General features: G+C 62.1%; 220 protein-coding genes, 1 tRNA gene and 1 riboswitch (1 of these 222 running past the window's edge). Of the genes, 121 read left to right on the top strand and 100 right to left on the bottom strand.

Going from position 1 to position 226,819, the window contains the following annotated elements; translation table 11 throughout:
* Positions 1-2,567 precede the first annotated feature (2,567 nt).
* From trxA to LDN90_RS24110, 5 genes are all read right to left on the bottom strand, one after another.
* Positions 2,568-2,894 carry a thioredoxin gene (trxA, locus tag LDN90_RS24130; protein WP_216924410.1) on the bottom strand — a complete coding sequence of 109 codons (327 nt, stop codon included), beginning with the start codon at positions 2,892-2,894 and terminating at the stop codon, positions 2,568-2,570.
* 36 nt (positions 2,895-2,930) lie between these two features.
* On the bottom strand, positions 2,931-3,887 hold the full coding sequence (gene trxB / locus LDN90_RS24125) for a thioredoxin-disulfide reductase (RefSeq protein WP_223947435.1): 957 nt from the start codon (positions 3,885-3,887) through the stop codon (positions 2,931-2,933).
* Between the two features lie 289 nt (positions 3,888-4,176).
* Complete coding sequence (locus tag LDN90_RS24120) at positions 4,177-5,883, bottom strand: discoidin domain-containing protein (protein ID WP_216924414.1); 1,707 nt, start codon at positions 5,881-5,883, stop codon at positions 4,177-4,179.
* A 141-nt stretch (positions 5,884-6,024) separates the two neighbouring features.
* Positions 6,025-8,088: a murein biosynthesis integral membrane protein MurJ gene (gene murJ / locus LDN90_RS24115; RefSeq protein WP_223947434.1), complete on the bottom strand. Its 2,064-nt coding sequence runs from the start codon at positions 8,086-8,088 to the stop codon at positions 6,025-6,027.
* A gap of 26 nt (positions 8,089-8,114) precedes the next feature.
* The gene (locus tag LDN90_RS24110) at positions 8,115-8,618 is read right to left on the bottom strand and encodes an NUDIX hydrolase (protein ID WP_216924651.1); all 504 of its coding nucleotides are present in this window, start codon (positions 8,616-8,618) and stop codon (positions 8,115-8,117) included.
* A 196-nt stretch (positions 8,619-8,814) separates the two neighbouring features.
* Here LDN90_RS24110 and LDN90_RS24105 point away from each other — a divergent pair, with 196 nt between their 5' ends.
* From LDN90_RS24105 to LDN90_RS24085, 5 genes are all read left to right on the top strand, one after another.
* Positions 8,815-10,296, top strand: a complete 1,482-nt coding sequence (locus tag LDN90_RS24105; RefSeq protein ID WP_223947433.1) for a CCA tRNA nucleotidyltransferase — start codon at positions 8,815-8,817, stop codon at positions 10,294-10,296.
* Positions 10,293-10,874, top strand: coding sequence for a histidine phosphatase family protein (locus tag LDN90_RS24100; RefSeq protein ID WP_216924419.1), 582 nt, complete (start codon positions 10,293-10,295; stop codon positions 10,872-10,874). The genes LDN90_RS24105 and LDN90_RS24100 overlap by 4 nt, the downstream gene beginning before the upstream one ends.
* A 612-nt stretch (positions 10,875-11,486) precedes the next feature.
* Positions 11,487-11,627, top strand: a complete 141-nt coding sequence (locus LDN90_RS24095; protein ID WP_223947432.1) for a hypothetical protein — start codon at positions 11,487-11,489, stop codon at positions 11,625-11,627.
* A gap of 156 nt (positions 11,628-11,783) precedes the next feature.
* Positions 11,784-13,295 carry a glycosyltransferase 87 family protein gene (locus LDN90_RS24090; protein WP_223947431.1) on the top strand — a complete coding sequence of 504 codons (1,512 nt, stop codon included), beginning with the start codon at positions 11,784-11,786 and terminating at the stop codon, positions 13,293-13,295.
* Positions 13,288-14,736 carry an NAD(P)/FAD-dependent oxidoreductase gene (locus tag LDN90_RS24085; RefSeq protein ID WP_223947430.1) on the top strand — a complete coding sequence of 483 codons (1,449 nt, stop codon included), beginning with the start codon at positions 13,288-13,290 and terminating at the stop codon, positions 14,734-14,736. Before LDN90_RS24090 ends, LDN90_RS24085 begins: the two co-directional genes overlap by 8 nt.
* Before the next feature lie 24 nt (positions 14,737-14,760).
* On the opposite strand, the gene LDN90_RS24080 is transcribed toward LDN90_RS24085, so the two are convergent.
* A complete protein-coding gene (locus tag LDN90_RS24080) occupies positions 14,761-15,366 on the bottom strand; it encodes an NAD(P)H-binding protein (RefSeq protein WP_223947429.1) in 606 nt (201 codons plus the stop codon).
* An 83-nt stretch (positions 15,367-15,449) separates the two neighbouring features.
* Between LDN90_RS24080 and LDN90_RS24075 the strand changes: the two genes are divergently transcribed.
* A complete protein-coding gene (locus tag LDN90_RS24075; RefSeq protein WP_223947428.1) occupies positions 15,450-15,848 on the top strand; it encodes a helix-turn-helix domain-containing protein in 399 nt (132 codons plus the stop codon).
* Between the two features lie 48 nt (positions 15,849-15,896).
* Here LDN90_RS24075 and LDN90_RS24070 read toward each other — a convergent pair whose 3' ends face one another.
* Complete coding sequence (locus LDN90_RS24070) at positions 15,897-16,601, bottom strand: ABC transporter ATP-binding protein (protein ID WP_223949369.1); 705 nt, start codon at positions 16,599-16,601, stop codon at positions 15,897-15,899.
* Between the two features lie 28 nt (positions 16,602-16,629).
* On the bottom strand, positions 16,630-17,709 hold the full coding sequence (locus LDN90_RS24065) for an FtsX-like permease family protein (RefSeq protein ID WP_223947427.1): 1,080 nt from the start codon (positions 17,707-17,709) through the stop codon (positions 16,630-16,632).
* Positions 17,710-17,905: 196 nt separating this feature from the next.
* Between LDN90_RS24065 and LDN90_RS24060 the strand changes: the two genes are divergently transcribed.
* From LDN90_RS24060 to LDN90_RS24030, 7 genes are all read left to right on the top strand, one after another.
* Entirely contained in the window at positions 17,906-19,183 is a 1,278-nt protein-coding gene (locus LDN90_RS24060; protein WP_223947426.1) for a sensor histidine kinase, read from the top strand.
* On the top strand, positions 19,180-19,836 hold the full coding sequence (locus tag LDN90_RS24055) for a response regulator transcription factor (RefSeq protein ID WP_216924436.1): 657 nt from the start codon (positions 19,180-19,182) through the stop codon (positions 19,834-19,836). The genes LDN90_RS24060 and LDN90_RS24055 overlap by 4 nt, the downstream gene beginning before the upstream one ends.
* A 111-nt stretch (positions 19,837-19,947) precedes the next feature.
* Positions 19,948-21,945 carry a penicillin-binding transpeptidase domain-containing protein gene (locus tag LDN90_RS24050; RefSeq protein ID WP_223947425.1) on the top strand — a complete coding sequence of 666 codons (1,998 nt, stop codon included), beginning with the start codon at positions 19,948-19,950 and terminating at the stop codon, positions 21,943-21,945.
* A 13-nt stretch (positions 21,946-21,958) separates the two neighbouring features.
* Positions 21,959-23,221: an FAD-dependent oxidoreductase gene (locus LDN90_RS24045; RefSeq protein WP_223947424.1), complete on the top strand. Its 1,263-nt coding sequence runs from the start codon at positions 21,959-21,961 to the stop codon at positions 23,219-23,221.
* A gap of 67 nt (positions 23,222-23,288) precedes the next feature.
* Positions 23,289-24,971 carry an ATP-binding cassette domain-containing protein gene (locus LDN90_RS24040; protein WP_223947423.1) on the top strand — a complete coding sequence of 561 codons (1,683 nt, stop codon included), beginning with the start codon at positions 23,289-23,291 and terminating at the stop codon, positions 24,969-24,971.
* Between the two features lie 188 nt (positions 24,972-25,159).
* Positions 25,160-25,927: a DeoR/GlpR family DNA-binding transcription regulator gene (locus tag LDN90_RS24035; RefSeq protein ID WP_216924443.1), complete on the top strand. Its 768-nt coding sequence runs from the start codon at positions 25,160-25,162 to the stop codon at positions 25,925-25,927.
* Positions 25,924-27,117 carry an MFS transporter gene (locus LDN90_RS24030; RefSeq protein WP_223947422.1) on the top strand — a complete coding sequence of 398 codons (1,194 nt, stop codon included), beginning with the start codon at positions 25,924-25,926 and terminating at the stop codon, positions 27,115-27,117. The genes LDN90_RS24035 and LDN90_RS24030 overlap by 4 nt, the downstream gene beginning before the upstream one ends.
* On the opposite strand, the gene LDN90_RS24025 is transcribed toward LDN90_RS24030, so the two are convergent.
* Positions 27,062-27,766, bottom strand: coding sequence for a phosphatase PAP2 family protein (locus LDN90_RS24025; RefSeq protein WP_216924446.1), 705 nt, complete (start codon positions 27,764-27,766; stop codon positions 27,062-27,064). The genes LDN90_RS24030 and LDN90_RS24025 overlap by 56 nt on opposite strands.
* Before the next feature lie 81 nt (positions 27,767-27,847).
* On the opposite strand from LDN90_RS24025, the gene LDN90_RS24020 reads away from it, so the two are divergent.
* From LDN90_RS24020 to LDN90_RS23990, 7 genes are all read left to right on the top strand, one after another.
* A complete protein-coding gene (locus LDN90_RS24020; RefSeq protein WP_223947421.1) occupies positions 27,848-29,359 on the top strand; it encodes a bifunctional phosphatase PAP2/diacylglycerol kinase family protein in 1,512 nt (503 codons plus the stop codon).
* A 139-nt stretch (positions 29,360-29,498) separates the two neighbouring features.
* Positions 29,499-30,443: an ATP-binding cassette domain-containing protein gene (locus tag LDN90_RS24015; RefSeq protein WP_223947420.1), complete on the top strand. Its 945-nt coding sequence runs from the start codon at positions 29,499-29,501 to the stop codon at positions 30,441-30,443.
* A gap of 2 nt (positions 30,444-30,445) precedes the next feature.
* Positions 30,446-31,297, top strand: a complete 852-nt coding sequence (locus LDN90_RS24010; RefSeq protein WP_216924452.1) for an ABC transporter permease — start codon at positions 30,446-30,448, stop codon at positions 31,295-31,297.
* Between the two features lie 18 nt (positions 31,298-31,315).
* A complete protein-coding gene (locus LDN90_RS24005; RefSeq protein WP_223947419.1) occupies positions 31,316-32,599 on the top strand; it encodes a histidine kinase in 1,284 nt (427 codons plus the stop codon).
* Between the two features lie 56 nt (positions 32,600-32,655).
* A complete protein-coding gene (locus tag LDN90_RS24000) occupies positions 32,656-33,294 on the top strand; it encodes a response regulator transcription factor (protein WP_254186306.1) in 639 nt (212 codons plus the stop codon).
* A 164-nt stretch (positions 33,295-33,458) separates the two neighbouring features.
* Entirely contained in the window at positions 33,459-34,907 is a 1,449-nt protein-coding gene (locus tag LDN90_RS23995) for an amino acid permease (protein WP_223947417.1), read from the top strand.
* A 147-nt stretch (positions 34,908-35,054) separates the two neighbouring features.
* The gene (locus tag LDN90_RS23990) at positions 35,055-35,819 is read left to right on the top strand and encodes an IclR family transcriptional regulator C-terminal domain-containing protein (RefSeq protein ID WP_216924460.1); all 765 of its coding nucleotides are present in this window, start codon (positions 35,055-35,057) and stop codon (positions 35,817-35,819) included.
* 11 nt (positions 35,820-35,830) lie between these two features.
* Here the strand turns inward: LDN90_RS23990 and LDN90_RS23985 are convergent, their stop codons facing one another.
* The 3 genes from LDN90_RS23985 to LDN90_RS23975 all read right to left on the bottom strand — a co-directional run bounded on the left by LDN90_RS23985 (position 35,831) and on the right by LDN90_RS23975 (position 37,843).
* Positions 35,831-36,595, bottom strand: coding sequence for an IclR family transcriptional regulator (locus LDN90_RS23985; protein ID WP_223947416.1), 765 nt, complete (start codon positions 36,593-36,595; stop codon positions 35,831-35,833).
* A 61-nt stretch (positions 36,596-36,656) separates the two neighbouring features.
* Positions 36,657-37,397 (bottom strand): cyclase family protein, encoded by a 741-nt coding sequence (locus LDN90_RS23980; protein WP_223947415.1) that lies wholly within the window; start codon positions 37,395-37,397, stop codon positions 36,657-36,659.
* Complete coding sequence (locus tag LDN90_RS23975; protein ID WP_223947414.1) at positions 37,397-37,843, bottom strand: hypothetical protein; 447 nt, start codon at positions 37,841-37,843, stop codon at positions 37,397-37,399. The genes LDN90_RS23980 and LDN90_RS23975 overlap by 1 nt, the downstream gene beginning before the upstream one ends.
* A 182-nt stretch (positions 37,844-38,025) precedes the next feature.
* On the opposite strand from LDN90_RS23975, the gene LDN90_RS23970 reads away from it, so the two are divergent.
* The 3 genes from LDN90_RS23970 (at position 38,026) to LDN90_RS23960 (ending at position 41,914) form a co-directional block, all read left to right on the top strand.
* Complete coding sequence (locus tag LDN90_RS23970; RefSeq protein WP_223947413.1) at positions 38,026-38,913, top strand: intradiol ring-cleavage dioxygenase; 888 nt, start codon at positions 38,026-38,028, stop codon at positions 38,911-38,913.
* A 36-nt stretch (positions 38,914-38,949) separates the two neighbouring features.
* Positions 38,950-40,257 carry a M18 family aminopeptidase gene (locus LDN90_RS23965; RefSeq protein ID WP_223947412.1) on the top strand — a complete coding sequence of 436 codons (1,308 nt, stop codon included), beginning with the start codon at positions 38,950-38,952 and terminating at the stop codon, positions 40,255-40,257.
* A gap of 241 nt (positions 40,258-40,498) precedes the next feature.
* Positions 40,499-41,914 carry an amino acid permease gene (locus tag LDN90_RS23960; RefSeq protein WP_223947411.1) on the top strand — a complete coding sequence of 472 codons (1,416 nt, stop codon included), beginning with the start codon at positions 40,499-40,501 and terminating at the stop codon, positions 41,912-41,914.
* A 61-nt stretch (positions 41,915-41,975) separates the two neighbouring features.
* Here LDN90_RS23960 and LDN90_RS23955 read toward each other — a convergent pair whose 3' ends face one another.
* Both LDN90_RS23955 and LDN90_RS23950 read right to left on the bottom strand, forming a co-directional pair.
* Positions 41,976-42,398 (bottom strand): hypothetical protein, encoded by a 423-nt coding sequence (locus LDN90_RS23955; protein WP_223947410.1) that lies wholly within the window; start codon positions 42,396-42,398, stop codon positions 41,976-41,978.
* Between the two features lie 58 nt (positions 42,399-42,456).
* Positions 42,457-43,119, bottom strand: coding sequence for a DUF1345 domain-containing protein (locus tag LDN90_RS23950; RefSeq protein ID WP_223947409.1), 663 nt, complete (start codon positions 43,117-43,119; stop codon positions 42,457-42,459).
* Positions 43,120-43,254: 135 nt separating this feature from the next.
* Here LDN90_RS23950 and LDN90_RS23945 point away from each other — a divergent pair.
* The 5 genes from LDN90_RS23945 to rplI all read left to right on the top strand — a co-directional run bounded on the left by LDN90_RS23945 (position 43,255) and on the right by rplI (position 45,402).
* A tRNA-Leu gene (locus LDN90_RS23945) sits at positions 43,255-43,337 on the top strand.
* A gap of 280 nt (positions 43,338-43,617) precedes the next feature.
* A complete protein-coding gene (gene rpsF, locus LDN90_RS23940) occupies positions 43,618-43,923 on the top strand; it encodes a 30S ribosomal protein S6 (protein WP_021473324.1) in 306 nt (101 codons plus the stop codon).
* A gap of 50 nt (positions 43,924-43,973) precedes the next feature.
* Positions 43,974-44,564 (top strand): single-stranded DNA-binding protein, encoded by a 591-nt coding sequence (locus tag LDN90_RS23935; protein ID WP_216924481.1) that lies wholly within the window; start codon positions 43,974-43,976, stop codon positions 44,562-44,564.
* 127 nt (positions 44,565-44,691) lie between these two features.
* The gene (gene rpsR / locus LDN90_RS23930; protein WP_003800144.1) at positions 44,692-44,931 is read left to right on the top strand and encodes a 30S ribosomal protein S18; all 240 of its coding nucleotides are present in this window, start codon (positions 44,692-44,694) and stop codon (positions 44,929-44,931) included.
* Between the two features lie 18 nt (positions 44,932-44,949).
* A complete protein-coding gene (gene rplI, locus LDN90_RS23925; RefSeq protein WP_216924483.1) occupies positions 44,950-45,402 on the top strand; it encodes a 50S ribosomal protein L9 in 453 nt (150 codons plus the stop codon).
* 58 nt (positions 45,403-45,460) lie between these two features.
* Here the strand turns inward: rplI and LDN90_RS23920 are convergent, their stop codons facing one another.
* Positions 45,461-45,889 (bottom strand): DUF1801 domain-containing protein, encoded by a 429-nt coding sequence (locus LDN90_RS23920; RefSeq protein WP_223947408.1) that lies wholly within the window; start codon positions 45,887-45,889, stop codon positions 45,461-45,463.
* A 55-nt stretch (positions 45,890-45,944) separates the two neighbouring features.
* Here LDN90_RS23920 and LDN90_RS23915 point away from each other — a divergent pair, with 55 nt between their 5' ends.
* The 3 genes from LDN90_RS23915 to LDN90_RS23905 are packed head-to-tail and all read left to right on the top strand — an operon-like array spanning position 45,945 to position 48,598.
* A complete protein-coding gene (locus LDN90_RS23915) occupies positions 45,945-46,796 on the top strand; it encodes a PhzF family phenazine biosynthesis protein (RefSeq protein ID WP_223947407.1) in 852 nt (283 codons plus the stop codon).
* A 54-nt stretch (positions 46,797-46,850) separates the two neighbouring features.
* Positions 46,851-47,642: an IclR family transcriptional regulator gene (locus tag LDN90_RS23910; protein ID WP_216924489.1), complete on the top strand. Its 792-nt coding sequence runs from the start codon at positions 46,851-46,853 to the stop codon at positions 47,640-47,642.
* A gap of 56 nt (positions 47,643-47,698) precedes the next feature.
* Complete coding sequence (locus LDN90_RS23905; protein ID WP_223947406.1) at positions 47,699-48,598, top strand: diacylglycerol kinase family protein; 900 nt, start codon at positions 47,699-47,701, stop codon at positions 48,596-48,598.
* 54 nt (positions 48,599-48,652) lie between these two features.
* On the opposite strand, the gene LDN90_RS23900 is transcribed toward LDN90_RS23905, so the two are convergent.
* Entirely contained in the window at positions 48,653-49,543 is an 891-nt protein-coding gene (locus LDN90_RS23900; RefSeq protein WP_223947405.1) for a hypothetical protein, read from the bottom strand.
* A 92-nt stretch (positions 49,544-49,635) separates the two neighbouring features.
* Here LDN90_RS23900 and LDN90_RS23895 point away from each other — a divergent pair, with 92 nt between their 5' ends.
* The gene (locus LDN90_RS23895) at positions 49,636-50,085 is read left to right on the top strand and encodes an SRPBCC family protein (protein WP_223947404.1); all 450 of its coding nucleotides are present in this window, start codon (positions 49,636-49,638) and stop codon (positions 50,083-50,085) included.
* 42 nt (positions 50,086-50,127) lie between these two features.
* On the opposite strand, the gene LDN90_RS23890 is transcribed toward LDN90_RS23895, so the two are convergent.
* Genes LDN90_RS23890 through LDN90_RS24255 form a run of 4 tightly spaced genes read right to left on the bottom strand, consistent with a single transcriptional unit; the run spans position 50,128 to position 53,831 of the window.
* The gene (locus LDN90_RS23890) at positions 50,128-51,105 is read right to left on the bottom strand and encodes a hydroxymethylglutaryl-CoA lyase (RefSeq protein WP_223947403.1); all 978 of its coding nucleotides are present in this window, start codon (positions 51,103-51,105) and stop codon (positions 50,128-50,130) included.
* A complete protein-coding gene (locus tag LDN90_RS23885; RefSeq protein ID WP_223947402.1) occupies positions 51,102-52,352 on the bottom strand; it encodes a CaiB/BaiF CoA-transferase family protein in 1,251 nt (416 codons plus the stop codon). Before LDN90_RS23885 ends, LDN90_RS23890 begins: the two co-directional genes overlap by 4 nt.
* A 46-nt stretch (positions 52,353-52,398) precedes the next feature.
* On the bottom strand, positions 52,399-52,959 hold the full coding sequence (locus LDN90_RS24260) for a GntP family permease (RefSeq protein WP_263426305.1): 561 nt from the start codon (positions 52,957-52,959) through the stop codon (positions 52,399-52,401).
* Between the two features lie 47 nt (positions 52,960-53,006).
* Positions 53,007-53,831, bottom strand: coding sequence for a GntP family permease (locus tag LDN90_RS24255; RefSeq protein WP_263426276.1), 825 nt, complete (start codon positions 53,829-53,831; stop codon positions 53,007-53,009).
* A gap of 332 nt (positions 53,832-54,163) precedes the next feature.
* Here LDN90_RS24255 and LDN90_RS23875 point away from each other — a divergent pair, with 332 nt between their 5' ends.
* From LDN90_RS23875 to LDN90_RS23860, 4 genes are all read left to right on the top strand, one after another.
* Entirely contained in the window at positions 54,164-55,147 is a 984-nt protein-coding gene (locus tag LDN90_RS23875; RefSeq protein ID WP_223947401.1) for an alpha/beta hydrolase, read from the top strand.
* Positions 55,128-55,613 (top strand): DUF1801 domain-containing protein, encoded by a 486-nt coding sequence (locus LDN90_RS23870; RefSeq protein ID WP_223947400.1) that lies wholly within the window; start codon positions 55,128-55,130, stop codon positions 55,611-55,613. The genes LDN90_RS23875 and LDN90_RS23870 overlap by 20 nt, the downstream gene beginning before the upstream one ends.
* Positions 55,614-55,710: 97 nt before the next feature.
* A complete protein-coding gene (locus LDN90_RS23865) occupies positions 55,711-56,334 on the top strand; it encodes an FMN reductase (RefSeq protein WP_223949368.1) in 624 nt (207 codons plus the stop codon).
* A 133-nt stretch (positions 56,335-56,467) separates the two neighbouring features.
* Positions 56,468-56,815: a zf-TFIIB domain-containing protein gene (locus LDN90_RS23860; RefSeq protein WP_263426275.1), complete on the top strand. Its 348-nt coding sequence runs from the start codon at positions 56,468-56,470 to the stop codon at positions 56,813-56,815.
* Positions 56,816-56,821: 6 nt separating this feature from the next.
* Here the strand turns inward: LDN90_RS23860 and LDN90_RS23855 are convergent, their stop codons facing one another.
* Together LDN90_RS23855 and LDN90_RS23850 are read right to left on the bottom strand one after the other, a co-directional pair.
* Positions 56,822-57,397 (bottom strand): hypothetical protein, encoded by a 576-nt coding sequence (locus LDN90_RS23855; protein ID WP_223947398.1) that lies wholly within the window; start codon positions 57,395-57,397, stop codon positions 56,822-56,824.
* A 7-nt stretch (positions 57,398-57,404) separates the two neighbouring features.
* The gene (locus LDN90_RS23850; RefSeq protein ID WP_216924661.1) at positions 57,405-57,875 is read right to left on the bottom strand and encodes a hypothetical protein; all 471 of its coding nucleotides are present in this window, start codon (positions 57,873-57,875) and stop codon (positions 57,405-57,407) included.
* 631 nt (positions 57,876-58,506) lie between these two features.
* Between LDN90_RS23850 and dnaB the strand changes: the two genes are divergently transcribed.
* Positions 58,507-59,892, top strand: coding sequence for a replicative DNA helicase (gene dnaB / locus LDN90_RS23845; RefSeq protein ID WP_216924509.1), 1,386 nt, complete (start codon positions 58,507-58,509; stop codon positions 59,890-59,892).
* Between the two features lie 20 nt (positions 59,893-59,912).
* On the opposite strand, the gene LDN90_RS23840 is transcribed toward dnaB, so the two are convergent.
* The 6 genes from LDN90_RS23840 to LDN90_RS23815 form a co-directional block, all read right to left on the bottom strand.
* Positions 59,913-60,740, bottom strand: coding sequence for a hypothetical protein (locus tag LDN90_RS23840; protein WP_223947397.1), 828 nt, complete (start codon positions 60,738-60,740; stop codon positions 59,913-59,915).
* A gap of 73 nt (positions 60,741-60,813) precedes the next feature.
* Positions 60,814-60,996 carry a hypothetical protein gene (locus tag LDN90_RS23835; protein WP_223947396.1) on the bottom strand — a complete coding sequence of 61 codons (183 nt, stop codon included), beginning with the start codon at positions 60,994-60,996 and terminating at the stop codon, positions 60,814-60,816.
* A 115-nt stretch (positions 60,997-61,111) separates the two neighbouring features.
* Positions 61,112-62,086: an acyl-CoA thioesterase gene (locus LDN90_RS23830; RefSeq protein WP_223947395.1), complete on the bottom strand. Its 975-nt coding sequence runs from the start codon at positions 62,084-62,086 to the stop codon at positions 61,112-61,114.
* A 79-nt stretch (positions 62,087-62,165) separates the two neighbouring features.
* Complete coding sequence (locus LDN90_RS23825; RefSeq protein WP_223947394.1) at positions 62,166-62,738, bottom strand: hypothetical protein; 573 nt, start codon at positions 62,736-62,738, stop codon at positions 62,166-62,168.
* On the bottom strand, positions 62,735-63,079 hold the full coding sequence (locus tag LDN90_RS23820) for a PEP-utilizing enzyme (protein WP_216924519.1): 345 nt from the start codon (positions 63,077-63,079) through the stop codon (positions 62,735-62,737). Before LDN90_RS23820 ends, LDN90_RS23825 begins: the two co-directional genes overlap by 4 nt.
* Before the next feature lie 2 nt (positions 63,080-63,081).
* Positions 63,082-63,504 (bottom strand): hypothetical protein, encoded by a 423-nt coding sequence (locus LDN90_RS23815; protein WP_223947393.1) that lies wholly within the window; start codon positions 63,502-63,504, stop codon positions 63,082-63,084.
* Positions 63,505-63,649: 145 nt separating this feature from the next.
* Between LDN90_RS23815 and aztD the strand changes: the two genes are divergently transcribed.
* The gene (gene aztD, locus LDN90_RS23810; protein WP_223947392.1) at positions 63,650-64,963 is read left to right on the top strand and encodes a zinc metallochaperone AztD; all 1,314 of its coding nucleotides are present in this window, start codon (positions 63,650-63,652) and stop codon (positions 64,961-64,963) included.
* A gap of 143 nt (positions 64,964-65,106) precedes the next feature.
* Here the strand turns inward: aztD and LDN90_RS23805 are convergent, their stop codons facing one another.
* Both LDN90_RS23805 and LDN90_RS23800 read right to left on the bottom strand, forming a co-directional pair.
* Positions 65,107-65,541, bottom strand: a complete 435-nt coding sequence (locus LDN90_RS23805; RefSeq protein WP_216924526.1) for a DoxX family protein — start codon at positions 65,539-65,541, stop codon at positions 65,107-65,109.
* Between the two features lie 40 nt (positions 65,542-65,581).
* Positions 65,582-66,166, bottom strand: coding sequence for an antibiotic biosynthesis monooxygenase (locus LDN90_RS23800; protein ID WP_216924527.1), 585 nt, complete (start codon positions 66,164-66,166; stop codon positions 65,582-65,584).
* 42 nt (positions 66,167-66,208) lie between these two features.
* Between LDN90_RS23800 and LDN90_RS23795 the strand changes: the two genes are divergently transcribed.
* The 3 genes from LDN90_RS23795 (at position 66,209) to LDN90_RS23785 (ending at position 68,558) form a co-directional block, all read left to right on the top strand.
* On the top strand, positions 66,209-67,549 hold the full coding sequence (locus LDN90_RS23795; protein ID WP_216924530.1) for an MATE family efflux transporter: 1,341 nt from the start codon (positions 66,209-66,211) through the stop codon (positions 67,547-67,549).
* 9 nt (positions 67,550-67,558) lie between these two features.
* Positions 67,559-68,131, top strand: coding sequence for a DUF308 domain-containing protein (locus LDN90_RS23790; RefSeq protein WP_223947391.1), 573 nt, complete (start codon positions 67,559-67,561; stop codon positions 68,129-68,131).
* Between the two features lie 73 nt (positions 68,132-68,204).
* Positions 68,205-68,558 (top strand): hypothetical protein, encoded by a 354-nt coding sequence (locus LDN90_RS23785; RefSeq protein WP_223947390.1) that lies wholly within the window; start codon positions 68,205-68,207, stop codon positions 68,556-68,558.
* Between the two features lie 10 nt (positions 68,559-68,568).
* Here the strand turns inward: LDN90_RS23785 and LDN90_RS23780 are convergent, their stop codons facing one another.
* Positions 68,569-69,117 carry a CGNR zinc finger domain-containing protein gene (locus LDN90_RS23780; RefSeq protein ID WP_216924534.1) on the bottom strand — a complete coding sequence of 183 codons (549 nt, stop codon included), beginning with the start codon at positions 69,115-69,117 and terminating at the stop codon, positions 68,569-68,571.
* 71 nt (positions 69,118-69,188) lie between these two features.
* On the opposite strand from LDN90_RS23780, the gene LDN90_RS23775 reads away from it, so the two are divergent.
* Complete coding sequence (locus LDN90_RS23775; RefSeq protein WP_223947389.1) at positions 69,189-70,241, top strand: EamA family transporter; 1,053 nt, start codon at positions 69,189-69,191, stop codon at positions 70,239-70,241.
* 146 nt (positions 70,242-70,387) lie between these two features.
* Here the strand turns inward: LDN90_RS23775 and LDN90_RS23770 are convergent, their stop codons facing one another.
* Positions 70,388-70,651, bottom strand: coding sequence for a WXG100 family type VII secretion target (locus LDN90_RS23770; protein WP_216924666.1), 264 nt, complete (start codon positions 70,649-70,651; stop codon positions 70,388-70,390).
* Positions 70,652-70,809: 158 nt separating this feature from the next.
* Here LDN90_RS23770 and LDN90_RS23765 point away from each other — a divergent pair, with 158 nt between their 5' ends.
* Positions 70,810-71,082 carry a DUF2277 domain-containing protein gene (locus LDN90_RS23765; protein WP_223947388.1) on the top strand — a complete coding sequence of 91 codons (273 nt, stop codon included), beginning with the start codon at positions 70,810-70,812 and terminating at the stop codon, positions 71,080-71,082.
* A 12-nt stretch (positions 71,083-71,094) separates the two neighbouring features.
* On the opposite strand, the gene LDN90_RS23760 is transcribed toward LDN90_RS23765, so the two are convergent.
* From LDN90_RS23760 to LDN90_RS23740, 5 genes are all read right to left on the bottom strand, one after another.
* On the bottom strand, positions 71,095-73,617 hold the full coding sequence (locus tag LDN90_RS23760) for a heavy metal translocating P-type ATPase (RefSeq protein ID WP_223947387.1): 2,523 nt from the start codon (positions 73,615-73,617) through the stop codon (positions 71,095-71,097).
* An 8-nt stretch (positions 73,618-73,625) separates the two neighbouring features.
* A complete protein-coding gene (locus LDN90_RS23755; RefSeq protein ID WP_223935099.1) occupies positions 73,626-73,859 on the bottom strand; it encodes a heavy metal-associated domain-containing protein in 234 nt (77 codons plus the stop codon).
* A gap of 49 nt (positions 73,860-73,908) precedes the next feature.
* On the bottom strand, positions 73,909-74,280 hold the full coding sequence (locus LDN90_RS23750; RefSeq protein ID WP_223947386.1) for a metal-sensitive transcriptional regulator: 372 nt from the start codon (positions 74,278-74,280) through the stop codon (positions 73,909-73,911).
* Between the two features lie 67 nt (positions 74,281-74,347).
* Positions 74,348-75,166, bottom strand: coding sequence for an alpha/beta hydrolase (locus LDN90_RS23745; RefSeq protein WP_223947385.1), 819 nt, complete (start codon positions 75,164-75,166; stop codon positions 74,348-74,350).
* Between the two features lie 53 nt (positions 75,167-75,219).
* Positions 75,220-77,061, bottom strand: a complete 1,842-nt coding sequence (locus LDN90_RS23740) for an FG-GAP-like repeat-containing protein (RefSeq protein ID WP_223949367.1) — start codon at positions 77,059-77,061, stop codon at positions 75,220-75,222.
* Positions 77,062-77,358: 297 nt separating this feature from the next.
* Here LDN90_RS23740 and LDN90_RS23735 point away from each other — a divergent pair, with 297 nt between their 5' ends.
* The gene (locus LDN90_RS23735; RefSeq protein WP_223949366.1) at positions 77,359-77,703 is read left to right on the top strand and encodes a rhodanese-like domain-containing protein; all 345 of its coding nucleotides are present in this window, start codon (positions 77,359-77,361) and stop codon (positions 77,701-77,703) included.
* Between the two features lie 25 nt (positions 77,704-77,728).
* On the top strand, positions 77,729-78,394 hold the full coding sequence (locus LDN90_RS23730; RefSeq protein ID WP_223947384.1) for an alpha/beta hydrolase: 666 nt from the start codon (positions 77,729-77,731) through the stop codon (positions 78,392-78,394).
* Positions 78,395-78,404: 10 nt separating this feature from the next.
* Here the strand turns inward: LDN90_RS23730 and LDN90_RS23725 are convergent, their stop codons facing one another.
* Complete coding sequence (locus LDN90_RS23725) at positions 78,405-78,842, bottom strand: VOC family protein (protein ID WP_216924547.1); 438 nt, start codon at positions 78,840-78,842, stop codon at positions 78,405-78,407.
* Positions 78,843-78,869: 27 nt separating this feature from the next.
* On the opposite strand from LDN90_RS23725, the gene LDN90_RS23720 reads away from it, so the two are divergent.
* The 8 genes from LDN90_RS23720 (at position 78,870) to LDN90_RS23685 (ending at position 87,781) form a co-directional block, all read left to right on the top strand.
* The gene (locus tag LDN90_RS23720) at positions 78,870-79,259 is read left to right on the top strand and encodes a hypothetical protein (RefSeq protein ID WP_223947383.1); all 390 of its coding nucleotides are present in this window, start codon (positions 78,870-78,872) and stop codon (positions 79,257-79,259) included.
* Between the two features lie 211 nt (positions 79,260-79,470).
* Complete coding sequence (locus LDN90_RS23715; protein ID WP_223947382.1) at positions 79,471-80,904, top strand: MFS transporter; 1,434 nt, start codon at positions 79,471-79,473, stop codon at positions 80,902-80,904.
* Positions 80,905-80,924: 20 nt separating this feature from the next.
* Positions 80,925-82,433 carry an FGGY family carbohydrate kinase gene (locus LDN90_RS23710; RefSeq protein WP_223947381.1) on the top strand — a complete coding sequence of 503 codons (1,509 nt, stop codon included), beginning with the start codon at positions 80,925-80,927 and terminating at the stop codon, positions 82,431-82,433.
* A gap of 48 nt (positions 82,434-82,481) precedes the next feature.
* Complete coding sequence (locus tag LDN90_RS23705; protein WP_223947380.1) at positions 82,482-84,152, top strand: glycerol-3-phosphate dehydrogenase/oxidase; 1,671 nt, start codon at positions 82,482-82,484, stop codon at positions 84,150-84,152.
* 3 nt (positions 84,153-84,155) lie between these two features.
* Positions 84,156-85,679, top strand: a complete 1,524-nt coding sequence (locus tag LDN90_RS23700) for an FAD-binding oxidoreductase (protein WP_223947379.1) — start codon at positions 84,156-84,158, stop codon at positions 85,677-85,679.
* A gap of 46 nt (positions 85,680-85,725) precedes the next feature.
* The gene (locus LDN90_RS23695; RefSeq protein WP_223947378.1) at positions 85,726-86,331 is read left to right on the top strand and encodes a glycerol-3-phosphate responsive antiterminator; all 606 of its coding nucleotides are present in this window, start codon (positions 85,726-85,728) and stop codon (positions 86,329-86,331) included.
* A gap of 27 nt (positions 86,332-86,358) precedes the next feature.
* Entirely contained in the window at positions 86,359-86,664 is a 306-nt protein-coding gene (locus LDN90_RS23690) for a putative quinol monooxygenase (RefSeq protein ID WP_216924558.1), read from the top strand.
* Positions 86,657-87,781, top strand: coding sequence for an alcohol dehydrogenase catalytic domain-containing protein (locus LDN90_RS23685; RefSeq protein ID WP_223947377.1), 1,125 nt, complete (start codon positions 86,657-86,659; stop codon positions 87,779-87,781). Before LDN90_RS23690 ends, LDN90_RS23685 begins: the two co-directional genes overlap by 8 nt.
* Positions 87,782-87,846: 65 nt before the next feature.
* On the opposite strand, the gene treS is transcribed toward LDN90_RS23685, so the two are convergent.
* On the bottom strand, positions 87,847-90,123 hold the full coding sequence (treS, locus tag LDN90_RS23680; RefSeq protein ID WP_223947376.1) for a maltose alpha-D-glucosyltransferase: 2,277 nt from the start codon (positions 90,121-90,123) through the stop codon (positions 87,847-87,849).
* A gap of 196 nt (positions 90,124-90,319) precedes the next feature.
* Here treS and LDN90_RS23675 point away from each other — a divergent pair, with 196 nt between their 5' ends.
* Positions 90,320-90,661, top strand: a complete 342-nt coding sequence (locus tag LDN90_RS23675) for a cupin domain-containing protein (RefSeq protein ID WP_223947375.1) — start codon at positions 90,320-90,322, stop codon at positions 90,659-90,661.
* A 34-nt stretch (positions 90,662-90,695) separates the two neighbouring features.
* On the opposite strand, the gene LDN90_RS23670 is transcribed toward LDN90_RS23675, so the two are convergent.
* Complete coding sequence (locus LDN90_RS23670; protein WP_223947374.1) at positions 90,696-91,478, bottom strand: hypothetical protein; 783 nt, start codon at positions 91,476-91,478, stop codon at positions 90,696-90,698.
* Between the two features lie 35 nt (positions 91,479-91,513).
* Positions 91,514-92,083 carry an RNA polymerase sigma factor gene (locus LDN90_RS23665; RefSeq protein WP_223947373.1) on the bottom strand — a complete coding sequence of 190 codons (570 nt, stop codon included), beginning with the start codon at positions 92,081-92,083 and terminating at the stop codon, positions 91,514-91,516.
* 107 nt (positions 92,084-92,190) lie between these two features.
* Between LDN90_RS23665 and LDN90_RS23660 the strand changes: the two genes are divergently transcribed.
* The gene (locus tag LDN90_RS23660) at positions 92,191-93,168 is read left to right on the top strand and encodes an NAD(P)-dependent oxidoreductase (RefSeq protein WP_223947372.1); all 978 of its coding nucleotides are present in this window, start codon (positions 92,191-92,193) and stop codon (positions 93,166-93,168) included.
* Positions 93,169-93,220: 52 nt separating this feature from the next.
* On the opposite strand, the gene LDN90_RS23655 is transcribed toward LDN90_RS23660, so the two are convergent.
* From LDN90_RS23655 to LDN90_RS23645, 3 genes are read right to left on the bottom strand one after another with little or no spacing between them, the layout of a single operon-like run.
* Positions 93,221-94,579: an MFS transporter gene (locus LDN90_RS23655; protein WP_216924570.1), complete on the bottom strand. Its 1,359-nt coding sequence runs from the start codon at positions 94,577-94,579 to the stop codon at positions 93,221-93,223.
* Between the two features lie 59 nt (positions 94,580-94,638).
* Positions 94,639-96,405, bottom strand: coding sequence for a sulfatase (locus LDN90_RS23650; protein WP_223947371.1), 1,767 nt, complete (start codon positions 96,403-96,405; stop codon positions 94,639-94,641).
* On the bottom strand, positions 96,402-97,004 hold the full coding sequence (locus tag LDN90_RS23645; protein ID WP_216924574.1) for a PadR family transcriptional regulator: 603 nt from the start codon (positions 97,002-97,004) through the stop codon (positions 96,402-96,404). The genes LDN90_RS23650 and LDN90_RS23645 overlap by 4 nt, the downstream gene beginning before the upstream one ends.
* 221 nt (positions 97,005-97,225) lie before the next feature.
* Here LDN90_RS23645 and LDN90_RS23640 point away from each other — a divergent pair, with 221 nt between their 5' ends.
* On the top strand, positions 97,226-98,527 hold the full coding sequence (locus LDN90_RS23640) for an LssY C-terminal domain-containing protein (RefSeq protein WP_223947370.1): 1,302 nt from the start codon (positions 97,226-97,228) through the stop codon (positions 98,525-98,527).
* A 97-nt stretch (positions 98,528-98,624) separates the two neighbouring features.
* On the opposite strand, the gene LDN90_RS23635 is transcribed toward LDN90_RS23640, so the two are convergent.
* Positions 98,625-99,281 (bottom strand): hypothetical protein, encoded by a 657-nt coding sequence (locus LDN90_RS23635; RefSeq protein WP_223947369.1) that lies wholly within the window; start codon positions 99,279-99,281, stop codon positions 98,625-98,627.
* 232 nt (positions 99,282-99,513) lie between these two features.
* Between LDN90_RS23635 and LDN90_RS23630 the strand changes: the two genes are divergently transcribed.
* A complete protein-coding gene (locus LDN90_RS23630; protein ID WP_223947368.1) occupies positions 99,514-99,735 on the top strand; it encodes a hypothetical protein in 222 nt (73 codons plus the stop codon).
* Between the two features lie 125 nt (positions 99,736-99,860).
* Here the strand turns inward: LDN90_RS23630 and LDN90_RS23625 are convergent, their stop codons facing one another.
* Genes LDN90_RS23625 through LDN90_RS23615 form a run of 3 tightly spaced genes read right to left on the bottom strand, consistent with a single transcriptional unit; the run spans position 99,861 to position 101,999 of the window.
* The gene (locus tag LDN90_RS23625; protein ID WP_216924578.1) at positions 99,861-100,265 is read right to left on the bottom strand and encodes a Rid family detoxifying hydrolase; all 405 of its coding nucleotides are present in this window, start codon (positions 100,263-100,265) and stop codon (positions 99,861-99,863) included.
* Entirely contained in the window at positions 100,262-101,068 is an 807-nt protein-coding gene (locus LDN90_RS23620) for an IclR family transcriptional regulator (protein ID WP_216924580.1), read from the bottom strand. Before LDN90_RS23620 ends, LDN90_RS23625 begins: the two co-directional genes overlap by 4 nt.
* Positions 101,028-101,999, bottom strand: coding sequence for a sugar kinase (locus LDN90_RS23615; RefSeq protein ID WP_263426274.1), 972 nt, complete (start codon positions 101,997-101,999; stop codon positions 101,028-101,030). The genes LDN90_RS23620 and LDN90_RS23615 overlap by 41 nt, the downstream gene beginning before the upstream one ends.
* Positions 102,000-102,216: 217 nt before the next feature.
* Between LDN90_RS23615 and LDN90_RS23610 the strand changes: the two genes are divergently transcribed.
* Genes LDN90_RS23610 through LDN90_RS23595 form a run of 4 tightly spaced genes read left to right on the top strand, consistent with a single transcriptional unit; the run spans position 102,217 to position 107,246 of the window.
* On the top strand, positions 102,217-103,530 hold the full coding sequence (locus LDN90_RS23610) for an alanine racemase (RefSeq protein WP_223947365.1): 1,314 nt from the start codon (positions 102,217-102,219) through the stop codon (positions 103,528-103,530).
* 9 nt (positions 103,531-103,539) lie between these two features.
* Positions 103,540-105,198: a D-aminoacylase gene (locus tag LDN90_RS23605; RefSeq protein ID WP_223947364.1), complete on the top strand. Its 1,659-nt coding sequence runs from the start codon at positions 103,540-103,542 to the stop codon at positions 105,196-105,198.
* Positions 105,195-105,830, top strand: coding sequence for a bifunctional 4-hydroxy-2-oxoglutarate aldolase/2-dehydro-3-deoxy-phosphogluconate aldolase (locus tag LDN90_RS23600; RefSeq protein WP_223947363.1), 636 nt, complete (start codon positions 105,195-105,197; stop codon positions 105,828-105,830). The genes LDN90_RS23605 and LDN90_RS23600 overlap by 4 nt, the downstream gene beginning before the upstream one ends.
* A 24-nt stretch (positions 105,831-105,854) precedes the next feature.
* Positions 105,855-107,246, top strand: coding sequence for a gluconate:H+ symporter (locus LDN90_RS23595; protein WP_216924590.1), 1,392 nt, complete (start codon positions 105,855-105,857; stop codon positions 107,244-107,246).
* Between the two features lie 265 nt (positions 107,247-107,511).
* On the opposite strand, the gene LDN90_RS23590 is transcribed toward LDN90_RS23595, so the two are convergent.
* The 3 genes from LDN90_RS23590 to LDN90_RS23580 are packed head-to-tail and all read right to left on the bottom strand — an operon-like array spanning position 107,512 to position 110,968.
* Entirely contained in the window at positions 107,512-108,018 is a 507-nt protein-coding gene (locus LDN90_RS23590; RefSeq protein ID WP_216924592.1) for a universal stress protein, read from the bottom strand.
* Between the two features lie 50 nt (positions 108,019-108,068).
* Positions 108,069-108,410, bottom strand: coding sequence for a CU044_2847 family protein (locus LDN90_RS23585; RefSeq protein WP_216924593.1), 342 nt, complete (start codon positions 108,408-108,410; stop codon positions 108,069-108,071).
* Positions 108,407-110,968, bottom strand: coding sequence for a CHAT domain-containing protein (locus LDN90_RS23580; protein WP_223947362.1), 2,562 nt, complete (start codon positions 110,966-110,968; stop codon positions 108,407-108,409). The genes LDN90_RS23585 and LDN90_RS23580 overlap by 4 nt, the downstream gene beginning before the upstream one ends.
* A gap of 198 nt (positions 110,969-111,166) precedes the next feature.
* Here LDN90_RS23580 and LDN90_RS23575 point away from each other — a divergent pair, with 198 nt between their 5' ends.
* On the top strand, positions 111,167-111,367 hold the full coding sequence (locus LDN90_RS23575; RefSeq protein ID WP_223947361.1) for a hypothetical protein: 201 nt from the start codon (positions 111,167-111,169) through the stop codon (positions 111,365-111,367).
* A 34-nt stretch (positions 111,368-111,401) separates the two neighbouring features.
* On the opposite strand, the gene LDN90_RS23570 is transcribed toward LDN90_RS23575, so the two are convergent.
* The 13 genes from LDN90_RS23570 to LDN90_RS23510 all read right to left on the bottom strand — a co-directional run bounded on the left by LDN90_RS23570 (position 111,402) and on the right by LDN90_RS23510 (position 124,410).
* Positions 111,402-112,079, bottom strand: a complete 678-nt coding sequence (locus tag LDN90_RS23570; protein WP_223947360.1) for a GntR family transcriptional regulator — start codon at positions 112,077-112,079, stop codon at positions 111,402-111,404.
* A 36-nt stretch (positions 112,080-112,115) separates the two neighbouring features.
* On the bottom strand, positions 112,116-113,249 hold the full coding sequence (locus LDN90_RS23565) for an FAD-dependent oxidoreductase (RefSeq protein WP_223947359.1): 1,134 nt from the start codon (positions 113,247-113,249) through the stop codon (positions 112,116-112,118).
* A gap of 109 nt (positions 113,250-113,358) precedes the next feature.
* Positions 113,359-114,270 carry an ABC transporter substrate-binding protein gene (locus tag LDN90_RS23560; RefSeq protein WP_223947358.1) on the bottom strand — a complete coding sequence of 304 codons (912 nt, stop codon included), beginning with the start codon at positions 114,268-114,270 and terminating at the stop codon, positions 113,359-113,361.
* A gap of 46 nt (positions 114,271-114,316) precedes the next feature.
* The gene (locus LDN90_RS23555; protein ID WP_223947357.1) at positions 114,317-115,723 is read right to left on the bottom strand and encodes an FAD-dependent oxidoreductase; all 1,407 of its coding nucleotides are present in this window, start codon (positions 115,721-115,723) and stop codon (positions 114,317-114,319) included.
* A 52-nt stretch (positions 115,724-115,775) separates the two neighbouring features.
* Positions 115,776-116,510 carry an SDR family oxidoreductase gene (locus LDN90_RS23550; protein ID WP_223947356.1) on the bottom strand — a complete coding sequence of 245 codons (735 nt, stop codon included), beginning with the start codon at positions 116,508-116,510 and terminating at the stop codon, positions 115,776-115,778.
* Positions 116,511-116,579: 69 nt separating this feature from the next.
* Entirely contained in the window at positions 116,580-117,686 is a 1,107-nt protein-coding gene (locus LDN90_RS23545) for an alanine racemase (protein ID WP_223947355.1), read from the bottom strand.
* A gap of 40 nt (positions 117,687-117,726) precedes the next feature.
* Positions 117,727-118,197, bottom strand: a complete 471-nt coding sequence (locus LDN90_RS23540) for a RidA family protein (protein WP_216924609.1) — start codon at positions 118,195-118,197, stop codon at positions 117,727-117,729.
* A 17-nt stretch (positions 118,198-118,214) separates the two neighbouring features.
* Positions 118,215-118,904, bottom strand: a complete 690-nt coding sequence (locus LDN90_RS23535) for a haloacid dehalogenase type II (protein ID WP_216924611.1) — start codon at positions 118,902-118,904, stop codon at positions 118,215-118,217.
* 168 nt (positions 118,905-119,072) lie between these two features.
* Entirely contained in the window at positions 119,073-120,164 is a 1,092-nt protein-coding gene (locus tag LDN90_RS23530; RefSeq protein ID WP_223947354.1) for a helix-turn-helix domain-containing protein, read from the bottom strand.
* A 53-nt stretch (positions 120,165-120,217) separates the two neighbouring features.
* A complete protein-coding gene (locus tag LDN90_RS23525) occupies positions 120,218-121,144 on the bottom strand; it encodes an ABC transporter substrate-binding protein (RefSeq protein ID WP_223947353.1) in 927 nt (308 codons plus the stop codon).
* 116 nt (positions 121,145-121,260) lie between these two features.
* Positions 121,261-122,622, bottom strand: coding sequence for an aspartate aminotransferase family protein (locus LDN90_RS23520; protein WP_223947352.1), 1,362 nt, complete (start codon positions 122,620-122,622; stop codon positions 121,261-121,263).
* A gap of 28 nt (positions 122,623-122,650) precedes the next feature.
* Positions 122,651-123,700, bottom strand: a complete 1,050-nt coding sequence (locus tag LDN90_RS23515; RefSeq protein WP_223947351.1) for a phosphotransferase — start codon at positions 123,698-123,700, stop codon at positions 122,651-122,653.
* 35 nt (positions 123,701-123,735) lie between these two features.
* Positions 123,736-124,410, bottom strand: coding sequence for a haloacid dehalogenase type II (locus tag LDN90_RS23510; protein ID WP_223947350.1), 675 nt, complete (start codon positions 124,408-124,410; stop codon positions 123,736-123,738).
* A 233-nt stretch (positions 124,411-124,643) separates the two neighbouring features.
* Here LDN90_RS23510 and LDN90_RS23505 point away from each other — a divergent pair, with 233 nt between their 5' ends.
* Positions 124,644-125,216, top strand: a complete 573-nt coding sequence (locus LDN90_RS23505) for a hypothetical protein (RefSeq protein WP_223947349.1) — start codon at positions 124,644-124,646, stop codon at positions 125,214-125,216.
* Positions 125,213-128,179, top strand: coding sequence for an ATP-binding cassette domain-containing protein (locus LDN90_RS23500; protein WP_223947348.1), 2,967 nt, complete (start codon positions 125,213-125,215; stop codon positions 128,177-128,179). Before LDN90_RS23505 ends, LDN90_RS23500 begins: the two co-directional genes overlap by 4 nt.
* Here the strand turns inward: LDN90_RS23500 and metH are convergent.
* Entirely contained in the window at positions 128,169-131,834 is a 3,666-nt protein-coding gene (metH, locus tag LDN90_RS23495) for a methionine synthase (RefSeq protein ID WP_223947347.1), read from the bottom strand. The genes LDN90_RS23500 and metH overlap by 11 nt on opposite strands.
* Before the next feature lie 158 nt (positions 131,835-131,992).
* Between metH and LDN90_RS23490 the strand changes: the two genes are divergently transcribed.
* Positions 131,993-133,147, top strand: coding sequence for a sialidase family protein (locus LDN90_RS23490; RefSeq protein ID WP_223947346.1), 1,155 nt, complete (start codon positions 131,993-131,995; stop codon positions 133,145-133,147).
* Positions 133,148-133,154: 7 nt separating this feature from the next.
* Complete coding sequence (locus LDN90_RS23485; RefSeq protein ID WP_223947345.1) at positions 133,155-133,442, top strand: MoaD/ThiS family protein; 288 nt, start codon at positions 133,155-133,157, stop codon at positions 133,440-133,442.
* Positions 133,443-133,468: 26 nt separating this feature from the next.
* Here LDN90_RS23485 and LDN90_RS23480 read toward each other — a convergent pair whose 3' ends face one another.
* Positions 133,469-133,705, bottom strand: a complete 237-nt coding sequence (locus tag LDN90_RS23480) for a hypothetical protein (RefSeq protein WP_216924635.1) — start codon at positions 133,703-133,705, stop codon at positions 133,469-133,471.
* 272 nt (positions 133,706-133,977) lie between these two features.
* Between LDN90_RS23480 and LDN90_RS23475 the strand changes: the two genes are divergently transcribed.
* A complete protein-coding gene (locus tag LDN90_RS23475; protein ID WP_223947344.1) occupies positions 133,978-136,719 on the top strand; it encodes an FG-GAP-like repeat-containing protein in 2,742 nt (913 codons plus the stop codon).
* Between the two features lie 124 nt (positions 136,720-136,843).
* Here LDN90_RS23475 and LDN90_RS23470 read toward each other — a convergent pair whose 3' ends face one another.
* A complete protein-coding gene (locus tag LDN90_RS23470; RefSeq protein WP_223947343.1) occupies positions 136,844-138,166 on the bottom strand; it encodes an MFS transporter in 1,323 nt (440 codons plus the stop codon).
* Between the two features lie 202 nt (positions 138,167-138,368).
* Between LDN90_RS23470 and LDN90_RS23465 the strand changes: the two genes are divergently transcribed.
* The 12 genes from LDN90_RS23465 to LDN90_RS23410 all read left to right on the top strand — a co-directional run bounded on the left by LDN90_RS23465 (position 138,369) and on the right by LDN90_RS23410 (position 149,829).
* A complete protein-coding gene (locus tag LDN90_RS23465; RefSeq protein WP_223947342.1) occupies positions 138,369-139,139 on the top strand; it encodes an IclR family transcriptional regulator in 771 nt (256 codons plus the stop codon).
* 201 nt (positions 139,140-139,340) lie between these two features.
* A complete protein-coding gene (locus tag LDN90_RS23460; protein ID WP_223947341.1) occupies positions 139,341-140,258 on the top strand; it encodes a shikimate dehydrogenase in 918 nt (305 codons plus the stop codon).
* Positions 140,258-142,129 carry a sugar phosphate isomerase/epimerase and 4-hydroxyphenylpyruvate domain-containing protein gene (locus LDN90_RS23455; RefSeq protein ID WP_223947340.1) on the top strand — a complete coding sequence of 624 codons (1,872 nt, stop codon included), beginning with the start codon at positions 140,258-140,260 and terminating at the stop codon, positions 142,127-142,129. Before LDN90_RS23460 ends, LDN90_RS23455 begins: the two co-directional genes overlap by 1 nt.
* 39 nt (positions 142,130-142,168) lie before the next feature.
* On the top strand, positions 142,169-143,053 hold the full coding sequence (gene pcaH / locus LDN90_RS23450; protein ID WP_216927202.1) for a protocatechuate 3,4-dioxygenase subunit beta: 885 nt from the start codon (positions 142,169-142,171) through the stop codon (positions 143,051-143,053).
* A gap of 4 nt (positions 143,054-143,057) precedes the next feature.
* Positions 143,058-143,657, top strand: a complete 600-nt coding sequence (pcaG, locus tag LDN90_RS23445) for a protocatechuate 3,4-dioxygenase subunit alpha (RefSeq protein ID WP_223947339.1) — start codon at positions 143,058-143,060, stop codon at positions 143,655-143,657.
* Positions 143,654-145,084 carry an adenylosuccinate lyase family protein gene (locus tag LDN90_RS23440; protein WP_223947338.1) on the top strand — a complete coding sequence of 477 codons (1,431 nt, stop codon included), beginning with the start codon at positions 143,654-143,656 and terminating at the stop codon, positions 145,082-145,084. Before pcaG ends, LDN90_RS23440 begins: the two co-directional genes overlap by 4 nt.
* Positions 145,077-145,880, top strand: a complete 804-nt coding sequence (locus LDN90_RS23435) for an alpha/beta fold hydrolase (RefSeq protein WP_223947337.1) — start codon at positions 145,077-145,079, stop codon at positions 145,878-145,880. The genes LDN90_RS23440 and LDN90_RS23435 overlap by 8 nt, the downstream gene beginning before the upstream one ends.
* Entirely contained in the window at positions 145,877-146,314 is a 438-nt protein-coding gene (gene pcaC, locus LDN90_RS23430; protein ID WP_223947336.1) for a 4-carboxymuconolactone decarboxylase, read from the top strand. The genes LDN90_RS23435 and pcaC overlap by 4 nt, the downstream gene beginning before the upstream one ends.
* 76 nt (positions 146,315-146,390) lie before the next feature.
* A complete protein-coding gene (locus tag LDN90_RS23425; protein WP_223947335.1) occupies positions 146,391-147,605 on the top strand; it encodes a thiolase family protein in 1,215 nt (404 codons plus the stop codon).
* Positions 147,606-147,609: 4 nt separating this feature from the next.
* Positions 147,610-148,311, top strand: a complete 702-nt coding sequence (locus tag LDN90_RS23420) for a 3-oxoacid CoA-transferase subunit A (RefSeq protein WP_223947334.1) — start codon at positions 147,610-147,612, stop codon at positions 148,309-148,311.
* A 2-nt stretch (positions 148,312-148,313) separates the two neighbouring features.
* On the top strand, positions 148,314-148,979 hold the full coding sequence (locus LDN90_RS23415) for a 3-oxoacid CoA-transferase subunit B (RefSeq protein ID WP_223947333.1): 666 nt from the start codon (positions 148,314-148,316) through the stop codon (positions 148,977-148,979).
* 46 nt (positions 148,980-149,025) lie between these two features.
* On the top strand, positions 149,026-149,829 hold the full coding sequence (locus LDN90_RS23410; protein ID WP_223947332.1) for an IclR family transcriptional regulator C-terminal domain-containing protein: 804 nt from the start codon (positions 149,026-149,028) through the stop codon (positions 149,827-149,829).
* Positions 149,830-149,886: 57 nt separating this feature from the next.
* Here LDN90_RS23410 and LDN90_RS23405 read toward each other — a convergent pair whose 3' ends face one another.
* Positions 149,887-150,249, bottom strand: a complete 363-nt coding sequence (locus LDN90_RS23405; protein WP_223947331.1) for a DUF1801 domain-containing protein — start codon at positions 150,247-150,249, stop codon at positions 149,887-149,889.
* A gap of 40 nt (positions 150,250-150,289) precedes the next feature.
* Entirely contained in the window at positions 150,290-150,688 is a 399-nt protein-coding gene (locus LDN90_RS23400; RefSeq protein ID WP_216927234.1) for a RidA family protein, read from the bottom strand.
* Between the two features lie 134 nt (positions 150,689-150,822).
* On the opposite strand from LDN90_RS23400, the gene LDN90_RS23395 reads away from it, so the two are divergent.
* From LDN90_RS23395 to LDN90_RS23360, 8 genes are all read left to right on the top strand, one after another.
* Positions 150,823-151,686 (top strand): fumarylacetoacetate hydrolase family protein, encoded by an 864-nt coding sequence (locus LDN90_RS23395; protein WP_223947330.1) that lies wholly within the window; start codon positions 150,823-150,825, stop codon positions 151,684-151,686.
* A gap of 51 nt (positions 151,687-151,737) precedes the next feature.
* A complete protein-coding gene (locus tag LDN90_RS23390; RefSeq protein ID WP_223947329.1) occupies positions 151,738-152,220 on the top strand; it encodes a cupin domain-containing protein in 483 nt (160 codons plus the stop codon).
* Positions 152,221-152,225: 5 nt separating this feature from the next.
* Positions 152,226-153,092, top strand: coding sequence for an acyl-CoA thioesterase domain-containing protein (locus LDN90_RS23385; RefSeq protein WP_223947328.1), 867 nt, complete (start codon positions 152,226-152,228; stop codon positions 153,090-153,092).
* 59 nt (positions 153,093-153,151) lie between these two features.
* Entirely contained in the window at positions 153,152-154,831 is a 1,680-nt protein-coding gene (locus LDN90_RS23380) for an AMP-binding protein (protein ID WP_223947327.1), read from the top strand.
* Between the two features lie 14 nt (positions 154,832-154,845).
* Entirely contained in the window at positions 154,846-157,236 is a 2,391-nt protein-coding gene (locus LDN90_RS23375) for a bifunctional salicylyl-CoA 5-hydroxylase/oxidoreductase (RefSeq protein WP_223947326.1), read from the top strand.
* A 2-nt stretch (positions 157,237-157,238) separates the two neighbouring features.
* On the top strand, positions 157,239-158,603 hold the full coding sequence (locus LDN90_RS23370; RefSeq protein ID WP_223947325.1) for an MFS transporter: 1,365 nt from the start codon (positions 157,239-157,241) through the stop codon (positions 158,601-158,603).
* A gap of 7 nt (positions 158,604-158,610) precedes the next feature.
* The gene (locus LDN90_RS23365; RefSeq protein ID WP_223947324.1) at positions 158,611-159,072 is read left to right on the top strand and encodes a thioesterase family protein; all 462 of its coding nucleotides are present in this window, start codon (positions 158,611-158,613) and stop codon (positions 159,070-159,072) included.
* Positions 159,073-159,278: 206 nt separating this feature from the next.
* Entirely contained in the window at positions 159,279-160,163 is an 885-nt protein-coding gene (locus LDN90_RS23360; RefSeq protein ID WP_223947323.1) for a PaaX family transcriptional regulator C-terminal domain-containing protein, read from the top strand.
* A 32-nt stretch (positions 160,164-160,195) separates the two neighbouring features.
* Here LDN90_RS23360 and LDN90_RS23355 read toward each other — a convergent pair whose 3' ends face one another.
* Together LDN90_RS23355 and LDN90_RS23350 are read right to left on the bottom strand one after the other, a co-directional pair.
* Positions 160,196-160,978, bottom strand: a complete 783-nt coding sequence (locus tag LDN90_RS23355; RefSeq protein WP_223947322.1) for a VOC family protein — start codon at positions 160,976-160,978, stop codon at positions 160,196-160,198.
* Between the two features lie 260 nt (positions 160,979-161,238).
* Positions 161,239-161,904 carry an NAD(P)-binding domain-containing protein gene (locus tag LDN90_RS23350; RefSeq protein ID WP_263426304.1) on the bottom strand — a complete coding sequence of 222 codons (666 nt, stop codon included), beginning with the start codon at positions 161,902-161,904 and terminating at the stop codon, positions 161,239-161,241.
* Between the two features lie 80 nt (positions 161,905-161,984).
* Between LDN90_RS23350 and LDN90_RS23345 the strand changes: the two genes are divergently transcribed.
* Together LDN90_RS23345 and LDN90_RS23340 are read left to right on the top strand one after the other, a co-directional pair.
* Positions 161,985-162,692, top strand: coding sequence for an HAD family hydrolase (locus LDN90_RS23345; protein WP_223947320.1), 708 nt, complete (start codon positions 161,985-161,987; stop codon positions 162,690-162,692).
* Positions 162,693-162,765: 73 nt separating this feature from the next.
* Positions 162,766-162,978, top strand: coding sequence for a DUF4177 domain-containing protein (locus LDN90_RS23340; protein WP_216927343.1), 213 nt, complete (start codon positions 162,766-162,768; stop codon positions 162,976-162,978).
* 16 nt (positions 162,979-162,994) lie between these two features.
* On the opposite strand, the gene LDN90_RS23335 is transcribed toward LDN90_RS23340, so the two are convergent.
* Both LDN90_RS23335 and LDN90_RS23330 read right to left on the bottom strand, forming a co-directional pair.
* Entirely contained in the window at positions 162,995-163,396 is a 402-nt protein-coding gene (locus LDN90_RS23335; RefSeq protein WP_216927279.1) for a hypothetical protein, read from the bottom strand.
* Between the two features lie 116 nt (positions 163,397-163,512).
* On the bottom strand, positions 163,513-164,124 hold the full coding sequence (locus tag LDN90_RS23330) for an NADPH-dependent FMN reductase (RefSeq protein WP_223947319.1): 612 nt from the start codon (positions 164,122-164,124) through the stop codon (positions 163,513-163,515).
* 184 nt (positions 164,125-164,308) lie between these two features.
* On the opposite strand from LDN90_RS23330, the gene LDN90_RS23325 reads away from it, so the two are divergent.
* The 5 genes from LDN90_RS23325 (at position 164,309) to LDN90_RS23305 (ending at position 168,071) form a co-directional block, all read left to right on the top strand.
* A complete protein-coding gene (locus tag LDN90_RS23325) occupies positions 164,309-165,517 on the top strand; it encodes a Re/Si-specific NAD(P)(+) transhydrogenase subunit alpha (RefSeq protein ID WP_223947318.1) in 1,209 nt (402 codons plus the stop codon).
* A complete protein-coding gene (locus LDN90_RS23320) occupies positions 165,517-165,852 on the top strand; it encodes an NAD(P) transhydrogenase subunit alpha (RefSeq protein ID WP_216927293.1) in 336 nt (111 codons plus the stop codon). The genes LDN90_RS23325 and LDN90_RS23320 overlap by 1 nt, the downstream gene beginning before the upstream one ends.
* Complete coding sequence (locus tag LDN90_RS23315) at positions 165,849-167,222, top strand: NAD(P)(+) transhydrogenase (Re/Si-specific) subunit beta (RefSeq protein WP_223947317.1); 1,374 nt, start codon at positions 165,849-165,851, stop codon at positions 167,220-167,222. The genes LDN90_RS23320 and LDN90_RS23315 overlap by 4 nt, the downstream gene beginning before the upstream one ends.
* A gap of 126 nt (positions 167,223-167,348) precedes the next feature.
* A complete protein-coding gene (locus LDN90_RS23310) occupies positions 167,349-167,603 on the top strand; it encodes a hypothetical protein (RefSeq protein ID WP_223947316.1) in 255 nt (84 codons plus the stop codon).
* A gap of 120 nt (positions 167,604-167,723) precedes the next feature.
* The gene (locus LDN90_RS23305; protein ID WP_223947315.1) at positions 167,724-168,071 is read left to right on the top strand and encodes a hypothetical protein; all 348 of its coding nucleotides are present in this window, start codon (positions 167,724-167,726) and stop codon (positions 168,069-168,071) included.
* A gap of 108 nt (positions 168,072-168,179) precedes the next feature.
* Here LDN90_RS23305 and LDN90_RS23300 read toward each other — a convergent pair whose 3' ends face one another.
* The 15 genes from LDN90_RS23300 to speB all read right to left on the bottom strand — a co-directional run bounded on the left by LDN90_RS23300 (position 168,180) and on the right by speB (position 185,025).
* Positions 168,180-168,914, bottom strand: coding sequence for an aspartate/glutamate racemase family protein (locus tag LDN90_RS23300; protein ID WP_223947314.1), 735 nt, complete (start codon positions 168,912-168,914; stop codon positions 168,180-168,182).
* A 9-nt stretch (positions 168,915-168,923) separates the two neighbouring features.
* On the bottom strand, positions 168,924-170,363 hold the full coding sequence (locus LDN90_RS23295) for an amidohydrolase family protein (RefSeq protein WP_223947313.1): 1,440 nt from the start codon (positions 170,361-170,363) through the stop codon (positions 168,924-168,926).
* A 26-nt stretch (positions 170,364-170,389) separates the two neighbouring features.
* Positions 170,390-171,247: an aspartate/glutamate racemase family protein gene (locus tag LDN90_RS23290; protein WP_223947312.1), complete on the bottom strand. Its 858-nt coding sequence runs from the start codon at positions 171,245-171,247 to the stop codon at positions 170,390-170,392.
* On the bottom strand, positions 171,244-171,924 hold the full coding sequence (locus tag LDN90_RS23285; RefSeq protein ID WP_223947311.1) for a GntR family transcriptional regulator: 681 nt from the start codon (positions 171,922-171,924) through the stop codon (positions 171,244-171,246). Before LDN90_RS23285 ends, LDN90_RS23290 begins: the two co-directional genes overlap by 4 nt.
* A gap of 103 nt (positions 171,925-172,027) precedes the next feature.
* Positions 172,028-173,377 carry an MFS transporter gene (locus LDN90_RS23280; RefSeq protein ID WP_223947310.1) on the bottom strand — a complete coding sequence of 450 codons (1,350 nt, stop codon included), beginning with the start codon at positions 173,375-173,377 and terminating at the stop codon, positions 172,028-172,030.
* A gap of 374 nt (positions 173,378-173,751) precedes the next feature.
* Positions 173,752-174,627 (bottom strand): amino acid-binding protein, encoded by an 876-nt coding sequence (locus tag LDN90_RS23275; RefSeq protein ID WP_223947309.1) that lies wholly within the window; start codon positions 174,625-174,627, stop codon positions 173,752-173,754.
* A 209-nt stretch (positions 174,628-174,836) separates the two neighbouring features.
* A complete protein-coding gene (mscL, locus tag LDN90_RS23270) occupies positions 174,837-175,292 on the bottom strand; it encodes a large conductance mechanosensitive channel protein MscL (RefSeq protein ID WP_216927318.1) in 456 nt (151 codons plus the stop codon).
* 112 nt (positions 175,293-175,404) lie between these two features.
* The gene (locus tag LDN90_RS23265; RefSeq protein ID WP_223947308.1) at positions 175,405-176,880 is read right to left on the bottom strand and encodes an amino acid permease; all 1,476 of its coding nucleotides are present in this window, start codon (positions 176,878-176,880) and stop codon (positions 175,405-175,407) included.
* A 140-nt stretch (positions 176,881-177,020) separates the two neighbouring features.
* Entirely contained in the window at positions 177,021-177,899 is an 879-nt protein-coding gene (locus LDN90_RS23260) for a polysaccharide deacetylase (protein WP_223947307.1), read from the bottom strand.
* A 59-nt stretch (positions 177,900-177,958) separates the two neighbouring features.
* Positions 177,959-178,882 carry an NAD(P)-dependent oxidoreductase gene (locus LDN90_RS23255; RefSeq protein ID WP_223947306.1) on the bottom strand — a complete coding sequence of 308 codons (924 nt, stop codon included), beginning with the start codon at positions 178,880-178,882 and terminating at the stop codon, positions 177,959-177,961.
* A gap of 35 nt (positions 178,883-178,917) precedes the next feature.
* A complete protein-coding gene (locus LDN90_RS23250; protein WP_223947305.1) occupies positions 178,918-179,676 on the bottom strand; it encodes an SDR family NAD(P)-dependent oxidoreductase in 759 nt (252 codons plus the stop codon).
* A 78-nt stretch (positions 179,677-179,754) separates the two neighbouring features.
* Positions 179,755-181,032 carry a D-arabinono-1,4-lactone oxidase gene (locus LDN90_RS23245; RefSeq protein ID WP_223947304.1) on the bottom strand — a complete coding sequence of 426 codons (1,278 nt, stop codon included), beginning with the start codon at positions 181,030-181,032 and terminating at the stop codon, positions 179,755-179,757.
* A 28-nt stretch (positions 181,033-181,060) separates the two neighbouring features.
* Positions 181,061-182,569 carry an aldehyde dehydrogenase family protein gene (locus tag LDN90_RS23240; protein WP_223947303.1) on the bottom strand — a complete coding sequence of 503 codons (1,509 nt, stop codon included), beginning with the start codon at positions 182,567-182,569 and terminating at the stop codon, positions 181,061-181,063.
* 12 nt (positions 182,570-182,581) lie between these two features.
* Entirely contained in the window at positions 182,582-184,024 is a 1,443-nt protein-coding gene (locus LDN90_RS23235; RefSeq protein WP_223947302.1) for a cytosine permease, read from the bottom strand.
* A complete protein-coding gene (gene speB / locus LDN90_RS23230) occupies positions 184,021-185,025 on the bottom strand; it encodes an agmatinase (RefSeq protein WP_223947301.1) in 1,005 nt (334 codons plus the stop codon). The genes LDN90_RS23235 and speB overlap by 4 nt, the downstream gene beginning before the upstream one ends.
* Before the next feature lie 177 nt (positions 185,026-185,202).
* Here speB and LDN90_RS23225 point away from each other — a divergent pair, with 177 nt between their 5' ends.
* The 13 genes from LDN90_RS23225 (at position 185,203) to LDN90_RS23165 (ending at position 202,394) form a co-directional block, all read left to right on the top strand.
* Positions 185,203-186,714 (top strand): PucR family transcriptional regulator, encoded by a 1,512-nt coding sequence (locus LDN90_RS23225; protein WP_223947300.1) that lies wholly within the window; start codon positions 185,203-185,205, stop codon positions 186,712-186,714.
* A 75-nt stretch (positions 186,715-186,789) separates the two neighbouring features.
* Positions 186,790-186,888, top strand: a riboswitch (glycine riboswitch).
* 149 nt (positions 186,889-187,037) lie between these two features.
* Positions 187,038-189,884 carry an aminomethyl-transferring glycine dehydrogenase gene (gene gcvP, locus LDN90_RS23220; RefSeq protein ID WP_223947299.1) on the top strand — a complete coding sequence of 949 codons (2,847 nt, stop codon included), beginning with the start codon at positions 187,038-187,040 and terminating at the stop codon, positions 189,882-189,884.
* A gap of 9 nt (positions 189,885-189,893) precedes the next feature.
* Positions 189,894-191,030, top strand: coding sequence for a glycine cleavage system aminomethyltransferase GcvT (gene gcvT, locus LDN90_RS23215; RefSeq protein WP_223947298.1), 1,137 nt, complete (start codon positions 189,894-189,896; stop codon positions 191,028-191,030).
* Between the two features lie 263 nt (positions 191,031-191,293).
* Complete coding sequence (gene gcvH / locus LDN90_RS23210) at positions 191,294-191,677, top strand: glycine cleavage system protein GcvH (protein ID WP_216927341.1); 384 nt, start codon at positions 191,294-191,296, stop codon at positions 191,675-191,677.
* Complete coding sequence (glyA, locus tag LDN90_RS23205; RefSeq protein WP_275963644.1) at positions 191,674-192,993, top strand: serine hydroxymethyltransferase; 1,320 nt, start codon at positions 191,674-191,676, stop codon at positions 192,991-192,993. Before gcvH ends, glyA begins: the two co-directional genes overlap by 4 nt.
* Positions 192,994-193,798: 805 nt before the next feature.
* Positions 193,799-195,199, top strand: coding sequence for an L-serine ammonia-lyase (locus LDN90_RS23200; protein ID WP_223947297.1), 1,401 nt, complete (start codon positions 193,799-193,801; stop codon positions 195,197-195,199).
* Positions 195,200-195,307: 108 nt separating this feature from the next.
* Positions 195,308-196,315 carry a lipoyl synthase gene (gene lipA / locus LDN90_RS23195; RefSeq protein WP_223947296.1) on the top strand — a complete coding sequence of 336 codons (1,008 nt, stop codon included), beginning with the start codon at positions 195,308-195,310 and terminating at the stop codon, positions 196,313-196,315.
* 20 nt (positions 196,316-196,335) lie between these two features.
* The gene (locus LDN90_RS23190) at positions 196,336-197,124 is read left to right on the top strand and encodes a methylenetetrahydrofolate reductase (RefSeq protein WP_223947295.1); all 789 of its coding nucleotides are present in this window, start codon (positions 196,336-196,338) and stop codon (positions 197,122-197,124) included.
* Positions 197,125-197,309: 185 nt separating this feature from the next.
* On the top strand, positions 197,310-198,704 hold the full coding sequence (locus tag LDN90_RS23185; RefSeq protein ID WP_223947294.1) for a serine/threonine-protein kinase: 1,395 nt from the start codon (positions 197,310-197,312) through the stop codon (positions 198,702-198,704).
* 514 nt (positions 198,705-199,218) lie between these two features.
* Positions 199,219-199,671 carry a hypothetical protein gene (locus LDN90_RS23180; RefSeq protein ID WP_216927579.1) on the top strand — a complete coding sequence of 151 codons (453 nt, stop codon included), beginning with the start codon at positions 199,219-199,221 and terminating at the stop codon, positions 199,669-199,671.
* An 89-nt stretch (positions 199,672-199,760) separates the two neighbouring features.
* Entirely contained in the window at positions 199,761-200,612 is an 852-nt protein-coding gene (locus tag LDN90_RS23175; protein ID WP_216927587.1) for a hypothetical protein, read from the top strand.
* 1 nt (position 200,613) lies between these two features.
* Positions 200,614-201,120: a hypothetical protein gene (locus LDN90_RS23170; RefSeq protein ID WP_216927590.1), complete on the top strand. Its 507-nt coding sequence runs from the start codon at positions 200,614-200,616 to the stop codon at positions 201,118-201,120.
* The gene (locus LDN90_RS23165; protein ID WP_223947293.1) at positions 201,117-202,394 is read left to right on the top strand and encodes a hypothetical protein; all 1,278 of its coding nucleotides are present in this window, start codon (positions 201,117-201,119) and stop codon (positions 202,392-202,394) included. The genes LDN90_RS23170 and LDN90_RS23165 overlap by 4 nt, the downstream gene beginning before the upstream one ends.
* Before the next feature lie 52 nt (positions 202,395-202,446).
* On the opposite strand, the gene LDN90_RS24250 is transcribed toward LDN90_RS23165, so the two are convergent.
* Positions 202,447-202,581: a hypothetical protein gene (locus LDN90_RS24250; RefSeq protein ID WP_263426307.1), complete on the bottom strand. Its 135-nt coding sequence runs from the start codon at positions 202,579-202,581 to the stop codon at positions 202,447-202,449.
* Here LDN90_RS24250 and LDN90_RS23160 point away from each other — a divergent pair.
* From LDN90_RS23160 to LDN90_RS23145, 4 genes are all read left to right on the top strand, one after another.
* Positions 202,556-203,626, top strand: coding sequence for an FUSC family protein (locus LDN90_RS23160; RefSeq protein WP_223947292.1), 1,071 nt, complete (start codon positions 202,556-202,558; stop codon positions 203,624-203,626). The two genes, LDN90_RS24250 and LDN90_RS23160, sit on opposite strands and share 26 nt — an antisense overlap.
* A gap of 165 nt (positions 203,627-203,791) precedes the next feature.
* On the top strand, positions 203,792-204,085 hold the full coding sequence (locus LDN90_RS23155; protein ID WP_223947291.1) for a hypothetical protein: 294 nt from the start codon (positions 203,792-203,794) through the stop codon (positions 204,083-204,085).
* Positions 204,086-204,221: 136 nt separating this feature from the next.
* Positions 204,222-204,482 carry a GlsB/YeaQ/YmgE family stress response membrane protein gene (locus LDN90_RS23150; RefSeq protein WP_216927603.1) on the top strand — a complete coding sequence of 87 codons (261 nt, stop codon included), beginning with the start codon at positions 204,222-204,224 and terminating at the stop codon, positions 204,480-204,482.
* Between the two features lie 186 nt (positions 204,483-204,668).
* Entirely contained in the window at positions 204,669-205,934 is a 1,266-nt protein-coding gene (locus tag LDN90_RS23145) for a hypothetical protein (RefSeq protein ID WP_223947290.1), read from the top strand.
* Between the two features lie 17 nt (positions 205,935-205,951).
* Here the strand turns inward: LDN90_RS23145 and LDN90_RS23140 are convergent, their stop codons facing one another.
* Positions 205,952-206,413 carry a hypothetical protein gene (locus LDN90_RS23140; protein WP_223947289.1) on the bottom strand — a complete coding sequence of 154 codons (462 nt, stop codon included), beginning with the start codon at positions 206,411-206,413 and terminating at the stop codon, positions 205,952-205,954.
* The gene (locus tag LDN90_RS23135) at positions 206,410-208,833 is read right to left on the bottom strand and encodes a nitrate reductase (protein WP_223947288.1); all 2,424 of its coding nucleotides are present in this window, start codon (positions 208,831-208,833) and stop codon (positions 206,410-206,412) included. Before LDN90_RS23135 ends, LDN90_RS23140 begins: the two co-directional genes overlap by 4 nt.
* 252 nt (positions 208,834-209,085) lie before the next feature.
* On the opposite strand from LDN90_RS23135, the gene LDN90_RS23130 reads away from it, so the two are divergent.
* From LDN90_RS23130 to LDN90_RS23120, 3 genes are all read left to right on the top strand, one after another.
* Entirely contained in the window at positions 209,086-209,691 is a 606-nt protein-coding gene (locus LDN90_RS23130; protein WP_216922037.1) for a TasA family protein, read from the top strand.
* A gap of 177 nt (positions 209,692-209,868) precedes the next feature.
* Positions 209,869-210,639 carry a signal peptidase I gene (locus LDN90_RS23125; protein ID WP_223947287.1) on the top strand — a complete coding sequence of 257 codons (771 nt, stop codon included), beginning with the start codon at positions 209,869-209,871 and terminating at the stop codon, positions 210,637-210,639.
* The gene (locus tag LDN90_RS23120) at positions 210,632-211,054 is read left to right on the top strand and encodes an Hpt domain-containing protein (protein WP_223947286.1); all 423 of its coding nucleotides are present in this window, start codon (positions 210,632-210,634) and stop codon (positions 211,052-211,054) included. Before LDN90_RS23125 ends, LDN90_RS23120 begins: the two co-directional genes overlap by 8 nt.
* A 14-nt stretch (positions 211,055-211,068) precedes the next feature.
* Here LDN90_RS23120 and LDN90_RS23115 read toward each other — a convergent pair whose 3' ends face one another.
* Positions 211,069-212,337, bottom strand: a complete 1,269-nt coding sequence (locus LDN90_RS23115) for an aromatic acid/H+ symport family MFS transporter (protein ID WP_216927627.1) — start codon at positions 212,335-212,337, stop codon at positions 211,069-211,071.
* 163 nt (positions 212,338-212,500) lie between these two features.
* Between LDN90_RS23115 and LDN90_RS23110 the strand changes: the two genes are divergently transcribed.
* Together LDN90_RS23110 and LDN90_RS23105 are read left to right on the top strand one after the other, a co-directional pair.
* Positions 212,501-213,241 carry an IclR family transcriptional regulator gene (locus LDN90_RS23110; RefSeq protein ID WP_223947285.1) on the top strand — a complete coding sequence of 247 codons (741 nt, stop codon included), beginning with the start codon at positions 212,501-212,503 and terminating at the stop codon, positions 213,239-213,241.
* Positions 213,242-213,351: 110 nt separating this feature from the next.
* Positions 213,352-214,539 carry a 4-hydroxybenzoate 3-monooxygenase gene (locus LDN90_RS23105; protein WP_223947284.1) on the top strand — a complete coding sequence of 396 codons (1,188 nt, stop codon included), beginning with the start codon at positions 213,352-213,354 and terminating at the stop codon, positions 214,537-214,539.
* A gap of 213 nt (positions 214,540-214,752) precedes the next feature.
* On the opposite strand, the gene LDN90_RS23100 is transcribed toward LDN90_RS23105, so the two are convergent.
* The 4 genes from LDN90_RS23100 to LDN90_RS23085 all read right to left on the bottom strand — a co-directional run bounded on the left by LDN90_RS23100 (position 214,753) and on the right by LDN90_RS23085 (position 218,725).
* Positions 214,753-216,891 (bottom strand): HNH endonuclease signature motif containing protein, encoded by a 2,139-nt coding sequence (locus LDN90_RS23100; RefSeq protein WP_223947283.1) that lies wholly within the window; start codon positions 216,889-216,891, stop codon positions 214,753-214,755.
* Between the two features lie 175 nt (positions 216,892-217,066).
* Positions 217,067-217,573, bottom strand: coding sequence for a hypothetical protein (locus LDN90_RS23095; RefSeq protein WP_216926187.1), 507 nt, complete (start codon positions 217,571-217,573; stop codon positions 217,067-217,069).
* 2 nt (positions 217,574-217,575) lie between these two features.
* Positions 217,576-218,136 (bottom strand): hypothetical protein, encoded by a 561-nt coding sequence (locus tag LDN90_RS23090; RefSeq protein WP_223947282.1) that lies wholly within the window; start codon positions 218,134-218,136, stop codon positions 217,576-217,578.
* Between the two features lie 124 nt (positions 218,137-218,260).
* Positions 218,261-218,725 (bottom strand): phage tail protein, encoded by a 465-nt coding sequence (locus LDN90_RS23085; protein ID WP_223947281.1) that lies wholly within the window; start codon positions 218,723-218,725, stop codon positions 218,261-218,263.
* Positions 218,726-218,925: 200 nt separating this feature from the next.
* On the opposite strand from LDN90_RS23085, the gene LDN90_RS23080 reads away from it, so the two are divergent.
* Entirely contained in the window at positions 218,926-219,822 is an 897-nt protein-coding gene (locus LDN90_RS23080) for a helix-turn-helix transcriptional regulator (RefSeq protein WP_216926190.1), read from the top strand.
* Here the strand turns inward: LDN90_RS23080 and LDN90_RS23075 are convergent.
* Positions 219,786-221,006 carry an MFS transporter gene (locus tag LDN90_RS23075; protein ID WP_223947280.1) on the bottom strand — a complete coding sequence of 407 codons (1,221 nt, stop codon included), beginning with the start codon at positions 221,004-221,006 and terminating at the stop codon, positions 219,786-219,788. The genes LDN90_RS23080 and LDN90_RS23075 overlap by 37 nt on opposite strands.
* Positions 221,007-221,096: 90 nt before the next feature.
* The gene (locus LDN90_RS23070; protein ID WP_223947279.1) at positions 221,097-221,525 is read right to left on the bottom strand and encodes a hypothetical protein; all 429 of its coding nucleotides are present in this window, start codon (positions 221,523-221,525) and stop codon (positions 221,097-221,099) included.
* Between the two features lie 264 nt (positions 221,526-221,789).
* On the opposite strand from LDN90_RS23070, the gene LDN90_RS23065 reads away from it, so the two are divergent.
* Together LDN90_RS23065 and LDN90_RS23060 are read left to right on the top strand one after the other, a co-directional pair.
* Positions 221,790-222,620, top strand: a complete 831-nt coding sequence (locus tag LDN90_RS23065) for a PRC and DUF2382 domain-containing protein (protein ID WP_223947278.1) — start codon at positions 221,790-221,792, stop codon at positions 222,618-222,620.
* Positions 222,621-222,650: 30 nt separating this feature from the next.
* A complete protein-coding gene (locus LDN90_RS23060) occupies positions 222,651-222,983 on the top strand; it encodes a hypothetical protein (RefSeq protein WP_223947277.1) in 333 nt (110 codons plus the stop codon).
* 12 nt (positions 222,984-222,995) lie between these two features.
* Here the strand turns inward: LDN90_RS23060 and LDN90_RS23055 are convergent, their stop codons facing one another.
* Positions 222,996-224,912 (bottom strand): glycoside hydrolase family 15 protein, encoded by a 1,917-nt coding sequence (locus LDN90_RS23055; RefSeq protein WP_223947276.1) that lies wholly within the window; start codon positions 224,910-224,912, stop codon positions 222,996-222,998.
* A 235-nt stretch (positions 224,913-225,147) separates the two neighbouring features.
* Here LDN90_RS23055 and LDN90_RS23050 point away from each other — a divergent pair, with 235 nt between their 5' ends.
* Both LDN90_RS23050 and LDN90_RS23045 read left to right on the top strand, forming a co-directional pair.
* Positions 225,148-226,053 carry an SDR family oxidoreductase gene (locus tag LDN90_RS23050; RefSeq protein ID WP_223947275.1) on the top strand — a complete coding sequence of 302 codons (906 nt, stop codon included), beginning with the start codon at positions 225,148-225,150 and terminating at the stop codon, positions 226,051-226,053.
* A 145-nt stretch (positions 226,054-226,198) separates the two neighbouring features.
* Entirely contained in the window at positions 226,199-226,441 is a 243-nt protein-coding gene (locus LDN90_RS23045) for a DUF6458 family protein (RefSeq protein WP_223947274.1), read from the top strand.
* A 58-nt stretch (positions 226,442-226,499) separates the two neighbouring features.
* Here the strand turns inward: LDN90_RS23045 and LDN90_RS23040 are convergent, their stop codons facing one another.
* A protein-coding gene (locus LDN90_RS23040; RefSeq protein ID WP_223947273.1) for a glyoxalase crosses the window boundary here: on the bottom strand, positions 226,500-226,819 show its 3' portion. The gene runs 289 nt beyond the window's last position; the window shows 320 of its 609 coding nt (coding positions 290-609); its start codon lies beyond the right edge, outside the window — the gene reads right to left on this strand; it ends in the stop codon at positions 226,500-226,502.

Below are 226,819 nucleotides of genomic sequence, written 5' to 3'. Positions count from 1 at the left end.
CTTCGGCCCATGCGCGGCCAAAGGCTGTCGGATGTTAGTCCTGCTGACAGTATCTAGCAAAACAGTCAGGTTCCTGACTATGCCCCCCGACTCCGTTCGTGTTTCACGTGAAACAGCACCGCCTCTAGGTGCCTGTCGCGGCCGTGAGATGAAGTGAAAGGCCTGGTTCCCGAGAGTGAGTCCGCAGGGTCGTGGCGTACTGAACGGCGCAGGTAGCTCCCTGGTTGAGACAATGCACTAGGCAGTTCAGACTCATGTCTCTATTTGAAGGTATCGAGCCTTATCCCTTCCTGGGTTTCGTCTAAGCTGAGCGGGAGCCGTGGCTGAATCACCCAACAGTAGGCTGGCCAGCCCCTAGGCTCCGCAAGAGGTGACACGCCAATAGGGAGTCCGCCTATCGATAGGTGAGAAAACATCGAAAACATCGATGATCCCGCCTGGAGGGACCGATAAGACATCGGGGTACCTTTTCAAGGCGTCTGTTCGACCCTCGAAGAGCCCCCATGGCCCTGTGCGCGGCCCCGTTGTAGTGCAGGCCTCTACCCCCACCTGTCGTGCCTCCGTTCTTGTGGGGCGATATTAGGTCTTGGAAGCGCCGAAGGTACTGGGAGGCAAGGGCGAGAACGAACGAGGCGTAGGTGCAAAACCAGAAGCTGCCAGGCACCGGTCCTTATGTTTCACGTGAAACGGATGTCCGTGTCGGGTGATCCATTGTTCCGAACGAACTAGGACGAAGCAGTGCTGATCCACATGGACAGATTATGCAGTTGGCCTTGTCAGCGGAGTGGCATTAGGCGCGGGACAGTGCGAAGAGTCCGTAAGTCACCATCGACGGTCTGAGATCGAACGCCCATGACGGATTGAAGTTCGACGACCCTCCAACGATGGGACATGAAAGCTTAAGTATTGCCTCACTAGGGCCTCAAATATCCACGCACATCCAGGGTCTAGTCCCCAAGTAGAGGAGGGACAATTGTTGCTCGCTGAGGCTGCAAGAACGTGTAAGGCTCGAGAGTCACTGCCTCCGGAGTGGTTCACATAAGGCTCGGATTGGCCGACTGGAGTGAACGACGTGGCTGTTTGACTGTGGGACGGAGCGGATTTGAAGCGTGGCGGCCGCTCTCAGGCGTATGTCCATAACCTTCGGGCTATCTCTGGCTGGGTGGAGGGCAGTCGGCTACTCCCCCCGGGGAGGCCTATTCGCAGAGAGAACAGTAGATACGATGCTTCCCGGATGTTTGTACTACATTCGGTGGGCATTATTTCTGAGACCGTCGGGGACGGCGGTTCGTTCAGGTGTCAGTTTTCGCACTTCGATAGCCCATCAAGTAGGTGAGCGTTCGTCTGAGACGGTCAGACAAGAGGGGGGTGCGAACCAAGGCTACCTAGATCCCTGAGTCGCCCGCCGTTGCGTTCGGACAACTTGTCGTGCTGCGAAGTATCAGGGCCTATTTCTACTAGGACCGGCCCCTTCAAAGCCACTCCTATCCTGAGTTGGATCCCTAGAATTCGCAATTCCGGTCGGGGTGCATGGGTGCGTTTCACGTGAAACATAGTGGAGACCGCCTGCTTCTACGATGAACCCACCGCGCCTAACGCAGCATCTATCCTAGGTGAGGAAGGTATGGAACCCCAGGCAATACCGAACCTCGGCCGTTTCACGTGAAACATCTACACCGACGCCTCCCTGGTGACAACAGAGGCATCGACTACAGAGAGACGCCAACTCGCGTCCGGGATGCTTCTCAAAGCGCGAGCAGCATGAATTCACTGATCTTGATTTCGAAATTCTCTTGTATGGGGGCTTAGCGATGCAAACAGGAGCCGCGGAGGGAACTGAAGGACCCCCATTAGGGCACTTGAGACTCGTGGGTGTTGTTTGACATGACCGTACGTTCCCGCGAGGACGTTGAGTCCAGAGGCGAGGTTCGATGTTGCCACAATGAGGACCGTTACGGAATCGCAGATTCAAACGAACGCAGCTGATCAACGGAAGGTCTTGTCAGGGTGTCCTTGACATGTTGCTATCCGAAAGACCGTCGGTCGTGACGCAAAATCCGAAGTCCACAGGCATTGAAGCACCATGGGAAGTCGTCCAGGCACGACTGATGGATTGCATCAGTGGTAGCTTCCGCGTCGATCTAGGTGCGAGCTGAGGCTTGCCGCCCGAGTTGGAGTTAGCTCTGTCCGATTGAACATGACTCCGACAGAACGTCCAGCCGGGGATCATCACTGGACACCGACGACATTCTTCATGGCCCGTGGGGATGTGAGCGAGGATCGGCCGGGAGGGGGCGGGGATGTGAGCGAGGATCGGCCGGGAGGGATGGGGATGTGAGAGAGGATCGGCTGGGTGGGGTGGGGATGTGAGAGAAGATCCGAGTTTGCCTACCCCAGGTAAGGGCAACATGCATTGAGGAGTTCTGAAGACGCGCAAGGTGTTTGGCGCAATCCGACGCTAAAAAACAAACTGTACTGGGTTCAAATTGGCTAAATGCAAGAAGCCGGCGGCTCCCACTCCTTCAGGAGCGACAGCCGCCGGCTTTTCACTGACTAACTAAGGGAACCTAGGACAAGACGTCCGCAAATTCCTTTTCGAAGAACTGCTTCGGCTTGGCGCCGATGACCGTGCTCTTCACTTCTCCCCCGCTGAAGAGGTAGACAGCCGGGATGGACGTGATGCCGTACTCGGCGGCGATGGCCGGGTTGTCGTCGACGTTGAGTTTCACGACGTCAACCTTCTCGCCGTATTCAACGGAGATCTCGTCGAGGATCGGGCCGAGCTTGCGGCAGGGTCCGCACCACTCTGCCCAGAAGTCCACGATAACCGGCTTCTCGGAAGCCAGGACGTCCGTGCTGAAGCTTGCGTCAGTTACGTCTTTAGCGTTGCTCATAACTTTCCCTTCGTATGGTTGCTGGTCTGGTGAAGCTCAGGAATGCAGGTCTGCGAGGTAGTGCTCGACATCGAGGGCAGCCACACAACCGGAGCCCGAGGCCGTGATGGCCTGGCGGTACGTGGGGTCGATGACGTCGCCTGCGGCGAACACACCCTTGATGTTGGTACGGGAAGTCCGGCCCTCTACGGCGATGGTTCCTTCGGGGGTCAGATCAACTTTGCCCTTCACAAGTTCCGTGCGGGGATCGTTGCCGATGGCGACGAAGACGCCGGTAACGTCGAGTTCAGACTCGGTGCCGTCCACCAGGTTCTTGAGCTTGAGGCCTGTGACCTTGTCACCGCCGAGGACATCCTCTACAGCCGTGTTCCAAATGAAGTTGATCTTCTCATGCGCCTGGGCGCGGTCGCCCATAATCTTGGAAGCCTTGAGGGTGTCCCGTCGGTGGACCACAGTAACGGACTTGGCGAACTTGGTAAGGAAGAGCGCTTCTTCCATGGCGGAGTCGCCACCACCGATGACTGCGATGTCCTGATCCTTGAAGAAGAAACCGTCGCAAGTTGCGCACCAGCTAACGCCGTGACCGGACAAGCGCTTCTCGTTCTGAAGCCCAAGCTCGCGGTAGGCGGAACCGGTGGACAGGATGATGGCCTTCGCCTGGAAGGTCTCCCCCGTGCCAATGGTGACCGACTTGATGTCGCCGTCGAGGTCCAATTCGGTGACGTCCTCGAAGAGAATCTCGGTACCGAAGCGGGCCGCCTGCTTTTCGAAGTTTTCCATGAGATCTGGACCCATGATGCCTTCGGGGAAGCCTGGGTAGTTTTCAACGTCCGTGGTGTTCATCAATTCGCCACCAGCAGTGACGGAGCCGGCAATGAGCAGAGGCTTCATGTTGGCGCGGGCGGTGTAAACAGCGGCTGTGTAGCCGGCAGGGCCTGAACCTACGATGATGACGTCACGCACCTGGGATGCCTTGTTTTCTGCAATGCTCACTTGGCGTGAACCTCTTCCTTAGTCGATGCTGCGTCTTTCGGGGCAGCCATCTGACTCAACCCCTGTTGCGTTCCAAATATTCCGTTGGAATTGGGGACCCTCAAAGCCACCATCATTCAGGGTACCGTCTGGAGTGGTGGCGAATCGAAGCGGGGACGCCGGATGACTGGTGGCCACATCGGTCACAAAGCCTCGCGGACATGCAAAAGTAGGTAACAGCACATGCCGTTCTGAAGGCTCAAAACGCGCTCTACTGCGACCTAGTTGGGTAAGCGGAGCGAAAACGGAACTACTGGACCCTGACCTCGGCCAACCGCAGACCAAATCCGAACTGTGTCTTGGGGGCAGCAAGTTTAGGCAGCGTCTTGATGACCACTATGACGTACTGGGTCTGCGTGGGCGCGGCCAGCGGCATCGTCAGTTCCGGGGACGTGAAGCTGTTGGTGCCCACGAGCTTGGCGCCGTCCATTGCGGGACGATCGTTGGTGTAAACGCTGATGCTTCCACCTGATCCGCCCAACTGGTTCAGCACCACTGACTTGACCTCTGTGGGCTCCTTGAGCTTCACCACCAAGGGCATCTCACCTGAGAGTCCACCCCAGTTGGCGGAAGCGAACTCCATGTCGGACCAGTAACTGGCCGGGTTCCCATCAAATGCTTTGGGAAGGTCTTTGTCGAACGATGCAGCGAACGGGAAATCGCCGAGGCGGGTAATGCCATCGATGGCCGGAGGCGTTGCGGGAGCAGCGGTCTCGCTGGGCGTCGGTTGTTCCGATTCGGTGCCCGCTGATGGCGATGACGCTGTTGTTTTGTCTGAGGCCGCAGGAGCGCCGCTCGGCAGGAGGCTGCCCAGATTGGTGACCGCCAGGACAAGGCCCACGATCAATACGGCAGCAAGCAGACCGCCTACGAGCCAACGCATGGACCGCGGCTCGCGTTCCGGGGTTTCGTCCTCGTAGACCTCTTCATCTTCGTAATCTTCAGTGGCAGCAGCCGACGCTGGGAAGCTGGTAGGAGCCCGATCGTAACCAGGGTCCGAGCTTCCTCCAGCGGCTTGAGCCGCGCCACCGGCAGCGAGGCCGTAGTCCTCTTCAGACCAGAGGGAAACCTTTGGCTCCCCGGCAGGCTCGCGAGTCGGTGCGGGCTGCGGGTTCACAGGTTGTGAAGCGACAGGCTGCGAAGTGACGGCTTGGGTAGGCGGCTGAACCGGTGCAACGGGCGTGGTAGCAGGCGAAGCTCCGGACGACGGCGACTGTACTGCCTGCGTCGCAGGCTGGGTTCCCGTAGTAGCAGCGGCACCAGAAGCCCCAGCACCGGCAGCCCCATTAGCGGCAGCCCCGGCGTCGTGGTTCTTGGATCCGGCGTTCTTCAGCGCGGCAGCGGCGGCAACTCCTGCTGCCCCGGCGCCAGCTGCAGCAGCAGCGAGCTTCCCCGCGAGACCGCCCCTGGCCGATGACGGGCTGGAAGAAGGCATAGGCGGAAGGTTGCTGGCCTGCGTGGCCGGCGCTTCGTGGTCAGCATCCGATTCCGATTGGACCGGGTAGCCATTTTCGTCGTACTGAATGTACTCGGCTTCGTGCTCATCGTCTTCGTAGAGGCCGTCATAGGTTTCGGGCTCGTACGTGCGGGCCTGGCCGAAGATCTCGCTGCCGAGGGTTTCCGTGAAGAACGGTTCCACGTACGGCGGGTGGGTTGCGACTACCAGGTCCAGGAGGTCCGGCGCAGTGCTGTGGTTGGTAATTAGGTACGTGGTGTTGTCGCTGACTCCGAGGTCCAGGATCTGGACATGGCCAGGGCGCTCCCCCGTGGCGACTTCGCGGGCGCTCTGTGCTACCTGCTCGGCATTTCCGGGACCGGCAACGAGGATGCTGACGGGGCGGTTGAGGACCTGGTCCACGCCGTCGAGCACCAGATCTTGGTCATGCGAGGTCAATACGGTGGCCGTGACCTTATAGCGGCCGCCAAGCACTGATCCGACGTCGATCGGGTGGGACACGTGTTCCTCCTAGGCTGTCCGGGAGCTGCGGGGCCCTGCACGCGGTCCGCCCGGCGAGCCGGTTCTACCGCTTTTGCAACTACCTGTATTCATTTCTAGCCTAGCCGATTGGCGCCCGCCGCCCATGTTGGCGGCACCGGTTCACTTCTTCCGCTTCTGCCTGGCGTGCTGTCCAACGTCCCCGTCGGCGGGAAAGTAGGGATTTTGGCCAGGTTCGCCTTGGTAGGTTCGCCTGCCTGGCAACGGGACCTGCGGGTGGAACCTTCCTCCCCGTGCCGTGCCCGGTACGTCCTCATCCGGCAGATACTTCGCGTGGGGTTCTTCAGAGCGGGATGTGTCAGCAAAGTCTGGAGTTTTGGCTGGAGCCTCGACGGAGGGCTCCGGTTCGAGTGCCGGGCCGGCCCTGAAGGAGGCAGCGTCGAACTCGCCCGAGATGCGCGGAATCAAACCGGTATCGTCCGAGACCGTGGCGCGTGCCGCCGTCGTGGGTTCAGCAGCGGCCCCCGCAACGGCAGGTGCGCCGCGGCCAAAGCGGCCCATCAGCGGGCGCATCAGATCGCGCAGCTCGGTGACATGGAAAACGCGAAGCAGGAGCAGATAAGCCACCAGCATGACGGGCCCGACGACGACCACGGTCACCAAAGCCGCTGGCCGGCTGCTCCACGCGAAACCATCTGCACGGTAGCTGCCCAGAAGCCACAGCGCCAGAGCACCCGCAATCGCGGAGCCCAGGCCCGCGTAGCCCATGCGGATGTAGGAGTTAGCGATCCGGGGACCATCGAGATGGCCCAGCATGCGACGCAGGAACCACACGCTGATCACCACGGAAAGAATGTTCCCCAAGGTGTAGAGGACAGCGATCGCATAGATGATCTGGCCCACCGGCAGGAACTGGATGATAAACGCGCCAACAACATAAACGACGGCAAGCAACAGCTGCACATAGAGGGGCGTGCGCGCGTCCTCGTTGGCGTAAAACACGCGCGACATCATGAAGTTTGCGCTCATGAACGGCGTGCTCAACGCCAGGATGGTGAGCGTCTGGGCAAGCATGACGCCGTCCTGGGGCTTCCCGCCGGAGAAGAACATGCCCAGCGGGCCAGCAAGCGCGAACAGCGCCAGTGCTCCAAAAACTGTTGCCACAGCCATGGTTCGCAGCCCATGCGAGAGCGCGTCACGCAGTTCTGCCTTGTTGCCATCCTGTGACGCCCGCGTCATTCGGTTAAAGAGGACAGTGGCCAGCGACAGGGCAATGATCGAGTGCGGCAACAGGTAGAGCTGGCTCGCAACTTCAAGGACGGCGTTACCTGGGAGAGTGGAGGCCGCTGTGGTCTGGCCTGAATTGTCCAGCCGGAGCCGCTCGGCGCCGGGAATTGTGGCAATTTTCATGACGTACAGGAACGCCAACTGCCCGACGGCGGCAGTCAGCAGCGTCCACACGCTCAGCTTGGCTGCCTGGCCCAGTCCGACGCCGCGCCATCCGAAACGGGGCCGCAGACCCAGCTTCAGCCTCATGACGGGAATAAGAAGGATGGCGGTTTGGGCGATGACTCCGAAGGTGGAGAACCCGGCAATCAGGAATGTCTGGGTTGGTCCCCAATTATCGAGTGTGTGCGGATTGGTGTAGTTGGCACCCAGGATCCAGATGAACATACCCAGGCCGGCTATGGCCACCACGTTGTTCAGGATGGGGGCCCACATGGCGGGGCCAAATGCGCCGTGCGCGTTCAGGACCTGTGTCAGCAGGGCATAAAGGCCGTAGAAGAAGATCTGTGGAAGGCACCAGAATGCGAAAGTGACTGCCAGGGCCTTCTGCTGTTCCGAGTAGCCCTGGGTCGTTAGGTCGATAACGATGGGCGCGGCCAGGGTCACGAGGGCCGTCAGCGCCAGCAGCACCAGAACAGCGAGGGTCAGGAGTCGGCTGATGTAATCAGCGCCGCTGTCCGCACCCTTGCTGGCCTTGATGATCTGCGGGACCAGGACGGCGTTGAACACTCCGCCAGCCACCAACAGGAAGATCAGGTTGGGAAGGTTGTTCGCGTTGATGAACGTGTCATTGACCGTTGAACCCAGGCCGAGTGCAGCGCCGAGCATCCACGTTTTGGCGAAGCCAAGGAACCGGGAAACCAACGTTCCGGCGGCCATGATGGCGCTGGAACGTGCTTCTCCGGATTGAACGGACTGGGTAGTTTTGGCTTCAGACATCGCCTTTATCGTCCCATGTAGCCGGGTCAGAGGTGTTCGGGCAGCACTTCCCGTGCCAAGTCGGCGATGCGGCGTTCATTTGGGAAGGACAATTTGCGCGCCAATTCCTGGATGGGGACCCATGCGGCGTCCACTGCCTCCTGGTCCGGGTCGTTCTCGATGGTGAGCTCGCCGCCAGTGGCCCGGAGCAGGAAATGGTGAACGGTTTTGTGGACCCGGTGGCCGCTCACGGTGAACCAGTAGTCAATGCTGCCCAGGGGCGCCAGGATGTTGCCCTCGATGCCGGTTTCCTCGGCGATCTCGCGGACGGCGGCTTCCTCGTTGTTCTCCCGGCCTTCCGGATGGCCCTTGGGCAGGCACCATTCAAGCCGGCCACCCCTATTAAGGCGGGCGATAATCGCGACCCGGAGTTCGCCGTCGGACGTGTCTACTACGACACCGCCCGCAGACACTTCCTCCACAGTGGGAAGGGAGGCCTGGACCGGGTGCTGCGGGGCAGGCGCGACGTGCGCGCCGATTGCCGACGGCAACGGTGCGTTCGTCCTCCTGCCAGGAGCGCTCGGGATCGGATTGGCCATGAAGTCCACTCTAACGACTCTTGCCCTCGAGTGATGACCGGGACATGGCCGCAAGATGGACTGCAGGAGACACGCGTTACGGGTCCGCTGGTTTTCGGATGTAACTCTGGCCCAATGCTGCGGAAAAATCTGCCAAGCTTAAGGAACTATGGCGCACGTATTGGACAGTTCTTCAGTTAACTTCACCATCGATCCGGTGGTGCTCGATCTCGGGCAGCGCTTTGTCGACGCCGGCTTCGAGCTGTCCTTGGTTGGTGGACCTGTGCGCGACCTTTTCCTGGGGAGGACGTCCCCGGACCTGGACTTCACCACAGACGCGACGCCCGACCAGACGATCTCCGTCATCAAGAAGTGGGCGGACAACTTTTGGGAAATCGGACGCGCTTTCGGCACGATCGGGATGAAGAAGAACGGCTTCCAGATCGAAGTCACCACGTACCGCGCCGAAGCGTACGATCCTGACTCGCGTAAGCCCGTAGTCGCCTTTGGCAACTCCCTGACCGAGGACTTGCTGCGCCGCGACTTCACCATCAATGCCATGGCCTTGCGGCTGCCGAGCCTGGAGCTGGTGGACCCTTTCGGTGGCGTCCGGGACCTCCACGCCTCCGAACTCGCCACTCCCGGCGCCCCTGAGGCGTCCTTCTCGGATGACCCGCTGCGCATGATGCGGGCGGCTCGTTTCGCGTCCCAGCTTGGCGTCTCGGTTCACGACGACGTCCGGCTCGCCATGTCCCAGATGGCGGACCGCATCAAGATCATTTCCGCCGAACGGGTCCGCGATGAACTGGTCAAGCTGATCAACGGCGCGCACCCGCGCGTCGGCATCGACCTCCTGGTGGATACCGGGCTCGCTGAGTTTGTCCTTCCCGAAGTATCCGCGCTTCGCCTGGAAGCCGATGAACACCACCGCCACAAGGACGTTTATCAGCACTCCCTGCAGGTCCTTGAACAGGCCGCGGCCTTGGAAACCGGTGCGGACGGTCCCGTACCGGGCCCGGACTTTGTGCTTCGGTTCGCCGCGTTGATGCACGACGTCGGCAAGCCGGCTACGCGCCGCTTCGAACCGGGCGGCGCGGTGAGCTTCAGACATCACGACGTTGTGGGTGCCAAGCTGACGGCCAAGCGAATGAAGGCGTTGCGCTTCGACAACGAGTCGATCAAAGCCGTGTCCCGACTGGTCGAATTGCACATGCGGTTCTATGGGTACGGAGACGCTGGCTGGACGGATTCCGCCGTGCGCCGTTACGTGACCGATGCCGGTCCGCTGCTGGAACGCCTACATCGGCTCACACGATCCGACGTCACTACGCGTAACCAGCGCAAGGCCGACCGCCTGTCCTTCGCCTACGATGACCTTGAGCATCGAATCTCCGCGCTCTTGGAGCAGGAATCGTTGGCGGCTGTCCGGCCTGACCTCGATGGAGCGCAGATCATGGCGCTTCTGGCGCTAAAGCCAGGTCCTGTCGTCGGCAAGGCCTACAAGTTCCTCCTGGAAGAACGGATGGAACACGGACCGCTGTCCCCGGAGGAAGCCGAGAAGAAGCTCTTGGCGTGGTGGGAAGCGCAACCCGAGTCCGCCGTCGTCGAACTTTCAACCGAAACCGCCGCAGAAACCAAGGAGTCCTCATGAACGCCGCGATCTCCCCGCGTCCGCAACTTTGGATCCTTCGCCACGGCGAGACGGAATGGTCCAAGAGCGGCCAGTACACAGGCTTGACCGACCTTCCCTTGACCGTCGAGGGTGAGCAGCAGGCTGTCGAAGCGCGCAAAGTCCTTGAGGGCATCGACTTCGACCTCGTTCTGACCTCTCCACTGCGTCGCGCCCGCCGCACGGCTGAACTTGCAGGCTTTCCCGATGCTGTCCACGAGCCGCTGGCGGTGGAATGGAACTACGGAGACTATGAGGGCGTCAGCTCCGACCTCATCCGCAAGGACAATCCGGACTACCTCATTTGGACGGACGGCGTGCCCAACGGCGAAACGCTGGACGAAGTGGCCGCCCGCGCTGACAAGATCATTGGACGCGTCCTGGAATCGGGCATGGACAATGTCCTGGTAGTGGCACACGGGCATTTCTCCCGGATTCTCACAGCGCGTTGGCTGGAAATGGACGCCAAGGAAGGCCGCCACTTCATTCTTGGAACAGCCAAAGTATGCACGCTTGGCTGGGATAAGCGGACGCCGGCGATTGTCCGCTGGGGCCTCTAAAACGCGAATTTAGAAAAACTTTTGGCTAAATAGCGAATTGTGCTGGTCAAGACTCCTATTCATGGGGTAGCTTGTATCTTGTTCCCAGAGCGACCCGCCGGGAACAAGGCGCGCATTACCCCGGTTAATCAGCCGGACGTAATGCCACAGCGGAAAAGGAGGTTGGGAAAAATGATTACTTTGACTAGCGGATGGAATGTGACCGTCACTGCTACCCCGGCCTCTTGCGCTGATCGACGCCCTTTTTCGAAGTATTTTTCGAAGCACTGACCACTCCCTGAACCACCGGACCGGCTCCAACGCCGGCGGTCTTCATGGCCACCCGTCAAGGGTGGCATTCTGAGCGGTCAGTTGTAGGCGCAGACCCACGCAACAAGCCGCGGGTGCGCAGTTTCCCCAAAGTTCGGAACCAGCTTCTTGTTGGGGACGACTGCAGGAAGCACACGCAATTGTGCACGATCATTCGCCGCTCCCGCACAGGTCTGCCCACTCCCCCTATTAGCGTCGGGCTATTTGTGCGCTCTTTTATGCCTTGATTTCTCCTGGATTCAATTGGCTTTATTTGTTGTGCCCAATTCCGGCAATTTCCTGCAATGAAAGGAGGTGAACCACATGCCAAAACGCGCTAAGGACCTGCGCTTCTACAAGAGCAGCGATGCTCCCAAGGAACGCACGCTGTTCAACGACCAGTTGCTCAAACAAGGTCGTGAAGACGTCTTCGTCGTCCTGCACCAGATGGGACTCATCCGTTGATGCCCTTCAGCCCTTCCGAAGGAGTTTCCGGTGCCGCAGATGCATGCTGAACCGCAGGAAGCCCACGCGGCAACGCGTGGGCTTCCCCCCTTTTAACTGGTCAGTCAGAGCTGCTCCGGTGGCGTTACCCAAGCTGCCTGACTGTAAGCTCGATTTATGCAGGAGACGAAGCCGCACCGGCAGCGAAAACGTGCCCGCTTTGTGGTTCCAAGCCGCAGCGATGCCCTGCTTCGTAACTTCACGGAGGTTGTCGGTGGGCCCTTGGGCCGCCACTCAGCCCCAGGACATATCTCCCCCGCGCCGTTTACGGTTGAACGCGTCCTCGTTATCCTCACCGTGATCGCTGCCCTGCTGGCCGTGCTGGCGAAGGACTATTGCCGCGTCAACGGCTGGGAAACGCCCACGCAGTTTTATGCCACGTGCTACTCCGACTTTCCCGAGCTCTTCCGCAACCGCGGCCTGGGCGATGGCGTGTTCCCCTTCTTTACACAAGGCAGCTTGTTTGAGTACCCGGTCATCATGGGGATCATCGCAGGCTTGACGGCGCTACTCGTACCAGGACAAGGGGTGGGCCCCGAACGCATTCTGGGTTACTTCGACGTCAACGCAACGCTGATTGTTGCCGTGTGGATAATTACCGTCCTCCTGACAGCTCGAATGAACAAGCGTCGCCCCTGGGATGCCGCCATGGTGGCCTTGGCCCCGGGAATCGTCCTTGCGGGTTTCATCAACTGGGACATGTGGGCGGTGGCCCTGCTCGCGTTGGCCATGTACTTCGTCTCCCGCGACAAGTTGATCCTGGCGGGAATCTGCATCGGGTTGGGAACGGCCACCAAGCTGTACCCCGTCCTCATCCTGGGTGCCATTTTGGTGTTGGCGCTGCGCAGTGGTCGTCTGCGGACCTTCTTGGTGACTGCCGCTGCGGCTGCTGCGGCATGGCTGGCCGTCAATTTGCCCATCGCTGCAATGAACCCATCGGGCTGGCGCTACTTCTTTGAATTCACCCAGGAACGACCCGCCGGATACAGCTCGCCCTGGTTCGCGTTCAACCTCGTGGCTGATCGGCTTCAATGGACCCAACTTAACGCTGCCACTATCAACTCGCTTGCGCTGAACCTCTTTGTCATTGCTTGCGTGTTGATCGGTGCCCTGGCTTTGACGGCGCCCAGGCGCCCCCGCCTTGCCCAGCTGGCCTTCCTGATTGTGGCCGCGTTCATCCTCACAAACAAGGTGTACTCTCCCCAGTTCGTCATCTGGCTCATTCCGCTCCTTGCCCTTGCGAGGCCACGCTGGCGGGACTTCCTCGTTTGGCAGGCCGCCGAAGGCCTCCACTGGGCTGCAATATGGATGTACTTGGGCATGGCCACCAGCGGTGGGCCCGTGCAGCACAACATAGATATGTCCTACTACGTCCTGGCTGTGGCCTTGCACATGGTTGCAACGGCGTACCTGATGGCAAGGGTAGTGATGGATATCTTGGATCCATCGCAGGATCCCCTACGCGCATTGGGCGAAGACGATCCCCATGGTGGGCCTTTCGAAGGCACCAAGGATTGGCTCAGGATCGACCTTCTCCATCCGTCCATGTCAGTTCTCCCCTGGCGTTCTGGGATTGAGCCCGCCGAGCCGAAAGCTCCCCGGCAGTTGGAGGTGGGTAGCGATGGCTGATGTCGCCGTCGTCGGTTCTGGTCCCAACGGTCTGGCCGCAGCAGTGACCATGGCCCGCGCAGGGCTGGAGGTACATCTGTACGAGGCCGCCGATGCCATCGGGGGCGGGACCCGGACAAGCGAGCTGATCGAGCCGGGATACCTTTACGATGTATGCTCCGCGGTGCATCCAATGGCACTGGCGTCTCCTTTCTTCAAGGAATTCAACCTTGCGCAGCGCATTGAGCTGCGCTTGCCTGAAGTCCAGCACGGCACGCCGTTGGACGTGGGCGGAGCCGCCCTCGCTTACCAGTCCTTGGAACGGACCGCCATGGAACTGGGGGCGGACGGCCCAGCGTACCGCCACCTGATTGCGCCCCTCCTTGCGCGCGTCAACGGCGTAGTGGACTTTACGTCGAACCAGTTGCTCCGCGTGCCCAAGGATCCCCTTGCTGCTGTGCTGTTTGGCCTCGCGACCCTTGAACAAGGAACACCGTTCTGGGGACGGCGCTTCCGTGAAGAGGCTGCTCCCGCTTTGTTGACCGGCGTGATGTCCCACGCGTTGGGCTCCCAGCCATCGCTTAGTTCCACGGGTGCCGGGCTCTTGCTCGCCGTCCTGGCCCACGCAGGCGGATGGGTGGTGCCCGTGGGCGGATCCGCAGCTATCGCAGGTGCCATGGCGGAGGACCTCATTGCCCACGGCGGGACCATCCACACCGGTGTGCGCGTGGATTCTTTCGATCAGGTCAGGCCAGCAAAGGCCATCCTGTTGGATGTTGCACCTCCGACGCTTGCACGTCTGGGTGGCGCTGAGATACCCGACAATTATCGTCGGGCACTGGATGCATTCCGCTTCGGGAATGCAGCGTGCAAAGTGGACTACATTCTGTCCGAACCTGTTCCTTGGCTTGCCCCTGGCCTGAGGCAGGCGGGGACGGTTCATGTGGGTGGTTCGCGAATGGCCATGGCCGAATCCGAGAACCTCGTGGACATGGGCAAACACCCAGCGGAGCCCTACGTGCTGGTATCCCAACCGTCCCTGGTGGACTCGTCACGGGCACCGGAGGGGCGACACATCCTGTGGACGTACTGCCATGTGCCGGCTGGCTCTGATGTGGATATGGCGGAGGCTGTCACTGCACGGATTGAACGGTACGCACCAGGCTTCAGGGACGTGGTGGTTGCCTCGAAGACCACGACGGCGGCTGAACTGGCCGCTTACAACGAAAACTACGTGGGTGGCGACTTCAGTGCAGGTCTGCTGGATATGCGGGGCTTGGTACAAAGGCCGGTAGTGTCCAACGTTCCGTGGCGTACACCCGTGCCGGGCGTCTACTTGTGTTCTTCATCCACCCCGCCCGGGCCTGGTGTTACAGGGATGCCCGGGTACCATGCGGCGAAGCATGCCCTCAAGGACATATTCCAGATGCCGGTACCCGGGCTCGGCCTGAGTGTCGGTTAGCCCCGACTTAGCCCCGACTGTTAGTTAGTTTGCAGCCGTGAATCGTGCGCGGCGGTGAGCAGGGCTTTCAATTTCATCCAGCATGGCCACGGCGTAGTCCTGCGAGGAGATGCTGTTACCGGCCGGGGTATCCTTGGCCACGTTGTATTCACCGGTACGCTCGCCGGGTTGGATAACCGGGGCTGGGGCAAGAACCGTCCAGTCGACGTCCTCCGGGGTCTGCTTGACGGCTTCCAGCGCCTTCGCGGCGGTGGTGGCTTCGGCCTTGTATGCCTCGGGGAAGTCGGGGGAATCGAGGAGCCGTACGCCGTCTACCTCGAGGGTGCCGGCACCGCCAACGATCATGAGGCGGGTTCCTTCGGCGTTGCTGTAAGCAGCCGCCATGGCATCGAGCCACTCTCCATGGTCCCCGCCGGTGCGGCTGGGACCGGTAGCCAGCACAACGACGTCGTGGTCCTTTGCAATGGAGGCGAAGACCTCCGTGTCGGCCAAATCGGCTACCTGGGCGGTTGCGCCGACGACCTCGGTGCCCTTGCGGGAGATAGCCGTGACTTCATGGCCGCGGGTGAGGGATTCATTGACGATTTCACTGCCGACCATGCCTGTTGCGCCGTAGACTGCGATTTTCATGACTCTCCTTTGGGTTGCTATCCTTGCGATAACACGAAGGTATCTATTTGATACTGATAGCTTCAAAGGAACTGAGTTACCTCATGGATACTAATGGCCTGCCAGGGAACGTCCTGGATCCCAATTGCCCATCCCGCGTGATCTTCCAGAGAATCGGGGACAAGTGGGCGTCATTGGTGATCCAAGTCCTCGGTGACGGGCCCGTGCGGTTCTCGGAGCTGCGAAAGATGGTCCACGTCGTCACGCCGAAGGTCCTGACGCAGACGCTGCGCGCCTTGGAACGTGATGGGCTTATTACGCGTACCGTCCACGCACAGGTGCCGCCACGAGTGGATTACGAACTCACACCGATGGGTGAATCACTCCTGCAACCCCTCACCCTTTTACGTCAGTGGGCGGAGAGCCACGTCCCCACGATTCTCGAAGCCCGCGACACCTACGACGAAGCGCAGGATGACCTCTTGCTCGGCTCACCCAACTAAGTAGCAGTTAAGCGCGTTCTGGACGCTCAAAACGCGCTCTACTGCGACCTAGTTGGGCAGGGTGGACGGGAGTGCGGCAGGGCTGATTCGTCCGTCCCGCATGGTTGTGACGGAGTCCGTCAGGGGAAGGAACTCCGTATCATGCGTGACCATCACGGTGGCGGTGGAGAACTCGTCCGTAATCCGACGCAACAACCTGACGATCGATTCGCTGCGTTCGTGGTCCAGGGCTGCGGTAGGTTCGTCCACCAGCAATACGGTGGGGCTGCCCATGAGCGCCCGGGCGATGTTCACCCTCTGCCGCTGCCCACCCGATAGCTGGTGCGGCCTCTTGTTTGCCGATGCGGCCAAGCCCACGATCTCCAAGAGTTCATGTGCTTTGCCAAGGGCCGCACGGACAGCCTTGCCGCGCAGGTGGTCCCGAATCAGCAGCTGCTCGACGGCGGTCAGCGACGGAAGAAGGTTGGGCTGCTGGAAGATGATGCCCACCTTGTCTCGCCGCAAGGCAGTGCGCTCGGCGTCCTTGAGCGCTGAAACGTCCTGGCCGTCGATGACGACGAGTCCCGAGGTGGGCTTCACGAGCGTGGCCGCAACAGCCAAGAGCGAGGATTTGCCGGAACCGGACGGACCCACCAAGGAGAGGAACTCTCCGCGTCCGACTACAAGGTCGACGGCGTCCAAAGCTTTGAGGCTTGACTCGCCGTCGGGATACTCAAGGGAGATGTCGATGAGATTCAGTGCATGAGTCACAATGTATGCCTCTCTGGGAATGTTCAAAAACTTAGTTGCCACCGAGGGCAAACAGCGGATCTACTTTGGTGACATTGCGGACCGCGAGGACAGCGCCGCCGAGGCCCAGGACGACGACGCCGACAACCGGCACCAACGTAGTCAAAGGCGTGATGAGGAAGGGCGCTGCGCTGGCAGCGAGAAGTCCGCCCGCGAGGCCCAGCAAACCGCCACCTGCGGCTCCGGCCAGCAGCACTATCGCCGCCTGACCCAAGGCGTCACGCAGGACGTATCCCGCAGAACCGCCGAGTGCTTTGAGGACCGCGATGTCACGTGTCCGCTGCACTGTCCACACAGTAAGGAAGGCAACGATCACCAAGGCCGAGATTCCATAAAGAAATGCCTGCATGAGCATGAGAGAACCGTTCTCACTCTTGTACGAGGCGAGGGCCTGGAACGAGCCGATGGGATCCATGCTCACCGTGCCAGCCGCAGCGTTGGCGGCATCAACGCTGACGGAGGTACCGGCGTCGTACTTTATGGCCAGGACCGTGGCGGTGCCCTGGGGCGCGTGGGCGATCTTTCGCCAGGTGTCTAGCGTCGTCCAGACCACGCCAGTGTGCGAGTACCACTGGTCCTCCACAACTTCTGAAACAGTCAGCTCCGTTCCTCCGACCCGGACTCGACTGGCGGCTTGGAGCCCCAAATCCTTGGCCACGGTTTTGCCGACCACGACGGTCCCGTCCTCAACAGGGGTAGAACCCAAAGAACCGCCAAAAACTGCCACATTTGCAGTGCCGTTCGGAGTGTCACCTTCAGCCAAGGACTGGAAGCGGGTTTGGCTGATGCCCACCGCGTGTGCCGATGAAACGCCGGGTTGTTCCCGCCAGGCTTCGAGCTGCGCATTGGAAACCTCAGACTCGGTGTAGGAGGCCTTCGGCTCCCCGCCCGCCGGTGCACCGAAGACGATCTGCTGTGCAGGCATTGATTCAATGCCCGATGTCGACTGGTTTCCGAGGCCGGCAGTAAGCCCCGAAAGCATGACCAGAAGCAGGGTAATAAGGGCCACAACACTTCCCATGAGCGCGAACCGGCCCCTGGCGAAGCGGATGTCGCGGATGGCTAGAAACATCAGAATCCTTTGCTTGGATGCGGGCTTGGTCCCGACTGAATCCACTCTTCCGCCCAATGGATCTGGGCACATCGGGAGCCCGATGGATTGGCGCACATCAAGGGGTTGAACCCGCCATCATCCGATTGGTTGATTCCTGCTTCGGGACGCGGAATTCCGAGGGAGTGACGCGTCGGGCGGGGATAGGCTGGGACGCATGCAGGAGACTCCTACCGGCACCGCCACCATCCTCCGTGTGCTGCGGATAAGTCTCCATGTCGGCTTCGCGGTGCTGCTGCTCGTGGCAGTGGTGCGGCTGGTGGCAGGCACTGCGGGCAGTCCGTCGCCGGTGGCTGTTATTGCTGGACTGGCATTGTCAGCCGCCTTGGCCCTTGTGTACCTCGTGGGAACCATCCTCGAAAAACGCCACGCGGGAAATGCCTCCCGGTTCGATCCCACACCTTACTCAGGCTGGTGGCTTGGTGCCGTGATGGCCTTGTGGCTGTTGCTTCTCCTGGTCAGCGGCGATTTCGCATGGGTTGCCTTCCCACTCTTCTTCCTCCAATTGCACGTACTCTCCCGGCGGCTCGCGTTGCCGGCAATCGTGGTGAGCACCGCTTTGCTGATTGGTGCCCTCTGGTTCCACAGCAGGGGCTCGGCCGACGGCGGTCTGCAGCTCGCGATGGTCCTGGGACCCATGTTCGGGGCCGGCTTTGCTGTGGTCACCGGACTGGCGTATCGCGCCTTGTTCCTGGAGGCCGAGAATCAACGCATTGTTGCCGAAGACCTTCGACGAACACGGGCAGAATTGGCCAAAACCCAGCACGACGCCGGGGTCCTGACGGAGCGCGAACGGCTGGCCCGGGAAATTCACGACACCTTGGCACAGGGATTCTCCAGCATCGTCCTGATGGGCAGGTCTGCGGGGAAAGCTTTGGAGGAGGGAGACGTGAAGGCCGCGAATGAACGGTTGAGGATCGTACAGGAGACCGCGTCAGCCAACCTTGCAGAGGCTCGGAGTTTTGTCCGTGATCTTCGACCACCCGCTTTGGAGGAGTCCGATCTGGTGGACACCTTGCGGAGGCTTTGCGAGAAGACTGAGACCGAAGCAGCCGCCCGGGGAACCGCACTGCGCTGCCGTTTCGAGCTTGTGGGCACCCCCTTGGACTTGCCCACTACTTACCAGACCACCCTGCTCCGGGCCGCCCAGGCTTCCCTTGCGAACGTATGGGCGCATGCCCGCGCAAGTGCCGTCGTCGTGACTTTGTCCTTTCTTGGCTCGGAGGTAACCTTGGATGTTTTCGACGACGGCGTGGGTTTTGAACCGTCGACGGCGGCCGTCAATGCCCGCGGGGACGGCACCGGCGTGGGACTCCAGAGCCTGCGCGAGCGGCTGGCAGCACTCGAAGGCAGCCTGGATATCGAATCGGCGCCCGGCGAGGGAACAGTGGTTGCCCTTCGGGTGCCGCTGCCAGCCCGGGATGGTGGGGCATGAGTGATATCCGCATCCTCCTGGTGGACGACCATCCGGTTGTCCGGGCTGGCCTCCGGGCGATGCTCGCTGATTTTCCTGGTGTCAGTGTTGTGGCCGAGGCTGCGGACGGTGAAGCGGCGCTGGCCGAACTGGGCAGGTTGAACACTCTGGGTGAGCCCGTGGACCTGGTGCTGATGGACCTTCAAATGGGTAACGGTATGGACGGAGTGACGGCCACAGGCAGGATCAAAGCTGGCCAGGGTGGGACTCCCCCGCCGCCTGTCCTTATCCTCACCACCTACGACACGGACGCTGACATCCTCGCCGCTGTTGAGGCTGGTGCCAGCGGCTACATGCTGAAGGACGCCCCGCCTGAGCAGATCCAGCAAGCTGTCTTATCCGCTGCCGCTGGCCAAACCGCGCTGGCACCGGAGGTGGCGGCCCGACTCATGGGCAGGATCCGGAATCCGTCGCCTGCATTGAGCCCCAGGGAAGTCCAGTTACTGGAACTTCTGGCCACCGGAATGGGCAACCGCGCCATGGCGAAGCAGTTGTTCATTTCCGAGGCAACAGTGAAGACGCATCTTGTTCATATCTATTCCAAGCTGGGCGTGGACAACCGAACGGCGGCGATAGCAGTGGCCGCGCAGCGCAGGATCATTCGGCAGCGGTAAGTCATTTTCGATTGGCACGCCAGCAAGTCGTTCCGGAGGACCTGGCGTGGTGCGGGTCCGCGTTGTGGTCGCGACGAGAAACTGTCAGGGGAACGGGGCATAATGTCGCAAATGGGGAAAATGAAAACACGGAATCTTGTCCTTGGCTTGGTATCGCTGGTGATGGCTGGCTCGCTGACCGCCTGCGATGACGGCCGCGCCGGTGCCGAGGGTGCAGCGAAGCAGCTGGCCTCCTCACTTGCCGCGCTCGACGTCGGTTCACTTGCTGTGTCGGGCAAGGACGCTTCCGCGGCCAACGATGAACTCAACGCGGTGTTTGAGGGACTCGGTGCCAAGCCATCGGTTCAGTCAGGTGACGTGAAGCTCGACGGCGAGACCGCCACCTTCCCTTTGAACTACAGCTGGAACATCGGCTCAGCAAAATGGGAGTACAGCTCCGAGGCTACGTTGAAAAAGTCCGGGGACAAGTGGGCTGTTCAATGGAATCCACAGCTCCTTGCCCCGGAACTTTCGGATGGCCAGACGCTCTCCGTTAAGACCGTTCCTGCCCAGCGCGGACAGATCCTCGGCGCAGGGGATGCCCCCATTGTGGAAGACCGGCCTGTTTTCCGCGTTGGTATCGACAAGACCAAGCTTGCCGCTGATCAGGCGGATGCCTCCGCGCGGGCAATGGCTGCCCTGCTCGGCCTTGACGTCGAAGACTACGCCAAGCAGGTGGCAGCCTCGGGTCCGCAGGCTTTCGTGGAGGGCATCGTCCTCCGCGCCTATACCCCCGAAATTACCGAAGCAAAGATCACTGCGATTCCGGGTGGTGCGAGCATCCTGGACTCCATGGCGTTGGCACCTACACGCACTTTCGCCCGGGCGCTCCTGGGAAGTGTGGGGCAGGCCAGTGCAGAGCAGATCGAAAAGTCCAATGGTGCCCTGCGGGCCGGGGACACCACAGGAACCGGCGGCCTCCAACAGAAATACGATTCGCTGCTGCGCGGTAAGGATGGCGTGGAGGTGGTCGCCAAGCAGGCAGCGAAGTCGGAAGGCGAGACCCCTGCAACCAAAGTATTCTTCTCGTCCCTTCCTGTGCCTGGAACAACCCTCAAGACCACGCTTGACCTGAAGCTCCAGCAACTGGCCGAAGAAACCCTTGCCGGAGTAGGGCCGGCGTCCGCCATTGTGGCTCTGAAGCCTTCTACCGGAGCTGTCCTGGCAGCCGCATCCGGTCCAGGCAGCAACGGCTACAACACGGCGATGCTTGGCCAATACGCTCCGGGCTCCACGTTCAAGATCGTCGATTCCCTGGCGCTCTTCCGTGACGGCGCCACACCTGATTCAAAGGTCGAATGCACCCCGACCCTGACAGTTGACGGCAGGACCTTCAAGAACTCCGAGGGCTATCCGGAGAGCTCCTTGGGCTCCGTTACGCTGCGGGACGCTTTTGCCCACTCCTGCAACACGGCTTTCATCAATGCCCGAGACACCGTCAGCCAGGACCAGCTCGAGTCTGCCGCCATGGCATTGGGCGTGGCCGTGGAAGCGCCCAAGTTGGGGGCCGACGCCTTCCTCGGTTCAGTCCCTGGCGCCGCCGAGGGAACCGAGCATGCGGCATCCATGATCGGCCAGGGGAAGGTGCTCTTCTCCCCACTGTCAGCTGCGATCATGGCAGCCTCTGTTGGCAACGGCGCTCCGGTGTCGCCTCAACTGGTGCTCAACCCAGAAGCCCAGAACTCCAGTCCGACAGCGACGCCCACGGAAAGCGGCAGCGCGCCGCCATCGTCCTCTCCCTCTGGTGCGCCGTCCCCTTCCGCTAGCGCGCCGCCCGCTTCGCCGCCCTCAACCAAGCCGATCACGAAAGAAGAAGCCGCAGCGCTATCAGACATGATGCGGGCGGTGGTGACCTCCGGGCACGCAGGATTCCTCGCCCAGGTACCGGGAGCTCCCGTCGGCGCAAAAACGGGTACTGCTGAGTTCGGCAATGACGACCCGCCCAAGACTCACGCGTGGATCGTTGCGGTCCACGGAGACCTGGCGGTTGCCGTGTTCGTGGAAGACGGCGGGCTGGGTGCGACCACCAGCGGGCCGTTGTTGAAGTCGTTCCTCACCGCCGCCGGCTAACTCGGGAGAAGCTATGGAAAGCAGCACGCAGTGCGTTGTGGTTGGCGGAGGTCCGGCTGGGATCGTGCTGGGCCTGCTCCTTGCCCGGGCCGGAGTTGAAGTCACTGTGTTGGAGAAGCACGCCGACTTCCTGCGGGACTTCCGTGGCGATACCGTGCACGCCTCCACCGTCCGCCTCCTCGACGAGTTGGGGTTGGGTGAAGGGTTCCGGCAGCTGCCGCAGAGCAAGCTTGGTAATTTCCAGCTCCCTGCCGGGACCGGGGATTCTGTGATCCTCGCTGATTTCGGGCTCCTCAAGGAGCCGTATAACTATGTGGCCATGGTGCCCCAGTGGGACTTGCTGAACTTTCTGGTGGAGGCAGCCAAGCAGGAACCTACCTTCACGTTGCGGATGAACACTGAGGTCACAGAGCTGCTCCGCGATGGGGCCGGTGCAGTATCGGGTGTGGCGTACAGAACCCGGGACCCCCTAACCGGGGAAACCGTAGGGACGGGCGAACTGAGCGCTGCATTGACCGTGGCCTGTGACGGCCGTAGTTCGGTGCTTCGTGCACGGGCGGGTTTGGTGCCACGCGAATTTCCGGTGCCGTTCGATACGTGGTGGTTCCGGCTTCCGAGGTACTCCGATGAGAGGGATCCCGTGGCGTCGATTGCGCCCAGTTTCGGGACTTCGGACGTTCTGCTGAGTTTGACCCGCAAGGACTTTTATCAGATCGCCTACCTCGCGGCGAAGGGACTGGACCCGAAGTTGCGGGCTGAAGGCGTGGAGGCGTTTCGTGCACGCATCGCCAGGTTGCGGCCAGACCTTTCAGACCGTGTGGACAACATTCGCTCCGTGGATGATCTTCACCTGTTGGACGTGAAGCTCAACCGTTTGTCCGAGTGGCACAAGCCGGGCCTCCTGCTTATTGGTGATGCTGCCCATGCGATGTCCCCCGCCGGTGGCGTGGGGATCAACCTGGCGGTGCAGGACGCCGTCGCGGCCGCCCGGATCATTGCGTCCCCGCTGCTGAGCAACACGCTCGACGACGGTCACCTCGCCGCCGTCCAGAAGCGGCGCTGGCCACCAACCGTGATTGTGCAGACGTTTCAGCGGGTGCTGCATCGCGTGATCTTCGCGCAGGTCATGGCAGGCAAGCAGCCAAAACCGCCCAAATTGTTGCTCTTCGTGCTCCGGAACTTTCCCGGAGTCCGGAAGGTGCCTGCACGGATGATTGCCTTCGGCCCACGACCCGAGCGTGCACCGCAGTTCGCCCGGCGAAAGCCTGACGCTTAGCCCGCTTGGGCCCCCAGGCCAAGTTCCGCCGTCGAGCCTTAATACCTGGCCGTGGGAAGATTGGGCGGTGGCCCATATTGACGTTTCCGGCATCGACTACTTCCTCTCCGACGGCACCCAGCTGCTCAACGGCGTGACCTTCAAGGTGCCGGACGGCACCAAGACCGCGCTGATTGGACCCAACGGAACCGGCAAAACGACGCTGTTCAAGATCATTTCCGGCGACCTCACACCCGACGAAGGCGTCGTAGGCAAATCCGGGAACATGGGCATCATGCGCCAGTTCGTGGGGCAAGTCCGGGACGAATCAACTGTCCGGGACCTGCTGGTTTCCACGGCCCAAGCCGGGCTGGCGGCAGCTGCCAAGGCGGTAGAAGACGCCGAGCTCGCCATGATGGAACACGACGATGAACCCACCCAGATGAAGTACGCCCAGGCGATCGTGGATTGGGGAGACGCCGGCGGTTACGACGTCGAGACGGTCTGGGACGAAGTCTGCATGGCGGCTTTGGGAATTTCCTTCGACAAAGCACAGTTCCGACGTGCCTCCACGCTGTCCGGTGGCGAGCAGAAGCGACTCGTGTTGGAAGCCCTGTTTGCGGGTCCGGATGAACTTCTGCTCCTGGACGAACCGGATAACTACCTTGACGTCCCCGGTAAGCGCTGGCTGGAGTCAAAGCTCAACGAATCCAAGAAGACCGTGCTGTTCATTAGCCACGACCGCGAGCTGCTCAACAACGCCGCCGGACGAATAGTGACGCTTGAACCAGGCATCAACGGTGCCGGAGCCTGGATCCACGGAGGCGGTTTCGGCTCCTACGTGGAGGCGCGTGCCGACAGGAACGCCCGGTTCGAGGAACTCCGCAAGCGCTGGGACGAGGAGCATGTGAAGCTCAAGGAACTCGTCAACATGTACAAGAACAAGGCTGCGTTCCGGTCCGACATGGCCAACAGGTACCAGGCAGCACAGACCCGTCTTGCCAAGTTCCTGGAGGCGGGGCCGCCCGAGGCCCTGCCAATTGAGCAGAACGTGAAGATGCGCCTCAAGGGTGGGCGCACAGCCAAACGCGCCGTCGTGGCGGAGAAGCTTGAACTGACTGGGCTCATGAAGCCGTTCTCCACGGAAATCTGGTTCGGCGACCGTGTGGGCGTACTCGGTTCCAACGGCTCCGGAAAGAGCCACTTCCTGCGCTTGCTCGCAACGGGAGGAACCGACCCTGAGCGGGAGCACATGCCGGTGTCGGATGTTGTCATTGCTGAAGTGCCGCATGAAGGAACTGTGAAGTTGGGCGCGCGTATCCGCCCCGGATTCTTCGCGCAGACGCACGTTCGCCCGGATCTGCTGGGCCGGACCTTGTTGGAGATCCTGCACCGCGGCGATGAACACCGCTCCGGCCTGCCCCGCGAAGCTGCCGCAGGTGCTCTGGACTCCTACGGTTTGGCCGGACAGTCGGAGCAAAAGTATGAGTCCCTGTCCGGTGGCCAGCAGGCGCGGTTCCAGATCCTCCTGCTGCAGCTGTCCGGGGCCACCCTCTTGCTCCTGGACGAGCCCACCGACAACCTGGACTTGCACTCCGGCGAGGCCCTGGAGCGCGCTATCGATGCTTTCGAGGGAACGGTCCTGGCTGTCACCCATGACCGCTGGTTCGCCAAGTCCTTTGACCGCTTCCTGATTTTTGGCTCGGATGGAAAGGTCTACGAGTCGGAGGAACCCGTGTGGGATGAGAAACGCGTGGAGCGCGCCCGCTAATCCGCACGTTCTCTCACATCGTTGCCCTTTTCGCCCGATGCTCTCTCAGTTGATGAGAGAGCATCGGGGGTTTAAGGGGTGGATGTGAGAGAGCATCGTGGGTTTAAGGGGTGGATGTGAGAGAGCATCGGGTGATCAAATGATCAAACTGCATGATTAAGTGAGCGTCCGCCTGATACCGTTGAACTATGGGAACTCCTGACCGCCACCGACTCATAGGCGAGCTGCTGCGCAAACGCGAAGAAGTATCGGTGGACGAGCTTGTGGCGGCAACCGGTGCCTCGGGAGCCACTGTCCGCCGTGACCTCGAGATCCTTGCTGCCAATGGAGTACTGAAGCGGGTCCACGGCGGGGCCCGCAGTCTGCTGGCGCGGGGCGACAACCCCGGCTACGGGCAGCGCGAACTGGAAGACCATGAGGCCAAGCTCAAAATCGCAGCAGCCGTTGACACGCTCCTGAAGGACCGCGAGCACGTGTGGTTGGACAGCGGATCCACCGCCACGGAGATCGCGCGGCGGCTGAGTCAGCGTGACCTCACAGTGATGCCGATGTCCTTGCACGGCGTTGAGGCGCTGACCCACGCCAAGGAGGGCCGCCGGCCGCAGCTCATACTCCCCGGAGGAAGCCTCATTCCCGGCGAACGGTCTTTCCGCGGACCCATGACCGAGGCGAACATTCGCTCGTTGCGGTTCGACACCGCTGTGGTCACACCCTGCGCACTCAACCTCAAGGACGGACTGCTGGCCCATGACCTTGACGACGCCGCGGTGAAGCGCGCAGGCCTGGAATCGGCGTCGCGGGTCATCGTTGCTTCCTCCGGCAGTAAGTGGAATGCCAGCGCGGTAGCCCTGGTTGCCGCTATGGAGACTGTGGACGTCATCGTGACGGACCTGAAGCCTTCTTCCGAAGATCTTGCCCGGCTCGACAAACTCTCTGTGGAAGTTGTGATTGCATGACCACCAGCACAAGAAGCGACACCAACGTCAACGCGGCGGCGGTGGCGACGTTCCTGATCTTCGCCATGAACGGCTTGGTGTTTGCCAGCTGGGCGGCACGCATCCCCGCTGTCACCGAGGCTCTTAGCCTGACCTCCGGCCAAATGGGCACCCTGCTGCTTTGCACCGCCGTCGGCTCCTTGATGGCTTTGCCGTCCGCAGGTTGGGTGGTGGGCCGAATCGGTACGGCTGGCACGGTTCGCCTCGCCGGCATCGTGGCGGGTGCCGCAGGTGCTGCGATCGCTTTCTCCCTCATGGCTGCATCGGTCCCGGCCACAGCCATCGCGCTCTTCTTCTTCGGCATCGGCATTGGCCTGTGGGACGTAGCCCAAAACATCGAAGGGGCCGACGTCGAACATCGGCTCAAGCGGACCATCATGCCGCAGTTTCACGCAGCGTTCAGCGGCGGGGCGTTTGTAGGCGCTTTGATCGGCGCGGGGCTCTCTCAACTCGGTGTTGGCCTCCCTGAGCACCTGCTCGTGATCGCCGGACTTGCTGTCCTCCTAGCGCTGACCGTGCCGCGGTACTTCCTGCCACACGAAGCGTCAGGGGTTGAAACGCTCGACGACGGCGCGCCGGCTCCCAAGGGACCCACGGCTTGGCGGGACGGCCGGACCCTGCTCATCGGTGTGGTGGTTTTGGGTGCGACCCTCACCGAGGGGGCCGGCAACGACTGGATTGCCAAGGCAGCCGTTGATGGACTCGGTACCTCCGAAGCGACCGGGGCCCTGCTGTTTGCGCTCTTCGTTGCTGCAATGACCGGGATGCGGTTCCTCGGCGGCAAGGTCATCGACAGGTTCGGCCGCGTCGCTGTTCTCCGCGCCAGCATGGCAGCGGCCGCGCTAGGCCTTGCGTTGTTCGTCTTTGCCGGCAACGTGGTGCTGGCTGGCCTTGGTGCTGCACTTTGGGGCGTTGGTGCGGCGTTGGCCTTCCCGATGGGCATGTCCGCAGCGGCCGACGATCCCAAGCACGCAGCGGCCCGGGTTTCCGTGGTCTCCACGATTGGCTACGTCGCGTTCCTGGCTGGCCCGCCGCTTCTGGGCTACCTTGGGGACCAAACCGGGATTCACATGGCACTGCTGGCCATCGGATTGCCTATTCTTGTTGCCCTGCTTCTTGCTGGCGTTGCAAAGCCCTTGCGCGCCAAATAGTCGTCCGACCAGCGATTTCATTCTCCTGGATGCATATGTCGCAGAACGGCCACCACAACAGCAGGACCACGCCGGCGGCAAGGCAAGCACCGCCGAGGACATCACTTAACCAGTGAGCGGACAGGTAGGTTCTGCTGACCATCATCGCGAGTATGCCAAGAACGGCCACCACTTTCGCCCACTGCTGACCGATCAGCAACGCCATGACGACGAGGAAAGCGGTAGTCGCAGAAACATGCCCCGAAGGGTATGAGCCTGTATCCGAGAGGACCTTGGCGCCTTGGGGCCGATCACGCCCAACCAGCGCTTTGGCCAGTTGAGTGAGGCCCAGTGCGGACAGACCGGCGAGTGCAGAGAAGGCGGCCGCGCGGGGACGCTGCCAAATGAGTAGCGCGGCTGCCAGCACCAGGTGCGACACCAAGGCGCCTGTATACCCAGCCCAGTTGAGCACCACGTTTACTGCGTCCCAGAACGGGGCGTGCAGGGTGAAGGAATAGGCCTGCCATGTTGTATCAATTCTGTTGAAGGCGGGCTCCCCTTGGCCGGCCATAATCAGCCCTCCCGGTACCGCGAACGCGCAGAGCAATAGCAAGGCAGGCGCGACAATCTGCCAGCTGGGCCGTTGGCGCGGACGCAGGACGCGAATCATGCACTCATCGTAGTCACCGGCGGTCTGTGTAAGACCCGGAATACCGCCGTCCAGCCGAAGGACTCGCGCTACTGTGGTGGAATGCGAGGTTTCCTGGGCAAAGGCCCCAAGCACGTGGCAAGGTTCGATCATTTCCTTGTCAGGGCAGTTTCGCGCCAGCCTCACGGAGAGCATGATGATCTCTTCCGACGGCTTTCAGCAGCCGCCACCAAAGGGAAGCTCTGGTTCGGCATCGCGGGAATCATGGCCTCGGTTCCAGGAAAGCCGCGCAGAGCAGCATTGCATGGACTCCTTGCCCTGGGCGTGGCCTCCGGGGTCACCAACGTCATCTTCAAGACGGCACTCCCCAGGACACGACCCCTGCCCGAGCATTTGCCGGTCTTCAGGTTCGTGCATCCGCAGCCAGTTAGTTCCTCAATGCCGTCGGGTCACTCAGCTTCCGCCGTAGCCTTTGCCGTGGGTGCGGGGATGGTCTCTCCCGTCCTGGGTGCCGTACTCGCGCCTATCGCCGCAGGCGTTGCCTATTCCCGCGTGCACATAGGGGCCCACTGGCCGTCGGATGTGGTGTTTGGTTCAGCACTTGGTGCGGGTGCTGCCCTGCTGACGCGCACGTGGTGGCCAGCCAAGCCTCCCGAGCCCAAGCCGCGCAGGACAGCGGCTGAGGCTCCAGCGATTCCCGACGGCGAAGGGCTCAGTATTGCGGTCAACGTCCTGGGTGGTTCCTACTCCCCCGAAACCGGCGAACTACTGAAAGATGTATTCCCCAAAGCGCATATTCATGAAATCGCGGAGGGCGAGGATGTGGCCGCTGAGATTGAAGCAGCAGCTGCCCGGTCAGGCACCATAGCGCTTGGCGTTTGGGGTGGTGACGGGACGGTTGGCACCGCGGCGGCTATCGCCGTCGAGCATTCCCTGCCTCTGCTGGTATTACCGGGTGGCACCCTCAACCACTTTGCCCGTGACCTTGGGACCAGTTCGATTGACGACGCACTCGACGCAGTGACAAACGGGCACGCCGCTTATGTGGACTTCGGGCATGTTGCCGTCCATCGTGGTTTGCCTGAGAACCCTGAGACCAGTGAGATCGCCATGCTGAATACGGCCAGCGTGGGTGTTTATCCGAACCTAGTACGCCGCCGGGAGCGGCTGCAGCCTGCCATGGGCAAACCCCTGGCCAGTCTGGTGGCATCGCTGCGGACTTTCGGCGTGAACTCGCCCACGACGCTCACCGTCAACGGCGTGAAGCACAAGCTGTGGATTCTGTACCTGGGACGCGGGCGGTACTACCCCAGCGACCATGCCCCACTTCGACGCCCTGTGTTGGACGACGGTGTCTTCGATCTCCGCATGATCACCGCGGATGAACCATTTGCCCGTGCCCGACTGCTTTGGGCCGTCATTACGGGCACCGTTGCTGCTTCCAAAGTCACGCATCTGACCGAGGCGACAACCGTCACCATTGAAGCGATCGGAGAACCGTTGGTCCTTGCCGTGGATGGTGAGCCTAAGCCCGGTGTGCGCAGTGCCGTGTTCAACGTCAAGAGACGCGAGCTGCGCGTGTACTGTCCCTTGCCGGAAGATCCAGGTTCATAGCGTCATCCGGGAGGACTACCCTGACTGGACCCTGAATCATCCCTGAGACAGGCGATTTCCGTGCCCTCCGTGAGTAGCGTTGTCAGTACAGTCAACAACTCACCTGCACGTACACGTGCTCCGAGGAGGGAACGCTTCCATGATCGAAGCAAAAGGCCTGACGAAGGTCTACGGCGAGAAAACCGCCGTCGGCGGTGTCAGTTTCACGGTCCAGGCCGGACGGGTGACCGGCTTCCTGGGCCCGAACGGCGCCGGCAAGTCCACCACGATGCGCATGATCATGGGGCTGGACACTCCCACCGCGGGTTCGGTGACCGTGAACGGGGAGCCGTTCGCCAAGCATGTTGCGCCACTGCGTGAAATCGGCGCGCTGTTGGACGCCAAGGCTGTCCATACGAGTCGCACGGCGTACAACCACCTGCTGGCCATGGCCGCAACACACAGCATCCCCAAGAGCCGGGTGCGGGAGGTCATTGAGATGACCGGGCTGGGAGAAGTCGCCAAGAAAAAGGTGAAGGGTTTCTCCCTTGGAATGGGCCAGCGCCTCGGTATTGCCGCAGCGTTGCTGGGCGATCCGCAGACCATCATCCTGGACGAGCCCGTCAACGGCCTGGATCCGGAAGGCGTGGTGTGGGTCCGCAACCTCGTCAAGTACCTCGCTTCCGAGGGCCGCACCGTGTTCCTGTCCAGCCACCTTATGAGCGAGATGGCATTGACGGCAGACCATCTGATCGTGATCGGCCGCGGCAAGATCATTGCGGATGCACCCATCGCAGAGATCATCACCGGTAAGGGCCAGGCCCGCACCCGCGTCCGCACGGACCAGCCCGAGCGGCTCATGCAACTACTCGCCGGCACGGGTGTCTCCGTGGAGGTCCAGGAACGTGAACTGCTGGAAGTTTCAGGCTTGGATCCCCGCGGAATCGCCCGGACTGCCCTGGACAACCAGGTCATGGTCTACGAGCTGACCCCGCTCCAGGCAAGTCTCGAAGAGGCGTACATGGAGTTGACCAAGGACGAGGTGGAATACCACTCGCACATCACCACCGGGGCCTCTGTTCCCGTTCAGGCCGGAGGGAAATAGACATGAGCACCACCACTTTGGACCGCAAGTCCATGCGTAACTCAGTCGGTCCAGGACCGGCCTTCCATCGCGTGCTGAACTCCGAGTTCATCAAGTTCCGCACGTTGTTGTCCACGCTGATTCTCCTGGCTTCCACAGCGTTGGTCATGGTTGGCTTCGCAGCACTTTCGGCTTGGGGTACAGGGCAGTTCGCCGAACAAGCTGCGAGGGATCCCGAAGCCGCCGCAGCCATTGCCGCACAGGGCGGCGACATCGCAGTTACCATCCCCACCTCCGGCATCGCATTCGCCCAGCTGATCCTCGGTTCGTTGGGCGTCCTGCTCATGAGCTCCGAATTCACCACGGGAATGGCGCGCTCCACTTTCGCCGCGGTCCCGAAGAGGCTCTCGCCGTTCCTGGCCAAGCTTATAGTCGTGATGGTCAGTGCCTTCCTGTTGACGGCGGTGTCCACCTTCATAGCTGGCCTCGTATCACTCCCGATCGTGGACAACTACGATCTCAAGCTGGATCTCAGTAGCTCGCAGTCGGTCAAGCTTTTGCTTGTCAACAGCATCTACGTGGCAGCCGTAGCCGCGATTGGTATGGCACTGGGAACCATAGTCCGTAACTCGGCAGGAGGCATCATGAGCCTCGTGGGCTTGTTCTTTGTGGCCCCGATTGCGTTCCAGCTCATTCCCGGCGATTTCTTCGTGGAAGCCCGCAAGTACCTTCCGGGCAACACCATCAACCCGATGACCGCCGTCGAGCATGTTCCGGACACCCTGGAAGTCTGGCAGGCCGCCCTGGTTCTCGGCGCTTGGGTTGTGGTACCCGTTGCCTTGGCAATGGTCCTGTTGAAGAAGCGGGATGTCTAGGCCCCCTAGGCTCAATCCATGACTGAAGCTCCACAAGCGAAGGACGCGCCGGCTGTAACAGCTGACGCGTCCTTCGCTGAAATCGCCCACCGCCGCAGGGGCCGTATCCGTCGGTATTTTTTCGAGCGTCCCCGTGCGATGGATGCGGTGGTCGTCCTTTGCTACGTCCTTTTGGCCTTGCCCACCATCATCGCCTCGATCATCGAGGGCAAGTGGCTCGTAGTCGGGCTCTTGCTGCTGATCGCGACGGTTCTGATATTCCGGCGGCGGTACCCGCTTCAGGTGGTTGCCGCCGTCGCGGTTCTGGAAGTCTTGGCCACGGTGCTGAACCCGTGGGGCTCAAACGTTTCCGCGGGTCTGTGGTTCGCCCTCTACGCGGTAGCGACTACCCGGAAGCGGGCAATTTCACTGGTGGTGTTTGGCGCTGCCAGCCTGCCGCTTAGCCTGCTGTACCTTTTCATGTGGACAAGTCCCAGCAGTATGAACACCCTGCAGGACGTCCCCGAGAACTTCCACCTCATCAACAACATCGCCACTGCTGTGACCATCATGTTGTCCAACCTCCTGGCTACGGGCATTGGTATCTCGGTCCGCCAGCGGCGGGAGCATGAGGCCGAGATCGCCGCATGGGCAGCGCGGACAACGCAGTTGGGCAAGGTCACTGAGCGCAACAGGATTGCGCGGGAAATGCACGACGTCGTGGCTCACTCCCTGACGGTAATGATCAGTTTGTCGGACGGTGCGGCCGTCGTGGTCAAGAAGGACCCCGACCGCGCTGGCGACGTCCTGGGTGAGCTGTCCCGAACGGGCAGGGCGGCGCTTGCGGACATGCGCCGTGTGCTTGGAGTCCTGCGCGACGATTCCGGCCGTCCGGCGCCACTGACGCCGCTCGAGTCGGGGCTTAACCTGGCCAAGCTGCTGGATGGATTCCGTACGGCGGGCCTGCCACTGCACTACGCGCACACTGGGCCCGCGCTTCCGGCGGATCCTGCTTTCGAGCTCACCGTTTACCGGATTGTGCAGGAATCGTTGACCAATGTTCTCCGCTATGGGCGCTCTCTTAGCCGCGTCGACGTGCAAGTAGCCCGCGACGGCGACCTGGTCACCATTGACGTGCTCGACGACGGCCGGGGAACCCGGGAGGGTGGCGACTCAATGGACAGCCTGGGAACACGGCAAGGCATTGCGGGAATGCGTGAACGGGCGGGAATCTATGCTGGAATCGTTAGTGCCGGTCCGGGCAAAAGGGGAGGCTGGGCGGTCCACGCCGAACTGCACTGGAACGGCGACAAGGGGGAATAGTGGTAGATCACGGCGTCATCAAGGTCCTGCTGGTGGATGACCAGCCACTGCTGCGGATGGGTTTTCGGCTCATCCTTGAAGGTGAAGAGGACTTCCATGTGGTGGGCGAGGCATCAGACGGGAACGAGGCTGTCCGGCAGGTTGGGGAGCTGCAGCCGGATGTGGTGCTCATGGACGTCCGAATGCCCACCATGGATGGCGTAGAAGCTACGCGCCGCATTTCGGACGCCGGTTCCGAAGCCCGGGTCATCATCCTCACCACCTTTGACCTGGACGAATACGCTTTCTCGGGACTGCAGGCTGGTGCTTCTGCATTTCTGCTTAAGGATGTTGCCCCGGTTGAACTCGTACACGCTGTGCGGCTCGTGGCCAGTGGCGACGCTGTTGTGGCCCCCCGTGTAACGCAGAGGTTGTTGGAGACGTACGTACGCGGCGGCAGCGTGCCCGGACAATCGCCCAGCCCGCATCGCGATCCGTTATTGGACGATCTCACACCACGCGAGACTGAGATCCTCACGACCATCGCCGAGGGGCTGTCCAACGCGGAGATAGCCCATAAGTTCTTCCTGTCCGAGGCCACTGTTAAGACCCATGTCCGCCGCATCCTCAGCAAGCTGCAACTGAGGGATCGCGTGCAAGTGGTTGTGTACGCGTACGAGACCGGACTTGTTGTGCCTAGCAACCCGGACTACTAATCCCTTGGATGCGTAACGTGCAACATATGCATTAACAATTGTTTTTAATGACCACAGGCGGCGAAACTGTGTTACCTTCGTCACTACAGACGCCCTCCTTGGCACCCTCAGTCCGGATGTCCTCAGGCGTACCGTTCGCATCTGTCATTAACCGGAGACACCACATGGAACCTTCAGCACCCCTGCAATTGGACCATCTACCTGATGCTCCCGCTTCCCCCACCGCTCCTGCCGAAACCGGCCTCCGCCGAACGATGGGTCCGCGCCACCTCATCATGATCGCGATGGGAGGTGTTATCGGATCGGGCCTGTTCCTCAGTTCCGGATACACGATTTCCCAGGCAGGCCCCCTTGGCGCTGTCCTTGCGTACTTGGTAGGGGCCTTCGTGGTCTACCTTGTGATGGCTTGCCTGGGTGAACTCGCCATCGCCTATCCGGTGTCAGGCGCCTTCCACATTTACGCGGCACGATCCATCGGTCCGGCCACGGGCTTCACAACGGCCTGGCTTTATTGGCTTTGCTGGGCCGTTGCGATCGGGTCCGAATTCACGGCCTCGGGCCTGCTCATGCAGCGGTGGTTCCCTGGCGTTGAAGTGTGGGTCTGGTGCGTGGTGTTCGCAGCGATCCTCTTCGGATTCAATGCTGTTTCCTCCAGGTTCTTCGGAGAGTCCGAGTTCTGGTTCTCGATCGTTAAAGTGGGTGCGATCATCGCGTTGATCGTGCTTGGTGGAGCCGCGCTCCTCGGGTTCCAGCCGCTCTCGGAATCCGGTAACCACCCGTTCCTCTTTGAGAACTTCAACACCTCAGGCGGACTCTTTCCCAACGGTTTCTCAGGAGTCCTTGTTACTGCCCTGGCAGTCTTCTATGCCTTCTCCGGATCCGAACTCATCGGCGTCGCTGCCGGAGAAACCACCGATCCCGCACGGAATATCCCCAAAGCCATGCGCAGCACTGTAGTCCGCCTCCTGATCTTCTTCGTCGGTGCCATTGCGGTCATCGCAGCAACTGTTCCTTTCGATCAGGTGGGCTTGGACGAGAGCCCGTTCGTTACCGTGTTCTCTTCGGTGGGCATCCCCTACGCGGCCGACATCATGAACTTCGTCATCATCACGGCACTGTTGTCCGCCGGAAACAGTGGACTGTTCTCCTGTGCACGCATGCTGTACTCGCTGTCTGATGAAGGGCACGCGCCAAAGGCCCTGAAGCGACTGACGCGGCGCGGCATTCCCCTCGTTGCCCTTTCTGTCAGCATGCTTGGCGGGCTGGCATCGCTGATCAGCAGTGTGGTTGCCCCCGAAACCGTGTACCTGGCCCTTGTTTCCGTGGCAGGATTCGCGGTGGTAGGGGTATGGATGTCAATCACGGCCTCACATTTCTTCCATCGCCGGGCATTCATCCGAAATGGTGGCCAGGTGGCCGACCTTGCTTACAAGGCCCCCTTCTTCCCGCTGGTTCCCATCCTGGCATTCACGCTTTGCTTGGTCTCACTGGTAGGCATTGCCTTCGATCCCAACCAGGTTGCTGCCTTGTACTTCGGTATTCCGTTCGTGGCCGCCTGTTACATCTACTTCCACCTCAGGCACGGGCGGCGCGCCATTAAGCGGATCGCCTGATCAATCCAGCACAGGGCTCCACGGCCGGACTTCAGAGAGAGTCCGGCCGTGCAGCCTTTTCATCGTCCTGCCCATGAGGGCCTGATTCTTGCGGCTGACACGGGCGTGTGAGAATGGCGTGAGCGCTTGGCGGAAGGAGCGGGATTCTTGGAGGTGTCACCGGAGGCGTCGTCGTTGGCGCAGGGGCTTCGTCTCGTTCGGTTGGTTACTGACCGCGAAAAGCAAGGCCGTCAGCTACTGGGCGTATCCCAACTCGCGGCCGAGCTGGACATGGAGCAGAGCCGGGTTTCGCGCCTGGCCCAGGAACTGTGCGATTTGGGGTTACTCGAGCGCCTGGAGCGCGGACCTTTCCGTGCGGGACCTCGGTTCTTCAGCCTGGCAGCCTCCCTCAACGTTGGCTGGGTCCATGATTCGCGTGCAGAACTGGAAGAGTTGGTCTCGTCCTTGGGATTTAGGTCCCGACTGTCAGTGCGCGACGGTGTCAGGGTTCTATTGCTGCGTTCCTCTACTAACAACTCAGTCCTGGGCGGGTTCGCAAAGCCGGGAATGGTCACGCCTGTGTGGTGTACGGGTTCCGGGCGGGCATTGCTGTGGGACCACTCCCGGAACGAACTGGAAGCCCTGCTCAAGGACGTCAACTTCATTGGCGTCGGCGGGCCTGCTGCAGCGCATTCCCAGGCGGAAGTCCACGCCCTCATGGAGCGCGACAGGCCCCAGGGTTTTGTTTTGGCGGCTGAGGAGTTCGAACACGGTGTATGGGAACTGGCCGTACCTGTTCGGGATCCTTCGGGCGGCATCATTTCTGCCCTCAGTGTCCTGGGCACCCGTTCCGATCTTGAGAGGGCCGCACCGGAGCTTGCCCCGCTGCTGCATTCGGCAGCGCAGAGGCTCGGTTCCGCATCTGGTGCCTAAGTTCGGGGCGGCTATTGAAGCCGTCCACCAACCTTAGACTCAAGCCACTCCTGCCAAGAGTGGAGTGCGACGGTGTAGGTTTCGCGGTGGGGCTCAATGCGTGACTTCGGGCCCACTATCTGAAGGGCCGCTGCGACCTCCCCCTTGAAGTCGCGTATGGGGGCAGCCAGTGAGTAAAGTCCTGGTTCAGCTTCTTCGTCCACGATTGAGTAGCCGCGTACGCGAGCATCATTGAGGCGCGCCAGGAAGTCCTCCACAGAGGAAGGCGTATTGGGTCCATGCTTCACGAACTCAACAGACTCGAAGATCTTGCGGACTTCTTCGTCCGGAGCGTCCCACAGGAGTGCTTGGCCCGCGTCACTGCAATATGCAGGATAGGGACGTCCAAGCCACGATCCCACGAGGTTGGCGCTGGCAGGCACTTGTTCACCGATGGTGACCGTACTGTTGCCGCTGAGCACGCCAAGAAAGCATGCCTCGTTGGTTTCAGAAGCGAGACCCTCAAGGGCGGTTAGCCCGTCTGTTTTCAGCCGTTGTTCAGCGACCAGTTGGGCGTCCGTCAGGATAGTCCAGCCCAAGCTGTACTTCCTCTGATCCCTGCGGGCCAGGAAGCCCTCCTGCAAGGCGCCCTTGAGGCTCCGGGACACTTGGCTGCGGTCCTTGTCCAGGTCGGCAGCGACGTCGGCGACCGTCCCGCCGTCGTATCCTTGCGCGTGACGGGCACCGACCGCAAGGATGGCCATCATGCCGCGGCCCATGCTTGAGGTCTTTGACATGGATTGATTCTAGCTATTGGCCGCAGGCGCGGCGGACCAGGGCGGGGGACAGGCGCGGGCCTTAGTGGATTGCGAAAACCCTGGCCGGAAATCCACTGCCTTCCAGGGGTTTGGCCCAGGAAGCAACCAGGACGCCCCCGGCCTCGGGCACGTTGTCCAGATTGGCAAGAAGTTCAATCTGCCACTTGTCCCGGGCCAGGACATAAGTTTCCAGGCTGAAGTCCTGCTGGGAAGTTGCGACGCCGGGATCAGTGTCCGTTTGTTCGTGGCCCACGGCAGCCACAGCACGGTTCTCGATCAGGAATTCCAGAACCTCCCTCGACCAGCCGGGAGTGTGGCTGATGCCGGCTTGGTCCTTGTTCGCCATGGCCTGGGCATCGGGCCACCGCCTGCTCCAACCAGTGCGGAGCGCCACGAATGAACCCGCCAAAATGTGCCCGTTCCTCTCCTCCCAAGCCTGGACTTCGGCGAGTGTTGGGGTGGCATCTTCATCCTTGCTGACACGGTCACTGATATCCAGGACAACCAAGGGCAAGAGCATTTGTTCCACGGGTATCTGGTCCAGCGTTCGGCCTCCCCGCACAAAGTGCGACGGCGGATCCACGTGGGTTCCCCACTGGCCCACGATCGAGTACCGGTGGGCAGTAAAGCCGTCCCCTTTTTCCATGTCAAAGAGGGCTTCGCGGGACTCATCCGGAAAGGCCGCGAAGCGCGGCTGACCTGGATGGAAAGCATGCGTCAGATCGGTGTACGTCCTGCCTTCGAGCAGGGGCGCGAGCTGCTGCCATAGCGGGTAATTCATCAGGCCACCCGGCTTTCAGTGACAGGAGCGTGGGCACTGCTGGAGACACTCAGTGGCCCGGAGACTTCAATGACGGGAACTTCCCACGGGTGGATATCGACGATCCGCTGGACGAGCTCATGAACGGCCTGCTCAGAGAGCGAATCATCGAAGTATGTGGTGAAGACAAAGGTCGGCGAGATGGTCCTCTGCCCCACGCTTCCCAGCGTGGGATTGGCACCTTCGGCGACGGTAAAGCCCTCGAACCCTGCCGAGGACTCAAAGACGTGGTGGTAATTACCGAAGCCACCCAGCTCCGGCGTTGTAGTGAGCGTTTGCAGCAGCGAGGCGATGCCGGCGTCGGACTCCAGAGCGCCCAGATCGCCACTGGCCAGTTGGGTCATGGTGTCCAGCGGAATGGGCCAGTGGATGCGCAGCTTTCGCACGGCTTTCAATTCAATGTTCATGGGGCAATGCCTTCCGAGGTGTGCTTACTGGGAGCAATGGTGGCACAACGTGACGAGCATTACAAGCATATAGAAATGTTTATATTGCACACACAGTGCGAGAGCTCTTAGTCTGCGGCTTTCACAGCGCCACCATGGGTTCGGCATGTACAAGTCACAGCCCCCGTGGGTTTGATGGACGCATGACCTCCCCACAGCCCCATCCAGACCACGATCGCGGCCTCGAATTCGATCTCTCCACTCTCCTGAGCCGTCGGCGATCATTCGGCCTCCTGTTCGGCGCCGGGACGGCAGCAGCCCTGGCTGCCTGCACGCCGGGTTCCGGAGGTGGCGGCGCGTCGCCGTCGTCGTCCTCCGGCGCTGCCGCTACCGCAACAGAAAGCACGACGGCGGCCGTAACACCTTCCGCTACGAGTACCGTGACGCGCGCCCTCGCCGAATGCGGGGTCGAGATCCCCGAGGAAACAGTCGGCCCATATCCCGGCGACGGTTCCAACGGGCCGAATGTGCTCGAAGCATCGGGAGTGGTTCGAAAGGACATCAGTTCAAGCTTCAGTAGCTCCACCACGAAGGCCACGGGTGTCCCACTGTCTTTCACCCTGACGCTCCTGGATAACGCCAACGGTTGCTCGCCGCTGGCGGGCGCAGCTGTCTATGTATGGCACTGTGACCAGAATGGAAAGTATTCCCTGTACGACTCGGGGCTGAAGAACGAGAACTACCTCCGTGGCGTCCAGGAAACCGACAGCAACGGCCAGGTAACTTTCACCTCCATCTATCCCGGCGCCTACAGTGGCCGGTGGCCTCATATTCACTTTGAGGTATTTGAATCCATGAGCAACACTTCTGCGGCCGGGCAGGTGCTGGCAGTGTCCCAGATCGCCCTGACCGAGGCAGCGTGCAAGGACGTTTACGCGTCGGAGGGATACGAGTCGAGTGCCCGAAACTTCGCAAAGAGCACCCTGGCAGATGACAACGTCTTTGGTGACGATGGGGGCATATATCAGCTGGCCACTATGTCGGGCTCCGTCCAGGGAGGCTACACAGCCGCACTGAACGTCACGGTCTGACGCGAAGCGGTCGACGAGCGCGGCTAGACTCGGGGCATGCCTTCGAATGCCTCCGCAGCAACTGACCACATCCAGGACCTCGGCGCATATGTTTCGGCTTCGCCATCCAGCTTCCATGCAGTGCACGAGGCCGGTCGGCGGCTCAATAGCGCTGGCTTCACCTCACTGGATGAACTGCAGCCGTGGGAAGGTGGCGCGGGTAAGTTCTACGTCATCCGCGATGGCGCCCTGATCGCGTGGGTAACTCCGGAGAATGCCGGTCCAACCACGGGCTTCAATATTCTGGGCGCCCACACAGACTCCCCCTCCTTCAAACTCAAGCCGAAGCCCACCACCGGGAAGTTCGGCTGGCTGCAGGCCGGCGTCGAGGTGTACGGAGGGCCACTCCTGAACTCCTGGCTGGACCGTGAGCTGCAACTGGCCGGTCGCCTGGTGTTACGCGACGGCACGCAGCACCTGACTGCAACCGGCCCGCTCCTGCGCTTCCCGCAACTGGCCATTCACTTGGATCGTGGGGTTAACGACAACGGCCTCCTGCTTTCCAAGCAGCAGCACATGAACCCGATTTTCGGGCAGGGAGATCCAGTCAATGAAGATCTTTTGGGCCTGCTTGCCGAGCGAACCGAGGGCACCGCCGTTGATCCGGCGGACATCGGGGGTTACGACGTCGTGGTGGCGGATACGCAGGCGCCCGCGGTTTTCGGCGCTAAGGGTGAGTTCTTCGCCTCCGGCCGCTTGGACAACCTTTCTTCGATCCACGCTGGTTTGGTGGCATTGATTGGACATGCGAAGGCAGGCCCGGAAGACGGCCCCATCGCTGTCCTCGCTGCTTTTGACCATGAAGAGATCGGTTCCAACTCGCGCTCCGGGGCCTGCGGGCCCATCCTCGAGGACATCCTGACTCGAATCTCTGACGGTCTTGGCGCTTCGGTGAGCCAGCGGCGGCAGTCCTTGGCGGCGTCGTTCTGTGTCTCTGCGGATGCCGGCCACGCCGTCCACCCGAACTACGCCGAGAGGCATGATCCGGTAAACCGTCCCGTACTCAACGGTGGGCCGCTGTTGAAGATCAATGCCAACCAGCGTTACGCCACCGATGCGGCGGGGGCTGCGCTGTGGGCGCGGATGTGCGCGGAAGCAAATGTGCCGTACCAGGAATATGTCTCCAACAATGACCTTCCGTGCGGTTCCACCATCGGTCCACTGACCGCGACGCGCTTGGGCATCAGGACAGTTGATGTGGGCATCCCTCTGCTGTCCATGCATTCGGCACGGGAGTTGTGCGGCGTTGAGGACGCCTTCCGTTTGGCTTCTGTGGCTGAACTGTTCTACCGAACCGCCGTCTGAGGTCCTCCAAGGAAACCAAAAGCCTCAAGGACTCATTTCAAGAGCGTTTCCAATGTTTCGCAGGGGAAACTTTGGATGCTTATTATCATACTTTTTGTGCGTGCTTCCGTTTTGAAGAACGTCAAAATGTACATCTGCACAAGAAGATGCCCTGTCCGGATGGCTACTCTGGGAAAGCCATGTGGCCCACTGCACATCAACTGGGCCCCTTCTCCAAACAGACTAAGGACGGCGCCGACCCATGCACGCTGACCAACAGCTTTCAAAGTCCCTGAAGCCACGACACCTCTCCATGATCGCCATCGCCGGCGTGATTGGTGCTGGGCTCTTTGTGGGATCCGGCGCCGCCATCCAACAGGCTGGTCCGGGCATCCTTGTCGCCTATCTGGCCGCTGGCCTGGTGGTCATCCTCGTCATGCGGATGCTTGGCGAGATGGCTGCGGCCAACCCGGAGACAGGCTCCTTCTCCACCTACGCGGACAAGGCGTTGGGCCGCTGGGCCGGATTCAGCATTGGCTGGCTCTACGCGTGGTTCTGGATCATCGTGCTGGGCATCGAGGCCACCGCAGGTGCTGCCATCATGCATCGCTGGGTTCCAGGCGTCGACCAATGGGTTTGGGCGCTGGTACTCATGGTCCTCCTGACATTGACCAACCTGGGCTCCGTGAAGTCCTACGGCGAGTTCGAGTTCTGGTTCGCGTCGATCAAGGTGGCTGCCATCGTCATCTTCCTGCTCGCAGGCATTGCCGCCATCCTTGGCTTGATCCCGGGTGTTTCCGCGCCGGGCGTCGCCAACCTTCTGGACCAGGGCGGCTTTACGCCCAACGGTCCCGGCGCGGTCTTGGCTGGCATCCTCGTGGTGGTCTTCTCGTTCTTTGGTGCCGAGATTGCCACGATCGCCGCGGGCGAGTCCGAAAACCCAGTAGACGCGGTGAAGAAGGCCGTGAAGTCCACCGTATGGCGCATCTTGATCTTCTACATCGGCTCCATTGCCATTGTGGTCACGCTCCTGCCGTGGAACAGCGCCTCAGTTGCCAAGAGCCCGTATGTTGCCGTGATTGAGCTTTACGGAATCCCGGGTGCCGGCACCATCATGGACATCGTGGTCCTCACGTCGGTTCTCTCCTGCTTGAACTCGGGCCTGTACACGGCAAGCCGCATGCTTTTCTCGCTCTCGCAGCGTGGCGACGCTCCCAAATCCTGGATGAAGATTTCCAAGCGCGGCGTTCCTGCGGCAGCAGTGCTGGCCTCCACCGTGGTGGGGTTCATCACTGTTGGCCTGAACTACGTCGCTCCGGATACCGTGTTCCTGTTCCTCGTCAACACGTCCGGCGCTATCGCCTTGTTTGTGTGGCTGGTTATCGCCAGCTCACAGCTCATCCTCCGCCGCCGGATGGGCGCGGCCGCCAAGGACCTGAACCTCAAGATGTGGATGTTCCCGTACCTCACGTGGATCGCAATCGGAAGCATCGTTGCGCTCATCATCGGCATGGTGATCCTTGAATCCACGCGAGAATCGCTCTTCCTCTCGCTGGCCCTGGCCGCGGTTGTCGTCGCCATCGGCGTATTCCGATACCGCAAGCGTGGCACGCCGTCCGCTCCGGTGGGTGACGCGGATGCCGAACGTGTGAAGTTGGGTTCCGGTCCGGCGTCGTAAGCGTCCTTTTCGTCCGGGGCAGCCGCCGTCAGCGTTCGACGGCGGCTGCCCCGTTTGTGGTTTAAGGCACCTCAACGGGGAGGTACTGGATGGGTCCGGGGCACTGTGCGCCGGTGGTGTCCGGAGCACCAGGTATGGCAGGGATGTCGAAGACGGAGTCCCGCTGGCGTTTGCCTGCCTCCTTGACCACCACACGGACCTTGGCCACAACGCTGGGCGGGGAGGCTGATTGCCCGGCAGATAGATACGGGGGCTCCTGGGGGATGAGCCAGCGGCCATCCGTCTGCTGCTGGACGGGCCGCGGTGTGCAGCCGTCTCCGAAACATGCCTGGACGCGGCTTGGCGTTGAGGCTATCTTCAGCTCGATCGGAGCGGCGTTCCCAATTGCAGGGCACACGCGTGACTTGTCCACGGCGAACCACACCAGTCCGCCGATCGCGGCCACCAGAATAATCGCCGCAACCCAGATCAGCCGGGGCTTCATGGCAAGTAGCCTACGCCTGGGCGCGCCGCCGGGAACTGAGCGACGGGCGGTTAATGGGCTACTGGGCCAAGCCAATGACGAGGTTGATTGTGGCGGCCAGGATGACGGTGCCGAACAAGTAGGACAGCAGACTGTGTTTCAAGGCCTCAAGCCGGATCCTATGGTTGCTCAGGTTGGTGTCTGAGACCTGATACGTCATGCCCAGGCTGGTGGCCAGATAGGCGAAATCCGTATATTGCGGTGGGCGGTCCTGGTTGAAGCTGATGCCACCAACCCCACCACCGGCCTCGGCTTCAGGGCTGTAATAGAGCTCGGCGTAGCGCAGGGTGAAGAGCGTTTGGACCAGCATCCAGGACAGGGCTACGCACGCCAGGGAGAGCGCGGCGGAGTAAAAGCGCGTGTCCGTTCCTTCAGTGTGCGAGTTGACGATCACCGCCGCAGCAGCGGCGATGCTGGCCAGGTTTGCGATAAGGATCAAAACGTCGGTGACTCCACGGGACGGGTCCTCGGATGTCGCGTGTTGCCGGGTCTCGGCGGGGTCCATCCGCGCTATCACTAGCCACACCCAGACAACATAGATCAGCGCTGCCGTTGCCCAGCCCACGGCCGGCGCATCAACCCAGCTGCCTGCGGCTCCGGTGACCATGAAGGCTAGGGCTCCGGCTGCCACCATGACAACGAAACGCAAGCGGCTGCGCCTGACTCTGTTCAGTGCATCCATGCCCCCACCCTAGCCCGGGTTCTCCTTTTGATCCGGGGCATTGGGACACAGGAATCCACTAAATGGGCATCCTCGTGTTAGTGTCTTTGTCGCTGTTACGGAGAAAAACGAAACACTGTTTCTCCGAATCACCCTGCGCGGGTGGCGGAATGGCAGACGCGCTAGCTTGAGGTGCTAGTCCTCGAAAGGGGGTGGGGGTTCAAGTCCCCCTCCGCGCACAGGAAACCCCTGGAAGATCGCTGATCTTCCAGGGGTTTTGTCGTTTCCATCGCACGCCAGCTTCCTCTGGGGTCAAGGTTATCCACATACGGCGACTGGCGGGTTTCGGTCCAGGATCCCACCGAATAGCTTTGGGTGCAGGAGATGCACTAAGATATTGAAGTCTGTGTTGCGCCCTCCTTCCGAATCTTCGGCGGGGGAGCGAGCCACAGCATCGCAAATGAACCTCCTGTTACGGAAATACCGTAACCGCTTAGCCCAAAGGAGGTGGGTTCACATATGCGTCCTTACGAATTGATGGTAATCATCGACCCCGAGGTCGAAGAGCGTACCGTAGAGCCGTCGCTTCAGAAGTTCCTTAATGTCATCACCACCGATGGTGGAACCATCGAAAAGGTTGACATCTGGGGCCGTCGCCGTCTGGCATACGACATCAAGAAGAAGTCCGAAGGTATCTACGCAGTGGTGAACTTCACCGCTGAGCCGGCTACCGCCAAGGAACTTGACCGCCAGCTGTCTCTTAACGAGACGATCATGCGCACCAAGATCATCCGCCCCGAAGACCAGAAGGTCGTTGCTGAGTAATCAGCCCCTTCCAGATCTTTACACCGCAGGAACGAACAAGGAGGCAGTAGATGGCAGGCGAAACCACTATTACGGTCATCGGTAATCTCACCAATGACCCGGAGCTGCGGTTCACCCCGTCTGGCTCAGCAGTAGCGAACTTCACCATCGCTTCTACTCCCCGGACCTTTGATCGTCAGTCGAATGAGTGGAAGGACGGGGAAACCCTGTTCCTCCGCGCTTCCGTCTGGCGCGAAGCAGCCGAGAACGTGGCCGAGTCCCTTACCAAGGGCATGCGCGTCATTGTTTCCGGCCGTTTGAAGAGCCGTTCTTACGAAACCAAGGAAGGCGAGAAGCGCACCGTTATCGAGCTTGAGGTCGATGAAATCGGCCCGAGCCTGCGTTACGCAAACGCCAAAGTCAACCGTACCCAGCGCTCCGGTGGCCAGTTCGGCGCCGGAAACGGTGGCCAGGGTGGCTTCGGTGGCGGTAACGCCGGTGGCTTTGGCGGAGGTGCAGCAGCTGGTGCAAGCCAGGGCGGCAACTCCGGTGGAAACTGGGGCGGCAACCAGCCCGCGCAGCAGGATGACCCTTGGGCTACGCCCGGAGTCAGCAATGCAGGCGGCTGGGGCAACGGCCCGGATTCCGAACCTCCCTTCTAAACACCAAGAAAAAGTCCGACGCCGGAACCCGCCGGGACTGCTGCAAGGCATCCGGGCGACTACCGCCGTCGAACACCACCATCCCGTGGATCAATATCCACGGGCTCCATAGAAAAGGAGCTCCACGATGGCTAAGGCTGAACTCCGTAAGCCCAAACCAAAGTCCAACCCCTTGAAGGCCGCTGACATCACTGTCATCGACTACAAGGACGTAGCACTGCTGCGCAAGTTCATCTCCGACCGCGGAAAGATCCGCGCTCGTCGCGTTACTGGCGTTACCGTTCAGGAACAGCGCAAGATCGCCCAGGCAATCAAGAACGCCCGCGAAGTTGCTCTGCTGCCTTACTCCGGCGCTGGCCGCGGCTAAGGGAAGGGATTAACTAACATGGCAAAGCTCATTCTGACCCACGAAGTAACCGGTCTCGGTGCTGCTGGCGACGTTGTCGAGGTCAAGGACGGTTACGCACGTAACTTCCTGCTGCCCCGCGGCTTCGCTCTGACCTGGACCAAGGGTGGCGAGAAGCAGGTTGAGACCATCAAGGCTGCCCGCGCTGCTCGTGCCCACGCTTCTGTTGAAGCTGCACAGGCACAGGCCCAGGCTCTGTCCTCCAAGAAGGTCAAGCTCGAGGTGAAGGCCGGCGAGTCCGGTCGTCTCTTCGGCACCGTCAAGCCTGCTGATGTCGCTGCTGCTGTTGAGGCTGCTGGCCTCGGCGCCATCGACAAGCGCAACGTTGAACTGCCGAACCACATCAAGTCTGTCGGTTCGTACCAGGCCAACGTTCGCCTGCACGAGGATGTTTCCGCTGTTATCGACCTTGAGGTCGTTGCAGGGAAGTAGTCTCTGACTGCTAAGAAGGACCCCCGCCGCCGGTTTCCGGTGGTGGGGGTCCTTTTGCTTATGAGGACGGTGTGTGGAGCTCAGCCATGACGTGCTGGTAGCCCGTCCGAACCATCTCTGCGAGGATTTCCCGGTCCACATCGTCCAGCTTATTGATGTATAAACATGCTGCTCCGGTCTTGTGCTTGCCCAACTCCGGAAGCAGACGGTCGGCATCGGGCCCGTATGTGAGGCCATAGAGTGCCAGGTTCGTCTTGCGCGGTGAGAAACCGACGGCGGCAGAGTCACCTTCCCGCCCGCTCTCGTATTTGTAGTGGTAGCTACCGAAGCCCACGATTGTAGGCCCCCACATCACCCCTTCGTGGCCAGTAATCTCCTGCATCATCCTCCGCAGTTCCAACCCATCGGCGCGCCGGCCGGAGTGCTCCACAGATGAAAGGAATTCATCCACGGACATGCTTGTGGGCTGGGTCTTGTTCTCTGCCATGTTCGTAGTTTTCCAGACTCACGATTGGCCGGCCACCCAGTGATAACCTGCAGCGGTGACTTCAGAATCCTTGCGTATCCGCCCCTTCCACCAGGTCGACGTCTTCTCGGCCCAGCCATATCGCGGTAACCCCCTGGCAGTAGTGGTGGACGCAGAGGGACTAAGCAGCGAGGCAATGCAGCACTTCGCCAACTGGACCAACCTCTCTGAGACCACCTTCCTTCTACCTCCAACAGATCCGCGTGCCGATTACCGAGTGCGCATCTTCACGGGCAGCGAGGAGTTCCCTTTCGCTGGGCACCCAACCCTCGGTTCCGCCCACACCTGGCTGCAGGCCGGGGGAGAGCCCAAGACTGACGGTGTGCTGGTGCAGGAATGCGGCGCAGGTTTGGTCCGGGTGAAGCACGACGCCGGCCGGCTGGCCTTCGCTGCACCACCACTGACCCGCTTCGAGGCGGTGGATGCCGCCGTTCGTTCCCAGCTGGCAGCCGGTCTTAGGCTCCCAGAGGCCTCCTTACTGGACGCATCATGGCTGGTGAACGGCCCGGAATGGGTTGGCGTCCTGCTTGAGTCTGCGGAACAAGTCCTGGCAATCGAACCGGATCTGGTGGCGATGGGTGACCTCAAGGTCGGGGTGATTGGCCCCCACAAGCCTGGGTCCGACGTCGACTTTGAAGTGCGCACGTTCATACCCGGCGACGCCATGGTGGAAGATCCCGTGACCGGCAGTTTCAACGCCGGTGCAGCGCAGTGGCTGATCGGTACGGGGCGGGCGCCTGAAGAATATGTGGCGGCGCAGGGCACTGCCTTGGGCAGGGCGGGTCGCATCCATGTGAAGGCTGAGGACGGTGACATTTGGGTCGGAGGGGCATCGGCCACGTGTATCCAGGGCACTGTCCTGTTGTAGCTCCAACCGGAGCGGAATTGGCGTCCCCTCCGGCGAGCGTTTAGCGTGAGACTTATGTCAGCATCCGATGCTTCCGCCAAGGCCAACGGCAACCCTTTGCTTGTCCTTGGCAAGATCACGTCTATCCTGGACGCCTTTTCCCTATCGAAGCCGGTGCTGCAGCTAAGCGACATTCGCGAGTACACCGGGATGCCGACTTCCACAGTGCAGCGTCTCGTCACCAACCTGACGTCCCAAGGATTCCTGGACCGGGAGGGCGACGCCTACCGCATTGGCATGCGGATGGCCTATTGGGCGGCTCCGGCGACCCGTGGCATGGACGTGGTGGACATCCTAAGCCCGCTGCTGAAGACGTTGCGCGATACTACCGGTGAGACTGCGTGCTTCTTCAAAGCAGAACAGCACTACCGCGTGTGCGTCGCCATGGCCGATACCCGTCACGCGCTCCGCCGCGAGATGCATCTCGGCAAGATCATCCCGCTTCATGCGGGTTCGGCGGGCAGGGTTCTGCTGGCTTGGTCTCCTGAATTGATGGAGGCTGTCCTTCGCGATCCGTTGGAGCCCATTACCGACTACACGATCACCAGCTCAGAGGAATTGGAGGTCGCGGTCAAGAAGACGCGGGCTGATGGCTTTGCTATCACTGTAGGGGAACGGGAAGACGGTGCCTCAGGGCTCTCGGCGCCAGTGTTCGATTCAGCTGCTGCCCTTGTGGGCGCGGTCACCATCAGCGGACCTACATTGCGGATGCCACTGGAAACGTGCGAAGCGTGGGTGGAACCTTTGCTCGCGACCGCGGAACATATGACCAGACTCATTGGTGGGCGGTTCCCGGGGGAGTCGTAGGGGTATTAAGGGCTAACAGGCAGTAACCAAACGGGCGTACACCCAAGGAGCACATTATGCATTCCGCACGGAACTTTGAATCGATCGCCATTATTTTCAATCCCAACAGCACAGGCAATGCGCCCGAACTGGCTGAGCAATTACAGGTCAAGCTGAAGGACACGCTCCCCTACGCCCCAGAGATTACCCTGCAGCCCACTGAACACGCTGGACATGCCGTTGAGTTGGCCAGGACGGCGGCGGCAAGGGGAGGCGACGTCCTTGTTGTCTCCGTGAGTGGTGACGGTGGCTACAACGAGGTTGTCAACGGAGTGATGCAGGCCGGGAACCCGCAAGCAGTGTGTGCGGTCATGGCCGCGGGCAACGCCAACGATCACCGCCGAATCACGGGAACCAAGCCCCTGGAAGAAGCTATTGCTGAGGGCCACGTCCGGAAAATTGACCTCCTGAGCATTCACACGGGCCAACAGCAAGGCGAGCCTTTGGAATACGCGCATTCCTACATCGGATTTGGTCTCACACCTGTTGTGGCCACCGAACTCGAAAAGGGCAGCAAGGGAGCGCTGACTGAGATGGTCTCTGTCATCAAGACTTTTTCGAAGTTCGAGCCATTTGGCATCCGCACGTCCGATGGCAAACGCAGGAAATTCGACAGCTTGGTTTTCGCCAACATCCCCGAAATGGCCAAGTACGCAACGCTTAGTGAGGCCGAAGACCACCCCTCTGATGGGAAATTCGAGGTCATCATATTTCCGCACATGCCCAAATGGCGGGTGCTGCTGACTGCCCTCCGAGCGACAACGCAAGGCTTGGGCGATCAGCCGAGCGTGAGCAGCTATGAATTCACTACACTCAAACCCTTGCCATACCAGATGGACGGTGAAGTGAAGACGGTGGAAGCCAATGTCAAAGTCAGGGTGGAATGCGCTCCGGCGGCTCTGGCTACTGTGGGCTAAGTCCAGCCGGTCCGCGGTCAGACTAACGGCGGAGAGATTGACGAATGAAATGGCCTAATGAGCGGCTCCACCACAGGCCGCCGTCACGAAGTCGTAGATACGCCCACGCAACTCATTAGGTGCTGCAACCTTCAGTACGCCTTCCCGCGTGCCCACCGAAATCCTTAGTGGCAACAGCGTTCCCACCTTGTCCTCGGCCACCGCATGCGGGTCGCAACGCGCCGGACGGATCGTCAAGGGCAGCTCTTTCGGAGGCGTGCCGGACGATATCGCGATGTCCCGCGGCCAGGGGTCCGTGGACGATTCGGCCAGCAGCGTGGTTCCGTCGATGGACTTAATAGTGAGCTTTTGCGGTGACTCACCAGGAGTGCTCGCAGGGGTAATGACAAGACGCACGACGGCGGTTCGACCATCCGGGGCCACCTCAAGATCGGAGTTCAAGACGATGGTAGCTACGGCGGCGGCGTCCGCTGCCAAGCACAGCTCGTCGGCGTTCCGGGGCAGGACGTTGAACGGATCCTGCGCCTCAACCGAGATTTCTGCGGGTCCCTTAGCTGGCTCCGAATATTCAACCATGGCCTTGATAGGTCCATTAGGCGACTGGCTGCAATGCGGCGCAGGCAAATTGGCGGGAAGGCTCTTGGGCTGCCGGGGTGGTAGCTCCAGGACGCCGCCTGTTGGCTCCCATACGATGTCTTTCTCAAATAAAGGGGAGTTCAGCCGCGCACCGGTAACGGTAACGAGAGCATCCGCGGAGTTGGTGAGCTGTATGAGGATGGCTTGCTTGCCGTATTGGTCCCGGGATTGATTAACCTCTACGGAGATGGGTTGTGGCCCTGGGCTGGTCGGCGGTTCCTTGCTGGGGGAGCGGTCACATGCCGCCAGCGGCAAGGTGGACATCAAGGCTACGCATGCCGCCCAATAACGCCACTCCCCGTTCTCCATGCCAACAGTGTAGGCGGCCGGTAGCGGACAATTGATAAGCATGCTTAGCTTAGTCTCACCACAGATGCCGAAGGCACGCAGAAGGGAACTCCATGTCCACTGTTACTCAGCTGTTCAGGTCCTCTGCCGCGGACGTCTGGAACGTCATTGCCGACGGCTGGCTGTACTCCGGGTGGGTGGTTGGCGCCTCAAGGATCCGCGCGGTGGATGACCAGTGGCCACAAGTCGGTTCCAAACTCCATCACTCCGTGGGGGCATGGCCGCTCCTCCTCAACGACAGCACCAGCGTCACCGGCGTGGAACCTGGCCGTAGCCTGGAACTTTTAGCCCGCGGCTGGCCCGTAGGTGAAGCAAAGGTGCGCATTACCTTGGAGGAGCTGGGTGGCAACCAGTGCCGCGTCTCTATGGCTGAGGACGCGATTCGGGGCCCGGGAAAGGTGGTGCCAAAGGCACTCAGGGATCCCATGATCACCGTCCGCAACCGCGAAACCCTGCGTCGCCTGGAGTTGATGGCGGCAGGCGGGGCGGGGAAGCCAAGCTAGAGCCCTGCCACAGCGCGGCCGGCAGCCCGCATCGCCTCAGTCTCAGTTGCCCTGTGCCGTCGTTGGCGTGGCAGCCGGCATGACCCAGTCGAAGGCGTCTGCCCGGGAGCGGGCGCCTTGGGCAGCCTTCGAACGGTTGGATTCCCCGAGTTCCGCGAGTAGCTTCTCGGACAGAGCCACGAGGCCGCCGAAAGTCCCGGGCGTGAGCCACTCGGGTCGGGTGGCGAAGAGTATGTCTTCGCTGGAAGTGTTGCCGCTGGCGCCGGGGGCGAAGGGACAGCCGCCCAGGCCGCCCAAAGCGCCGTCGACCATTGCTGCGCCCGCCTGGATTGCGGCGAGCGTGTTGGCAACGCCCAAGCCCCAGGTGTCGTGACCGTGGTAGACGATCCGCCGGGCAGGGGATTCATCCCGCACACGGGTGATCAGGCGTGAAACCTGTGCGGGGACGGCTTGCCCCAGCGTGTCGCAGATGACGATGTCCGTGGTGCCCTCGGCCCGGGGGTCATTGGCGATCGCGAGGATGCGTTCCTCTGGAACGTACCCTTCAAAGGGGCAGGTGAAGGACGTCGCGATGCACAGCTGGATCAGGCCATTCACTGCGCGGGCGTATTCAACGGCCTCAGGCAACGCGGCAAGGCTCTGGTCCGTGGTGCGGCCGATATTGGCCTTGTTATGCGAATCCGAGGCCGACAGGCAGTACTGAAAATTCCGTGCTCCAGCAGCGGCGGCCTTGGCGACGTGGCCCGGTGTGGCCACCCATATCCAACATTTCTCGAGTTCCTCGGGCGTGAGGGCCTGGACCACTTCGAGTGTGTTGGCCATGGTGGGGACCAAGTCCGCGCGGGCCATGGAACCGAGCTCGATTGCTGGCACACCCAACCGCAGCAGCTCACGCACCGTTTCGATCTTCTGCTCTGTTGGCAGGAGTTTCCCGGTCAGTTGCAATCCATCCCTCAGCGTGACATCCCGCAGGATGGCGTCACCCAGGGTTGTGGCCAAAGGCCCTTCAAAGCGGTTCATGGTCGGACGGCCTCCTCGCGGCCGGACGCCGAATCGATTTGCGCAGCATCCAGGTGAAGGAGGCCGCCAAGGATTTCTTCAGTGTTTTCGCCGAGGTCCGGTCCGAGGTTGCGGATGGGCAGGGACTGCTCCCCGATCACGGGAACGATGCCCGGGAAACCTACTCCCGGGAGGATCTCCTCGCCGGTGGAAACGTCGAACTTCTGGATCATATTGCGGGCCGCGTATTGGCTGTCCGTACTGATGTCCGCAGCTGTATAGATGGGACCAGCAGGAACTCCGGCGTCCTCCAAGGCCGCCAATGCTTCAGGCGCGGTCAGCTGGCCGGTCCACTCGCCGATTGCCTGGTCCAGTTCCTCGCGGCTAGCCCAGCGCCCGGCATTTGTTTGCAGCGCCGGGTCCTCGGCCAGGTCCGGCCGGCCGATAGTCTGCATGTATCGCTGGAAAATCGAGTCGCCATTTCCGGCCACGACAATGCTGGCGCCGTCCTTGCAAACGTACGCATTCGAGGGCGCAATGCCTTCCATCCGGCCACCAACGCGCTGCCGATCCACGCCATACGCCTGATAGTCAGGGATAAGCGATTCCATCATGGAGAACATTGCTTCGTTCAGCGCGACGTCGATGATGCGTTCGGCGAGGGGAACAGCGCCGGCCGCGCTCCGGCGTCGTGCTTCACGCTGGTAAAGACTCATCATGGAGCCAAAGGCGGCGTAAAGGCCCGCGATCGAGTCTCCGATGGAAACGCCCACACGCACCGGAGCGCGGTCCGGGTCACCCACCAGGTTGCGGAACCCGCTATAGGCCTCGGCGACGGCGGCAAACCCCGGCCGCTCGGACAATGGCCCTGTCTGTCCAAAGGCAGAGATGCGGGTGACGATGAGGTCCGGATTGGCTTGGTTGAGGACTTCGGGCCCTAGACCCCACTTCTCGAGCGTGCCGGGTCGGAAGTTCTCTAGCAGGATGTCCGACTTGGCAACCAAGGCCAGGACAGCCTGCTTCCCTGCCTCGGTGCGGAGATCCAGGACCACGGACTTCTTGTTGCGGTTCAGCGTGCGGTAGAGCATGGAAGTGTTGCCCTTGTGGAGGCGCCAATTGCGGAGCTCGTCGCCGCTGCCTGGACGCTCGACCTTGATGACTTCAGCGCCGAAATCGGCTAGCAGCCTGCCAGCCGTGGGAGCGGCAATGTAATTGCCGAGTTCGAGGACTCGGACGCCGTCCAACGGGGCGATTGTTTCGTGTGTCATGGTCTTCTCTCGTGCGTGCTTTTGTGATGGGACGGTCGGCGGGCGGTCAGAACAGCAGGCTCATGGGCAGGATCAGCAGGATCGCGACCACGGAGGCTACCGAAACTCCCACCGTGACCGATTTCAATGCACCCCTCACACTCTGGCCCAAAAGAGACTGCAAGAGCCAGAACGTGTTGCTGGTGACGTGAACCATGAAGAGCGAGCCGGCGCCAGCGGCGAGGGCCAGCAGCACGGGATCAAGTCCAATAGCTGGGGCGATGGGTGCCAGCAGCCCGGCGGCCGTAATGGCGGACAGGGTGACGGAGCCGACGGCGATGTGCAGCGCTGCGGCGATGGCCCACACCACCAGCAACGGGGCCACGGTGCTCGCTGAGAAGAAGCCACCAAGGATGTCGCCGAGCCCGGCGGCTTTGACGGTGGCTGCCAGGGATCCGCCCACGCCGGTCAGGATCAGGATCTGTCCGCTTTCCTTGAAGCCCACAGCAATGGCCTCTTCAACCTTTTTCTGGCCAATCGACGCCCGGGTTACAAGGCAGGTGCCGATCAGCCCAATGAGAAGAGCGATGACGGGTTCGCCAAGCAGCTGGAGCCAGGGGAGATCGATCTTGAAAATCTGGAGGATAGCGCCCGCACCGATGAGGATCAGGGAAGTCAGGAGGGGGCAAAGAGCATGATCAGCGGTTTCTCATTGCTCTCGCGTTCGGCAACAACCACCGCGCCCTTGGTTGGCTGGGTGCTGGAGCTGGCGCCAGAGTTGCTGGCGGTCTCTGTTCCGGGGAGTGAGCCGCTGGTGGGTTCCTCGCCCTCGCTGTCTTCCTCGGCCACGAATGTGTGGTCCTCGTCCTTGGCTTCATTCCAGAAACCGCGGCGGAAGAGGAACGTCATGATGGCAATGGAAATGATGATGGTGGGAACCACCAGCAGCAGGCCGAAGAGAAGCATCTTGCCGAGTGGGACGTTGAGGAGACCGGCCAGTGCCAGGGAAGCCACACCGGGCACCGTGAATACGATGCCGCATTCCAGTGCGATAGCCATGGCGGTTGCCATGCGTGCCGTTCCCAGTTTTCCGATTTTGGGAGCCAGCTTGCGGGCAAGCGGGGCTGAGATAACCAGGAGGACATCCAGGAAGATGGACTGGAGGAGCGTGCCTATCGCCAGCCCCATGGTGTACGGCAGGCGTTTGGGGCCGAAGGTCTTGAGGAGATGCTCTACCAGGCGCCGGATAGCTCCGCTCTGATTGAGGATGGAGCCCATCAAAACGCCGAAGGCGATGAGCAGGCCTACATCGACCATGATCTCGCCGAAGCCGGACGTGATGGTCTTCACGGTCTCTTCGACCCCGAGGCCGACTGCCAGGCCCAAATACACGGAAGCGATGACCAGGGAAATGACGGGGTTGACTCTGAAGCGGACGATCAGCACAACGGCGGCCAGGACCGCTACAGCTGTGTTGATCAGAACAGCAATGTCTGACATGGGAAATCCGATCGTTGGGCCTTCCACTCTGAAGGCTGGGAACTGATGCACGCCGTGAGACAGGCCACATCACTGATCCCATATTATGAGTTTGAACTCATATTGCAAGCTTTTTCGAGAAATCGGACGAGATTTCCCTTCATGATCCAGCCCCGGAGACTTAGCATGGTCCACAGGTACACCAACTGGGGGAGTGTGTAATGGGGCCACTGGAATCGACTCAAGCCAACGTGACTGGCGCGGCAACAGCCCGGACGGATGCGGGAGGCGGTTCCCCTTTAGGTCCCGGTTCCAGGGCAGCTTCGCAGACCAAGCGACGGCGTCCTTCCCGAGTGAGGAAACTCGACCTCGCCATCATTCTGATCCTGGTCATTCTTCTGGCCCTGTCCGCGACTCCTTGGCCCTCGGCCATGTTGATTCGTAGCGTTTTTGAGCGCGGAGCGCAGTCGACTATTGATGAGATGGAGCCGTACGTCCCGGACACTCCCTTGCAGGAGCACGCCGGTGTTGTTTACAAGCCCGGTTCCGCGTTCGATGTTTTCAGCCCTTCGGGGACCACCGCTGCGCTCCCTACGATCGTCTGGATCCACGGCGGTGCGTGGATTTCCGGGGCTCAACGCGATGTGGAACCCTATCTTCGAATTCTTGCGGCTGAGGGATACACGACCATTGGTGTGAGCTACCCGATCGCGCCGGAGGCCGTCTATCCCACCGCCGTACGGGACATCAACGATGCCCTTGGCTATATCAAGGCGCACGCCACAGAACTGAACGTGGATACCACTCGGATTGTCCTGGCCGGCGATTCTGCTGGAGCGCAGTTGGCCAGCCAAATGACCACTCTCACTGTTAACCCTGAGTATGCCAACCTGATGGGGATCGAACCCGCGCTCCAGAAATCGGACCTGGCCGCGACCATCCTGCACTGCGGTGTGTATGACCTCCGGGCCATGGCCGACCTCAATGGCCTGGTTGCGTGGGGCTTCAAAACCTCGCTGTGGGCATATACGGGAACGAAGGACTGGTCCTCCACATATGCGGGCAGTACCATGTCCACCATTGATTTTGTGACCAAGGATTTCCCGCCGACCTTCCTCAGCGGCGGCAATGGTGATGGTCTGACGTGGCTTCAGTCGGTTCCCTACAGCAATCGCCTGAAGGAAGCCGGTGTTCCGGTGACAGAATTGTTTTGGGCCGCGGACCACGACCCCGAACTGCCGCATGAGTACCAATTCCACCTGAACTTCGCCGAGGCCCGCGATGCCAGGGATAAGACCTTGGACTTCCTGTCCATGCATGCCTCCAGAACGAATTGAGGGAAAGACTGTGGACCGCTCGGAAGGGCATGTCGAGGCCGGAGCATTCTCGCTGCCAGAAGCCATGACTGGCAGGGCAAGTCCCGCGAAGGCCGCAGTTGGGGACAAGCCCGTCTTCGCCTACATCGCCAGCCTTCCGCAGCCACAGCGTGGCATCGCCGAAGCCATCGATGCGCTGGCGGCCAAGACACTGCCGGGGCTTGAGCGCTCGGTGAAATGGGGCATGGCGTATTACGGCGTCGGCGACGGTTGGTGCTTCAGTTGCGGCGGCTTCGCTGGCCACGTCAAGCTCATGTTTATCAATGGCGTGACGCTTCAACCCGTGCCGCCAGTGACGCCCGTGGGAATGGGCAAATCGACGCGGGGTCTGGAGCTCGAATCCGTGGAGGACATCGACGAAGACCATATAGCGACGTGGATGAAACAGGTCACGTCCGTCCCTGGCATTAGAGGAAGGAAGCTTTGATGGATGCCCTGCGGGAATAGTTTGTGATGCTCGCTCGTTCAGTGATTTAGATGCATATGCATGTATGCTAGGAATGAACGAGCAACAGGAGAATGCCATGGAAACCCGCCGCATCACAGTCCTTTCCGCCGGACTCGGCGTCCCGTCGTCGAGCCGTCTGCTGGCGGACCAGCTGGCCGCATCCGCCGAGCGGCAGCTGCGGGCGGCAGGCTACGAAGCGAGGATCGACGTCATCGAACTTCGAGACCTGGCCGTGGACATCGCCAATAACTTCGTCACCGGTTACGCCGCTCCGCGCCTCGCAGAGGTGATTGCCGGCGTCGAGGATTCGGACGGCATCATCGCCGTCAGCCCTGTTTTCAGCGCGTCCTACAGCGGCCTCTTCAAGTCCTTTATCGACGTCCTGGACCCCAAGTCCCTCGACGGCAAAGCCGTGCTGCTTGGCGCAACCGGCGGCACCGACCGCCACCAGATGGTCCTGGACTACGCCATGCGTCCGCTGTTCAGTTACTTGCGGACCCGGGTTGCGTCCACCGGCGTCTTCGCGGGGCCCCAGGACTGGGGAAACGACGACGGCGGCTCGCCCCTCTCGGCCCGCGTAGACCGGGCAGCCGGTGAACTCGTGCAACTGCTCAGCGGTCCCCAGCCCGGGCGCAAGACCCCAGCCTTGGAGTCGCTGCCATTCGAACAACTGCTGGCCGGTATCTCAGGGGGCAGGTAAGAGACCCACCTCCATTGGCGTGAGCTTGCCGACCCGGAAATGAATCGAGCGGTTCCAGCTCTTTGAATTTCAGTTCTCCGTCAGACCGAACTTTTCCCCGGGTCCGGTCGTTGGGGCAAGCATGAAGTGTCCTGTGGATTCCATTGATCTGGTGATGAGCGAACGAAGCGGCGTGGAGATTGACTACTGCCCGCAGTGCAGGGGTGTATGGCTCGATCGCGGTGAGCTGGACAAGATTATTGACCGGGTCGCTGTCGAAACCAGGCCGGCTCCTGCCAGGCAGGCCCCGGCACCCCAGCAGCCTCCGATCGCTCCGCCGCCCATCTACAACCCCTTTGAATCGCGTCCGCAACAGCCCCGATACGACGATCGCGGCGATCGCCGTGACTATGACCGCAGGGGTGACTATGACCGACGCGACGAGTATGGCCGTAAACGGAAGAAGAAGGAAGGATTCCTGGGAGAACTGTTCGACTTTTAGTCGCGCCTAATCCTCCAGGAGTTCGATGAATTCACGCGCTTGTTTAATGGTGATGTCCGAGTGGCGTGTCAGGGCCAGGGCTGCGCCCTCCACATCACCGCTTTTTGCCAAAGTCCGGATTCGTCCGTAGATCTCATCGTTGAGCATGTTGCTGCTCACCTCGCGCGTCACGTCACCCTTGCTAACGATGGCCCGGTATCGGTACGGGAAGCGCTCGGGCTCGTCGTCGTCCTCCGACAAGAGATCCTTGGGCTGCGCCTCTGGCGTGAAGGGCTGCGGGTGGGCGGCCAGAGCGCCCACGGCGTCCCGCGACGCCCGGAGCCCCTCCCCGGTGGCTTGCAGATACAGTTTGATGGCTGCCATGCCCTGGCCCTGGGCAATAAGCGAGTAGAGCCGCCTATGTTGTTCCTCGTTCAGCTTCGCAGCCGATTCTTTGGCCAGCTGAACCGGATCTTTGGGGGAGTTGGCGGCAGCTACACCAGCCTTTGTCTCGGCCGAACGCTTGCTAAAGGAACGCATCAGCAGCAATACGCCCGCAATGACCGCGATCAAAATCACGAGCGGGACAAACAAGGAATCCATGGCGTTGTCAGAGCCGATCTACATAGTTCTTAGCGGTGAGTAAGTCTGAATGCGTGGCCTGGCGGAAGACTTTTATGGCTTCTATCTTGCGTCCGCCGCGAACAAGGTTCTGCAACTCAAAGGCGAGTTGAGGATTGAGCTGTCCATTGGGAAGCACCGCAGGCTGGTGCCCCGTTTGCGTGCCTGCCGTCCTGGCGGCTTGGGCCTGATGAGCGGCCCGGGTTTGTTCTGTCTGCTGGGTGTGCTGGGCCTCGTTCTGGCTTGGCTTGGTGGAAGCCTCGATCTTGGCCCGGGCAGCAAGTGCAGCCTGAACTTGTGAAGCTTGATGCGCTGCGGAACGGGCCGCAAGTTCGTGTTGATACCGCTCGGCATCGGAAAGGCCAGTGTCGCGCGGTTTAAAGGCCGCTGAAAGCGCCCACAGCAGGCCCAGGAGGACAATTAGCGGAAGGGCAATCATCAGCACGTCACCAAAGTTCATCCCCATGCTTAGAGCTTATGCCAGAACTTGGTTATCCACAGCACATTCCAGTCTCGGCATAGACTTCTGAGAGGACAGTGTCAAATTAAGGCCCTCTTTGTAAGATGCATCACATTTGCGGCATGTTTAGCATGGATTTTAGGCTCTAGTGACCAACTGGACCAGCTCGGTCTGTGGATGATTTTCCACCAAAACTTTCTTTGCTCCACAGGCTGTGATGAACGTTTCCGCAGGTCAGGCCATAGTTACTGCAAAAAGAATTTCTCTATCCACAGGGTAACGCACAGACTGTGCACAACGTGGGGGTGGTATTCCACAGGTTATCCACATGTGCACTTGACAGTGGACTTTGCGCCCGGACTTAGCACCGCTAACGTGGCTCGGGTACCTGTTTCAGTATGGAATTTGCCCTCTCAGTGCCCTTCAAGCAGCCGCGCGCAAACATGCTTGGGGAGACTTCTGTGGATAAGTTGTGGAAATTGGGGAAAGTCGAAAATTGTCGGCCCCCCATGGATATAACAGGAGCACTCGGCTGGTCCGGAGGCTCGGGCAATCCATCCCAGGTCCACCTGCGCTTTACGCACCACTGAGGGACTAACTCTCTGCAGCGGTACACAAATGGAGGACGGCTTTGTCAGTTACGCACTTGGACTCAATCGAGGGCACACGCGCTTCGGACTCGAGCCGGAAACCTCCCCAGGACATCCCCGCTGAGCAGTCAGTCCTGGGCGGCATGATGTTGTCCAAGGACGCCATCGCCGACGTCGTCGAGATCGTCCGTGGCCACGACTTCTACCGTCCGGCGCACGAGACGATTTACGAGTCCATCATTGACCTCTATGGCCGTGGCGAGCCCGCCGACGCCGTAACGGTCTCCGACGAACTGACCAAGCGCGGTGAGATCAACAGGATCGGCGGACCAGCCTATCTGCACGAGCTCATCCAAACTGTACCTACGGCCGCCAACGCCGGTTACTACGCCGAGATCGTGGCAGAGCGCGCAGTGCTGCGCCGCCTCGTGAACGCCGGCACCAAGATTGTCCAGATGGGCTACGGCCAGGACGGCGAAGTGGAAGACCTCGTCAACCAGGCACAGGCAGAGGTTTACGCGGTTGCTGAAAAGCGCACTGCCGAAGATTACGTGGCGTTGAAGGACGTCATGGAGTCCACCGTGGACGAGATCGAAGCTTCCGGGCATCGCGGCGAAGGCATGGTGGGCGTTCCCACCGGATTCTACGAGCTTGACGAACTGACCCACGGCCTCCACCCGGGCCAGATGATTGTTATCGCTGCCCGTCCTGCTGTCGGTAAATCCACGTTTGCGCTGGACTTCGCGCGCTCCGCCGCCATCAAGAACAATCTGGCTACGGTCATGTTCTCCCTCGAAATGGGCCGGAACGAGATCGCGATGCGTCTGCTCTCTGCCGAGGCCACCATCGGACTTCAAGATCTCCGTAAGGGCACCATCAAGGACGAGCAGTGGTCCAAGATCGCCACCACCATGGGCCGCATGAACGACGCCCCGCTGTTCATTGACGACAGCCCCAACATGTCACTCATGGAAATCCGGGCAAAGTGCCGTCGGCTGAAGCAGCAACATGACCTCAAGCTCGTTATCCTGGACTACCTCCAGCTGATGAGCTCCGGTAAAAAGGTTGAATCCCGCCAGCAGGAAGTCTCCGAGTTCTCGCGTGCCCTCAAGCTGCTCGCCAAGGAACTTCAGGTTCCCGTCATTGCGCTGTCACAGCTGAACCGTGGTTCCGAGCAGCGCCAGGACAAGCGCCCCATGGTGTCTGACCTTCGTGAATCAGGTTCTATCGAGCAGGACGCCGACATGGTCATCCTGCTCCACCGTGAAGATGTGTATGACAAAGAATCGCCGCGAGCCGGCGAGGCCGACATCCTCATCGCCAAGCACCGTAACGGCCCTACCAAGGACATTGTTGTCGCGTTCCAGGGTCACTACTCGCGCTTCGCAAACATGGCCGGCGATGCTGGTGGTGGGGGCGGCTTCTAGGTTCCCGAGCCGGAGGCTCCTTAGGCAACGGGCAGTACCAGCAGGTACCCAGTCGGCAGCGAACCGCTCCAGCGTCGCGGTTCCCGGACAACGAACTGCGTCGCCAACTGTTCAGGGGTCAGAAGGCTGTTGGGGGCAGGCGAAGGGCCCCACTGTCCGCTGCCGTAGGGGTAGAGCGGGTCCTGTACCCGTATTCCCGTGACGGAGAAGTCCGGGAACTGGGAGGGATCTCCGAGTGACTCGAATCCGCTCATCACCCAGGCATGGCGGCCACTCCACATGACCAAGCCAACGGGGCGGCCCGTAGTGGCCATGGCTCGTGCAGCAGTTCGTACGGCTTCCCCATAGTTGGCGATGCTGACGACTTCGTACGGTCCCATCCCGACGGCGGTCAGAACCGCTGCCCAGCCGAAGGGGTTTGCGCCGTTGAAGGAGTCGGAGGACCGCATTCGCGCCATTTCCCACAGCTCGGACTGCTGGGCGCGGCCGGCCCATGTGCCGCCTCCGGTATCGTCGATCAGGTTGTGCGCGATCTGGATGCTCGCTGCGACACACCAATCAAAAGTGTACTGCGGTACGAAGTCGCCTTCTTGGTACAAGTTCAGGGAGTACGCCTGAGGCACCGCCACAGGCGTTGGGACTGGGGCCGGCGTCGAAATCGGAGCAGGGGCCGTTTGAGTCGTTCCCTGAGCTGGACCGGCGACACCGCCAGCCACTGGCTGGGCCGTGGAAGATGAAGGCGGTTGATTCGGGGCGGCCTCGTCCACGCCGGTCGCGGACGAACAGGCCGACAGAAGGGTGGCAGAGGCGACGAACCAAGCCAGGAGACGGGCGCGGGCACCGGTCATGATCCAGTTTAGCGCGGGGCTGGCTAACCCCTGAAGGCCGCCTTTTCCGCAATTGGGCCGGATGCTACAAACGTTAAATGCGTCGGAGCGTGGAGTAGGGGCGACTTGGGAGGGTTCCTGCCACCCATGGTTGAACTGAGGGTTCAACCGGAATCTGCCCGCGGCCGTCGCGGATCACCAACACCACGGCCCCTATGGCGGCGGCAAGGGAAGCCAGACCCAACAGGATGAGGACAACAGCAAAAGCCAGAGACATCTCCATGCACCTCTAGGCCTAATTTTACCGGTCTTCGTGCTTCTTGGAGCTCCGTTGACGTCCTGCATCGCATTGTTGGAGCGTTGCACGACACAGAGTCCTACAAGGCGGGGAGCTAGTTGCCAGCAGCCTTAAGCAAATGATCCGGCAGTCGATTCCCGGGCGCCCGTCCTCGGATTTCCAACAATTCCCGGGCATGGGCATGCAACTTTTTGTCCTCTTCCGATACAGGAACCCATTCTGGAATCGGCACCGCCGTTCCCGATTCATCCCGGGCCACCATCACAGTGAGGCAGTACGTTGTCAGGTTCATCTCACGGGTTTTGGGATCACCGGAGCGGACGTGGACAGCGATGTGCATTCCCTTTGCACCCGTGTAAACGAGACGGGCTTCTACTTCCACCACGTGGCCGATCAACAACGGCCGATAGAAGCGGACGCCGCCTGAGAAGACTGCCACGGTGTCCTTGCCGCAGTATCGCGAGGCGCACACGTATGCGGCTTCGTCGATCCATTTCATGACAATGCCGCCGTGGACCTTGCCGCCCCAGTTCACATCAGTGGGGGCCGCCATAAACCGCAGTACGACGCGTTCGGCGGTACCGGCGTCGGTATATTCCTGGGCGTTCATCGCATTGACGATCTGTTCACGCACTTCAATGCGCGCAAGCGCGTGATCCCTTTGCTCGATTTCTTCCGGGGTGGAGGGCTCGAATTGCGGCACGGGAATCGGCTTGCCGTCAGGTCCTACGGCCACGAATATCACCATGCACTGGCTGTGCATCGTCTCCGGTCCGCCCTTGGGGTCACGGGAACTGACCACCGTGTGGATGTGCATGGAGGAGCGGCCCGTGTACACGATGGTGGAAGTTACCTCCACCATGTCGCCGCTGTTCACCGGATCGGTGAAGTGAATGTTGCCCACGTAGGCGGTGACGCAGTACGACTTCGCCCAGCCCACCGCTGCGGCATACGCGGCCTTGTCCACCCACTCAAGGACTGTGCCGGCGTCGACCGAGCCGCTGTGTCCAATGTCCATTGGAGCCGCAAGGAAGCGGAGGGTCACGGAGTTGCCGGCTGTCTCACTCATGCTGGAAGTTTACTGTCGGCATGTTTCTGTTACGTGAGTAAGTCTGGATCCGCTGTCCGAGTGGCCGGACGTCCGCTGCCTACCCGCGCTGGATTCCCAGGGTTGCGATGAGATCCTCGTGCAGTTCGAACCATGCCCGGTGGAAGGAGTCACGGTCGGTCGCGGTGAACCAGGCACTGTCCCTGCGCGCCCGCTCGAGCGCGTCCATCAGCCGCCGGGAGTAGCCCGCGAACCGTGGCAATGATCCTGCCAGGCGTTCTTCCAGCGGACTCCACGAAGCTAACACCTCCTCCAAGATCCCGGAGGCAGCCATGCCCCTTACTTGCTGGAGTTGGATGGCGCTGCAGGCACTGACAACCGTCGGATTTAGGTCCACGAACTCGTTGTGCACGCCCATCACCACGGAGCGGGCGTCTTCACGGTCCAATTCAGCTGCGAGGAGGCGCTCATTCTCGACACGACCAGCACTGGAGAGGGACCACCCGCTGCTGCCAGCAAAGGAAGTGTGGGAAACGAAACCGAGCACGCCGGCGTCGATGAGTTCGGACTCGACCAAGCTGTGATCCCGACTGAATCGATCCGCAATGGCGTGGGCGTCGGCGAACCCGAGGAGTCGGACGGCGTGAAGTGTAAGTAACAAGTCGCCAGTCATTCGGCTGATTCCGCAACGGCAGCGACGGTAACTGTGCCCAAGGATCCGTTGATCGTCACGGAAGTTCCGTCCGCGAGCAACGTCATGGCGTCCCGGACACCTACGACGGCCGGTATTCCGAATTCACGGGCGACGATGGCGGCGTGGGACAACATTCCGCCACTCTCAGTGACAACTGCCGCAGCCATCCCAAAAAGTGGCGTCCATGCGGGGTCGGTGGTGCGGCACACCAACACATCGCCAAGCTGGAACCGACCGAAGTCATCGGGCCCGTTGATGATTCGCGCGGTCCCATGGGCCGTTCCTGCGCTTGCCGCGGTTCCGTTGAGTGTGACTGCCATCGTCAGCGCCCACCGAGGTTCGGATTGGGTCGATCGGTAAGCCGATCGAGTCTTTGTTGTGCGGCCTGGGCGGAGCGGAGCCCGAGGCTCTCCGCGATCTGCGGCCACGTGAGGCCTTCTGCCCGCGCAAGAAACAGAAGCGCGGTTTCGACGGCGTCCATCTCACCACGAGCGGCGGCAACCAATGCGAGGGCGGCACGTAGATCCGCGGCCTCGACGGGGGCGGGATTTGGGTCTGTGCCCTGACCGGAACCCCTGGACCGCCAAAGTACGTGCTGGATCAGGTCCGTGGCCGAGGGGGGTTGACCAGCCGCGAGCCAGGGCCGGTGACTGAGGTCCGAACCACCCCTGTCCAAGAGTAACCGGACAGCCCTGGTTTCCCGCTCCGCTTGGTCAGCGTCCTGGGACCCTGCGTCGTTTTCCATGTGCTGCTCCTTGATTGACCATTTCTAGCGCAAGCATGGGATATCAACATTATGTTGTCAACATGCTGTTGATGGGTTCGGCGTGGAGCCCGACACATTCGCTCTGCGAGTTGATACACAAATGAGAATCAATATCATTTAACCCATGCCTCATCATTCCACCCTTATTTCCCCTGCCTCAGCCACCCCCAAACGCCGCTTCCCCGCAAAGCCGCTTGCCGCCGTCGGGCTTTCCGCCCTTCTACTCTCCGCCTGCGGAGCCCCTGGAGGCTCAGCTGGCAACGCCGCGGAGCCTGCCGCCTCCAGTAGTGGGAAGTCGAGCCCGAAAGAGGGCGGCGCCCCCAGCCCGCGTCTGGTTTACACGCACGACGCCGGTATTGGAGTCCTGGACGCCACCACCCTCAAGCCTGTGGGAGGGGCGGAATTGTCAGGTTTCAATCGGCTGAATCCCGCTGGTGACGGTCGCCATGTGTTTGTATCCACGGGAGACTCGTTCCGCCTGTTCGACGCAGGCGCCTGGACCGAGCCGCACGGCGACCATAGCCATCACTACGTTACCGAACCCAAGCTGACCGAGCTGGCGTTTGAAGCAGACAAGTCCGGTCACGTGGTTCGTCATGCGGGCAAGACAGTCCTGTTCAATGATGGATCGGGCAAGGTTGAGAGCTTCAAGTCGTCCTCCTTGGGTGCTTCCATCGAGGATGGCGCCCTGCCTGCCACCGACGTCTACACGACGCCGGAACCGCATCACGGTGTGGCAGTGGAGCTGGAAGACGGCAAGTTGCTGGTGACCCTGGGGAATGAGGAAAGCCGCTCAGGAATCGCTATCCTCTCCGCAGGCAAGGGCCAAGAGCGTAAGGAAATCGTCCGCAACGAGGACTGCCCGGGCGTCCACGGCGAGGCTGTTGCTGCCGGAGAAGCTGTGGTGGTCGGCTGCGAGAACGGCATGCTGATCTATAAGGATGGCGTGATTACCAAAGTCGCCAGCCCGGATGCCTACGGACGTCTGGGCAATCAGGCGGGTTCCGGGAAATCGCCGGTGATCCTGGGGGACTACAAAGTGGACAAGGCCGCTGAGCTGGAACGGCCAACCCGCATTTCGCTGGTGAACACTGAAACCGCAACCCTTCAACTTGTGGATATTGGAACCAGCTACTCGTTCCGTTCCCTCGGTCGCGGACCTGCCGGTGAAGCGCTGGTCCTCGGAACTGACGGTTCCCTGCGTGTCATCGACCCGATTTCAGGCTCAGTGACCTCGACGATCCCCGTAGTGGCCGCGTGGGAAGAGTCCACCACCTGGCAGGATCCGCGTCCCACGCTGTTTGTCCAGGGCGCGACGGCGTTCGTCACCGAACCTGCGACGAGCACCATTCACGCGGTGGATTTGAAGACGGGAAAAGTGAAGAAATCGGCTGAGCTGGAGCACGTCCCGAATGAGCTCACCGGGGTAGAAGGCTAAACGCTCTCTCACTTCCCGCGGGCTTTTCACCGATCTTCTTTCACTTCCAGAGGCCTAAAGCCGGATGTTCTCTCACTTTCTTGACGAAAGTGAGAGAACATCCGGCTCAAAAGGCTATTAGGTGAGAGAGGGTATGGGAGCGCTTACGCGAGGACGCGGAGTTTGGATCCCTGCCGTCCGAAGAGCGCGTTGTCGGCGGAAAGCTTGCCTGCACCAGCGAGGGCGAGAGCCAAGGCGGCGCCGGCAAAGATCAGGACAAGCTCGTAACCGCCATTGGCGACGAAGACGCCTGCCGGTGCGTGAACCAGGAACAGTGCGCCCAGCATGTCGACGGCCAGGAGGGCTGCGAACACCCGGGTCAGGAGGCCGATGATCAGTGCGATGCCGCCCACAAGTTCAAGGGTTGCAATTACCGGGGCCACGGCTGAAGCACCGGGCACGCCCATCTGCGCGAAGGAGGCCTGTGTTCCTGCAATGGTGAATTCGTTGAACTTCTGCCAACCGTGCGCGGCGAAGAGAAAACCTGCAATAACGCGCAGGACGGTCAGGGCTGTGGTGCTCAGGCTGGACTTGTTCATATATTCAACTTTTCCCGAGATAAGTTGAAGAGTCAACTAATTAAGAAGTTCCGTGACTTTTCCCACGCGGCGTTGCTTGTAGCCATGGCTGCAGAAGACGCGTCGTGATCGGCAGGAAGATGTACGTCATCAACGGCGTCAGGATGACGATGTTAAGGAGCACCTGGAACACCAGTGGCCAGCCTTGCGTCAAAGGGTGCAGCAGGAAATTAGCCAACAAACTGAGCGGAAAGAACGGCAGGAAGATGCTAATGGCTTGCTTCCAACGAGGCGGCACAACGGTTTCCGGGACGACCACAGAGGAGTCGCCAGGCTGTGAAAACCAGCCCTCGATCCCTGTGCGCCGCTCAACCCGCGTGGTCTCCATCATTTCCCGCGCGCTGTCGATCCACCAGCGACGTTCCTCGGACTGCTCCCATCCGTGCAGCGTTTCAGCATCAGCGAAGCGGTACAGCATGTGCCATTCGTTTGAACCAGCGCCATTCCGGACCCACCCCGACCCCAGGTAACCGGGCCATTCGCGTGCCAGTTCCTGGCCGGCGTGTGCCCAGGCGTTTGCTTGCCGGGTATACCCCGGAAGAATGGTGCGGGCGACGGAAACTGTAACGGGATGCTTGTGTGACACGGCCCCAAATTTACCCGCCCCCAAGCGGACTAGGCTTGTTTAGTGCCTCAAACCACAACCATCACCACACGTTCCAATGCCCGCGAGATCTTGCGCCTGGCAGTACCCGCGTTCGGCGCGCTCATAGCCGAGCCGCTGTTCCTGCTCGCCGACTCCGCCATCGTTGGCCACCTTGGCGTAGATCAGCTCGCCGGTGTTGGCCTGGCATCCACCGTTATGCATACCGCTGTGGGACTTATGGTCTTCCTGGCATATTCGACGACGCCGGCAGTCGCCCGGGCGATCGGTGACGGAAAGTTGGCGAAAGCTTTGGCAGCAGGGCGCGACGGCGTCTGGCTGGCTTTGGTGCTGGGCATCTCGCTCGCTGTGGTTGGCTTTGTCGCTGCCGAACCCCTCGTGGGCCTAATGGGCGCCACCGGCGATGTGCGTGGGTTCGCGGTGGATTATCTGCGCTGGTCGATGCCCGGCCTCGCCGCGATGCTCCTGATCTTCGCGGGTACTGGCGTGCTCCGCGGCCTTCAGGACACCCGGACGCCTCTGGTGGTTGCCACTGCAGGTTTTGCACTGAACATCGCGCTGAACTGGTTCCTCGTGTACGGCCTGCATCTCTCCGTTACTGGTTCGGCAATCGGCACCAGCATTGCCCAATGGGCCATGGCCACCGTGTATCTGGTGATGGTCGGGCGAAATGCACGGCAACACGACGTGTCCTTCAAGCCCGATTGGCACGGCATTCGGGCCATGACCAAGGTGGGCTCGTGGCTGATGCTCCGCACGCTCAGCCTCCGTCTCGCCATCCTCGCCACGGTCCTCGTGGTCACAGCCCAGGGTGCGGTGAACCTCGCGGCGCACCAGTTGGCGATGACCATTTTCTCCTTCCTCGCCTTCGCTTTGGACGCTCTCGCCATCGCAGCGCAAGCCTTGATCGGCAAGGAACTGGGTGCGCGAAATGCTGGCCGCGTCCGTGAACTCACGCGGACCATGATCCGATGGGGTCTCGGTTTTGGGGTGGTCACCGGGTTGCTGCTGGCGTTGGTTGCTCCTTGGGCCGGCTACCTCTTCACCTCTGATGCCGGTGTCCGGGAGGCACTGACGCTGGCGCTCTGGGTCCTCGCCGTCGGACAGCCATTGGCCGGCTACGTGTTTGTCCTCGATGGAGTTCTCATCGGTGCTGGCGACGCGCGTTATCTGGCGATTGCCGGCGTCGTAAATCTTGCGGTCTATGGGCCGTTGCTGGCGGCCGTCCATGTCATCAGGCCCGACGGCGCGGCGGGGCTGGTGTGGTTGTGGGTGGTCTTTGCGCTTGGCTACATGCTCGCCCGTGGAGTGACCTTAGGGTTGCGCGCGCGGACCGATAAATGGATGGTGCTGGGTTCACACTAAACTGGACGGGTGACTCTCCCAGCGAATTCTGCCCAGACACCGTCTGCCTCCGTGGCCGAGCTCTGGAAACCCGTGCTGGTCCGCGCCGCCGTTGCACTGGTGTTTGGCCTGGTTACGATCTTCTGGGGATCGCCTTCTGTGCAGGTCCTCGCGTGGGCTATCGGCCTGTACCTGCTGGGGACAGCTGCCGCTCTGTGGATGTCCCGCGTTCTGCCTAAGGTCGTTTCCGTAGTCGTCGCAGTGGGCGGTGTGGCGGCTTTGGTCACTCTGTCCGATGCCGGCGTCGCACTCTCCGCCGCCGCCGCACTGCTCGTGCTTGGCGTTTTTGAACTGATCCACGGCCTGCGGAATCGCGACTCGTTGACCCGTGATTGGCTTGTTTCCGGCGTTATCGCTGTGGGTACCGCACTGGCGTTGCCGTTCTTCACTTCGCTCGGGGCGCACGCGCTTTTGGGGGTCGCTGGCGGCGGGGCGATCCTTTCCGGAGTGTTGTGGATGCTTTCCGGACTCACCCTCCGGCATGACGCTCAGTCGGGGACCCAGGCCACTGCGCCGGGTGCTTCCCCTGAGGCCGTAAACTAGTAGCTGGACGTTCTACTCTCTGTAGAACTTTTGCAACCGGCGGGCGCCGAACAGGCCCGCCATCATTGGAGGAATGACCGTGGCAGACCAGACACCAGGAGAGCCGCGCAAGATGCGGACCTCGGTCAAGGGACCCCTCATGTTCTCCGCGTTTTTCGCTGCACTGGCATTCGTCGCCGTGCTGATCTTCGCTTCAGGCGGCAGTGCCCACACTCCGCGGTTCGATCTCGCATTCACCGGCGCAGGTATCGCGTTCATCGTGAGCCTCGTGGTGGCGGCCATGCTTTCCATGAGCCACAAGGAAAACGCCGAGCACCTGGGCAAGGGCTCCGGCGTCAATCTCAGTTCCAAGCGCCCCGGGCACGGCGGTTCCGCAGCTCCCGGTTCGGCTGCTGATGAGACAGAAACGCCCGACGCCGGCCACTAGGCTCCCAGCCTTAGTCGCCCTCGGCAGCCTTCCTCGCCCGATACGCCGCGACGTGAGCCCTGTTGGCGCAGTTGCCTGTGTCGCAATAGAGCTTTGAGCGGTTGCGGCTGAGGTCCAAAACCACGGCGTCGCAATCGTCCGCGGCGCATACACGCATGCGGTCCATCTCCTGGCTGCGGATTACGTCAACGATTGCCATGGCAGCTTCTGTGCCCATACGGTCGGCCAGGGGTGCTTCCGGAGTGGTGGCGTGGAGATGCCAGTCCCAGTGATCGTGCTTGACGAGTTGCGGGAGTGCCTGCGCGTCTATGAGCAGTTTGTTCACGGTCTTTGCGGCGGTGTCCTCATCGGCGGCCCAGAGTGATGCCAGCTCGCTACGCAGCCGCTTGACGCTGCGCAATTCTGCTTCATCGTGGGTCCTCGAACCCGAGAATTCTTCGGCCTCCAAGAACTCGTCGAGGTCCTCTACTGATGCCAGCGAATCCTCGCCGTTGGCTGCTGTGTTGATGAGATTGACGACGGTGCGAAGTGCAATCTCGGTGTCAGGCGCAAAATGCACTTTGACTCCTTACATGTTTCGGGAGTACTGTCATGACCATAAGCCCACTTTACTCCTGACAGGAGGCTGCTGTGTCAGCTACAAAGACGAAGGCTGATGCAAAAGGTTTCCTGGCCTCGGGAGTCGGCATCGCCCTGTTTTCCTCCGCAGTTTTCGGAACCTCCGGCTCATTTGCCAAGTCCATGCTGGAAACCGGCTGGTCACCCGGCGCTGCCGTTGCCGTGCGACTGACAGGTGCCGCGCTGATCCTGGCGATTCCCGGCGTCGTGGTTCTTCGCGGCCGCTGGCACCAGCTCAAGGACAACTGGCTGACTATCCTGCTGTTCGGCCTCATCGGAGTCGCTGGCTGCCAACTGTTCTACTTCAATGCAGTGGCCCGCTTGTCCGTGGGTGTCGCGCTCCTGCTCGAGTACCTCGCTCCGGTAATGATCGTGCTCTGGCTCTGGATCGCCAGCCGCCGCAGGCCTCGGGCCCTTACGGCCGCCGGCGCACTGCTTTCATTGGGTGGGTTAGTCCTTGTCTTGGACCTGACCGGTGCTGTGAAGGTGGACTTCATCGGCGTCCTCTGGGGCATGGCTGCGGCAGTGTGCCTGGTGATCTACTTCTTCATCACGGCCAAGGAAAACGACACCCTTCCCCCTCTGGTCCTCGCCTCGGGCGGGCTTCTGGTGGGCGCACTGGTCATGTGGCTGGTGGGCGCCTTGGGATTGATTCCCATGACTTTTAGCACCGCTGATACGAGCCTCGGTCCATGGACGATACCGTGGTGGGTCTCAGCCGCGGGACTCGTTATTCTCGCGACCGTCCTGGCCTACGTCTCCGGCATCATGGCCGCGCGCAGCCTGGGCTCGAAAGTGGCGTCTTTCGTTTCCCTGACGGAGGTGCTGTTCGCCGTGATCTGGGCTTGGCTGCTGCTGGGCGAACTGCCGGGTCCCATCCAGTTGGTGGGCGGACTTCTGATTGTGGGCGGTGTGGTCCTGGTCCGCGTGGACGAACTCCGGGGTGACCGGCGCGTCGCCCGCCCGGAAGCGGAAGCGGAAGCTGCCGCGGCACGGGTATTGGATCACGCGAACGACGTCGAGCCCGTCCCGTCGAGGCCGGCCGCCAAGGTGCCGCGCGACTAGACCACGAGGAAGTCCCGGGCTTGTTCGCACAACCTGCCCTTGAGCGTCAGGATCAACGAACAACCTCGGGATTCGGCTTAATTGGGTTCCGACTTAAAAGGCGAATGGCCCGGACGCTGTGTGCGTCCGGGCCATTCCCAACTGTCTTAGTTGGAAGCCTGCTGCTGCTGCTCAGCGTTCTTCTGAGCGCGGTCGCCGGCTTCGCGAAGGGCGTCGGCAACCTTCTTCAGGTTGGAAGCGTGCTGGCTGTCCCACTCGCTGCGGAACTTGTCAGCGTCCGGGCCCTTCCAGTCGGTGCCGTCGAGGGCACCCTTCAACTGTGAACGCTGCTGCTCGATGTTCTCGGCGCCAGCCTTCAGCTTGTTACCGAGCTGACGAAGCTGATCAACATCTGCACCCCAAATAGCCATGAGATTCTCCTTCATTTGTTCGGACCCGAGCTCTTCGGCATCCCCAGCGGCCTCCGGCTCATCCGGAAGATCCAATAGCTAAAACCTATCGTGGGATTCCAAAAGGCGTCGATGGGCACCCCTCCCCATGCAGCGCTGCCCATAGTTAGCATGGGGTTATGTGCCGGAATATCAGGACTCTTCATAACTTCGAACCACACGCTACGTCGGCGGAGGTGGAGGCCGCAGCGCTGCAATATGTGCGCAAGATCAGCGGTTCCACCAAACCTTCCAAGGCCAACGAGGAAGCCTTCGCTGAGGCCGTCCACGAGATCGCCCACATCACCCAGCATTTGCTGGATTCGCTGGTGAGTCATGCCCCCGCGAAGAACCGTGATGATGAAGCGGCCAAGGCAAAGGCCCGGGCCGCGGTCCGTTTCGGAACCGCTTAGCCCGGACCCTGGTTATTTACCGAACGAGCGCAGCCGCAGGGAGTTTGCAACAACAAGCACGGAGCTCGCTGCCATCGCCGCCCCCGCGATCATGGGATTCAGCAGTCCAAGAGCTGCCACTGGGATACCGATCGCGTTGTAGAAGAATGCCCAGAACAAGTTGGTCTTGATGGTGGAGAGCGTCTTGCGGGAGAGCTCAATAGCCTGGACGAGCTGACCCAGATCGCTGCCCATGACCGTAAGATCCGAGGCTTCGATCGCGACATCCGTGCCCGATCCCATGGCAATGCCCAGATCGGACTGCGCCAACGCAGCGGCGTCATTCACGCCGTCGCCCGCCATGGCCACAGTTGCGGCGGAGGCCTGGAGCTTCCGAACTGCGTCGACTTTGCCTTCGGGCAAGACCCCAGCGAACACATCGTCAGGAGAAATCCCGACGGCGGCAGCTACTTGGGCGGCCACGGCAGCGTTATCACCTGTCAGGAGCATCGGACGGATACCCAGGTCCTTCAGTCGCTGGATGGCAGCCGCCGAGCCGGGCTTGATGGTGTCGCTCAGGCTGACGATTCCGGCAGCTTGACCGTCCACAGCCACCCAGATAGCGGTGGCGCCGCCATTCTCCTGGGCTGCGAGTTCGTCCCGCTGGCTGGAGTCGAGGGCAATGCCGTTCTTCTCAAGCCAACCCGATCGGCCCACGACAACCGTTTTTCTGGTGCCATCCAAAGCCACGGTTCCCCGGACTCCGCCGCCAGGAGCGGAACTGAATCCATCCACGCCCGGAAGAGTACCGGCGTCGGGCGTTGCTTCCCTGGCCGCCGCTGCAATCGCATGGGCGATCGGGTGCTCCGATGCCGACTCAACCGCACCGGCAAGCGTGAGGACCGCGGCCGGAGAATGCCCGTTGAGGGCGACCGTATGGTCCACGGCTAGCTTGCCGCTGGTCACGGTACCTGTCTTGTCCAGCAGGATGGTGTCCACGTGGCGGGTGTCCTCGAGCACCTGCGGACCTTTGATGAGGATGCCCAACTGGGCGCCACGGCCCGTTCCTGTCAGCAGGCCTACAGGAGTAGCAAGGCCCAAGGCGCACGGGCAGGCGATCACGAGGACAGCAACGGCAGCGGTAAACGACGCGTTCAGGTCGCCCGAGAAGAACAGCCACAACAGGAACGTCACCAACGCAAGCACCAGCACGATCGGCACGAACACCGCGCTGATCCTGTCCGCCAGGCGTGCGATCGGTGCCTTTCCAGTCTGCGCCTGGCTGACCAAACGGCCCATCTGCGCCAAGGTGGTATCGGATCCAACCCGTGTGGCCCTTACCAACAAACGGCCAGAGGTATTGATGGTGGCGCCTGTCACCTGACTGCCCGGACCGACGTCGACAGGAACGGATTCGCCGGTAACCAGAGAGGCGTCGACGGCGGACGCGCCGTCAATGACCACACCGTCCGTGGCGATCTTCTCACCTGGGCGGACCACGATGACGTCATCAACCAGGAGTTCTTCCGCAGGTATTTTCTGCTCCCGGCCGTCCACCAAAATCGTGGCATCCTTGGCGCCAAGGTTCAGCAGGGCCTTCAAAGCGTCGCCGGCCTTGGCCTTCGCATTCGCTTCCAAGTACCGGCCCAAAAGCAGGAACGTGGTGACAACCGCGGCGACCTCGAAATACAGACCACCACCGGACATGCTCTCCATGCCGGGATGCTCAGTCATTCGAGGATCCGCGAACAACTGCCACGCGGAGTAGAGGTAGGCCGCGATCACCCCGATGGAAACGAGCGTGTCCATGGTGGATGCGAAATGCCGGGCGTTGATAGCGGCGGCCCTATGGAACGGCCACGCAGCCCAACTGACTACCGGCAGCGCCAGGGCACCGACAATCCAGCCCCAATTGGTGAACTGTAGGGCGGGCACCATCGAGATTGCGAAGACAGGGACGGTCAGTATCGCCGCCGTGATCAGGCGTGGGCGGAGTGTTGACGCCGCTGGGCCGTGCGACATGTGATCTGCGTGGTCGGCTGGCTCCGTGGGTGCGGAACCGTCGGTGCCGTGCTCTGCATGCTCGCTCGTGCCTCGCTTAGACGCATGCTGCCGCACGCCTCCGGCGGTTCCGCTGTGGTCGTGGCCGGTTCCGGGTTCCGCAGTGTGGGTCGACTCAGCTTGTGCCACGTGTCCTGCATGGGTGGATGTGTTTGCGTGGACACTGTGATCCGTGACGTCGGTGCTGCTCTCGGCGGGCGTGAGTCCAACGTGGTGGTGCTCGGTGTGGCGCTCGCGGGTGTGGGGGGCCGGGGGTTGGCGGACTTTGGCTTTATAGCCTGTGGCGTTGACAGTGTCCACGATTTGCTGATCCGTTACCGTGGCCGGAACCGTAACGTGGGCTGATTCCAAGGGGAGATTGACGCTGGCTTCAACGCCTTCAAGCTTGCCGAGCTTCCGCTCAACTCGATTGACGCACGAGGCGCAGGTCATGCCCTCTATGTCCAGTTCGATGACCCGGGTTTCGGGCTGATTGAAGGTCTCCTGGCTACTCAAGAGGACTCCTAGGCTTCGTTGGCTACCACCAAGTAGCCCGCTTCTGCAACGGCTTCGCCTATTTCTGACGGCGAGAGCTCGCTGGTGGAGGTGATGGTGACGGTGGACAGGCCGCCGGGGTTGAGGTCAACGGAGACGTCTTCCACGCCGTTAAGAGCTTCGAGTTCCTCGCTCACGCTTGAAACACAGTGGCCGCAGGTCATGCCGGAAACGTTGACGTTTGTCTGGATGGTCTGGCTCATGATGCGCTCCCTTGTAGTGAGTTGAATGGTGTGGTGTGTGCTGGCGGAGTTACCGCAACAGGCGCCCGATGGCATCGGTGGCCTCCTTGACTTTGGCGTCGATTTGTTCGGCCCGGGCTTCTGGATTGGGTTCGGAGGCGGCGCCCACCACGCAGTGGCCGATGTGCTCCTCAACGAGCCCAAGGCTGACGGCGTGCAGGGCTTTGGTGGCAGCAGCTACCTGCGTGAGGATGTCGATGCAGTACTTGTCCTCTTCCACCATGCGCGCGATACCGCGGACCTGCCCCTCGATGCGTTTCAGGCGGCGTAGGTATGCATCCTTGTTGCTGGTGTAACCGTGCGGCGCGGCGTGCTCCAGGTCGACTTCGATGGTGGGGAAGTCGCCGCCCGGTTGACTGATACTCAGGTCTGCATGGCTCATGCATCGAATGTATACCCCTTGGGGGTATCAAATCAAGTACCCCCTGGGGGTATCTTCTCGATGGAAGCTATACCCACGATCTGGGTGTTGCAGCCATTCTGTCTACAAAGTCCAGAACGGCGGGATGTGCTGGATTGATCAGATGGCCTCCCGATACCAGCACTGATTCTGTATAGGGGAGTGCACCGGACAACCGCGAGGTGATAAGTCGGAGCACATGCGGAGAGCCTTCGGCGGAGAGGATGAGACTTGGCCGTCGGATGTCCGCAAGATCGTCCTCATTCATCTCCAAAGGGGAATCACTGAGATCGAGTCCCCGGCCACGAATCTCGGCCAGGACTGCCGGGCTGGTGTGGGCGAGCATTTCATGGATGTCGCCAGGCAACGCATCCCAAGACTGAACGCCCAAGGCTTCGCGCATCACAACCTCCGCCACTCCGAACGGACGGTCGCACGAGGCCCCCAGCACCCGCTGCCGCAGCCCGCGAGCCCAAGTGTCGGCGTCGGGATCTATTGTGAACAAAGCCGGCTCCAGCAGGACGAGCGCTTTCACCTTGTCCGGGAAATGCCGCGCCAACCCCAGGGCTATGAGCCCGCCAGTGCCCGGGCCGATGACCACGGCGGGCCCTGCGTGGAGTGCGGCGAGGAGGGCCGCGGCGTCGTCGACGTGCTGGATAAGGTCCAAGGTGGACGGAGGCGGGACGAGTGCGCTGCGGTGGAAACCGCGGCGGTCGAAAATGATGCACCGCCCGTGATTACTCAGCGCCACAGCGGCTCCGGCCCACAGAGCTGCCGAACCAGGCGTGCCATGTAAACCAAGAATAGGCACGCCCTCGCCGTGTTCCTCGTAGTAAAGCGCGACGCCGTTAACACTCACCTTCGGCATGTTTCCAGCCTAGGGCTGCCGGTGTCCGCCGTGAAGAACGCTGGCCTGTCGCGTCAAAGGATGGCGGTCATACTGTTCCAGCCCTGCCCAATTCGTACAGTGGGCAGCCACGCTCCGCCGCTCGCACTGGGATACAGGAAGAGTGCGCCGCTGCTGTCGCGGGCCATAATGTCCGGACGCCCGTCGCCGTTGAAGTCTCCCGGGGCGACGATCGCGGTCATCGGGTTCCATCCCTGTCCCACCTGCTTGCGGTTCCCCCACCAGCCTCCCGTCCCATCGCCGCTATAGAGCCACAGGAGCCCGGAGCCGTCGCGGGCGAGGACATCGGGCGTACCGTTGCTATCGAAATCACCAGGGCCAACGATCGCGGTCAGGGCGTTCCATCCCGCCCCCAGATTGGTTCGGGGAAGCCAATCCCCGCGGCCGTCACCCGGGTACAACCAGAGGATTCCCGACGTGTCCCGGGCCAAAATGTCCGACGTGCCGTCTCCGTTGAAGTCGCCCGGTGTCACGATGGCGGATATGGCGTTCCAGCCTGAGCCGACGTGTACACGGGGCAACCAGCCGCCCGACCCGTTTCCGGGATACATCCACAAATGGCCAGCGCCGTCGCGGGCCAGGACGTCCGGTTTCGTGTCGCCGCTGAAATCGCCAGGACTTACGACGGCGGTCATGGAGTTCCAAGCCGACCCCACCTGTGTGCGGGGTTGCCATCCAGCCGCGCCGTTTCCTGGGTAGAGCCACAGTAGACCTGAAGTGTCACGGGCGAGGACGTCCGTTTTCCAATCGCCACTAAAGTCGTTCTTCAGCTGGGACGGAATGCTCCCGTCAATGACAGCCACGGTTCCGGCCCATTTGGCGACGTAGATTCTGTTAGTGGTCTCGTTAACCGCAATAGCTGTTCCGGACTTCACAAACAGCGTCGACAAAGCAAAAATTGTGCCATCGATGACTTTGACACCGAGGTAGTTTCCACCGAGGTACACCCTGTTGGTCTTGCCATTGACCGCGATTTTCTCTGGCGTTTCCCCTGTCCTGATATCAATGGGACCGCCGCCCTCACCACCGAAAACGGACAGGACCCCAGTCAGCGATGACAGCGTTCCGTCCCCGAGCAAGATGCGGCCCAGGTAGACCCTGTTGTTCGTTTCATCGACAGCGAGTCCAGCCGGGCTTGAGTTCAGATCCGAGTAGATCGGCTGCACTTGGTTGGAAGCCCCGTCCAAGACTTCGAGTTCCATGTAATTGCGGACACGCGAAGCAATGTAGACCTTGTTGGTGACTTGGTTGACAGCCAAGTTGGTGGGCCAAGCAACGCTGGAGCCCATGTCGATCTGAGTCACGCTGTTAGTGGCACCATTAATCACTTTCACGCCGTTGGCCAAGACATAAACGCGGTTCGTAGCCTGGTTGATCGCTACTTGTGTTACCCAGTCAGTGTTGATGGTTGTGCTGGCGTTCGTTTTTCCATCGATCACAGACAGGCCCGCCCGGCCACCGACGTAGATTTTGTTCGTGGTTTGGTTGACGGCGATGGCATATGGATCGGGACCAACGGAGACTTGGGTCACGGCATGCGTACTGCCATCAATAACTGCAACCGTTCCGCTCGCTTCGCCGCCTTTGTTACTCACATAGATCTTGTTCGTGGCGATATTAAGGGCCAGATCCGCCGGGACCCCACCTGTTTTCACCTTGGCAGTGGCTTGCGTCCTCCCATTGATGATGGTTAGCCCGTCGTTCGTCGTGACGTACGCGGTGTTGGTGACAGGGTTGACGACAATGTTGCTGGCTCCCTCGCCCACGCTAATGTTGTTCACCACGACGTCGGCCCGCGCTGGATTACCCGGCATCGCGCTAAGTACCAGGGACAGCAAGGCGGCGGCCGAAAGCACAGCTGCCAACCGCCGTCGTGGTTTCTCCGAAGTGCGATGAAAAAGCAGAGCTGAATTACCGGCAACAGTTCCCACTGAAATCCCCCAAAATGCCACAGACTTGCCCGCGTTGTGGGCTGGAGTCTACCCCGGGGGCATCGGGAAGGGGAGGCTCAGCGTACTGTTTGCTTTGGCGGAACGAGGATCTCCGCTGAATCCGCTCTTTATAAAGGAGGACACGTGAAAACCTCGCCGGCCACCAAAGAACTCGATCCTGCCGCCTATTTTCGCGCCAAGTTGCAGTGTGAGATCGACGTCATGGAAGTGGCGGAGTCGGAGCAGGGCTCCCTCGTTGTGGTGGACACGCGGCGGCAGTCCTCATGGGACCACGGGCATATTCCCGGTGCGGTACATATTCCGACCGCGCAGATTCCGGCGTTGGCTGCTGACCTGATCCCGGCGGCCTCAAAAGTGGTGGTCTATTCGTGGGGTCCGGGTTGCAACGGCAGCACCTTCGCGGCGCTCGCATTCGCCGAACTGGGATATTCCGTGAAGGAAATGATAGGCGGAATCGAGTACTGGATCCGGAACGGCCTACCACTTGAGACTGCTTCCGGCGTCAGCTCGCAGAAGCCCGATCCGCTGGTAACAGCTCACGCGTGATGTCCTTGGAAAGCGGGGTGGGAATGTGGCCGTTTTCGTACTGATCCACGGTGGCGGTTCCTCGGCATGGGACTGGCATCTGGTCAGGCCACTGCTTGAGGCATCCGGACACGGCGTCGTCGCGGTTGACTTGCCCATCGAGGACGAGGCCGCAGGGCTTGGGGATTACAGCCAAGCAGTGACTGCAGCGGTGGGCGATGCTCAGAACACCATCGTGGTGGGCCACTCGCTGGGAGGCTTTACGGCACCCTTGGTTTGCGAGCAGCTCCACTCGGAAGGCCTTGTGTATTTAGCAGGAATGATCCCACTGCCAGGCGAGACATTCGGCGACTGGTGGATCAACACCCGACACAACCGGGAGACCATTGACCCGGACCCTCAGGAAGCCTACTTCAACGAGGTCCCTGAAGACCTCGCGGATCAGGCCCGCGACAGGGAGCGCGATCAGCGAGGTGCTTGGATGGCAGGGCCCTGGCCTGGTCGGCATCCAGCCGTCCCCACCATGGCAATACTGTGCCGTGACGACCGGTTCTTTCCGGCTTCATTCATGAGACGCCAAGTACATCAGCGGCTTGGAATCGAACCGGTGGAAATCCCAGGGGGTCACTACGCAGCCTCAAGCCATCCGGAAGCTGTGGCTGCAGTATTGAACGATTTTGCCCAGAAAATCGCCCGAGAGTCGGGCCACTAATGCTCGGCTGTCAGGCCTTCTTCAATTCCTCGGCGAGCATGACGAGAATTCCGCTGGGGCCGCGAAGGTATGTGAGCTTGTAGACGTCGCCATAGGTCGCCACGCCGCGAAGGGGGTGGAATCCGTGCTTTGCAGCTACTTCAAGGGCCTTATCGATATCGTCAACCGAAAAGGCCACGCGGTGCATGCCAATGTCGTTGGGGCGAGTGGGGTCCGACTCGATCGCTTCCGGGTGGATGTATTCGAAGAGTTCAAGGCGACCCTGCCCGTCCGGAGTTTGTAGCATCGCGATCTTGGCATGGTTTCCATCAAGTCCTACGGCAATGTCCGCCCACTCGCCGCTGATCGTGTCACGGCCGATGACGGTAAGACCAAGATCGGTGAAAAAGGCGATTGCTTCTTCGATGTCGCGAACAGCGATTCCCACATTCTCAAATTTGATGGCCATGCGTTGAAAGCTACCAAGGTGCAGCGCTTGGCTCCAGCTACTTTGACCACGGATATAGTCGTCCACATATTCAAACTCGTTGCACCGGATGCTTCCTATTACCACTCGTTTGCCGAGTCGCACCGCGAGTGGAATGGGGCCCATCAGGACGGTGCGGGGTTGTTGGCGGACGACGACATCACAAGCCTGGAAGGCTTCGCGGCCTGGGCTCTGCAGGAAGTTTGCGCCCGTTTGGCTGCGGCGGGAGAGCCCGACCGCGTTCTTTTGACTTGTGATGATGCCAATGCGGCGTCCGCCAAGACCATTGAACGTTGTGGCGGCCAGCTTGAGGATCTGCGGGAGGCTGAGAGCGGGCGGTATTTTCGGCGTTACTGGATTGACGTCTCGGCCAAGCCACGTCTAACAAACCAGCCATAAACCCCCGACGCCGGCACTCAGGTTCCGATTGCAACCGTCATGGTTTTTGAAATCTGCGAACCGGCGCTTGCAGCGCCGTAGGAACTGTGAATAGAATCACTGGCACAGGGTAAGAATTGAGACTTCCTGTTGGAGGTCTCAATCTGCCCATTTTTTGTTTTACAGGCGACGACCTCTGACGAAACGGTTTCACGACAGAGAGGTCGAACGAATGTCTAGCTTGGTCCTTCGCGGTGTACACGATGTCGTGTCCTACATCGACGCCCGCCCCAGAATTTCCGGTCGAGCAGGCCTTATCTGGTGGCTGGCTTTGGGTGGCCTGTTCCTGGATGCCTTTTCCAACTCGGCATTGAGTGCCGGGCTCGGTCCGATGACCAGAGACCTGCACCTCAGCCCAACACAGATAGCGATCCTGACGTCCTTGGCCTCCTGGGTAGCCATTGCGTTCAATCCAATCGGCGGCTGGATGGCGGATAGGTGGGGGAGGATCCCACCGCTCATCTTTGCCAAGTTCCTTGCTTTCGCCGGCGCTGGCTTCGCGGCCTTCGCACCGACTTTTGAGCTTGTTCTGGTGGGCAGGTTCTTCGTAGGTGCTGCTTATGGCATTGATTTTGCGATTGCGATGGCCGTTTTGGCGGAATTCACGCCGGCGCGCTTGAAGAGCCGCCTGAATACGTGGCAGGGAATCTGGTACACGGCTGTCAGCAGCAATCTGATTCTGGCGATTGCTTTCTACAATTTGGGGGTCGGCGACTCGATTTGGCGGTTTGCGGTTGGCTCTGCCGGGGTGGTGGCACTGGCGCTGTTCCTGGCACAGATCATCTTCATGGTTGAAAGCCCCACCTGGGCGGCCCGAAAAGGGCTCTTGGACCGCGCCGCTGCTTCCATGAGCAAAATCTACGGGCAGGACTTCACTCCCGCTCCGCTGGCGGACCGCACCCCGATCCTGAACATGGCTAACAGGGGCGCTGCCAATATCGCCCTCATCTTCCGGGGTACCTATCTGCCACGAACGATCCTGGCGGCCACCGTGCAGGTTGGCCAGTCCATCCAATACTTCGCGGTCGGCTGGTACTTACCCATCATCAGCCTCACCCTTTTCGGGTCAGACTTCGTAGTGGCAACCTTAGGGGCCTTGGTCTTCAACGTATTTGGCATTATCGGCGGCTTCATGTCGCCAAGGATCGGCAAGATACTTGGCCTTCGTCGGGCCTCAGCAATCGGATTTGGGGCCGTGTTCGTGATGCTCCTGATCCTGGGCTTCTTCTACGAGACCCTGCCGATTTTCCTTGCCTTCCTGGTGCCGTCCTTGTTCATCCTGTTCCACTCCGGTGGTCCAGGCGCTAACGGCAAGAGCATCTCCACGCTCTCCTTCCGGAGCGAACTCCGGGCGGGCGCCAACGGTGTGATCGGAGCATTGGGCAGTACTGGCGCGGCATTGGGATTGTTGATCTTCCCGCTTTTGAAAGCAGAACTGGGACTGGGGCCAACGTTCCTTATCCTGTCCGCGGTTCCCCTGGCTGCCTGCATCATTTGCTCCATCATCAAGTGGGATCCAACCCGCGCACCCGTCAGCCCCGACGAGGAGACCGACGCGCCTCAATTCAGGAACGACGCCGCCCAAGTCGCCGTCCCCACCCGCTGACACGGAAAAGAGGAAGCTTTATGGGAAATTCGGCCGTTCTGGCAATAGACGAAGGCACCACAGGGACACGGGCGGCGTGGGTTACCTCCGACGGCGGAGTCCATGGCTTGGAGTATCGACGGTTGTCTGTCTCAAGCCCCCGCCCTGGTGTGGTGGAGCAGGACGCCAACGAAATTCTGGACAAGACGTTGGACGCGTGCCGTGCAGTCCTCAATCGCGCCGCTGATGAGGGTGTCGACATTCAAGGGATCGCGCTTGCCACGCAACGCTCGACTGCCGTCCTTTGGGACACCGTTACAGGGCAGCCACTGGTGCCGGCCATGGTTTGGCAGGACAGCCGATACGCTACTGAACTTGCCATCTTGGGAGAGGAATGGAACGAACGGCTTGTCGCATCAGTTGGGCGCCCTGCGGGAGTACGTTCCCCCTATCTCTGGGCCGCCCATCATCTGAGGGAAACCCGCGAAGTGGAAGTCGCGTTTCGGGAACGCCGCTTAGGCTTTGGCACCGTTGAGACCTGGCTGTTGTGGAGTCTCACCGCCGAACGCTCATACGTTGCTACAACGACGAATGCGACGTCGGCCGGCGGTTACATTCTGAGGGACCATGCTTATGAGCGGGACTGGATCGAGGCCCTGGGTTTTCCCTCGGACTTACTGCCCGAGCTGCGTCAGGATGCCGATCACCTTGGTCACAGCGACAGTTCCAAATTGGGCATTTCAGTGCCAGTGCTGTCCGCCATGGGTGATCAGCATGCCGGTACCGTGGGTTTGGGATGCTTGCGTCCCGGACAAGCAATGTGCGTTCACGGCACGGGCAGCTTTGTCGATCTTGTGACGGGCAGCAACATGCCGGCGCGGCCGGGGCTGTACGAAGGGACGTTAAGCCTGGCTGCATGGCGCCGGCACCACGAAACCACCTATGCGGTGGAAACATTTACCGCGACAACGGGTTCGGCGCTGGACTGGGTATGCAGCACTCTTGGCTGGTTCGACTCTCCGCAGAGAATCAGTGAATTGGCTGCCACGGTGGACGGCTCCAACGGCGTTATGTTCATTCCCGCTCTGACCGGTCTCCGCATGCCAGTTGTAGAACCGAACGCCCGTGCATCGCTGACTGGATTCTCGATGTCCAGTACTTTGCCGGAAATCGCCTACGCAATCCTGGAAGGCGTTGCCCATTCTGTGGCCAGCAGTGTGGAGGCCAACGAGGCAGTGTCCGGCATTTCCGTAACCGAGATCGCAGTGGGCGGCGGAATGTCGGCCAGTGATCCCCTGATCCAGATGCAGGCTGACCTGACAGGCATCCCCATGCGTCGCTTGAATTCCTGTGACACGGCAAGCCTGCGTGGCGCCGCATTCATGGGTGCCGCGGACGGTTTGCTCTGGAGTTCCCTTACCGAAGCCGTCGAATGCCTGGGTCCAGGAGACCTCTTCGAACCACGACTAACCGCCGCTGAGCAACTCGGCCGCCGCGATGCATGGAATTCGCGTATCGCCAGTGAGTTGGCGCTTGTCCGTGACTCCTGACACCGACTACCAGCCAAGACCTAAGACAATTGAGAGAGAAGTACCTTCATGATTTCCATGCCCTCACGCAAACCGAAAGCCGGGCGTGCCCGGATGGTTACGGACAGCCCCCTGAAATTGGACAGGGCTGAGCAGATCAACCGCCTGGATGGCGGAGAATTCGACATCATTATTGTCGGTGGTGGCGTCACGGGAGCCTATGCGGCCATGGACGCGGCACTACGCGGCTACCAGGTGGCATTGCTGGAAAAGGATGACTTCGCCTCGGGCACCTCCTCCAAATCGTCCAAGATGATCCATGGCGGGCTTCGATATATCGAACAGGGCAACCTTCCGCTGGTGCGACACTCGCTCCTGGAACGCCAGCGACTGCGTAAGAACGCTCAACACCTGGTCCAACGGTTGCCGTTCCTGTTTCCTGTGCTCTCGCATGCGGGTGTCTTTGACCGCCGCCTTGCAGCAGGCTTTGAAAGCCTTCTCTGGACCTACGATCTGGCGGGCGGGTGGCGCGAGGGCATACTCCATCAGAAGTTGACCAAGAATGAAGTCCTTTCCCACTGCCCTACGTTCAAAGCTGAAAACCTTGAGAGCGGCTTCCTGTATTACGACGCACGCGCCGACGACGCGAGGCTGACGCTGACCTTGGCCCGCACCGCAGCATTCCACGGAGCAACCGTGCTTAACGGTGCAAAAGTCACTGAGGTGACCCGCCAGGGCGGCCAAGTAAACGGAGTAGTTATCGAAACCGGAACCCGGGAGCTTCGCGCCAGCGCCAGCGCTGTCATCATCGCCACTGGTGTTTGGCTTCGGGACTGGACCGGTGCCGGCAAAGAAGTTGACGCGCCCAATATCCGGCCAGCCAAGGGCGTTCACATTGCAGTCCCATGGACCAAAATCCGCAACGACTGCACGGTAACCATCCCGGTTCCAGGACGCAACCGGCGCGCCACTATCACCCGCTGGGGCAATACGTCCTACCTGGGCACCACTGACGAGGACTACAACGGCAACCTCGACGATGTGAACTGTACTCGCGAGGAGATGGACTTCCTCCTGGAAGGCGCCCGGACCGCACTCAACATCGATGTAGAGCCGGAGGACGTGCTTGGCAGCATAGGCGGTTGCCGGCCCCTGGTTGCACCTCCGGGCGGGAAAACCCTGGAAGTTAAACGCAACCACGAGATCCGTACCGACCCGGACGGGCTGGTGACCGTCGTCGGAGGCAAGCTCACCACTTCCAGGCACATGGCCGAACAGACCATTGACGCAGCGCAGAAAGTGTTGGGAGAAAACCGCCGCTGCCGAACCAAGAACGCCTACCTGCTGGGTGCTGCTGGTTACGACGCTGAGGCGATTGTTGCCTCCGGTGGCCTTGCTTCGCATTTGGGGGAGCGGTACGGGACAGAAGCCCGATTCGTCACGGACATTCTGGCGGAGGACCCAGGGCTGAACAAGCCGATCATTGACGGCTTGCCCTACCTGGAAGCGGAGGTCATTTATTCCGCACGCCATGAGATGGCCCGCAATGTCGATGACATCATGTCCCGCCGGACCCGGGCCCGGCTTGTCGCCCGGGACGCCTCTGCGGAAGCTGCAGAGCGGGTGGGCCAGCTGCTCATGAAAGAACTCGACCTGCCCGCAACGGAAATTGATGCCCAGGTTGCCAGCTACAAGAACCTAACCGCGCATGAACGCGCCATCCTGATGGGAGAGAACTAGACAATGATCAGCAAGGAAGCAGTAAAACGCGGCTACAACCGAGGCAATTACACTGTAGGTGCGCCGACTCAGCCGCACTTCGCCCAGACCTTGGGGTCCCTTGACGGAAAGGCTGCCTACTCCACAAACCCAGCCACGATCAACACGGACATTTTGGAGAAGTTGGCTTCAGTCGCGGACAGGATTGTCACTGAACCCCAAGAAGTGCTGGACGGTACCCGCGACTGGTGGGCCGGCACAATGATTGCAGAAACGGGCGGGCAGCCAGCCACTTCGGACGCCGTGATTGTCCACGTCTCCAGCGTTGAGCAGGTGCAGGACATCATGCGGATAGCCTCGGCATCTGGCATCCCGGTAACGGTCTCGGCAGGACGCAGCAACGTCACCGGTGCGGCGCTGCCCATTGCCGGTGGCCTCGTGTTGGACGTCTGTGGCTTGGACAAAGTCACCAGCTTCGATGAGGAGAGCCAGATCGTTGAAGTGGAGGCCGGCGTCTTTGGGGACATTTTCGAGCAGACAATCCAGGCCAACTACGGCATGACCATGGGCCATTGGCCCTCCTCTTATGCCATCAGCACTGTGGGTGGGTGGGTCGCCTGCCGCGGCGCCGGCCAACTTTCCACCCGTTACGGCAAGATCGAGGACATGGTCCACGGACTCGATGTGGTTCTGGCCAACGGGGAAGTGATCAGTGTAGGCAATGGTGCCCGGGCCGCCGTCGGTCCCGATCTGCTCCAGCTCTTCATCGGGTCGGAAGGAACTTTGGGCATTATCACCAAAGTCCGTCTCAAACTGCATCGGCTGCCTGATTACGGCCGTGCGGTTGCCTATGGGTTCGCGACCTTCGCCGAAGGGCTGGAAGCATGTCGGCAAATAATGCAGCAGGGGGCAACGCCAGCCGCGCTCCGCCTATACGACAACCTTGAAAGCGGCGTGCAATTTGACCTTCCGGATACCAACGTCCTGTTGGTGGCAGATGAGGGTACCCAGGAACTAGTGGATGCAGGGATGGTAATCAGTGAACGCGTCTGCGCCGCAACGGGTAGCGAGCTCAACGGAGAAATGATCTTCGAGCGATGGCTCGATACCAGGTACCTCACGGGTAAAAGTGCCGAGGGTTTCAAACGAGGACCCGGTTTTGTGGCCGACACCCTGGAGATGATCGGCAATTGGAAGGAATTGCCCGCCATCTACACCGAAGTCGTTGACGCACTCAACGCCATACCCGGTACTCTCGCAGGCTCCGCGCATCAATCACACGCGTACATTGATGGAGCATGTTTGTACTTCTCCTTGCGCGGCGATGTTGAAGTGGATGAACGTGCCAAGTGGTACAGGTCCGCGTGGGACGCCGCCAACAAAGTCATCATCCGGCATGGGGCGACGCTGAGCCATCATCACGGCGTTGGCTTGTTGCGCGCACCCTACATGGAGGCGTCCTTGGGCGGCGGGCTCGAAGTACTCCGGGCGGTTAAAGGTGCGCTGGATCCCAAAAACCTTCTGAACCCGGGCAAACTGGGTCTTTAGCGTGCGCCTGTGCAGGTGACCCGCATACAACGACGAGGATCCAAAGATGATTGAATTTCCACAGGAACTGGACCTTCGGCTCAGCCGCAATCCTGTGATCGGCTCCGTATTCGGCGTCGACGCGGCGCCAGGCTTTCTCAGCTCAGGATGTCAGGTGTGCATCCTTGCCCATGTGGCATTGCATGAGCTTGAAGGACTGCTTCACTCTCTGACGGCTGCCGGCAAGTTCACTTTTGTGAACATCGATGCCTGCTCCGGGCTGGGGCAGGACCGGGGCGCCGTGGAATATCTAAAGAAGATCGGCACTGAGGGATTGGTCAGCACCAAGACGGCTTTGATCCAGCGCGCCAACACCATGGAAATGGTGACAATGCAGAAGGTCTTCGTGACGGACCGGTCCAACCTGCCGCGCAGCACCGGGGCTGTTGAACAGAGCAAACCCCACTTGGTCCAGGTGATGCCGTGGCCCGTTATCGCCCACCTTTCACCGGCAGAACTCAGCAGCCTCACCCCCTTCGTTGCTGCCGGCTTCATCCGTACGGGCGGCGATGTGGCGAGGGCCCTGAGGGAAGGTGCCAAAGCGGTTTCCACCAGCGCTGCCGAGCTATGGGATCTGGCCGGACGAGACAGCGTCGAAACGTCAACAAACTGATACTCAACCCATAAGACAAGGAACGGAATGTCAGAGACGCACTTCCAAGTAATTGCCCATTATCACGCCATCACCCAAGAAGTAGAGGAAGTCGCCGGGTTGCTCGGCAAGCTGGCGGAAGCCAGCCGTCAGGAGGAGGCGAATCTGGCCTACGACTATTTTCAATCCGTGAACGATCCAGGGCACTTCGTGATCCTGGAGAAGTACACCGATGCAGCTGGTTTCGCCGCCCACCGAACGTACGAACATTTCAAGACCTTGGCCATTGGCGAGATCCTTCCGCGCCTGAATAGCCGAACCATTGAAACGTATGAAGGCCGTGGCGATGCGTAGCGCCGTGCTCCGCCGCGCTGGCGCCCCGTACCCATACGCGGACAGCAGTCCCCTCAAACTCGAAGAGCTTGAACGTCCAAAACCGCGCGCGGGGGAGGTGCAGGTGAGAATCGAGCGTGCGAGCCTGTGCCACTCGGACCTTTCCGTTGTCAACGGAAGCCGACCCCGACCCCTTCCAATGGTTCTGGGCCACGAAGCTGCGGGTACGGTTACCGAAGTCGGCTCAGGCGTAATGGATATTAAGCGCGGAGACCACGTCGTGATCGTTTTCGTGCCCAGCTGCGGTAACTGTTCGGCGTGCAACGCTGGTCGCCCAGCGTTATGTCGCCGGGGTGCCGAAGCAAATACCAGCGGCGACCTGCTCCACGGGGATGCCCTGCTCATTGGCGGCTCAGGTGAACGCATTAACCATCACCTGGGTGTTTCCGCTTTCGCCGAATATGCCGTCGTTGCCCGCGAATCCCTCGTGGTGATCGATGAGGACGTGCCCATGGATGTCGCCGCCATGTTTGGCTGCGCCGCACTCACTGGTGTCGGCGCAGTACTTAACACGGCCCAAGTAATGGAAGGCCAGTCAGTCATTGTGTTCGGTCTCGGGGCGGTGGGGCTAATGGCCGTGATGGCAGCAGCGCAAATTCCCGGAACAACAGTCATTGCCATTGACCCGCTGGCAGAGAAACAGCAACTCGCATTGTGCTGCGGCGCCGACTACGCGGCAGGGCCCGACGAGGCGGCTGACTTGGTCGCCGCCCACACGGAAGAGGGCGTTGACGTATCAATCGAGGCAGTGGGGCACGCCAAGGTTATGGAAGCATGTCTCTCACTGCTGGCGCGCGGCGGAGCCCTGGTATCGGTGGGCCTACCTGACCCAAAGCAAACCCTGACCGTCCAGGCCCTCCAATTCGCCGGCATGGGCAAACGTCTGCTGGGGTCCTACATGGGGGATTCGGTGCCCAGCCGGGACATTCCCCTTTACATCCAGATGTGGCGGGAAGGGCGACTCCCCGTGGAGCTGCTGCATACGGACACCAAACCGCTGTCCGAGATCAATGAAGCCTTGGACGCGCTCGCAAATGGAAGCATCGTCCGGCGCCTTTTCACCACTGCCGAGCCATAGCGCTGGCAAACCGCCCCACCAAACCCCGACGTCGGCACTCACGCGGGTGCCGACGTCGGGGGCTTCTATTCGGTCTCGGCTTCCTTCAGAACCAGCGCGGTCCCCTGGAACGCCCGCAGCTCGAGGAAGAAGCTGCCAAGATCATCCACTTGCCCCACGTTTTCGCCGCTGAAAAGATCGTGGACGCTGGCTCCAGGGACAAGATGGGAGGACTGTATGCTGCCTGCGATGTCCTGGTCGGAGAAGTTCAGGACCGTGACTTCAAGCTCGCCGCTGCCGAGTTGGTTGACCAGGACTAGCAGCCCGCGGTTGGAAACATCGGGCACGTCCAGCAAAGTGCTCGTTGCGATCCCTGACTCTTCCCTTACTTTCAGGATCTGCTGGAGGCGTCGGGCGTAGGAGGCTGGATCCTTGAGCTGTTCAGGCAGCGGACCGTAGAGGCTCCGGGCACGCGCCATGCCCGCGAGGGAGGTCTTGGCGTCGGGGCTCGTCCCCATGAGGTCGTGTGCCCCGCGGTTGATCCACCGGGTGTCGCCCTGCGAGGTGAGCTCCCGGACCGTTTCGCGATCCAAGGCGGTGATGCCGGTGAGGTCCCAGCCGGAAAGTGCGAAGACGCCAGGCTGCAGCGCGTTGTACATTGACAGGAGCACGTGGGCATCCAGGACCTGGGACTCTTGCTCCGGGGTTATCGAGTCCGGGTCTTTGATTCCCAGCGCCGCCATGAGGAAGCTGACGGTGGTGCAGGCGATGCCGTTGGTGGTGAAGACCGCGTTGTAGGGCCCGTTCTCACCGGTGAGGCGTTCCCGCAGGGTGCTTTGAACCTTCTCGGCAACCTCGGCGCCCGTCAGTTCTTCGCCCCCAAGCTCGAAGATGTCTTCCCTGTGGCCAGCGGCAAAGTGCAGCAGCTCGTAGGTCAGTTCGTCGTGGTTCTGCAGTGCGTGCACCAGCGAGGCCTGGTCCACACCGATCTCCATGGCCAACCGAAGCGTCAGCCGCAGGAACTCGGTATCACCGGTGACCAGCGCGTAGTGGTAGGCCGGCCGGGTGATGAAGTCGTACGAGAGATCGGGGCCAGACTCGGACTGCGCCTTGATGTCATCAATGGTGAGGTTGAGTTCCTGGAAGGAGAACCCACCCACTTTGCGGATCATCGAGCCAATGAGCTGGTTCGCTGCCTCGGACAGGGGATGGCCTTCTGACCAGCCCGGCTGCTCCTCCGCGCTCTTCTCCACGCCGAGGAACCCGTTGGCATCCAGCCGCAGGGCGCCGGTGCCCAGGTCCAGGAGGGAGTGCAGCGCATCGCCCACCACCAACCGCATCCCGGCGAATGTGGGGTCAAGCCAGTTAATGGATGGTTGACCGGCCTTGAAGTAGTGGAGGTACACCCAGCGGCGGGTTTTGCCGGTGGTATCGACGATCGGCCTGGTGGCGCTCCAGTTGGTCTCCTTGACCCCGGGTTCGTAGAAGATCACGCGTTGGAGCCTGCCGATGATGTACCCGGCTTTTTGCAGGGCTTGCTCGGCATCGGGGCTGATATTCACTGAATCTTCGCCCTCGGGAACATCGGGCAGCAGGTGCCAGTCTTCCTCGGGGATGTCCACCATGTGGTAGATGCCTGGGTAGTCCCGGAAGTTCATCTCGGCAAGACGGAAGTCGGCGCCTTTGCCTGTATGGCCGGGCACGATGTCGTCGATGACTGTCCCGTCGTGATCTGCGGCGACTTCGCACATCCGGCGGAATTCTTCTTCGGTGCCGAATGCCGGATCGATCGCCATGCTGATGCGGTCGAAGTGACCATCTACGCTGGGCGTTTGGGACCAACCGCTGATGCCTCCAGCCAGCTTGACCGGGCCGGTGTGGAGTCCGCGGATGCCGATCTCCCGGAACGCTTTCCAGAGTCCGGGCTCTCCCAGAGCGGACAGGAATGACTGACCCTCGCGGGTGATGAAAGAGAGAGGGTAGGCCGTGAACCACACGGGTGCGCGCTCCACAGCCGCCCTGGGGTTTGGCCGGGCGTAGGCGTTCTGCCACATGCTTGCTTGGCCTGAGAGTTGCCGGGCCATGGTGTTGGCGTCGCCGAGCATCGACTGGTTGCGAAGCCAGTCCACATACGTGGGATTGCGCCCATCGAATTCCAAGGAAGGCCTGGCAGCAAAGAATTGCCGGCGCCGTGCGATCGGCCGTAGCGCCTTTGGGCGAGCGGGATAGAACTGTTCGTCGAAGGTGATCTCGGGTGACTCTGTGGCGGTTTCGTCGGCTTGCGATTCCTGCGGATCCTCCGTTGTTTCGTCTGGATTCCCGTTGGTTTCTGACACGCTCTCGCTGACTACAGGCTCCCGCACAGCTTTCTCCTTTACGTGGTCGCCGCGTCAACGCCGACCGTCCGAGGGGGTCGTTCAAGAGGTCACGTACCCGGGCTTGCCCGGAGTATTCATGCTAGTCACGACGGCATGGGGTTTGTCGAGCTTGGGAGAAGTGAGTCGTCAGGTTGCTGGCCAATCGTGGGTTCTAAGAGTCGGCAACTGGCAGAATGAGGGCATGACGGAACCAGTTGTGCGAGTAACTCTCCTTGAGCAGCCCTTCGACGACAGAGTCACTGCAGGAATGCACATTCGCCGCATCACCATGCAGCCGGATGTTATCGGGGGTCCGCATCATCACAACGGTCCGGTGTTCGGAGTTATTGAAACTGGCTCGGTTGTGTTTCAAGTCGACGGTGGGGAGCAGAGGATTTTGCGAGCCGGTGACGTGTTTTATGAGCCTGCTGACGTCCTGATCGATAAATTTGATGCCACGTCTGAGGGCGTAACCTTCATTGGACATTTCCTGACCGGACCAAATCAGCTCCCAGAGCTGATTCCAGGGCGCCCGAACGTCTGAGCTGTAGACGCCGGACCTTACTTCGTCAGGGAGCTCAGAAGTCAAGCAGTTGGATTTCACTGGAACCATCGCTGTACGTCACGTGAACGGGCACTCCTCGGTCAGTCGCGTTCTGCAACTCATTTCCGGGAAGCCAAAAGGCGAATTGGCCTTTCGCTACGGTGGCGAGCACTTCTTCCTTGTCAGCGTTGGTGTAGGAAACACCTGTGACATCGGCACCCACGCGGCCTGACGCAATCGAGATGGGCTTGTCTGCGATTACTCCCGTTCCCAGTTGAGTAGCAGCGATGCCTCGGGCGGGGAGGGCGGTGACATTAGCCGGTTTACCGATGGAACCTATGATCCCTTTGCGGAACCAGGCTGCCGTGACATCGGTAGTGCATGTTGCTTCAAAGCCGTCAGCTCCAGTGAGAACGACCGTGACCCAGGCACCGCGCCGCTCGGCGATGGCTACTTCCGCAGCCGAAAGTTCGGTCGAGTACATGCCACCGCCTACGTTCTGTTTCGAGTTACGGCAGTCTGAGACGGCGTTGTCACGGTCTGAGCCAGTGAGTGTTCCGGGGGCTGCCGTCCAGGTCGCGAAGGCCGGGTCACCTCCCGAGAGCGCCGGCATGATGACAAATCCGGCTGTAACTGCTGCTGCCAGGCCCGCAAGAGTGAGCGCGCGTCGGCGCTGGCGGATCTTGGGTTTATTGGACTCGTGCCTATCCGGCAATGTGCTGCTGGAGGCATTTGCTGGTTGAGAACTGAGTATGCGGTTCAGGTCCGCGTGCGCCCGGATAGGATCCGGCGGTGTACCTTGTTCTGCTGCGTCCATGGAGCGCAGAAGTGTGTCGAGTCTCTGATCACTTTTCATAGCGTTGCTGCCTTTTCAGGTGATGCCGCCGAAGTATCGGAAGCAGGATGAGGGAGGTGGTCAAGGAGGAGCCGCAAGGCCCGTCTGGCGCGAGTCAATCTCAGACGGAAAGCCACCGGTGAGATTCCCAGGACTTTGGCAGCCTGCGGCGCGGCAAGGTTTTCAAACACGGCGAGTCCCAGGGTTTCCTGATGAGCTTCAGATAGAAGCTGCCAAGCACGGCTCAGATCAATGCGGTGATCGACCAGTTCGGCATGCGAGGCGTTGAAAGCATCCGTTGTTGTTTGAGCCAGCCGAACACCTAACGCTTGACGTCGCCGATCTCCACGGTGAGCGTTCAGGAGGAGATTCCGTGCAATTCCGAAAAGCCAGGCTCGGGCTTCACTTTCATCCGCTGGAGCTTCAGAGAAGCGTTTCCAGACAATGAGAAACGCCTCTGCGACCACGTCCTCAGCACTTGCTGGTTCCGTCCGTCGCTGAACAAACCGCAAAAGGTCCGGATATGCAGCTTCGTATAACGACCGGAAGGCGTCCGCCCTATCAGGGGCTCTCGATAGATGACTCATACCTTGTACCTGTCCGCCACCTGCCTAAATGTGTCGCCGATGATCGAACAATTCTGGCAGCTACTCTGGAACTCCAACCCACGCAGGCCCAAAGGCGAAGAGTACCCATGAAAATAGTTGTCATCGGCGGAAGTGGCCACATTGGTTCGTTCCTCGTGCCCAGACTCGTTAGTGCCGGCCATGAGGTGACCAACATCAGCCGCGGAATCCGCCAGGCCTACACCGATACACCCGAGTGGCAGCAGGTCCGCCAGGTCACAGCGGACCGGGAGCAGGAGGACCGGGACGGCACCTTCGGTGACCGGATCGTGGAACTGGGTGCCGACGTCGTGATTGACCTGGTCTGCTTTACGCTCGACTCCGCCACCGCGCTGGTGAACCGACTCCGCGGCGAGGTGGGCCACCTCCTGCACTGCGGTTCTATTTGGCGGTATGGCGCCAGCATGAAGCTGCCCATCGCGGAGGGCTCGGATTCTGCTGCGGCCCCAACCGATGAGTATGGCATCCAGAAGCGCGCAATCGCCCGCATGTTGCAAGAAGAGACGGCTTCCGGCGGGCTGGCTACGACGTCGTTGCACCCCGGTCACATCGTCGGACCTGGATGGCAGCCGATCGGGCCACTTGGAAACCTGGACCCATCCGTGTGGGAGACGATCTCCGCCGGGCGGCTGCTACAGGTTCCCGGAGGTGGCACCGAGCTGATGCATCACGTGCACGCCGACGACGTCGCGCAAGCCTTCGAGAAAGCCGTCCAGCGTCGTGAAGCGGCGGCCGGGGAGGACTTCAACATCGTCGCTCCCACCGCCCTGACAGTTCGCGGATACGTCGGGATCGCGGCGTCCTGGTTCGGGCAGGAACCTCGCCTCGAGCCAGTCAGCTGGGAGGAGTTCCGCAGGAACACCGCGCCCGGGCACGCGGATACGAGCTGGAGCCACCTGTCGCGCAACCATTGCTTCAGCATCGATAAAGCCAAGTCCCTGCTGGGTTACGCGCCCCGGTATGAGCCGGAACAGGCGGTGCGAGAGTCCATCGAGTGGCTCATCGACCACAAACAACTCAGCGTCGGCAACCTCGCCACCAGTTAAAGCTCGACGTCGGCACTCACCTGAGTGCCGACGTCGAGCTTTAACTACGGGGTCAGGCTTGGTGCAGTGCTTCCTGCCGGCGCCGCTCCAACGTGTCACGGACACGCTCCACGTCCCTCGGGTAGCAGAAGTAGAGGGCGGTGAGGACGGCCGCATTGACCAGCATGAGGATCACCAGCGTCCAGAGGAACACGGCCTGGATCCCGAGGCTGGAGGCCAGGGCGCCCGCTCCGAGGGAGAAGACGGCCCACCCGATCGTCTCGAAAACGGTCAGGAAGATAGCGAAGGCCTGGCCGCGAAGTTCCGGCAGGACGACGGCTGCGACGATTGGACGGTTGGCGGGTGGGTTCGCTCCTTGGGCGAAGCCGATCAGGGCCCAGAACGCGCTGTAGATGCCGATGTTGTGGTAGTCGAATTGGGTTGCGAAGAATGCGACGGCGGCGAAGAGAACCTGGGCGCCCTGCAGGTAGGCAACCCGGCCACGGTCGGGAAGGATCCGGTCCAGGAGGGAGACGAGCCAGCCGCCGCCGGCGGTCCCGGCAAAGTAGCCGAGCCCAAAGGGCACCAGGACAATGGCGGCCACGGCATTGGTGAAGCCCCGTTCCACCACGAGGAACTGGATGCCGAAGATCGTGATGAGGAGATGCCCGGAGAGCAGGCGGGAAAGCATCATGATGGAGAAGCTTGGAATCCGGAACAGCGAGGCCACCGAGCGGACCGTGACTTTCGGGGCGAGGCGCTCGCGGGCGCTGAGGTCTGCGAGCTGCTTCTCGGAAGCGCCCACACCAGGATCTTTCAGGAGCAACGCCACCAACAGGCCAGCCAGGATGCAGATGCCACCGATGGTCCACATGCCGAACCGCCAGCCGTCAGTGATGCCTGTGAACAAGGCGATGAGCGGGGCAATGAAGGAGCTGATGAGGCTCATGAATCCGTAGAAGTAACCCGCAGCCTTGCCGCGCTGGCTGTCATCGAAGGAGTCCGCGATGATCGCGTTGGCGATCGGGCTTCCGCCGATGATCGACGCCGACATCAGGGTGTTGAGGATCAACAGTTGAACGAAGTCCTGCGAGAAACCTGCCGCTATACCGAAGACGCCACCTGCCAGGGTTGTGGCGATCAGAGCTTTCCGTCGGCCGATCTTCCCGGCAAGCCATGCCCACGCCGGACCGGCAGGGACAGCGATGATTTTGCCGAGTGCGGCGAGCAGGCCAAGGTGGCTGCTCTGCAGTTTCAGGGCTGCCGCAATGGTCGGGAAGAGCGTGGCACTGAGGCCGGCTTCCGTATTGTCCACCACGGTAACGCCGGTGAGGACAGCGAGGTTTCGCCAGCGGTGGGGAACTTTGCTGGCTTGGGCTGCTCCTTCAGCTGGAGCTTCCGTGGAGAGGGCAGGGCTGGGTTGGGTGGTCATGGGCTGTAGGTCCTGTCTACATTGTCAGGCTGGGTTGGGGATGTGTCACTGGCTTGGAGTTACGCCGTGGGGACGGCAGCCAGTTCCTCGGCAATGGACCCGAGGGCGCTCGAGGAAACCGGGATGACGGCTGCGAGCTGGTAGAGGCTGAGCTGGGCGGGGATGTTAACCAGTTCAGTGCTGATGAGGCCGGGGAGGTGCTTCTCCACGGCTTCGCGGCCGCGGACGTCCTGGAGCAGTTCCAGAAGGGGCAGTGTCAGGGCCGCTCCGCCGTCGGCGAAGCTGTCGATCGGAGGCAGGGGTTCCAAAGCGAGCCGCGCCCTGTCCGCTTGCTGGGCGGCGAGCAGGTGCTGGGCCGTGGGTTCGGCGTCGAAAGGGATTCCGAGCCGCTGGAACTGGCTTTCCGGTGCATCGTTGGCGTGCATAAGTTTGGCCAGTGTTTTCAGGAGCCGCAGTTCCAGCTCGTCATCGATGATTGGGTTTGTTTGGCCGGGATCGGTTTCCAGGTCAAACAGGAGGGTTCCGTGGACCCATGAGTTCATCATGGAGGTGGTCTGGAGCTGCATTGTCCGCAGTCCCTTGGTGAAGCTGAACGCTTCCGCAGGCGCCCACTGCGCGAGTTCGGCCGTAGAGAACCGAGACCGCATGTGGGTGGGCATCAGCGTGTAATCCTCCAGCGGTGCATTGGAAGGATCGACGGCGGCACGCATGTAAACGTATCGGCCGTCAGTGACGTTGACGTGGCCACCGTGGATACCGAAGAGGGCTGCCTCACGCACTTCGCTGTCGTCCTGCAGCACTGCGGCCAGATCCTGGCCTTGCATGTCTTTCGTAGGTTCGACGCCGAAGAAGCGCAGCATGGTGGGTGCAATGTCGATCGTCTGGGCGAGGGCGCCACGCCGGGTGTCCTTGCCTCCGGTGCGCGGGTCCCAGAGGAACATGGGCAGGTGCACGAGTTCGTTGAACCATGGTTGAACAGACTTGGCCCACCAGCCGTGTTCGCCGAGCAGGAAGCCGTGGTCCGTGTTCACCAGGAGGAGGGTGTCTTCCCAAAGGTTGTACTGATCCATGGCATCCAGGACCCGGCCCAGCGACTTGTCGCACATCGAGACCAAAGCGGCATATTCGTAGCGGGCGTGCTCCACCTGATCCTTAGGTTCGGTGACCTTCTGGTATCCCGGCCAGTCGAATTCGGGGCCGTCGTAATCATGCTCGTACAAAGCCTTGTATTTGCTGTGGGTGAAGAAGGGCTCGTGCGGATCGAAAAGCTCGATTTGGAGCATCCACTTGTCTGCTTCATGGTTCGTATCGATGAAGTGCAGGCCGGCGTCCACGGTTTTGGTCTGCGAGTGGTCTGCCTCGGTGGGCATGTAACTGCGGTTGATCAGGTCCTGCCGCTTCATCCCGGCACGCCAGTCCTGGCTTCCGCCGGAAGGATTTACTACACCCTTCCACGGGTCGCCCTCCTGGCCACGGAAGAACTCCCAGGTGCTGTACCGGGGATGATAGGTAGCGCCTCCGTCCTCCCAATAGTGCGGGTGGTCTGATACGAGATGCGTGTGCACTCCTGCTTTTCCCAGCATCTCCGGCATGGAATCGTCGAATGGTTCCAGCGGCCCCCAGCTGCGGTGCAGGAAATTGTGGCGCCCGGTGTGCATTTCGCGGCGGGCCGGCATGCAGGGCATCGAGCCGGCGTAGAAATTGTCGAACGTGGCCGTCTTTGCTGCCAGGCGGGCGAAGTTGGGCGCATCTACGAACGTGTCCGCCGCGTAGGGGGACAGCATGTGTCTGTTGAGGCTATCGAACATGAGAATGATGGCCTTCATGGTCGCAGCTCCGCCGGTACTGCGGTGAGCGAGCGGGACGACAACTGTCCATCCAGGAGCTCCTTGCGCAGGCTGATCAGTCCAGCGACGTGGGCATCAATGGCGCTCGCGCCCATCAGGTGCAGGCGCTCGCCCACAGATTCGGCCAGCTCGGTGTCGAAGGCGATGGTGGGAGCCCATTGTTCCCTGCGGTCGCGGTTGCGGTACCTGGCGATTTCGTCCTGGCGGGTCTGGATTTCGACGTCGAGAATCCGGAGGAGTTGCTCGGCGCTCATGAAGCCGGAAAAGGACAACCGTGCACCGAGTTCCGGGTCCTGGAAACGGCTGGCCGGGTGATACGGGCCGGTGAGCCAATCGAGGAACACGGTGGCTCCTTCATCAGTGACGCGGTAGGTCTTTGCGTCCTGTGCGCCGGGCCGCGGGTCCACGCTGTGGGTCACCCAACCTTGGCTCTCCATGCTCCCGAGCGAGCGGTACACCTGGCTCATCTGCGTATTGGAGCGCAGGAACCGGCCATGGGTGTCCAGGTACTTCTTGATCTCGTAGCCCGTGCTCGGGTGCTCCAGCAGGACTCCAAGAAGGATGTGTTCGAGCTTCATTGTTCTCTCCATTGGCGGGTCATTGCGTGATCCGGGTCACGCTTTCTAAGAAAAGAATGACACAAGTGGAATGCTCAGTCAATGGCACAAGTGGAATGCTTTAGTGTTCGACGGCGGCAGCTGGCTAAGTTCCGGCGTCGAACCTTAACGCCCGAGCCTGTGTACACGAGGAGGGCGAAAAGCGAAGCTTAAGGGGCACGTGCACCCAGGGGGAGTTCCGAATGTACAAAGCGCCAAACAAAGGAGTCACGGATAGCCGACTCGACCACGCTTTCTTCGTCCTTGGTGGGGCCGCTGCGGTGTGGCTGGCATTCCTGTTGGTGGGGGAGAGCTTTCATCTGGGGTGGGGCCAGCTGTGGTTCTCCTTCGTGTTCTGGGCCTTCCTGGCCTACCTGCTGCTGCCTCGCCTGCACCGGATCCTGACCACGATTTACGTCCCCGGCTACTTCATCGGCCGCGCCCGGACCAGCGACGGACTGCTCGGTGACCCCGTGAACGTGGCCCTCATGGGCACAGAGCCGCAGATCCACGCGGTCATGCGTGCGGCGGGCTGGACCATCGCCGACGACGTGACTTTTGCCAGTAGTCGCCGCATCATCAGTTCAACGATCCTGCGGGAGAGCTACACACAGGCACCGGTCAGTCCGCTGTATTTGTTCGATCGGCAACAGGACTTCGCCTACCAGCAGGAAGTGGACAGCAACCCTGGCAAACGCCACCACGTCCGCTTTTGGCGCTGCCCCGAGGGCTGGATGCTGCCCGGCGGGCACAAGGTGGACTGGCTCGCCGCCGGCACCTACGATCGCAGCGTTGGTTTCTCGCTGTTCACCCTGCAGATCACCCACAAGATCGAGCAGAATACCGACGTTGAGCGGGACCACATCGTACGGACGGTCGCCGAGGCTGAGCCTGCCGTGACCGTCCGTGTCATCAAGGACTTTTCCACCGGATATCACTCGCGCAATGGCGGAGGGGACTCGATCTCCACGGACGGCGATCTGCCCATCATCGACGCCCGCCGAGTGCCCGTCCCCGTCGACCAGCCAGCCAGTCAGACGGACAGCCGCGACCGCCGCCCCGCACCCACCATGACGGGCGCATTCCTCGTGGTCGTCCGGGCCCTGGCGGCGCTGGCTTTGGCTGTCACGTTGCTGACCTCGGGCGGCGACATCACCATCGAGGACGCCAGCCTTGACCCACAAAGCACGACGGCGGCAATCGTCACCATAGCTGCGATCGTCCTGGTCTTCGGGTTCGGCGAGGTATTCCTTGCCTGGCGGATATTCCTGGGCAGCAACGGCGCCCGTGTGATTGCGATGGGACTCAGCTCCATCTCGATCGTGGTTCAGGCAATCGACGCCTCCACGGGGACCACCAATCTCACGCTTGAGGCAGGCCTGTCCGGCTTGGCCACGGACATCCTGGTGCTCCTGGCCCTGTCCAGCCAACGAGCCCGGATCTATGCCAAGCGCCAGCGGGTTCCGGCCGTCCCGCCGTCGGTGGTTCGCCGTGTGGCTTCCTGACCTTCTTTCACGCCGGGGTTTCCGCGACGCGCCGAGGAATGCGGCGTGTCGGCACGCTCTGAGAGGCAAAGTGGGTCAGGAAGCCACACGTCTTGGGCTAGAAATCCTCAGGAACCACTGAGTAGCCTGCTCCCACTGGGTACGCTTCAAGGTCCGCGTGGCTCAGGACGGCGCCGATGCACTCCGCCGAACCTCCCACAAATACCGATCTGGCGTAGATGTCGTTCCCCACGAACCATGCTCCATCGTCGGGCAACCACGTCATCGCAAGCCTGTTGGGCGGTGAGTCGATGGGGTCAAGGGCAAGACTGAGTGCCCCATGACGGACATGCATCACCCGGCCAAGGCCCGCCGTCACAGTTGGTGACCGGACCACCTCATCTTTGAGGCCGCTATATCCCTCCCAAGCAAGGAACGTGGCCTCCTCTGAAGACGTATGCCGCGAAAGGATTGCAAGCAGGGACCGCGCTACGTGCTCACTAATGGTCCCCATATCCGGTTCAAAGTACGGCCCCAGATCGGGCGACGCCGCGGCGACTACGTCATTCCATTGAGTTTCTGAGTCAATCGCACTGACATCTCCAGCAATGTCGGACCAACGCAGCCTTTTGCCCCCGGGAACCAGGGCGGGGTTCAGCACACGGACCACGTGGGCGAAGCTTTGAGGAATCAGGGATGCCGGTGACCCTAGCCGCTGGCCGGACACTTCGCGGAGATAAGTATCGAGGGCTTGGCTCATGCTCGGCGTCGTCACGAGCCCATCCTGTCATCATGCAGCCTGCCACCGCGCCCCCGCCGTGTGGATTCCTGACCTTCTTTGGCACCGGGGGTCCCGCGACGCGCCGGGGAATGCGGCGTGTCGGCACGCTCTGAGAGACAAAGTGGGTCAGCAAGCCACACGCCGCGGCCGCCACGGAGGAAACGCCCGACGGCGGCACTCGCCAAACGCTTGCGCCTCGTCCACCGGCCCACGTAGCCTCGCGTAGATGAGCGATGACACGAAGCCCACCTTGGACAGGAACACCCGAGCGGATAAGTACGGGAGTTCGGCATTGCTCCCAGTTGGAATCGTCTTCCTCATTGTCGGGGTGGCCATGGCGGTCATCGTTAACCCTGCCTGGATCGCATTCCTGGGGATGGGCACCACGTTCCTCATCCTCGGGATTCAAAACCGCCGCAAGAACAAGGGCGAAACCCCCGCACCCTAGCGCGCGGAGCGCGGGGAGCGCTGACGACGCGCACATTCACTGGGGACACAGAAACGGGCTGGCGACACCCGGATTTAGGTGTCGCCAGCCCGTTAGCGTGGCGCAAACGAATACGAGTGGCGCTACTAAGCAGTCACGGCCAGCGCGTCGATCTCCACCAGCATGACCTCGTGCGGGAGATCCACAAACACGGTGGTGCGGCTCGGCAGCAAACCGCTGGGCACGTTCTCGCGGATGAACTCGCCGTAAACCTCGTTCATGGCGGCGAAGTCATCGCGGGTGGTGAGGTAGACGCGGAACATGATGACGTCTTCAACGGAGGACCCGCCCGCTTCGAGGATGGCCTTCACGTTCTCCAGTGTGCGACGTGTCTGGACGCGGACGTCGCCCTCGCCGATGTACTGGTTGGTGGCGGGATCCATGGGGCCCTGGCCGGAAACCTGGAACATCCCGCCCTTTTTGATGCCCTGGGAGAATACGTGTGCCGGGGCGGGGGCATTTTCGGTCAGTACTACGTTCTTTTCACTCATGCTGAGTTCCTTTCGTGGCTGATCCAGCCGAGGTCATTCGAGATGGCCTCGGTGCTGGCTTTGAGATCGGGCAGCAGCTCCAGCAAGCCTTCATAGCTGAGCATCACTACCGGTACCGAACAAGAGGCTGCGGCAACAACGGCGCCGCTTGCATCGCGGATGGGGGCCGCGATGCAGTGCACGAATGCCTCGTGCTCAGCGTTGTCGTGGGCCCAGCCTTGGATCCTGACCTGCTCCAGTTCGGCCAACAGGGCTTCCGGCGAGGTCAGGGTGTTCTCGGTAACTTTGACGTAGTCCAGCCCCGCCGCGATCTTTTCCTGCCGGCTGCGCGGCATGTCGGCGAGGAGGACTTTGGACACAGCGGCCGAATGCAGCGATGCAGTGAGGCCGATGCGCGAGTACATACGGACGGGGTGGTGCGACTCGAACTTATCGATGTACACCACCTCGTTCCCTTCAAACGCGGCCAAGTGAACGGTGTGCCCGGTCCGACCGTTCAACTCGGCGAGGTGCGGGTGCGCTACCTTGCGGATATCCCGCTGTTCCAGGGCCAGCGAGGACAGTTCGAACAGTTTGGAACCGAGCATGAACCGCTGGTCCTCGTCCCGGACCACGAAGCGTTTCTCCTCCATGGCGTGGAGGAGCCGCATCACGGTGGTCTTGTGTACGGCAGCCTTGGACGCGAGCTCGTCCAGGGTTGCTGGCTTTGCAGCGAGTTCGCCGAGCAGGTCGATAGCTCGCATGAGGCTCTGACTCAAAATGTCACGCTCCGGTTCTGGTGTTGAAATGTCCCTCTTCAACATGGATAGCAGCCCAGTCGTCATCCGAAGAATCGAGAATGGCTGCGAGTTCCCCCGAGGAAGGCAGCGGACCGCGATCGCCGTGGACAGTCAAGGTGCAGGCGGCCGCAACGTGTCCGCGGCGCAGGCTCGCCTTCTGGCCAAGCCCAAACAGCATGCCGCTGAGGTAACCGGCGGCGAACGAGTCACCCGCGCCAACAGGCTCGACGACGGCGACGGACAGTGCGGGCACCTCTTCCCGGGTGCCACTCCGATCCAAAGAAATGGCGCTGATCGCCTCGTTCTTGATGACCAGCACTTGGGGGTCCGGCATCAGGCGGCGAAGTTCGGCCTCATCAGTGGTGCCGAAGGCGTGCTCGGCTTCGTCTTTACCAACAAGCACGACGTCGGCCAGGTTCGCCAGACGCTGCAGGACCGAACGATCCTGGCCTGCCCACAGGGCCTCCCGCCAATTGACGTCGAAGCTGACGATGCGCCCGTTCCGCGGTTCGGTCATCAGGGCTTCCAAGAGAGACAAGCACTCCGGAGACAAAGCAGCCGTGATCCCACTCAGGTGGATGAGGGCCGCGTTTTCCAGCAGTGATGAAACAGCGGGATTGGAAAGCAAGGGGCGTCCCATGGCCGACGCCGCAGAACCTTGCCGATAGTACAAAACTGAGCTGCCGCCGTCGGGGTCTGATTCCTGGGCGGGGACCTTCACGTAGAGGCCCGTGGGCCGCTCGGGATCAACTTCGACGCCGGAGACTCCCACCCCGTGCGCTTGAAGCTCGTCAAGGATGCGCGTGCCGAAGCCGTCGTGGCCCACGCGGCTGACCCAGTGAGTGTCCAGGCCCATGGCCGCAAGTCCCATGGCGACATTGGACTCAGCACCACCAATCCCGCAGTGGAGTTCGGTGGCGAGGTGAAGGGGAACAGCCTGGACAGGGGTAAGCATGGCCATTGTTTCGCCAACGCATACAGCTGAAAGCATCGTTCTCCCATTAGTTCGTGCGCTTCTCAGCGGCCTTGACTCTCGATCCGCCACCATGTTAGACATATCACCAGCAGGTTTGCAACCAGCGTTGCAAAATACGCAACGCAAATGAGAATCTCATATTGAACAGCCCCACACCGCAGCTTCAAGAACGCAGCCCCGCGAAGGGAATGAACCCGTGAACACTTCCGAAGCCATCTCGGCGCACGCCGTGGCCGGCCTTGCAGAGCGCCAGCTCGATTGGCGGCACAAGGCCATCCCGGCCACCGCCAACGGGAGCACGCACGCCCAATTCCTCGCGGCCAAGCACACTTTGGCCGATCTGCAGACGCCGCTGCTCACGCTTGAAAGCGCGGCCCTCCAGGCCAATGCCGACCACCTGGCCGATTGGTGCAAGGACCACGGCGTGCTGTTGGCGCCGCACGGCAAGACCACCATGTCCCCCCAGCTCTGGACCGAGCAGCTCCACCGCGGAGCCTGGGGCATCACGTTGGCGAACTTCGCTCAGCTTCGGGTAGCCCGCGAGTTCGGGGTCCGGAACCTTCAGCTCGCCAACAGCCTCACGGACCCGCACGCCATCCAATGGGTGGCCGGAGCGTCAACTGCCGATGCACCGATCCTGTCCTGGGTGGACTCCGTGGGAACCGTGGAGGTCATCAACCGCGTGCTCGCCAGGAGCGACGCCGTGCTGGATGTGCTCGTGGAGCTCGGCGCCCATGGAGGCCGGACCGGAGCACGGGGTGTTGATGCTGCCATGGAGGTTGCCCGCGGGGTTGCTGCCTCACCGAATCTGCGGCTGGTAGGTGTCAGCGGCTATGAAGGCTCGCTCGCGCACACAGCCGACGACGCCGGACTGGGTGCCGTCCGCGGCTACCTCGCCCAGATGCGGCTTCTCCATGAGGAACTGCTCGCCGCCGGGCTGTACGGATCCGGTTCAGTGATCATCACGGCGGGTGGCAGTGCGTACTTCGACGACGTCGTCTCTCTCCTGTCGCCCTGCATCAGCACTGGCGCCGAAATGGGGGATCCGAGTGTGGACCTCATGATCCGCAGCGGCGCCTACATCATCCACGACGACGGCTTCTACCGCGGAATCTCGCCCTTCTCCCGCCAAGGCAACCAGCCGTTCCGCGCGGCAATGCACGGTTGGGCGAGGGTGGTCTCACAAACGGAGCCGGGCCTGGCCATCCTCGACGCTGGCAAGCGCGACCTCCCGTTCGATGAAGGACTGCCGGAACCGCAGCTCATCGGTCCTGTCCTTGGCGGCGCGATGGAACCACTGCAGGGAGCCGAAATCACGTCGGTCAACGATCAGCACTGTTTCATGACCTTCGACCCCGAAACCACCAGTGTCCAACCCGGCGATGTGATCCGGCTGGGCCTGTCCCATCCCTGCACAGCCTTCGACAAGTGGGCCGTCATCCCGGTCCTTGCCGATAGCGGCATCGACGGCAACCAGACCGTCGTCGACCTCATCCACACTTTCTTCTAGGACCCTGCGATGAAGACCCTTATCAGCAACGCCACCCTGGTGGACGGAACCGGAGCGGACCGCCGCCCCACGGACGTCCTGCTGGACGGTGCCGTGATTGCCGCCGTCGTCGACGCCGGTTCCCTCACCGCCGCGGAAACGGGCGCGGACCGCGTCATCGATGCCTCCGGCCTGGTCCTGAGCCCCGGCTTCATTGACATGCACGCGCATTCGGACTTGCAACTGCTCGTTAATAGGGAGCACTACGCCAAGCTCAGCCAGGGCGTCACCACGGAACTGTTGGGCCAGGACGGCCTCTCTTACGCACCAGTGGACGATGCCACTCTCGCCGGTGTGCGGGAGAAGATCGCTGGTTGGAACGATAACCCGGCGGACTTCGACTGGAATTGGCGGACCGTGGGGGAGTACCTGGACCGGCTGGATACCGAAGTCACCGATGCGGACGGCACTAGAGGCCGCATCGCCACCAACGTTGCGTACCTCGTTCCCCAGGGCACTGTCCGGGCCATGGTGATGGGCTTCGCAGAAGGTGATCCCACCCCGCAGCAACAGCAGCAGATGCAGGACGTGATCCGCACGTCCATGGAGGAGGGCGCCGTTGGAATGTCCTCCGGCCTGACCTACACCCCGGGCATGTACGCGCAGACCGAAGAACTCGCCGGCCTCTGCAGGACTGTGGGCGAGCTGGGCGGCTTCTATGCACCGCACCACCGTTCCTACGGCAAGGGCGCATTGGATGCCTATGCGGAGATGATTGGCCTGAGCCGGGACACAGGCTGCGCACTTCATTTGTCCCATGCCACCATGAACTTCGCGGAGAACAAGGGCCGTGCAGGCGAACTCCTGGAGCTCATCGATAACGCGCTTGATAACGGCGTGGACATCACCCTGGACACCTACCCCTACCTCCCGGGAGCCACCACGCTCTCCGCGATCCTCCCCAGCTGGGGATCGTCCGGAGGCACGGAAGCGACGCTTGCCCGCCTCCAAGGCCCCGAACCCCGCGCACGTATCAGAGAGGCCGTGGAGATCTATGGTTCGGACGGCTGCCACGGAGTGGTTGCCGAGTGGGACACCCTGGAAATCAGCGGCGTGCAGAACCCGGCGCTCGCGGCAGACGTGGGCAAGACCATCAAGGACATTGCCGCCGAGACCAACGAGGAGCCGTTCGATGTCTTCGTCCGCATCCTCGTTGAAGACCGCCTCGGCACCGGAATCCTGCAGCACGTGGGGCACGAGGAAAACGTCCAGGCCATCATGAAACACCGCACGCACACCGGCGGCAGCGACGGCCTCCTGGTTGGCGCCAAGCCACACCCCCGGGCCTGGGGAACATTCCCGCGCTACCTCGGCCACTACTCCCGCGATCTCGGATTGCTCAGCCTTGAGGAAACGGTCCATCACCTGAGTGGGCGTCCGGCCGCACGACTCAAGCTCCACAGAAGGGGATTGGTCCGCGAAGGCTACGCGGCCGACGTCGTGCTCTTCGACCCGGCGACCATCCGCGACGAAGCCACTTTTGAGAATCCCCGCCAAGCCGCCAGCGGCATCCATTACGTCTTCGTCAACGGCGCAGCAGCGATCGACGGCGGCCAGCCCACCGGTGCCCGCGCCGGCCGTGCCCTGCGGCGACAGCCAGACGGACTCACCCGAGAAGGAAAGTCATGACCCCCGAACAATTCATCCAGCAGCTTGAGGCCGACCGCACCCTTGCCGTGGTCCGCGCTCCCTCCATCACGGACGCAGCGGATCTCTGCCGGGCACTGGCCGACGGCGGCATCCGCAGCGTCGAACTGACGTTCACCACGCCGGATGCGCTCAAGCACGTCAAGCGCGCGGCAGAGACCGCCGCGGACCACGGCGCCGCCGTCGGAATCGGTACGGTCCTGACCGCAGACCAAGCCCGCGCAGCCATCGACGCCGGGGCAAAGTTCCTGGTCACGCCGGGCATCCGGCCCGAGGTTGCAGCAGTGGCTGTGGCCGCCGGCATTCCCTTCAGCCTTGGCGCCATGACACCCACCGAAGTGGCGCAGGCGCTTGACCTTGGGTCCGGCGTCGTCAAGATTTTCCCTGCCCGCCAGCTTGGGCCGGCGTATCTGAAGGACCTGCAGGGCCCCTACCCGGGCATTCGCTTTTTGCCTTCGGGAGGCATCGACGCTTCCAACGCCAAGAGCTACCTCGACGCCGGTGCTGCCGCAGTCTGCTGCGGCACCAGCGTGGTCCCGCCCGCAGCAGTCGCTGCAGGCAACTGGGCAGACATCGCGGCCCGTGCCGCCGCGTTTACCGGCACCCTCAAGTAGGACTCACCCAGAAAGAAACCCCCCATGAATGAATTCCTCGAATGGCTGCGGCACGACACCGCCGGCCTGCTCCTCCTGGCAGGCGCGGGCATCGCCCTCCTGCTGTTCCTGATCATCAAGGTCAAGCTCGAACCCTTCATCGCCCTGGTGGGAACCGGCGTGATCGTGGCCTTGGTGGGTGGGGTCTCAGTGGAAGCGTTGGTCGGCTCGGCCACCAAGAGCAGTGACGCCCTGATTGAGAAGGGCTTCGCTGGAATCCTTGGCCACATCACCGTGATCATCGGCCTCGGTACAGTGCTCGGTGCGATCCTCGAACGGTCTGGTGGCGCGGAAGTGCTGCTCGGCCGGCTCGTGAAGATCTTCGGAGAAAAGGGCACCCCGCTCGCCATGGGCATCACCGGTTTTGTGCTGGGTATTCCCGTGTTCTTCGATATCGGCATCTTCGTCCTGGCGCCGCTGGTTTACGTCGCTGCAATTCGCGGTGGCAAGTCGCTGGCACTGTACGCACTTCCTTTGCTGGCCGGCCTTTCCGTGACGCACGCCTTCCTGCCACCGCACCCCGGGCCCGTTGCTGCCGCCGGCCTGTTCCATGTTGACCTTGGCTGGATCATTCTCATGGGCCTCATCTGCGGTATCCCGGCCTGGTTCGCTTCCGGTATTTTGTGGGGCACGTGGATCGGCAAGCGCGTGATGGTTTCCGTGCCTGAGGACCGGATCGTTCCCGAGGCCGAGGAAGCCCGCGGCCACGAGCCGTCCATCGGACTGGTGCTGTTGGCCATCGGCCTGCCCATGATCCTCATCCTTGGCGGCACGTTCGGCAACATCTTTGCTCCTCCCGGTGTTTTCCGGGATGTGCTCCAGTTCTTCGGCAACCCGGCCATCGCGCTGACGGTCGCCGTGCTGCTGGCCATGTGGCTCCTGGGTATCCGACGCGGCATGACCTCCGCCGAGCTCAGCGAAATCACGGGTTCATCGCTTCGTCCCGTGGGCATGATCCTGTTGGTTGTTGGCGCCGGTGCCTTCTTCGGCGCGGTTCTCTCGGCTACCGGTGTAGGAAAGGCCGTGGCGGACTCGCTGGCCCAGGCCGGCCTGCCGATCATCCTCTCCGCCTTCGTGATCAGTGCGGGTATGCGCATTGCGCAGGGCTCGGCCACCGTGGCGATTGTAACCACCGGTGGCATCCTGGCCCCGAGCCTGGCGACCGGTTACTCCCAGCCGCAGCTCGCCCTGATCGTGGTGGCCATCTCCTCCGGCTCCATCATTGCCAGCCACGTCAACGACGGCGGCTTCTGGATCATCTCCAAGTACTTCAACATGTCCGTCAAGGACACCCTCAAGACGTGGACGGTCCTGGAAACGGTGTTGTCCATTGTGGGCTTCGCGATGGCGGCGCTGCTGTACACGTTCGTGCGGTAGGCGTAGCTTCACGACCTACTTTGAAAGCAAAGCGGTCCCGACATGCCGAGAGAGACGGCGTGTCGGGACTGTTTGCGTGCCAAAGAGGGTCGGGAAGCTACAGTGCTGCGGAGTCCAGCGCCGGTTAAACAAAGAGCTCCGGAGTGCGTTATTGGGGGATACGCACTCCGGAGCGGTCTTTGAGCAGGTGCTTTCGCCGTCCTGCAGTAATCACTCTACGTTGGGCGGGACGGCATTGCCACCACCTCGAATAAGTACTTTCGCTTTAGTTTTTACGGGCAGCTTCCTGCGGCTTTTTCTGCGGCACGATCAGCACGGGCCGGCGTTGGTGGTGGCTCAGCCACGCCGCCACAGAGCCGTTCAAAGCCTCGGAAATGCGATGTCCTAGGCCAGGCTCCGGCGTGCCGACAATGATCATCGAGGCATGGATGTCCTCGGCGAGTCGGCCCAAGGCGCGCGCGGGATCTCCAGCCAGCAACCGCAGAGTCCAATCCGCCGAGCCACCATCCATGGCGTCGCCAATGAGCTTGCCCAGATCACTTCGTACAGCTGCGACATCCTCGTCATCCTTCTCCGGATGAAGCGACATCCGGTGTGTCTCGCGCGCCGGGTCCCATTCCACGAGGTAGCTGGCCTCGTCCACGTACGCGCAAACCAGGGGCACCCCGAGTTGCTCCGCCAGCGTCCGGGCCGTTTGCAGCACCTCCACATGCTGGTCGGGCAAGACGCCGACAACCAAAGGAATCCGTCCGCTGAAATTCTCCGCAGCCATACCCTATTGTTGCGCCGCGAGGTGTCCTTGAACAGGCTGTTTGGCGCCCTTCAGGGCTCGCTCGGTTTGTTCCAGGTCAGCCGCACCTTGAAGTTGGACGCAGTGCTGGCCGATGCAATGAAAGCCCCGGCCTCGGCATGGAGGTCTATGCCGAATTCCACGCTGACCTCGTCGGGCCGGTTCTCAAGGCTCAATAGCTCATCGATCACGCCCTGGACTGCGGGCCGGACATGCTCCAAGGCCCGCTGGAAAGTCTGCTGGGCCCTCGCGAAGACGCCGGAATAATCCCCTGCGTGATCGCCACCCCGGGTCACGATACTCCCGGCTGTGCTCGCGACCTCCACAACCACAGTGCCGCCGTCGTCGGTGGTGAACTCAACCAGCCGGCTCATGGCGAGGTTCCCGCGTTAGCAGCAGGCCCCGCTTCAGGTCCCGCTGCAGGGACGGTGCGGAGCCGCCGTGCCATCACGACGAACACCACGCCCACCGCGCAAAGAAGCATCAGATGCAGCAGCAACGGCAGCGCCTGCGACATGTACCAGCTCTCCATGAACACGCCTTTCCCTTGGATCCAGATGATCGGTTGCAACACCGTGGGCAGCAGGAGGAGCCACGCAAACGTTCGCCTCGCCGGGTCCTTCAGAGCCAGGATGCCCGCCCAAAGTCCGAAGGCGGCAAGGATAAAACTGGCCACGACGGCGGTCACTTCCACCGTGTAGTTCAAGCCCGCGAGCCCAAAGATCGCGGCGGAAAGCACGACGCCGGTCATCGCAAGACGCGCTTGTAGGGTCCGCTCAGGCAGCCCGGCGACCATAAGCAGCAGATAACCGAGGGGTGCCAGCAGGCCGTACAGGATCCGGAGCACGATGTCACCGCCGTTGTCCTGCCAATAGTTCTCGTCGAACCACATGAAGAACACCACAATGAACGTGCCCAGCAGCCCTGCCAGTGCCAGCGCGGCGCCACCCCACGCGAGCGGTGTCCAGGCAAGTGCTGGTTGCGGCGGTTTCGCGGATGGAGTCCCCGACGCAGGAACCTGGGTGGCTGCCGGTCTCTGCGCTGCGGGGGTTGCCGTTGCCCGCCGGGGCTCCGGATGCAGGTCCGCTGCGGTGTACGAGCCCTGTGGCTCCCTGTCGGGGGAAGGCTGCTTTGCAGGCTCCGGTTCTGGTGGTTTCGCCTTCTCGATCTCAGCCCTTGCAGCGCTCGCAAGTCCGTCTGGGTCGGCCGCGTTCGGGTCTAGCGTCGCAAGTTCGGCTGAAACATCAACCACGGCTCCCCATGAGCCCAAAGACGAGTGGTAGCGGAGTTCGCCCTGGAGGTCGGAGATACGTTGACGGCGCTCGCAGTCCTGACGGCGGCGTGCTGCCTCGGGGAACTCCCGATCTTCCTGAACCAGGGCAAAGCCGTCCGCCGCTGCCAGCCAATCTCCGGCCTCTTCAGCGGCGAGGGCCTCACGGTATATGCGGGACATGTCCAGCCGGTGCTGTGCGCTCTCCCTTAGCGCCGTGGCGTCGCGGTAGCCGGGCTCCAACGTCAGGAGGTCATCGAACAATTCAACGGCTTGCTCGAAACGCCGTGCCCTTAACTCCGCGGACGCCTGGACATAAAGAGCACGCAATTGGGCTCGCTTCATGGCCTGGTCGGCGTTGGTTTGTGCCGCCTTCGCGGTAGCGTCGTCTTTCGTACCGGAGCTCCCTGTGCCGGAGCTTGCCGGGGCCTGCAGCGGGACTGACGCTTGCCAGCCGGGGGTGGGCGCCGGCGTCTGGACAGCGGCTTGGCCGGCTTGCCCGCTCGAGGTGGGCGCCGACGTCGAACGTGCTTCCGAAGCCGCTGCGCGTGGCGTGCCGCGCAGCGTAAAGAGTTGAGTGGAGCCGCCCCGGACGTAGAGGGCGGGGGTGACCCATTCGAGTGTGCCGTCCGGGCTGGCCATGACCGAGATCCGGCCGACACGTGCTGCCTCGTCCACCGTTCGACCGTTGGCGATCGCGGCGTAGAAGCCGTGGGCGAAGGCGATGGCAGCGGAGTCACTGATGGCGAATTGCATTGCGGCGACAGCGCCAATCCCGCTCCTGACCAGGGAGGACGCGGTGCCGGAGAAGAGGTCGGATTGGCTCATCTCCCCGGAGGAACACGAGTTCAGCACAACCAGCCGCGGACGTGGAGCGGCAACACTCAGCAATGCCATGAGCCGCACGGCGCGGACCATTGCCGCCCTGCCGTCTGGCCCGACGAGGGCGATCCTGCCTTCGTCTGTGCGGGAATCGTAGTCGCCGTGGCCCACAAAGTGGACTACGTGCCATGGACCGGCAAGCAACATGGATTGCACGTCATCCCAGGTTCCGCTCCTGGACCAGACAAGTTCCACGCGTCCCTCGGCAACGGGTCCCGCCAGCGCCCTACTTAAGTGGTCCTTTTCGGCGTCGACGTCCAGCTTGGGGAGGTCCCGAGGTGAGGCAACAATGCCGAGGATGCGCAGGGGAGGAGACACGTCCAGCGGGTTCTGGTTGTAGTCGGGGGCAGGGATGTGCCGCAACAGGGGTTCTGTTTGGCAGAGGTACGTCTCGGTTTCGGGATCGAAGAGGGTCTCCCACGGCATGGTAGCCAATTCCGGGGCGGCAAGGCGCAAGACCACACGCAGTTGCTGGCCTGCGTGTTGGGCCGCGCCCAGGCTGGCCCGGTACGTGCCGTAGACCTCGCGGGTGAACAAGGCCTGGAACAACTGCTGGCCAACTTCGCGGACTGCCATCTCGGCCACGGGCATGGTGCGGCGGGCCGCCACCGCGGAGGCAAGAACGGTCGCTTCAAGTTGGGGCAGCCGGTCCAGGATGCCGTCAACGTCCAAGGTGAACATCCCCGAAGCGTGGCCTCCCGCCGGAGCACGGACCACGTGCACCGTGTATTCGCCGCGTGCAGAGCCGGTATCGATCTCCAGCTCGATGTCACAGTCCATCGCGGATCCCTTGTGCGAGGGGCATCCGGAGTCTGGGTCAAGAGCACGCCGGATATCCCTACGTACAGATTGGCCCTCAGCCCGGCTCCCCACAAGACCCTGATAGCCCTGCGCTCGTGGAGCCACATCTGCAGAGTGGCGGCCCTTGTAGACGACCCGGCCCCGGCCTACGGTTAATCCGAGGAGAGGTGGTCTGCGATGGAAATCTTCATGTGGTGGCTGGACTTGCACATGGACAGCAAGGAGTGGCTACGCGAAAACCTGCGTGCCGAGGAACTTCCGTTACAGGTCCTGCAGCACATTGCCGAGGCTGGGGGCCCTCATCCAGACAAAGTCAGTGGGGTGCTGACGGTGCAGGATTGGGACTTCATTGAGACGCAGTCGGAGTTCGTGGACTAAGGCAGGGCCCGAGCCAGCCTCGCGGAAAGCCGGTTTACGTCTGCTGTGGGCTTTTCTGCTGTAAAGGTTCTTCGTGGAGAGCATTCTGGAATTGACTGACCATTTCCTGGCGGAAGGCATCGAAGTCTCCGGCCAGAGCTAGCTCAGCCAATTTCTCGTGCTCAACAGCGATCTCGTGCAGGTCGCTATAGGTACGGTGATCGACCGCCAGGTAGAGACGCAACTTGTTCTCCCACCCGTTCCACATGTTGTGCAGGGCGGTGTTCCCCGAAAATTCGTAGAAGAGCCTGTGGAAACGAAGGTGGGCGTCAATGCTGGCTGGGATGTCATTGGTGTCGGTGGCCCGGTACAGTTCCTCGATGGTCTGCTTGAGACGGAGCCGCTCGGGACCCCGCAGCGTGGGGGCTGAGAGCTCGGCAGCATAGGGCTCGACGAGTACGCGGACCGACGCGATTTCTGCGACGTCACGGGCGCTGACTTCTACGACGAAGGATCCCCGGAAGGGGACCTTTACCACTAGCCCTTCTTCCTCGAGCTTTGTCAGCGCCTCACGTAGCGGGGATCGGCTGATACCGAGGTCGGCGGCGATATGTGTCTCGCGCAGTTGTTCCCCGGGAGGCACAGTTCCGTTCAGGATGGCGGTGCGGAGCACGCGGTAGACACCATCCGGCGTCGTCGTCCGCTGTTCCTGCCACGTGAACTTGCGGTCCATGTTCCGCCTCCCTTGTCGATTGTCGATTATACCGGGCTAGCTCGTCCTGAACCGTTCGGGGCGAACGAATTCCAAGCCGTCGAGCGACTGTTTGCCGAGCGCCTCGTACGCGGCGATGTGACCAAAGCCAGTGGCATTTTTGAATCCGCCTCCGGAGAAGCCTGTGGCGCAGTAGATCCTGCTGGACCCGCCGAACCAGCCCAACAACGGATTGCGGTCCTCGGTGTAGAGATCCGGGAAGGCGTCCGAGCGGACGATGCTGGGAACCAGGCCGGGCAGGAATTCGGTGACGGTTCCCAAAGTGTCGGCAATTTCGGCTGCTGAGAGTTCCCTGGGGAAAGCATCGGGGTCCGTTGTCACGGTGCCCCGGCCGTCCAGGGTGGCTTTGACTGTAACGCCGTCCACGGCGGGTGCCCCGTACATGGAGCGGTCCTCGTACATCCGGTTGAATGTGGGGAACTTCTCCGGGGTGAACTGCGCTGCGTCGCGGGCAACGAACCAGCTCAGGAAAACCCTGCGCGTTTCGGTGTGTGGCTTCAGGTAATCAGGCATGAGACGCCGGGACCAACCCCCTGAGGCGACGATGACGTTCTCGAAGGTCCAGGAGGTGTCTCCGGAGGTGAGGACAACGCCGTCGTTGGTTTCCCGGATGCTGGTAACAGGAGTGTTGCCAAGGACTGTTGCCCCGTTCGCTTGTGCAGCGGCAACGGCTGCCGTTACTGCCCGGTCAGTCCGCAGGACGCCGGCGTTGGGGTCGAACACCGCGGAGTCGTCAGCACGGAGGTTGTGCTGAGGGTAACGTTCGGCCATTTCCTCACGGCTCAGGATCTGGTGGGCAGCCCCATTGATCCGGGCAGTCTCCAGAATGCTGCGGAGGTATGGCCCATCGGTGGTGCCCATGGAGAGTCCGCCACAGCGGGTGAGGATGTCCTGTCCCGTTTCTGCCTCGAGTTCCGCCCAGAGATCCCGTGAGCGCTCCAGGATGGGATATTGCGCGGGGCTGCCGCGGTAGATCATGCGGAACAGCCGGGTGTCCCCGCCTACGGCGCTGCGTCCATGGGCCGGGGTGTGTGCTTCGAAACCGACCACGGAATCGGAAAGACGCGAGGCCTGCCAGAGTGCCATGCTTCCGATGCTGCCCAGGCCGATGACGGCCAGTTTTCCGTCCATGGCTCAGAGCACCTCGGAATCTGCATTCATGAACAGCAGGCTGTCGGCTGTTTCGCGGACAAAGCCCATGCTTCTGTGATTAAGGGTTTGCATGAGGGGAGAACGTCTCCTAGTTGAGCTTGGCATCGGTGATGGCACCGGATTCGAGGCCCCAATTCGAGAGGGACTTCTTGTACTCCGGGCTGTTCAGGACGGACTGGGTGGCGGCCTGGAGAGCGGGGGTCAGGGGAGAGCCCTTCTTCAGGCCGATAGCGGTGAGGTCGCTGGAGCCAACGTTGACCTGCGGAGTCAGGATGGTGAACGATTTGGGCTGCTGCTTCTCGGCCCAGGCGAGGGAGGTTGTGTCATAGAGGATGCCATCGACCCGCTTGGACGCCAGCTGTGTCAGGGCCTCCTGGACGTTGGGCAGGGTCACGGCATTGATCGCGGGCTGTCCCTTGGAGGTGCAGGTCTGCTCCGAAAGGGCAGGGAGGCGCTTGAGTTGACCTGTGGAGCCGGCTGTGACGGCGATATTCTTGCCGCACAGGGTTTCGTTGGTGAGCTTCAAAGGATTACCCGCGGCCACGGCCACTGAGTTGCCGGCCTTGAAGTAGTCGATCATGTCCAGGACCTTCAGCCGCTCCGGCGTCGGTGCCATGGTGGTGACCGTAAAGTCATAGCGGCCCCCGTCAATGCCAGGAATGATCGTGTCGAAGACGGTGTTTTCGAACTTCAGCTTCAGGCCGAGCTTCTTTGCCACGAGGCGGGCGATGTCCGGGTTCAGGCCGATCGGCGTCGAGTTGTCTTCAGCGAGGAACGTCGTCGGCGGGTAGTGCAGGTCCATCGCGACTGTCAGTTCGCCCTTGTCCTTGTAGGAAGCTGGCAACAGGCTCACGGCCTTTTCGTCAGGCTGGACGCCCTCGGAGATGTCGGCCGTTTTCGGATCTGTTGGGGCGGTGCTTGTTGTCCCGCCACAGCCGGTGAGGGCCAGCAGCATTGCAAACCCAGCGGCTACAGCCTGGATCTTGTTTTTGGTCTTCATGGTGTACCTCCGCGGGCGTTTCAAATGAAGGTTTTTGCATGGTGCCCTATTCGTGCAGTCCGGCGAGCCTGCTGCCGAATCTGGCCAGGAGGGACGTCTTGGTTGAATCCTTGCGCTCTTCCCATTGATCAGCAAGACCGAAAAGCCGGTACATGCCGTGAACACCCAACCAGCGAATGGGTTCCGGTTCCCATTTCCGTGCGCGGTAGCCAACCCAGGGGAGCGTGGTCCTTTCCGTTTCCCGTTCGAAGGCCAGTTCCGCGAGCGTTCGCCCGCCCACGTAGGCGGCTGTAACACCGTGTCCGGCATAGCCGGTGGACGATCCGATTCCGGATGCCTGGTCCCAATTGACGCCCCCGTTCCAGTCACGGGTGACGCCCAGGACTCCGGACCAGGCGTGGTCCACTTCGAACTGGATCCCAGGGAAGAAGGAACGGAGTTTGGTAGAGATCAGATCGATCGTTGACTGGGCAGTAGCGCCGGTGCCTCCGGTGCCGGAGCCGTAGCGGTAGGGCCGTCCCCGACCACCAATGGCGATGCGGCCATCAGCTGTGCGTTGGGAGTAGATGAACGTGTGCGCGGAGTCATTGAGGCACTCCAGCCCGTTCCATCCAATCTGTTGCCATGCGTCGTCAGAGAGCGGTTTGGTGACAATCATCGAGGAGTTGATCGGTATCAGCGTTCGTTTGCCAAGCAGCTGTCCCGAATACCCTTCGGTGCAGATGAAGGTCTTGCTTGCGGTCACCCGCCCATGGTCGAGTGCGAGGGTGGAGCCATCGATGCTGCCTACCCGGCTGCGTTCGTAGATGTTCACCCCCATGGCCGTCAGGGTGTCCGCGAGGCCGTGGACAAGTTTGGCCGGCTGGATCCGGGCACAGTGCTTGTAGAAGAGCCCTCCGTGGACGGTGGAGATGTTGACGCGGCTTTGGAACTCGTCCCGGTCCAGCAGATGGACCTCGTGTTCAGTCACGCCATACTTCAGGTCGGCGTCGCGCCTGGTGACCAGTCTTCCCAGCCCTGACTTGGTATGGGCGGCGACCAGCGCGCCGCCCTTGTGCTGGTCCGCATCGATGCCCTCGGCCTGGAGAATGCCAAGGACAGAGTCGACGCCGGCAATGAACTCCTGCTGGAAGGCCCTGCTTGCGTCCAGCCCGCCTTCGGATACGCGGGCAAATGTTGCCCGGTTGCCGGGAACCATGGCGGACAGCCAGCCGCCGTTTCGCCCGGAGGCTCCGTAGCCGATCTGTTCTGCCTCAAAAACCGCCACCGACAGTGAGGGCTCGAGCTTCTTGGCGAAGTAGGCAGCCCAGAGGCCTGTGTACCCACCGCCAATGATTGCCAGGTCCACGGTCCCCTCGCCTGCGAAACGCGGGTACGTTGGCCGGTTTTCCGCGAGTCCGGCCATCCAGAAGCCGAGGTCTCCGTTTCGGGGTGTTGCTGTGAGGGCTTTCATCTTTGTCCTACTTTGTGGGGAGTTGGTGAGCCAGTGGAAGGCGGTGTGCTGTTTAGAAAGCGGTGTAGCCGCCGTCGACGGGCAGTACGGCGCCTGTGATGTAGGACGATTCCGGAGACGCCATGAAAAGTATGGCGTCGGCAATTTCTTCGGGAGTTGCCAGGCGCCGGAGTGGGATCTGGCCCTCGCGTTCTGCCCGGTACGCCTGGGGATCGGGCCGGCGCTGGAACGATGCCTCTATGACCGGGGTGACGGTCAGCCCCGGTGCGACGACGTTGACGCGGATGTTGCGTGAGGCCCACTCGATTGCGGCTCCCTTGGCGAGCATGATGAGGCCGCCCTTGGCCGCGGAGTAGAGGACTTCATCGGGCTTGCCAACCATGCCCAGCCGTGAACCGACCAAAACGAACGAGCCTCCCGTAGCAGGCATCAACGGTGCAAAATGCTTCATCATCAGGAAGGCGCTGAGGAGGTTGCTGTGGAGCACGTTTTTGGCATCTTCATACGCCATCTCCGTCAGCGGGCCGCTTACCTGCAGGCCATGGTTAAGCACCACGACGTCCACGGTGCCGAACGCTTCGGCAGCCTGACGGGCGAGGCTTTCGACGAATGCCTCGTCATTTAGATCTCCGGGGACGTACACGTCGTCAGTTTGGGCGCTATCGAGCTGCTCCCTGCGCCCGGTGAGCAGCAGCCGGGCGCCTTCGCGGCGGAAGTGGGAACTCACTGCTTCCCCGATTCCGCTGCTGGCGCCGGTTATGACAGCAGTGGTCTTATCAAGTCTCATGGTGGTCAGTCCTTCTACGGTAAGTTGCTTGGTTGCGGGCTGGGGTTCGGCGGGTACGGCCCCCACGAATCAGCTGAGGAATCCGCGGGCATCCACCCGCCACCGTTCCAGCGATGTTCCCGTGCTGTCAGTGACGATGTACTCCTCGAAATTGACCACCACCGGGCAGACGTGATTCGGCACGATCGGGAGCACCGTGCCAACGCCCGGCTGGAAATCGCCGGCCGGGAGGGGAAGGAACCCGTGGTATTCGTTGAGCTTGGACAGAACCGCCGACGTGCCGGGGACGGCGCCATAGCCGATCTGCGGGTTGCCCTCCCGGCTGAGAGCTTTGGTGCCCACATCGAGAATGACCTGATCGGGAACCCAGTCGCTGACCACCGTGCCGGCGACGAACAGGGCAATCTGATCTTCCGTGCATGCCCCGAGCCGCGCGTTGTTCAAGTCATTGAACACGTATTCGCCTGGCCTGATTTCGGTGATCACGTTGCTCGTGGAGTACTCAACGGTGGGTGTTGAGCCCGCGCTGACGACGTCTGCGCTGATGCCCGCCGCGCTGAAGCTCCGCACCGCTGTGGTGAGGGCGGCTTCCTGGTCCATCGCGGCTCGCTGGCGGGAGTCCGGGCTGGCACTTCCATGACCTGGATAGGTGAAGACACCCACCGGCACCAGCCCCCGCCGGCGGGCGGCCGCGGCGAGTTCGCCGGCGAACTCGGGTGGTGCGCCGGAACGCCGCGCACCGCAGTCCACCTCGATGACAACCTGCAGCCGTTCGGCCTCAGATCCCATCGCATCAGCGAGGGCATCGATCGCCGCGAAATTGTCGACGCCGACTCGTAGCCGGGTGGTTACGGCAAGTTTGCGGATGCGCAGGCCTTTCGTCCCCGAAGGCCAGATTGGGTAGGCGATGAAGATATCGTCGAAGCCCGCTGCGGCGAAGACTTCGGCCTCACCAACATTGCCGGCCGTGATTCCCACAGCTCCGGCCTTGACCTGTCGACGGCCGATTTCGACGCATTTGTGCGTTTTTACATGCGGTCTGACATTGAGTCCCTGGCGGTCGGCGAAGCCCTGCATGCGATCGATGTTGTCCTGCATAACGTCTGCCAGCACGATCGGCGCCGGGGTGTCGACCCGCTCGACCAGAGCGTTGAGTGCTCCTTGGATACGGTTCACGCTGTTCTCCTCATGAATTTTGCCGCCAACATGTCCGCGGCTAAGCGGCTGTGCAGATCATCTGGATCTCTACAGGAGTGTTGGCCGGCAGCCCGGCGACGCCGATTGCGGTGCGGGCGTGCCGTCCGTTCTCCCCCAACACCTCGATGAGCAATTCGCTGGCCGCGTTGGCGACCCGAGATTGCAGACCGAAATCCGGTGTACTGGCCACGAACACCAGCATCTGCACGATCCGGACCCGGTCCAGGTCTCCCACCGCCTGCACAGCCGCGGCGAGGCAGTTGAGCGCGGCATGGCGGGCCAGCTCCCGCGCTGTCTCCAGCCCCACGTCCCGCCCCACGATGCCTTGGCCCAGCAGCACACCGTCCTTGTAAGGTAGTTGGCCGGCGATGTGGATACTGGAACCCACCTCGCGGTGGTCCACGTAATAAGGGCTGTCAGCGAGGGTTGGAAGCTCCAGGCCAAGGGCCCGGAGCCGATCCAAAGCCGAGCCCGCCATAGTGACGCTCATCTGTAATCGGGTCTTTCTTAGGAAGCAGCGGGACGGGGCAGGCCGAAGAGTACGGGGAGCTCGGCGATGTCGGTGATCCGCTCGTAGCCGAGCCAGTGCTCGTCATGCTCGAAGCCACGGTCCACATACACCTTGTTCTTGATGCCCATGGTGGCTGCGGACCGGTGGTCGTACATCGGGCTCGCAGAGACGTGGACAACCTCGTCGGGCGTGACGCCAAGTTTGTCGAACATGTACTCAAAGGCTCCGAGCCGGGGCTTGTACATGCCCATCTGCTCGGCGCTGATGACGGTTGCAAACGGAGCTTGGAGGTTTTCCGAAAGTCGCTCAGCGTGCACCGTGTCGCTGTTGGTAATGATGACCAGGGGGACTGCCTCGGCGAGGCGGTTCAGGGCCTCGGTCACACCTGGGTAGGGGCCCCACGTGGGGACAATTTCGTAAACCGCCCTTGCGTCGGCCTCGCGGTACTCAAGGCCGAGCCTGCGTGAGGCGCGTTCCATGGAGTTGGCGATGATTTGGTGGAAGGGCTTGTAATCGCCCATGCACTCATCGATCCGGTATGCCTTGGTGGCCTGCAGGTATTCATCGGCGAGCTCCGCCGGCAGGCGTTCGCCCAGGACCGCACGGGTCGCGTCGGCGATAGCGAACTTGATGAGTGTTCCGTTCATGTCGAATGTTGCGAACTTCGGCTTGATGTCGAATGCCATTTTTTCCTCCAGTTTTGATTTTGATTGCTCTCGTCGATTGTCGACGAGAGCGCCTTGTGAAGTGCCGTCGATTGTCGACAATACTGGTCTCGGTTGTAGATTGTCAACGGTTTTTGTTGCCCCGAAGCAAAAAACTATCCAGGACAGCCCGGGTTCATTACATGGTTGCTACTGGGCCTCAAGCATGGAGTCCCGCAGCCGGGACTGGACCAACGCCAGTCCTGCATATGCCGCCCCTTGGGCCACCGAGAGTCCGACGACTTGCGGCACCACGGTGATCCCGGGGACTACCGGAAGGCTTTGTGCCAGCCGCCTGCGTGCCTCGGGAAGGACTTCGTCCACGAGCGGACTCAGGCGGCCCACGAAATATACAGACTCGGGGTCAAGCGTCACGGCAACGGCGCCGACGGCGGCGACCACCGCCGTCGTAAATGCCTCCATCACTTCCGCGCGGGACGCCGCATCCTTCGGTTGGGACCAGAGCGCCTGGATGTCGTCCAGGTCCAGTCCCCGTCCCCTGGCGAATTGGACGAATCCCTTGGTGCTTAACAGTCCCTCGAGTGTCTCGTTGCCAACACCGGAGAACAGAACCTCACCAAGGTGGCCAAAAGCCGAAGTTCGGCCCTTTGCGATTTCATGATCCGTGCAACTGGCGAAGCTCAGCTCCGTACTCAGCATGAAGAGAACAGCATTTCCTATGGTCGCGTCTTCCTCCAGAATCCCCCGGAGCGACGCACTGGCATCGCTCTCCAGCAGCAGGGGAGCATTCAATCGATCTTCGATCGTCTTTTGAAGAAGGGCCGTTTCCGTCCGGACGCGTCCAGGGAGGGCGGCGACGATTTGGCGAAGTGGCCCCTCGGCGGACCTGCTGGTGTCCACTACCAAGTCCAGCAGCCACTCGGAAGTGGCTTCCATATCGCCGCCCTCCCGGCTGGGAACAATCACGTGCCTGACCTCGCGGCCCCGCAGGTCCGTCACCAGGACGCATGTGGTCCGCGCCCCGAACGAGATGCCCACAACATGCCCCGCCGTACCGGGCACATCCAGATAGGTGGAGGGCCGGCCGCGGCGTGCGACCGCATTGACTCCCTGTTCGACGACGAAACCGTCGTAACGAAGCTCATCCACCTTCCGGGATACCGTGGCCTGGCTCAATCGCGTCAATTCGATGAGCCTGGTACGGGTCAAGGGTGCCTCTGAAAGGAGAGCATCAAGAACCGAAGCCTTGGTGTAGTCGCGTGCGGTGGGGTTGGTACGCATAGCACAACCTTAATGAGGTATCAGAGCGAGGCCAGGACGTGACCGGGCGGGTTCTAGCGGATCTTGGCCTCAGTAATAGCTGATTCTCCCAGGCCCCAGTAGTCCAGGGACTTCTTGTATTCCGGGGATTCCAGAACCGACTGGATTGCTTTCTGGAGTGCCGGGGTCAGGGGTGACCCCTTCTTCAGGCCCATGGCGACATTGGTGTCAGTGCGGGTATCCATGCGCGGCTGCAAGGTGGTGAAGTGGTTGGGCTGTTGGTCGTTGGCCCAGGCCAGGGCACTGGCATCGTAAAAGACAGCGTCGATCCGCTTGGAGTCCAGTTGTGTCAGGGCTTCCTGGACGTTGGGCAGGGTGATGGCGTTGATGGCCGGCTTGCCCTGGGAAGTGCAGGTCCACTCCGAGACATTGGGCAGGTGCTTCAGTTGCTGTGTTGAGCCCTTTGTCACACCAACGTTCTTGCCGCAGAGCGTGTCATTGGTCAGGTTGAGCGGGTTGCCATTCGCTACGGCTACGGCCGAGCCTCCCTTGAGGTAGTTGATCATGTCCAACACCTTTAGCCGCTCGGCTGTAGCGGACATGGTGGTGGCGGTGAAGTCGTAGCGGCCGCCGTCGATGCCGGGAATGATTGTGTCGAACGCCGTGTTCTCGAACTTCAGCTTCAGGCCCAGCTTCTTTGCTACCAAACGGGCAAGGTCCGGGTTTACGCCAATGGGGGTTGTGTTGTCCTCGGCGAGGAACGTCATCGGCGGGGAGCTGAGGTCCATCGCGACCGTCAGCTCGCCCTTGTCCTTGGCGGCTTTCGGCAGCAACGCCACCGCCGCGGCGTCCGGTTGGACACCCTCTGAGATGTCACGGGTGTTCTGTGTCTTCGGAATCTCCGTCGCTTCAGTCCCTGTTGCGGCACCACCGCATGCAGTCAGGGCCAACAGTACAGCGAGCCCCGCAGCGGCTGTTTGGATCTTGTGTGTCGTCTTCATGGTGCAACCCTTCAAGTGATTTCGGCTGGTGTAATACACAGAGTGCTTTCACAGTGGAAGGCACAATCCCCAAGCATTTGGTGCCGGCGCCAGGCCGGCCTGTTTGTTGTTGCGCCTTAGCGCAGTGCCTTGAGGGCACGGCCCATTCCTTCAAGCAGGCGATCGGCGTCGTCACTGGAAAAGGGCATTGGCGGACGGATTTTCAGGACGTTGCCCTGCGCGCCGCAAGCCGAGATCAGGATCCGGTCCTGCCGGAGGGCATTGACTATGCTGGCGGCGGCGTCCCCGTTTGGAGTGAGGGTGGACCGATCGGTCACGAGGTCGACGCCGATGAACAAGCCGCTACCGCGTACTTCTGCCACCTGGTCGAGATTCCGGGTGAGGTCCTTCAGGCCGGTGAGGATCTTTCCGCCAACTTTCAAAGCGTTCTCTATGAGTGATTCCTCCCGGATGACGTCCAGAACGGCCTGGGCTGCCGCTATGGCTACTGAATTTCCGCCGAAGGTGTTGAAGTAGCGGATGTTCTTCCCGAACTCCTGCAGCAATTCGGGCTTGAAGATTGCTGCCGCTACGGGAATGCCGTTACCCATGGGTTTGCCGATGGTCACGATGTCGGGGACGATTCCGTGGCGCTGGAAGCCCCACCATTCCTCACCCGTCCGGCCGAATCCCGGCTGTACTTCGTCTGCGATGTACAGGCCACCCTCGGCATGGATCTCTTCGATGATGGGGCGGAGGAAGCCTGACGGGCCAGCGAAGACACCGTCGGAGGAGAAGATGCTGTCGGCGATGAAAGCAGCCACTCCGATACCGTGCCGGTGCAGGTCAGCGATGGCTGCCCGCACCTGGGCCCGCAGGTGATCCTGCAGCGGGGCTTGATCTGATGAATAGCGCAGGGCGTCAGGGGCGTCGATAACCCGCACGTTCGCACCCAGGGGCACACCCTTGCCCAAGGAAGGTGAGAACGACGAGACCTCGGCAGTAAGGCCGTGGTACGCGCCGGCCGTGACGATGATGCCCTGCTGTCCGGTCACATATTTTGCGACGCGCATCGCGAGGTCATTGGCTTCTGAACCGGTGCACGTGAACATGACATGGCCGAGTTCGGCGGGGAACGTTGAAAGGAGCTGCTCCGAGTAATCCAGGATGGACTCCTGGACGTAGCGGGTGTTCGTGTTCAGCGTCTGCATCTGCTGGTGTACAGCTTCAATGACACGCGGGTGGCCGTGACCGACAGAGGGAACGTTGTTGTAGACGTCGAGATATTCATTGCCGTCCCGGTCAAACAACGTGACGCCCTTGCCGCGAACGATTTCCAGCGGCTCGTCGTAAAAGAGCCTGTAACTGGGCCCCAGGCTCTTGTCCCGGCGTCGAATGCTCTTTTGCATCTGGTCCGGGAGCTCGTCCAAGCGGCTGGGATCGAAGCCGTTAACCATGGCCTTGGACGGTTTGCGGATTATTTGGGAAGAGAGGTCCATGGTTTCTCCTGGGGGCTCGGCGGTGGGTTCATGGTGTGAAAGAAAGTTCTGGTGCCGGCGCCGCGGCGGTGGAGGCGAGCCGGTCCCAATCGGGTTTTGAGTGGGAGAGGAGATAGTCGCGCCTTTGCGGCAGCTGGCTTGCGCGCCACTGGGTTATCAGGGCCCGCAGCAGCAGGCGAGCCTGGGCAGAGACGATCAGGGCCTCCAACTCCTGCCCCGGCAAGGGGTGGATGCTTCGATAACCGTTCATGACGTGGAGTGCGTGCTCCCAGGGGCTGGCCGGGTCGGCCCCCAGCAGGTTGGCCATGGTGACGCTGATGTCGAAGATTACGGGGGTTCGCACGACGTCCCCGAAGTCGATAATCCCGGTCACGTAATCGGGCCTGCTGGGGTTGACCAGGACATTGAACGGACTGAAATCCCCGTGGACAACCTGGGAGGTCAGGGTGCCGAGGAGCGGAACGACTTTTTCGTCGAACTGATCGAAAATGTCCTCCGCGAGGGATCGTTTTTCCTGGTCCTCCACGTAGTCAAGCAAGGGCCGCATCCGGTGGAAGTGCTTAAGGTCCCAGAGGAGCAAACGGTTGGCGCGAGGATGATCGAAATCCTGCAAAGCAATCCCCAGGCGGGCCAGGCTTGAGCCCACCAATCGAAGCTGGCCGGCCGACGCGTCTTGATTGGCCAGCAAGTCGCCAGGCAGGAACCGCATCACCCGCAGTACCCGATCAAAGGCTCCCGCAGGGGCCGGAATGAGGACTTGCGGCTCTCCGCCAAGACTCCTGACAAGACGCTGGACTGGAAGATCAGGGGCAGTCCGTTCCAAATGCTCCATGCAAGCCGTTTGAAGGTGGACGATCACTGGATCCTCATCCGGGGCTGAAATCTTCACCAGATACGTTTCGTCCCCATCCCGGAGCCGGAAAGTCTCGTCCTTCTCGGTGGGAATCCTGACCAGCATTCCCTTTAGGCCGTAGAACTGTTCAAGCAGCTCCAAAACGGCGGGGTCAGCGAGCTGCGGATGCTCCGCCAGGAGTCCACTCTCTGATGCCACTGCTTGGATAAAAGCAGAATCGCTCATTTCAGCCTTTCATCGACGGAGAGCCAGCAACCGATTTAGAGACCGAGGTGCTTGTTGATCTCGTCCAGCGACTTAACGCTGTTGTAGTCGTAGCCGCCGGTGATGGGGTCGTAGCCGCGGTCCAGAACCCAGAGGTTACGGAAGCCCATGTCGTGCATCGGGTGCATGTCGTACCGGGTGTGCGAGGCGATGTGCAGGAAGTCTTCCGGCTTGGCGTTCAGGGTGTCGAGCATGTACTCGAAGGCTTGGTAGCGGGGCTTGTAGGCCTGCGCCTGTTCGGCGGTCAGCACGGCGTGGAAGTCCGCGCCGAGTTTGGGGATGCTGATCTCCAGGAAACTGTCGTCTGCGTTGGACAGAGCAACCAGCTTGTAGTTGTCGCCCATGAGCTTCAGCGGCGCCGGCACGTCGTCGTGGGCACCAAAGCCGCGTACAGCGTCAGCAAACTCTGCCCCTGCGCCAGGGGTTGGCCCAATGCCAAAGAACTTGCATACCCGGTCAAAGGAATTCTGCAGGATTTGCTCGTACGGCTTGTACTCACCCAGGACCTCGTCGAAGCGGTATCCGCGGAACACCTTCTTGAACGCGGGCCACTGCTCTTCTGGCAAACGGCCCGCGAGCAAGCGCCGGGTAGTGGAGTCAGTATCCCAGTTGATCAGTGTGCCGTAGATGTCAAAGGAGATGTACTTCGGGCGGGAGTCGGTAGTAGCCATGATGGGTCCCTTCAGTGGAGGTGTTAGGAGAGGGGGCCTCGCTCGTTTTTTCACGGTAGGCGTCCCGATGCGAGCGAGTGGGATATTTGATTCACTATGAATCTAAATCGCTCACTGTCAATTGTCAACAATTTTTTAGAGATTTGTTGGGCGACCAACGGCAAGCATCGCCACCGAACGTCACACAACCCGCCACATCCAAATCCAGCCAAGCGACGTCCTACCCTTGGAGCGTGACTTTTTCCAAGATCCGCACCGCCGCCGCAAATTCCCTCGCCGCCGCTGGTCTCCTGTTTGCCCTGGCTGCCTGTTCCGCGCCAGCGGCCCCCCAGCCAAGTACCTCCGCCCCAGCTTCGTCCGCCCCCGCTTCCTCCGCAGCGCCTTCATCCAGCGCCGCTTCCGGACCCTGCACGGGCGTAAAGGTCATCGTCGATTCCGGCGCCCTGAAGCCCTCCGCCGCTGACACATCCGTATGCGTGTCCGTGGACGCCCCGAGCACCGCCGCCAAGGTGCTGGACGAAGCAAAGGTGAAGACTGAGGGAACCACCCAGTACCCCACCGAGCTGGTCTGCCGTGTCAACGGAGTGCCCGCTGCCGACGTCGACATCACCCACAAGGGCGGCACGTACCGCGAAGAGTGCGGCAAGATGCCTGCGGCCTTCGCCTACTGGTCCATTTGGGTCAAGCCAGCCACGGGCGACTGGGCCTACGCCCAGGAAGGCCTCGCCACCCAGCAGGTGAAGCCCGGCGAGAGCCTGGAGTTGCTGTTCACCGTCGACGGCGCACCGGCCGCACCCACGGCATGACCTTCCGATCCGCGCCGCTACGCGCAGGGGCGGCTCTCGCCGTCGTGTTCGTCGCGGCGCGGGTCATTTACCGCGTTCTTTTCAACGGTGCGGGCGCCGTTGGGCCGGTTCTGCTCAACCTGCCGTCTGTGCGGCTGCCCGCCCCGTACGCCCATGTGGTCTTCCTTGGTCCGGTAACGGCGCCGGGCCTGTGGGAGGCGGTCCTGTCCGCGCTTCCGATTGCCGGCTTGATCCTCGTTTTTGGCGTACTCAACGCGTTCGTCGACGTGGCAAGGGGCTTCATACGGCTGGCCCGCGGCGGTCCATTCCAGGGCATAGCCCGCACACTCGTGGTGGCTTGGGCGGCGCTCCCCGCGCTCGCCGACGCCGTCGCCTCCGTCCGCTTGGCCTTCCGATTGCGGGGCGAGCGCTTCGGGCCCCGCGCCCTAGTGCCCGTGCTTGAGCGAACCCTTGAGCACGCCAGCCGGGTAGCGGCGGCCTTGGAACTGCGCGGCTTCGGGAGCAAGGCGGCGCACCAACCCGGCGGCGATCCGGGGTTGCCCCTTGAGATCCGGGATGCCCAATTCCACATCGGTGACACGCGACTGAAGGTCGAAAACTTCAAGCCAGACCCCGGGACAATAACGGTCGTTACCGGGCCCACCGGCTCAGGCAAGTCCACCATCCTGCGGGGTATAGCGGGCCTCCTTTCACACGTCGACGGCGGAGAACTCACCGGCACGGTCCGTGTAGCCGGCGTTGACCGTGCGGGAGCGCCGCCACGCGATACCGCGGGCGTCGTCGGCGTCGTCCTGCAAAACCCGCGCGCCGCGTTTGCCAGCACCCGCGTCCGGGACGAAATCTCACTTCCGCTTGAACTGCGCGGCGTTGCGCCCGGCATCGCCAGGGCCCGCACGGTGGAGGTCGCCGAGTGGATTGGCGTGGCGGAGCTCCTGGACCGGAACCTGAACTCCCTCTCCGCTGGCGAGGCGACGCTCGTGGCGATCGCCGCCGCCGTGATGGAGCACCCGGCCCTGCTTTTGGTTGACGAGCCGCTTGCTGACCTCGACACCACGGCACGGGCCCGCGTTATCGCCGTACTCGACGCCCTCGCCCGTAGATCGGGCATTTGCATCATTGTGGCCGAGCATCGGGCGGAGCCGCTGCTCCCCGTCGCCGACTCATGGTGGAGAATTCACGACGGCGGCTTGGTAGAGGGCGTTTCGCCAGCACCTTCGCGCCGGGGTGGGATCCGCCCGACGTCGGCCGTGTCAGCGGGATTGGGACAGTCACCGACATCGGGGTCACCGGAAGACACACCCGTACTGACCGCGACTAAGCTCGCGGTGCACCGCGCCGGCAAGGCGCTCGTCCGCGACGCCTCCCTTACCCTGCACCTTGGCGAAGTGGTTGCCCTGGTCGGCCCTAACGGGGCCGGCAAGTCCTCGCTCCTGGTGGCCCTCGCGCTCGGAGGAGGAACCAGCGGCACGGTGGACGGCGGCCGCGTCGCCTTGGTTCCGGACGCCTCTGACGACCTTTTCACGAGGGACACGGTGGCTGCTGAGCTCCGGGCAGCAGATCGACGCGAAGCGCGGGCCCGCCGTAAATCAGACCGGAATGGCTCGGACAGGACCGCCTCACAACCGGCAGCATCACGCCTGGCCCGATTGCGTGGCGACGTTCGGATTCCGATTGGAAACGAGCATCCGCGAGACCTGTCTGCTGGAGAGCGCCGTATCCTCGCCATCGCCCTCCAGACCTCGGACGATCCCCAAGTCCTCCTTATTGATGAGCCCACCCGAGGGCTCGATCCGGAGGCCCGCGCAGGAATCACGGCCGCCTTGCTCGCATTGGCGGACACCGGCGCAGCAGTCCTGATCGCCACGCATGACCTCGATTTCGCGCACGGTCTGGGGGCCCGGATCGTGCAGATGGACCACGGCGTGGCGCCTGCAGCCCAAGCCGAAGCCGTACTCCTATCCAACGGCGACACCGTCTCCGCGCGCTCCACAGCCAGGGCAGCAGAGCAGCCCGGAGAAATCCGGCAGGTTGCGGCCCCGCGGTTCGTCGACGGGGCAAAAGAGACCGGGCCGACAATTGGTCCGACCGCAAAGCGGGCCTACCACCTCCGCTTGCCACGGGCCTTGGAGGTCGCAATTCTCGCCATAGCCAACGTTTTGGCCCTGGGCGCGTTCTGCTGGCCATTGCTCGCTGCGGCCCTACCCGAGGATGCCGCGGCCGCTGTTCCCTATGCGGCGTTGGCGATCGCGCCGCTGGCGGTCGTCGCCGTCGTGGTTTCCCTCGACGGTTCCGTCCGTTCCGCTCACACCGTGGCCCTGCTGGGCGTCCTGGCCGCCGTCGGTTCGGCAGTTCGTGTGGCCAGCACCGGCGTCGGGGGAGTTGAAGCAGTGTTCATCCTGCTGATCCTGGCCGGCCGCGCCTTCGGTGCCAGATTCGGAATGCTCCTTGGCGCGGCTACGATCGCAGTCTCCAGCGCCCTCTGGAGCGGTATCGGCCCGTGGTCCCCGTTCCAGATCTTCGCCTGCGCCTGGGTGGGGGCGGGGGCGGGCCTGTTGCCCTGCCGGGTTCGCGGACGTGCTGAACTATGGATGCTTTGCGGCTATGGCGTCGTGGCGTCCTACGTTTTCGGCCTGCTCACCAATTTGTGGTTCTGGCCGTTCGCTGTGGGTGCCGGAACCGGCATTTCCTACACGCCCGGCGCCCCACTGGCCACCAACCTCAGCAGCTTCCTGCTCTATTCGCTTTTGACCTCGACGGCGGGGTGGGACACCCTGCGTGCCATCACTACCATCATCGGAATCTCTGCCGTGGGCAGGGCCATCCTCGCCGCATTTCGGCGCGCGAAGCCGGTCTCCAGCCCGGGCGTTCAAACCAGCCGGGCTGAGGACCCTGGATCCAGGAAGACGGGCACAAAGTATGCCCGTCACCCCAAAGCCAAGGACCCGCACCAACTCACACCTTGAAGTACTTGGCCTCCGGGTGGTGGAACACGAAAGCATCCGTTGACTGCTCCGGGTGCAGCATCAGCTCATCGCTGAGGATCACGCCCATCCGTTCCGGTTTCAGCAGCTCCGTGACCTTGCGGCGGTCTTCCATGTCCGGGCAGGCCGGATATCCCAGGGAGAAGCGGGCACCGCGGTAGTCGAGCTTGAAGTAACCGGCTTTGTCCTTCGGCTCTTCGGCGGCGAAACCCAGTTCGGAACGGATCCGCGCGTGCCAGAATTCAGCCAGTGCCTCGGTGAGCTGCATGACCAGGCCATTGAGCTCGTAATAGTCGCGGTATTGGTTGGCTGCGAACATCTTGGACGTGAATTCCTCGATTTTCGCACCGGCGGTTACCAGTTGCACTGGCAGGACATCGATCTGGCCCGATTCCCGGGACCGCACGAAGTCAGCGAGGCACAAGTGCCGGTCCCGCCGCTGGCGCGGGAAGTCGAAGCGCAGGCGCTCGGTGCCGATTGGTCCGTCTGAGCCACCATCGGGGGCGAGCAGGCCGGGGATGCCGAGGACGCCGTCGTGGTCCTCTCCGTGGTGCAGCACCACCACCTGTTCGCCCTCGGACACAACGGGGAAATAGCCGTAGGCGACCGATGCATCGAGCATTCCCTCGGCGAGGATACGGTCCAGCCAGTACCGCAGGCGGGGCCGGCCTTCAAGTTCCACCAGTTCGTCGTAGGAGGCGCCGTCGTCGCCCCGCCCGGGCTTGAGCCCCCACTGGCCCATGAACGTTGCTCGCTCATCGAGCAAAGCAGCGTAGTCGTGCAATGCGACGCCGCGCACAATTCGCGTGCCCCAGAACGGTGGTGCGGGGACGGGGTTTTCGGCGGTGACGTCGGACCGGCCGGGCATTGCCTCCGGCTCGGTCACCGTGAACTTCGGGCCACTCTTGTGGATCCGCTTCTTCAGCGGCGGGAGGCCGACAGCGTCAGGGTCAGCGCCGCGGGCCACCTGCACCAACGGCTCCATGAGAGCGAGGCCTTCGAAGGCGTCTTTGGCGTACCTGACGGTTCCCTCAAACTGCTCCGCAAGGTCCTGCTCCACGTAGGCGCGGGTCAGGGCGGCGCCACCCAAGATGATGGGCCACTTCTTCGCCAGGCCCCGGGACTGGAGCTCGGCAAGGTTTTCCTTCATCACCACAGTGGACTTCACCAGCAGGCCGGACATGCCGATCACGTCGGCGTCGTGCTCCTCCGCTGCGGCCATGATCTCGGCGATTCCCTGCTTGATGCCGATGTTGACCACTTTGTAGCCGTTGTTGGTGAGGATGATGTCCACGAGGTTCTTGCCAATATCGTGCACGTCGCCGCGAACGGTGGCGATCACCATGGTGCCCTTGCCGGAAGAATCCGACTTCTCCATGTGCGGCTCGAGCAGTGCGACCGCGTTCTTCATCACCTCAGCGGATTGCAGCACGAACGGAAGCTGCATCTCGCCGGCGCCGAAGCGCTCACCAACAACCTTCATGCCCTCCAGCAGTTGGTCGTTGATGATGCCGAGCGGGGTCATGCCTTCACTGCGTGCGAGGTCGAGGTCCTCTTCGAGTCCCTTGCCTTCACCGTCGATGATGCGCCGCTGCAGGCGTTCGCCGGTGGGCAGCGCAGCGAGTTCCGCGGCGCGCTGGTCCTTGAGCGCAGCGGTGTCGACGCCGGCGAAGAGGTCCAGCATGATGGCCAAAGGGTCATAGGTGACGTTGCCGTCGGCGTCGTACTCGCGGCGGTCCCACACGAGGTCCAGGGCCACCTTGCGCTGATCATCCGGCAGCGATGCCAGCGGCACGATCTTTGCGGCGTCGATGATTCCGCTGGTCAAGCCCGCCTGCACTGCCTCGTGCAGGAACACCGAGTTCAGCACCATGCGGGCAGCCGGGTTCAGGCCGAAGGACACGTTGGACACACCAAGGGTGGTCTGGATGCCGGGGTACTTCGTGGTGATCTGGCGGATAGCCTCGATGGTTTCGATGCCGTCCCGGCGGGTTTCCTCCTGACCGGTGGCGATGGGGAAGGTCAGGGCGTCCACAATGATGTCCTCTACGCGCATCCCCCAATCGCCCACCAGGGCGTCGACGAGGCGGGAAGCGATGGCCACCTTGCCTTCGGTGGTGCGCGCTTGGCCCTGCTCGTCGATGGTCAAAGCAATCACGGCGGTGCCGTGCTCCTTCACCAGCGGCATGATCCGCGCAAAGCGGCTGTCCGGGCCATCCCCGTCCTCGTAATTGACGGAGTTGACCACCGGACGACCACCGATGAGTTCCAGCCCGGCCTTCAGGACGGGCGGTTCGGTGGAGTCGATGACGAGCGGGAGGGTGGAGGCCGACGCGAAGCGCGAAACGATTTCCTTGATGTCCGCCACGCCGTCGCGGCCCACATAGTCGATGCAAACGTCGAGCAGGTGTGCGCCGACGCGGACCTGCTCGCGGGCAATATCCACGCAGTCGTCCCAGCGCTCTTCCAGCATTGCCTGGCGGAACGCCTTGGAACCGTTGGCGTTGGTGCGCTCACCAATGGCGAGATACGCGGACTCCTGGTCGAACGGCACGTGATGGTAGAGGGATGCGACGCCGGCCTCGCGTTCAGTGGGAACCCGGCCGCCGGCGCTTTTCGCGCCGTTGGCGACGGTCCCGGCGTCGAGCGTGTTGCCGTTGATACGGAAGGGCTCAAGACGTTCGACGACGGCGGCCAGGTGCTCCGGCGTCGTACCGCAACAGCCGCCAACCAGGCCCAAACCGAATTCACGCACAAACTGCTCGTGCGCGGTGGCGAGTTCCGTGGGGGAGAGCGGATAGTGCGCGCCGTTCGCGCCGAGGATCGGCAGCCCAGCGTTGGGCATGCAGGCGATAGCGACCGAGGACTGCTTGGACAGGTGCCGGAGGTGCTCGCTCATCTCATCCGGCCCGGTGGCGCAGTTCAGACCGATGGCATCGACGCCGAGCGGCTCAAGAGCGGTGAGCGCAGCGCCGATTTCGGAACCCATCAACATGGTTCCGGTGGTCTCGACCGTCACCTCGACGAAGATGGGGAGCCGGACACGGCTGGCAACGATCGCCTGCTTGCAACCGTTCACCGCAGCCTTTGTCTGAAGGAGGTCCTGGCTGGTTTCGATGAGGAACGCATCCGCTCCGCCGGCGATGAGGCCCTCGGCCTGCAGTGCGAAGGTCTGCTTGAGGGAGTCGTAGCTGGTGTGCCCGAGGCTGGGGAGTTTGGTGCCCGGGCCCATGGAACCCAGAACCCACCGCATCCGTCCGTCTTTCGCTTCTGCAGCCTCCGCGCGCTCGCGGGCAATCTGCGCCCCCTTGCGGGCGAGCTCCTCAATGCGGTCGTCGATGCCGTAGTCGGAGAGGTTGGACCAGTTCGCGCCGAACGTGTTGGTTTCTACTGCGTCGATTCCCACCGCGAAGTACGCGTCATGGATGTCCCCGATGACATCAGGGCGCGTGTCGTTGAGGATCTCATTGCAGCCTTCCAGTCCCTGGAAATCCGTGTCCAGGCAGAGTTCCCGGCCCTGCAGCATGGTGCCCATGGCGCCATCGGCAATGACGACGCGCTGGTTGACCGCATCCAAGAGCGATTGGGAGCGGACAGGGCGGGAGACAGAATCGATGTCAAGGGCAAAACGAGGCATATAAACAGGGTACGGGTGAGGTCCGACACAGTACTTCGTATGTCCGTGTACTACGACGGCGGGTGGTTGTCTTTCGCGGCGGGCCGGTCCTCTGATCCGAAAGGCGTTTTCCACATAGCCTCAAAAATTCATTGCCCTCCCCTGACCACAATGGTTCGATGGGGTTCATGGCTACCGAAGAAAGTTATGTCCTAGCGATCGGGACCAAGAAGGGTTTGTGGCTCGCAAGCAGCCCGGACCGCAAACAATGGTCCCTCTCCGGCCCGCATTTCCTGATGAGCGAGATCCCCAGCATCGGGATAGATACCCGGGACGGCAAGACCAGGATCATGGTGGGGGTGCGTTCGGAGCACTGGGGACCCACCGTGGCCCACTCAGATGACCTCGGCGCCACCTGGACCGAACCCGAGCAAGGCGCCATCAAATTTCCGGACGGCACCGACGCCGCCTTGGAACGCATCTGGCAGATCTACCCCGACGCCGAGTCCCGGCCTGGCGTGGTTTGGGCCGGGTGCGAGCCGATTTCAGTGTGGAAATCCACCGACGGCGGCGAGCACTTTGAGCTGAACCGCGGACTCTGGGACCACCCCCATCGCAGTGAGTGGGGCGCTGGCTATGGCGGCGCGGCAGCCCACTCGATCGTGGTGGATCCTTCCGGTGAGAACGTCCATATTGCCATGAGCACGGGCGGCGTTTACAGATCGCTCGACGGCGGTACCTCCTGGGAGCCCCGCAACAAGGGAATCTCGGCCTACTTCATGCCCGATCCCAATCCCGAGTTCGGCCAGTGCGTTCACAAGATTGCTGCCGATGCTGCCGTCGAGGGCCGTTTGTACGCACAGAACCACCATGGCGTATATCGCACGGACGATAACGGCGAGAACTGGAACTCCATCGCGGAGGGGCTGCCCGCGGACTTTGGCTTCGTGATGCTGACCCACCCCCGACGCGAGGGAACCGCCTGGGTCATCCCGCTGAAGGCAGACGGAGAACGCATCCCGCCGGACGGCAAGCTCAGTGTGCACCGCACGGAGGATGCCGGCGGAACGTGGAGAGAGCTCCACACCGGTCTGCCGGACCACGAATACAACGCTGTGCTTCGCGACGCCGCATCCGTGGACACTGCCGAACCGACTGGCGTGTACTTCGGAACGCGCGGTGGAGCTGTCTATGCCAGCGCCGACGAGGGCGAGACCTTTACTGAAGTGGCCTCGCACTTGCCGGACGTACTGTGCGTGCGTGCCGCCGTCGTGGTTGGAAACCGCAGCGGCCGGGCGCGGGAAGCATCAGCCAGCGCCCCGGTACCTGGTTAGGCCCGTTGTGGCTGACTTTACGGTCGTGTTGCCAGGTGTCCTGCAGCCACTCGTCGGCGGACAGTCCTTTCTGACTGCGTCCGCCGACGGGGCTGTGACCGTTGGACAGCTGCTGGACTCGGTAACCGGAGAATATCCGGTGCTGGCCAGGCGTTTGCGGGATGAAACCGGTGCGCTCCGCCGTTTCGTGAATATTTACGTGAACGGTGATGAGGTCCGGCGTCTGAAGGGTCTTGATACGGAGGTTGCGGCCGGCCAGGAGGTCTTGATTATCCAGTCCGTGGCCGGCGGCTAAGCGGGTATTTGGGGTCAAGCCGGGGTTCAGGCGACGCGCCAAACACTGCATTCGTCGGTATTGATGGCTTTCCTCATCCCGGAGACGTGGTCCATGATCCAGACGACGCCGATTCCCGGCGCTGTTTCCTGAACCCGTCCGCGGCGGATGACCACGTCATCGTAAGCGGGACCAACGGACATGCGGGCCTCGATCTCGTCGCCGCGGTGGAGCTGGCTGATAGCGCGTATACGTGTTGTGTGAGTAGTGACTTCCTTCAGCATGGTGTCCTCCTGAACTGGAGCTGGTGCCTGCACTTGCCGGCTATTCCAGTGTGGCGGGGCATTGTTGCCAAAGTATTTCGGCGTGGTTAGGGTCCGGTTAGCATTCCGGGATGCTTGCGTTTCCGCTATGGCCCGACGCCGATTCGTGCAATCGGCGGCAGGACTCGCCTTCGCTTTGTGGCTGCTTCCGCGGACCCGCGCGGGCGCGACGGTAACCTGATCTCGGTTCTTGAGACTCACAGGAACCGCAGACTCCGTCCCCGGGAGATTTAATGGGCTTTTTGCGACGTGCAATCGCGGTGTCCACAGGCTTGGTGGTTTTCGCCACAGGCCTGTTTTTCGTCCAGGCCCCTGCCTCGGCGGTGCCGGAACCCACACCCGATAATCCGAACGTACGGTTCTTCGAGGGGACACCGCATTCGGAGCACGTCTTTGAGGCGCCACCCGGACAGGCGCCATCAAGCAGTAGCGAGATCACCGACGTCGAATCCCTTCTCGGCGAGGGCGCAGCAGCAACCGGCCCCAATGGCGATATCCGGGTTCGACTCGTCACGGCCAAGCTTGCCGACAACACCAATCCGGTCTCCATGTCAGCGGCCGAGCAGACGGTAGCGGCCACCAGCAGCTACTGGAAAGCCATGACGGACAACAAGCTGTCCATGACTGTGGACAGCAAGGTCTCCGGGTTCCAATCCAAAGCCAAGTCGACAGACAGCTACAGCACCATCATGTCCACCATCACGAGCGAGTTGAAATGGACGGCAAGCCCCTACACGGCGCTAGTGATCTTTATTCCGACGTCCACACTTTCCGGAAATGCGCTGGGCGTCGGCTACAGCAGTGGCAGCTACAGCGGGCGGGTGCTGATGCCGCAAATCAGCGACTTCTCCAAAAACGTCATGAGCCATGAATTCGGGCACGTGATCGGACTGATGCACGCCGATGCGTTGCAGTGCTACAGCGGCGCATCCGACGTCGGCGTGGACAGCACCGGGCGGTTCACGGACAGCTCCTGCTACATCCGTGAATACGGAGACACCACGGACCTCATGGGCGCTGCGCAGTACGCCCAGCCGGTGGTGAGCTCCAGCTTCTGGGACTACGCAGGGCTGGGCCGGGGCGACGAAATCCGGGATGTCGGGGTGGCCACGGGCGTCAAAAGCTACACATTGAAGCCTTGGGGAGGCACCGACGCACAGAGGGCCATTAAGTTCACGGACCCGGTCAGCAAAGAGGTCTACTACCTGGAACTCAGGCAGCCGGTGGGGTACGACAGCTATCTCGGCGATGTGGGCAGGCCCGCCGGCAACAGGGGCGTCAAGATCGTCCAACGCGGCGGCGCCACGATCGCATCATCGCTGATTCTCATGCCGTCCACCATCCCGTTCCAGGAGCAGTACTACGCCAAGAACCACGCCTGGCAAGCCGGCAGCACCTTCACCACCTACACCGGCACCCAGGTCACCATCAACTCCGTCTCCACAACCTCGGCGACTGTCACCATCAACGCCGATCCCAAACTCAAGGCACGCATGCGTTTCTCCGCGGGCGACTTCGACGGCGACAAACTGGCCGACGTCATCTCCCGGGAAGCTGACGGTTCGCTGCTGCTCTTCAGTGGCCTCCCAGGAAACCGGCTGGACGATCCGGTGCAGATCGGCTTGGGCTGGAGCATCTTCAATGCCGTTTTGGGAACGTCGGACTTCAACGGCGACGGCTTCGCGGACATCCTAGCCCGAGCCAGCGACGGCGCATTGTGGCTTTATCCCGGCAACGGCAAGGGTGGATTCCTGGCCCGGAGCCAGATCGGTTTTGGTTGGCAGGGCTTCACGCAGTTGGTCGCGGCCGGGGACTTCAACGCGGATGGCCGGAGCGACCTGATCGCCGCCGGTGCGGATGGCCGCCTGTGGTTGTATCCCGGCAATGGCACAGGTGGTTTCCTAGCCCAAACGCAGATCGGCCAAGGCTGGGATTCCTTCAACAGCCTCGCAGCGTCAGGTTCGTTCGGGGGCGGTGCTCCGGGTCTGCTCGCCCGGGCCGGCGACGGCACGCTCTTCGTCTACCCCGGGGATGGCAGGGGCGGCTTCCTGCCGCGTGCCGCCGTCGGAACTGGTTGGAACGGGGTAGGTGACATTGTTGGCGGCCGGGACTTCACAGGTGACAAGCGGGTGGACGTCCTGACCGCAGCAGCGGGCGGGGGCATGACCCTCTATCCAGGGGACGGCATTGGCTTCGCGGATCGGCTTGCGATCGGGACCGGATGGAACCAGTTCCGTCAGGTGTGGGAAGCAGGCGATTTCGACGGCGACGCTGCCGCCGACATCCTGGCGCGCGGGACCGACGGCGCGCTCTGGCTTTACCCGGGCAACGGATCGGGCAGCTTCCTTCCGCGTGTTCAAGTCGGGTGGGGCTGGGGCCAGTTCACGTCGGTGCTCAGCGCGGGAGATTTCGACGGCGATTCGCACCCTGATCTTGTGGCCCGGGCTTCCGATGGGACACTGTGGCTTTACCCGACGGACGGCACGGGACAGTTCCTTGCACGTAAACAGATCGGCACCGGATGGCAAGGTTTCGAGCAATTGCTGGCCCCGGGCGATTTCACCGGCGACGGAAAGCCGGACATCGTTGCGCAGGGCCCCGATGGCGTGCTGTGGGTCTATCCCGGCAACGGCTCCGGGGGCTTCCTTGCCCGCAAGCAGATCGGCACCGGATGGGACATGTTCAACCTGGTCCTGCAGGCCGGTGACTTCAACGGCGACGGAAGGGAAGACCTGGTTGGCCGTACAGGTGATGGCGGACTCTGGCTCTACCCGGGCAACGGCGCTGGCGGCTTCCTTTCCCGCTCCTACCTCGGTTCCGGGTGGAACATGTTCTCCAGCATCGCTGCCCTCGGCAACGGATTTACGGGTACAGGCGACCCCTCTGTGGTGGGAGTTGCCGGGGACGGCACGTTGCTGATGTACTCCGGAACGGGTGCCGGGAAGTTCATGCCAGTGGTGCTGAATCCGCGATAGGTCCTGCTGGGGCTGACACCACGAGTTCGCCGGAAACATGCGAAATCGCCGGGAAACTTCCAGCGAACTGGACGTTTTCCGGCGATTTCGGCGACGGCGGGCCTCCGGCGAAGGGGAGCGGCCCCTACTTGTGCAAGCCGAGTTCCGCCGTCGGGACCTTTGCTGACTCGCGGGCCGTCATGGCCGAGACCGCTGCGATCACGCAGATGACTGCCGTGAAGATTGAGATCTGGACCCAGCCGCCGGGCTTGGTTCCGCCGAGGGCGGTGACGATGGTCGGAGCAAAGCCTGCCATGAGGAAGCCGAGCTGCGTGCCAATGGCCAGACCGGAGAAGCGGACCTTGGTGCTGAACATTTCACCGTAGAACGACGGCCACACAGCGTTGGCGGCAGCGTAGCCGAAGGAGAAGAACACAACGGATACCAGGAACATCAGCGGGACGTTGCCGGATTCGAGGGTCAGCAGGAACACCGGGGTCATGATGGCGCTGGCCACAGCACCGTAGATAAAGACGGGCTTCCGACCGATCTTGTCGGCGAGCATGCCGAAGAGCGGTTGGGTACCGAGGGCCACAATGTTGGCCACTACAACGAGCCACAAGGTGATGGTGCCGCTGACGTGGGCCACGTCCTGTGCGTACTTGATGGCCAGGGTTCCAAAGACCGTACTCACGGCGGCGATGAAGGCACAGCACACAACCCGGAGGACGTCGCGCCAGTGCAGCTTGAGGAGGTCGGCGACGGGCAGCTTGGCGATCTGGTTGTTCTTCTTGGCCTCGGCGAATGCCGGCGGCTCGTGAAGCGTGCGTCGGATGAAGTAGGCCACGATGACCACTACTGCACTGAGCCAGAACGGGATTCGCCAGCCGATGCCGTACTTGACCTCGTCCGGGAGCGCGAGAACTGGAATGAACACCAAGGCTGCAAGGATCTGGCCACCCTGGGTGCCGGTCAACGTCCACGAGGTGAAGAACGAGCGGCGGTTGTCCGGAGCGTGCTCCAGCGTCATCGAGGAGGCACCGGCCTGCTCGCCGGCAGCCGAGAGACCCTGGGCGAGGCGGGCGAGTACCAGCAGGACGGGAGCCCACCAGCCAATGGTCTTGAAGTCCGGGAGGCAGCCGATCACGAAGGTGGCGGCGCCCATCAGGACAAGGGTGAACATGAGGACCTTCTGCCGGCCGATCCTGTCGCCGAAGTGCCCCAAGATGATGGCGCCTACAGGACGGGCAACATAGGCGAAGCCAAAGGTCGCGAAGGACATGATGGCTGCGTTGGTGTCCGCGTCCGGGAAGAACACGTGCGGAAAGATCAAGGCGGCGGCGGAGCCGAAGATGAAGAAGTCGTAGTACTCCACTGCGCTTCCCAGGAAGCTGGCGAGTGCCGCTTTCTTGGGAGTTCCTGCTGGGGTTACTGTGCCTGGCGTCGCTGACGGCATTGTGTGGCTCATGGGTGTTCCTTCTGTGACGACGATGTCGCGGATCTAGCTTCTGCGGGAAGACCAGAGCGAGGTGCGGCCGGATCAATCCCAAAGTAACCACATGGTGAGAGCTACTTGTGCAATACAGCAATAGTGGCCGTGACTGGGGTCACTTGTCAAGACTTGTGCTCACTATCTAGAAATAGCTCTCACGATGTGAGAGCATCTAAGCATGAGTGTGAAAGAGGACACAAAGACCGACATGGTCGGCAAGGCCCTGGGCCTGTTGGTATTGCTGGGAAATGAGCCCAAAGGCGCTAGTGCCGCGGACCTGGCCAGGAGCGCAGGGCTTCCGTTCAGCACGACGTACCGGCTGCTCGGCTCACTGACGCGCGACGGATTCGTGGATTACGAGCCCGACGGCCGTCGATACCATCTGGGATTACGGGTCTTCCAGCTGGGTCAGCGGGTTTCCAACCACCACGGTTTTGCGGCAACGGCTCTTCCCGTTCTCCAGCGCGTTACGGAGCGTACCGAGGAAGCGACCATCCTCTCGGTGCGCGACGGAAACCATCATCTGACCGTGAACAAGGTGGACGGCCCCAAGACCTTCCGCGTCACCAGCGATCCCGGCCATCTGGGCGCGCTGCACACGACGTCCGTGGGTAAGGCAATTGTCGCGTTTGAGAACGACGCCGAACGTGAACGGCTGCTCGAAGAGTTGCCTTTGGAGCCCCTCACTGAGCGCTCCATTACCGATCGGGCTGCATTCCGGGCGGAGATTGAGCAGGTGCGCCGACAGGGCTACGCGGTCATGGATGAAGAAAACGAGATCGGCATGCGCGCGGTCGCAGTGCCGGTGCTCAATTCCCAGGGCCACGCTTTTGCGTCTGTCGCCACGGCTGTTCCGGTATTTCGCCTCACCATGGATGAACTCATCGCCCACGTCCCCACTTTGCAGGAGGCCGCGGCGGAACTCGCGGCCCGCCTGCCCCAGCGCTAGCCCAACTAGGTCGCAATAGTGCGCGTTTTCACCGCTCAAAACGCGCTTAAGTGCGACTCAGTTGGGTGCGGACGCCCGAAATGTTCGCGATAAGAACAAGCGTGCGGAATATGAACACTTGTAGTAATCTGAATACACCCGGACCGGCGACGCCCGAAAAGCGCCATCAGCCCGCGGTGCTGAAGTCAAAGGAGCTTTAGGATGAGCAACCGAGCCGAGTCCGTTCTGGTGGGCCTCATAGGCGAAGGCGTCATGCCCTCGCTCACACCGCCCATGCACGAACGCGAAGCCGACGTGCAGGGCCTTCGCTTGCTGTACCGCCCCATTGACCTGCTGGACCTGGCTTTGCCGGCCGCCGCCGTCGGGGACCTCCTCACCGCAGCCCAGCGCATGGGTTTCAATGGCCTGAACATCACCCACCCGTGCAAGCAGCTGGTACTGGAGCACCTTGACGAAATTTCCGACGACGCCCGTCGCTTGGGTGCCGTCAATACGGTCTTGATTCAGGATGGTCGGTTCATAGGCCACAACACGGACTTCTCCGGCTTCGGGGCGGCCCTCACCTCCGGGTTGCCGGACGCGAAGCTGAACCGCGTGGTCCAGCTTGGTGCGGGCGGTGCGGGATCCGCGGTCGCCTATGCCCTGCTCAAAGCCGGCGTAAAGCAGCTGGACCTCGTGGACATGGACCCCACCCGTGCAGCCGAACGCGCCACGGAACTAGGCGAACTTTTCCCGGTCGCCACCATCACGCCGCGCACTCCCACCGATTTGCCGGAGATCATGCCGCTCGCCGACGGCCTGGTGCATTGCACGCCTATTGGCATGGCCGCCCACCCGGGACTGCCGCTGGACATCGACCTCCTGGAACCGCGCCACTGGGTTGCCGACATCGTCTACCGCCCTATCGACACACGCCTGGTCCGTGAGGCGCGCGCCAAGGGTTGCGACGTCCTCGACGGCGGCAGGATGGCGGTCGGTCAGGCGGCCGACGCCTTCCAGCTCTTCACCGGACGCGACGCCGATCGTGACCGCATGCGGGCACACTTCCTGGAATTGATCGCCGTGGAAGATGCTGCAACCGAACTCTCCGCCACAGCACTGGCGAAGGCGGCCCACTGATGCGCACCGGAATCGCCACCGTCTGCCTCTCCGGCACACTGAAAGAGAAAATGCAGGCCTGCGCAATAGCGGGCTTCGACGGCATCGAAATCTTCGAACAGGACCTCGTCACCTCGCCGCTCAGCCCCGAGGAAGTACGGAAAATGGCCGCAGATCTCGGCCTGGGTCTGGACCTCTATCAGCCGTTCCGCGATTTCGACGGCGTCACCCCGGACCTGCTCAAGGCCAACCTTCGCCGGGCGGAGGCCAAGTTCAAGCTCATGTCCCGCCTGGGCATGGACACCATCCTGGTCTGCTCCAACGTGGCCACAGCAACAATCGACGACGACGAACTTCGCGCCTCCCAACTGGGCGAGCTTGCTGAACTTGCCGGGGACCACGGCGTCAAGGTTGCCTACGAAGCGTTGGCCTGGGGCAAGTACGTCAACGATTACGAGCACGCATATCGCTTGGTCGAAATGGTGGACCACCCCAACCTCGGCACCTGCCTGGACTCCTTCCACATCCTCTCCCGCGACTGGGACACCGCTCCGATCGAGAAGATCAACGCGGACAAGATCTTCTTCGTCCAGGTGGCAGACGCCCCCAAGCTCTCCATGGACGTCCTCTCGTGGAGCCGCCACTATCGGGTGTTCCCGGGCGAGGGCCAGTTTGAGCTCGCCAAGTTCATGGGCCACGTGGTCCGGGCCGGCTATACAGGTCCGGTTTCGCTGGAAGTTTTCAACGATGTCTTCCGCCAGTCTGACGTCGAACGGACAGCTGTGGACGCCATGCGCTCCCTGATCTGGCTGGAAGAGCAGAGCGCCAAGTGGCTCGCAAGCAACGCCACGGCCGCGGCATCCGAACAAAAAGCCGCCAGCCGCCGTCGTTATCCCATGGAACTGGCCACGCTGCCCAAGGTGAACGAACCCGCCGGCTTCAACTTCGCCGAGGTCAAGGCCGACGACACCGCCCAGCTTGAGAAGCTCCTTGGCCAGCTTGGCTTCGAGTTCGAGGGCCGCCACCGCACCAAGGACGTACAGCTTTGGACCATGGGCCAGGCGCGCGTGATCATCAACGAGCAAGCGGCACAGCACGCCGAACCGGCTATCGCCGCTTTGGGGTTCGACGTCGACTCCCCAGTGATTGCCTCCGCTCGCGCCCAGCAACTCAAAGCGCCGGTGGTGGCACGCAAGGTCCAGGCTGATGAGGAAGTGTTCCAAGGCATCTCCGCCCCGGACTCCACCGAAATCTTCCTGTGCCAGGGCAGCCCGGACGGAACCGCCGCGTGGACGTACGAGTTTGGCGAGGGCCTGGAACACCCTGGCTCCGACGTCAGCGCGGTGATTGACCACGTTAATCTGGCCCAGCCGTGGCAGCACTTCGACGAAGCCGTCCTGTTCTATACCAGCGCCCTGGCCCTTGAACCGCAGCCGTTCGCCGAAGTCCCGAGTCCCAGCGGCCTGGTGCGCTCGCAGGTCATGGAAACCTCGGACGCCTCAGTCAGGCTGGTGCTGAACCTGGCACCGGCACAGCAAGCGCAGACTGACCGCAAAACGTACCAGGAACACATCGCCTTCGCGGTGGATGACCTTGTGGCCACCGCTCGGTCCGCCCACGCAAGGGGCCTCGAGTTCCTGGAGATTCCCGCCAACTATTACGAAGACCTGGACGCACGGTTCGAGTTGGAACCGGAATTCCTGGCAATGCTCAAGGAGCTCAACCTCCTTTACGACCGCGACGCCAATGGAGAATTCCTCCATTTCTACACCGCCACGGTTGGCAGCGTGTTCTTCGAAATGGTGGAGCGCCGCGGCAACTACGACGGCTACGGAGCGCCCAACGCGCCGGTGCGCCATGCCGTCCAATACGACTCGCTGCACCGGTCATAAACCTCAAGCAATAATCCAACCCATCGAAAGGAGCCGACTGTGCCGCAAGAACAGACAGCACAAGTCAACTCTGCAGAAGCGCTCGAATCCGAGGAGCTCGTGCCACCTGCCGAGCCGCATGCAGCGCACGATTCCAAGAAAGTGGAAACCCAAGCGGATCTCAGCGCTGAGATGAGGGGCATCGGGGACCGCTATGCGGAGGCCCTTAAGAACGGCAGGGCGCCGGAGACCATGCCGCGCCTGGACTTCGCCCCGTACCGCAGCAGCATCCTGCGCCACCCGACCAAGAGCCTGCACCACGCGGATCCGGAGACGATCGAGCTCTACTCGCCCGCCTTCGGCCACCAGGATGTGCACGCGCTGGAATCGGACCTGACCATTCAGCACAACGGCGAGCCGCAGGGTGAGCGCATCATCGTTGCCGGCCGGGTCCTTGATGGCGACGGTCGCCCGGTTGCCGGTCAGCTCGTGGAGATCTGGCAGGCCAACGCCGCCGGCCGCTACATCCACAAACGCGATCAGCACCCCGCCCCGCTGGACCCGAACTTCACGGGCGTTGGCCGTTGCATCACTGGCGATGACGGCTCGTACAGCTTCACCACGATCAAACCCGGTGCTTACCCGTGGAAGAACCACCTGAACGCCTGGCGCCCGGCCCACATCCACTTCTCCATGTTCGGCTCGGAGTTCACGCAGCGCATCGTGACCCAGATGTACTTCCCGGGCGACCAGCTCTTCCCGTTGGACCCCATCTACCAGTCGATCGTGGACCAGGACGCCCGCGACCGCCTGGTAGCCACCTACGACCACGAACTGACCAGCCCGGAATGGGCACTCGGCTACAGGTGGGACATCATTCTGACCGGCTCCAAGCGGACCTGGACCGAAAACGAAGCATACGGCGACGCCGGGGACGAGGAGTAAGCACATGAGCAAGCTGACACCCACACCGGGCCAGACCGTCGGACCCTTCTACGGATACGCCCTCCCTTTTAATAAGGACAACGAACTCCTCGCCCCGGGAAGCCCGGGCAGCATCCGCCTCCAAGGCACGGTCTACGACGGCGCCGGCAACACCATCCCGGACGCCATCCTGGAGATCTGGCAGCCGGACTCCGAGGGCAACATCGTCCAGCGCACCGGCTCCTTGGTCCGCGATGGCTACACTTTCACCGGGTGGGGCCGCGGCTCCGTGGGCAACTCCGGCGTGTACACCTTCACCACCGTCAACCCCGGACCAACCTCGCCGGGTTCGGCCCCGTTCATCTCCGTGGCTGTGTTTGCCCGCGGCCTCATGAACCGCCTTTTCACCCGCGTGTACCTCCCGGAAAACGAGGAAGCGCTGGCCAACGATCCGCTCCTGAGCTCCCTGGACCCCGAGCGTCGCAAGACCCTGATCGCCCGTCGCGACCCCGACGGCGGCCTCACTTGGGACATCCGACTGCAGGGCGGCGACGAAACTGTATTCCTGGATTTCCAGCAGGACGGTTCACTCGATACCAGCGTCAACGCGGACTCACAGCCATGATCGACGGCGACTTCGGCCTCCTTAGCCCCGTCTCGGCGTCGCCCTCTGTTGCGGCGCTGACGGGCGACCGTGTCCTGATCGCGGCGATCCTCGACGTCGAAGCCGCCTGGGCGGTTGTCCTCGAGGAAGCGGGGCTCGTTCCTGCAGGTTCCGCCGCAGTCGTGGCCGAAGCCGCCGATCCCGGTTCTTACGACGCCGCTTCGGTGGCGGAACGCGCCCAGGGCGGGGGCAACCCTGTGATTCCGTTGCTTGGTGACCTGCGCGCCCGGGTGAAATCCCTGGACGCGGGCGCGGCATCCGCTGTGCACACCTCCCTCACCAGCCAGGACGTCCTCGACTCCGCCCTCATGCTGCTCGCCAGCCGCGCCGTTTCTGCGCTGCTCGTTGACGTGAAACGCACGACGACGGCGCTCGCCACCTTGGCAGGGGAGCACGCGGACACGCTGTGCGTGGGAAGGAGCCTGACGCAGCACGCGCTGCCGTACACCTTCGGGCTCAAGGCTGCGCAGTGGTTCCAGGGGGTGGCTGCTGCGGCTGCGCGGTTGTCTGCAGTGGAGTTACCCGTTCAGTTCGGTGGTGCGGGCGGAACCCTGGCGTCGGCGACCAAGCTGACCGCTTCCTCGCAGACCACGCCGTTTGAATTGGCGGATTCTTTGGCCTCAAAGCTTGGCCTCGCAACAGCTCCTGCTCCTTGGCACACCAACCGCCTGGCCATCACGTCCCTGGGCGATGGACTTGCCGCACTGATTGATTCCTTCGGAAAGATCGCCGCGGACCTGCTGTTCCTGAGCCGTCCGGAAGTCGCCGAGCTCGGCGAACCGCTGGCCGCCGGACGCGGGGTCTCCTCGGCCATGCCGCAGAAGCAGAACCCCGTACTGTCCGTACTCGTCCGCAGTGCGGCGCTGCAGGCACCCGGCCTCGCATCGCAGCTGCACCTCGCGGCGGCCACTTTCAACGATGAGCGCCCGGACGGTGCCTGGCACAGCGAATGGCCGGCCCTGCGTCAGCTGCTCGCGTTGGCCTTGGGGTCCGCAGGTCACGTCAGCGAACTCACGGCAGGCCTTCGTGTCTTCCCGGAAGCGATGCGCCGGAACCTCGAAATTTCGGGGCCTCTGCTCCTCAGCGAAGGTGTGATGGCCGCCGTCGCGCCTCTCCTGGGTCCGGACGGAAAACAAAAGCTGCAGAACGTCGTCGATGAAACGCTCAGGGCGCCCGCGGCCGAGCAGACGCGGATCTACACCAAGCTGCTGCGTGAGGCTGTCCCTGCGGACAAGCTCAGTGCCGCCGAACTCGAGGCACTCCTGGATCCCGCGAGCTACCTCGGTGAAGCCGCCGAAATCGCGCGCCGGATCTTTGCTGCCTATCCCGGATTCACGGGCTCTGCCGCCTCCGACTCACCGACAACGAAGGGAGCCACCCGTGGCTAAGCCAACCGTCAAGGCCGTTTTGCTGTCCCCGCAGCGATCACTCGGGGAGAAGCCTCTCCTCGTGGTGGGGCCGTCGCTGGGCACCTCCACCGTGCTTTGGACTGAAACGGCAGCGCTGCTTGGCGATGAGTACGACGTCATCGGCTGGGATCTCCCCGGCCATGGCATCTCGCCAGCCGCCACCGAAGGTTTCGATATCGCGGAACTGGCGGACGCCGTCGTCGATCTTGTTGATCTTGTGAGCCCGGGCGCGAACTTTCACTACGCCGGCGTCTCGCTGGGCGGCGCCATCGGCCTACAACTTGGCATCAAGCATGGTGACCGCCTCCGCAGCCTCTCGGTGCAGTGCAGCGGCGCCAAGATTGGCACGCCTGAAGGCTGGCTGGAGCGCGCGGAAACCGTGCGCAAATTGGGGACGCCTGTGATGATCCAAGGCTCCGCCGAGCGTTGGTTCGGTCCCGGCTTCATGGACCGCCAGCCGGAAATCAGCAGCCGCCTCCTGCACTCACTTCGCGATGCCGACCGCTTCAGCTACTCGTTCTGCTGCGAAGCCCTCGCCGGATTCGACGTCCGCGAGCAACTCGGCAGCATCACCGTTCCCACCCAGGCGATTGCCGGCGTCGAGGACTCTGTGGCGCCGCCATCGTTGGCCGAAGCTGTTGTTTCCGGTATCACCGCGGGCGGCGGTTCCGCCCAGGCGGTGGCGCTCGACGGCGTCGGGCACCTTGCGCCAGCGGAGGCGCCTGCAATTGTGGCCGGGTTGATGCGGACCTTTATGAAGGAGAACGGACGATGACCTCTTTATCTCCCGAGCGGAGTGGTGCCGTGCAGGCGGATGCCACCGGGCAGGACATTTACGACGCCGGCATGGCCGTACGGCGCGAAGTGCTCGGCAATGAGCACGTGGACCGTGCGAACGCCAATATGGACTCCTTTACCGAGGACTATCAGGACATGATCACCAGGATCGCCTGGGGTGGCATCTGGACGCGGCCCGGTCTTAGCCGGCAAATGCGCTCCGCCGTCACCCTCACGGCACTGGTGGCGCACGGTCACTGGGAGGAGCTCGCGATGCACGTTCGGGCGGCCCTCAACAACGGCCTGAGCAGGGACGAGATCAAGGAAATCCTGCTGCAGACCGCAATTTATTGCAGTGTTCCCTCGGCCAATTCGGCCTTCAAGACGGCGCAGAAAGTATTCGCCGAGATCGACGCAAACGAACCCAACTAGGTCGCATTAGTGCGCGTTTAGCCCCCTCAAAACGCGCACAACTGCGACTCAGTTGGGCAAGCAGAAAGAGAAACCCATGAACCAGGCTTTTGTGTACGACGCCGTGCGCACGCCCTTTGGCAAGTTCGGCTCCGGACTTGCTGCTGTCCGTCCCGATGACCTGGCCGCCCATGTGGTGCGTGAGTCGGTTCGACGGGCTCCGGGGCTGGATGTTGAGCGGATCGACGAGGTGGTGTTTGGCAACGCCAACGGCGCCGGCGAGGAAAACCGCAACGTTGCCCGGATGGCTACCCTGCTGGCTGGGCTGCCGGTTTCGATTCCGGGGACCACGGTCAACCGTCTCTGTGGTTCGTCGTTGGACGCCGCAATCATTGCATCCCGCCAGATCAATGCCGGCGATGCTGAGCTCATGCTGGTGGGCGGGGCAGAGTCGATGTCGCGTGCGCCGTGGGTGCTGCCGAAGACTTCCAAGCCGTACCCGGCCGGGGACATGACGCTGGCCTCCACCACGCTCGGCTGGCGTCTGGTGAACCCGGCCATGAACAAGGACTGGACCATCTCCCTGGGCGAAGCCACGGAACGGCTGCGCGAGAAGTACGGGATCACGCGGGAACGCCAGGACCAGTTCGCTGCGGACTCCCACAATCTGGCCGATGCTGGATGGAACGACGGGTTCTACGACAACCTTGTCACCGCGGTTCCGGGCACGGACCTGGTGCGGGACGAAGGAATCCGGGCTGGTTCTTCCGCGGAGAAGCTGGCGGGGTTGAAGACGGTGTTCCGTCCCGAAGGTTCAGGGCCCGACGGCGGCACGGTCACCGCCGGGAATGCGTCGCCTTTGTCTGATGGTGCTTCGGCTGCGTGGATTGGGTCGGAGGCTGCTTCGTCGATTCTTGGCATGGAGCCGTTGGCGCGTATCGCCGGGCGTGGTGCTCATGGCAACGATCCGCAGTTCTTTGGGTTCGCTCCGGTGGAGGCGGCGAACAAGGCCCTCGCGAAGGCAGGCATCGGCTGGGACCAGGTTGGCGCCGTCGAACTTAACGAAGCGTTCGCCGCGCAATCGCTGGCGTGCGTTGACGCGTGGGGGATCGACCCCTCGATCGTGAACCGCCACGGCGGGGCCATTGCGATGGGCCACCCGCTCGGTGCCTCCGGTACCCGCATCCTGGGTACGTTGGCGCGGTCGTTGCAGGCCTCCGGACAGCGCTGGGGAGTGGCGGCGATCTGCATTGGGGTTGGGCAGGGCTTGGCTGTGGTGCTGGAAAACGTAACTGGTTCTGTGAAGGGTTAGGACGATGCTGAATTTCATTGACACTGTTGCCGAGGCCGTGGCCGGGATCAAGGACGGGTCTACGGTGATGATCGGCGGGTTCGGCAATGCAGGGCAGCCGTTCGAATTGATCGACGCACTCATGGACTGCGGCGCGAAGGACCTGACCGTGGTGAACAACAATGCCGGCCAGGGCGACCAGGGCCTGGCGTTGCTGATCAAGGAAGGCCGGGTCCGCAAAATGATCTGTTCCTTCCCGCGGCAGTCCGATTCCTGGCACTTCGATGCCAAGTTCCATGCAGGTGAGATCGAACTGGAACTCGTTCCGCAGGGGAACCTGGCTGAGCGTATCCGGGCCGCGGGGGCCGGGATTGGCGGGTTCTTCACTCCAACCGGCTACGGCACCACGCTGGCCGAGGGCAAGGAAACCCGGATCATCGACGGCCGCGGCCAGGTGTTCGAGACGCCCATCCACGCCGACGTCGCGCTGATCAAGGCGCTCAAGGCGGACGGCAAGGGCAACCTCGTCTATCGCAAGACCGCCAGGAACTTCGGCCCGATCATGGCCGCTGCTGCCAAGCACACCATTGTGCAGGTCTCGGAGATCGTGCCCACCGGGTCGCTGGATCCGGAGAACGTGGTGACCCCGGGCATTTACGTCAACAGCGTTGTCCGCGTGGACTCCGCCGCTTCTGAAACGCTTAGTTCGAACGGAAAGGTGGCCTGAGCATGGGCACGCAGACAAGCATCCAGACCTCCGAAAAGCCCTTGGGCCGCGACGAACTCGCCCAGTTGGTGGCCCGAGATATCGCGCCGGGTTCGTTCGTGAACCTGGGCATCGGTCAGCCGACCCTCGTCTCGAACTACCTCACCGAGGAACAGAACATCACGCTCCACACCGAGAACGGGATGCTCGGGATGGGCCCGGCCGCCGTTGGGGACGAGGTCGATGGTGACTTGATCAACGCCGGCAAGATCCCCGTCACTGAGCTGCCCGGAGCCTCGTACTTCCACCACGCCGATTCGTTCGCGATCATGCGCGGCGGCCACCTGGACATCTGCGTCCTCGGAGCGTTCCAGGTCTCCGCCACAGGCGACCTCGCCAACTGGCACACCGGCGCCCCGGACGCGATCCCCGCCGTCGGAGGTGCCATGGATCTGGCCACGGGCGCTAAGGACGTGTTCGTCATGATGACTTTGTTGACCCGCGAGGGCGTATCCAAACTTGTGGAGCAATGCACCTATCCCCTGACCGGCGTGGGATGCGTGACCCGCGTCTACACCGACAAGGCCGTCTTCCTCACAGGTCCCGAAGGTGTGACAGTCCGCGAGACGTTCGGCTGCACCTTCGAGGAAATCCAGGAGCTCGTACCCCTACCCCTGAAAAAGGCATAGCAGGCCCCGCAAGTTGGCCCCGCAACGCCCCCTAGGATTGGTAACCATGAGCGAATCGGCAGTAACCCCGCAGGCCAGCGACCAGTACGTCCAGTCGCTGGCCCGGGGACTCGCCGTAATCCGGGCCTTCGATGCGAACAACCCCGTGATGACCCTCAGTGAGGTCGCAGCCCGCACTGACCTGACTCGCGCCACGGCCCGCCGTTTTCTGCACACCCTCGTGGAGCTCGGCTACGTTCGCACGGACGGCAAAACCTTCGCGCTCACGGCCAAGGTGCTGCAGCTCGGCTACTCGTACCTTTCGGCGTTGTCACTGCCGCAGTTAGCCCAGCCGCACTTGGAGGAACTGTCCTTGAAGCTGGGGGAGTCCACCTCGGCCGCAGTGCTCGACGGACCGGACATCTTCTACGTTGCCCGCGTAGCCACAAAGCGCATCATGAACGTCGGCATCACCGTGGGTACCCGCTTCCCCGCGTACGCAACGTCGATGGGTCGGGTCCTGCTCGCCGGCTTGCCGCAGGCGAAACTTGAGGCTTACCTTTCGACGGCGGAACTCACCCCGCTCACGCCGCGAACCGTCGCCAACGCGGCAGACTTGAGGGCCGCCGTCGAACGTGTCCGTACGCAAGGCTGGTGTCTTCTGGACCAAGAGTTGGAGATCGGGCTAATGTCCATCGCGGCCCCGGTGTGGAACCACAACAATGGCGACAACGTAGCGGCGATCAATGTGTCCCTCCAGGCGCAGGCCGTGGCAGCTAAGCCTGACCCGGAGAAATATCTCGAGTCCGTGCGGCAGGAAGTCGTCGCAACGGCCAACGCGATCTCACGGGACGTCTCCGCCAAGCACTAACGGAACTGACTGGCATTAGTGGTTACTCTAAGCCTTCATAACATCTGGCGGTGGGGACTAGTTGGGCCGGGGCGGCTGCTTCCGGATTGCAGCCAGCCGCGTCTCAAGAATCCGCCGAACCATGGAATCCGGCACAGGGTTGTCAGCCGAGAACCGCAATGTCCCCGGCGACCACGAGTAACCGCCAAGCTCCTCCGACATCTCCGGCAGGATCTGGCCGCTAAACGGGTATAAGGCCAAGTGCTTCTTTGTTTCGAGTACGCTCACGAAGCCCTTGCCGTCCACAAGCAAGGCAGGCATGCCGTAGCTGGTGCCTTCCTCGGCGTCGGGCGCGAGTTCCCGGGCGATGTCAACGATCCGCTCCAGCATCTGCCGGTTGTTTTCGCTGACGCTGGCCAAGTATTCGGTGACGGTTCCCATGGGGACATCCTCCGGCACCGCAAGCGGAAGAGCCAGAGACTTAGCGCTCGGGAATCACCGCGATGCCCTGGATTTCGATCATGGCCTCTTTCTGCCACAGCCGGGTGACACCGATGCCGGCCATCGCCGGGTACTGCGAGCCAGCCATTTCACGCCAGATGCGTCCGATCTCGCGGCCGTTCGCCATGTAGTCATCTACGTCCGTGAGGTAGATAGTGACGTTGACGAGGTCCTCCGGCTGCCCGCCCGCTTCCCGGAGCGTGGTCAGCACGTTGGAAAACGCCTGCGTAAACTGCTCCACGATGCCGCCGGGAACGATGTTCATGTTCTTGTCCAAGGCAGTCTGTCCACCCAGGAACACCGTGTTGCCGGCGAGCATGCCGTGCGCAAAACCGGATGGCTTGGGGAGTGACTCCGGGTTGATTGTTTTGTGGCTCATGCTGTTCCTCCTTGTTGTGGCAACTGCAAAAACTTTTGAAATGCCTCTGTGCAGATCATTTCTGCCGTGCTACGTTGAGCATATGTGACGATCGTAAAAAAGTCGACACATTGAATCTCGAAGGAGCAGAACCCATGAAACTTGCCACCTTGCGCACCTCCAGCGGAAGTACGAGGGCGGCACTCGCCACGGGCGCCGACACGTACCTTGCGCTGCCGGCCACGGACGTCGGCGCGCTCCTGGCCCAGCCGGAATGGCGCTCCATCACCAAGAAGGCAGCGGAAGCAGCGGTGGAGGGCGGGCAGCCCGTCATCGGAGCAACTGAAGCTGACTTTGCCCCGCTACTGCCCCGCGCCGGAAAAGTCATCTGTTGCGGACTGAACTACGGGGATCACATCCAGGAAATGGGACGCGAACTTCCTGAATTTCCGACGCTGTTCGCCAAGTACGCTGACACCCTGATCGGAGCCGCGGACGTCGTAGAAGTCCATGGCAGCGGTCGCGTGGACTGGGAAGCCGAGTTGGCCGTCGTCGTGGGTTCTGAACTGTTTCGTGCCGACGAAGACCAGGCCCGGGCGGCGATCGCCGGGTACACCGTTGCCAATGACGTCTCCATGCGTGACTGGCAGAACCGCACCCTGCAGTGGTTCCAGGGCAAGGCTTTCGACGCAACCACACCAGTGGGCCCCGTGATGTTGACTGCGGACGAGGCAAGCGAAAGCTTCGAAGTCCGTGGCTACGTCAATGGGGAGCTCGTGCAGCAGGGCAATACCAGCACCCTGGTGTTCGGCCCCGCACAACTCCTGTCCTACATTTCCCAGTTCACAGTCCTGCGCCCCGGCGACCTCGTACTCACGGGCACGCCGGGGGGAGTGGGCATGGGAATGACCCCGCCGCGCTTCCTGAACGACGGCGACATCCTCACCACCGAAATCGACGGCATCGGCCGCTTGGAAAACCAGTTCCGAATCCACGCGCCAGTCCCTGCCAACGCCTAAACCCCCGCCGACGCCTAAGACCCACAGCCAAACAGCCAAAAGGAGAACCCCATGAGCCAGACCACCACCGACTACCGCCTCGAAGGCGACAACTCCATCTACGCCGGCCCTGACGGCAAGGTGGTCCCCGTTGTGACCCGGGCCGGTGAAGAAGACACCAACACCGCCCAGTCCGGCGACGCCATCCGCGTCTCCGGTGTGAGCATCCAGCACACGCCGGCAACCAAGATCTGGTTCGGCCAGGTTTCCAACACGCCCGGGTACCGTTCCTTGCCCCACCACCACGGCGAAGCGGAAACGGGTGGCTATGTACTTCGTGGGCACGGCCGCATCTACTTCGGCGAAAACTACTCAGAATTCATCGACATGAAGGCCGGTGACTGGGTATTCGTTCCCCCGTTCATGCCACACGTCGAAGCAAACATGTCCGTCACCGAAGAACTCGTGTGGCTCACGGCCCGCACCCCGGAGAACCTCGTGGTCAACCTCGAGGACGTTCCGGACGAAACCCTCGCCGACTACCGTCGGGCATAACCACCATGATCACTGGAACCTTGACCTCGGAGACCTTCCTGAGGGCTGTGGACCTCACCCCAGCAGAGGCCCAGGTTTTCGACGAAGCGTATGAGGCCACCACCCAGTACGTACCGTGGCCCAAGGCTTACGGCGGAGACATGGTGGCCCAGGCTGCAGCCGCAATGATGCGTTCGGTGGACGCCGACAGGCAGCTCCACTCGATGCATAGCTACTTCATGCGGCCCGTGGACATCGGTGCCCATGTTCGTTATGAAGTGGAGCGTTTACGTGACGGTCGCGGCTATTCCACCCGTAATGTCCGTGGTTTCCAGAATGGCAAGCCTGTATATGCCGCGATGGGTTCGTTCCAGGTTCCCGAAGATGGTCCGGACTTCCAGCCGGAGGCTCCTGCCGCCGTCGAGCCTGAGTCTCTGCGCTCCGCAGCGGAAGCACTGGACGGGACGGAAGGCCCAGCCGCAGACTATTGGTCTACGGGCCGTAGCTTCGATATGCGGCATATTCCGGGACCGGTATACATCGAGCTTGAGGGTGGATCCATGCCGCAGCAGGCAATTTGGGTCCAGGCTTTCGACAGCCTCCCCGACGACGCCAACCTCCACCGTACTGCCCTTGCCTACGTTTGCGACTACACGATCCTGGAGCCGCTACTCCGGGTCAACGGACTCAACTGGTCCAGTCCCGGGCTCGCCACCGCAAGCCTTGACCACTCCATGTGGTTCCACCGCGATGGCCGCGCCGACGACTGGGTCCTCTATGCACAAGAGGCCATATCCGGCCAGAGCAACAGGGGCCTGGCCATGGGCCGCTTCTTCGATCGGCAAGGAAGACTCCTCGCTACAGTCGCCCAAGAAGGCATGATCCGCGCCTGAACAGCTTTACCCCCAACACCATCCCCAGCTTCACTGATGCACCACTGAAAGGAACGGCCATGAGCATGACGCCATCGGCCCACGTGGACACGTTCACCCGCGACCACCTGCCGCCCGCCGACACTTGGCCGGCGCTCGAATTTACCCTGCCGGAACTCCACTACCCGGAGCGGCTGAACGCAGCCGCCGTGCTGATCGACAACGCCGTCGAGACGTACGGCCCGGACCGGCCAGCGCTCCGTACTCCGGATGGCACCGTCTGGTCTTATGGACAGTTGCAGCTGCACTCCAACCAGGTTGCCCAGGTCCTTACCGAAGACCTCGGGGTAGAACCCGGAAACCGCGTGCTGCTACGTGGCCCCAACAATCCATGGCTGGTTGCCGCTTGGCTTGGCGTGCTTAAGGCGGGCGCCGTGGTGGTCACCACGATGCCCATGCTGCGTTCCAGCGAGGTCGCCACGTTGATCCAGCTCACCAAGCCCGTGGTCGCGATTTCCGATCACCGCTTCGTGGATGAGCTCGCGACGGCGGCAGGCGAGGACGTCGCCGTCCTGAGCTATGGAGGGCCCGACGACGGCGACCTCACCGCGCGTTGCGAAGGCAAGAGTGGGGAGTTCACGGCTGTGGACACGTCTGCGGACGACGTAGCCCTGCTGGGTCCAACATCCGGAACCACGGGTGTGCCCAAGGTGACCATGCATTTCCATCGCGACGTCCTGGCGAATGCGGACACTTTTGCCCGCCACGTCCTGCAGCCCACAGCTGATGATGTCTTCGCCGGTTCCCCTCCGCTTGCTTTCACGTTCGGGCTCGGCGGATTGGTGATCTTCCCGCTGCGGTTTGGCGCGTCGTCGCTTCTGACCGAGAAGGCCGGCCCTGTGGAACTGGCCGAGCATGCTTCGGCTGCCGGGGCCACCATCCTTTTCACGGCTCCTACTGCCTACCGGGCGATCCTGAAGGAAAAGCGCGGGGACTTGCTTCGTGGCCTTCGCGTTGCTGTTTCGGCGGGGGAGCACCTGTCCAAGGAGACGTGGGAAGCCGTCCGTGAGGCGACGGGCCTGAAGCTGGTCAATGGTATCGGCGCCACAGAGTTGCTTCACGTGTTCATTTCCGCTGCCGGGGATGACATCCGTCCGGGTACTACCGGCAAGGCCGTGCCGGGCTTCAGGGCAACCATTCTTGATCAGGACGGCAACGAGCTTGGCCCTGGCCAGTCCGGCCGGCTGGCCGTGATTGGGCCCACGGGTTGCCGCTACCTCGACGACGCACGCCAAGCGAATTACGTGGTGAATGGCTGGAATGTCACGGGCGATACGTTCTCCATGGATGAGGACGGGTACTTCACATACCAGGCCCGGTCCGACAACATGATCGTTTCTTCCGGCTACAACATCGGCGCGCCCGAGGTGGAAACCGCCATCGACCAGCACCCGGACGTGGTGGAGAACGCGGTGATCGGCCGGCCTGATCCTGAGCGCGGGAGCATCGTGTGTGCGTTTATCGTCCTGCGCGAGGGTGTCATTGGCGACGCCGCCAAGCGCAAGGAAATCCAGGACTTCGTGAAGCAGACCATCGCTCCGTACAAGTACCCGCGCGATGTCCGCTTCGTTACCGAGCTGCCGAGGAACCCCAGCGGCAAACTCCAGCATTTCAAGCTCCGCGATGGCCTGCTCAACGAGAGCGCCACAGGCGAAGCGGAAACCCAAGAACTTACCCCTGCTGGCCAGAGCCAGGCTTGAGAAGGAGCATGAGCATGAAGATCGCTATTGTTGGAGGCGGCCCGGGCGGGTTGTATTTCGCGGCTTTGATGAAGCAGTTGGATCCGTCGCATGAGATCACGTTGTGGGAGCGCAATGCTGCCAGTGACACGTTTGGGTTTGGTGTGGTGTTTTCCGATGAGACCCTGGGCGGGATCGGTAACGCTGATCCGGTGGTGGCGGAGTACATGAGTCGCCGGTTCGCGCGGTGGTCCGATATTGATATCCATTTCCGTGGCGAAATGATGACGGTGGGCGGGCAGGGGTTCGCGGCGATGAGCCGCAAAGAGCTGCTGGAGTTGCTGCAGCGCCGGTGCCTGGAGTTGGGCGTGGATGTCCGGTTCTCCACCATGGCCCCGGCCATCGAGGATCTGGAGGCGAACTATGATTTGGTGCTCGCCGCGGACGGGGTGAATTCGCAGATCCGCGCCAAGTACGCGGACGCGTTCGGCCCGGACCTGGATCCGCGGTCCAATAAGTTCATGTGGCTGGGCACGGACCAGGTGTTCGAGGCTTTCAAGTTCTTCGTCAAGGACACCGAGTTCGGTGTGATGCAGATCCACGGCTACCCGTACTCCGATGAGGGCTCGACGTTCATTGTGGAAATGCACCAGGACGTCTGGCACGCGGCGGGCTTCGATGAGACCGCGGACGAGGTTTTCCCTCCCGGGGTGTCGGATGAGAAGGCGATCGCGAAGATCCGCACCCTTTTCGCGGAGGAACTGGACGGGTACGAGGTCTTGTCGAACAATTCCAAGTGGATCAACTTCACCACGGTGCGGAACCAGAGCTGGCGCAAGGGCAACGTGGTGCTGCTCGGCGACGCGGCCCATACCGCGCATTTCTCGATCGGATCCGGGACGAAGCTGGCCATGGAAGACTCGCTGGCCCTGGCCGCGTGCCTGCACGAACACCCCTCCATTGGGGAAGCCTTGGAAGCCTATGAGGCTGAACGGCGTCCCGTGGTCGCCTCGACCCAGCGCGCGGCGCAGGCATCCCTGGAATGGTTTGAACGGATCGGCCAGTACAAGGACCAGGACCCTACCCGGTTCGCGTTCAACCTGCTCACCCGAAGCCGCCGTATCACCCAGGAAAACCTGCGCCTGCGCGATCCCGAATTCGCCCAGGCCGTGGACCGGAACTTCGCCGAGTCCCAGGGCCTGACCCAGGTCGCGCCGGCCATGTTCCAGCCCTACACCATCGGCGGTCTGGAGGTGAAGAACCGCATTGTGGTCTCGCCCATGGACATGTACTCCGCGACCGACGGGATCCCGGGGGACTTCCACAAAGTCCACCTCGGCTCCAAGGCCCTGGGCGGGGCGGGTCTGGTGATGACCGAGATGGTGTGCGTGTCCGAAACCGGGCGCATCACCCCGGGCTGCTCCGGCCTCTACACCGATGAACAGCGTGAGAGTTGGAAGGAAATCGTGGACTTCGTCCACGCCCGTTCCACCGCGAAGATCGGCGCGCAGCTGGGCCACTCCGGCCGCAAGGGCTCCACGAAACTCATGTGGGAAGGCATCGACCAGCCCCTCGAAACCGGCAACTGGACCGCTGTCGGCCCGTCCGCGGTGCCGTACGGGCCGGAGAACCAGACCCCGGTTGAGCTGGACCGTGCCGGGATGGACACCATCCGGGACGAGTTCGTCGCCGCCACGATCCGCGCCGATGAGGCCGGCTTTGACCTGCTCGAGGTCCACGCCGCGCACGGCTACCTGCTCTCCTCCTTCCTCTCCCCGGTCTCGAACCAGCGCACCGACGAATACGGCGGCAGCCTGGCCAACCGGTTGCGGTTCCCGCTGGAAGTCTTCGACGCCGTCCGCGCGGTGTGGCCCGCCCACAAACCGGTCACGGTGCGGATCTCCGCGACGGACTGGATCGAAGGCGGGAACACCTCCGAGGATTCCGTGGCGATCGCGAAGGCATTCGTGGAGCACGGCGCGGCCGGGCTGGACGTGTCCACCGGCCAGGTCGCCAAGGAAGAAAAACCCGCGTTCGGGCGCTCCTACCAAACCCCGTTCGCGGACCGTATCCGCCAGGAAGTCGCCGCTCCCGCCGGGGTGGCCGTGATCGCCGTCGGCGCGATCTCCAGCTACGACGACGTGAACTCCATCCTCCTCGCCGGACGCGCGGACCTCATCGCCCTGGGCCGCACCCACCTCTACGACCCCCAATGGACCCTGCACGCCGCCGCTGAACAGGAATACCACGGCCCCGGCGCGCAATGGATCCCGCAATTCCGCGCCGGCCGCCGCAAACCCCCCACCACCCGCACCGACGCCATCCGCCCCCGCCTGTCCCTCCTAAAAGAACCCGACACCGAACAAACAACCACCCACCTCCGCTGGACACCCGCGTCCGCCACTGCATCTGCGTCGGTGAAGTAGCCATGGCCGCCGCACCGGTTACTAACTGGAACGTGCCCAAGCGCACCACCGGCTTGGTGTTGATTTGTTGCTGGCTCGCGATCCTCGCCGAGGGTTACGACGTCGGCGTGCTGGGGGCAGTGCTTCCGGCGCTGGCCGAGTACAAGCAATGGAACCTCAGCCCGCTTGCCCTGGGCGGGCTGGGATCATATGCCTTGATCGGCATGCTTATTGGGGCCCTGTTCATCGGGACTCTGAGCGACCTCGTAGGCCGCAAGAAGATGCTGTTGGCCTCCATGGTGATCTTCACCCTCACCCAGGCAGGGGCGGCCTGGGCTCCCACGCCCGAGCTGTTTGGCATCTTCCGGCTCATCGGCGGTCTGGGCATGGGCGGTGTCATCCCCGTGGCGGCAGCCCTGACCATCGAGTATTCCGCTCCCAATAGGCGTTCCTACAATTATGGCCTCATGTATTCGGGCTACTCGCTGGGCATCGTTGCGGCCGCGCTTGCTGCAATGTTCGTGCTCCCCGTTGGTGGCTGGAGGGCCGTGATTGCTATTGGTGCCGCGCCTATTGTCCTGCTGCCGATCATTTGGAAGTTCCTCCCGGAATCGTTGGAGTACCTCGAGTCCAAGGGACGCAAGACGGAGGCCAAGGCTTTGGCTGCCAAGCTGGAGATCGCTGACTACCAGCCGGTTGCACCGGTGGCCCAGCCCGGTTCACACACCGCCGATCCGTGGTGGAAAACCATCACCACGATGTTCTCCAGGAAATACCTGCGGTCCACGGTGTTCTTCTGGGTTTCCCTGTTCTGCGGCCTGGTACTCGTCTACGGGCTCAACACCTGGCTGCCGAGCATCATGAAGAAGGCCGGCTACGATCTGGGCTCGTCCCTGACGTTCCTGTTGGTCTTCAGCCTGGCATCAGCCATCGGCGGCCTGCTCCTGGGCCGTGCGGCAGACAAGTACGGCAAGAAGCTCATCCTGGTGGTGTTCTACATCCTGGGTGGCCTGGGCATCATGCTCCTCGTCTTCCCCAACACCATGGTGGTCAACTTGCTGTTCGTAGCATTTGCAGGCGTCGGTTCGATCTCCACGTCCTTGGTCCTGACCGGTTACATCGCTGACTACTACCCGGCCAAGGTTCGCGGTACGGCCACGGGTTGGGCTCTCAGCTTTGCCCGCCTGGGCGCAATCTCCGGTCCGTTGATCGGTGGCTGGATCGCGGGTTCCAAGCTGCCCTTCGAAGCCAACTTCGCGATCTTCGCCGGCATCGCAGTGGTGGCCGCAGCCGCCGTCGCAATGATTCCAAAGCCCACCCCGGAGGCGCCTGGTGTGGCGTCCAGCGCGGATCCGGACGACGAGACCGCGGTAGTCAGCACCCGCTAGGAGAATCATGGACGCGTTTCCTGCAGCGAGTGTTGAGCGGACGGTTGAGTGGGTGGACACCGACGCCTCCGGCCACCAACACAATTCGGCCATCCTCCGATGGGTGGAAGCCGCCGAGGCGGAGCTATTCCGCTCCTTGGAGCTGCCCGACTACTTCCCCAACGCTCCTCGCGTCCAGCAGGTGATCAACTACAAGGCCAAGCTCTGGTTCGGCCAGCGCGTCACCGCCACGGTGAAAATCCACGCGCTCGGCCGGACCTCGCTGACCATGGCCTTCGAGGTCCGCGGCCACCCCCTTGATGATGCGGCCCGCGGAACGCCCGACGGCGTCACCCACCAAGGTGCATCGTCGGACGGCAGCGAGGTGGCCGCCTTTGGGACGGTGACCACGGTCCACGTCCCCAACGGCACAACGGCGTCCCAGCCTTGGCCGGAGCATTTCGTCCGGGCAGTGCGCTGTGTTGATTAACTCCGACGAGACAGCAGTTAGCCCTAATGTCGAGCTGCCTTGGCAATGGGGCTAACTGCCATCCGTTTGACCTCACGATGTGGCTGACAACAAGGACGCCGTCCGGATCAGCTGGCAGAGCATCAGCCTTCGCCGCCATTGATGGTTCCCAACCTATGATGAACATGACTGGCGCCTTACCATGGCGCGGAAATGAGGGTCCTTCAATGTTCGCCGTCCCGGCGCCCGCGGTGCGCCATCAGCAACTCCTGGTCACCATCTTCGGTCTTTATGGCAGGAATGCTGGTGATGCGTTGCCGGTCTCCGCACTGGTTTCGATGCTCGGTACACTCGGCTATGACGCGCCCGGTGTGAGATCGTCCGTCTCCAGGCTTAAGGCAAAGGGTGTCCTGAAGAGCGTCCGCGAAGGCGGCATTGCCAAGTACAAGATCGCCGAATCAGTGAGCGACGTTTTCCGTGAAGGTGATCGGCGGATCTTCGCCCCGGAACAGCCAGCTCCGGTGGATACGTGGGTGCTCGCCGTGTTCTCCGTGCCTGAGTCGATGCGGAACCGCCGGCACCAGCTGAGGTCCGCTTTGTCCAGCCTGGGATTTGGGTCCGTGGCGTCTGGTGTATGGATCGCTCCGGCCCACAAGCTGGAGCAGGCTCGCGACCGTCTCACTGCCAGCGGGCTGATCGAATTCGTAGACCTTTTCCGCAGCGACTACGTTTTCGATGGCCCAATGCGCCCCAAGATCTCCGAATGGTGGGATCTCAAGGAACTCGATGAACAGTTCACGGAGTTCCTTGAGATCTACCGGGGCGCAGAGCAGCAGTGGATTGACCTGGTGGGCACCGATCCTGAGGCGGCCTTGGCTGATTCCACGGCCGAGTTACGACGCGACGCTTTCCGCTACTACATCCCGATGCTCACCCTGTGGCGCAAATTCCCGTACCGGGACCCAAATCTCCCGGCGGACTACCTTCCGCCCGAGTGGCATGGGCCGGAAGTCCGCCGGACCTTCCAGGCGGTCCATCGGCTCGCGGCGCCGCTCGCTGCAGCACACGCGCATGAGGTCATCAGCGAAGCTTTGGACCCTGTCCTGACGTAGCCGACGGTCCTGACGTAGCCGCTGGTCCAGGCTTAAGCCTTGGTCCGGGGTGCGTCGATGATGCCAAAGATTTCTCCCTGCGGCGCCTGCAGGATTGCCATCCGTCCCATTGGGCTGTCCATGACTGGGACCAAGGCCGAAGAGCCCAGTTCCACGGCTGTTGCAGCGGTTCGATCTACATGGTCGCTGGCAAACCAGGCGAGCCAGTGATTGGGCGCGCCCTCGGCCATTTGGGTGTCGAGATGAATGCCGGCTACTTCGCGGCCATCGGAGGCCCGCTTGGCGGTTGCGTAAATGAATCCGTCCTGGTCGATGTCCTGGTAGCTGTAGCCAAAGACATCGGCATAGAAGGACCGGGCCAGCGCGTACTCGCGGGTGTGGAGTTCGTTCCAGCACAATGCGCCGTGCTCGTTGACCCGCTCTGCCCCGATATGGCTTCCCGCCTGCCAGATGCCAAAGACTGCACCAACGCTATCAGCGGCAATTGCCATGCGCCCGGAGTCCATCACGTCGAAGGGAGCAGCGATGAGTTGACCACCAACAGCCGCTACTTCTTTGCACGTGGTGTCAACGTTGTCCGAGGCCAGATACGTAGTCCAGACGGTTGGCATGGTGGAATCCTGCTTGGGACCGAGCCCCGCAACAGCTTGTCCGTCCAGTTGGGCCAGTACGTAGCCCCCGGCTTCTTCGTCACCGGAGAGGTATTCCCATCCAAACAACTTCGTGTAGAAGGACTTGGCGGCAGGGAGATCCTCGACCCCCAGATCCACCCACGCGGGTGTTCCTGCAGGCCATTTCTCAGTTTGGGTAGACATAGCAACTCCTCGGGTTCTGGGCTTAATAGGCGCGGCTACCACCCGGAATGCCCTATGCGCGGGGCTTCCTGGGAGGCAGCCACTCATCATGTGCGTCCGCCATCCGATTCGTGATGCGAATCCTGACCCCGAAACTTGGCCCCAAGTCGTGGCCGCCCCTCGTGGAGTTACAGCAGCCAGCAGCCCAGTCCAAAGGAAGCGGCAGGCGTAAGCCGCCTGCCGCCGTCGTGCGTGTTCTGTTTTCAGATGGTGCGCGTCTATCAGACGGTGCGCGTCGCCTTGGCTAGGTTTTCGCGAAGCTCGTCTGCGTTTTGACGAATGACGTAGGCGGGACGGTCGCGCTCGACGCGCCAACTGTCGTCGAGGGGCCCGATGTTGACGGTGTCGAAACCGAACTCGTCGTACAGCTTGGTCACGAGTTCGGCCGCTTCCGGGAAGTCGCTGGCGGTGGCCAGTGCGCGACGGTTGGGCGTGCCGGCCGGGGTGCCATCGGTAGTGATGTCTTTGGCGAAGATGTGGTTGAAACCCTTGGCTACCTTGGACGTGGGAAGGTGCTTCTGCAGGAGGCCCGAGGTGGTGGCCTCGCCGTTGTCGAGCGCGGGAATGCGGCCGTCGCGCTCCCAGTAATAGTTGTTGGTGTCGATGACGATCTTGCCTTCCAGCGGCTCGGCAGGAATGTCCTGATAGTTCTTTAGCGGAACGGTCACGACGGCGAAATCACCTGCCGCTGCTGCCTCGGCCGCCGTCGCGGCCCGGGCCCGCGGCCCAAGTTCTGTGACCAGTTCCGCGAGGGTTTCCGGTTCCCGCGAATTGCTGATCACGACGTCGTAGCCGAGTTCAACCGCTTTACGGGCAACCTGGCTGCCAATGTGTCCTGCACCGATGATTCCGATTGTTGTCATACTCGGCTCAACAAGATGTTGCAGACGCGTATTTCCAGCGTTACGGAATATGTCGGAACGCAAGGGCGGTTTCCGCGCATGGCAACCATAAGTAGACTTACTAAATGTCTACTCCGACGAACACCAAAACCAAGAACCGTGGCGTGCTTTTTGACGTGGACGGCACGTTGATCGACTCCAGCTACTTCCACGCGTTCGCCTGGTGGCAGGCATTTAGGCGCGAAGGCTTGGATATCCAGATCTCCGACATTCATCGCTGCGTCGGGATGGGCGGCGACAAGCTGGTCCAGCACCTGGTTCCGGACTGTCCCGAAGACATGCAAAAGGAACTGAAGTCCGCGCACGGAGCCGTGTTTTCGACATTCTGGCCCTCGTTGCGCGCCTTCGATTCCGCCCGGGACCTCCTTGCAGCCTGCTCCGATTCCGGGTTGGCGGTCGGGCTGGCCTCGTCAGCGCAAGAGCGCGACCTTGACGTCAGCAGGCGGCTCCTCGACGCCGGTGGGTCCATTGACGCATGGACAAGCTCCAATGACGCTGACGAAAGCAAGCCAGCGCCAGATATCCTCGTGGCGTGCTTGAAGAAGCTGGAACTCAATCCAGCGGACGTCGTCTTTGTTGGCGATGCCGTCTGGGACGTGAAGGCCGCTGCAGCAATTGGCGTGCCCGCCATTGCCCTGACCTGCGGCGGTATCAGCGAGGCCGAACTCCGTGACGCAGGCGCCGCGGAGGTCTACGACAATCCGCGGCACCTACTGGAGAACCTGGAAAGCAGTGCCATTGGAAAGCTGACGGCGGGAACGCTCCGCGCTTAGGAAGCGCGGCCGCCTGCGCCGCCGCGCTGAGTAGCATTGCACCAATTGACCAGCAACTGAAGGGAGTCGCGTCATGCAGCAGTATGTCGTCCTGCAAGTGATCCTCAAGGAGAAACTGTGGGGAACCGGTTCGGGCAATCTGACCTCACTGGAGAAGGCCATCAACGATCAGGCCGCGAAGGGCTACCGGCTGCACACCATTACGACGGCGAGCAGCGGGAGTAAGGGGATGATCGGCGGCGGGGACCGTATCCAGGCAACGATGGTGTTCGAGCGCCTCGGATAAAAGTGCGTTGGTTCGCCTAGAGTTGCTCGTCCCGCACTTCCTCATTCCGGCCGCGTCCTCGAACCGCCCAGATGATCAGCGCAATGACGATAATCGCAGCAACGGCGGCCAGGATCCATGGGGTGGCGTCCGTGCGTGTTTGTTCCTGCGGTTGGGACTCTCCAGTCCCTGGGTTGGCAGGTCCACTGCTCGCCGGATTGGGCGTGGTGGGTGCCACCGACGACGGCGCTGGGTTGGTTGGGGTCGCCGTCGAGGGCCCCGACGGGTTGCTGGGCGATGCCGATGGAGTGGGGGTGGTGGCAGCCACGTGGCCTTGAAGGGCGGCCGGGTTTGCTGCGTTTGCTGCTGTCGCGACGGACAACAGGGACCCGGTGAAGAGGGTCAGTGCCAGGGTGGTCAGGGCTAATCTACGAAGCATCGTTTCTCCTGTGGGATAGGGCGTGTTCGCGAATCCTCATGTAGTAAGCATACTGACCAACGCGGAAAATGGGGGTGAGGGTCGCCCACCGGGCATGGGCGACCCCACCCGAGGGGCTAGCGCGTTAGCTTGGCCGAATCAGGTTCCTGATCGCCGATATGGCCTGGGGCGTTGGCTGCCAGGACACGCTGGACGAACGCACTGTATTCCGCCATATAGTGGCGGAGCAACCCTGCCGTGCCTTCGTCCTTAACCGAGCCGTCGTCGTCGTACGCGTCCGCGACGAAGCGGATGTAAGCCTCCGGCGCATTCAACTGCGGTGCGTCGAGGAAGCTGAGCACGCTGCGCATGGAGGACTGCATCACAGCGGTTCCGATGCCACCCGGCGACGCTCCGATAATGCCGGTGGGCTTCCGGGCAAAAGAATTGGTGCCCCACGGACGGGATCCCCAGTCGATGGCGTTCTTCAAAGCGCCCGGAATGGAGCGGTTGTACTCGGGGGAGACGAACAGGATGCCGTCCGATGCGGCGATCGCCTCCTTCAATTCCCTGCCGGCAGGCGGGAAGTCGGAGTCGTAGTCAGAGCTGTACAACGGGAGGTCCCGGATGGCGATCTCATGGAATTCCAGTTCCGGAGGCGCCACGCTGATGAGCGCCTTGGAGAGTACGCGGTTGATCGAGGTACTTGAGAGGCTTCCGACGAAATAGCCGATTTTGAATGTGTCCATGGCGGCGTTCCTTCCCGACGGCACGGCCGGAACCGGCTCGTCGACGGTGTGGAGGCTGGTAGCCCCAGCTTCCACCGACCCTAATGGACTTGTCCACATAGCGCACCCCCTACTCCCTTCCTGACCTTTGCGGCCATAGACTCATGCCAACTGGTTCTGGAGAGTTCCCAAAGAGGGGTGGCGGGTGAAAGCAGGCATAGCGCGCGAGGCACTCGACGGTGAGCGCAGAGTGGCAGCCACGCCCGAAACGGTCAAGCAATTGACCGGGTTGGGCCTTGAAGTTGAGATCGAGTCCGGGGCGGGGATTGCCTCCGGACATAGCGACGACGAATACCGGCAGGCCGGCGCTTCTGTTGTGCAGGCCTTGGATCTCGGCTCCGTAGACGTTTACTGCCACGTGCGCCCCATGGAACCGTCGACGGCGGGAGCTCTCCGCCCGGGTTCAGTTACCGTCGGTTTGGGGTCGCCGTCGTCGGAGTTGCCAACGGTGCGGGCGCTCGCCGCAGGTGGCATCACGTCTTTTGCACTGGAACTGGTTCCCCGGATTTCGCGGGCCCAGTCCATGGACGCCCTCACCTCACAGGCCTTGGTGGCCGGATATCGCTGCGTCCTTGAGGCAGCGACGCGCCTGCCCCGGTTCTTCCCCCTATACATGACTGCGGCCGGGACCATTCCGCCCGCCCGGGTCTTGGTGCTGGGGGCAGGGGTGGCGGGGCTCCAAGCGATCGGCACGGCCAAGAGGCTCGGCGCGCGGGTTTCGGCCAATGACATCCGTCCGGCGTCGGCAGACGAAGTGGCTTCCATGGGCGGGACATTCATCAAGCTGGACCTCGAAACCGCTGAAGCTTCAGGAGGCTATGCCCGCGAACTCAGCGCAGACAGGGGTGCCTTGCAGCGTGCACTCCTGACCCCGCACGTAGCCCAGGCGGATGTCCTCATCACAACTGCCGCCGTTCCCGGACGACGCGCACCACTTCTGGTGAGCCGCGAGATGGTCCAAGGAATGCGCCCCGGATCCGTCGTAGTAGATCTAGCTGCCGAATCAGGCGGAAACGTGGAAGGAAGCATCCCCGGGCAGGACATCCACATCCCCACCGCTGATGGGCAAGGTGAAGTGACCTTGGTGGGGCTCAAGGACCCAGCGTCCGCGATGCCCGCAGATGCCTCCCGACTGTTCGCCAAGAACGTGGCCAACCTGATCGCGTTGATGACCCGGGAGGGAGTGGTGGCCCCCGACTTTGAGGACGAGGTTGTGGCGGGAACCTGCCTCACCCACGACGGCGAGGTGCGGCACGCGCCAACAGCTGAAGCACTCGCGGCGCTCGCGGGCGAGACCGGACCCTTTGGCAGTGCCCACACAGCGGCCAACCCTGGCAGTGAAGGAGCGCATTGATGGATGGCATGAGTCTGCTGACGATCACCGTACTGGCAGTTTTCGTGGGCTTCGAGGTGGTCTCCAAAGTTTCCAGTACCCTCCACACACCCCTGATGTCCGGGGCAAATGCTATCCACGGAATCATCCTGGTGGGTGCCATCATCGTCGCAGGTCAAGCATCTGATCCGTGGGTATTGGCGGTCGCCCTGCTGGCTGTCGTCCTGGCCACGGCCAACCTTGTGGGCGGCTTCGTGGTGACCGACCGCATGCTGGAGATGTTCCGCGGGAGGCAACGGCCGCCGTCGTCAGTTGTCTCATCCGAGGAACATGCGGGCAAGGAGCGCGGCCGGTGACTCTTCTGGATCCCACCTGGACAGCTCTCCTCTATCTCGCAGCTGCAGCTTGTTTCATCCTGGCGCTCAAAGGTCTGAACTCACCTCGAACGGCACGGCGTGGAAACCTCATCGGGGGTTTCGGCGCCCTGTTGGCTGTCGTCACAGTGTTCGTCTCGGTGAAGTTGGACAACGTCCCGTGGATCGTTGGGGCAATAGCCGTGGGATCGGTGGTGGCCGCACCCGTGGCGCGGCGCGTTCAGATGACACAGATGCCCCAACTCGTGGCCCTGTTCAACGGTGTGGGTGGCGGCGCAGCCGCTCTCGTGGCATTGCTGGAGCTCTCCCATACAGGTGATGCATGGGTTCGCTTGGCCATTGTGTTCACGCTGCTCGTCGGCGCTGTTTCCTTTGCCGGTTCCGGAGTTACCTTTGCCAAACTGCAAGGGCTGATGACCACGCGGCCAGTGACGTTCCCGGGCCTGCCTGTGCTGATGGCCGTGGTGCTGCTTGCCGCGGTGGGTGCAGGGATTGTGGTGATACTGAATGGTTCGTTGCTGCTCGCGCTGGCGCTGCTGATCCTCGGGCTTGTGGCCGGTATCCTGCTGGTGCTCCCGGTGGGTGGCGCGGACGTACCGATTGTCATCTCGCTGCTTAACGCCTTCACCGGATTGGCCGTGGCCGCGTCCGGATTGGTGCTGGGCAACGTACTCCTGGTGGTGGCTGGAACCCTGGTCGGAGCGTCGGGCACCATCCTCACCCGGGCCATGGCTGCCGCAATGGGCCGCAGCGTTGCAGGAATCATGTTCGGTGCCTTCAAGGGTGGCTCCACGGCTGGGTCCACCGCCGTGAGTGAGCGCCCGGTCAGGTCCTCCAGCCCCGAGGATGTCGCGGTGCTGCTCGGTTACGCACAGCGGGTGATCATCGTTCCCGGGTACGGCTTGGCTGTGGCGCAAGGCCAGCACACGGCCGCCGAATTGGCCTTGGCCTTGGAAGCACGCGGCACTGAGGTGGACTTTGCTATTCATCCTGTGGCCGGACGCATGCCCGGGCACATGAACGTCCTTCTGGCCGAGGCAAACGTGCCGTATGAGTCGCTGAAGGAAATGAGCGATATCAACCCCGAGTTCAAGACCGCCGACGTTGCCCTTGTGGTTGGTGCCAATGACGTGGTGAACCCTGCAGCCAAAACCACTTCCGGGTCGCCAATCTACGGAATGCCCATCCTGGAAGTAGCTGACGCCCGGCAGGTGGTATTCCTCAAACGCTCCATGCGTCCAGGATTCGCCGGCATCGAAAACGAACTTTTGCACGAACCTCAGACAACGTTGCTGTTCGGCGACGCGAAGGATTCGTTGACCAAGGTGCTGGGCGCGGTGAAGGCGCTCTAGGAGGATCGGTCTCCCTAAATTCGACCCCTAATTTCGCGTCACATTCGGACTCGTGAAGCCACATCTTTAGTACAGAAGTCTGCCCGGAAGGCGACTGCGGAAGGATGCATGGCTAGGAGTCATCGATTGCAAGACGAAATGAAGGATTCGACGCCGGATTCCCGCTTCGACAAACCCCAAAGCAAGAGGGTGACAGATTGGAGGCGACTGGTTGGCCTGGACGTTCAAATCTGGCGCGGCCACAAGATCGTGGATCAAGGCAGGGTGGAAGCGGTGACCGATGACGGCAACGTTTTATGGCTCAAACAACACGGAGCAATAGAGCGGAGGCTCGTCATGAAGGAAGCCAGGACAGGGCTTCGCGTACGGCTCATCCCCTGAGCACAAACCTTGGGGCGTGCCCAGGCTCGAACCCTTCCCGGTCATCCGTCGTCGTCCTAAGCTGAACCGTACGAGTTACCCAACCCATGCCGAACCGCCACATCGAAGCGAGGTTGCGCCATGACCGTCAAACTCAACAAGAAAGCATTCGATAACGCCAAGCACCTGATCCGCGATGGCAAGATCGTCAAAGACGTCCGTGATGACTGGAGCGAGCACGCCCCGTCCACCAAGGACGAGAATGAGTTCCAGGAGAAGAAGGGCCAAGCCGAGTATTCCAAGTGGTACCTCGGCGTGGACGACGACCATCCGGCTGACCAAAAGGGCCACTACAAATTTCCCTTCGGCGACTTCAAGAAGATCCACAGGTGTGCGGTCATCTCTGCCGAGAGCCGTGCGGCGCAGAACGACTATGACGATATCCGGGATGCGCTCGGCAAGCTTCTCGAACGCATCGATGAGGACTGAGGCATCGGCGCCAAGAAAAGGGGACTGGTAACACCCACATCCGGGTGGCACCAGCCCCATTCTGCATCACGGACGAATTTGGGTGTCCCTGAGGCGGCCGAGCTCCCACTACACAGGATCAGCCAGCAAGCGCCCCCATTTCGGGTCCAACAATGGAGCTCCCGCAAGCTTAAGGGCATGCCAGAGCGTCACCGCCACGGAATCGAGCACAGGCACGCCTGTTCGTGCTTCTACATCGGCAGTGATGTTGGCTCCATAGAGGTTGGTGCACAGGTACACCAGGGCGTCCGGATGAGCTGCCGCCAGTTCCAATGAGCCCGGCAGCATCTCCTCATCGGTGACCCGGCCAAAGGATTCGTTATCGGTGAGATCAAGGTGCCGGTGATCGATCGTCTTGATGCCTTCCCTGGCGTACGACGCGATCACGGCCTCATTCACGTCTGCCGTGTAGGGCGTGAACAAACCGATCCGCTCGGTGCCGAAGGACGCGAACGCCTCCAAGTAAGCGAGCGTGGACGTGGTGGCCGGAATGCCTGTGGCCTCGGTGATCTCACGGACCAAGGCATGGTCGTGGGAAGCACCGAGCCAGGATCCGGAGGTGCCGTTCCATGCAATGACGTCCACATTCGCAGTGGCCAGCAACTCAGCGGAAGCGCGCATTACGGAGGAATCGAATTGCTTATCCGAGGAGTCGTCCAAGGCAATCCGGGTAACGGGGATGCGTGTTGAATGGATGGTCACATCCTGGCGATCGCCAAGGATCCGATAGGTCTGCGGTTCCAGGCACGTGTTGGAGGACGGCACGATCATGCCGATGCGGATGGGACGGCTGACTGAAGGCATGGTTTGCTCCTAAGCGCTGAGGGATTCGACAGAAGGAATGACGGGAACAGAGAGCGCATCGCGGTGCTCCGTGAAGCCGTTGCGGGGCACGAAACGACCCACCGGACCGGGATCGTGGAAACCTGCTTCATCAAGGACCACCCGTCCGGCGGAGATCACCACTGCGGGCCAGCCGCTAAGCGTCTTCCCCTCAAAAGGCGAGAAATCAGTCCCCATGTGCAACGCACCGCCGTCGACTGTTTGCTGGAGGGCGGGATCGAAGATCACGATGTCGGCGTCGAACCCTTCCACGATCGCTCCCTTTCGCGGGACTGCATTGATCCTGGCGGGACCTGCGGAGAAGACCTCAACGAAGTCCTCCACAGCGCCCCCGGATTCGGTGACCATCGCCGTGAACGTCACGGGCATGCGGGTTTCCACGCCGGGGAGGCCGTGCGGCATATAGCGGACATCGTCCGTGCGCTCGCGTTTTTGGGAGAGGTCGTAGCAGGAATGGTCCGAAGAAACCGTGTGGACCGCACCCGCGGCCAGCCGATCCTTCAACGCGGCTACCGTTTCGGCACTGCGCATCGGCGGGCAGCATGCGTACCATTCCGGGAACGCGGAACCATAAACGGTGTCGTCCAGGGTGAGGTAGTGCGGGCACGTCTCGGAGTACGCCTCCTGGCCGCTCTCGCGGGCTTCGGCCACGAGGTCCACGGCGCCTGGAGTCGACTGGTGGACAAAATAGACGGGCGCTCCGGTGTACTGGGCCATTGCCAGGGTTTCCTTGACCGAGATCTCCTCGGCAAGCTCGGGCCGGGTACGGTGCAGGTGCTCGATGCCGATGCGGCCGTCCGAGGCATGCTGCTCAGTGCAGCCAGTGATGATGGGATCGTGCTCTGCATGGATGTATGTGAGGCCATCCAGGCGCACCATTTCGCGCATGACCTTCAGGATGGTGTCACCATCGGCCATGGTTGAGCCGCGGTTGGTGGTGTACATCTTCACGGATCGGACGCCCTCCGCCGCAAGCTGCTCGAGCTGCCACGGAACCGTCTCATCCCATGAGACAACAGCGCCGTGCAGGGCAACACCGCAGCGGGACTCGGTGGCGAGGCGCTTCTTGTTCAGGACCGCTTCGAGCGGAGTCTCCTGCGCATCGCGGGGGATGCCGAAATCGATGATGGTGGTGGTCCCACCCCAGAGTGCTGCCGTTGACGTGGTCCGGTAATCATCCAAAGTGCGGAATCGGCCCGTCACTTGGGCAACATGGCAGTGGCCGTCGATGCCGCCGGGAATGACCAACTGGCCATGGGCTTCAATGGTTCGTGCAGCCGAGGGAATAGGTTCGGCAGCGTCAACGAGCTCTACGATGCGTCCGCCGTCGACCACGACGTGGGCGGCCTGCCTGCCGAAACTGTTGACGACGGTGCCGTTGGCGATGACGAGATCGGGGAAATGGGACATCGTTGTCCTCCTTGTTCTTGGAAGTTTTAGCGGGACGGTAGGACGGGTGTTGCCGGAACCGGCGGGGAGGAGACGTGCGCCGATTGAGCGGCACTCAGGGCGGCGTCGAGGTTTTCCGAGAGACCCCGCCTCCGCTTGACCGGCGGCGCCGCGAACGAGCCGCCCCGGTGAACGCCGGACTTCAACGCGACCACGGCCTCCGTCATGCGGATCCCTGCGGAAATTCCGTCCACCACGGGCACGGGGATTTGCCCTTCGAGCTCGCGGGCAAGTCCGGCGAGAGGCGCACCTGCAAGGATCACGACGTCGGCACCGTCCTCAGCGACCGCCTGGCGGCTCAGCGCCAGCAGGGTTTCCTTGAAATCTGCCTGCACCGATCCTATGGAATTCAGGCTTTGGTTGATGGAGCGGATGGAAGCGAGACGGCCGGCAAAACCGAAGCGTTCCACGCAGTCCAGGTACCAGGCCTGGATACGGTCCGAAATGGCGATGATCGAGAAACGGTGACCCTGCAATGCTGCCGCGCACAGTGCCGCCTCGGTGATGCCGATAACCGGTACGTCAACGAGTTCCTTCAGCGCAGGCATTCCGGGATCTCCGAAGGCTGCCACAACGACGCCGTCCACAGCGGCGCTACCATCTTGGTGCCCAAGGCCAGAGCCGTGGCCAAGGCCAGCACCGCCGTCGTGCGCGTATTCGGCGATCAACTCAGCCACAGCGCCGGCGGCGATAAGCGACTCGAAGCGGGTTTCGATGTATTCGACGCCGTGCCCGGCTGTCCGAACGATCAATTCGGTATCCGGACCTGCCGAGCGCAGGGCCTCGGCTTCGATCAGGGCGGTGACGTCGTCACTGATGTTGGGGTTGATGACCAGGAGTTTCATGGTTTCTTCCGTAGCTTGGGCTCGGTGGCGCTGGAGTCCTCCGGGAATTGCTCGCGGTACTTGCCGATGTGCGACGCCGATTGGATGGCTGCGCGGTCGGGATCCCCGCTGGCGATGGCATTGTAGAGGTCGCGGTGTTCCTGGATGAGTTCCGGGAGGTCGCTGACGTGGCGGAACAGCCAGTGCATGCGTCCCTGGAGTGGTTCCAGCGCGGAGCGGAGAAAGTCGTTGTTGGCGATGGCCGTTATGGCATCGTGGAAATCGCTGTTGGCGCGGTGGGCTTCCAGGATGGAGCCCTTGGCGAGGCAGCGGTCGGCCTCGTCCAGAAGTCCGGCGAGGTGTTCGAGATCCCCGGTGGTGGCCCGCCTGGCTGCCAACCGGCAGGCGAGGACTTCCAGCGATTGACGGACGTCGAAGAGGTCCTCTACGTCCTTGGGGCTTAGGCCGCTGACTTCGGAACCGCGGCCAGCGCGGTCCCGGATGAGTCCTTCTTGCCTCAGCATCCGGAGTGCTTCGCGGATGGGCAGTCGGGAAACGTTGAATTCGGCGGCGAGGTCACGTTCCACCAGCCTGGTACCGGGCGCATAGTGCCCCTCAAAAATCCTCGAACGGAGCGTGTCACGCACTGACTCCCGGAGGGGGCGCTCAGTGCTTGTGGTGTCTTCTGCGGCTAGCATGTCAGCTCCATTTTCGTGATGTGTGAGGCAGTGCGCCCGGTGACCAGGCGGGGTTCCGGCCGTCCGGCGGTTCAGGACCGTCCGGCCGGCCCGGTCAGGCGAGTTAGACCGGGAGTCGCTTGTTGTAATCCAAGGCCAGGACGGAGATGCCCATGATCACCGCGGATCCAACAAAGTACAGCAGCGCCCAGGTGTAGGAGCCGGTGGCCCCGACAATCAGGCCTACCACAATCGGGGTGACGAATCCGGCGATGTTGCCGCTGAAGTTCATTGCCCCGCCGAGCACGCCCGCATTCGTGCGGCCGCCCAGGATGGACGGGATGGACCAGAACAGGCCAACCCAGCGCAGGAAGAAGAGGACTACCGAGAGAAGCACGACGGCGGTGATGGGGTCTGCGACGACCGTGACACCTACGAGGCCGCCCACCACTACGACGCTGGAGATACCCAGCAGGGTGCGCATGACCCGGTTAGCGGAGGCACCGGATGCCCGCCACTTGTCGGCGATGATGCCACCGAGGATTTCGCCGACGAACCCGGCGCCGAAGATCACGAACGTGGACCAGCCGATCGTCTTCAGGTCGAAGCCCTTGGCCTGTGCGAGGTACAGCGGACCCCAGGTGAGCAGGCCGTAGAACACGCCGTTGAAGCCAAGCCAGCCGAAGCACATTGCCCAGAAGGAACGGAACTTCAGGTAGGGCAACAGGGCGCGCTTGCCCTGGGCGCCTTCCTTGGCGGCCTCGGCGTCGTCCTCGGCGTGGGAAGCCTCGATGTAGTCGGCTTCGGCGTCGTTGACAGCCTTGTGTTGGCGGGGGTTATCACGGATGTACCACCAGATGGCCAAGCCCATGAGAATCGTGAGGGCACCGGCGATGATGAAGGACATGCGCCAGCTGCCCGTGGAGGCGATCAGCCAGGTGATGAGGATGCCGCCCAGGCCAGCGCCCAGTGGAGCTCCGGCGTCGAGGATGGTGGCGCCGCGGCCACGTTCCTTCTTGTGCATCCAGATGGCGTTTAGTTTGCCACCGGCAGGCATGACGCCTGCCTCGGTGACACCGATACCCAGGCGGGCGATGAACATGCTGAGGAATCCTCCGGCGAAACCGGAGGCGGCAGTTGCGGCACCCCAACCAATGCAGGAGGCCGTGACCACCTTGCGGGGACCGAACTTGTCGATCAGCAAACCCACGGGGATTTGCATGAGTGCATAGGTCCAGAAGAAGGCCGACAACAGGAGCCCCACAAGCTCGGGCGGGAGGTTGAACTCCTTCTGGATGATGGGGAGAGCTACGGAAATTGAACCGCGGTCGATGTAATTGACGGCGACCAGGACCAGGAGCAGGATGAAGAGCTTCCAGCGGACGTTTGTGCGTCGCTGCACGCCGTCCTTGCCGGTTTTGGGCTCGTTTTCCTGGTTTTCCTGGGTTGCCAGTTGGGCGTTTTGGGGAGACACAGCTTCTCCTTCAGAGGAGTCAACAGGGGGTGGAATGTCTTTTGGGGTATGTCTTTGGGGGAATGAGCCGGGCGGGATATCGCTGCAGCCGGACCCGTGCCGGCGGCAACTGTTGCGATCCCCGTCCTTTTGGTGGCGGGGGCCGCAGCCGGTAGCGAGTCTGTTTGGGATCCCGTTTTGGGATCCCAAAATCTAAGTTAGATGTGACGGGCGGCACTGTCAAGACTTTTGGTATACCCAATCTGAAAACGGAATGTGACTGTGTGGGCTGCCTGTGCGGGTTCAATTCCCGCGGATGCCCCTACAACAGCGAAAACCCGGCACTTCCAAGGGAATGCCGGGTTTCCCGAGTGCCCACCGCGAAGGAGTGTTGGTTAAGGCTGGTATGCCGAAGATGAGGTGTCGGTAGGCCTGTATGCCAAAATCTCAGCCAGCTCAGCCAGCCTATGTGCTCGGGCCGACTCGGCTGGGGTGAACGGCTCTCCCGGACGGGAGAAAACCACCGGTCCGTGCCATGCAGTTGGAATCTTGAGGATGTCCGTTGAAGGCCCGACGCCGGGACTCGCCGTGGGTGCCGGGTTTTCCGGGCCGTTGGGGACTACTTTGGCGGACAGCAGTTCGGCGACAGCGTGCGGGAGCTCATTCGGGTTCCCGGCAATACGGGCGGCGAGGCTCAGCGCCTTGGTTTGGCCGTCGGCCATGGCGAGTGCCGTGGTAGGCCACACGTGAGACTCACGGCCGCCGCCGTCGTCGAGTGCTTTTAGTAGTCCCTGCTCGGTGACCTCGCCGGGGGCGGAGAGGACGAACTCATCCATCACGGTGCCGGTTCCATCCATCGGGTGAACGTGAATGCTGAGGATGTTCGTCTCCAGCTTGGCCAAGGACTGGGTGATTTTCTGCAGCGAACCGGGCTGGTCGCGCAGCAAGACCCGAGCACGCCACAAAGCCGGGGCCGCGTGCAGCTTGTGCCGCTGGCGAAGGGCCGGAGCATGCAGCCATCGCCGGAGGACCTTCGCGGCCGAAGGCTCGGCAACCCAGATGACCAGCACGGTGGCCGTGACAGTTAGCAGGAGAACCTTGGCCAGATAGGGGAGATGGGTTTCCACAACCGCCGCGTGAACCAGCAGTTCAATGGGAAGCATGACCGCGATGTTGGCCAGGGTGAGCCGGGCCTTGGGCGGTTCCGGCAGTTGACCGCAGACATCGCACACGAGGTCCGCGGTGACGGGAGAGCTCGGCTTGGGTTTCATGCTCTCATGCTGCCCTGAGCCTGTTTCGGGAGGGTTGCTACCGGGTCACGTTCTGGGGACAGGACCTTGAGCGCTGCGTTCCTGCCCGGTTTGTGATGCCCGGACCACGTCAGAAACGCAAAAGCCCGGTGTTCTCGCGGGGAGAACACCGGACTATGCGATGCAACCGGGAAGGAGCGGTTGGTTAGAGAGCTACTCCGAGGACTGGCCTAGCGGATGCTGTCTGAGTCGAGATCGGAATCGCGTTCCGTGCTGCGGTTGCTGATGGCAACTTCCTTCAGGAGATCGCGGATTTCTGCCAGCAGCGCGGTGTCCGCGGGCAGCGGCTCTTCCTCGGGCTCCTCAGTGGAGAGGCGGTTCTTGACCATGGAGTTGATCTTGTTCATGGGCGCCACGAAGATGAAGTAGACCACTGCCGCGGTGATGACGAACGTAACCATTGCCGTGAGTACCGCACCGAAGTTGATGAAGGTGGCGGGGTTGTCCTGCCAGATCCGGAAACCCAGGCCGTCGGCGTTCACGCCGCCGGCCGCAGCGATGACCGGGTTGATGATGTTGGTGGTGAATGCAGCAACGAGGGCCGTGAAAGCACTGCCGATGACGACTGCAATGGCCAGTTCGATCACGTTGCCGCGAAGTATGAAGTCCTTGAAACCCTTAAGCATGCAATGTCCTCCGATTGGGTGCGTGTGTCTGCCTCAAGCAGAGATCAAACTACCACTCCGAGCTTTCGAAAGGGTGTCAAAGGGCTGCGAGACAGCCGCCGGTCGCCTGGGCCTACGCTCCCACTGTGAACTCTTCCCGATCCGGCTCGTGCTTGGCGCTGTTGCGTCGATGGAGGAATCTCTCCACGGCAAATCCTGCCAAACCAAGGACTACGAAGACGACGATGACTGCGTAGTTCTGGTACCAGGGCGCTTCGGGTTGGCGCGGCCACGAGATATTGACGATTTCAAAACCCAACCATAAGAGCGCGGCCACGTTTACAACCAGGCCAAGACTTCCCAGGCTGAAGGCGCCTGCCTTCCATTGACCTTTCAGCCGTACCACCAGCGCGGCCAGCACCGGAAAAATGAATGCCACATAGAAGCCGGCGGTCGCGAAGGCGATCAGGGCGCCGTAAACCTGTGATGCAGAAAGTGCCAGCACGATCACTGAAGCGGCTGCGGACACCAGGAGCGCATTGATGGGCAGATGGTCGGTCTTGCTAAGCCGCCGCAGATACTTGGCCGCCGGAAGGGCATCAAGCCTGGCGAAGGCGAAAATCGCACGCGATGCTGCCGCCTGCAGGGCCACTGTCCCCGCAATGAATCCCAGGACAATAGTCACCAGAAGTGGCTTGGTGACTCCCTCGCCGAGATTGGCCGTCAGGGTTGTGGTTATCGGGTCCGGATCAGCTCCGGACATGGCGGCACCGATATCTGGAATCGCCAAGAGCAGGGCGAGGCAGGAAAAGGTGATGACGGATGCCACGGTTATCAGGGATGTCAGGACTGCCCGTGGCACTTTGCGCTCGGGAGATCGAACTTCCTCGGCTATGGCGCCGGCGCTCTCAAATCCAACAAACGACCATCCGATGATTGCCACTGCCGCCAGGAAAGGCCCGAAGACATATGCGGTGGTGGTGTCGGGTGCATTTCCGAACGACGCCAGAATCGTGTCAAAGGAATTCCTGCGGTGGAAGATGATGAGTATCAAGCCGACTCCCAGGCTTGCGATGACCTCGCAAACGATGCTTACGGTCACCAGCAGGCTGAGCCACTTCCTTCCGGCGGAGTTGGCAATGGTACTGATCAGCAGGATGACGGCGCCCAGCACGATTTTGGTTGTGGTGTCAGGCTGTTCGATGCCGAGCAATGAGGCAAGGAATGTGCCTCCTCCGAACGCGACAGCGGCAACTGTGATGATGAGGGTCCAGATGTAGGCCCACCCGGCGTACCAGCTGTAGGTGTGTCCCAGAAGGGACCTGGACCAAAGACAGACACCGCCGGCCACCGGCCAACGTGACGCGAGCTCGGCGAGCACCGCTGCTGCCAGGGCTTGGCCCACCAGGACCACCAAGAGGCCCCACCAGAAGGCAGGCCCGGCCGCCATCAAGGCCAAGCCAAACACTCCGTACAGGCCGATGATTGGCGACATGAATGCGAATGCCAGGGAGAAGGAGGACCAGAACCCCATCTCCCGTTTCAGTTGAAGGGATTCAGGATTGGGCGTCGGTCCAGTTGCCTCCAGGAGGTCCGCGTCCGTGCTCATGCAGCTTGCACTTGCAGAGAGGCTTCAACAGGAACTGACAAAGATGTTGGACTGGATGCGTCCGGCAACAGCTGTAACGGGTAGTTCATTGCTCTGAACCTTCTTTCGCTGGGTCACTCTGTTGGGGAAGAAACTTGGATCTAGTAGTCCGGATACAGCTCCGCGGACGCTGTAACGGGATTGAGGGGCTCGGGAACCAATGCACGGTCCCGGAGTGCCGCTTCGGCGAGGGCTTCGCAGGTGGAGAAGCGGACATCGCCTCGTTCCATGGCTGTTTCTATGACTTTCCGCAGTGCCTCCAGGCGTCCTGCCCTTCCAGTGAGGAACGGGTGGCAGGTGAGCATGAAAAGAGCACCGTGACGTCGCATTGCGTCGATTTCGTGAATCCACATGTCGGCTACAAGCAGCGGCGATTGGATGATTTCACCGATCTTGGGCTCCGGAAGGAAGGCGTATTGTTCCCAATCGTCCAGGCTCCAGTGCGGGGGGAGCTCCGCAACCGTCCCTGCGGGGGTCTCAATGAGATACGGGACGTCCGAGTCCATGAGGCTGGAATCGTATTTCAGCCCGTACTCGGCTACCAGTGATGGAGTCTGCCATGAAGGCTCCCACATCGCGGCTCGATGCCCCTTGGGCGAAATGCCGAAGCGTCCCAATGCGGAAAGTGCTTGGTCGAAGTCCCTGCGTTCGTCATCGAAACTCATGCTCACCGCAGTTCGGTGGGTGTGGGAGTGGTGCGCTATCTCATGGCCTGCTTCCAGCACCTGTTCAACCATGCGGGGGTATCGTTCTGCGGTTACGCCGGGAATGAAGAATGTGGCCGGCTGCTGCACCTCTTTTAGCATTTGCAGAATCCGGGGAACACCCACCTTTGGTCCGAACGCTTGATGGGTCATCGCCATTGCGTTGTCCGCGTGGCGGCGGCCGGCGGCCAGGATGGGGGACTCCGCATCGACGTCGAACGTCAACGCAGCAACACACGCCGCCCCCTGTCTCCAGCCGCTGGTGTCGAATGTCATGTCCGCTCCTATAGGTGTGGGATGACCTCTGGTCATCGAAAGGGGGTGGCGTGTGCTTGTTAGAAGTCGTGGGTGGAGAGCCAGTCGGCGTAGTCGACGATCGCCCGCTGTAGCGGCCAAGCCGGTTCGTACCCGAGTTCCGCGGCGGCGGAAGCGAGGCTGAAGTGGCCTTGCAGGTCCAGGGTGGGATCCGCGCCGGGCCCGATCTCCACACTGACGTCCGGGAAGGCGATTCGGACTTCTTTGACGACGTCGCTGAGGGTCCAGTACTCGCTGCCGGAGATGTTATAGGCCAGCGGTCTTGCCGAGGCTGAGTGCGGCGCCTGGACTGCCGCCAGAATGGCACGGGCGACGTCGCGGACGTAGACCAGGTTGTAGCGATGGTCGGCACCGTGGTCCTGTGAGAAGGAACCGTCCCGGACTACGCCGCGCATGATGTCCCGCATGACTTCATCCATGCGGTTCCCGGGCCCGTAGACCTGGCTGATGCGAAGGGAGATGACGTCGATACCATACCTGTCGCTGTAGATCTGGCCGAGCCATTCCCCGGTCACCTTCGTGACCGCATAAGGCGTGGTCGGATTTACCGGCTCCGATTCGTGAACTACGGGTGCTGAGGTCTTTCCATAGACGCATTCGGAGGAGAAGTTGATGATCCGTTTGATGCCGTGGATTCGTGCTGCCTCGAAGACAGCCACTGTTCCTTCGACGTTGGCAGCAAACGTTGCCAGGGGGAAGCTCAGGGAGTAAGTCGGATGGGATATTGCCGCGGTATGGACGATGGTGTCCACGTCGTGTTCCTTGAAGATCTGCAAGAGGCGCGGGATATCAAACAGCTCGCCTTGAACGGGAACGACATCGGGGCGGGGAGCGTCAAGGAAATCCCGATTGAAGCTGATCGTTGTGTGCCCGGCGTCGGCCAGTTCGTTAATGATGTGGCGTCCGGTGAATCCGGCACCGCCTGTGACCAGGACAGAGCTCATGTGGTGTGCCTTTCGGGGGGTGTTGGGTGTTTGATTCAGTGGCCAAGCGGGAACGTGGTGGTCCGACCACCGTCCACCACAAGGTTTGTGCCAGTGACATATGAGGATTCAGGGCCCAGCAACCACAGGGCCGCGGACGCAATCTCCTCAGCCTGGGCGAACCGGCCCAGTGGGACTGAAGCTTCGTCCCTGGCGCGTTCGTCTTCGTTCGCGAACTCGGCCGCCAGCATGGGAGTGTCAGTGGTACCTGGCGACAACGCGTTGACCCGGACGCCGGCAGGTGCCAACTCGGCAGCCAAGGCCCGCATCATCGATAGCACTCCGCCCTTGGTGGCGGCGTAGGCGGAGTAGCCTGCCTGGCCGACGAGCGAGAGCTCGCTGGCCGTACAGACGAGAGACCCGCCGCCGTTGGATGTGAGGCACCGCGCCGCTGCCCTGGCGAAATGGAACGTGCCGGACAAGTTCACTTGGATCAATCTCTGCCACAGCTCGTCGGATGTTTGGGTGATGGGAGCTACCCGGGAGATTCCCGCGGCGTTGAATGCTCCGCTCAGTGGTCCGAGTTCAGCTTCCGCGCGTGTGAAGGCGGCATCCACCTGTGCAGAGTCCGAGACGTCCGCGTCGAGGAGCAGCACATCGCCCGCAAGCTGGTGTTTGGCCTCCAGAAGCAAACCGTCCGGAAGCGCGACCGCTGCAACTCTTGCCCCTTGTGCCAGGAGCGCCCTGGCAGTGGCGAGGCCGATGCCCGAGCTGGCTCCTGTGACAACGTAGGCGCTGTCCTGAAAGTGGCTCATTTGTTCTCTTCCCTCATCAAAAATGGGTGGTTGAAGTGCCCCGGAGCGTGGCTCCGGGGCATTCGCCGGGATGGCCGGCTAGCCTACGAGGGCCCGGGTGTGGTCGTTCAGGAAGATTCCGCGGGGATCGAATTCGCGGCGGACTTGGATGAAGGTGTCAAGCTCGGGGTAGAGACGCTCAAGGCGGCTCCGTGTCATGAAGTGGATCTTTCCCCAGTGGGCCCGCGGCTCGAATTCCTGCAGTACGGCGTCGGCGTCCCGGAAGAACTGCCAGTAGTCGGTCCCAGGCTCGGTGGTCAGGGTAATGACAGTGCTGTCCCGCCCTTGGAACTGGGACATGTACGCGTCGTCGGACTTCACCCAGCGGACTTCAACCGGATACTTCTGCTCGGGATATTTGCTGCGGATCAGGTCCTGGATGGCCTCGACGGCGGCAAAGCCGTCCTCGCTGCGGACGAAGTACTCAAGTTCGTGGAACTGGGTAGTGAAGCCGCCGGGGTAGATCCTGTACGAGCGGTCAAGTCGGGCGCCTTCCACGGTGGAAATCTCGCGTTCGTCCTGGATGGAAGCAACGTTGTACCGCTTGGTGTAGCTTCGGTTGGCCATGCTCAGGCCGGGTGCGCCAGGAAGGTCCAGCAACTCGCAGGAATCGTTCTCAGGGCACCAAAGGAACGAGTAGTGCCGGTTGTTGTCCAAATCGGCCTGCCACGTAGCTGTGGTTTCCTCCCACGTGGGGTAGGTGATCTGTTCCTGCAGGTAGTAGCTGTCCTCAACAGCCAACTCCACCTCCAGGAAAACACCCAGCGTACCCAAAGCCACCTGGGCGGCCCTGAGTTCGCGGAGCTGCCCTTCACCGATTTCCACGATGTCGCCATAGCCGTTGATGAGCTTCACCCAGCGGAGATTGGACGAGAAGCTGCCCAGGTGCTTCCCGGACCCGTGGGTGCTGGTGGCCAATGCGCCGGCAATCTGCTGCTTGTCGATATCGCCCTGGTTGCCCAGGGCCAGGCCCTGCTCCCACAGCGGATCTCCGAAGGCGTTGATGGTGGTGCCCGCAAGGGCCCGTGCGCGACGCCCGGCTTTGTCGGTACCCGTGATCGCCGAGAGTCCGGACATGTCCATCAGGACTCCACCGGTTTGCACCAGCGGGGAGGACGAGTGCCCCGAGCCGACCGCCCGCACAGGCAGGCCTTCGCGGATTGCGAAACGGACGGCGTCGAGCGCTTCTTGTTCGTTCCTTGGCCGGACGGTGAAGGCCGGTGTCGCGCTCTGGTTCCCGCCCCAGTTGGTCCAGGTGATGTCTGTTCCAAAGGGTGCCGTGGGAGTTGCGGCGCGGGGAAGGTCTTTGGTGGTCATTGCTAAGCTCCGTTGCTTGTTTGAAGGCCTACGCGCCGTGGTTGATCATGACGTGCTTGGTGCGTGAGTAATCATCCAGGGCGTAGAGCGAGAGGTCCCGGCCATAGCCTGAGCCCTTGAATCCGCCCCACGGTACCTCACACGCAAGGACCAGGTGCGCATTGACCCAGACGGTGCCGAAGTCCAACTGCTTGGGAATCCGCAAGGAGAGGCTGGAGTCCTTGGTCCATACCGAGGCCGACAGGCCGTACGGGCTCTCGTTGGCCCGCGTGACTGCTTCTTCGGTAGTGCTGAAGGTCTCCACGGTGACCACGGGACCGAAGATCTCATGGGTGGCGATGTGCGCGCCGGCGGGGACGTTGCTGATGACTGTTGGCTCGATGAAATAGCCTGGGCCTTCCAATGCCGAACCACCAATCGCGATGTGCAGGCCGGCAGTGCGCGCTTCAGCCAAGGCTTCCTTGACGCGTTCAAAGTGTGGCCGGGAAATCATGGGGCCGATTTCGACGTCGTCCCCGGCTTCTGGAGCGCCCACTACCAGCGTCCCGACTTCGCGGACCAGGTGCTCGGTGAATTCTTCGGCTACGGACTCATGGACCAGGACACGGCAGGCGGCGCCACAGTCCTGGCCGGCATTCCAGAAACCGGCATTCCGGACACCAGCGGCGGCGGCGCGGAGATCGGCGTCGGGAAAGACAACCACAGGGGCCTTGCCGCCGAGCTCCAAGTGGACACGCTTCACTGATTTTGCTGCAGTTTCCGCAACGGCCTGGCCACTGACGACGCTGCCCGTCAGGGCGACCAAAGCAATCGATGGGTGCTCCGAAATCCGCTGTCCCACAGTGCGGCCCTGGCCAGTGACAACGTTGAGGATCCCGTCCGGGATGCGTCCGGCGAGCAGTTCCGCCAGCTTCAGCGTGGACAACGGCGTCTGCTCGGAGGGCTTGAGGACGATGCTGTTGCCTGCGGCGAGAATTGGTGCGATCTTCCAGGCGGCCATCAGCAGCGGATAGTTCCAGGGAGTGATGACGCCGACGACGCCCACGGGTTCACGAAGGATCACGGAGGTGTGGTCGGTTGCGTAGTCGCCGCCGGCCATGGACGTCAGTGTGCGGGAAGCCCCGGCCATGAAACGGAAGGTATCGATGGTGCTGGTGACATCATCCTCGGCCACTGCTTGCGGCTTGCCCGTATTGGCGGACTCGATGAGCTCGAACGCTTGCCGGTTCTCCTCAATGATGTTGGCGATCAGGTTCAGGACATCGGCGCGTTCCTTGGGTGTGGTGGCTCCCCAGGACTTTTGGGCGACGACGGCGGCCTCAACGGCGGCGTCGACGTCGACGGCGGTGCCGGCCTGGACGGACGCGATGACTTGTTCAGTAGAGGGGTCCACAACATCGATGACCTGGTTGGAGGAACCGGGAACGAATGATCCGTTGATGAAATGCCCAGTGGGAGGCAGCGGTAGGATGCCGGCGGAAGCGTGGTCAGTGGAGGAGCGTCGAACGGTGAACTGTTCGGTCTGGGTGGTGGTCATGGTGATTCGCTTTCAGATGAGGTCTGCGGTGAGTGCAGTGGAACGGTGGGAAGCCGCTTGAGCCTTGTTCCGGAACACGCGGGCTGCGAAGTAGTAGAGGGGAGCAACCACCACCAGGCCGACGAGCCAGGAGATGTCTACGCCGCCCAACGCGGAGGCCATGGGGCCGGTGTAGATTGCGGTTGCCGAGAAGGGGACCTGGATGAGGGCGCCTGCCAGGTAGGAGCCGATGGCGACCCAATTGAACCGCCCGTACACGCCGCCGTCGCGCTTGAAGAAGTCCTCAACCCGGTAGTCGCCGTGCCGCAGAAGGTAGTAGTCCACCAGGTTGATGGCCGTCCAAGGGACCAGGACGTACATCAGGAAGGAGAGGAAGTTGGTGTAGAAGAGGATGAAGTTGTCGCGGGCGAACAACGCGATGGAGACAGCGAGAACGAAGAGGATGACTGCCGCGATGCTGCGGGTCTTGGCACGTGGCAACCAGGACGGCTTGAATGTTTGGCCGATGGTCAGGGTGCACAGGACGCCGCAGTACAGGTTCATGGCGTTCGAGGCCGCGACACCCAGGCAGAAGATTCCCACGATGATCAGGGTCCAGGGCTGCAGCAACGCCCCCAGGCTGCCAACGATTTCAACGTTGTCGGCGCTCATGGCCATGGCGAGCGTGCCCACCAAGGCGCCCAGGATCATGGGGAACAACGTTCCCAGGACGCAGCCCGAGTAGGAAGCCCAGAACGCCGGTGCTGATCCCGTGCCCTGCGGCATGTAGCGGGAGTAATCCGAGACGTAGGGTGCGTAGGCCAGTTGCCACAGGGCCGAGACGGAGATGGTCCCCATGAAGCCGACCCAGTTGAAGTTGCCTTGCTCAAGGAAGCTGCTGGGAAGGCCGTGGACCACGAGGATCCAGCCGAAGGCCAGCAACAATGCCAGGCCCGCTGCAACACTGAGGATCCGGGCATAAGCGTGGATAAGCCGGTATCCGAAAATCGTGGCGATAACGCTGACCACGCCGATGATGATGATGCCGGCATCCACGCTGATGCCCGGGCTGACGGCGGCCATTGCTTCCCCACCGAACACGAGGTTCGCGGCGAAGAAGCCGACGTACATGACCACCACGATGACCACTATCAACAGGGCGCCGAAGGAACCGAACTGGCCGCGGGTCTGGATCATCTGGGCTACGCCAAGCTGGGGACCTTGGGCCGAGTGCAACGCCATGAAGATGCCGCCCACCAGATTGCCGATGATGATGCCTACCAGCGCAGGCACGAAACCGAGGCCGAACACCGTGGTGGCGAGCCCGCCGGTCACGATGGTCATGATCATGATGTTGGAACCGAACCAGATGGTGAACAGGTCGCGGGCCTTGCCGTGGCGCTCGTTCACCGGGATCGGCTGGATGGTTTTGTCCTCGAGGCGCGGTACTTCCTGGGTGGCCAAGGGCGTTTTCATGACATTGTCCGGGATGTAGAAGCCAGTTCAAGGACAGCAGAGTCTGTGGCTTTGCTGCGGTTCACCATCAGGCCGAGCAGGTCGAAGACGAGAGTAGCGGCGGCGACGGTTGTGATGTCCGCATGGTCGTAGGCCGGAGCGACCTCCACGACGTCGGCACCCACAATGTTGATGCCGTTTAGTCCGCGGAGCAGGGCGAGGAGCTCGCGGGAGTGGAGCCCGCCCATCTCCGGGGTGCCGGTCCCAGGTGCGAACGCGGGGTCCAGGACGTCGATGTCGATGGACACGTAGACCGGGGTGTCGCCGATCCTGTCCTTCACCTGCTGGATTGCGGCCGGGACGCCGATGACATCCAGGTCCGAGCAGCGGATGATCTGGAACCCGAACTCGTGGTCCCTGAGGAAGTCGTTGCGGTCATAGACCGGGCCGCGGATCCCTACGTGCATTGACTTGTCCTCCACAAGGAGGCCCTCCTCGAACGCCCGCCGGAAAATGGTTCCGTGCGTGATGGGCTGGTCAAAGTAGGTGTCCCACGTGTCCAGGTGAGCGTCGAAGTGCAGCAAAGCCACCGGGCCATGGACCTTGTTCAGCGCCCGCAGCATGGGCAAAGCAATGGTGTGGTCGCCACCGATCGAGATCAGCCGCTTGTCCTCACTGATCAGGGGCAGCGCCTGCTCCTCGATCTCACGAACTGCGCGGGTGATGTCATAGGGAGTGCAAGCGATGTCGCCGGCGTCCACAACCTGGGCTTCGTAAACGGGTTCGACGTCGAGCTCAGGGTGGTAGCCAGGGCGTAGGAGGCGCGAGGCCTCGCGAACCGCGGCAGGACCGAAACGGGCGCCTGGCCGGAAGGAGGTTCCGCCGTCGAACGGGACACCGACGATCGCAATGTCGTAGTCCGGAACCCGGTCGATTTGGGGGAGGCGGGCGAAGGTGCCGAGGCCTGCATACCGGGGGACTTTGGTTGCGTCGACAGGGCCGATGGGCTTGTGGATTGTCATTGCCGGATCCTTGGTGTGAGGGGTGCTCGCCATTGAGCGGGAAGTAAGTAATTCCATTCTTGGTGACGCGGGTCACGGCGAATAGCGGTACATTGACTACAAATGGCCGAGGCGCTTAGACGAATGTCTAAACGGTCCGAAACGGCCCCCGGAATCATAGAGTCAGGACCCCATCCGATGGCAATCACGGTCGCCGAGCTCGTAGCTGAACCCCAATTGGGGCTCACCCTCCTTGCCGGCGACACAGGGCGCGACAACCGGATCACCTGGGCGCACACCTCGGATCTGCCCAGGCTGTGGGAATGGGTCACCGGCGGCGAGCTCATGATGACCAATGGACTCTCGATTCCCGCGGACGCCGAGGGGCAAGTGGCGCTCGCGGAGGCCCTCATGGACAGCGGGGCAAGCGCCTTGGCGATCGGCGAAAAGATGCACGCACCCCCGCTGACGCAGGAGTTCCTGGCGGCCTGCGACCGGCTGCCGCTGCCGCTGATCAACATCCCGTACCCGCTGCCCTTCATCGCGATTGCCCGCTCGGTTGCCGAATCCTCCCTGCTCGAAGAGTCCCGGCGCCTGCGCCAGACAGCCAGGGTCTACGACCTTCTCCGCACGGCCGGAGCCTCCGAGGACCATTGGCAAAGCCTGGTCCAACGGCTTGCCACCGAACTGGACGCTGAACTGTTCGTGGTGGACCGCCGCTGCCTCCATCCCTGGCACCCCGAGGGCCAGCGGCTCCCGGAGTTCCTCGCGGATGAATGGGCTCCGCTTTCCGGGCAGGTGTCCTTGGCTGGCAAGAATTTCCAGTGGCACCGGATCCGGGGCCGGCACGTGCTGACCATGGACATCCCGACGCACGCCAATGCGCTGCTTGTGGTGCTGCCACACAGCGAACCGCACCCGGACGCCGTCGTACTCCTGCACGCCGCAACCGTGCTGGGACTGCAGCTCTCGCGCATCGTTTTGTCGCTTGAAGGGCGGCATCGGCTGGCCGGCGAGTTCCTGCTGCAGGCTATGGATGGCCGACTGGGCGCGGCCGAGATGGAGAGCCGGCTGTCAACTTTTGGGGTTCCGCCCGAGGACTTCCTGCTCGCCTCCATGTCAGCGAACGCTTCCACCACAACGAACGACGGCGACAAGCTGGCGAACGTGCACATCGAACTGTGGCGGCACGGGGTTGCGTCGGCGTCGTTGAAGCGGAATAGCAGGCTGCACGTGGTGGTCCCCGCTGATGTGCCTGACGACATCCTGGTTCATTGCGCCGGGGCAGATGCCGCGATTGGAATCAGCGCTCCGGCGGGTGTGGCGGGCATTCAGCGCGCGCTGCAGGAGTCCCTTTGGGCGCTCGGATCGGCCCGGGCGAACAAGCTCGACCTGGCCCGCTACGCGCAGGGGCCATCCTGGCTCGGGCTGACCGGTTTTGAGGAAGGAACTGCACTGGTCAGGCGTCTGCTGGGTCCGATTTTCGATTACGAGCAGAGCCAGGAAGGCGATCTCCTGGTCACGCTGAAGACCTATTTGGACTCGCAGCGTTCCTGGCAAAAGACTGCCGCGGCCCTGTTCGCGCACCGGCAAACCATCATCTACAGGATCCGGAAAATCGGCGAGCTGACGGGGCTGGACATGGGTGAAACTTCCACGGTTGCCCAGCTGTGGTTCGCGCTCCAGATCCACGAGGCGATGCATCGGTAGGTATCCCTTGCTTGCGCTTTTTCGAAATGACCAGCTATGGTGTGAAGCGTGTCACCCATGGTGACGCAACGCTTTTGATCTGCGGCGGGAGAGTCCTGCCGGTACATCCAGTCAGGCGCCGTAGGAGCAAATCCTCCCCAGGAATCTCTCAGGCACATGTACCGCCGCGGTTAGGCAACTCTGGAAAGCAGTCCGGGCAACCGGGCTCACCGACGGTGCAAGCAGGCAACCATTCCTGCGGAATCTCTCAGGTCCAATACAGAGTGGGGAGGAACCCACATTCATCGTGGCGCTCAGTGGGCGCCTGAATCATGGAGTTCCTCTTGACTGTTCAATCAACCCCCACCGCTTTCGCGGACCGGCATATCGGCGCCCGACGCCAATCCGACGTTGACACCATGCTCAAGGCCATCGGCTACGACTCCGTAGACGGCCTGGTAGATGTTGCGGTCCCCGATTCCATCCGCCAGGACACTGCCCTGAAGTTGCAGGACGCCCTCACCGAGGTGCAGGTCCTCGCCGAGCTCCGCAAGCTGGCTTCCAAGAACAAGACCGCCGTCCAGCTGATCGGCCAGGGCTACTACGACACCGTGACGCCCCCGGTCATCCGCCGCAACATCCTCGAATCCCCGGCCTGGTACACGGCCTACACGCCGTACCAGCCCGAGATTTCGCAGGGCCGCCTCGAAGCGCTCCTGAACTTCCAGACCATGGTCCAGGACCTCACGGGGCTGCCGGTAGCCAACGCTTCGCTGCTGGATGAAGCCACTGCCGTGGCTGAGGCGGTGCTGCTCATGCGCCGTGCCAACAAGTCCAAAATCGCGAAGGACGGCAAGACCGTCCTGGACGCCGACCTCCTTCCGCAGACCATCGCGATCGTGAAGGGCCGCGCCGAGGCGCTGGGCTTCGAAGTGGAGATTGCCGACCTTTCGGCGGGTCTTCCCGACGGCGACATCAACGGCATCGTCCTGCAGCAACCCGGCGTTTCGGGCCACGTGTTTGACCACTCCTCTGTGATCGCTGAGGCCAAGGAACGCGGTGCCCTGGTCACTGTGGCTGCCGACCTTTTGGCGCTCACCCTCATCACGCCCCCGGGCGAACAGGGTGCCGACATCGCCGTCGGAACTGCGCAGCGCTTTGGTGTTCCGCTGTTCTTCGGCGGCCCGCACGCCGCATACATGGCAGTCCGCGAAGGCATGGAGCGCACGCTTCCGGGCCGCATCGTGGGCGTCTCCAAGGACAATGCCGGCGTCCCCGCTTACCGGCTAGCGCTCCAGACCCGCGAGCAGCACATCCGGCGCGAGAAGGCCACGTCCAACATCTGCACGGCCCAGGCATTGCTCGCCATCGTGGCCTCGATGTACGCGGTTTACCACGGTCCGGAAGGCCTGAAGGCAATCGCCGAAACCGTCCACGGCCACGCCCGCGCACTGGCCACTGCCCTCAAGACCGCCGGCCGTGAACTCGTGTCCGAATCCTTCTTCGACACTCTGACGGTCCGCGTACCCGGCAAGGCTGACAAAGTCATCGCCGCCGCCGAAGCCCGCGGTATCAACCTGCGTCGCATCGATGCCGACACGGTTGGCGTTTCCCTCGATGAAACCACGACGCCGGAGGTCCTCTCCGCGGTAGCCGTCGCATTTGGTGCGGGCCCAGTGAAGGACGCTTCAGGCTTTGAGTTGCCGTCCTCCGTTCTCCGGACCTCGGACTTCCTGCAGCACCCGGTGTTCAACACGCACCGTTCCGAGACGCAGCTGTTGCGCTATATCCGCAAGCTGTCCGACCGGGACCTCGCACTGGACCGCACCATGATCCCGCTGGGTTCCTGCACCATGAAGCTGAACGCCACGGCTGAAATGGAAGCAATTTCCTGGCCTGAGTTCGCCTCCATCCACCCGTTCGCTCCGGATCACCAGACGGCTGGTTGGCGCGAGCTCATTGAAGGACTGGAAGCCGACCTCACTGAGATCACCGGTTACGATCAGGTCTCCATTCAGCCGAACGCCGGTTCCCAGGGTGAGCTCGCGGGCCTGCTGGCGATCCGCAGCTACCACCTGTCCCGCGGCGACGAGCAGCGCAACGTCTGCTTGATCCCTGCTTCTGCGCACGGCACCAACGCTGCTTCCGCCGTGTTGGCCGGCATGAAGGTTGTCGTGGTGGCTACGGCCGCTGATGGCACCATCGATCACGCGGACCTCACTGCGAAGATCGAAGCCAACCGCGAGGCGCTCTCCTGCATCATGATCACCTACCCGTCCACGCACGGTGTTTACGACGCCGACGTGCGGGAAGTGTGCGACGCCGTCCACGAGGCCGGTGGCCAGGTGTACGTTGACGGTGCAAACCTCAACGCGCTCGTTGGGCTGGCCCAGCCAGGCAAGTTCGGCGGCGACGTATCTCACCTGAACCTGCACAAGACGTTCTGCATCCCGCACGGCGGTGGTGGACCGGGTGTTGGCCCGGTTGCGGCCAAGGCCCACCTGGCACCCTTCATGCCCGGGGACGCGAACAATGTTTCATCAGAAGGTGGCGTGGCCATCTCGGCATCCCGCTACGGTTCCGCCGGTGTGCTCCCCATTTCCTGGGCTTACGTGAAGCTCATGGGTGGCCAGGGACTCACAGAAGCGACCAAGTCTGCGCTGCTCGCGGCCAACTACGTCGCCTCCCGCTTGGATGAGCACTTCCCAGTCCTTTACACGGGCGAAGGTGGGCTCGTAGCCCACGAATGCATCCTGGACCTCCGCGACCTGACTGCCCGCACGGGAGTTACGGCCGAGGACGTGGCCAAGCGCCTCATCGACTTCGGCTTCCACGCTCCCACGCTGGCGTTCCCCGTTGCGGGCACCTTGATGGTGGAGCCGACGGAGTCCGAGGACCTGGTTGAGATCGACCGCTTCATTGAAGCCATGATCACCATCCGTGCCGAAATCGAGCAGGTGGCCGCCGGAGATTTCACTGTCGAGAATTCGCCCCTGCGCAACGCACCGCACACGGCTGCCGCCGTCGTGAGTTCTGACTGGGACCGCGACTACTCGCGTGAGCAGGCAGCGTTCCCTGTCCACCAGCTGAAGCAGGACAAGTACTTCCCGCCGGTCGGCCGCGTTGACGGTGCCGCTGGGGACCGCAACCTGGTGTGCTCCTGCCCGCCCATCGAAGCCTTTGAAAACTAAGGACTGGTCATGACTGAGAATTACACAGCCCTGTACGAGCAACACAAAAAGGCGGGCGCGTCCTTCACGGATTTCGGCGGCTGGCAGATGCCCCTGAAGTACGAGTCCGAGCTTGCTGAGCACCACGCCGTCCGCAAGGCCGCCGGTCTGTTCGACCTCTCCCACATGGGCGAGGTCTGGGTTACCGGACCGGACGCGGCAGCGTTCCTGGACTTCGCGCTGGCGGGCAAGTTGTCCGCGATCGCCGTGGGCAAGGCCAAATACTCGCTGATCTGCAACGCCGACGGCGGCATCATCGACGACCTCATCACCTACCGTCGCCCTTCTCCCGAAGAAGGCGTGGATCAGTACCTCGTGGTCCCAAACGCGGGCAATGCCAAGGTAGTTGCTGCAGCATTGCTGGAGCGGGCGGCCCGGTTCGACGTCGTGGTTGACGACGCGTCGGCTGAGACGTCGCTGATTGCGGTCCAGGGTCCGAACGCGGAAGCCATTCTGCTTACTTTGGTTCCCGCTGAGCAGCACGCCCTGGTGACGGAACTGAAGTACTACGCGGCCGTTGAAGTCTCCATTAACGGGCAGGATCTGTTGCTTGCACGCACCGGCTACACCGGCGAAGACGGCTTCGAGATCTACATCCCCAACCTTGATGCACCGGGCCTTTGGGAAGCGCTCCTCGAGGTCGGCAAAGGTCACGGACTCATCCCCGCGGGCCTTGCAGCACGCGACTCCCTGCGACTCGAAGCCGGAATGCCGCTCTACGGCAACGAACTCTCCCGCTACGTCAACGCCTACGCCGCAGGACTTGGCCCGGTGGTTTCCCTGGCCAAGGAAAGCGACTTCATAGGCAAGGAAGCCCTGGCTGCTATCAAGGCTGCCGGCGTTGGTTCGACCATCGGCCAAAAGCTCGTCGGCCTCAAAGGTGCAGGCCGCCGCGCAGCACGCGCCCACTACTCGGTCCTCAAGGACGGCTCACTCATCGGCGAAGTCACCTCCGGCCAGCCGAGCCCGACGCTCGGTTACCCGATCGCCCTGGCGTATGTCGACGTCGAGCATTCAGAGCCGGGCACGATCGTCGACGTGGACCTCCGCGGCAAGTCGGAGCCGTTCGAAGTTGTGCCGCTGCCGTTCTACAAGCGCCAAAAGTAAGGCGGGGGTGTTTGGGGCCGCCGACCTCTGGGTCACCTAAGCCCGGCGGCGCCGACCTCCTCCACGGGCTCGGTCGCATAGGCGCCCGCTGGGCGGACGCGATGCTCCCTTGGACGCCCGCTTCCGGAGGCCGGCACCGCAGGGGCCGATGTGGCCAAGGCGGCGCCGATTGCTTGCGCGCTGCTTGAACCCCTAAGCGCGGGGGATGGGTCGAGCACCACGTGATCTTGAAGAGTTTTTCGTAAGAGAGAGAAGGAATTGGAATGAGCAAAGTAGTTGCTGAACTGAAATATTCGGCTGAGCATGAATGGGTTGCTTCGGATGGGGGCGGGCCTGTGGGGATTGGGATCTCTGCGGTGGCCGCGGATGCCCTGGGCGACATTGTGTATGTTGACCTTCCCGAGGTTGGCTCCACGGTTACTGCGGGGGAGACCTGCGGTGAAGTTGAGTCCACGAAGTCCGTGTCGGACCTGTACTCGCCCGTGACGGGTGAGGTGACCGAGATCAACGACGCCGTCGTCGACGATCCTGCCCTCATTAACAACGATCCGTACGGTGCCGGCTGGCTGTTCAAGGTGGCCGCCACGGAAGAAGGGCCGCTCATGACGGCTGAGGAATACGCTGCGACGAACGGTGGCGAACTGTGAACCCGGCAGCCGTGACCGAATTCGAGCAGGTCGTGTCGGCGTCGTTGGATGCCCAGCTGGCTGACCTCGATCCTGAGATCGCCGCAAAGATCGACGACGAACTGGGCCGCCAGCGCGACGGCCTGGAAATGATCGCCTCCGAGAACCACACGGCCGTTGCCGTGATGCAGGCTCAGGGCTCCGTGCTGACCAACAAGTACGCCGAGGGCTACCCGGGCAAGCGCTACTACGGTGGTTGCGAGCACGTTGACGTGATCGAGCAGTTCGCGATTGACCGCATCAAGTCCCTGTTTGGCGCCGAATTTGCGAACGTCCAGCCACACTCTGGTGCGCAGGCCAACGCGTCGGTGATGCACGCGCTGATCAAACCGGGCGACACCATCATGGGCCTGAACCTGGCCCACGGCGGCCACCTCACCCACGGCATGCGGATCAACTTCTCCGGCAAGCTCTACAACGTGGTGCCCTACGGCGTCCGCGAAGACACCCACACCGTGGACATGGCCGAAGTTGAGCGCCTTGCACAGGAGCACAAGCCGGCCTTGATCGTTGCTGGCTGGTCCGCATATGCGCGGCAGCTGGACTTCGCCGAGTTCCGCCGGATCGCCGACTCCGTGGGCGCTTACCTGATGGTGGACATGGCGCACTTCGCAGGCCTGGTTGCAGCTGGCCTGCACCCGTCGCCTGTCCCGCACGCCCATGTCACCACCTCCACCACGCACAAGACCCTCGCCGGTCCACGTGGCGGCATCATCCTCTCCAACGACGCCGACATCGCCAAGAAGATCAACTCGGCCGTGTTCCCGGGTCAGCAAGGTGGACCGCTGGAGCACGTGATCGCAGGCAAGGCCGTCGCGTTCAAGATCGCCGCTTCCGAAGAGTTCCGGGAACGTCAGTCACGTGTACTGGCAGGCGCCCGGATCCTGGCCGAGCGACTCGTCCAGCCGGACGTTGCAGCCAAGGGAATTTCCGTGGTTTCCGGGGGTACCGACGTGCACCTGGTGCTGGTGGATCTGCGCAACTGCGAACTCGATGGACAGCAGGCCGAGGACCGTCTCGCCGCGATCGACATCACCGTCAACCGCAACGCCGTCCCGTTCGACCCCCGCCCGCCCATGGTCACCTCCGGCCTGCGCATCGGCACACCGGCGCTGGCGACCCGCGGGTTCGGCGAAGCAGCCTTCCGCGAGGTTGCCGACATCATCGCCGAAGTGTTGATTGCCGACGCCGATGCGGACCTTTCCGGGTTGCGGCACCGGGTTGAAGCCTTGGCCCAAGCGCATCCGTTGTACCCGGGGGTTGCCAACCTCGGTTAGCCGCTCCGTTGGCCCGTTGGGGCCGGCATCCTCCGCGCTTGTGGCCCGTTGGGGCCGGCATCCTCCGCGTGCTCGGTCGCAGACGCGCCCGCTGAGCGGATGCGATGCTCCCTTGGACGCACGCTTCCGGACGTCGGCCCCATAGGGGCCAGCTCTCGGGTCTCGGGTCGTCCGGTCCGGACGCGGGTTCGTTTGTTTGTGAATGGACCCAGCTGCCGAGGGTGTTCCCAGGCGCGGGTTCGTTTCTTGGGACTGTGTTGGCGGGCCGATTCGCGGGATCGCTGCGCAGTGTGCCGTGCGCACGGCATGTTTGGCAGCGGAGCCCCGAATCGGCTTCCGCTCGGCCCCGCCTGTTGTTGATGTGTCTGGCTGGCGGGGGTTGGCTTCGGGATAGATGTTTGCTGCGAGGGTTTGTCGGGGCGGGTCTGGTGTCCTGGGGCCGATTCGTGGGATCGCTGCGCAGTGTGCCGTGCGCACGGCATGTTTGGCAGCGAATCCCCGAATCGGCGGGCCGACTCGATGGTCCGGCGTCCGGCTGTGGCCGTCTAAGGGAGCTTCGCGTCCGCGCAGCGGGCGCTCATGCGACCGAAGCCGAAGAGGACGCTGGACCCGACGGGCGGGGCGGCGAGGGGCTGACGTTTTTTGATCTCCCGGGTGGGCGTTTGCTGGGAACGAGCGCTCACGTAGTACCGGGTTTGGAGGTTCGCACTGGGACCTCCAGGGGGCCGGGCCACCTTGGCTCGGGATTTGGCCCGGCCTCCACATTTTTGTTGTGTTTGACTCCTCCCTGAAAGGGATCACGGCTATGGCTGTTGGTGTTTTCGATCTGTTCTCTGTGGGTATTGGCCCGTCGAGTTCTCATACTGTGGGGCCGATGCGGGCTGCGGCGGTGTTCGCTGCTGAGTTGCGTGAGTCCGGTGTGCTGGGCTCGGTCGCGGGGTTGCGTGTTGATTTGTATGGCTCGTTGGCTGCGACCGGCAGGGGACACGGGACCTTCACAGCTGTCTTGCTGGGGCTCGAAGGCTTCGAACCCGAGAAGATCCTGCCCGATGAGGTGGAGGAACGACTGGCTTCCATTGCCGAGACGGGGAAGCTCAACTTGGCTGCGGGCGTGCTCCTGGACTACGCCGTGGAGGATATGGTGTTGCATCCGTTGACGGTGTTGCCGCGGCATACGAACGGGATGAAGTTTGCCGTGTCTGACGCGGAGGGGAATGTTCTCAGGGAGGCGACGTTCTTCTCGGTCGGTGGCGGGTTCATTGTCCGGGAGGGCGAGGAGGCCGCGGCGCGGCAGGAGTTGGAGGAGTCCAAGAAGGAGTTGCCGTTGCCGTTTAGGACGGCTGCTGAGTTGCTGGGCCGGTGCGCGTCCAAGGGCCTGGGGATTTCGGACATCATGTTCATCAACGAGCGTGCGTCCCGGTCCGAGGAGGAGATCCGGGAGGGGCTCCTTCATATCTGGCACGTGATGGAGGCGTGTGTTGAGACGTCGCTCAAGCGTGAGGGTGTGTTGCCGGGCGGGTTGAGGGTCCGGCGTCGTGCTCCTGACTGGTTGGAGCGGTTGCTCAAGGAGGACAAGGACCGGAATGATCCGAAGTATTGGCAGGAGTGGGTGAACCTGATCGCGTTGGCGGTCAATGAGGAGAACGCTTCCGGTGGCCGGGTGGTCACTGCGCCGACGAACGGCGCGGCGGGGATCATCCCGGCGGTGTTGTATTACGCGTTGAATTACGCCCCGGGCATGGATAAGGCGTCCCGGGCCGACAAGGACGATGTGGTGGTGAAGTTCCTGCTCGCCGCGGGCGCTGTGGGCGTGTTGTACAAGGAGCAAGCGTCCATTTCGGGGGCTGAGGTGGGGTGCCAGGGTGAGGTGGGTTCGGCGTCGTCGATGGCTGCTGCCGGGTTGGCTGAGGTGATGGGTGGTACGCCGGGTCAGGTGGAGAACGCGGCGGAGATCGCGATGGAGCACAATCTGGGGTTGACGTGTGATCCGATCGGGGGGTTGGTGCAGATTCCGTGTATTGAGCGGAACGCGATCGCGGCGGCGAAGGCGATCAACGCGGCGAAGATGGCGCTGTGGGGTGACGGGACGCACCGGGTGTCGTTGGATGAGGTGATCGTGACCATGCGTGAGACGGGCAAGGACATGTCGTCCAAGTACAAGGAAACCGCGATGGGCGGACTGGCCGTCAACGTCGTTGAATGCTGAGACTTACCCGCGTTGCGGGGCCTGCTTTGCGCGATTGAACGCTCTTGGGGGGGCGCATAGCGGGCCTGGCAACGGAACAAATGAGACAACCAACAAGGAAGTAGACCCATGACCCTGGCACCTGAAGGCCGTAAGTTGCTGCGCGTTGAGCAGCGTAACTCGGCTGTCCCGGTTGAACGCAAGCCCGAGTGGATCAAGGCCAAGGTCCAGATGGGGCCGGAGTTCGTCGGGTTGAAGAACCTGGTGAAGAAGGAAGGCCTGCACACGGTGTGTGAAGAGGCCGGCTGCCCGAACATTTTCGAGTGCTGGGAAGACAAGGAAGCGACGTTCCTGATCGGCGGGTCCGAATGCACCCGGCGCTGTGATTTCTGCCAGATCGATACCGGCAAACCCTCCCCGGTGGACATGTTCGAACCCACCAAGGTGGCCCGGTCCGTTCAGGCCATGCAGCTGCGCTACGCCACCGTCACCGGGGTGGCCCGTGATGACCTGGCCGATGAAGGTGTCTGGCTGTACGCCGAAACCGTCCGCAAGATCCACGAACTGAACCCCGGCACCGGGGTGGAGCTGTTGATCCCGGACTTCTCCGGCAAACCCGAACACATCAAGGCGATCTGCGATTCCCGGCCCGAGGTGTTCGCGCACAACGTCGAGACCGTGCCCAGGATCTTCAAGCGGATCCGACCGGCGTTCCGGTACGAACGCTCCCTGGATGTCATCACCCAGGGCCGGGACCTGGGCATGGTGACCAAGTCCAACCTGATCCTGGGCATGGGCGAAACCCGCGAGGAAATCTCCGAAGCCCTGCGGGACCTGCACGCGGCAGGGTGTGATTTGATCACGATCACCCAGTACCTGCGCCCCTCCGAACGGCACCTTCCGGTGGACCGGTGGGTCAAGCCCCAGGAATTCGTGGACCTGCAGCACGAGGCCGAGGAAATCGGGTTCCTCGGTGTCATGTCCGGGCCCCTGGTGCGCTCCTCGTACCGGGCGGGGCGTTTGTGGGCCACCGCGATGCGCAAGAAAGGCTGGGAAATCCCCGCCGCCCTGGCCCACATCGAGTCCTCCGGCACCACCCGCCAGGAAGCCTCCACCATCCTCGCCGCCCACGCCTAAGCCACAGCAAAGGACACCTCATGCTTCCCCTCCGCGTTGAGATCATCCCGTCCGAGGGAATCGTGAACGTTGTCAGCCAGGCATTGCCGACATCTACCGCGATCAGCATTACCTGCCTCCCCAAGCACGGTGTCGGTGCCACCCTGCGGGCCGCCGTCCAGCTAAGAGAGCTCGGCTATACCGTGGTTCCCCACCTTGCAGCGAAGGCCGTTGAAAGCCGCGCCGAACTATCCGCCATACTGGGTGACTGCTCGGCGTCGGGCATCACGGAAGTCTTCGCCATCGGTGGCGACGGGCAGCCCTCGGGCTCGTATTCCACTGGTGGGGAATTGCTGCGCGACATCGCCCAGATAACGTCCGGTGCGATGAGCGTTGGAGTGGCTGGGTACCCCGAAGGGCATCCGGATACCACCCGCCTGCACCTGGTTGATGCTTTGCTGGAGAAGCAAGAACACGGAGCCAGCAAGATCGTCACGCAGATGTGTTTCTCGGCGGACAAGATCCATGACTACGTGGCTATGCTCCGCCGTGAGGGTGTGCTCCTTCCAGTCTGGGCAGGTGTGGCAGGGGCCGTGCCCAAGGCAAAGCTGGTCTCGCTTGCCACCAAGATCGGAGTGGGGTCATCGTTGAAATTCCTCAGCCGCAAGGGCCCGCTTGCCCGGAGGCTACTGATCGGGGAACGGTACAGGCCGGAAACGCTCATCGAGGAGCTCTCCGCGCGACCCGGGATAGAGGGAATTCAGCACTACAGCTTCAATTCCTTGGACGCACTTCCAACGCCGCAACCCGCCGTCGAAGGGCTCCGGTAACCGGAGCTTAAGGTCCGGAATTTCCCCAATTTTTTCGGGAAAAGTAGTAGCAAACTCCATGGTTGGCAAGGTGCCGCAGACGCTGTACGTTTGCCATAGGAAGGTTACTTAGCAACTGCATCGCAGCGCAGGATCAATGGGGGGTAAATCGGCGCAGCGCGCTTAGACGCAAGAGGTGTAGGGCCGTGAGGGCAAGCGGGGAAGCTTTCGTTGATCCAGCAGGCGGCGGGGACATTCTCAACGGCCGCTACCGGATTATGGAGCTACTCGGACACGGGGCAATGTCCACGGTCTGCAAGGCGCGTGATGAAATCCTTCAGCGTGAAGTTGCCCTGAAAATCTTTTCCCCGGGCTCAGGCGATGAGGGCTTCGAGGAGCGTCAGCAGGCCGAGATGCGGTTGCTGGCAGGATTTGATCACCCCGGTCTGGTGCATATTTACGACGCCGGTGTGGACGCCGGAACTTCCGGCCCGCCGCAGGCCTACCTGGTCATGGAACTGGTTTCCGGAAATAACCTGCGTTCGGTGCTTGCTGCAGGCCCGCTCAGCCTCGCGGAAACAACGCACATAGGCCACGCCCTTGCAGGTGCCCTCGTGCAAGTTCACGGGAGCGGAGTCATTCACCGGGACATAAAACCCGCCAACATCCTGGTTTCGGAGACTCCAGGCCCGGATCGCATCGTGAAACTGGCCGATTTTGGCGTGGCAAGAATATTGGAAGGTAGCCGCCTGACGGCCACCGGAATGACGGTGGGAACCGCCCAGTACCTCAGCCCGGAACAGGCCCTGGGCCGTCCGTTGACTCCTGCCAGCGATATCTACTCCCTCGGCTTGGTGCTCTTGGAGTGCCTCACTGGAAGGACGGAATATCCGGGGACGCCGATAGAGTCCGCTGCCGCCCGTCTTCACCGTGCCCCGGTCATCCCTGAGCAGATCCATCACCCCATAGCCGAGCTGCTGAAGTCCATGACGGATCTTGAACCAGACAACAGGCCAACAGCCGCGGAGATCGAAGAATTCCTGGGTCGCCCTTGGCAAGAGGCCTACACGCACCCAGCAGCTACCGCTCTCTTGCCCCCTCTGCCTGCCCGGGCGCCCGCCGTCGGGGCAACTACCGCAGTTTCCCCTAGGCTTCATGGAAGTGGGGGAAGGGGCAGGCTCGGGGCCCTGTTGATGGTGCTTCTTGCGGCAGCGATAGCTGTCCCGCTCGCGGTGGCATTGTCTGGTCAGGAGCCCTTGCCGGCAGACGTTACATCGCCATCCCCGGTAACCCAGGAATCCAACCTTCCTTCCCCGGTTGGCACCCCGACGCCGGTAGTTACGATTACCACCCCTGGGCCGGTGGAAACTGTCCTCATTCCAGGGCCGGTGCAAACCGTTCTGTTGCCTCCATCGGGCTCAGGCAGCGGGCCGGGAGACGCTCCGTCGTCAGGGGAGAGTCAACAGACCAGCCCAACTGAGGTTGCCCAGGAAACCGAATCATCGGAGCTCGGGGACGGTACATCGGCAGGTGTGGGCCAAGGGGGCGGCCAATCCGACGAAAAGAGCCAGAGGGACGGCAAGGGCAAGCGCGGGAACTGAAAATCCGGGCAGGGCATTCTGCAGTGATGCACCTTTGCCGGACCCTCATGAATCGAACACCAGCGCAGTTTTTGCTCAAGATGGGCACAATGTTGGCTCAGTGGCCCCTGAATTCTCCGGATCTCTGGCCCGCAGAGACCTCCCGGGGTCAGGTATCGGGCCTTCAAAAAACTGAGTACTCCGGATCCAACCGCTGCCAGCATGCTCATCAACGCAGAAGGCCAGCGTTGGTGTAGCAAAGCGGGCTATCAGATCGGCACAAAAGCCCCTCCTGCAGCCCGATAACGCAAAGTCGAACCAAGTAGCCCCAAACGCGAAAACTGAGTACTTGCCAGCCGGTTCAGCGTATTCCTGACCCCTTGGTCGGGCGGAAAAGAGGCGTACACCCAAGAGTAGTCACGGTGGCACTGCTGGCTGAACTATTGGGGACATCGCTTCATCCGCCGGAAAAGGGGTGGGTGCTGGGGGTTGCGATGCGGCTCCCCGGAAAACAGATCAACCAAGGAGTCATACCATGCGCAAGCTTTCCAAGAAGAGCCGGATCACCGCCACCGTCGCAGGCGTGGCATTGGTAGCCGTAGGTGGCGGAGCCGCCTACGCCTACTGGACCACCACGGGTTCAGGCAGCGGTTCAGCCGCCAACTCAGCCGGTGGCGGAACTGTCGCACTGCACGCCACCTTCAATGCCGGCCTGACGCCGGGCAACCAAACCAACGTGGCCTACACGGCGGACAACTTGACGACGTCCAGCACGGTAGTCGGAGCCCTGACCGCAAATGTCACCACCAGCGTTCCCGAATGCCTCCCGGCATGGTTCGATGTCACCGCCGTGACCAGCAACTCGACCGTCGCCGCCTCTGCCACGGGAATCTCGGTCGGCAGCGGGGTCCTGAAGTTCAACGACAGCACTGACAACCAGGACGCCTGCAAGTCCGCGACTGTCACGGTCAACGTCTCCAGCCAGTAGCGCGTACATGCCGGGGACCACCTTGCGAGTGGTGGTCCCCGGCTTCCGCATTCCTCCCGCCTGAACGCTTCCGTCCGAAAAGAGCTTCCATGTACCACCGGCCAGAGCGCACCACGCCTTTCCGTCGAGATGGAGTACCGCTCCGCGCACTGTTGCTTGCGCTCGTCGTGGCATTTGTGCCCGTAGCGGCATTGGCTGCCAGTGCTGGACAAAGCGCTACCCAAGGCAATACGGCCAAGGTGGCCAAGGGGATTGCAGTGGCGTTGTCTCCTTCGAGCCGAAGCCTGGATCAGGGGCAGTCAACCACCTTTGCGGTGTCAGCCACATCGACGGGCGGTTTCACCGGACCCGTGACGTTCACCGTTACGGGCCTTCCGGCTGGAGCGACAGCCGCGTGGTCGCCGTCGTCGGTGGTTCTGGGGTCCGGCACCACCGCCCAAGTCACTTTGACGGTCGCGACGTCCACTACGACGACGGTCGGCAAGTTCGACTTCACGGTGAAGGGGGCCAGTGGCGCCGTCCAGTCGAACGCGGCGCCGGGGCAGTTGCAGGTTCAGGAAGTCAAGCGGACCTTCGGAGTCACGGGATCACTGAATGGTCTGCTGGCACCAGGAGTCTCCCGATCCTTGGAGTTGCAGATCTCCAACCCCGAGACGAAGAGCATCGCCGTCACCAACCTGACGGTTGCGATCGCGCAGGTGGTGCGCACGCCGGCAGCAGTGGCTGCAAACCTCCCCTGCAGCAGCGCTGACTACCAGATCACCCAATACACCGGAACGTACCCATTCGCAGCTCCCTCAGGGCCCAGCTCGCTGACTTCGCTTGGAGTGCCCCAAAGCAACTGGCCCCAAGTGAGGATGCTGGACACGGTCCAGCTCCAAGACGGTTGCAAAGGCGCGACCCTCCAACTCACCTTCTCTGGGACGGGACAGGCGAACTAACATGACGAAGCTCAGCCGGAAACCCCGTAGCGGACGGATCGCCCGCACCGCTGCCGCCACAGTTGCCCTCTGCATCCTGGGAGGCGTAGGCACTGCCTACGCCTATTGGGCTACCACCGGAATCGGCAGCGGTGCGGCGATCAACGGGACGATGCAAACAGTGACTGTGGACGCCCTTATCGCAGGAGACACCCCGCAGACCAGCCTCGTTCCGGGTGGAACTGCGGACGTTATTGTCCGGGCAACCAACCCCAATACACATGCGGTTACCATCTACGGAATAGCGGCCAACGGCGCAGTGACCGCCGATGCCGCGCATCCAGGCTGCACCACCACCGGCGTCACCTTCACGCCACCTCCGGCGCCGTTGACCCCAACGGTGACCATCCAGGCAAATACGTCCATCCTCCTCACTCTTCAAGGTGCGGCCAGCATGAGCGCGGCCTCACTATCCGCCTGCCAAGGCGCCCAATTCAACGTCCCCGTCACGCTGGAGGTACGGAAGTGACCCCCCTTCGCCAGTCCGCTCCGTCATCGTCCCCAACGCGGGTGACGATGGGTGCTTGGAACCGCGCCCTCGTGATCGTGCTCGGCATCCTTCTCGTCTCCTGGGGAGGCCCCGCCGCAAGTGCTTTCTGGAGCTCTGTCAACAACGGCTTCGGCGCAGCGAAGGCAGACGCCGTAGGCCAGGGTGCCAAGCCCGGGGTCGCCGTTTCCGGAACCAGCGTGACGGTCACCTGGGCGGCAAGCACGACGACGGCAGGCAGGTCCGTGACCGGCTACAGCATCGCCCGGTACCCGGTAGCGAGCGGGGGCACTGCGGTAGCGGCGACCGGAACCTGTGCAGGAACAGTGGTAGGGCTGAACTGCGTGGACAGCGGAGCCGGCACCGGGAACTGGTACTACACGGTAACCCCGAAACTTTCCCAGTGGCAGGGGGCTGAAAGCACACGGAGCGTAGCTGCCATAGTGGACGCCACTGCACCCCTCGCCCCGTCGGTGACAGCGCCACCATATGTCTACAGCGGAAACGTGAGCGCTGTTCCGGTCAGCGGTACGGCAGAGGCCTTGTCTTCGGTCACTCTGACCGTAACGGGAACAGGAGCCCTGCCCGTGACCCAGACAGTCAGCACCAACAGCTCCGGCAACTGGACAGTAACGCCATTGAACCTGAGCGCTTTCAGCCCAGGGGCCATTAATTACTCCGCCCAGGCAACCGACGCCGCCGGTAACACTGGTCCCGCGGGAACGGCTACATCCACCAAGGACGTGAGCTCGCCAACGGTGACGGGGGTCCAGCTGAACAACGTTTCGGGCGGCACCCTCGGAAAGGTGGAGAAGGGCGATTCGGTGACGATAACGTTCTCGGAACCGATCAACCCGACCACGATCTGCAGCGCCTGGGCCAACAACGCCACCAACGTGCAGACCCAAGCCGGCAACAATGCGGACAACGTGGTAGTCAACGTGAGCTCTACCAACACGTTGACAGTAACCGGGGCGGGTTGCCCAACCCTCAGGGTGGGCAGTGTTGCACTGGGCGGCAACTACACGGGCTCCGCGCTCAGCTTTAGCGGCAATGGCAATAACGCCTCCAGCCTGAGCTGGAATCCGACGGCGCGAACACTGACCATCATCTTGGGTAGCGGAACCGCTGGCGGCAACACGGTTTCCACGTCACCCACGCCCATCCCCAGCTACACGCCGGCATCCGGCCTTACGGATATTGCGAGCAACCCGCTCTCAACCACCACGGTGCAAGGTACAACCTCCCGCTTCTAGCAACAAGTCGTGAGCAACCGATAGTGCCCCTTATTCCTCGTGATAAGGGGCACTATCTCTGCACAAACCCCGAGTAGTACAGAGCCCGCAGCGTAGCCTTGAAGCGGACGCCAACGCCGCCGTCGTACGTTTTGATCCTGCGACGAAAGGCGAACCGTCCCTTGAATTCTGTAGCGGAAATGTTCACGATGGGTCCTGGAAACAAGGACCATCACCCGGCTCTCCGTTGCGCTGTAGGTGTCTTTGTTCCGTTGATTACACTAACGCTTTTGGGGCGGCTGGACCTGGCCGTATTTGCCTCGTTCGGTGCGTTTACGGGCATCTATGGCCGCAACGAACCGCACAGCGTCCGCTTCCGAAGCCAGTTGCGTGCTGGCGGTTTCATGCTGCTGATCATTTTGCTGGCCACGCTCATGGCTCGTGTAGCGCAAGCTATTGGAATCGAAGGTGCCGCGTATTCCTGGCTCTTGACGGCTGCTACCACTCTCGTGGCCGGCGGGTGCTCGGTGGTGGTCGCGGCGTGGAGGCTGAGGCCTGGCGGCTCCCTTTTTCACATCTTCGCCTTCGCTGCGATCGCATCCATCCAGGCGCAGCCGCCGCTCGGGGAGGCAATGCTCGTTGCGGCAGGGACTACGATCTTCTGTCTCCTGATCGGTATGTCGTCACGGGTGCTCAAGACTCACAGGACCCCATGGAAACGGCTGCCCCGCATCCGCCACACCACCCTGGAACGTCGGGCGATCTGGTTGGAGGGCGGTGGATACCTGATTGCTGCCGGCCTTGCGGGGACCATCGCGACTTTGGTGGGGGAGCGGCTCGGCTTCGGTCACACTTACTGGGCCATGGTTGCGGCAGTGGTTCCATTGGTGGGGCATTCGACCCGCCACCGGGTGAGCCGTGGCATCCAAAGAATCGCCGGAACGGTGATCGGATTGGTGCTGCTTGCGGGCATCCTCTGGCTCAATCCTGCGCCCTGGGCCATGGTCCTGGTGATCGCAGCTTGCCAGTTCGGTGCTGAGATGTTCATCGCCCGGCAGTACCTTGTGGCTCAGATCTTCGTGACTCCACTTGCCCTGATAGCTACATTGCTGGCAGCCCCGGTTGATCCAGGCCTCCTGTTGCGGGACCGCATCATCGAAACGGTGATCGGTGCCGCCGTCGGCGTTGCGGTGGTGGTGACACCCGCTCTCTGGCGGCGGGTGCGTGCGACTATCCCGGCTGGCTGGACTTAAATCGTAAGTACACATATAACTAGATAGCCAAGATAGTTACTAGGGAATGTGTGGGAGAAGACGATGACAGTCGCATTGCGTGAACCAAGCTCCACACCAAGGGCTGGGAATACCGTTACTGCGGAACGGGTACTTCCAAGCGGCCCGGTCCACTGCGGTTCACACATGGCTATCTCCGCAGGACCCGGCTACGACTCCATGCAGTGGATCACCGTGGAGCCAATCTGGCCGGAGTGGGCTTGCAGCTGCGGTTTCAGGATGGACATCGACGCCTTGGATCCAGTCAGCGGCGTCTGGGTCGCTGCGCTTCGCCGCCAAAGCCTTCAGCATGAGCTGGCCATCTCCCAGAACACACTGGCCCTGGCCTTCAAGAAGGCCGTCGACGCCGGTGTCGATCCCCGGGCTCTTGCGGAAGTAGCCGGACTGCCGGCTGGAGAGATCGAAGCCCTCCTTCAGTAACAGGGAAGCCCCAAACCGTCTGCCCGCCCAGTTGTCGGGATAGTTCGCCGCGCAAGCGGGCAGCTAGCAATCAGGCCGACGGCGGCACCAAGTATTGGTGCTGGACCGAGGCCTACGTACGAGAAAAGGGAAACAAATGGGAATCATTGGTTGGATCATTTTGGGTTTGATTGCAGGAGCCATCGCCAAGGCCATCATGCCGGGCAGGCAGGGAGGCGGCTGGATCGCGACACTCCTGCTGGGAATTGTGGGCGCCGTGCTGGGTGGCTGGATCGGTAGCGCCATCTTCAAGGTTGGCATCAACGAATTCTGGTCGATCTCCACTTGGTTGCTCGCAATTGGAGGTGCGCTGATCGTACTGGTCATCTGGGGATTGGTCACACGCAGGAAGGCTTGATTCAACGAGCTCCGGGAGGCCCTGACGCGAAAGCGTTGGGGCCTCTTTCGTTGGTGCTACGTGCCTCCCAGGATCTGGTCGTCGCCGGTCACAAATCCTCCGCAGCAACACGAGTGGGGCCGCCTTGGAAAGCTCGGATACGCTGCTTTCGAGTTACACCACATCGCACGCTAAGGGTTATCAACGATGCTCACCTCAGCTGTCGACGGCGCTCCCCGCCGTCGGCCGGATCCTGCCCCAAAGAAGACGGCAACTGAGCTCGGCGCGCTCGGGACAGCGTTGGGCGCGTTGGCTTCAGTCATCCTCGCGGGAGCGCTCGCACTTGTCCTCCACACGCTCGGGCAGCAATCGCCGCGGCTCGGCCCTGCGTTTGAAGGCTGGGCTGCTTCGGTCACCAACTCCCCTTTCGCAGCGGTCCGATGGTTCCTTGGCGATATGACGGAGCCCCTGTTCTATAAATCAGAGCTGGCAGCAGGCGGGTTGCTTGCCGGCGCTCTGTTGGCGTGGTGGGCTGGCCGGCGGGGCAAGAACTGGGCTGGCCAGCTGACGTATGGCACCGGGCTGTGGCCGTGGGTGCTGGCCTCGGCGTCGCTTAGCCTGCTGTTGTCCAACGTAGTTTTCGGCCGGATGCTCGACGCCGGATGGCAGCCCACGTTCGTGCCTTTCGTTTGCGTGGCCCCGGCAATGGTCCTGATGTATGGACCCGGTTGGCCGACCTGCCTGACCGGAGCTGTCCTCGGCGCATTCACCATCACGCCCTGTGCGCTGGTGCTCATTCCAACGGTCACCGCGCCGCTGGGACTACCGCCCGTGGCGGCGAACGTCCTTGCGATGTCCTTGGGATCAGTAGTGGCTTTCCTCATTGCCCGGAAATTGCCTTGGCTTGTCCTGCGTAAGCCGGCTCCGCAGCCGGCTCTGAACCCGCAACCGCAACCCGTCCAGCCGCCGTCGGGCCTTAACCGTGTTCTTAAGGACGCAGTGTGGGCGTCCCGCCGGGTTCTCTCGGATTTCACTGAGACCCAATTTTTCGCCAACGAACTCGCCAGTGCGGGCATGATCCTTGGCGTCGCAGTGGCTTTCGTGCTGAATCCTGCGCTGCCCGCGTACGGTTCCAATCTCGTTCCGCACATCCTCTTCGCGCAGGCACTCACGTCGGCCATCGGTGTGGTTCTTTGGCGGAGTTGGTTCAGAAACGGCCAGTTCAGCAATGGAGGGTGGGCGGCCACCTACGCGTCACTCGTCTCAGTCGCGCCGGCCGCCGTGCTCGCCTACGACGGCTCGTGTTGGAGCATCATCGGCGGCGCATTGCTTGGAGCGGTGCTGGCCCCTCCCATCGCCAGGGCCATATCGGCCCGGCTACCGGATGGCTTCCATCCGGTCATCGGCAACACCGCGTCCATGGCCATTTCGACGGCGGTAACCCTCCCGATCCTGGGGCTTCTGCCGCACTGACTTTGTCTGCCGGTGACTTAGTCGGCCACCAGAAGCGCCTGCGGTGCCGCCTGCTTCATTCGGGTTTGCAGCCAGCTGAGCTGGACCTCCGTCTCTTTGTGGCACTGCTCGACGACGGCGAGCAGCTCTGCGTCGCGAAGTGCGGATCCAGCTTGATTCACCACAGTCCACGTGACATCCACCAAGCTCGCCAGCAGGTACAGGTCCTGCAGGTCGCGAAGGAGGCCGACAGGACCGCTCCGGGTTTCTGACAAGCCCTGGGCGTGGAGCCGCTCGGGTTCGTGCTCGGATGCGTCCTTGCCATACCGCTCCACTATTGGCAGGAGGACTTCCCCGTGCTTATCGCACTGCTTGGCCAATGTCTGGCAGAGGAAATGTATGTCGGGTTCGGAGCCGTGCCCCTCTGAAACCTGTCGGAACGACTCAGCCAAGGTGGCTTCACCCTGATGCAGCAAACCCAGATAGATGTTGAGGTTCATTGTTGTTGTCCTGCCTGCCGTGAAGCTCCTGCCTGCCGTGAAGCGGTGGTGTTGGGCGCCGGAGCCGGTCCGTCGCCGTCGCGGATTTTCTCCACTTTCACCGCGGCATTCTTGAAAAGCGGTTGCTTTGACACCGGGTCCCACTCGGTGATGGTGAGTTCGTTTGCTGCGGTCTTCTGCGAATCCTTGGGAGAATCAGACAGGCCGGATGCCATGGTCGAGTCCCAGTATCCGTAGTGGAAAGGCGCGAAAACTGTGCCGGGCCGGACGCCGCTGACTCGAGCCGGGGCCTCAATGAGGCCGCGCCGGGATGACACGCGGACGATGTCGCCTTCGGTGATCCCCAGCGCTGAGGCGTCTTCGACGGAGAGCTCCACCCACATCCGTGGGGCCGCGGCGTTCAGTGTCCGGGAACGTCCCGTCTTGGTCCGTGTGTGGAAGTGATACGCCGTCCGACCCGTTGTGTACCGGAGCGGGTAGTCGTCGTCCGGTTCTTCGTGCGGTGGATGGTACTTGGTTGTTTTGAGCCAGGCGCGGCCCTTGGGCATCTTGGCCCTGTAGGACTCAGGCTCCACTTCGGCCCCTGTCAGGAGGTCGTGACCATAGTTTTCGCAATAGTCAGGATCGCTGGGAAATACCCCGTCCGTATAGAGACGCGTGGTGCCATCCGGGTTTTCCTCATTGCAGGGCCACGGGATCCCGCTGCCACCACGGAGTCTCGAGTAACTCAGTCCGGTGTAGTCGCAAGGGCGTCCGCGCGAGCAATCTTTCCAAGCTTCGAAGGCATCTTCCGGGCCCTCCCACGTCAACAAGGGCGTGCCGTCCAGGGTGGTGAAGCCCATTCGGTTGGAGTAGTCCAGGAAAATATCCAGGTCGCTGCGGGCATCACCAGGTGGGTCTACGGCTTTGTCGGAGATATGGACGACGCGGGAAGCGTTGGTGAATGTTCCTGTCTTTTCGCCCCACGCGGCGGCGGGGAGGACGACGTCGGCCATGCTCGCGGTCTCGGTGAGATACAGATCCTGCACCACCAGGAACAGTTCAGGCTTGGCCAGAATCTCCCGTATCCGGGGCAGCTCGGGCAGGGAGACCGCAGGGTTCGTAGCCGAGACCCAGAGGAAGTTGATGGATCCTTGCTCGGCGTAGCGGAAGATTTGCATGGCATGGGTCGGCGGTGCCCAGTGGGGGATGATCGCAGGATCCACGTTCCACAGGGAGGCCAGTTCTTCAACGTGTCTCGGGTTGTGCCAATTACGGAAGCCCGGGAGGTCGCCGTCGGCCCCGCATTCGCGGTTGTTTTGTGCCGTCGGCTGCCCGTTCATCTGTAGTAGGCCGGCTCCAGGCCTGCCGAGCATGCCGCGCAGCAGGTGGAGATTATTGACCTGGCAGGAGGACGCTGTGGCCTGTGACGATTGGTAGAACCCCTGCAAAACGGTGGAAAGTACCCGATCCGACGTGCCGAAGATGCGGGCGGCCGTCCTGATGTCGTGGGCGCTGACGCCGCATACCTCGGCAGCAGCCTCGGGCGTCCATTCCTCCACAGTGGATTTCAGCTCGTCGTAACCGAGCGTGTGGTCTTGAATGTAGGCAGGGTCCTCCCAGCCGTTCTGCAGGACCTCCCGGATCAGTGCGTGCACGAGCGCGAGATTGGTTCCTGGCCGGACCGCCAGATGCACGTCGGCAAAACGCGCGGCCTCGGTATTTCTCGGGTCGACGCACACGAGTTTTGGCGGGGTGGGTCCTGAAAGTCGATCCAGGATGCGGGCCCAGAGAACGGTCTGGGTTTCTGGCATGTTGTGACCGTAAAGGAAGATGGCATCGCAGTTGTCGATGTCCTCATACGCGCCGGGCTGGCCGTCTGCCCCAAAGGTTTCCTTGAGCGCGGATGCCGCGGTCGCAGTGCACAGGCGCGTATTTCCGTCCATATGGGGTGTCCCGATACCGGCTTTCCCAATCACGCCCAGGGCGTAGTACTCCTCAAGGAACAGTTGCCCGCTGGTGTAGAAGCCATGGCTGAGGGGACCCTTCTCCTTCAACAGTTGCTTGCTGCGTTCCACGATCCGCTTCATGGCCGTGTCCCAATCAGTGGCAACCAAGCGGCCACCTTCGCGGATCAATGGCTGGGTGATGCGGTCCTTGTTCGAGACGCCTTGCCAGCTTGCGAAAAGTCCCTTCGGCCCAAGGCGTCCCTTGTTGATGCGGTCTTCCGCCCGGCCGCGAATGCCCACCATAACCCCGTCTTTAACGGCAATATCGCAGCCGCAGCCATTGCTGCACAGCACGCAGGCGGACTGGACCCAGTGGTCGACGTCGCGCTCCGTTAGGCCTTCCTGGAGGGCGTAGTCCACGCGGGAGGGCCATTCAGCTTCACGCTCGAACGGCGTCCTCGCGCCCCATATATCGGTAATGCGATCCACCATGATCCCACCTCTGTGTTTAGCGTTGGCCTTTCGCTACAGGATTATCAGCTTGCTTATTATCAGTCCAGAGCACGGCTTCGTGCGGTTCGGAGTGAACCAAGAATTCTTGATCTTTTCCTGAGCGAGTGTTGATGGATTGCAGGAGTGGTTCTTGATCCGGGCCCGGCACAGTGTTTCTTGTCAGCCACTCAGGGCCGGCAAACCAAACGGCCGACCCGGTTGCGGTGGCCTCCCCAAAGGACACTGATTCCCATGGCCATCAGCCTCAAGACCACCTCCGGCAAGGTCCTCGCTTCCGTCGCACTGCTCGGCACCGCAGCCGCCGTGGCCGGCATGGGAACCTACGGCGCGTTCACGTCCTCCACCTCGGCCAGCCAGCAAGTCACCGCCGGCACCGTCACCATCGCCCTGGGCACCGGAGCGAACAACACCCTCAACGTCCCCATCGCCGGGCTGCTGCCCGGAGACAAGGTCGAAAAGCTCGTCACCTTGGCCAACACCGGCAACTCGGATTTGAACAACGTCACCCTCACCACCTCCGCCGGGGCCACCGCCTCACTGCTCACCACCGACGTAAGCAACGGCCTGCAGTTGACGATCGAGAACTGTTCGGTCGCCTGGACCGGCGCCGCAGCCCCCTACACCTGCTCTGGAACGAAGACCACGGTCATGGCTGCCGCCCCGGTCATCACCGCGAACAAGGTCCTGAACAACCTCACCGCCCTGGCCCCGGCCAAAACCGACTACCTCAAGGTCACCACCGCGTTCCCCACCACCGCGAACGACACCTTCCAAGGCGCCACCAGCACCATCGGCTTCGCCTTCACCGGCACCCAACGCACCGAAACCACCAAGTAACACCAGTCTAAGAATCAACAAACAGAGCCCCGCCGGGCCTGGTCGGGCGCCCCCCTGCCCGATCAGGTCCGCCGGTATTTCCTGAGCCAGACTTGAGGCTTTCCCGCAGGAAGCCTGAGCCAGATATCCCAGACTTTCAATCAGAAGATAACCAACAACGGAAGGAACGCCAGGACTATGAGCGCACTGAGCAGCATCAGTGGATCCGCCCTCAAGGGCCGGCGTTCAGCCGCAAAGCCTACGAAGACGTCAACGACTTTAGAGATCGACGAGGCGAACCAGCCCGTAGCGGCACCGATGGCGACCGCCGTCGAGACCCCCGCTAAAGCCGCCCCTGCAACAGCCGCCGGGAGCCCAGCGAAAGCCGTCGCGGCCCCAGGCGCGTTCCGTCGTATCGCTGCTAAGACGATCAAATTCCTCGGTTTCAGCATGCTGGCCTTGGCGGCCTTGGTGTTCCTCTTCCTGGCGATCGGGCCGCGCATCCTGGGCTACCAAACCTCCACGATGCTGACTGGATCGATGGCGCCGTTGATCAACCCGGGCGACGTCGTTGTCACCGTTCCGACACCGCTTACGGACATCAAGGTAGGCGACATCATCACCTACCACATTCCCGTGGAAGACCAGCGGGTAGAGACGCATCGCATCACTGAGATCACCACAACAGCCGATGGCGGCGTGGCGGTCCAGACCAAGGGCGACGCGAATAATGGCATCGATCCGTGGCTCGCCACCCTGCAGGGCAAAACGGTGGATAAGCAGATCGCGACCATCCCTTACGTCGGGAATGCGATCCGCGCCCTCCGCGAACCACTCGTCCTGAACATCCTGATGTACGGTGCACCCGGGATCCTGGTCATCGGGATGCTCGCCTCCATCTGGCGCCGGGACCCCAGCAAATCGACGCCGGAAGATGCCGCGCAACCACAAGCAGCCAGCCATGACTGACGAGGCAGACGGTCAGGTTCCGGCTCTGGAACCGTGCAGGTTGCAGGCCTTGGCCGATGAGATGGGAGACCCCACACCGGCCTTGCGTTTTCTCTCCACTTACCTTTCGATGTTGCCGGGCAGGCTACTGAGGATCTCCAACGGCCTCTGCCAACACGACGCCGATGCCAGCATGGATGCTGTGCTGAGCCTCAAGATCTCCTCGGCGATGGTGGGCGCGCTTGAGACAGAGGACCAGTGCAAGGCTATCGAGTCGATGATCCGCGAGGAACACTTCGACTACGCTGTGCAGGCACTTCCGGCTCTCCGGCAACACACCGATCGCTGCTATGCGGCCGGACCGCAGCTGTTGGGCAAGGCCCGCGAGTCGCTTCACCCACAGCCCGGAAAGTTGGACGGCCAGAGAAGCATTTAGCGTCGTGCCGGCGGTTACCGTTCTCCCGCCGGCACGGGCTCAGGACTTTTGACCTGATGGGGCACCAGGAACAGCGCTGCGACAGCCAAAAGTCCCGCTGCGGCGAACACGTAGAAGCCGGCCGGATAGGCAATGTTTGCGGCCACCAGGGTTCCAGTCACGGCAGGACCAACGATCGCGCCAAGGCGTCCGACGCCGGCAGCGAAACCGAGTGCCGTTCCCCGGAGACGCGCCGGAAATAACTGACTGACCCATGCGTAAACCAGGACCTGCGAGCTGAACACGAAGACACCGGTGACGAACACCGCGACGTTGAGCAGGAACTCGCTCTGGATCTTCACGCTGAGGAGGGCCAGGAACACTGCTGAAAGCCCGAACCACAGCAGCACTATCTTCTTGGTTCCGTGCCGGTCAGCAAGAATTCCGGCCAAAACCAGCCCGGCCACGGCGCCGAGGTTGAGGACCAGCAGCAGCGTCAGGCCCGTGCTCACGGTGTAGCCCGCAGCTGCCATCAACTGCGGCAACCACGTGTTCAAGCCATAAACCAGCAACAAACCCATGAACGACGCGATGCCAATGCCCAGGGCCACCAGCGGATAGGGCTTCTGCAGCAGGTCGCGGAACCCGGTCTTTTGCTTGCCGTCCGTGTAATGCACGACGCCGGGAGTCGCCTTTGTTGTTTCGTTCGCCTTCACGGGTACTGCTTCAGGAAGTGACTCCGGCAATTTCGCCCACAGGAATGGCAGGAGGGCCAGCCCGGCCAGGCCGCCGATGATAAACATGAGGCGCCAGTCAGGGACAACAAGGATAGCCAGGAACGCGGTGGCCACAGCGCCTACGTGGTAGCCGGTCATTGTCCGCGTGGTCGACTTTCCGGCCGAGCCTGCGGGTGCGTAATCGTTCATGTACGCGAGGGCAGCGGGGAGGCAAGCGCCCAGCCCGAGGCCTGCCAGAAGGCGCAGTACGGAGAAGACCGCCACGTTGGGGGCGAAGGCGACTCCAATCGTGAAGAGTGAGAAGCCCGCCACACAGGCGATCAAGAGCTTCCGCCGGCCGAACTTATCGGACAGCGGGGCGATAAAGAGTGCGCCGAGTCCCACGCCTACCAAGGAAATAGTTGCAGCGAAGGTAGCTCCAACGGCGTTAAAGCCGATGTCACCGGTCCTGATGAGCGTTGGGATCACCGTCCCCAGGACCACCAGGTCGAAGCCGTCCAAGACCATGGCTAACCAACACAGCCAGACTGGCCATTGTGAGCGGCGGGCAGATGGCATCGTTGGCATAGTGTCCTCGGGAGTTCTCTTTGAGAGTGGATGTGGCCAGCAGAACGGCCGGTCGGTTATGAGAGTTGTATCACCGGCGGGAGTAACCTGCGGCACGTTCTACCATTGAATGGAAGAAGCCATTGCGGCGTCAGGCAGAGGAACGGCAGCAAAGGAGCGCATCGTGGCCAACTCAGCGTCCGGTGACTCCGTAGTGGACCGTGTAGTTCGGCTTATTGAGGCCTTTCCTGAAGGCGCCACCTCGCTGCAACTGACCGAACTCGCCGATAGGTCCGGCCTCCCATTGTCGTCCGCCCACCGGCTGGTCCGGCAACTCTCCGGGCACGGTTTGCTGGAACTTGGTGCCGGTGGGAACGTTCGGCTGGGGCTCCGATTGTGGGAACTCGTCAACAGAAATTCGCCCACGCTCGCACTCCGTCAAGCGGCCTTGCCCTTCATGGAGGATATCCAGCAAGTCTTGAACCAGAACGTGAACCTGGCGGTCCTTGAGGGCTGGGAGGCGCTGTTCGTGGAGCGGCTTTCGCGCCGAGGCTCGGTTGCCAACCGAGCACGCATCGCCGGTCGTATGCCCGTCCACATTTCCTCCGCCGGTCTGGCGCTGATGGCACACCAGTCCCGTGAATTGCAGGCGGAGTACCTCGAACAGTTCCAAGACCCGGAAGGAAAGGTGACTTCCGACGTCGTACGCCACCTGCTGGCTGAGGCCGCGCAGCTGGGCTATGCGCAGCTGGCGGGAGTCGTTGATCCGGACACCTGGGGCATCGCCGTGCCCGTGATGAACGGCAAGCGGCGCGCGGTCGCCGCCCTTGGCGTGGTGGTCCCCTTGGCTGAGATGCGACTCCAGGCCCTGGTTCCGGCGTTACAGACCGCGGCGCGGGGGATAGGCCGGCAACTTAGGGATTGAAGTCCTGGTTCCGTTCAACGGAATTCATGTAACACCGGTCACGCATCGCCCGCCACACTGATTCCAAGCTCATCCCGTCCCATCGGGACCGCAACGAAGCGAGGAACACCATGGCACGTACTACCGTCACCACTCAAGTCGCCATTATGGGTGCAGGTCCCGCAGGGCTCATGCTCTCCCACTTGCTGGCAAGGCAAGGCATCGAATCCGTGGTGGTGGAGGTCCGCAGCCGGGAACAAATCCAGCAAACTGTTCGCGCAGGCATCCTGGAGCACGGCACTGTCAACCTGCTTGTCGACTCCGGCGTCTCAGACCGGGTGCTGCGCGAAGGCGACCGGCACGATGGCATCGAGTTGCGGTTCAATGGCGAAAGCCACCGCATCAAGTTCAAGGAGCTGGTGGGTGAATCCGTGTGGCTGTACCCACAAACAGACGTTTTCGCCGACCTCGCTGCGCGACGCGAGGCCGACGGCGGCGACGTTCGCTACAGCGTCACGGACACCACAGTTCACGACCTCGAGGGCAAACCGAAAGTCTGGTTCACCGATTCTGACGGTCAGGAGTTCGAGATCCAGGCCGACTTCCTCGTTGGCGCTGACGGGTCACGCAGCCATTGCCGCTTCCAGATCCCCGAAGCCAACCGAAAGTGGTTCTTCCACGAATACCCTTTCGCCTGGTTCGGCATCCTGGCCCAGGCTCCACGCAGCTCCGACGAACTGATCTATGCCAACTCCGAGCACGGTTTCGCCTTGATCAGCCAGAGGACCGAGACAGTGCAGCGCATGTACTTCCAGTGCGACCCCAAGGAAAACGTGGCCGACTGGGACGACGAACGCATCTGGTCCGAGTTCCGCAAGCGCGTGAACGGCAACGGATTTGAGATCAACGAAGGCCCTGTCCTGGAAAAGATGGTTCTACCATTCCGAAGCTTCGTCCACACTCCTATGCGCCACGGCAATCTCTTCCTTGCCGGCGATGCCGCACACACAGTCCCGCCCACCGGCGCCAAGGGCCTCAACCTCGCGATACACGACGTGAAGGTGTTGTTCGAAGGCTTCGACTCCTTCTACTCCAACGGTTCCACCACGCTGCTGGATTCCTACAGCGACCGCGCCCTGGACCGTGTTTGGAAGGCCCAGCATTTCTCATACTGGATGACCTCGATGCTGCATACGGTTCCTGGCGCGGACGACTTTGACCGCGCACGTCAGCTGGGCGAGTTGCACTCCGTGGTCTCGTCCGAGCACGCCAAGGCGTACCTGGCTGAGTCGTACACGGGCTGGCCGACGTCGCGGTAAGGCTTCGCCGCGGCTGCGTCTCGAGTGGCGGCTGAGTTCGGGGCGCGGCTCAGCTCACCGGGCGGGGCGTGGTTTACGAGCGCTTGAGTTACGGGCGCTCGACGGCGGGATGTCGCCTTGTGGCGAGGCAGCCAGAGCAACGCCAGTAAGCCCTCAAGCGGGCGCACGTTGGACCTCGATATGCGCTGGGCCCTCGTTATCCGCAGGGCACTCTTATGCGCTGGGCACTCTTACGGTCGGAGGGCTCTTTTGTGTTCTGAGGGGTGTGTGGTGGTGGTTGCGTCGTGGTGTTTGTTTGGGGTCGATGTGTGGGGGTGGGGTGAACCAGGGCACGCCGGTGGTGGTGGTGATGGTCCAGTTTTCTTTGTGGATGAGGTGGTGGTGGTGGCTGCAGAGCAGGGTGCCGTTGTCGGTGGAGGTGGTGCCGCCGTGTGACCAGTAGGTGATGTGGTGGGCTTCGCACCAGGGTGCGGGCATGGTGCAGTCGGGGAAGGCGCAGCCTTGGTCGCGGGCGGTGATGGCTTTGCGGATGTGGGGTGGGAAGATCCGGGTGGTGCGGCCGATGTCCAGGATGCGGGAGTCGGTTCCGAGCAGGACGGGGAGGATGTCGGCGTCGCAGGCGATTTTGCGGATGGTGTTGGGGTGCATCGGGCCGGTAAAGGTGGCGGCGCCGGAGCTGAGCCGGGAGTGGCGCGGGCCAGGTTCGGTCCCTGTGCCTGTGGTCCGGGTGGGGGCCGTGCGTGTGAGTCGTTCGAAGAGGTCGCGTTCGTTGATGGTGACGGCGAGTTGGGGTCGGAGTCCGCCGTTGGAGGGCAGTTTCCCGGTGGTCATCGCGACGGCGCAGGCTCCGACGAGGCCGTCGAGGAGTTTCTGGGCCCGGGAACGCCGATCCAGCTCCGGACCCGCTGGTTCATTCCCGCCGTCTCCGTTCCCGTTAACGCTGTCGTTGCTTTCGCCGGTGGCGTTGTTTTCGTCGGTGGTGTTGCTGGTTCCGGGCTCATTAGCGTGTGCGGGGGTGAGTCGGGGGTTGGTGGCGGTGTTCATGGCGGTGGTGAGTGTTTCGTATTGTTCGGTGGTGGCGAAGATTTCCAGGTGGTGCAGTCCGTGGCGGGGTTTGCGGATGAAGGTGCCTTGGAGTTGGCGGAGGATTTCTTCGCTGGGTTCCGGGCCGTCTTGGTCGATGAGGTCGTTCCAGCGTTTGGTCATTTTCAGGACGAAGTCGGGGTCGGAGCCGGCGGCGGTGCGGGTGAGGGCGTGTTCCATCTGGGTGAGGGTTTCTTCGTCGGTGAGGAGCCGGGCTTTGTCCAGGGCGGCGCTGATGATGCTCGCGGACCGGGTGGGTATTTGTGTGGATTCGAGGGCTTGGGCCAGGATTTCGCGGCGGGCCGGGATGTGTTGGCCGGCGATTCCGGTCCGGGGGAGGACCTCGGAGGCCAGGGCGAGCCGGCGCCGGGCTTCGCTGATGCCGATCCGCAGGCGGGCGCGCAGGAATTGCGCGGCGTCCCGGTACCCGTCATCGGCCACCGCGGCAGCGTCCGCCGCAGCAACACCACCGAACCCAGCACTAGCAGACCCGGCAGCAGCAGTAGCGGATCCAGCGACAGCATCGAAACCCGTGGCGGTGGCGAAACCTGCAGCAGTAGCGGATCCAGCAGCAGCAGCGGATCCACCGGCAGCAGCAGACCCTGCAGCCGTGGCGGTGGGGGTGGCGGGGTTTGGTGCTGGTGACGGGACGGCGGGGTCTGTAGTTCCGGAGTCTGTGGTTCCGGGGTCTGTGGTTGCGGGGTCTGTGGTTGCGGGGTCGGTCCAGCCGGTCTGCCATCCCGTGCCCGCCGTGGAGGGCCGTGCCTGCTGGGCTTGGGTACGGGTCCGTTCCACGGCGTGCGCCGCGATGACCTGCAGGTATTCCACGGTGCGGGAGATCTCCTCCACCCGCCCGGCGAACCCCGCGGCTTCCGCAAACCCGAACGACAGGGCACCAGCAACGGTGCAGGAACGCAGGCTCTCCAACGCCTCAACGCTGTCAGCCAGCGCACCCTCAATTCCCCGCGCATCCTCAAGTCCCAGAGAACCATCAAGTCCCCGCGCGTCCTCAAGCCCGTGGGAAACGCCGTGCCCGGGGAAAGCGTCACGGTCCGCTTCGCCGGGCTCAGGAACGGGCAGTGGTTTGACGCCGCGAAGCAGCGCCATGGCCCTTAGGCTCTCCGAATCGGTGACTGCCGCCGTCGGGCTTTCACAGCCGTCCTGCCCGCTGGCAGCACCGGAGTGGCTTCCGAGGGAAACGCGTCGGGGGCGCAGCGAGGCGCCAGTCACTGCTGCCCGCCGCGCCAGAATCTCCCCAATGCTTCCCATGAATAAACCCTCTCACCAGGGTCTGACATTATTAGGAAGCCCGTGCCGCGGCCCTAGGTGCCACAGGCTTCCCAAGCGTTTCCAGAGATTAACCATGTGTTCAGAATCAGAGATTTATGGCCCGTGGATTGGTCCGGTCCTCGGGCCGAGAGAGCGAAGGACTGCACGGCCCGCCCTACCGACCTCCGTACAACGCCGCCTCAAGCAGGCGGTCAAAGCTGGCAGTTCCACTGCTGACCGGAGCAACGGTGATAACAGCGAGGAGTTTCTCGGAGCCGTCTTCCTTGGCACTTGCGACCCTTTTCACGTGCAGCCGCAAGCCGGGAATCCCGTTGATGAGCAGTGGAAGCTGCTCACCGCTCTTGATCAATTTCCGCAGCTGCTTTGTGGTGATTTTGTCGTCGGAGCTGCCCGTTAGCTCCGTGAGGGTGTCGTTGATCCGTTTTGCCAAGCCGCGCAGCAGGTTCCTCTGGGCGGCGACCGTTGGAATGGTAAGGATCGCTGCGAACCCGGCGGTGAATATCGCTGCTGGGCCCACGCTTCTCAGGGCAGGCATGAAGATCATCAGGATCAGCCACAGGACCACAGCAAGGATGCCGAAAGTGACGAATTTGATGATGGGTTTGTCGCCGGGTTTCCTGAGCCAGCGCACGATTTCAACAGCGTCCGACGCGTTCTCCATGGTCAGGATCCCTTCACTTCGAGGAGTGCTTCGGCCAGAATTACTGCCTCGCGTGCTTCCTTAAGATCGTTCCGCAATCCCAGATCGGGGATCTTCGCGACGCCACCGCCGGTACCGGCAAGTTCGTAGAGGGCCCTGCTGAGGTTTTCGCGATCCTTTGACAACCTCCGGGACGCATCCAGCTTGGCTCTGCTGGCCTCAAGCTCCAGGAGCGAACGGCTGATGGCGTCGCGTCGTCCTTGCATGAGTGACAGTTTCTCCGTGAGCCGCAGGACCTGTGCACTGTGCATTGACCCCATCTGAACGGCAGTTCGTTGGAGCTCACCGAGGGCCGCCAACGTCTGCGGCTCGCCCGAGTGCCGGGCTAGCTCCTCATTGATGCGGACCAGTCGCCGTTCCCAGCCCCGAAGGGCCCGTTGATACCGTCCCAAGAGCAGCGAGATCGCCGGCAGCGCCTTGTCAAGGGCCCTCGCCCGGGTGCTCAGGCTTGCGGTTGCCGCGTCCAGCCTTGCGAGGAATGCGGCGTAATTGTCAGGTGAAGGAACCTTGTTGTGGGGATCCATGCGTCACCTGCGCCCGATGCTGTTGCAACCAGGCTTGGTGCGGCACAACGCTCCCCAAACGCCCATGGCAAGAGAATAGAGGGTCCCCGCCCGTTGGGATAGGGCTCCTGGTGATCCGACGCGCTCAGTACTGACCCTTGATCACGAAGTACGACCCCCGGATTACCCCTGCCAGCTTGGACTTCTGACGGGCGAACTTGAAGCGCGATTCCAGTTCTTCCGGAACGTCCATGCCCTCAGCGAGCTTGAACCCGACCGCCCGCTTCCCGCCGTCCTCGATGCTGTACATGACGTTGATGGAAAGCCCCGACTCGTAGAACACGTAGTCCATCCGCAGACCGTCCACTTCGAAGGCCGTCGCCTCAAGGGGGCGGGAATCGATGACGATGTCGCGCTCTTCCTTCAGGATTCGGCTCACCCGATCCACTACTTCAGGGACCTCGCTTGCAGGATGCACGGTGAAGGTATGGTCGTATTTGTTCTTGTAATAACGGGCCTCGTTGGCCCGCAGTCCTGCGAGTGTCTCGGCCACCGGAGAAGACTCCAGGCCCTCGGTAGAAACGTTCTTGAAGTCAACGATGTACGGCAATTGCTCTCCTCGTCAGATGTCTTGGGACCAACGATAACGCTCCACACTGACACGGCCATTCTTGGACGTGCTGTTGGGTGAGGAAAACGCGCGACGGCGGGAGGTCGCCGTCGTGCGTTAACCGAAGCGTCGTGCGTTAAGGCGAAGCAGGTATCGGGAGGGACTCCCTCCTGATACACGCTTGGCCTAGCGTGGAAGCTATGGATAATCGAGCGGAGGTCCGCGAATTCCTGATTTCACGGCGTGCCCACGTTGCCCCGGAGCGGGTGGGACTTCCCACTGGGACCAATCGGCGGGTTAAGGGGTTGCGGCGTAGTGAAGTGGCCACTCTTGCCGGGTTGAGCGTGGAGTATTACACGCGCCTTGAGCGTGGCGCGATCAGTGGAGCGTCGCCGCAGGTTCTCGAGAGCCTCGCCCGGGCGTTGTGCTTGGACGACGCCGAGCGGGCCCACTTATTCGACCTCGCCCACGCGGCCAGTCCGGTGGCCCGGCCGCCCCGGCGGCGCAACTCCAAGTCCTACGTTCCGCATCAGAGCCTGCAATGGGCGCTGGATGCTGTCACCGCTGGTCCGGCGTTCGTTCGCAACGGCAGGATGGATCTGCTGGCGGTTAATCCCCTGGCCCGGGCGTTCTACAAAGATTGCTATGACATGCCAGGCCAGCCGCCGAACATCGCACGCTTCACGTTCTTGGATGAACGTGCCCACGATTTCTATCCGGACTGGGATGCCTTCGCAGAGGTGACTGTATCCATCCTGCGGACTGAAGCCGGTCGCGACCCGCACAACAAGGAACTGCACGACCTCATCGGTGAGCTGGGTACCCGCAGCGATGAATTCCGGAAACGCTGGGGTGCGCACAACGTGCGCCACCACGGGACGGGTTTCAAGACGTTCAATCATCCCGTTGTGGGTGAGTTGACCCTCGCTTATGAGGGGCTGGAAATGGCCGCTGAGCCCGGCCTGACCCTCACGATCTACAGTGCGGAGCCCGGGTCGCCGTCGGCGGAGCGCCTGCAGCTCCTGGCATCGTGGGCTGCCAGCGAGTATGGCACTGCAGCTCAGGCCGAGCCTGAGAGGGCTGCTTCGGACGGCTGAGGTGACCGTTCTTTCCGCAACAGGACGGTGAGCGGGAGAAAATACAGTGCCGCTATGCAGGTACCCACCAGCACGGGGCCGGTGGCACCGAGCGCGGACTCGATTGCGAAACCTGCGATCCACGAGCCTACTGCTGTGCCGAGGTTGAACGAGGACGTGCTGAGGGCCGAGGCAAGCGTGGGTGCATGGTGGGCATAACCGACTGCCTTGCCTATGAGGATGGGGTTGGTTGCCATGCCGAACAGGCCCAGCAAGAAGATGAGGATCACCGTCAGCGCGGCGTTGCGTGAGAGCAGGCAGAGAGCCCCGAGCACAAGAAACGTCATTGCCGCCGAGACGAACAGCGCCGTGAAGGGGCGGTGCGCGCCAAAATGGCCGCCGAGGTTGGAACCGATGAACGCTCCGACGCCGTAGCCCACGAGAACCAGCGGAACTGCTGCTGCCCCTATGCCCGTGTTCTGTGTCAGGAGCGGAGAGACGAAGCTGTAGGCCGCAAGGGATGATCCACACACGACTGCGCAGCCTGCAAGCACAAGCCAAACCCTGGCGTCACGCATGCTCGCGATCTCGGCCCGAACTGAGGGGATGATGCCAGAGGAAGGTTCGACGCCGACCAAACGGTAAACAGCCAACGCCGCCCCGATCGCCAGGACACTGAGGATCCAGAAAGGACCCCTCCAGCCGATCGACTGGCCGGCAAACGCTCCCAGCGGGACACCGATCACGTTGGCGAGCATGCCGCCGCCCAGGACCACCCCCAACGCTCGTGAGGCGGAAGCGGCACCAGCCGCCTTCGCCCCCACGACGGCGGCGACGGCCCAGAAGGCTCCGGTGGCCAGAGCCGTAAGGAACCGGGCACCAAGAATCACTGCGAAGTCGGTGGTAAGGGCAACGATGACGTGTCCAACAGCGAAAACCACCAATGCGAGGCTGAGCGTGACGCGTCGCTGCATCTTGAGGGTGAGGATGGACATGGTGGGCGTTCCAACGATCATGCCAACAGCGAAGACGGTAATCATCAATCCGGCATTTCCTACAGTGATACCCAGGTCCCGGGCGATCTCTGGAAGGATCCCGGCCACCACGAATTCTGTGGTGCCCATGAGGAACACGCCCGCGGCGAGCACGTAGGTGACAAGCGGCAGACGACGGTTTGTTGGTGCCCGCCAAGTATCAGTGGTCATAGTCCCAGACCATCACGGGCATTCAGCCTGAGGGAGTCCCGGTTGATGGGGGTTCTCCGAGGGACTCTTTTCGGCGGCACTGAATGTGCGTTAGTCCGGTATCTCCATCTGGAACCCACACTCATCGCAGTGCAGCACCCGGGTGTTCAAGTAGGTCTCAAGCTCGGGATCGGCCCGGCCTGTGGCTCCGGAGGAAATCAGGTGGAGTTTCCCGGGCCCCGTGTGCATGGGAACCCCGCAATGCAGATGATGGCGTCCGAACTGCAGGACGCCGTTCGGATCATCGGAGCGGGTCAGGACATCGGCGACGTCGGCCACTTCCGCGGCGTGGGACCGCGAGAATCCGCAAGCTTGGCAACGGTACTCCACATGGATCAATCCTGCGGCAGATCCGGGGGCTTGCCTGATGGTTTCGATGGTTTCGATGAGGAGGTGCTCATCCGTCCCGCAATGATCGCAGAAGGGCTCGGCCGGCAAGGGGGAACGAGGAAAAGGAGGGTGGGCTGACTGCGCAGGCATGATCATCCTGTGACAAGTGGAGAGTGGATACCTTGGGCACAAGTACGATTTCTCAGGCTTGAGCCTAGACGCCGCCGGCTCTGGATGACAAGGGCTTCGAATCTTCCGTTGGGTCTTGCCAAGAAATAGTAAGCATGCTTATGTATTGCTGTTCCGCGAAGTCAGCGGGTTGAATCCATTCCCCGTCCTGATTCCGGAATCTATGCCCGGTGATGCAGGCCGCCGGGCTCCAAATGCAACAGAATCACATTCCAAGGAGACATCATGCTCGCCAGGGAGAACATTGACCGTCTGATGGGCCTCAACGGAAACGTTCGGACCACGGAGGGTGACAAGGTTGGGTCAATCGGCACGTTCTACACCGATGACGACACAGGGGAGCCAACATGGGTAACAGTTAAAACCGGTCTTTTCGGTACTTCTGAGTCGTTCATTCCCTTGGAGGGAGCCAACGTGGAGGGCGACGACGTCGTTGTTCCCTACAGCAAGGACCACATCAAGGACGCGCCCCGCGTGGCTGAAGATGGCCACCTCGACCCGGGTGAAGAAGAGCGGCTTTACAACCACTACAGCATCCAGGACCGGGGTGGTTTCGAGGGCCAGCGTGACTACGTGAACCGGAGCGCTGGAACGGAGACAAGTGCTGGAATGGGCACAAGAGCCGGGGTAGACGCCGTCGGCGGCATGGACGTTGACACGACCGGAACTGCACGCGCAGGCGATGACGCCATGACCCGTTCTGAAGAGCGGCTCAACGTCGGGACGGAAAGGACAGCGGCCGGACGGGCGCGTCTTCGCAAGTACATCACCACCGAAAACGTGACTACCACCGTGCCGGTCCAGCGTGAGGAAGTCCGGCTTGAGCGTGAGCCCATCACGGACGCCAATAAGGGAGACGCCATGTCCGGTCCTGACCTCACAGAAAGCGAGCATGAGGTCACACTTCACGAAGAGCGGCCGGTAGTGGATAAGGAAACCGTCCCAGTAGAGCGCGTGCGCTTGGAAAAGGACACCGTCACCGATGATGTCCCCGTCAATGAGGAAGTCCGCAAGGAGAATATTGAAACTGAAGGCACGCGCGATACCCGCCGCTGAAGCGTGCCGCAGCTGCCGCACTACTGAGGGGTGAAAACGCCCGACGGCGGGAGGCCGCCGTCGGGCCTTTATCCAGCCAGCCGTCCCTTCTCCAGGCAGCGGGTCCTACCGCAGAAGCCCCGGCAATGGGACGATTTCCTTATGGGCGAAGAAGAGAAGAAGGGCCCTGGCGCGCCCTCGGGCGCAGGGCCAGAGGAACGCGATCTGTGGCAGGATACCGACGCTGGATCTCCGACCACACAGCAGATGAGGACTATCGGCCAGCGTCGGCGGGAGGCCGAGCGCAAGCTCGATCAACATCTGGAGGAAGCCAAGCACAAGGCTGAAGCCGCCGATCCGGACGACCAAAAAACGGAATCTTGACTGCGGCCCTTTTCAGCGGCTGGTTTCGGGGCGCTTTCTTGGCGCCGGATGATCTGTGCCCGGGCCGCTTTCGGAAATGGCCTGCTGTGGGAGCTGGTCGGTACCTTTCTCCGGGTGTTTCGGGCTACGCAGTGGCGTGTCACTGCCATGGGCTTCGCCGTGATGGAGCTGCAGGGCGCAGTGGATCAGAGGAAAGTGGCTGAACGCTTGCGGCGTGTTCCCGAGTTGCCGCTGGGTTCTGGGATCCCATTCCTCGCTTAGTAGCCCCACATCGTTTCGGAGCGTCAAAAGCCGCTCGAACAACGCCGTTGCCTGGCCGGCATGGCCAATGCCCAGCAGCGCATCCACCAACCAGAACGAGCACGCAAGGAAGACTCCTTCATCGCCGGGAAGGCCGTCATGGCCGGACTCGGTTCGGTAGCGCAGCACCAGGCCATCATCGGTCAGCCCTTCCTGGATGGCTTTCACGGTGCCCGCAACCCGTGGATGGCGGTGCCCCAAAAAGCCAACGCGGGGGATGAGGAGCAGGCTGGCGTCCAGTTCCTTACTGCCGTAGGACTGGACAAAGCTGTTGAGCTCTTCATCGAAACCGCGTGTCATCACCTCTGCGTGGATCTGCCTGCGCAGGGAGGCCCAGCGGTCTCCGGGGCCGGGCAATCCCGAAGTTCTTACGGCCTTGACCATGCGATCTGCAGCTACCCATGCCATGACTTTGGAATGCGTGAAGTGCCGGCGGGGGCCGCGCATCTCCCACAACCCGTTATCCGGTTGGTCCCAAGCCCCTTCCAGGAACTCCATCAACGCTACTTGAATGTCCCAGGACGTATCCACGGTGCCCGGCGGGGAAGCTGCCCTGGTCAGCGCGAGCCCGTCCAACACCTCGCCCCAAACGTCCAATTGCAACTGTGGGGCTGCGGCGTTTCCGGTGCGGACTGGCAGGGAATTTTCGTAGCCCGAAAGCCATGGGATCTCTGCCTCCGGTAGTCTCCGGGCGCCGTCCAGGCCGTAAACGATCTGCAGCTCGGAAGGATCGCCCGCAACGGCGCGGAGCAGCCATTCCCGCCAGGCTGCTGCTTCATCCGTGTATCCGGCGGCAAGCAACGACTGCAGGGTCAGTGTTGCATCGCGCAGCCAGCAATAGCGGTAGTCCCAATTGCGGGAACCGCCCAGTTGCTCGGGAAGGGACGTTGTAGCGGCGGCCACGATGCCTCCCGTCGGGGCATAGGTGAGTGCCTTGAGGGTGATGAGGGATCGCTCCACTGGGTCCTTGTACTGGCCCTCCATCTCGCATTGGTCAATCCATTCCCGCCAGAAGGATTCCGTGGCGTGAAACGCTTTGGTTGCATCGATTCGCCGGGGCTCCGGCTCATGGCTTGGTGCCCAGCGAAGCACGAAGGGGATGCGTTCCCCGGCGCGGACGGTGAACTCACTGATCGTGCGCCTGTCCACGCCCTTGAGCGGAGCAGGCGTCGTGAGATAGGCCGAATCGGGCCCCGCGACGGCGCTGATTCCGTGCTTGTTGCGGCGCACCCAGGGCACCACGCGACCGTAATCGAAGCGGAGAATCAGCTCCCCACGCATGGTCACCTCGCCGGACAGGCCTTCCACGATCCGCACGAGGTCTACAGCGTCATCGCGGACAGGCATGAAATCGGTGACCCGGACCGCGCCGCCGTCCACTTCCCATTCCGTTTCCAGGATCAGGGTGTCCGGACGGTAGCGGCGCCGTGTGCAGTTCCCGCCGTTGCGCGCCCCAGCATCTGTGGGCGCGAGGAGCCATCGGCCAGCTTCCGGGGTATGCAGCAGGGCTGCGAAGCAGGCGGGGGAGTCGAAGCGGGGCAGGCACATCCAATCGATGGACCCGTCGCGTGCCACCAGGGCGGCCGTATTCAAGTCGCCGATGATCGCATAGTCCTCAATTCTGGCCATGGCATCAGATCCTCATAATCGGACGGCGTCGAGTATGCCCTGACCGTACACTTTTGCCTCACGCACCTCAACGGATGCGGCGGTATTCGGCTACCGCGCCGGCATCGCCCATGAGGGGTCAACGCACGACGCCGGCAGATCGCCGTCGTGCGTTTGCGTGAACTCTGGAATCAACGCAGCGAGGCATGCTACGACTGTTCTTGGGAGCGAACCCGGCGAGTCCAAGGAGCAAATCATGGCTGAAGAAAAGCCTGTCCTCGTGGTCGGTGCCACCGGCTACCTTGGCAGTCAGGTGGTTGATGCACTTCTCCAGCGTGGCAAGAGCGTCCGGGCGCTTGTCCGGGCAAAATCCAACGCGGGCAAGCTTGAAGCCAAAGGTGTCGAGATAGTCCGGGGCGACATGCTTGACGTGGCCTCGTTAATTCACGCAATGACTGGTGTAGCCGGGGCTATTTCGACTGCCGCCGGGTACACGCGGAACGATAAGAACGCCAACGCCATAGACACGTTCGGCAACAGCAACCTAGCCGTCGCCGCCAAACAAACAGGCGTTCCCAGGTTTGTTCTCATCAGCATCCTCACCTGCGATCTGACACCCCAAGTTCCGCACTTTTGGCACAAGAAGCAGGCCGAGGATGCCTTCGAGCAACTGGGCGTCCCTTTCGTTGCGCTCCGTCCGGGTGCGTTCTTTGACCAGACCGCTGGGATGGGTGGCGATCCTTTGGCGAAGGGGCGCGTCATGTGGATCGGTTCCAAGGACACCCCTCTGACTTTCGTCCTCACCAGCGACCTCGCGGGTTATCTTGCGGATGCTGTGGAGGCGGACGTGGCTGATGGCGAACGCATCGACATCGGCTGGACCCGCCCCGTCAGCATGACAGAAGCGGCGGGCCTCCTGTCCAAACATGGCGAGGCGGACGCCAAGGACATCAAGATCATGGCCGTTCCAACGCCAGTGCTCAAGGGCCTAGGGAAAGTCACCTCGCGCTTTGCCCCGCTGGTAAGCGATATGGCCAGCATGTCGGCTTGGTTCGAGACGGGCCGATACGTAGCCAACACGAGCCGGCAAGCCGAAGTTTTCGGCCCGCCGCCCGCTCCCGAGGACGCCATCGCCCGGTTTGCGGCGGCTTTCGGGCACTGACCGACGACCGTTCCGGCGCGCCTGGTAGGCGAACAATGACGGGCACAATCTTTCGCGCTCCCCAAATTGAGAAGTATGCTTACGATATCGACGCAGTTCCGTGATCACCCGATCGCGGGCCGGTCGGACGTGAGAGGAGCACGACATGAGAATAGGTTCTTCCATAGCACTCATCGCCATTGGAGCGATTCTGGCCTTTGCCCTTGCCCCCGGACTCATCCCCTTCGTGGACCAGGTCCTGATCGGCTACATCCTGATGGCTGTAGGCGTGTTGGGCCTGATCGTTTCCATCATCATGGCAAGCCGCACCCGGCGTACGGATCACATCGTGGAGCGGCGCGATGCTCCCGAGACAATCATCGACCGACGCCCGCGTCCCGAGGTTTAGCTTCTTCCAAGGCAGACGGAAACGCACGACGGCGGAAGGTCGCCGTCGTGCGTTTCTGCTAAAGCGGCGCTTCCCAGACAAATCCGTCGGGGTCGGTGAAGGTGCCTGCGTCGCCGCTGATAAGCAGATGATGCGACCCGGTGCCGTCAGGTGATACGCCGGCGGTCTTAGCCAGCGCGCTACGTTTGTTGAGCGTCAGCTTGATGGGACCGGTATCAAACTCGACGTATCGGCTTCCGAAACTCTTGGCCAACGTGAGGCCCCGGTCGAGATAGAACTGCTTGCTGGCGGCCACATCCGCGACTCCCAGTTGGAGCACCATCGCATCAATCTGCAGATTGGCCGGACCGCTGTCCTTCTTGGACGAGGAGGCGACTG

This window comes from Arthrobacter sp. NtRootA1, from assembly GCF_019976975.1.
In the GTDB taxonomy this organism is placed as follows: Bacteria; Actinomycetota; Actinomycetes; order Actinomycetales; family Micrococcaceae; genus Arthrobacter; species Arthrobacter aromaticivorans.
The sequence above is the reverse complement of the archived record's forward strand: the minus strand, read 5'-3'. Positions and strand labels throughout refer to the sequence as shown.

Excerpts from the sequence above, each read along its gene's own strand:
- LDN90_RS23305 (WP_223947315.1), top strand. The coding sequence starts at position 167,724 with ATGACCGTCAAACTCAACAAGAAAGCATTCGATAACGCCAAGCACCTG.
- LDN90_RS23095 (WP_216926187.1), bottom strand. The coding sequence starts at position 217,573 with ATGGAGAACGCGTCGGACGCTGTTGAAATCGTGCGCTGGCTCAGGAAA.
- LDN90_RS23640 (WP_223947370.1), top strand. The coding sequence starts at position 97,226 with ATGTACAAAGCGCCAAACAAAGGAGTCACGGATAGCCGACTCGACCAC.
- LDN90_RS23295 (WP_223947313.1), bottom strand. The coding sequence starts at position 170,363 with ATGTCCCATTTCCCCGATCTCGTCATCGCCAACGGCACCGTCGTCAAC.
- LDN90_RS23260 (WP_223947307.1), bottom strand. The coding sequence starts at position 177,899 with ATGACATTCGACACCAGCGGCTGGAGACAGGGGGCGGCGTGTGTTGCT.
- LDN90_RS23785 (WP_223947390.1), top strand. The coding sequence starts at position 68,205 with ATGACCGTGGCAGACCAGACACCAGGAGAGCCGCGCAAGATGCGGACC.
- LDN90_RS23130 (WP_216922037.1), top strand. The coding sequence starts at position 209,086 with ATGGCCATCAGCCTCAAGACCACCTCCGGCAAGGTCCTCGCTTCCGTC.
- LDN90_RS23290 (WP_223947312.1), bottom strand. The coding sequence starts at position 171,247 with ATGAAACTCCTGGTCATCAACCCCAACATCAGTGACGACGTCACCGCC.
- LDN90_RS23080 (WP_216926190.1), top strand. The coding sequence starts at position 218,926 with ATGGATAATCGAGCGGAGGTCCGCGAATTCCTGATTTCACGGCGTGCC.
- LDN90_RS23120 (WP_223947286.1), top strand. The coding sequence starts at position 210,632 with ATGACTGACGAGGCAGACGGTCAGGTTCCGGCTCTGGAACCGTGCAGG.
- LDN90_RS23670 (WP_223947374.1), bottom strand. The coding sequence starts at position 91,478 with ATGGACGCAGCAGAACAAGGTACACCGCCGGATCCTATCCGGGCGCAC.
- LDN90_RS23970 (WP_223947413.1), top strand. The coding sequence starts at position 38,026 with ATGACCTCCCCACAGCCCCATCCAGACCACGATCGCGGCCTCGAATTC.
- LDN90_RS23395 (WP_223947330.1), top strand. The coding sequence starts at position 150,823 with ATGAAACTTGCCACCTTGCGCACCTCCAGCGGAAGTACGAGGGCGGCA.
- LDN90_RS23960 (WP_223947411.1), top strand. The coding sequence starts at position 40,499 with ATGCACGCTGACCAACAGCTTTCAAAGTCCCTGAAGCCACGACACCTC.
- LDN90_RS23630 (WP_223947368.1), top strand. The coding sequence starts at position 99,514 with ATGAGCGATGACACGAAGCCCACCTTGGACAGGAACACCCGAGCGGAT.
- LDN90_RS23890 (WP_223947403.1), bottom strand. The coding sequence starts at position 51,105 with ATGAACCGCTTTGAAGGGCCTTTGGCCACAACCCTGGGTGACGCCATC.
- LDN90_RS24000 (WP_254186306.1), top strand. The coding sequence starts at position 32,656 with ATGGGTTTTCGGCTCATCCTTGAAGGTGAAGAGGACTTCCATGTGGTG.
- LDN90_RS23625 (WP_216924578.1), bottom strand. The coding sequence starts at position 100,265 with ATGAGTGAAAAGAACGTAGTACTGACCGAAAATGCCCCCGCCCCGGCA.
- LDN90_RS23375 (WP_223947326.1), top strand. The coding sequence starts at position 154,846 with ATGAAGATCGCTATTGTTGGAGGCGGCCCGGGCGGGTTGTATTTCGCG.
- LDN90_RS23070 (WP_223947279.1), bottom strand. The coding sequence starts at position 221,525 with ATGCCTGCGCAGTCAGCCCACCCTCCTTTTCCTCGTTCCCCCTTGCCG.
- LDN90_RS23455 (WP_223947340.1), top strand. The coding sequence starts at position 140,258 with ATGCGCACCGGAATCGCCACCGTCTGCCTCTCCGGCACACTGAAAGAG.
- LDN90_RS24005 (WP_223947419.1), top strand. The coding sequence starts at position 31,316 with ATGACTGAAGCTCCACAAGCGAAGGACGCGCCGGCTGTAACAGCTGAC.
- LDN90_RS23525 (WP_223947353.1), bottom strand. The coding sequence starts at position 121,144 with ATGAAGACGACACACAAGATCCAAACAGCCGCTGCGGGGCTCGCTGTA.
- LDN90_RS23540 (WP_216924609.1), bottom strand. The coding sequence starts at position 118,197 with ATGAGCGTCACTATGGCGGGCTCGGCTTTGGATCGGCTCCGGGCCCTT.
- LDN90_RS23755 (WP_223935099.1), bottom strand. The coding sequence starts at position 73,859 with ATGAGCCAGACCATCCAGACAAACGTCAACGTTTCCGGCATGACCTGC.
- LDN90_RS23125 (WP_223947287.1), top strand. The coding sequence starts at position 209,869 with ATGAGCGCACTGAGCAGCATCAGTGGATCCGCCCTCAAGGGCCGGCGT.
- LDN90_RS23910 (WP_216924489.1), top strand. The coding sequence starts at position 46,851 with ATGTCAGCATCCGATGCTTCCGCCAAGGCCAACGGCAACCCTTTGCTT.
- LDN90_RS24085 (WP_223947430.1), top strand. The coding sequence starts at position 13,288 with ATGGCTGATGTCGCCGTCGTCGGTTCTGGTCCCAACGGTCTGGCCGCA.
- LDN90_RS23240 (WP_223947303.1), bottom strand. The coding sequence starts at position 182,569 with ATGACCACCACCCAGACCGAACAGTTCACCGTTCGACGCTCCTCCACT.
- speB (WP_223947301.1), bottom strand. The coding sequence starts at position 185,025 with ATGACAATCCACAAGCCCATCGGCCCTGTCGACGCAACCAAAGTCCCC.
- LDN90_RS23200 (WP_223947297.1), top strand. The coding sequence starts at position 193,799 with ATGGCTGTTGGTGTTTTCGATCTGTTCTCTGTGGGTATTGGCCCGTCG.
- LDN90_RS23045 (WP_223947274.1), top strand. The coding sequence starts at position 226,199 with ATGAGAATAGGTTCTTCCATAGCACTCATCGCCATTGGAGCGATTCTG.
- LDN90_RS23905 (WP_223947406.1), top strand. The coding sequence starts at position 47,699 with ATGCATTCCGCACGGAACTTTGAATCGATCGCCATTATTTTCAATCCC.
- LDN90_RS23985 (WP_223947416.1), bottom strand. The coding sequence starts at position 36,595 with ATGTCAAAGACCTCAAGCATGGGCCGCGGCATGATGGCCATCCTTGCG.
- pcaC (WP_223947336.1), top strand. The coding sequence starts at position 145,877 with ATGACCTCTTTATCTCCCGAGCGGAGTGGTGCCGTGCAGGCGGATGCC.
- LDN90_RS23500 (WP_223947348.1), top strand. The coding sequence starts at position 125,213 with ATGACCTTCCGATCCGCGCCGCTACGCGCAGGGGCGGCTCTCGCCGTC.
- pcaG (WP_223947339.1), top strand. The coding sequence starts at position 143,058 with ATGAGCAAGCTGACACCCACACCGGGCCAGACCGTCGGACCCTTCTAC.
- LDN90_RS23275 (WP_223947309.1), bottom strand. The coding sequence starts at position 174,627 with ATGAAACCCAAGCCGAGCTCTCCCGTCACCGCGGACCTCGTGTGCGAT.
- rpsF (WP_021473324.1), top strand. The coding sequence starts at position 43,618 with ATGCGTCCTTACGAATTGATGGTAATCATCGACCCCGAGGTCGAAGAG.
- LDN90_RS24100 (WP_216924419.1), top strand. The coding sequence starts at position 10,293 with ATGAACGCCGCGATCTCCCCGCGTCCGCAACTTTGGATCCTTCGCCAC.
- LDN90_RS23055 (WP_223947276.1), bottom strand. The coding sequence starts at position 224,912 with ATGGCCAGAATTGAGGACTATGCGATCATCGGCGACTTGAATACGGCC.
- LDN90_RS23380 (WP_223947327.1), top strand. The coding sequence starts at position 153,152 with ATGAGCATGACGCCATCGGCCCACGTGGACACGTTCACCCGCGACCAC.
- LDN90_RS23675 (WP_223947375.1), top strand. The coding sequence starts at position 90,320 with ATGACGGAACCAGTTGTGCGAGTAACTCTCCTTGAGCAGCCCTTCGAC.
- LDN90_RS23980 (WP_223947415.1), bottom strand. The coding sequence starts at position 37,397 with ATGAATTACCCGCTATGGCAGCAGCTCGCGCCCCTGCTCGAAGGCAGG.
- LDN90_RS23145 (WP_223947290.1), top strand. The coding sequence starts at position 204,669 with ATGCTCACCTCAGCTGTCGACGGCGCTCCCCGCCGTCGGCCGGATCCT.
- LDN90_RS23090 (WP_223947282.1), bottom strand. The coding sequence starts at position 218,136 with ATGGATCCCCACAACAAGGTTCCTTCACCTGACAATTACGCCGCATTC.
- LDN90_RS23515 (WP_223947351.1), bottom strand. The coding sequence starts at position 123,700 with ATGAGCGATTCTGCTTTTATCCAAGCAGTGGCATCAGAGAGTGGACTC.
- LDN90_RS23335 (WP_216927279.1), bottom strand. The coding sequence starts at position 163,396 with ATGCTTCGTAGATTAGCCCTGACCACCCTGGCACTGACCCTCTTCACC.
- LDN90_RS23825 (WP_223947394.1), bottom strand. The coding sequence starts at position 62,738 with ATGACTGGCGACTTGTTACTTACACTTCACGCCGTCCGACTCCTCGGG.
- LDN90_RS23965 (WP_223947412.1), top strand. The coding sequence starts at position 38,950 with ATGCCTTCGAATGCCTCCGCAGCAACTGACCACATCCAGGACCTCGGC.
- LDN90_RS23855 (WP_223947398.1), bottom strand. The coding sequence starts at position 57,397 with ATGGATTCCTTGTTTGTCCCGCTCGTGATTTTGATCGCGGTCATTGCG.
- LDN90_RS23645 (WP_216924574.1), bottom strand. The coding sequence starts at position 97,004 with ATGAAGCTCGAACACATCCTTCTTGGAGTCCTGCTGGAGCACCCGAGC.
- LDN90_RS23560 (WP_223947358.1), bottom strand. The coding sequence starts at position 114,270 with ATGAAGACCAAAAACAAGATCCAGGCTGTAGCCGCTGGGTTTGCAATG.
- LDN90_RS23285 (WP_223947311.1), bottom strand. The coding sequence starts at position 171,924 with ATGCTAGCCGCAGAAGACACCACAAGCACTGAGCGCCCCCTCCGGGAG.
- LDN90_RS23595 (WP_216924590.1), top strand. The coding sequence starts at position 105,855 with ATGAATGAATTCCTCGAATGGCTGCGGCACGACACCGCCGGCCTGCTC.
- LDN90_RS23590 (WP_216924592.1), bottom strand. The coding sequence starts at position 108,018 with ATGGCTGCGGAGAATTTCAGCGGACGGATTCCTTTGGTTGTCGGCGTC.
- LDN90_RS23530 (WP_223947354.1), bottom strand. The coding sequence starts at position 120,164 with ATGCGTACCAACCCCACCGCACGCGACTACACCAAGGCTTCGGTTCTT.
- LDN90_RS23180 (WP_216927579.1), top strand. The coding sequence starts at position 199,219 with ATGCGCAAGCTTTCCAAGAAGAGCCGGATCACCGCCACCGTCGCAGGC.
- LDN90_RS23575 (WP_223947361.1), top strand. The coding sequence starts at position 111,167 with ATGGAAATCTTCATGTGGTGGCTGGACTTGCACATGGACAGCAAGGAG.
- LDN90_RS23765 (WP_223947388.1), top strand. The coding sequence starts at position 70,810 with ATGTGCCGGAATATCAGGACTCTTCATAACTTCGAACCACACGCTACG.
- LDN90_RS23235 (WP_223947302.1), bottom strand. The coding sequence starts at position 184,024 with ATGAAAACGCCCTTGGCCACCCAGGAAGTACCGCGCCTCGAGGACAAA.
- LDN90_RS23265 (WP_223947308.1), bottom strand. The coding sequence starts at position 176,880 with ATGAGCACGGACGCGGACCTCCTGGAGGCAACTGGACCGACGCCCAAT.
- LDN90_RS23175 (WP_216927587.1), top strand. The coding sequence starts at position 199,761 with ATGTACCACCGGCCAGAGCGCACCACGCCTTTCCGTCGAGATGGAGTA.
- LDN90_RS23465 (WP_223947342.1), top strand. The coding sequence starts at position 138,369 with ATGAGTGTGAAAGAGGACACAAAGACCGACATGGTCGGCAAGGCCCTG.
- LDN90_RS23190 (WP_223947295.1), top strand. The coding sequence starts at position 196,336 with ATGCTTCCCCTCCGCGTTGAGATCATCCCGTCCGAGGGAATCGTGAAC.
- LDN90_RS24105 (WP_223947433.1), top strand. The coding sequence starts at position 8,815 with ATGGCGCACGTATTGGACAGTTCTTCAGTTAACTTCACCATCGATCCG.
- LDN90_RS23885 (WP_223947402.1), bottom strand. The coding sequence starts at position 52,352 with ATGACACACGAAACAATCGCCCCGTTGGACGGCGTCCGAGTCCTCGAA.
- LDN90_RS23520 (WP_223947352.1), bottom strand. The coding sequence starts at position 122,622 with ATGGACCTCTCTTCCCAAATAATCCGCAAACCGTCCAAGGCCATGGTT.
- LDN90_RS23065 (WP_223947278.1), top strand. The coding sequence starts at position 221,790 with ATGCTCGCCAGGGAGAACATTGACCGTCTGATGGGCCTCAACGGAAAC.
- LDN90_RS23815 (WP_223947393.1), bottom strand. The coding sequence starts at position 63,504 with ATGGAAAACGACGCAGGGTCCCAGGACGCTGACCAAGCGGAGCGGGAA.
- LDN90_RS23695 (WP_223947378.1), top strand. The coding sequence starts at position 85,726 with ATGATTGAATTTCCACAGGAACTGGACCTTCGGCTCAGCCGCAATCCT.
- rpsR (WP_003800144.1), top strand. The coding sequence starts at position 44,692 with ATGGCTAAGGCTGAACTCCGTAAGCCCAAACCAAAGTCCAACCCCTTG.
- LDN90_RS23490 (WP_223947346.1), top strand. The coding sequence starts at position 131,993 with ATGGGGTTCATGGCTACCGAAGAAAGTTATGTCCTAGCGATCGGGACC.
- LDN90_RS23385 (WP_223947328.1), top strand. The coding sequence starts at position 152,226 with ATGATCACTGGAACCTTGACCTCGGAGACCTTCCTGAGGGCTGTGGAC.
- LDN90_RS24025 (WP_216924446.1), bottom strand. The coding sequence starts at position 27,766 with ATGATTCGCGTCCTGCGTCCGCGCCAACGGCCCAGCTGGCAGATTGTC.
- LDN90_RS23830 (WP_223947395.1), bottom strand. The coding sequence starts at position 62,086 with ATGAGTGAGACAGCCGGCAACTCCGTGACCCTCCGCTTCCTTGCGGCT.
- LDN90_RS23895 (WP_223947404.1), top strand. The coding sequence starts at position 49,636 with ATGTCCACTGTTACTCAGCTGTTCAGGTCCTCTGCCGCGGACGTCTGG.
- LDN90_RS23750 (WP_223947386.1), bottom strand. The coding sequence starts at position 74,280 with ATGAGCCATGCAGACCTGAGTATCAGTCAACCGGGCGGCGACTTCCCC.
- LDN90_RS23840 (WP_223947397.1), bottom strand. The coding sequence starts at position 60,740 with ATGACCGGTGCCCGCGCCCGTCTCCTGGCTTGGTTCGTCGCCTCTGCC.
- LDN90_RS23460 (WP_223947341.1), top strand. The coding sequence starts at position 139,341 with ATGAGCAACCGAGCCGAGTCCGTTCTGGTGGGCCTCATAGGCGAAGGC.
- LDN90_RS23565 (WP_223947359.1), bottom strand. The coding sequence starts at position 113,249 with ATGGACGGAAAACTGGCCGTCATCGGCCTGGGCAGCATCGGAAGCATG.
- LDN90_RS24010 (WP_216924452.1), top strand. The coding sequence starts at position 30,446 with ATGAGCACCACCACTTTGGACCGCAAGTCCATGCGTAACTCAGTCGGT.
- LDN90_RS23550 (WP_223947356.1), bottom strand. The coding sequence starts at position 116,510 with ATGAGACTTGATAAGACCACTGCTGTCATAACCGGCGCCAGCAGCGGA.
- LDN90_RS23245 (WP_223947304.1), bottom strand. The coding sequence starts at position 181,032 with ATGACCACCAAAGACCTTCCCCGCGCCGCAACTCCCACGGCACCCTTT.
- LDN90_RS23685 (WP_223947377.1), top strand. The coding sequence starts at position 86,657 with ATGCGTAGCGCCGTGCTCCGCCGCGCTGGCGCCCCGTACCCATACGCG.
- LDN90_RS23620 (WP_216924580.1), bottom strand. The coding sequence starts at position 101,068 with ATGTTGAAGAGGGACATTTCAACACCAGAACCGGAGCGTGACATTTTG.
- LDN90_RS23330 (WP_223947319.1), bottom strand. The coding sequence starts at position 164,124 with ATGGACACATTCAAAATCGGCTATTTCGTCGGAAGCCTCTCAAGTACC.
- rplI (WP_216924483.1), top strand. The coding sequence starts at position 44,950 with ATGGCAAAGCTCATTCTGACCCACGAAGTAACCGGTCTCGGTGCTGCT.
- LDN90_RS23400 (WP_216927234.1), bottom strand. The coding sequence starts at position 150,688 with ATGAGCCACAAAACAATCAACCCGGAGTCACTCCCCAAGCCATCCGGT.
- LDN90_RS23535 (WP_216924611.1), bottom strand. The coding sequence starts at position 118,904 with ATGGCATTCGACATCAAGCCGAAGTTCGCAACATTCGACATGAACGGA.
- LDN90_RS23355 (WP_223947322.1), bottom strand. The coding sequence starts at position 160,978 with ATGTCTACCCAAACTGAGAAATGGCCTGCAGGAACACCCGCGTGGGTG.
- LDN90_RS23365 (WP_223947324.1), top strand. The coding sequence starts at position 158,611 with ATGGACGCGTTTCCTGCAGCGAGTGTTGAGCGGACGGTTGAGTGGGTG.
- LDN90_RS24015 (WP_223947420.1), top strand. The coding sequence starts at position 29,499 with ATGATCGAAGCAAAAGGCCTGACGAAGGTCTACGGCGAGAAAACCGCC.
- lipA (WP_223947296.1), top strand. The coding sequence starts at position 195,308 with ATGACCCTGGCACCTGAAGGCCGTAAGTTGCTGCGCGTTGAGCAGCGT.
- LDN90_RS24095 (WP_223947432.1), top strand. The coding sequence starts at position 11,487 with ATGCCAAAACGCGCTAAGGACCTGCGCTTCTACAAGAGCAGCGATGCT.
- LDN90_RS23050 (WP_223947275.1), top strand. The coding sequence starts at position 225,148 with ATGGCTGAAGAAAAGCCTGTCCTCGTGGTCGGTGCCACCGGCTACCTT.
- LDN90_RS23650 (WP_223947371.1), bottom strand. The coding sequence starts at position 96,405 with ATGAAGGCCATCATTCTCATGTTCGATAGCCTCAACAGACACATGCTG.
- LDN90_RS23115 (WP_216927627.1), bottom strand. The coding sequence starts at position 212,337 with ATGCCAACGATGCCATCTGCCCGCCGCTCACAATGGCCAGTCTGGCTG.
- gcvT (WP_223947298.1), top strand. The coding sequence starts at position 189,894 with ATGACTGAGAATTACACAGCCCTGTACGAGCAACACAAAAAGGCGGGC.
- gcvH (WP_216927341.1), top strand. The coding sequence starts at position 191,294 with ATGAGCAAAGTAGTTGCTGAACTGAAATATTCGGCTGAGCATGAATGG.
- LDN90_RS23770 (WP_216924666.1), bottom strand. The coding sequence starts at position 70,651 with ATGGCTATTTGGGGTGCAGATGTTGATCAGCTTCGTCAGCTCGGTAAC.
- LDN90_RS23660 (WP_223947372.1), top strand. The coding sequence starts at position 92,191 with ATGAAAATAGTTGTCATCGGCGGAAGTGGCCACATTGGTTCGTTCCTC.
- LDN90_RS23710 (WP_223947381.1), top strand. The coding sequence starts at position 80,925 with ATGGGAAATTCGGCCGTTCTGGCAATAGACGAAGGCACCACAGGGACA.
- LDN90_RS23140 (WP_223947289.1), bottom strand. The coding sequence starts at position 206,413 with ATGAACCTCAACATCTATCTGGGTTTGCTGCATCAGGGTGAAGCCACC.
- LDN90_RS24060 (WP_223947426.1), top strand. The coding sequence starts at position 17,906 with ATGCAGGAGACTCCTACCGGCACCGCCACCATCCTCCGTGTGCTGCGG.
- LDN90_RS23820 (WP_216924519.1), bottom strand. The coding sequence starts at position 63,079 with ATGGCAGTCACACTCAACGGAACCGCGGCAAGCGCAGGAACGGCCCAT.
- LDN90_RS23955 (WP_223947410.1), bottom strand. The coding sequence starts at position 42,398 with ATGAAGCCCCGGCTGATCTGGGTTGCGGCGATTATTCTGGTGGCCGCG.
- LDN90_RS24055 (WP_216924436.1), top strand. The coding sequence starts at position 19,180 with ATGAGTGATATCCGCATCCTCCTGGTGGACGACCATCCGGTTGTCCGG.
- LDN90_RS24050 (WP_223947425.1), top strand. The coding sequence starts at position 19,948 with ATGGGGAAAATGAAAACACGGAATCTTGTCCTTGGCTTGGTATCGCTG.
- LDN90_RS23835 (WP_223947396.1), bottom strand. The coding sequence starts at position 60,996 with ATGTCTCTGGCTTTTGCTGTTGTCCTCATCCTGTTGGGTCTGGCTTCC.
- LDN90_RS23170 (WP_216927590.1), top strand. The coding sequence starts at position 200,614 with ATGACGAAGCTCAGCCGGAAACCCCGTAGCGGACGGATCGCCCGCACC.
- LDN90_RS23615 (WP_263426274.1), bottom strand. The coding sequence starts at position 101,999 with ATGCTTACCCCTGTCCAGGCTGTTCCCCTTCACCTCGCCACCGAACTC.
- LDN90_RS23920 (WP_223947408.1), bottom strand. The coding sequence starts at position 45,889 with ATGGCAGAGAACAAGACCCAGCCCACAAGCATGTCCGTGGATGAATTC.
- LDN90_RS23440 (WP_223947338.1), top strand. The coding sequence starts at position 143,654 with ATGATCGACGGCGACTTCGGCCTCCTTAGCCCCGTCTCGGCGTCGCCC.
- LDN90_RS23600 (WP_223947363.1), top strand. The coding sequence starts at position 105,195 with ATGACCCCCGAACAATTCATCCAGCAGCTTGAGGCCGACCGCACCCTT.
- LDN90_RS23320 (WP_216927293.1), top strand. The coding sequence starts at position 165,517 with ATGGATGGCATGAGTCTGCTGACGATCACCGTACTGGCAGTTTTCGTG.
- LDN90_RS24065 (WP_223947427.1), bottom strand. The coding sequence starts at position 17,709 with ATGTTTCTAGCCATCCGCGACATCCGCTTCGCCAGGGGCCGGTTCGCG.
- LDN90_RS23100 (WP_223947283.1), bottom strand. The coding sequence starts at position 216,891 with ATGGGAAGCATTGGGGAGATTCTGGCGCGGCGGGCAGCAGTGACTGGC.
- LDN90_RS23135 (WP_223947288.1), bottom strand. The coding sequence starts at position 208,833 with ATGGTGGATCGCATTACCGATATATGGGGCGCGAGGACGCCGTTCGAG.
- LDN90_RS24090 (WP_223947431.1), top strand. The coding sequence starts at position 11,784 with ATGCAGGAGACGAAGCCGCACCGGCAGCGAAAACGTGCCCGCTTTGTG.
- LDN90_RS23480 (WP_216924635.1), bottom strand. The coding sequence starts at position 133,705 with ATGCTGAAGGAAGTCACTACTCACACAACACGTATACGCGCTATCAGC.
- LDN90_RS23415 (WP_223947333.1), top strand. The coding sequence starts at position 148,314 with ATGGGCACGCAGACAAGCATCCAGACCTCCGAAAAGCCCTTGGGCCGC.
- metH (WP_223947347.1), bottom strand. The coding sequence starts at position 131,834 with ATGCCTCGTTTTGCCCTTGACATCGATTCTGTCTCCCGCCCTGTCCGC.
- LDN90_RS23370 (WP_223947325.1), top strand. The coding sequence starts at position 157,239 with ATGGCCGCCGCACCGGTTACTAACTGGAACGTGCCCAAGCGCACCACC.
- LDN90_RS24255 (WP_263426276.1), bottom strand. The coding sequence starts at position 53,831 with ATGTCAGACATTGCTGTTCTGATCAACACAGCTGTAGCGGTCCTGGCC.
- LDN90_RS23995 (WP_223947417.1), top strand. The coding sequence starts at position 33,459 with ATGGAACCTTCAGCACCCCTGCAATTGGACCATCTACCTGATGCTCCC.
- LDN90_RS23390 (WP_223947329.1), top strand. The coding sequence starts at position 151,738 with ATGAGCCAGACCACCACCGACTACCGCCTCGAAGGCGACAACTCCATC.
- LDN90_RS23340 (WP_216927343.1), top strand. The coding sequence starts at position 162,766 with ATGCAGCAGTATGTCGTCCTGCAAGTGATCCTCAAGGAGAAACTGTGG.
- LDN90_RS24030 (WP_223947422.1), top strand. The coding sequence starts at position 25,924 with ATGACCACCAGCACAAGAAGCGACACCAACGTCAACGCGGCGGCGGTG.
- LDN90_RS23255 (WP_223947306.1), bottom strand. The coding sequence starts at position 178,882 with ATGAGCTCTGTCCTGGTCACAGGCGGTGCCGGATTCACCGGACGCCAC.
- murJ (WP_223947434.1), bottom strand. The coding sequence starts at position 8,088 with ATGTCTGAAGCCAAAACTACCCAGTCCGTTCAATCCGGAGAAGCACGT.
- LDN90_RS23975 (WP_223947414.1), bottom strand. The coding sequence starts at position 37,843 with ATGAACATTGAATTGAAAGCCGTGCGAAAGCTGCGCATCCACTGGCCC.
- LDN90_RS23475 (WP_223947344.1), top strand. The coding sequence starts at position 133,978 with ATGGGCTTTTTGCGACGTGCAATCGCGGTGTCCACAGGCTTGGTGGTT.
- LDN90_RS23250 (WP_223947305.1), bottom strand. The coding sequence starts at position 179,676 with ATGAGCCACTTTCAGGACAGCGCCTACGTTGTCACAGGAGCCAGCTCG.
- LDN90_RS23425 (WP_223947335.1), top strand. The coding sequence starts at position 146,391 with ATGAACCAGGCTTTTGTGTACGACGCCGTGCGCACGCCCTTTGGCAAG.
- LDN90_RS23105 (WP_223947284.1), top strand. The coding sequence starts at position 213,352 with ATGGCACGTACTACCGTCACCACTCAAGTCGCCATTATGGGTGCAGGT.
- LDN90_RS24020 (WP_223947421.1), top strand. The coding sequence starts at position 27,848 with ATGCGAGGTTTCCTGGGCAAAGGCCCCAAGCACGTGGCAAGGTTCGAT.
- aztD (WP_223947392.1), top strand. The coding sequence starts at position 63,650 with ATGCCTCATCATTCCACCCTTATTTCCCCTGCCTCAGCCACCCCCAAA.
- LDN90_RS23155 (WP_223947291.1), top strand. The coding sequence starts at position 203,792 with ATGGCTATCTCCGCAGGACCCGGCTACGACTCCATGCAGTGGATCACC.
- mscL (WP_216927318.1), bottom strand. The coding sequence starts at position 175,292 with ATGCTTAAGGGTTTCAAGGACTTCATACTTCGCGGCAACGTGATCGAA.
- LDN90_RS23470 (WP_223947343.1), bottom strand. The coding sequence starts at position 138,166 with ATGAGCCACACAATGCCGTCAGCGACGCCAGGCACAGTAACCCCAGCA.
- LDN90_RS23935 (WP_216924481.1), top strand. The coding sequence starts at position 43,974 with ATGGCAGGCGAAACCACTATTACGGTCATCGGTAATCTCACCAATGAC.
- LDN90_RS23570 (WP_223947360.1), bottom strand. The coding sequence starts at position 112,079 with ATGGACCGCAAGTTCACGTGGCAGGAACAGCGGACGACGACGCCGGAT.
- LDN90_RS23585 (WP_216924593.1), bottom strand. The coding sequence starts at position 108,410 with ATGAGCCGGCTGGTTGAGTTCACCACCGACGACGGCGGCACTGTGGTT.
- LDN90_RS23345 (WP_223947320.1), top strand. The coding sequence starts at position 161,985 with ATGTCTACTCCGACGAACACCAAAACCAAGAACCGTGGCGTGCTTTTT.
- LDN90_RS23555 (WP_223947357.1), bottom strand. The coding sequence starts at position 115,723 with ATGAAAGCCCTCACAGCAACACCCCGAAACGGAGACCTCGGCTTCTGG.
- LDN90_RS23410 (WP_223947332.1), top strand. The coding sequence starts at position 149,026 with ATGAGCGAATCGGCAGTAACCCCGCAGGCCAGCGACCAGTACGTCCAG.
- LDN90_RS24045 (WP_223947424.1), top strand. The coding sequence starts at position 21,959 with ATGGAAAGCAGCACGCAGTGCGTTGTGGTTGGCGGAGGTCCGGCTGGG.
- trxA (WP_216924410.1), bottom strand. The coding sequence starts at position 2,894 with ATGAGCAACGCTAAAGACGTAACTGACGCAAGCTTCAGCACGGACGTC.
- LDN90_RS23150 (WP_216927603.1), top strand. The coding sequence starts at position 204,222 with ATGGGAATCATTGGTTGGATCATTTTGGGTTTGATTGCAGGAGCCATC.
- LDN90_RS23850 (WP_216924661.1), bottom strand. The coding sequence starts at position 57,875 with ATGAACTTTGGTGACGTGCTGATGATTGCCCTTCCGCTAATTGTCCTC.
- LDN90_RS23700 (WP_223947379.1), top strand. The coding sequence starts at position 84,156 with ATGATCAGCAAGGAAGCAGTAAAACGCGGCTACAACCGAGGCAATTAC.
- LDN90_RS23865 (WP_223949368.1), top strand. The coding sequence starts at position 55,711 with ATGGAAACCCGCCGCATCACAGTCCTTTCCGCCGGACTCGGCGTCCCG.
- LDN90_RS23665 (WP_223947373.1), bottom strand. The coding sequence starts at position 92,083 with ATGAGTCATCTATCGAGAGCCCCTGATAGGGCGGACGCCTTCCGGTCG.
- LDN90_RS23225 (WP_223947300.1), top strand. The coding sequence starts at position 185,203 with ATGGCAATCACGGTCGCCGAGCTCGTAGCTGAACCCCAATTGGGGCTC.
- LDN90_RS23725 (WP_216924547.1), bottom strand. The coding sequence starts at position 78,842 with ATGGCCATCAAATTTGAGAATGTGGGAATCGCTGTTCGCGACATCGAA.
- LDN90_RS23655 (WP_216924570.1), bottom strand. The coding sequence starts at position 94,579 with ATGACCACCCAACCCAGCCCTGCCCTCTCCACGGAAGCTCCAGCTGAA.
- LDN90_RS23420 (WP_223947334.1), top strand. The coding sequence starts at position 147,610 with ATGCTGAATTTCATTGACACTGTTGCCGAGGCCGTGGCCGGGATCAAG.
- LDN90_RS24075 (WP_223947428.1), top strand. The coding sequence starts at position 15,450 with ATGGATACTAATGGCCTGCCAGGGAACGTCCTGGATCCCAATTGCCCA.
- LDN90_RS23360 (WP_223947323.1), top strand. The coding sequence starts at position 159,279 with ATGTTCGCCGTCCCGGCGCCCGCGGTGCGCCATCAGCAACTCCTGGTC.
- LDN90_RS23950 (WP_223947409.1), bottom strand. The coding sequence starts at position 43,119 with ATGGATGCACTGAACAGAGTCAGGCGCAGCCGCTTGCGTTTCGTTGTC.
- LDN90_RS23605 (WP_223947364.1), top strand. The coding sequence starts at position 103,540 with ATGAAGACCCTTATCAGCAACGCCACCCTGGTGGACGGAACCGGAGCG.
- LDN90_RS24035 (WP_216924443.1), top strand. The coding sequence starts at position 25,160 with ATGGGAACTCCTGACCGCCACCGACTCATAGGCGAGCTGCTGCGCAAA.
- LDN90_RS23300 (WP_223947314.1), bottom strand. The coding sequence starts at position 168,914 with ATGCCTTCAGTCAGCCGTCCCATCCGCATCGGCATGATCGTGCCGTCC.
- LDN90_RS23690 (WP_216924558.1), top strand. The coding sequence starts at position 86,359 with ATGTCAGAGACGCACTTCCAAGTAATTGCCCATTATCACGCCATCACC.
- LDN90_RS23510 (WP_223947350.1), bottom strand. The coding sequence starts at position 124,410 with ATGGCTACTACCGACTCCCGCCCGAAGTACATCTCCTTTGACATCTAC.
- LDN90_RS23870 (WP_223947400.1), top strand. The coding sequence starts at position 55,128 with ATGCCTCCAGAACGAATTGAGGGAAAGACTGTGGACCGCTCGGAAGGG.
- LDN90_RS23745 (WP_223947385.1), bottom strand. The coding sequence starts at position 75,166 with ATGCCGAAGGTGAGTGTTAACGGCGTCGCGCTTTACTACGAGGAACAC.
- LDN90_RS23705 (WP_223947380.1), top strand. The coding sequence starts at position 82,482 with ATGATTTCCATGCCCTCACGCAAACCGAAAGCCGGGCGTGCCCGGATG.
- LDN90_RS23075 (WP_223947280.1), bottom strand. The coding sequence starts at position 221,006 with ATGACCACTGATACTTGGCGGGCACCAACAAACCGTCGTCTGCCGCTT.
- LDN90_RS23735 (WP_223949366.1), top strand. The coding sequence starts at position 77,359 with ATGGAAGTGGCGGAGTCGGAGCAGGGCTCCCTCGTTGTGGTGGACACG.
- LDN90_RS24080 (WP_223947429.1), bottom strand. The coding sequence starts at position 15,366 with ATGAAAATCGCAGTCTACGGCGCAACAGGCATGGTCGGCAGTGAAATC.
- LDN90_RS23715 (WP_223947382.1), top strand. The coding sequence starts at position 79,471 with ATGTCTAGCTTGGTCCTTCGCGGTGTACACGATGTCGTGTCCTACATC.
- LDN90_RS23900 (WP_223947405.1), bottom strand. The coding sequence starts at position 49,543 with ATGGAGAACGGGGAGTGGCGTTATTGGGCGGCATGCGTAGCCTTGATG.
- LDN90_RS23805 (WP_216924526.1), bottom strand. The coding sequence starts at position 65,541 with ATGAACAAGTCCAGCCTGAGCACCACAGCCCTGACCGTCCTGCGCGTT.
- LDN90_RS23580 (WP_223947362.1), bottom strand. The coding sequence starts at position 110,968 with ATGGACTGTGACATCGAGCTGGAGATCGATACCGGCTCTGCACGCGGC.
- LDN90_RS23405 (WP_223947331.1), bottom strand. The coding sequence starts at position 150,249 with ATGGGAACCGTCACCGAATACTTGGCCAGCGTCAGCGAAAACAACCGG.